The sequence below is a fragment of the Brevibacillus aydinogluensis genome (assembly GCF_961514395.1).
Lineage (GTDB): Bacteria > Bacillota > Bacilli > Brevibacillales > Brevibacillaceae > Brevibacillus > Brevibacillus aydinogluensis.
Map to the genome: position 1 here is coordinate 1,986,733 of NZ_OY569118.1, position 230,686 is coordinate 2,217,418.

The following is a 230,686-nucleotide window of genomic DNA, read 5'->3' on the forward strand; positions in this document are numbered from 1 at the left end:
GTGTCAACGTGGGCGTTCCGGCGCCGATGGGCTTCTTTGCCTTCTCCGGCTGGAAGCATTCGTTCTACGGCGACCTGCACGCCAACGGCAAGGACGGCGTCGAGTTTTTCACCAAGAAAAAGACGGTGACGTCCCGCTGGTTTGACGACGGCGATACCGCCATCGGATCGCAGAAAGTGTTTGTGAAATAACGAAAGGAGGAACGGCAGATGACTCAAGAGCAGCGGACGCAAATCCTTGACAAGGAAGAGCTGTTGGCAAAGGACCGGGCCCACATGTGGCACCACATGTCCCCGTACAACCCCAACCCGATGATCGTCACCGGAGCGAGCGGTTCCTGGGTGACCGATATCGACGGCAACCGGTATCTGGACGGGATGTCCGGCCTGTGGTGCGTCAACATCGGGTACGGCCGGGAGGAACTGGCGCAGGCGGCCTACGAGCAGTTGAAATCGCTCGCCTATTTCCCGCTGACGCAAAGCCACGTGCCGGCGATCAAGCTCTCGGAAAAAGTGAGCGAATGGCTGGGCGGCGAGTACCGCGTCTTCTTTTCCAACAGCGGATCGGAAGCGAACGAAGTGGCGTTCAAAATCGCCCGACAGTACCACCACCAAAACGGCCAGCCCGGCCGGTACAAGTTCATATCCCGCCATCGCGCCTATCACGGCAATACGATGGGAGCGTTGGCGGCGACCGGCCAGTCGATCCGCAAGCATAAATACGAGCCGCTGGCGCCAGGCTTTCTGCACGTCTCGCCGCCGTACTGCTACCGCTGTCCGTTCGGCAAATCGTACGGCAGCTGCAGCCTGGAGTGCGCGCAGGTCTATGACGAGGTGATCAACTGGGAAGGGGCGGAGACCGTGGCCGGCGTCATCATGGAGCCGGTGATCACCGGCGGCGGCGTGATCGTTCCTCCGCCGGAGTACCTGCCGAAAGTGCGGGAAATCTGCGACAAATACGGTGTTCTCTTGATCGTGGACGAAGTGATCTGCGGCTTTGGCCGTTCCGGGCGGAAATTCGGCCACCAGAACTTCGGCGTCAAGCCGGACATCGTGACGATGGCCAAAGGGATCACCAGCGCCTATTTGCCGTTATCAGCGACGGCGGTACGGGCAGACATCGCCGACAAGTTCAACGAACAGGGGGTAAACCTGCACTTCCGCCACGTCAACACCTTTGGCGGCAATCCCGCGGCCTGTGCAGTGGCATTGAAAAACCTGGAGATCATGGAAGAAGAAAAGCTGATCGAAAAGGCGGAACGGCTCGGCGTGGAACTGCGGGAAAAGCTTGCGTTCCTGGAGAATCACCCGCATGTGGGCGACATCCGCAGCTTCGGCTTCCTGATGGGCATTGAAATGGTGGAGAATCGGGACACCAAGGAACCGGCCGCCCCCGACAAGCTGACCAGGGTGATCGCCGCCTGTAAGCAGCGCGGCCTGATCATCGGCCGCAACGGGGACACGGTTCCCGGCTACAACAACATCCTGACGCTCTCCCCGCCGTTCTCCACGACCAGCGACGACCTTGATTTCATCGCCCGCGTCCTGCGGGAAGCGTTTGAGGAATTGGCCTAGTACAGGCACAAAATTCTCGATAAAAGCGATACGGCACTGTTTCCCGCGGGCAGCGCGGCCATTCCAGCCCGGCCCCCTGGGAAAACGGTGCCGTTTTTTTGCAGGAAAAACAGCGGCGAAGTGGAAGTGATGCGGGATGACCTTGCAATCTTGTGCACAAATTGCACGGCGTTGCGTTTGCGATTGGGTTAACATACTTACCAAAAGGATGGCGTGAGAATGGATTGGGTCAAACGAATGAATGAGGCGATTCGTTACATCGAAGATCATCTTGCCGACGAGATTGATTACGCGGAAGCGGCCAAAGTGGCCTGCTGCTCCGCGTACCACTTTCAACGCATGTTTTCTTTCATGGCCGAAGTTTCGCTGTCGGAATACATCAGGAGACGGCGTCTCACCTTGGCGGCATTTGAACTGCAAAACAGCCGGATCAAAGTCGTGGATCTTGCCCTCAAGTACGGCTATGATTCGCCCGAGGCATTTGCCCGGGCGTTTCAAAACCTGCACGGCACGACGCCGACGGCTGCACGCAGCGCCGGGACAAGACTGAAGGCCTTTCCGCGCATATCCTTTCAATTTTCAATCAAAGGCGCTGTGGAAATGAGCTACAGGATCGAGGACGTCGGCGGATTTTCCCTGGTCGGTTGGAAAGAGCGCGTCAACACGGAACAGGCGTTTCACACGGTGCCCGGCATCTGGAAGGATGCAGGTGAGCGGGGAATTTTTGAAAAACTATGGGAGATGCGCAAGGCAAACCACCCGATGTGCGGAATCCTGGGGGTCTGTGCGAATGGAGAATGGGGCAGGAGCGAAGCATTTGACTATATCATGGCGATTGTGTCTGACCAACTGCCGCCGGAAGGCATGGTCAAAATGAACGTTCCGGCAGCGACGTGGGCCGTGTTTGAGGTGCCCGGCTCCCCGGACGGTATGCAGGATATCTGGAAACGTCTCTACACGGAGTGGCTTCCCGCCTCCGCCTATGATCTGGCTGATTTGCCCGCAATCGAATGCTATCTGCCAGTCGAAGAGAAGAGAAACGAGCTGTGGATTCCGGTCGTACGAAGACAATCTTGACACGCAGCGGACAGGATGGTAACGTTATGCTCAATCATAAATCAAAGTAAACAAACAGGAATAATAGGTTATTTCATAACGTTACAAGGAGGATTTGCCATGTCCAAGTCACGTCCCCTGATTCATGCGGCGGCATCAGCCGCCCTGCTCGCCGCGATCGGCATGCCCACAGCCGTATGGGCCACACCCGCCGTCCCGCCTGCCGCAGCTGTCGTCCAATCGACACCGGCCAAAACCGTTACAAACGAGTGGGCTGCTTACATCGAACGACAGTACGGCGTCAAGCTGTCTGGCGAAGTCACGCGCGCTCAGTTTGCTGCAGCGTTGGGCAGCATTTTGGGGACGGCTTCCGGTCTAACGGAAGCACCACCTTCGATTCCGTCGCTGTTCCCGCAAGGCACAGCTGATGCCGGCAAACTGCCCGTTTGGGAAGCGCTCAGCGCGGCCGTGAAAGCGGCCGAACTGAAGGAACTGGCCTACACCTATACCGAGGAAAAAGTGGCTGCTGCCTGGAAAAAGGCGGGATGGACCTATACGAAGAACGGCGTCGTCCCGCATCAGGCGGCACAGGAATTGGCGGCCGCATTGGACAGCGGACTGGTCGCTCCCGACGCGCTGACGGGCGTAACAGCGAATGCCGCCACGACGGCGGATCTGGCGTATCAACTCCTCGGCAAAGTCGCCGAATTTCACGGTCAAAGCCAGAACGCGCTCGGGTATCTGAGCGATGACGACATCATAGGGAAGCTGGTCCAAGCCTGGTATGAGTCGCAGATCATCCGGGCCGAAGACCTGCAAAAAGTCGTGGACGAAGCGCTCAAGCAAAACCTGATCACCGGCTATAACTTGAAAGACACGCGGTTTGATCCCCATTTTGCTCCGGAGCGCACCATCACTTACGGCCACAGCGACATCGTCCACGCCATCCAGTTGATCGGCCTCCTGCGCAGCGAGAGCATTCAGGCCAGGGTGCAGCTGGAGCCGAAAACGTCCGCATTCGTCTATCTGAAAGAGTGGGGAGAACCGGTCCAGACGGAGGATTACCGTGTGGTGCCGATAGAGAACGGCAACCACATCGCCTACGCCAAAGAGTACGACCTGAGCTTTGAATTTGCCAGCGTCGAGGAGAAGCAGCGCTTTGAGCCGCTCATTCTCCGATACGCCAAACGCAACCAGGAAGACGTGACCGGCCTGTTGAAAGGTTCCTGGTGGCAGCCGCTCTACTATTCGCTGACAGAGCTGGAGGGGTATCCGGTGATCACCAACCACGTGCTGAAGGACGGCCGATTCATCGCCCAGACGTTCACCTTGAGTGAACAGTCACAACAGGTCATCGGCGGGCTGAAGAAAATCAACCCGGCGGTTACGATCTCCAGCTACCAGTTCTGGGTGGATCAGCCGTTTTACCAGTACCTGAAAGGAGAGTACAAGTAATCTAGTTTTGTTCGCCGCGACCTTTGTCCTGCTCGGCCAGATACGCCTTCATCCCGCGGATGACCATGTCGAGAATCACGTCATGCTGGGTCTTGCTGCCGACGCGGGCGCGGATTTGCTCCAGCTCCGCAGCCAGTTCGGAATCCAGGTGCAGATTGATGGTCTTTCCTTTGCTGCGGGGGTGAATCTCGTAATGGCCGGAGCACTGCCGGCCGCTGCCGTCCACTACCGCATCGGTGCCGAGCAGCTTCCGGTCGGGCAAATACAGGCACGGCGCTTCCAAAACGATATGGGTCAGTTCCTCGCTGAACCGGATGGCGAGGGGCTGCCCCTTTTTTTTGTGAAAATCGCGGATTTGCCGCGAGCGCTCCTGATTTTCCGGCGTATTGGCCAGCGTGACGACAGCCAGTTCCATAGTTCCTCCTTACGAGACAGGCAGGCGGGAAGCAGGATGTTCCGGCGGGAGCAGGTCCGCTTCCGGGATTCCGCTCACCACTTCGCCGCTGCTTTCCACCTGCACCGTGTATAGAAAACGATCCACCGCCAGCTCTGCCGAGATGACCACTGCCCATTCCTGCTGCGTTCCCCGCGTGATCCGGACACGGTCCAGCACATCGTACGCCGGCGTCAACAATCCCTTTTCATACAAAAAGCGAAACACGTCCTCGCGTGGGTAGAGAAACCGCTTGTTGCCCTGTTTCCCGGTGAGCAGGGGGAAGGCTTCCCGCTCGTCGATGACGGCGCCGAGGTGTCCTTCATCCGCCCAGCGTTTGATCGTCGCCATGCTGCCCATCCGTCCGTGCCGGGCGGCGAGCAGATCGAGGATTTCCCGCGAGGACAGGTACGCGCTGCGGCGGCGGCGCTGTTCTTCGTACGCGGCCCGCTCCGCTTCCAACTGCTTAAGTTGTTCGGTCGCCTCTGCGATTTGGCGGCGGAGCCGGGCGATCAGCAGGTCGTAATCCTTCATGCCCGCTTCATCCCTTCCACGTTTTGGTAACAGCGTATTCACCGCTGAAACCATTCATGCCATCCGGGTTGAATTGATTTCAGTGGCAAGCTACCGGAAACCGCGATGAAACGATCATAAAACTGTCATTTCCCACATTGATTAATAGCAAGCACCTGCCAGGTGGAAAAAACGTGTGAGGAGGTTGTTGGAAGATGAGCGTCCATCGTGAACCAGCGGCTGCGCGAGCGGAACTGGAACACCGATTCCGGGAAGTGGTCCCGGCGCTGAAGCCGAAAGAAGCAATCGACGAAGCCAACCGCTGTCTGTACTGCTACGACGCCCCCTGTATCAAGGCCTGTCCCACCTCGATCGACATTCCCTCCTTTATCAAAAAGATCGCGACCGGCAATATGTACGGATCAGCCCGAACGATCATGGAAGCCAATCCCGTGGGCGCGAGCTGTGCCCGCGTCTGTCCCACCGAAGTGCTGTGCGAGGGTGCCTGTGTGTTGAATCACGCGTCTCACCCCATCATGATCGGGCGCCTGCAGCGTTACGCCACTGATTGGGCGATGAAAAACGAAGCGGTGCTGTTTCAGGCCGGAGAGAAAAACGGCAAACGGGTGGCCGTTGTCGGTGCAGGGCCGGCAGGGCTGTCGGCAGCGCGGGAGCTGGCGCGGCTGGGTTATGAGGTAACCGTCTACGAGGCGAAGGAAAAAGCGGGCGGCCTCAACACGTACGGCATCGTCTCGTTTCGGCTCCCTCAGGAGATTCCGCTGTGGGAGGCGGAACAAGTCGCGGCGATGGGCGTGACGTTCGTCACCAACACCCGGGTGGGCGAGGACGTACAGCCCGAGGAACTTCTGCAGCAGTATGATTCGGTCCTGCTCGCCGTAGGGATGGGAGCGGTCCCCCCGCTTCACATCGAAGGTGAGGATTTGGACGGCGTGCTGGACGCCATCTCCCTGGTGGAGGAGACGAAAACCAAGCCGCTTACGGACGCGATGATCGGCAAAAAGGTGGTCGTCATCGGCGCGGGCAACACGGCGATTGACGCGGCCACCTGTTCAAAGCGGCTGGGTGCCGCGAACGTCCGGATACTCTACCGGCGGACAGAGCGGGAGATGACCTGTTACCAGTTTGAATACGAGTTCGCCAAGCAGGAGGGCGTGGAATTCCGCTGGCTGGTGGCCCCCACCCGCATTCTGGGCGAAAACGGCCGGGTGACCGGGCTGGAGTTGATACGGATGGAGTTGGGCGAGCCGGATGAAAAGGGACGGAAGCGGCCCGTGCCGGTTCCCGGCAGCCAGTTTGTCATTCAGACGGACTTTGTGGTAAAGGCGATCGGCCAGCAGCGTCACGTGCCTTTGATCGAAGCGTTCGGGCTGGCGCATCGGAACGGGATCGTCCAGGTGGAGGAAGGCACCTACCGCACGTCCAATCCGCGTGTATACGCTGCCGGAGATGTGATCTTCGGAGGCGGCAAGACGGATGCAATGGTGGTCGATGCCGCAAATCACGGCAAACGGGCCGCGCACGCCATCCACGCCGCGCTGAGCGGTCAGGCGCAGCCGGCGTGATGCAGGGAGAAAAGGAGGCGAAGTACCATGGCAGATCTCAGCATCAACCTGGCGGGCATTTCATCCCCCAATCCGTTCTGGCTGGCATCGGCGCCGCCAACCAACTCCGGCTACCAGGTCCAGCGGGCGTTTGAGGCGGGCTGGGGCGGAGCGGTGTGGAAGACGTTGGGTGAGCCGATTATCAACGTCAGTTCCCGGTTTGCCGGCCTGCACGTCGGCGGGCAGCGGATGATCGGCTTCAACAACATCGAGCTGATTACGGATCGTCCGCTCGAGGTGAATCTGAAAGAGATCGAAGAGACGAAAAAGAAATTTCCCAAACACGCACTGATCGCTTCGCTGATGGTGGAAAACAAGCGGGAAGCCTGGCATGAGATTGTGAAAAAAGTGGAGGCTGTCGGTGTGGACGGACTGGAGCTGAATTTCGGCTGTCCGCATGGAATGGCGGAGCGGGGCATGGGCTCGGCGGTCGGTCAGCACCCCGATCTGATCATCCAGCAGGTGGAATGGGTAAAGGAAGTGGCGCAGACCCCCGTCATCGTCAAGCTGACGCCCAATATCACCGACATCCGCTATACCGCTCGGGCGGCAGTGGAAGGCGGAGCGGATGCCATCAGCCTGATCAACACGATCAACAGCTTGATGGGTGTCGATCTGGACAGCTGGCTGCCGATCCCGCATGTGGACGGCAAAGGCGCGCACGGCGGATACTGCGGCCCGGCCGTAAAACCGATCGCCCTCAACATGGTGGCGGAGTGCGCCCGCGATCCGAAGGTAAATGTCCCGATCTCCGGCATCGGCGGAATCTCCACCTGGCGTGACGCCGTCGAGTTTTTGCTGATGGGAGCGACGGGAGTGCAAGTGTGTACAGCGGCGATGCACCACGGTTTTCGCATCGTCGAGGACATGATCGACGGGCTGAACAACTACCTCGATCAGCGCGGCATCAAATCAGTCATGGACATCGTCGGCAAAGCGGTCCACACCTACTCCGACTGGGGCAACCTCAATCTCAACTACAAGGTGGTCGCCCGTATCAACGAAGAGACGTGCATCCATTGCAACAAGTGCCACATCGCCTGCGAAGACACGTCGCACCAATGCATCGACATCGTTTTGGATGAAGCGTCCGGCAAGGAGAGACTGGTCGTCAGGGAGGAGGACTGTGTCGGCTGCAACCTCTGTTCGATCGTCTGTCCGGTGGAGGGGACGATCGAAATGGTGGAGGTGCCGACGGGGCAGCCGCCGCTTTCCTGGAATCAGCGGCAGGCCGCGTTGGCAGCCCAGGGAAACTGCGGGACAGGCTGCGAGTAAGTCATGCGGGTAGGCCTTTTTGCATAGCTTGTACTGACAGGGGGCACGCGCCCGTGCCCATACGCCAATGGAGCGGGGAAGGGAGGAAGCGCGCATGAAAAAAGTGATTCGCGGCGGCACCGTGGTGACAGCCGCCGATACCTACCGGGCGGACGTCTTGATTGAAGGGGAGAGGGTCACGGCCATCGGCAGCGAACTGGAAGCGAACGGCGCAGAGGAGATTGACGCCACCGGCTGTTACGTCCTGCCAGGAGGGATTGATCCGCACACGCATCTCGACATGCCGTTTGGCGGGACTGTAACGGCAGACGACTTTTTTACCGGCACCAAAGCAGCGGCGTTCGGGGGCACGACCACCATCATCGACTTTTGCCTGACGAAAAAAGGGGAGACGCTTCGCTCGGCCATCGCCACCTGGCACGAAAAAGCGCGCGGCAAGGCCGTCATCGACTACGGGTTTCACCTGATGATCGCCGAGGCGAACGACCAGGTGCTGGAAGAGTTGGAGAGCGTGGTCACAACCGAGGGCATCACCTCGCTGAAAGTGTTTATGGCCTATAAAAACGTGTTTCAGGCGGACGACGAGACGCTGTTTAAAACGCTCGTGCGCGCAAGAGAACTGGGGGCGCTGGTGCAGGTGCACGCAGAGAACGGGGACGTGCTGGACTACCTGACCAAGAAAGCGCTGAAGGAAGGAAATACCGCGCCGATCTACCACGCCCTGACCCGACCGCCGGAAGCGGAAGGAGAAGCGACCGGGCGGGCCATCGCACTGACCGCCTTGGCCGATGCCCAACTGTACGTCGTCCACGTCTCCTGCGCGGCTGCCGTGCAGCGAATCGCGGAAGCGCGTGAACGGGGACTCAACGTCTTCGGCGAGACCTGCCCGCAGTATCTGGCGCTTGACATCACCGCCCTTGAAAAGCCTGGTTTTGAAGGGGCCAAATACGTCTGGTCACCGCCGCTGCGCGAAAAGTGGAACCAGGACGTGCTGTGGAACGCGCTGAAAAACGGCATCCTGCAGACGGTCGGATCGGACCACTGCTCATTCAACTATATCGGCCAAAAAGAGCTGGGCCGGGACGACTTTACGAAGATTCCCAACGGCGGGCCGCTGATCGAGGACCGCTTGACCATCCTTTATTCCGAAGGCGTCCGTCAAGGGCGAATCAGTCTGAACCAGTTCGTCGACGTTTGCTCGACAAAGGCGGCCAAACTGTTCGGGATGTTCCCGAGAAAAGGCACCATTGCCGTGGGTTCTGACGCGGACATCGTCATCTTCGATCCGCGCGTCAAACGGACGATCTCCGCGAAGACCCACCACATGAACGTCGATTACAACCCGTTTGAAGGCATGGAGGTATACGGCGAGATCGTCTCTGTCCTGTCGCGGGGAGCGTTTGTTGTACGTGACAAGCAGTTTGTCGGCCAGGCGGGTGCGGGACAATTCATCAAGCGCGCCGCGTTTGAACGGCCGTAACAGGAAGGAGGAAGACAGCATGGGAAACAAGGTGACGATTGGGCTGATCCAGGCGAAAAACGACGTGCACGGGGACGAACCGGTGCACGTCCACAAGGAAAAGGCAATCGAAAAACACGTGCGGATGGTCCGCGAAGCGGCGGCAAAGGGAGCCCAGATCATCTGTCTGCAGGAAATCTTCTTCGGCCCGTATTTTTGCGCCGAACAAAACACCAAGTGGTATGAGGCGGCCGAAGAAGTGCCCGACGGCCCGACGACGCAGCTCTTTCAGTCGTTGGCACGCGAACTGGGGACGGTAATCATTCTGCCCGTGTACGAAAAGGTGGGCATCGGGACCTACTACAACACGGCAGCGGTAATTGACGCGGACGGGACGTACCTCGGCAAGTACCGCAAGCAGCACATACCGCACGTGGCGGCGGGCGGCAACGGCTGCGGATTTTGGGAAAAGTACTACTTCAAACCGGGCAATCTGGGGTACCCGGTGTTTGACACGGCGTTTGCCAAGGTGGGCGTCTACATCTGCTACGACCGCCATTTTCCCGAAGGGGCACGGCTGCTCGGCCTGAACGGGGCGGAGATCGTCTTCAACCCGTCGGCCACGGTGGCCGGTCTTTCCGAGTACCTCTGGAAGCTGGAGCAGCCCGCCCACGCCGTCGCCAACGGATACTACGTGGCGGCGATCAACAGGGTGGGGGTGGAACCCCCGTGGAATATGGGCGAGTTTTACGGACAGTCCTACCTCGTCGATCCGCGCGGGCAAATTGTCGCCATCGGCAGCCGCGACCAGGACGAAGTGGTCATCGCCGAGATGGATAAACACCTGATCCATGAAGTGCGCAATACCTGGCAGTTTTATCGCGACCGCAGACCGGAGACGTACGAGGACATGGTCAAACTCCTTCCGTAACGCGGATCAACCATACGGCAGGGCGATGCTGCAGGCTTCTGACAGCCAGGCCTGCTCGCCCTGCCCTTCTCTGTCAGCCTGCGCCCGGCCAGGTGCAGATGCCGCCGGACGAATCGCGTCGGACGCGCCGGGCAGGGTGTTTTCATCTGCCGATGGTGTCCTCATGATTGTTCAGATAAGGGGAGGCGGGCATGAAGCAGATTGTTTATCGCGGGGTGGAGTACAAGGAAGCGCTGCGCGTAGTGGCGGCCCAGCGTTACGAGCGGGAGGAACGGCGCAGGTTCGTCAACGGCGCCAGTGCAAAAGCCGTATTTGGCCCCGGCGTCTACCTGGTCAGCAACCCGAAGATCGCCGCACAGTACGCGATCTGTCACGCGGAAACCACCTGGGATCAGGCTGCCATCCTCGCCCAGGAAGTGGAGGTGGACGGACTGGCGGAGCTGGACGAGCGATACGGGGAGAACGAACTGCGGGCGGACGCCCTGCGCTGGCGTCATACGCCGGAGCAGTTGTCGCGTTTGTCAGCAGCGAAATGTCACGAGGAATGGCTGGAGTGGACCGGGGATGAGATCCGGGCCTTTCTGCTGGATCGGGGCTTTGCCGGGATCCACTACCGCATCAGCCGGGAGCTCACCTATTATGTCTGTTACAAGCCGCACGAGCAGATCAGCCGCATTTCACTGCTGACCGTGTTTGACATACCGGAATAGTCAGAAAGTATCGACTTGCCTACCCCTTTTTTGGTAGAATTAGACAACAAGCGACATTTTTCTCAGAGGTCCGTCCGATTTGTCAGGACTTCTGGCGCATTTATATTTGTGACATCATTCCTGCGATTCTGCCAGGGAAAAAAGGGGATGGCAAAAACATATGAAGCTGCTTCGCAATCTGAGCACACGGGCAAAGCTGTTCAATCTGGTCATGCTGATGGTCACGTTTCTGCTGATCGTCGGGGGGGCCGGGTACTGGCACCTGAATCGGGCAGAAATGCGAATGGGAGCGATGTACCAGGATCAACTGCTGCCGATCAAGAGCATCAATGACTTGCGCGCCCAAACCCGGGCGATCGAAGCCAGCGTGTACAAGATGATCCTGGAGACCAGTCCTACGAAACAGCTCGAAATCAAACAACAGATCGAGACGCGCATCAAGGATTCCAATCAGCTGTTGACGCAGTTGGAACAAAGCAATCTGGACAAGCGGGAAACAGCGTTTCTCCAGACGTTGAAGGACTTGAACGAAAAGTACCAGGGTGATCGCACCCGGGTTATCCAGTTGATCGAAGAAGGCAACCAGGATGAGGCGTACAATTATTTTCGCGCGACGGAAGCGACACTGGACGGCATCAACCAGGAATTGAAGTCGTGGGCGGATTACAACTCGCAGACGGCCGAAGACATTCACCGTCAAAATACGCAGGAATCGCGGGAGGCGGAGATGACGCTGATCATCACCATCGGAGCGGCTCTGCTGCTGGCGATGTCCATCGGGTACGTGATCGCCCGGATGATCGCCGATCCGCTGAAGAAAGTAGCGTCCAAACTGGATGAGTTGGCCGGGGGTGATCTGACCGTGCAGCCGGTCGACTTTGAGGGCAAGGACGAGGTGGGCACGCTGGGACAGGCCTTCAACAAGCTGGTCATTCAGCTTCGCTCGTTGATCGGCGAGGTGAAGGTGGCGGCTTCGTCCGAGCAGTTGACGTCCAGTGCCGAGCAGACGGCCAAGGCCGCCGAACAAGCTGCCGCCGCCATCCAGGAAATCGCGACCGGCTCCGAAGTGCAGACGCAGCGGACTGCGGAGAGCGTGCGGGTCATGGAGGAGTTGGGCACGGCCATCCAGCGGATTGCCGCGACCGCCGGCACCGTCTCCGAGTCTTCGGTGCGGGCGGCGCAAGAGGCGGAACAGGGCAACGAATACATCGTCAAGGCCGTGGAACAAATGTCTGCTGTCCAAGCGGCGGTGAATCGCGCCGCCGAGATGGTGACACTGCTGGGGGCTCGTTCGGAAGCGATCGGTGAAATCGTTCAGGTGATCACCGGCATTGCGTCGCAGACCAACCTGCTCGCCCTGAACGCTGCGATCGAAGCGGCGCGGGCCGGCGAACAAGGCAGGGGATTTGCCGTCGTGGCCGACGAAGTGCGCAAGCTGGCAGAGCAGTCCGAGAATTCGGCGCAGGAGATCGCCCGCCTCATTGGCGATATTCAGCTTGAGACCGGCCAGGTGATTGCCGCGATGAACCAGGGCACAGCGGAGACGGAGGCGGGCAGCGTGGCGGTTCGGGAAGCGGGTATGGCGTTTCAGCGCATCGTTAGCGCAGCCCAGGCGGTCGCCGAGCAGATTCAGGAGGTCTCGGCGGCAACTGAGCAGATGACGGCAGGTGTCCAGCAGGTCGCCTCGTCCATGGATGAAATGAATCGTCTGGCGCAGGAAGCGGCCGTTCACACCCAGGGTGCAGCTGCCAACTCCGAGGAACAGCTCGCCTCCATGCAGGAAATCGCACGTTCGAGCGAAAATCTGAACCGTCTGTCGCAGCAATTGCAGCAGATGATCAGCCGGTTCATCACCTGATCGAACAAAACAAAGACTGGCAGGACGTTTGGTTCTGCCAGTCTTTTTTGCGCGCCGCTCAGGAAGCCTGCTGCTCGACGCTTCGGGCGGTGATGTTCTCGTAGTCTGCTGCGCTCATCCGGTTCGGGGTGTTTTTCATCAGCCAGGTGTAGATGACGAGGGAAATCAACAGGCCGCAGGTCCAGGCGTTGTCCCAGACAATGGTCAGGCCGGGGATCAGCTTGCAGACAAACGGCACGGCGATGCCGATCAGCATGGCCCAGATGGCCCGCATGTTATAACCGCTTTTGTACGAATACATGCCGTTCAGCCGGTACAGTTCAACCAGATGGATGCGCCGTTTGCGCACCAGCCAGTAATCGGCGATGGCGATCCCGTCGATGGGACCGAGCAGAGCCCCGTACGTCCCCAACCAGAGGAAGATGTAGTTGCTGAAGTTCTCCAGGATGTACCATGGCTGCATCAGCAGGGCGATGATTCCGGTGAGGATCGCTCCGGCGCCAAACGACATCCGGCGCGGTACCAGGTTTTCAAAGGCGCGGGCCGGTGCCACGACGTTGGCTGCCACGTTTGTCGTCAGCGTCGCCAAAATAATCCCCAATGTTCCCAAAAAGATCGCCAGCGGGGAGAATTTGGCCAGCACCGCTGCCGGGTCCCAGATGGCTTCTCCGTAGATGACCACTGTGGCGGATGCTACGGCCACGCCGATGAACGAGAACCCGCCCATGGTAGTCGGCAGGGCGACGGACTGTCCGACCATTTGGGTTTTCTGACTCTTGGCGTAGCGGCAGAAGTCCGGGATGTTCAGCGCCATCGTCGACCAGAAGGCGATCGCGCCCGTCAAGGCGGGGAAAAACACCTTCAGGAAGTCGGCGGTCGTGGTCAGTTTGGACGGAGCGGAGAGCATCGGTCCCCAGCCGCCCGCTTTGGTGATCGCCCAGACGAGCAGCGCCAGGCCCATGACAATCAGTGTGGGCGCGGCCCAGAACTCCATCCGTCTGATCGCTTCCGGCCCGCGGTAGGCGATCCAGACGTTCAGCGCCCAGAAGCCAAAAAAGGCGATCCAGGTGTGGCCGGGAACGTTGCCCCAGCCGCCCAACGATTGCAGCAGGGTGTCGATGGCCGTCCCGCCAAACCAGCAGTTGATGCCGAACCATCCCGCGCCGATCAAACCGCGGGCCAAGGCGGGAATGTGAGCCCCTTTGGAGCCAAACCAAAGACGGGCGAAGACCGGATACGGAATGCCAAATTTCGTTCCGGCGTGAGAGTTGAGCAAAATAGGAATGAGGACGATACAGTTGCCGAGAATGATCGTCAAAATGGCCTGCCACCAGTTCATGCCAAGCGAGATGAGCCCGGCTGCCATCGCATAGGTGGGCAGACAGATGGACATGCCGATCCAGAGACTGGCGAAGTTGTAGGTGGTCCAGCTGTGCTCCTCCCGGTTTGTGGGACGGAGGCCGTCGTTGTACAGCGGACTATCCCGGATCAAATTTTCGCCATCTTTCGTCAACGTGACGATGCCGTCCACCTCTTCCTGTGTCTTCATCGCAATCCCTCCTTTTGTGAATAATCCCGAGCGCGGCCAAGCCGATCGGTTGTCTTGGGCGCCGGATGCTACATTATATTGGGCTGTATGACCTGTGATTACAGAATTTTCGGACATTAAAAAACCCGGAACAAGCTGTTCCGGGTTCGGTTGTTGCTGTCGAACACAGTCGATTATTTGGGGAAATATTCCTTCCAGCGACGATCCACCAGAGCGGCGATGTCGGGCCGGGTCCACACTTCATCGGGATAAAACGGCTTCATTCGGGCATCGACGATGAGCGGTCCCTCGTACCGGATTTTGTTGCGGACAATCGTCGAACGGGCGTACAGGTCGTGAGCCGGGTCGAAGCGGGTAAAGACGGTCCAGAGGAAGCGGCTCTGGCTCTCGGCGATGGACGCGTCATCCACGATGCAGATCATCGGCCAGTCGCTCAGGTGCTCGTTGGCGTAGGGCAGCAGTTCTTTCCCCAGTTCCGGCCGTTCTTCAAAACCGGGGCCAGAAATGACCAGACAGCCCGGGCAGAACGCTTCGATTTTGGCAATGCCGGGGATGCCTTCGCCGCTGTACGCGTGCGGCAGCTCACGCACCGGATCGCCGATGCCCAGCATGACTCCCTTGGAGCCATGGTTGAACTTGCGGCCTGTGTAGTCGAGCGTATCGTTTGACGTGTCGTTTACAATCAAGAGGTCGCGCTCCGGCTGGAAGCGGGCGAGCACGATTTCCAACAAGTGCTTGAAATTGCTCAGGTCGCACGGAACGTCCGTCACCATCAAAAACTTGGTCAGGGTCAGCTGTCCTTCACCCAGGATGCGAAACGCGTGGGCCATCGCTTCCTTGTAATAGCTCTCCCTGACGATCGCTCCGGCCAGTGCGTGGAAACCGGTCTCGCCGTATGTCCACAGCGCCTTGACGCCGGGCATGACGATCGGGAAGAGCGGGGACAGCAGCCGCTGCAGGTACTCGCCGATGAAGAAGTCTTCCTGCCGAGGCTTGCCGACGACTGTGGCCGGGTAGATCGCGTCTTTGCGCCGCCACATCTGCTTTACGTGGAAGACAGGAAAGTCGTGCGTCCAGGAATAGTAACCAAAATGGTCGCCGAACGGTCCTTCCGGTCGGCGCGTGTGCGGCGGGACTTCTCCGGCAAAGACGAACTCCGCTTCCGCCACGATCCGGTGCGGATGGTTGGGTACTTCGGCCATATGCAGCTTGTCACCCATCAGCAGCGAAGCGAATACCAATTCCGGCACCATCTCTGGCAGCGGCGCGATGGCCGAAATGATCAGCGCCGGCGGTCCGCCGATCGTGAGCGTCACAGGGAGCGGCTGGTTCCGCTTTTCCGCCTCGTGGTAGTGGAAACCGCCGCCTTTGTGAATCTGCCAGTGCATGCCGGTCGTGTTTTTGTCGTAGATCTGGATGCGGTACATGCCCAGGTTGTGTTCTTTGGTCTCGGGGTGCTCCGTGTAGACGAGCGGCAGGGTGACGAACGGACCGCCGTCCAGATGCCAGCTTGTGAGCGCCGGCAATTGGGTCATGTCCACGTCGGTCGTGGACAGCTCCATGACCGGTGCTTTGGATTGCGGCACGGTTCTGGTCCCGGTGCGCAAGATTCCCATGAGCGGCGAACGCAGTTCCCACAATCCCGACAGCTTGGGCGGCAGGAGCTTGTCCAGGCCGTTCACCAGCTCCCGGATGATCGACTCCGGTCTGGGGCCAAACGCCATGTCGACCCGCTCCACCGTCCCAAACAGGTTGGTGACGACGGGAAATGATTTGCCTTTTACATTGGTAAACAGAAGTGCTGGTCCTCCGTCTTCAATCACGCGGCGGTGAATTTCCGCCAATTCCAAATACGGGTCAACCGGCGCGTCGATTTCCACCAACTGGCCGGATCGCCGCAGTTGTTCCATAAACGTACGCAGATTTGCGTGCATCTGTCGTAACCTCCACATCCGCTTCAATTCCCTCTCTACTGTACACGAACGGCGCTGGCGAATCTACCTTTTTTCCTGCGGGGGATGGTAAGATGAACGAGAGGTGAACCAACGATGATTTCAGCACGATTGCGCCTGACGCTGCAAACGCGAATGATTCTGCTGATGACGCTTGTCATCATCGTCTTGATCGGATCGATGGGCGCGGTGTTTTCTTCGATGATTGCGGCCACGATCGAAGACCAGGTGGGAAAACGCGCCCTGAGCGTGGCCAAGATCATGGCCAATCTGCCGCAGGTGCGCGGCGCTTTTGCCACCGGCCACCCCACGCAGATTATCCAGCCGATCGCGGAGAATGTGCGCATGCAAGCGGACGCCGAGTTCGTCGTGGTGGGAGACCGGAACGGGATACGCGTTGCCCATCCGCTGCCGGACCGCATCGGCCGGGAAATGGTGGGCGGCGACAACGAACCGGCGCTGCTGCACGGCCAGTCTTACGTCTCCAAAGCCGTGGGCAGCCTGGGGCCGTCATTGCGGGGAAAAGTGCCGATTCATAACGACACAGGGGACGTGATCGGGGTCGTCTCGGTCGGCTTTCTGCTGGAGGATATCGAAGCGGCGATCGACAGCTACCAGCAAAGGGTGATGCTGATTCTTGCCCTTGGCGTTCTGTTTGGCACGGCCGGTGCGATCTGGCTGAGCCGGTACGTCAAGCGGGCCATCCTCGGCCTGGAGCCGGAGGAGATCGCCTCCTTGTACATGGAGCGAAATGCCGTGCTGGAATCGGTCCGCGAGGGGATTATCGCCATCAACCGCCACGGCAAGGTGACGATGGCCAACAAGGCAGCGATCCAGATTCTGGACCTGCCGGACGAAGAACTGCGGGACAAGCCGATCCTGGAGCTTTTGCCGGACAGCCGGATGCTGGAGGTGCTGGAGTCCGGGGAGCATCAGTTGGACCGGGAGAGCACGATTGCCGGAAAAGAGATCATCGTCAACCGCGTACCGATCAAGTGGATGGGCAAGGTGGTCGGCGTCGTCAGCAGCTTCCGCCTCAAATCGGAAATTGACCAGTTGACGTCCGAACTGTCCCAGGCGCGGCGGTATGCGGACGTGCTGCGAGCGCAGACGCACGAATTTCACAATCTTCTGTATACGATCTCCGGCCTGCTGCAGTTGGGGTCGATTCAGGAAGCGATCGAACTGATCACGAGTGAGACTTCGGCGGAGCAGGAACTGGTCCTGTTCCTCGCCAAGCAGGTGCCTGACCCGCTGATCGGGGCGCTGCTGTTGGGCATGCACAATCGGGCCAAGGAACTGAAAATTCAGTTTTCTGTCAATCGGGACAGCCGGTTGAAGGAGCTGCCGCCCGACATCAATCGGCAGCAGGTGGTCGTAATGCTGGGCAATCTGATACAAAACGCATTGGAAGCAGTTGGGGAGATGAAATCCGGCCCCAAAGTGGTGGAATGCTACCTGTCGGACGCTGGCAGCGAGATTTTGTTTGAAGTGGAAGACTCCGGGCCGGGCGTGGACGACTCGATGCGGGAGAAGATTTTTGAGCACGGCTTTTCGACCAAACCGGGCGAGCATCGCGGCATCGGGCTGGCCAAGGTGAAAGGCATCGTCGAGGAGTTGGGCGGATACATTCTGATCGGAAAAAGCGAGTGGGGCGGCGCGTTGTTTACGGTGTCGCTCGGCAAAAGAACGGAGGGAAAAGCATGAAGCCCGTAGAGGTAGTAATCGTGGAAGATGACATTCGCATCATTGACATTAATCGGCGGTTTGTGGAAAAGATCGAAGGATTTCGCGTCATCGCCACCGCGACCAGCGGGGAGGAGGCCAAGGAACTGATCGCCCGTGCCAAGCCGCACCTGGTCCTCTTGGACGTCTATCTGCCGGACACGTTGGGGACCGAGCTGGTCTGGCAGATGAGGCAGCAGCATCGCGACGTGGACATTATCATGATCACTGCCGCCAAGGAGATCGAGATGGTGCAGCACGCCCTGCGCGGCGGGGTGTACGACTACATCGTCAAACCGCTGGTGTTTGAACGCTTCCGCGAACGGTTGGAGAGCTACCGGGAGCATTTCTGGCGCACCCGGGAAGCGGGCGAGGTGGACCAGGAAGAGATCGACCGGATGTTGACCCGGCGGCTTGCGAGCGCGAAGCCGCGCGATTCGCTCATTCCCAAGGGGATTGACGCGCTTACACTGGACAAGGTGATCAGCGCCATCAAACGGGCGGACAAGTTGGGACTCTCCGCCGAAGAGGTGGGCCGGGAGATTGGCACCAGCCGCACCACGGCGCGCCGCTACCTGGAGTACCTGGTGGCAGAAGGAAAAGCGCAGGCCGATCTGGTGTACGGTACCGTAGGACGGCCGGAGCGAAAATACAGTTTGCTGTGAGATGGATTCCCGGACGCGGGACGCCAGCGGTGCACAATATGAACAAAATGAACAAAATATTCTAAATATTACTTATGAACATAAACTGTTCAGCCTCCCTCCAGCGTGCTACGTTTATCTCAGTTTTGGATGCGCTTACAAAAAACGTTGGAGAAGGGGGCTTCAGTATGAAAAAACGAATCACTCTGACAGCGCTGTCCGTCGTCATAAGCCTGGCGCTTGCCGCGTGCGGCGGGGGGAACGGCACAAATAGCACTGCCACCGGGCAGGGGGGCTCGGCTGGTTCCGGGTATCCGGACAAGCCGATCGTCATCGTCGCTCCGTCCGGCGCGGGAGGGGGCTGGGACAAGACCGCCCGCTCCGTCGCCAAGGTGCTCGGCGAGAGCAAGCTGGTCAATCAGGCGATCACGGTGGAAAACAAGCCGGGCGGCGGCGGTGTGGTCTTTCTCGCCGATTACGTCAGCAAGGAAAAAGGGAACGCGTACCGGCTGTTTGTCAACTCACCGCCAATCTTGATCAACCACAACAAGAAGGAGGGCAACAGCCCGTTTGGGTTCCGCGACGTCACTCCGCTGGCACAGTTGACCAGGGATTACGGCGCCCTCGTGGTCAAGGCGGACTCGCCGTATCAGGACGTGAAGAGCCTGCTTGCGGCCATCAAGGAAAATCCGTCTGCCGTCACAGTGGCGGGCGGGTCGGCTCCCGGCTCGATGGATCATCTGATCGCTGTATTGCCGGCAGCCAAATATGGCATTGATCCGAAAGCAGTCAAATACGTCTCCTACGACGGCGGCGGCGAAGCGATGGCGGCGCTGCTCGGCGGCAACGCGGACATGATCGCGACTGACGCATCCAGCGTGGGCGAGTACCTGAAAGCGGGCAAAATCCGTGTGCTGGGCATCACGTCCCCCGAACGGCTGGGCGGTGACCTGAAGGACGTGCCGACGCTGATAGAGCAGGGGATTGACGCCGAATTTAACATCTGGCGCGGCGTATTTGGCCCGGCCCAGATGCCGGCTGACGCCAAGGCCTATTGGGATGCCAAATTAAAGGAACTGTCCGAGAGCGAGGCGTGGAAAAAAGAGCTGGCTGTAAACGGCTGGGAGAGCGAATACCGGGATTCCGCCAGCTTTACAGCTTTCCTCGAAGAGCAGGACAAATTGGTCAAGGAGCTGTTGACTTCTCTGGGTATGTCCAAGTAAGGAGAGGGCAGCCCTCTCCATTCTGCGGTCTTTTTCATTCATCATGAGGAGGTAACCATGAACAAGACATTTGATCGCACCAGCAGCATCCTCTTTGCCTTGATCGGGGCGCTGTTTGTCGCGGAAAGCCGCAACATTTCCACCAGCGCCTACGGCAGCGAAGTGGGCCCCAACCTGTTTCCGATGGGGCTGGGCATCATTTTGATCCTGCTGAGTCTTCGCCTGTTTTGGGAGACGTTCCGCTACCGGGAGTCGGTCACGTCTGCTGTCGTGCTCCGACACAAGCGCTTTTTGCTGATGTTATTGGCGACCGTTTTGTACGCCTGGTTTTTGGAGGATATTGGTTACGTCATCAGCACGTTTTTCTTTTTGCTGGCCGGGTTTCGGCTGATGGGCAGCGCCAGTTGGTGGAAGTCGGCCGCTGTCGCGCTTGCCTTTTCTGGCGGGGTCTACGCCGTCTACGTGCACATCCTGAAAGGAACGCTGCCAGGTTTTCCGACCTGGCTTGGCTTGTAGGGAGGGAGACGCATGGAAGCTTTGCAGTATTTGGCGGATGGCTTCACGATTGCCCTGCAATGGCACAATCTCGTCTACGCCTTTGTCGGTGTGCTGATCGGGACGTCGGTCGGGGTGCTGCCCGGTATCGGCCCGATGAGCGGGGTGGCGCTGCTGCTGCCGGTTACCGCCTCGCTGACAAACGGGCTGTCTCCCGAACAGGCCGCAGCAAGTGCGCTGATCCTCCTCGCGGGAGTTTACTATGGCGCGATGTACGGCGGTTCCACCACGTCGATCCTGCTCAATACGCCCGGCGAGTCATCCTCCGTCGTCACGACGCTGGACGGCTATCAGATGGCGCGGCAGGGGCGCGCGGGAGCTGCCCTGTCGATTGCGGCAATCGGTTCATTCGTCGCCGGTATAGTGGCGCTGGTGGCCCTGGTGTTTTTGGCGCAGCCGCTGTCCGAAGTGGCCCTCACGTTCGGCCCGGCCGAATACTTTTCGCTGATGATACTGGGGCTGTGCGCGGTCAGCGGCCTGGGCGGGAAGTCGATGACCAAGGCGCTGATCATGACCGTCTTCGGCCTGTTGCTGGCGACGATCGGTATCGACAACGTGTCCGGCGTAGCGCGGTTTACCTACGATATTCCCGACCTGTACCAAGGGTTGGAATTCCTGACGATTGCCGTCGGGCTGTTTGCGCTCGGCGAAGTGTTCAAGACCATTCTCGAGGCGGACGGAACGGAAGCGCAACTGATCAAGGTGGACCGCATCCTGCCGACCAAAGCGGACTTGAAGCGAAGTGCCGCCCCGATCGCAAGGGGGTCCCTGCTGGGCTTTTTCATCGGCCTCCTGCCGGGCGCGGGCGCGACGCTGGCGTCGTTCTTTTCCTATATCGTGGAGAAAAAGGTGAGCAGACAGCCGGAACGGTTCGGCAAAGGGGCGATTGAAGGTGTGGCCGCTCCGGAGTCGGCCAACAACGCGGCGTCCGGCGGAGCGATGATTCCGCTGCTTACCCTCGGGATTCCCGGCTCCGGGACGACGGCGATCCTCATGGGAGCGCTCCTGATGTACAATGTCCAGCCCGGTCCGCTGCTCTTTTCCGATCACCCGCAGGTGGCCTGGGGGCTGATCGCCAGCATGTTCATCGGCAACGTAATGCTGCTGATACTCAACCTGCCGCTGGTCAAAGTCTTTGCCAAAATCATCGAGACGCCCCCTCAGTACCTGATTCCGCTGATCATCGCGATTTCCGTGTTCGGTGTCTACGCGGTGCAGATCAGCACGTTTGACCTGATGCTGCTGATCGCCTGCGGGGTGGCGGGGTATCTGCTGGCGAAAAACGATTTCCCGCTTGCGCCATTGGTGCTGGGCCTGGTATTGGGACCAATGATTGAAAACAACATGCGGCGCGCCCTCACGACATCCAATGGCGACTTCCTGATTTTCCTGCAAAAGCCGCTGTCTGCGATCTTTCTCGCCTGTGCGTTGTTGTGGCTGGTCGTGCCGATGATATTGAAACTGCGCGGCCGTCAGGTAGTCGTCAACGAAGAAGCGTAGCCCGTCCCGTTTTCCCCTGTCGACAAAAAACAGCTTGACAGGCGACCAGCGGTATTCTATTCTTGGAAAAATTCCGCAAACATGTTCGGTTGGCTGCATCGAGCTTTATTTGGGAGAAGGAGGAGTATTGCATCATGCTGGAGATTGCTCCTGTCACGCTGGAAGGGGAAAGGGTGCGGCTGGAACCGCTCGGCCGCCATCATGTGGACGGCCTGTGGGAAGCGGGACGATACGAACAGATATGGACTTACATGTCGGTCGTGTTTCGGCAGCCGACAGATGCGGAGCAGTTCGTGAACCAGGCATTGCAGGCGCAGGAGGCGGGAACCGAACTGCCATTTGCGATTGTGGATCGCCGGAACGAAAAAGTAATAGGCAGTACCCGTTTTCTCAACATTTCTCGCAAGGACCGGGGACTGGAGATCGGCTTTACCTGGCTGACCCCGTCCGTATGGAAGACGCCGGTTAACACAGAGTGCAAGTGGCTGCTGTTGCGCCACTGTTTTGAAACCTTGGGCTGCATTCGCGTCCAGTTAAAGACGGACGCCCGCAATCTCAACTCGCAGCGGGCGATCCAGCGCATCGGCGGCGTCCGCGAAGGCGTGCTGCGCAATCACATGATTGTCCGCGACGGATACATCCGCGACTCCGTCTACTTCAGAATCCTTGATCGAGAGTGGCCGGCGGTGAAGAAGAAATTGCAATTGTTGCTGTTTGGTGAATAACGGCCCGTTCCGATTGTGGCCGTCCCGTAATGGTGTGTACAATAAGCGTGTGCAACACTGTTACGGGAATGAGGGCTGCGATGAATCGGACACATGCTTTGGCCAGATGCGTGCTGATAGTTGGCGATCTGGCCGCTTTTCTGCTCTTTACCTACTACGGAAAACGGGCCCACGGGCTGCCTGCCGACGCTGCGGGGATTTTGGCGACGGCTGCTCCGTTTTTGCTCGGCTGGCTGGCCGCCGCGCTGTTGTTGGGGGTTTACCGCCCCCATAGGTACGAGCGGCCGGGAAAACTGATCCTCATCACTGTGGCGGCGTGGACGGTGGCAGCGCCGATTGGCCTCATCATCCGCGCACTGTGGCTGGGCACGCCGATCACGCTGATGTTCGCGGTGGTCGCGTATGGGCTCATGCTCATGTTTCTGCTTGGTTGGCGCATCCCCTTTGGATTCGTTCACACGCTGATTCGCCGCCGGAATACGCCGCGCTGATAAAAGCCCGGAACTTCGGAGACGCTAGCCAGTGACGACAATCCAGGGGAGGTGTGCACATGGGCAAGAACAACAACAGCAAAGACCTCGGGAAAAATCGCGGGAAGACGCTGGATGAGCACGATCAGAACACCAATCTGCGTCAGTCCCAGCACAATGATCGGAACAAGCAGGAGTAACTAAAAACCGCCGGTGAATCCGGCGGTTTTTGTTTGCAGACAAAGTCCGGGGTGTCATGGGTGATGGTGCCCGCTCGCACCCCTGACGATCGGCAAAAAAAGTGGACAGTGTCCTGACGTGGTGCAGGCCTCCGGCCAGGAACGTATGGGAAAAGCGATTTTTGCAACGACAAACCAACTGCATAGAGGGAGTTTCCAGGCAGACCGACTTGCGGGCCCAACCGAGTGGAGCAGCGATTTGCAGGCTTGGCGGAGCCGCATCGGCTAGTGATATAATAGGGGGAGTTTCTCAACAAGTGGGGGGAGCAACCGTGACCGAACCGATGCAGGATGTACAGCAGGTGACGCTGTCGACACAGGCGTTTTTGATTTTGTGCCGCCTGTTCGACGGCTGCTACGATGATATGAAACAGCAGGAATCGATGCAAGATCTGGTGGAATCCATTGCCGATATTTTGTTGGCAGGAGTGCAGGAGCTGGAAGGGCGAGAGACAAAGCCGAGAACGGTCACGTTCCCGCTGACGCTGCCGCAATCGTTTTTGCTTCGCCGCCTGGCGCACGAGATGCTGGCTCGCGTGCCGGAGGGCCAGGAGGACAACATGACAAGCTGGCTGCAGGAGTGCGTGTCAGCACTGACAGGAGGGGCAGGGGCATATGGGACCCCGGCAACCTGAACTGCACGTCATCACCAGCGGCAGGCAGTCCCTCAATGAAGTGCTGAGGGTGGCGGAGGCCGCCTTTTTGGTCGGGATGGACTACCTGCACATCCGTGAAAAGCAGCGGACTGCCCGAGAATGCATGGAGTGGGTGGAAGCGCTGGCCCAGGTCATGCCCCGTGAGCGAATTCTGGTCAACGACCGGGTAGACGTGGCAGCGGCGGCCGGGTGCAGGGGCGCTCATCTCGCGTACCACAGCTTGACCCCGGCGGAAGCCCGCCGTGTGTTAAAGCCGGGGCAGCAGATCGGCCGATCCGTTCATTCGCTGGCCGAAGCCAAGCAGGCGGCTGCGGAGGGAGCGGATTACCTCTTGTACGGCCATATTTTTCCGAGTGCGTCCAAACCCGGTCTGGAGCCGCGCGGAACGGATGAATTGCGTAAGATCGCTGCGCAGGTGAAGATTCCCGTCATCGGCATCGGCGGGATCACGCCGGAAAACGCCTCTCATGTGCTGGCAGCAGGCTCAGCGGGGATCGCTGTGCTGTCCGGCATTACAGCGGCGAGTGACCCGCAGGCGGCGGCGCGAGGGTACCGGGAGGCGCTGGATCGATGGAAGGAGAGTCAGAGATGAGAGACCGTGAACGCTTGCGGAAAAGCATGCAGGTCTATTTTGTGGTGGGCACGCAGGATTGCGGTTTTTCGCCCGAGCGTACGCTGGCCATTGTCCGCGAGGCATTGGCCGGCGGCGTCGGGATGCTGCAGCTGCGGGACAAGGGGAGCCGTTTGACGGACGAAGAGCGGTACCGTCTCGGCCTGGAAATGCGGGCCTTGTGCCGGCAGTACGGTGCGTTGTTTGTCGTCAATGACGACGTATCATTGGCAGTGCGGCTGAAGGCGGACGGGGTCCACGTCGGACAGGACGACATGCCGCTCGCCCAGGTGCGGGAGTTGGTTGGCGAGCAGATGTACATAGGCGTATCTGCCGGGACGGTGGAGGAAGCACTTGCTGCCCAAGCAGGCGGAGCCGACTGCCTGGGAGTCGGCGCGATGTATGCCACCGCATCCAAAGCGGACGCCGGTGAGCCGATTGGTCCTGAGGGACTGCGAGCCATCCGCGAGGCTGTCGGCAGCGGACTGCCGATCGTCGGCATCGGCGGCATCACGCTGGAGAATGCGCGGAACGTACTGGCGGCAGGAGCGGATGGCGTCGCCGTCATCAGCGCAATCACTCGTGCCTCGTCGCCCGCCGAAGCGGCCAGAGAACTGAAACGCATCGCGACAGATGCGGCGAACGGGCAGTCAAGCTGAGCGCATAACGTACAATAACCAACAAAACAGTGCCCTCCCAAGCGGCGAGGAGGTGGAAATGATGAAACATCGCATATACCGGATCGGGTACGAATGGGTCAGCAAGCGGGAGCTTCTGGAGAGGTTGCAGTTGACCGATTGCGTGTTGGTCGAGCACAAGCGGTTGTTCCCCGCGGATGAGGGCACGACAGGAGAGATCGTCCCGGAAGATGAGCGGCACGCCGTGCTGATTCGCAGCCAGCGCCGTCCGGGGGAATGGATCACCTTCAACGGTCTGTACGAAATTCAGTCCCGCGAGCCAATCCCCTGGATCGATTCGCCGCTGGAGTACCATCAGTTCGGCACAGAATTGATTCCGGGCAACATCCGTCGGGACAAGGCCCCTCAGGCGCGCATTCCGGCGCGGACCAAACTGCAGATCGCGGCCATCCGGCAGGAGACAGTGTTTGTCACGGTGCCCGGCCACCCGTCCCGCCGATACGAAATGTCACTGGCCCACGCCCGGTTCGCCAAAGACTTTCCCACGGAATTGGAGCTGAAACTGCAGGTGTATGCGTTTCCGCCCCGCCATGACATCTTTGTCGACTGGCTCCTGAAAGAAGGGCGAAAGACAGGAATTATCATCCGGCCGAATCAGGAGCGGGTGGAGCGTTCAGCGTTTCAGGTGTGGGAAGAACTGCGCCAGGAATACGGAATCAGCGTCAGCGCCGCGCTGATCGCCATCAAACAGGCCCTGATCGTACTGGACAGAGCCGGTCTGGAGAGTGATTTTCCATATCCGGTCCAGGAGTTGTCCGACCTGTCGCTGTCCAACGACGCAGAACGGGACGCCTTTTACTCGTACCATGCCGTCCGCTGCGCCATGGCGGCCGTCTCGGCACTGTTGACGACTGATCCCAAGGACCCACTGCAAGATTTGCTGCTGGTGGACATCATGCTGGAACAGCAGATCAACCGCAGACGCGAGTAAGCGTCCTGCGGTTTTTTCATTATTTATGCTTTTGTTGTATAATGGAAGAAAATAGAAGTAGGATGGTCTTATCCAGATAAGTTGAACAATAAACATTTTTTGCACAATTTTGGTCCGGGACGTGGTATGATAGATCGAGAAAGCGTTTTCACAAAAACCTGTTGAGGAGGCTGTGAGAATGAATCGTGTGGAATCCGATTTTTCTCTGGTGCAGGTGCCTGTCCATCTCAGAGAGTTTGTAGTGGAACAGGATTACGAGCGGTACACGCCCGTCGACCACGCCGTCTGGCGCTACGTGATGCGGCAAAATCTCAGTTTTCTCAGCAAGAAGGCCCACGCCGCCTACGTGGACGGTCTGCGCACTTCCGGTATCAGCGTGGAGCGCATCCCCAACATCCGGGAGATGAACGAAAGCCTGGCCCAGATCGGCTGGGGCGCCGTTACCATCAACGGCTTTATTCCGGCCGTGGCGTTTTTTGACTTCCAGGCGCACGGCATCCTGCCCATCGCCTGCGACATTCGCCAGTACGTTCACATCGCATACACGCCGGCACCCGACATCATCCACGAGGCGGCGGGACACGCGCCGATCATTAAAGACGAAAAGTACCGTTCCTACCTCAAATTATTCGGGGAAATCGGTTCCCGCGCACTGTCCTCCCGCGAGGATTACGAATTGTACGAGGCGATCCGCTTGCTGTCGATCGTCAAAGAGGATCCCGAGTCCACCGATGAGGAGATCCGGGCAGCGGAGTTGGCATTGGAGCAAAAAGCGCAGGCGGTTAAGGAAGTGTCCGAAGCCAACCAGCTTGCCCGTCTCTACTGGTGGACGGTGGAATACGGGCTGATTGGCGACCTGGAGAATCCGCAGATTTACGGTGCCGGCCTGCTGTCATCGGTAGGGGAGAGCATGAGCTGCCTGAAAGACGACGTGAAAAAAATTCCGTTTTCCCTTCAGGCCTGCATCGAAACGGATTACGACATCACCAAACCGCAGCCGCAGTTGTTCGTCTGCAGGGATTTTGACGAGCTGATCGAAGCCGTGCAGGAATTTGCCAAAACGATGGCCATGTCCGTCGGCGGCACACAGAGCCTGATCAAGGCGAGCAAAATGCCGCAGACGTCCACCTCCGTATACAGTTCCGGTCTGCAGGTGAGCGGCGTGCTCAGCGAGCTGGAATTTGACGACAGAGGTGAAGCGGTCTACTTGAAGACGACGGGACCGACTGCGCTGGCCGTGGGTGACAAGGAACTTCCCGGCCACGGCAAAACCTATCACGCAGAAGGCTTCGGCTCTCCGATCGGCTTGCTTGCCGGCGAACCCACCCCGCTGGAGGAGTTTACGGACGGACAGCTTGAGGCGTACGGAATCGTCGTGGACCAGACGACCACGCTGACCTTTGCCTCCGGTGTCCAGGTGGTCGGCAAAGTGGCGTACATTCGACGGGAAAACGGCAAGATCGTCTTAATCGGATTTGACAACTGCACCGTCACGTACCGGGGAAAAACGCTGTTTATGTCCGAGTGGGGGACGTACGACATGGCGGTCGGCGAAAAAATCGTCTCTGTCTTTGCGGGAGCGGCAGACCGCGAAGCGTTTGCCACCGGCACGCACAAGCCTTCGGCCGTCAACGCCAGACGCCCGGTGTACAGTCCGGAGCAAAAACGGCTGCATCGGTTGTATCAGCAGGTGCGCGACATTCGCGAACAGGCACCTGCTGCCGAGACGGCGCAGCGTGTACTGGCGGAAGTGCTGCGGGAAGTTGACGAGGCCTATACGGACGACTGGCTGATTCGTCTGGAAATCCTGGAGGTTCTCCACAAACGCGGCCTGCTCCCGGACAAACAGGCACAGCTTCGCCTGGCATTGGAAGCGCTGCGCGAGAAAGGCGAGGAGCAGGCGCAGTTGATCGATAACGGCCTGTGGTTGATCGGAACGTAATTTTGCGGCGGTTACAGCGGCGTGAATCGTGCGAGCCGATCATCACGCCGCTTTACACAGCGACAATCTTTTGGTGATAATAGGAAATGTAGGGCAACATCCAAAAATGGAAACAAGCGTGAAGGAGCCAGTGGGAAGTGAAAAAACGTGTCGCTATGCGCGTAACCAATCTGGCCCCTGATCTGGCGGCCAAAGCGAATTCGTTATTGTTGAACCACGACCAACTCTCCGATCTATTCAAGGCAGACGCCCCCCACACCCTGGCACTGCTGGAGCAGTTCATCAAGGGATTGGCGAATGTTTTGGAAACCGGGAACGGGTTGATGCTGGAACAGCAGATGCGAGAGTTTGCGTTGAAACAGGCCAAGCAGGGGGTGCCGCTCGCCAGCATTCTGGAATTTATCCGGCTGGGGCGTGACGTGATTGTGGAGCAGCTGCAGGCAGAAGCGGAACAGTTGATGCAATCGCCCGCGGAATGGCCCTCATTTTCTTCAATGCAGATGGACGTGTTTCGTTATGTCGAAAAGCTGATAGACGCTGTGGTACAAACCTGTCAAATGGCCGAGCGCGAGGACATGCGCCAGCCTGAAAGCGCTCTTACCGCAGGTGAACCGTTTACGGAAGTGGCGGAACAGGGACTTGTGCAGCTCATCTTGAAGTCGACAGACATCGCCGTGCTGATGATCGACAAGGATCTGCGGATTGTGGAAGCCAACCAAGCCCTGGCAGATCTGCTCTCGGTGGAGCGGGAGCAAATCATCGGCAAGCAGATCGACGAAACGTTTCGCCCGCGCGAATGTGAACGCTTTCTGCAATGGGTGGTGGAGCGCGGCCAATCCGGTCACTACGTGGCGGAATACAATGGCAAGTGGACAACAGTCAGCACCAGCCCGATCTATCACGAAGGGGAACTGCAGGGAGCCATTGCCGTGATGCGCAACATTACGGAGAGCAAGCGGTACGATGAGGAACTGACCAAGCGGGAAGCCCTCGCCGCCGTAGGGCAGCTGGCTGCCGGCATGGCCCATGAAATCCGCAACCCGCTGACCTCGATCAAAGGGTTTATTCAACTGCTGCGGGAACAGATGGAGACAGACGGAAACCAATCGTATTTTTCCGTCATCTTGACCGAAATCGAGCGGATCGACGGGCTGTTGAACGACGTACTTGTCCTGGCCCGCTACCGGGACGACAAGATCGTAGCCGAACGGTTTTTGGTGATGGAGGAAGTGCTGGGCGTGATTCGCCTGCTGGAACCGGAGTCAATCCGACGGGGCATCCGGTTGGAACTGAACTGGTCCGGCGAACAATGGCATGTCTTCGGCTACCGCGCGCGCATTAAACAGGCGATTTTGAATATCCTGAAAAATGCGCTGGAGGCACTGGCATCCAAAGGGTCAGTCGTTCAGGTGTCGGCGTACGCGTCGATCAATCAGGTCGTCATTATTGTGGAGGATGACGGCGTGGGCTTGTCCGACAGTGTCAAGCAAAATCTGTTCGTGCCGTTTTACACGACCAAACCGGATGGAACGGGGCTGGGACTGTCCACGACGCAGCGGATCATCATCGATCACGGCGGCGAGATCTTCGCCGACAATTCGCCGCAGTTGGGCGGGGCACGGTTTGAGGTTCGGCTGCCGATTTCCATGCAGTAAGCGAGCGGCAGAGAAAACGGGCACGACCCTCGTGCTGATTGACCCGCAGTTGGATACATATCAATTGAGAAAAAGACGGATGACTGTTTCATTCGTCTCTTTTTAGTTAGTAGGATCTTTTGGTTACAGCGAGTTACCATAATATATCTTCTGTAAACGAAATTCCAACGTTTTTAAGACAAAGTGCCTGATCCACTTTTTGGACAAGGACTGCATCCGTTACAATAGTACAAAATGGTGTCCTCGGAGGTAGTTATGACTGCAAATCTTTCCGTATTGCTGGCTTTTGGCGCGGGGCTTCTTTCCTTTGTTTCCCCATGCTGTCTGCCGCTCTACCCTTCGTTTTTGTCCTATGTGACCGGCATCACCATGGACGAGGTGAAGAAGGGGAGGGCGGTCTTTCAACGGCAGGCGTTGCTGCATACGTTGTTTTTCATTCTCGGGTTTTCCATCGTCTTTGTCGCACTGGGTCTGTCCACGTCCTGGCTGGGCAATCTGTTTGCCGAGAAAAAAGACCTGATCCGCCAACTGGGCGGCATTCTCCTGGCGGTGATTGGGCTGGTCCTGCTCGGTGTATTCCAAATGGACTGGATGATGCGGACGTGGAAGATTGATTTAAAATCTCGCCCGTTGGGGTATACTGGGTCCATACTGGTCGGCATCACCTATGCGGCGGGGTGGACGCCGTGTGTGGGTCCGATCCTCTCCGGGATCTTCGTGCTGGGCGTGACCGATCCGACGCGTGCGCTGACCTACACGCTGGCCTACACCCTGGGGTTTGCCCTGCCGTTCTTCCTCATGACGTTTTTCATCAGCAAGGTCGGAGCGATCGTCAAGTACTCGGACCGGCTGATGAAACTGGGCGGTGCAGCCATGATCCTGTTCGGGATCCTGCTGTATACCGATAAGTTGACGGAAATTACCCGCGTCCTGATTCAACTGTATGGAGGCTTTACCGGATTCTAAACGAGGTGAAGAGATGAAAAAACTGCTGCCGGCACTCTTTGTAGCCTTTTTCGTCGGACTGATCTTCTGGCCGCATGCGGGACAAAGCCCGACGGTCATGGCGGAACCGAAAGCGGAACAAAAGCCGATACAGGGTTATGAAGCCCCCCATTTTACGCTGATCGGGATGGACAACCAGACGTATCAGCTAAACGGCAAGCGTAATAAGCCGCTCATCCTGAATTTCTGGGCCTCCTGGTGCGGTCCGTGCCAGATGGAAGCACCGGAACTGCGCAAGTTCTACCAAAAGTTTGGTCAGCAGGTGGATCTGTACGCCATCAACGTGACCAGTGAAGACAGCGTGGACGGCGCCAAAAACTTTGTGCAGACATACAAACTGCCGTTTCCCGTGCCGATGGACAAGACAGGGGAAGTGGCCAACCGCTATCGGATTATGGCGTTTCCCACCACATTTCTGATCGATCAGCAGGGTATCATCCGCAAAACCATCATCGGCATGGTTGACGCGGCCGTCCTGGAGCAGGAAGTACGCAAACTGCTGTCCGAAAAGCGCTGACCGCTGCGAGGTGCAGCGGTTTTTTCTTCGTGTTAGTGTTTCGATACGTACATGAAAAGGAGCCTGGATTTCCGGCTCCTTTTTTGTGATCCGTATGTCAGCGCAGGGCGTGGTGTTTCCGGTCGCCAGTTCATTGTGCCGTCTGGGCAGTCCCGCCATGCACGCTGCCGTCCGGATCGATCCTGACATGGGTGGAGATGGATTCGATCCGCTTGAGCAGGCGGGCGCCGTCCGCCTCGTTCATCGGCACCGGCTGTCCCAACTCAGCGTGGTATGGCAGTATCTTCAGAGTGCAGTCTCCCTGTTTCGTGCATGTCGTCTGCAGCACCATGGTCTCCCAGGTTTTCGGCTCTGCGGCACGCGTAAAAATGAAGTTGCCCAAACTGTACGCAATCCACTTGCCATGATACGATTCAACCCCCTGCAGCACGTGCGGATGACTGCCGACGACGAGATCGGCACCGGCGTCAATGTAGGCACGGGCCAGTTCCTTTTGGTGATCGACAGGGAGGTCCACTTTTTCCTTGCCCCAATGGGCGATTACGACGACGAGGTCGGCTTTGGAACGTGCCGCGCGAATCGCCTCGACAGCGCGGGCCGGGTCGTACGAGACGGCGAGTCCCGGCTTGTTTTTGCCGGCGTACCAACTGACTTCCGGTACAACCCGACTGAAGCCGAAGAACGCGATGGTGATGCCGTGTCGCTCGACCAACACCGGGGTGTATGCGCGGGCTGCATCCGCACCGGCGCCGACATAGGCAATCTCGTTTTCATCCAGTACGCGCATCGTGTCAAGCAGGCCTTCCACACCCTGGTCCATGGAATGGTTGTTCGCCAGGTTGACCAGGTCAATCCCGGCTGTTTTCATCGCCGGTACAGCTTCCGGGGGCGACTTGTACACATAGGTCTTGGCAGCGGGGGTTCCGCGCGTAGTCACGGGTGTTTCCAAATTGACGACGGTAACATCGTCGTGCTGAAACAGCGATGTAACGTGCACAAACGGAAAGTCGAAGCCATTCTCCCTCAACCTCGTTTCCACGTGGCCGGACATCATCGTGTCTCCCGCAAAGCTGAGCGTGACGGTCGGATCGCTGCCTGCCGTTGATTCGCCGGCTTGTTCCACTTGACCGTTTCCGCTCTTCCGAGGAATCTCCCTCTGTAGATTCTCCATATGATACAACCCGAAGAACAGAAAGAACATCACACCGAGTGCGAGGCCATTAAGCAACATGTACAAGCGTCTGCGCCGCCTCTTCCTCTTTTCGGCCTTGACCCGTTCCGTTCTGGTCCGATTCATCGCTCTCCCACCTGTAACATCACGGTTTTTCTCTGACAGCAAATACTTCCTCATTATACCATCGTTTGCTTGGCTCCCACATGAAAAGCGGCCCATGACAGCCAATATGATGCGCAAGTCCTCCGTTCACGAGCGACGGTCATGAGGCCCAGATGGGGAGACGAATGGGCGATCCGTCGTGGGAAAGCAGCGAAAATACGGCAGTGAACGGCTTCAAAGGCAGTACTCCAAAGTGTTAGAATATTGAAAAAAGGAGGTCTTTCACATGGAGGAAAAGGTGTCCTTTTTGGAACGGTACAAGCGCGACCACCAGCATCCCGTCAACAAGCTGACCCACGCGTTCGGCATTCCCATGATCGTCATTTCCCTGCCGCTCTTTTTCTGGAGCTGGAAGTGGGCGCTCGGCCTGTTCATCGTCGGGTGGATCTTCCAATTTGTCGGCCACTACGTTGAGGGGAATCCTCCCTCCTTTCTGAAAAATCCCGTCTTTCTGCTGATCGGACCGTGGTGGATACTGAAGCGGCTGTGGGGGTTTCTCACCGGCCAGCCGTACCGGTGAGGAGGTAATCCACAGCGGACCGGGGCCATGACGAACGGCCGGAGGCGCTTGCTGCGCGCCGGCTGTTTTGTGCCGACACCGTCATGGCGAGACACCGGGCGAACCAAAACCGTGCCGCATCTTTTCCGCTCCCGGCCCAAATTCCGGCGGGTGTCTCCGTTTTGTGTCCGTGCCCATGGAACAGGGCTGTTCTCCTTCATACAATAAACCGATCCAGCGGAGGAGGGAGAACGGATGGCAAAACCAAAAAAGGCAAAGACGAACCGGGAATCCCGGCAGCATCCCAACCAGTTGAATCTGAAAATCGTCACAGCCGAGACCTGTAAAGCGTGCAAGCAGCCGTGTGCGCGAGGCATGGCGTACGTCGACAAGATGTCGCGGCCGGGGGCGGTGGGCCGTGGTGTGCCCTGCATTCTGACGGCTCCCCGGACATGATGGAAACGACAGCGCGAACCCGCGCTGTTTGTTTTTGAGGATGGTTTTGGGAAACATGCAACGTCTGGAGCCCCTTGCGCGGGACAAGCCCAGGCACCGGTGCGGCGATAGCAGCTGAGAGTTAGGCTGTGAGCGGGAAGAAAGAGGATTTTTGTTCCGCTGTGTGGAAAGCTAGAACGGTACAGTGAATTGAGGAGGGGAAACCATGTCGGTCAATGTGGCCCACAAATTTGGAAACGGATTGAAGCCTCAGGTGTTCATGGACACCATGAGCAAAAATAAGGAAGCCTTCGCCGGGTGGTATGAAGCATTTTCCTGGCCGAGCGAAGAGGATCGGCAATTTTTTGCCTCGCTGCGCCACCGCGACGACTTGCGCTGCCTGATTTTGGCCGCCGACTGGTGCGGCGACGTCGTGCGCAATGTGCCCGTCTTGTTCCGCGCGTTGGAGGAAACGGAAATGCCCGTGGAAGTACTGGTGATGGAACAGCACCTCGATCTGATGGACCAGTTTCTCACCATGGGCGGCAGAGCGATTCCCATCGCCATCTTTGCCGACGCGGGCGGCCATGTGCTGGGGAAATGGGGACCGCGCCCGCAGCACGTCCAAGCGGTAATGGTCGCCTTCAAACAGCAAAACCCTGACCGCAGCGCGCCGGACTACGAAGAAAAGATCAAGGTTGCCCGCGCCGAGATGCTGGAGAAGTACGGTGAGGGAACGGGCTATCAGGCGGTAATCGTCAAAGAACTGAAAGAACTGCTTTCCTCGATCTAGGAAAGCAGCAACAGCGGATGTATGGAATTCCTCCGGCCAGACGCCCGACGCGATACATGGCCGGAGGTGCAGAAGAAGGGATGACGAGCTTGCATTACTACGGAAATGAGACGATTATGTCTGTGGAACAGGTACTCCGCCTGAAGCCAGGGGAAATCCGCATTCTGGAATGGGTGCGCACCTATGAATTCATGGAGAATCAATGGGGCGTGGACGAACCCGTTCCGCACTTTCTGGAAATCAAGTGCGAATCGGTCGGCGTCCGCATCCGCAAGAACCGCATCACCAATTTCCCCGATTACGTCTGCGAAGCGGAGCAGGTGTTCCCCGACGTGGAGCAGGCACTGCCGATATTCCACGAATGGGCGAAACGCATTCTCGAGGAGCAGGGGAAGTGAAACATTCTCTGAAATTTCCTATTGACATGTATGACTTACTATGATAGATTTAATGGCGTCACCTCCTTTTTCACTCTTGATAAAAATGGGAGGCGGACGCAAATTTGCCGGTGTAGCTCAATTGGTAGAGCACCTGACTTGTAATCAGGGGGTTGTGGGTTCGATTCCTATCGCCGGCACCACGGGCATTATATGGGGAGATAGCGAAGTGGCTAAACGCGGCAGACTGTAAATCTGCTCCCTCTGGGTTCGGCGGTTCGAATCCGTCTCTCCCCACCATTGACGATTTCTTTCCAATCTGTTATAACATTATACAGACGTGCCGGTGTGGCGGAATGGCAGACGCGACGGACTCAAAATCCGTTTCCAGCAATGGAGTGGGGGTTCAAGTCCCTTCACCGGCACCATACTCCCAGATGCGGGTGTAGTTCAATGGTAGAACTCCAGCTTCCCAAGCTGGCGGCGTGGGTTCGATTCCCATCACCCGCTCCATATGAAACCCTTGGGAAATCAAGGGTTTTTTGCTTTTTGGAAAGGGAATGTTGAGGGGGGAAAGCGGGGGTGGTGACGGACTGTTGACAAAATCAAATTATTCGCTGTTTGCAAGGGTCAAACTTGTCGAGTTTGGATGTTGTTTCCTGCGCCACCTTTTTGGTTACGTGAGCGTTAAAATCTGCAGTTGTCTGGTATTTTGTATGACCGAGATGTTCTTGTACCGCGACTTCAGGTCAGCACCTTGTTCGATATAAGAGCGGTGCAGCCGTCATAAGAGAAGCCCTCTGCCGGAAAACCGGTGGAGGGCATTTTTTATTCTCTCTCGTCTTTCTTCCTTCTGCCGCGAAGCCGGGGCGTGTCCATCCATGCTTGAACTTGCCCCCGAAGCCACAACGGTCCGCAAGCAAGCTCCTTGACGGGCTGCGGGAACTGTCCACGCCTCAGATACTCCTTCATGTAGTTCTTGGACTTGCCGGTCATTTCGCAGACCTCTGACAACCCCATGATGTCGTCCAAATTAATCTGCAATTATTTAATCCCTTCTTCCCAATGCTGCTGTTATCCACAAATATGCCACAACGTAAATCAGGATGGCTTTCTGCCACCACTGAGCAGCAGGCGAGTATGTGGCTAAAACAGCGAACCCTAACACTCCTCGGATGGAACGCAGATTTCTGATGTCTATTTTTCTTGTCTTCATGCTATTCTTAGGATGGTGGGGGGCCTCACTGGTCACCTGCAGCGTTTACCTTGGCGGGAGCGCCGCTTTCGCTTTTTCTTCCGCTAGCTTCGGGTGTACCTACTCCTTTCACCATCCCACGTACTCACCTCCTTTCTGGCCTTAATTATGCCAATTCGTTTAATCTGTAAAATATTGGTCTTCCCGCAGCAACTCTCTGCATGGCGGCGCAGTTTCGATTTCCATCACCCGCTCCGGATGAAACCCTTGAGAAATCGACGTTTTTTTGGTAAGAGGAAAAACCGCCTCCTGAGCGAAGGCAGGTTTTTTTGCTGACACATCCTTGTATCCGAAGCATCGTTTATTAGCCCTTCGATCTCGTTACGACATGAACACACGCTGCTGTCGCAACACATACCAAAACAGACAAGGGGAATGTCCACAGGTACGCATTTGTAAAATAAGGAACGGCTTCGGCACTGACGAACATCATGACGTTTTCCCATGTGACAGGGCTCCCTTCCATTATGACATAGCAGATGCCGATCAGAAAAATCAGAACCTTTTCCGCGATGGCAGGGAGTATACCGATCCACACGGCTGCTCTTGTTGCCCCTCGTTTATGAGAAATCCCTGCGTACAGACCACCGACGATATATGGGATGACTACCATTACAGATCCTAAAACCAGTCCTGACACATCTCGATGTTGATCAATCGGCAGCTTCGTGATCGCAGTGTACATCCATGATGCAAGGAATAGGGTAACAAAATAGGAACCTGTAATCACATACCATCCATTTTTTATCACTGCTAGCCCCCCTGGGAACTGGAGTTCATACCGTATGACGAACAGATTGTCTGGCTGGTCACGTAAACATCAAAGCGATTTTGGCAGAAATTGCAACAACATTTTCGTATGGCGGCTTCTGTTCGTTGTACATATTTGTTCGCATCAATAAGTGGAATATTTCAAATTTTGTGTGGAAATCTGTTTTTCCTGCCAGTTATGATGGTACTGTCACGAGCTTGTAAAAATCGGGGGGAAACCGGATGAATGTTTTTCACTACTATTGCTCCACGCGTATTGAAATGGGAATGGGCAAGGCTCTCCACCTACCGGAACTGCTGCACTCCCTGCAGGTCGGCTCGTCCATATTGCTGGTCAGTGACCCCGGCGTGATCCGCGCGGGCCTGGTTGAACCGATCCAGACAGCTCTGCAGGAAGCGGGTTTTGCCGTGTCGCTGTTTGCGTCGCTTAGCCAAAATCCGCGGGATACGGAATGCTTGGCGGGAGCAGAACAATTCCGTGACACAGGTGCCAGCATGGTGGTGGCCATCGGCGGGGGAAGCGCCATGGACACGGGGAAAACGATCGCGCTGTGCGGACCAAATGGCGGAACGCCCGCCGACTACGCGGACGGACGGCTTCCCTACGCAAACATTGCCCCGATCATTTGCGTTCCCACTACAGCCGGGACGGGATCGGAAGTGACCCGCTCCGCAGTCATTACCGAGTCGGCCACGCACCGAAAAATGACGCTCAAACACGCCGCCTTGCGCCCAACGCTGGCCGTGCTTGATCCCAGTTTGACGCTCAGTGTTCCGCCCGCTGTCACCGCTGCCACCGGCGTCGACGCCTTGGTTCACGCCATCGAGGGGTATACCTGCAAGGTGACCAATCCGATCTCGCAAGCCCTCGGCGCCCGTGCGATGCAGACGATTGTCTCCGCACTGCCGGCTGCTTATGCCGATGGTCGAAATGTAGAGGCCCGTTCCGCCATGCTGGAGGGCAGTCTGCTGGCGGGGCTCTGTTTTGGCTCGGCGGATGTCGCGGCTGTGCACTGTCTGGCGGAAGCGCTCGGCGGGCTTTACGACACGCCCCACGGCGTCGCGAATGCGGTATTTTTGCCCCATGTGCTTCGGTTCAATGCAGTGGAAAACAAGCCGATGCACGCCGGATTGGCGCGTTACATGGGGTTTGCCGCCGATGCGGACGCGGACGAGTTGGCTGTCGAAAAGCTGATTGACGGCATTGAGGCCTTTACGCACAGCCTGGACATTCCAAAGCTGAAAGACTTGCCGGGTGTGCGCGAAGAGGACTTTCCGCGGATCGTAGAGCTGTCGGTACAAAACGCCTCCACGCCAAGCAATGTGCGGACGATTACGGCGGAGGATTACCTGCGCATTCTGGAGGAGGCGTATCGGTCGTAAGAATGCCGGAAACAATTGAAGCGCCGCACTTCTGACGCAATCACCACAATGGGCTGACAATGGTGACCAAACACATGCTCCACGCACAGTGGGGCATTTTTTCTTGCATGTTCGCCTCGTGTTCGCATATAATACAAACAAATGTTCGTATACACAGGAGGAATGACGATGATCGGGTACCTGCAGCGCTATATGAACAGCGGTCAGCTAGTCGAGATCATCTATCTGGATCGCCATGGGCGAACGTCGAAGCGAACTGTCCGAATTCATGAGATCAGCAGGGGGCGTGTAAAAGCCTACTGTTTTGCGCGTCGGGCGTTTCGCATCTTCTCCGTTGACAACATCCTCGCTGCAGTTCCAGTGGTGAAACAGCGTGCTGCAGGATATTGAACGTAAGGTGCTCCGCATCATCGCCAACTTTTCTGTTGGGCGCAGGCGAACGCCGAACGTGGATGAACTGTGCGTGAAAACAGGTCGCAGCCGCGCCGGTGTCATGGAGGTACTGGCCATTTTGGCACGGGAAGGGTACATCCAATGGGATCGCTCACACCCGAACGACATCAAGCTGTTGGAAGCGTGGGAACGAAAGGAGACATCTGGATGGGGCAGAAAATAGGAGATTGGTTCAGAACCGCGCGGATGGTACAGCCGGAGAAAAAACAGAAAGCGGGCCTGTGAACGCGGATGAAGGGCTTGCAGAGAGACCGGTTGTTGACGAGATCGACTATGATGAAAACTGTTTTCGTATCTATGACGCTACGCAGTACGACTACGCGATCAGCGTTACATGGTTCCGGGAAATATCCGCAGGACGCGGCGTGTTTGAAACGGCATGGGGGAGCGTAAAGCAGATTGACGCTGACGAACGACGGTTCCTGCTGGTCAGTGATTGTGATTCTGTGTGGATTCAGATCGAGGATGTCGTGCGTGTGACGAAATCGTACACCGGTTGACTCCTACAGCTCACTTGGTTCAAATGTTGTAAAATGTTGAAACCCCCATTATGGGGGTGGGGGTGGATTCATCATGCTTACAGACCGATATGACGTTCTCTTTATTTCGAGGAGGACAAAGCCACCTCAAATGCATCCAGGATTTCGAGAAAGCGCGATGCTTCTCTGAATACGTGATCAGCGAGCAGCGGCGGGATTATGCTTTTTATTCTGCATGCCTCAATCAGTTCACGTGCTGTCTTCTTGAAGTCGCGCAATTGACGTACGGAAACGCGATTTTGATCGACAAATTGTTCAAGGAGAGGAAGGGTTTGTGACTGAGGCCGCATGGAGTTGAGGTCAATCGCTTGATAAAGGAGTTGATCAAAGTCATGGCTAAACTCACGAGCCTGTTCGACAAGTTTTCTTTCGGAAGGATCAAGCAAGTGGTTGATAAATTTGGCGTGGTCTGCCATGATTCTGAGGAAAAATACATTTTCATTAATGATGGCATCGGGCAAGGGATCAAGGGTTCCCGTATTTAATTGCTCTAATCGATTCATGAAATAGGCAGCTTCCCTGCTGATATGATCGACCAACAAGGGAAAATTATTTCCCCCAATCTTGCAGCGAATAATCAAGTCAAGGACTCTTCGTTTGAACTTCCAAATGTGACAAACCGCATGGTGAACGACATTGTTAAATTCGAAAATTCTTTGCGGGTCTGCATCCGGCGAGAAGGCATGGGCCTGATTTTCAATGTCTTCAAAAATGTTGTAAAACCGATTGGCTTCGTCGATTAATTTGGTATCGTCACAACGAAACCCCAATTTAAGGAACAGGGAATGTTCTTTCATGATTCTTGACCAAAATCTGATTTCATCTAACGACCGACTCACAAATGTATCTGCCATACGGTAACTCCTCCATGCATTTTTGTGTCGCTTCGCGCAATCCTGGCCACTGGGAATGGACAGTTCCCAGCGTGGATTCGCATCCGCAGACGACTCCTTTGTATTTGCAAGTACGATGTATCTCTATGCCAATACCCAGGTCGTGGACTGGGCTTACGCCTACATTTTGAAAAAGTGCGAACTTGGACGCTCACGCCCAAAAATGTTTTGTGCTGGAAACTGACAACCGGAACTTTTCCATTTCATTGGCGTCTTAACATTTTGCAACACATTTGACGAAAGAGGGAGAAGTTACTTGAAGAAGTACAGAAAACACTGCTTGAAGATGGTAGTCGCCGGCGTTTTGGCGTGGAGCAGCGTCGGTTTGACGGCTGCGGCGGAGTCCGTTACGTTTCAGGACGTCACCTCGGCCTACTGGGGGTACGATACGATCAGATGGGGTGTGGAGCAGCGTTTGGTTTCCGGTTTCCCGGACCGCACCTTCAAACCGGATCAGTACGTCAAGGAAAGCGAATTTTTGGCGATGCTGCTCCGTTATTACGCTAACCACGGAAACGCACTGACGCTTCAGCCTGCAGGTACATACTGGGCTGACGTTTATTATCGTCAGGCCGAAGCGTATCATTGGCCGGTGTCCCGTGCTCAGTCGGCTCGTCCGATCAAACGGGGCAGTGTAGCCAAACTGATTGCTGCCTCGCAGGGCTTCCGTTACGACACGAACAACGCGATCCAGTATTTGTACAACCAAGGGCTGGTCAAAGGGCGGGGGGAAACAGCCAGCTTGACCGGCTTTGCCAAGGAATCGTATCTCACCCGGACAGAAGCGGTTCAATTCATCAAGAATCTGGCGGACAAGTCCATCGTCCAAGCCAAACCGGCGCCCGATCAGCCGTCCACTCCGCTCATTCCGCCGAGTGAGAAATTGTACCCGTTCACCCAAAACGGCAAATGGGGATACATGGATGCTGCGGGTCGTGTCCTGGTCGATCCGCAGTTTAGCAATGCCAGACCGTTTCGGGATGGATTGGGGGCGGTATACTTCAACGGCAAATGGGGATTTGTCGGAGCCAATGGCGAATTGGCGATTCCCCTGCAGTTTGATGATGTGAAAGATTTCAGTGAGGGACTGGCTGCCGCGCGGGTCGGTTACAAGTACGGGTACATCAATAAACAAGGGAAGTGGGCCATCAACCCTGTCTATCCGCTGGGGTCTGCCTACGAGTATGACAGAGGCGTCGATTTTCAAGAGGGGCTTGCTGTCATTACACAAGGGAACAAGTACGCCTTCATCACCAAAAGCGGCAAGGTTGTCTCGGCAGCGTATGACGAGGTCATGCCGTTTCAGGAAGGACTTGCCGCCGTGCGGGTCGGCAACCTGTGGGGGTATATCGACCAAAACGGAAAGGTGGTCGTCAAACCGCAATTTGACATCGCCAACGACTTTCACGAAGGCCTGGCCGCGGTAGCGCGAAACGGTCGGTACGGCTATATCGGCAAAAACGGTGCCTACGTCATCAAGCCGCAATTTTCAGTGGAGGGGCTCAATTACAATTACAGCGGCAAGCCGCGGTTGTTTGACTTTCATGAAGGATTGGCCCGGGTTATGATCAGCGGGAAGTACGGGTATATCGACAAAACAGGAAAGACCGTCATTTCACCGACGTTTGACACCCGCAATCAAACAGGTGACTATGCCACGGATTTTTCTGACGGCCTGGCAATGGTCAGGATCGGATACCGATTCGGTTATATTGACAAGACCGGAAAAATGGTGATCCCGGCACAGTTTGATGAAGCAGAGTCATTCTCCGAGGGGCTGGCGCGCGTCCGCGTCAAGGGGAAAGACGGATTTATCGACAAAACCGGAACATGGGTGATTTCGCCGCAATTTTCCCATGCACGCAGTTTTCAAGACGGTTTGGCGCTGGTGACGCCGGACGGGTCGAACGATCAAATCTATATTGATAAAAAAGGAAACTACGTAATGAAACAAGTGGCTGGAACTGACCTGATCCAATGAAGTGAGGGGCGAATGACTTCATGACCAGATAACGATCCCAGGCGGTTGATCGCTTAGCGCTTGGGATCGCAGATGCTTTTGCAAAAATACAGATACATGAGATAGGCGATTCGCCCGTTCTCCGTCTTGTGATCAATGCACCGCTTCAGGCATTTCACCATTTTTCTGTCGCAGCTGCACGCAAAATAGCCGCGTTTTTGGTAACACTTGTCGTGCATCATGCAGCACCAGTCTATCTCGTCAATGGGCGGATTTGGCCCAGAACAGCCGGGACCGCACCAGTTTCCGTAAAAACAGGGAATTGATCCAAAACGCCGCTTGCGGATTGGCACTTCGCATCACCGCCATGGAAAGAGTTACTACTACCATATCGGGTTTCGCCAAAAGTGATTGTACGCTTATCTGATCGACTGACGCTGCTTTTTCACCATTGACAGTTCGGGGATTGGCAGCCGGCGTCAAGACTGGCAGAATGAAGAGGACAAGCCAGCTTCCCTGTACAGGGCCGAAGCGTTTGACGAAGGAGAGAATTCCATGAAGACGGCATTATACCAGATCGCCTATCAAATCGGCATCCATCCCACAAAAATGGCCAAGCTGGTGCGGGAAGGCGAAATTACCGGCGAGGTGCCGGGAGACAACCCGCAGTCCAAGGAGGCCTGGATCGACCTCCTCTCCCTGCGCAATTACATCGAGTGGCAGCGTGAGCAGGGGCGACTGGACGAAGCAGCCTATTGGAAGGCGATTCGCCACATTGAACGAACGCTTAAAAACCGGTAACCCGCAGACAAGGCAAAGGAAGTGGAACACCCGCCGGGAAGAGCGTCCCCATCTGTCTTTGCGTTGTACACAGTACGAAACGTTTTCCGCCTCAAACACAAAATAGAAAGGTGCAGTCAACCATTCGCACTTCGCTTTGTTTCTACACATGAATTGTCGCTGAAAACGTGGTATGCTGATAAGGAACCTTAGTGAAAAGAGGAGAAAGACCATGAAGCGACCAGAAGACACGCGCGTCGTCGTCGGCATGTCCGGTGGGGTCGACTCCTCCGTGACGGCTTACCTGCTGAAACAACAGGGATACGACGTCATCGGCATCTTTATGAAAAACTGGGATGATACCGATGAATTTGGCCACTGCACGGCGGAAGAAGACTTCCAGGACGTCCGGCGCGTCTGCGAACAAATAGGCATCCCGTACTACACGGTTAACTTTGAAAAAGAATACATGGAGAAAGTCTTCCAGTATTTTTTGGATGAATATAAACGGGGACGCACGCCCAACCCGGATGTCATGTGCAACCGGGAAATCAAGTTTGGCGAACTGCTCGACAAGGTGATGGACCTCGGCGCCGATTACATTGCGACCGGCCACTATGCCCGGGTGGAGTACCGGGACGGAGCGTATCGGCTGCTGCGCGGTGTTGACACCAACAAGGATCAGTCCTACTTTCTCAACGCCCTGAATCAGCACCAATTGTCCAAAACGATGTTTCCGCTCGGTTCCCTGACCAAGCCGCAGGTGCGGGAGATCGCGGAAAAAGCGGGGCTGGCCACCGCCAAGAAGAAGGACAGCACCGGGATCTGTTTCATCGGGGAGCGCAATTTCCGCGAGTTTCTGCAAAACTATCTGCCCGCCAAACCGGGGAACATCGAAACGGTGGACGGCGAAGTGATCGGCCGCCACGATGGCTTGATGTATTACACCCTGGGACAGCGGCAGGGGCTGGGTATCGGCGGCGGACACGGAAAGACCGGCCAACCGTGGTTTGTGGTTGACAAGGATTTGGAGCGCAACGTGCTGATTGTCGCCGAAGGGGCCGGCCATCCCCGCCTTTACTCTACCAGTCTGATCGCTACTGACGTGAACTGGATCAGCGGCAAGGAGCCGGAGTCTTCCTTTACCTGTACAGCCAAGTTTCGCTACCGACAACCGGATCAAGGTGTGACGGTGCATCTTCGCGAAGGCAACACCGTGGAGGTCGTCTTTGATCAGCCGCAAAAAGCGGTTACGCCGGGACAAGCCGTTGTCTTCTACAACGGGGAGGAGTGCCTCGGCGGCGGAATCATCGACCAGGTGACGCGGCTGGATGCAGAGAATTAACGCGGATGGGAGAATCGGAACGTGGAAGCGACACAGAAATCAAAGCTGATCATCGTTTCGTTTTTGCTGGGAGCGATACTCATCGGGGGACTGGCCTACATGGGCTTGTACACCACAAGTCAGGAGCACGTGTCGATGATTCACGAAAAGATCGCCAGCCAAGGGGGAAAGGTGACAGCCATTACCGTCGTCCCTGTGGATGAGAGCCCGTTTGAGAAGAGCGGAAAAGGAAACACGATCTACAAAATCACGTACGAAAAGGACGGCAACACCTTGACGGCGTGGTATCGCTCGATCAATCATTCCTCGATCATCAAAGAGGAAGAAGCGTGGATTCTCCCCAGGTAACACCCGAGAAAACAAAGAGATGACAGGGGATGTGAGTGCATGAACATGATCAATGCGGAACAACTGCGCGACCTGGCAAGCCTGATCCGCAGGCTGGAGCCAAATCTGGCGGGAGCGTCGCTGACGATCCTGGCATACGAGCAACGCGATGCCATTGCCAAGGCGTTGGTGGAAGGACTGGGTGCCGACGTACCGGTACAGACCAGTTCGGGGGAGTACGCCAACCATCTGGCTGTTGTCCGGGTGGGAGGCAACAAGTACACGATCGCCCAGGACTGGCGGGAGGTGTACATTGCCGAGATCAATTACTGTCCATGCCGGATTCCGCCGCAATCGCACGGACTGCTCGTCTATCACAATGATTATCCCGGCGTGATTTACGACGTGTCCCGCATATTAGCCGACAATCAAATCAACATCTCCAAATTGAATGTCTCCCGAGAGCAAAAAGGGAAAAACGCGCTGCTCGTGTCCGTTACCGACGAAGCCATTACGCCTGACGTGGTCACTGCCATTGAGAAACTGCCGCAGATCACCCGCGTGATTTCCCTCCAATGAAGCACACGGCCGTCCGCAACCGCGGGCGGCTGTTTTTTGTACATCATTTGTACATCAGCAGATGGATGAGCGGGACGGGGCTGTATTCGGTCTGGTGGCCAAAATCGGGCCCCTCCAAATTGTACGAGACCCGGGCTGGGAGAAACGCTTCTGATTTGTCCGCTTCCCTCATATGTATAAAAGGGATGAACATGAAAGTGAAAGAGGAGGAGTGGCCATCGATGATCTACGCGCAGCCGGGACAACCAGGGGCAAAGGTTTCGTTCAAAAAGCGGTACGAAAATTTTATCGGAGGGAAATGGGTTCCGCCGGTAAAGGGGAGTACTTTGAAAATGTCACGCCCATAACGGGACGGGCATTTTGCGAAGTGCCGCGCTCCACGGCGGACGATATTGAATTGGCGCTGGATGCGGCTCATGAGGCAAAAGCAGCGTGGGGGCGCACATCACCGGCAGAGCGGGCGGCCCTCTTGAACAAAATCGCCGACCGCATGGAAGCCAATCTGGAAATGCTGGCCGTAGCGGAAACGTGGGACAACGGCAAGCCGATTCGCGAGGCGCTGGCAGCCGATCTGCCGCTGGCGATCGATCATTTCCGCTACTTTGCCGGCTGCATCCGGGCCCAGGAAGGAAGCATCAGCCAAATCGACGAGCACACGGTGGCCTACCATTTCCACGAGCCGCTCGGCGTCGTCGGTCAAATCATCCCGTGGAACTTTCCGCTGCTGATGGCCGTATGGAAACTGGCTCCGGCACTCGCCGCAGGCAACTGCGTCGTGTTGAAGCCGGCCGAACAGACGCCCGCGTCCGTTCTGGTCTTCCTCGAACTGGTGCAGGACCTCATTCCGCCCGGTGTCGTCAATGTGGTCAACGGCTTTGGACTGGAAGCCGGCAAACCGCTGGCCACCAGCAACCGGATCGCCAAAATTGCCTTTACAGGGGAGACGACGACCGGCCGCCTGATCATGCAGTACGCGTCGCAAAACATCATCCCGGTGACGCTGGAGTTGGGCGGCAAGTCGCCAAACATCTTCTTTGAGGACGTCTGCGCCAAGGATGACGCGTTTTTCAACAAAGCGGTGGAAGGATTCGTCATGTTTGCGCTCAATCAGGGCGAGGTCTGCACGTGCCCGTCACGCGCCTTTATCCAGGAGTCGATATACGACCGGTTCATGGAAAAAGCGCTGGCCCGCGTTGCGGCGATCAAGCAGGGCAACCCGCTCGACACAGAGACGATGATCGGTGCGCAGGCGTCGGCGGAACAATTGGAAAAAATCCTCTCCTACCTCGACATCGGCAGACAGGAAGGGGCTCAGTGTCTGATCGGCGGCGAGCGGAACATCCTTCCCGGTGAGCTGAAAGACGGGTACTACGTCAAGCCGACCGTGTTCAAAGGGCATAACAAGATGCGCATTTTCCAGGAAGAGATCTTCGGCCCGGTCGTCTCCGTGGCCACCTTCCGGAACCAGGAGGAAGCGCTGGAACTGGCCAACGACACGCTGTACGGGCTGGGGGCAGGCGTCTGGACCCGCGACGTGAATCTGGCGTACCGGATGGGGCGCGAGATCCAGGCCGGCCGCGTCTGGACCAACTGCTACCACGCCTATCCGGCGCATGCCGCGTTTGGCGGGTACAAGGTATCCGGCATTGGCCGCGAGACGCACAAGATGATGCTTGAGCACTATCAGCAGACGAAAAACCTGTTGGTCAGCTACAGCCCGGATGCGCTCGGATTGTTCTGAGCGAGACAAAGCCCCTGTAAAAGGAGGAAGCGCATGGGCACAGTGCCGAAAGTGCTGGCAACAGAAGCGGCGCTGCGGTTGATCGAGCGGCTGAAGGAGAGGTACGGACCGCTGTTGTTCCACCAGTCGGGCGGTTGCTGCGATGGCAGCTCGCCGATGTGCTATCCGCGCGGAGAATTTCTCATCGGGGAAAACGACGTGCTGTTGGGCGAGATCGGCGAGACGCCGTTTTACATGAGCGCCGCCCAGTACGAATACTGGAAGCACACGCAGCTCATCATCGACGTGGTGCCGGGGAGAGGGGGCATGTTCTCCCTGGAAGGGCCGGAGGGCGTCCGCTTTCTCACCCGCTCGCGGGTGTTTACCGACGAGGAGATCCGCACGTTAAAAGAATCTGGCGAGCTGTGACAAGCGGCGGCGCGGTAAACTTCCGAAGCAAGTAACAAAGCATCCCGGAGGATCATCTTCGGGATGCTTTTTTTGCGGCAAACGTGTGAGCGTTTGGGCGAGACAAACACCTATCTGCCTCGCATTGAATAGATGGAAGAGAGAGACAAAACGCGAAGGAGGAGGCGCATGCAAATTCATGTGGTGCAGCCGGGACAGACACTGTCAGGCATCGCCCAGGCGTACGATTCGTCTGTCGAAGCGATCGCGCGGGCCAATGAGCTCCCTGATCCCGGCAGGCTTGTCGTCGGACAGGCGCTGGTGATCCCCATCCGGGGCAGCTATTACTGGGTGAGGCAGGGTGATACGCTGTACACCATTGGCCAGCGTTTTGGCATCAGTGCCGCGGAACTGGCCCGGGCCAATCAAATTTCACAATTCCGTCCCCTGCAGGTAGGGATGCGGTTGTTCATTCCGCCGCGCCCGCGACCGGCGGCTGACTTTAACGCCTATGCCGAGCCGCGGCGAACGGTGACCCCGGCATTGGAGGCAGACGTGCGCAGAGCGGCGCCGCATCTGACGTATCTGGCGCCGTTCAGCTTTCGGATCAGGCGGGACGGCACGCTGTCGCCCCCGCCGCTAAATGACTTTGCGCAGATTGCCCGGGAGAATCGGAACGTCCTGATGATGGTGGTCACCAATCTGGAGGGGGAACGGTTCAGTTCAGATCTGGGCAGCCTGGTGTTGAACGACATGTCAGTGCAAAACCGGCTGCTGGACAACATCATCAGTACATCGCAGCGGCTTGGTTTTGGCGACATTCACTTTGACTTGGAAGCTCTGCCTGCTGCTGATCGGGACGCCTACGTCCGCTTTTTGCGACGCGCCCGCCAGCGGGCGAGCGCAGTGGGAAAAATGGTCTCCGCCGCCCTGGCACCCAAGACCAGAGCAGATCAGCCTGGTCTTTGGTACCCCGCCCACGACTACCGGGCAATCGGAGAAATCGTCGACTTTGTCGTGATCATGACGTACGAATGGGGATACAGCGGCGGTCCGCCCATGCCGGTTTCGCCCATTGGTCCCGTACGCCGGGTCCTGGAGTACGCCTTGACGGAAATGCCCGCCAACAAAATCTTGATGGGCCAGAATTTGTACGGGTACGACTGGAGGCTGCCCTTCCAGCCCGGCACGACCGCTCGCTCCCTCAGCCCGCAGGCGGCAATCGCGTTGGCACGGGAGCGGAACGTCAACATTCAGTACGATTATCAAGCGCAGGCGCCGTTTTTCGAGTACACGGACGACGATCAGAACCGCCATCGCGTCTGGTTCGAAGACGCCCGTTCGATCCAGGCCAAGTTCAACCTGGTCAAGGAACTGGGCCTGCGCGGCGTCAGCTACTGGAAATTGGGGCTGCCGTTTCCGCAAAACTGGCTGTTGATCGAAGACAATTTTCGCGTTCGCAAACGAGTGTGAAGACTACGCAGAAACAAAAGGCGTACCTCCGAACGGGGCGTACGCCTTTTTCTTCGCCTGCCACTCATGGTATGATGGTGCAAAACGGAAGAAGGAGAGGGCATATGGGAGAATGCAGACTGAATCACAGCGTGGAAGACGTGCGGGCGAAGCTGGCGGAGCAGACGCCCTACCTGCCCGAAGCGCTGGCAGCCCGTCTTGAGGAATTGCTCGCAACGCCGCTGTCCCAGGAGACGTTGAACGAACTGTTTCATTTGTTGAAAAAATACGATCTCGCTTCGCCGGAGGAACGAGCAGAACGGGAGCAAAAACTGGCGCGACTGGCCGGCTGAGCGACACGTACATACGGCAGTATCCGGACGAGGGAGACTTGCGTGAAGCGAAATGGATAAAACCTGCTGGAAGACAAAAATCGGCAGTAAGGAGCGGCTATGAACAACCGATTGTACTATGACGATCCGTATTTGCACACCTTTGAAGCAAGCGTGCTGAAATGGGGGACGGAACCCGACGGGACACCGTACGTGGTGCTGGACCGCACTGCCTTTTACCCGACAGGGGGAGGGCAGCCCTGCGATTTGGGCGAGCTGGGCGGCATCCGCGTCATCGACGTGGTGGAAGTGGACGGTGACATCCGCCACCGCTTGGAAGCTCCGCTGCCCCAGGAGCGGCAGCAGATCGCGGGCCAAATCGATTGGCCCAGGCGGTTTGATCACATGCAGCAGCACGCCGGGCAGCACATCCTCTCGGCGTCGTTTGTCGAGGTACTGGGGGCAGAGACCGTCGCCTTTCACCTCGGCAGGGATTACGTCACCATTGATGTCCGGTTGGATGAGCTGTCCATTCAGCAGGCGGAGCAGGTAGAAGCCCTGGCCAACCGCATCGTGCTGGAAAACCGGCCCATCGAGGCACGGTTTGTCACGGACGCTGAACTGGCCCTCATGCCTCTTTGCAAACAGCCAACCGTCAGCGAAAACATTCGTGTGGTAATTATCCCGGACTTTGACTACAACCCCTGCGGCGGCACCCATCCGGCTCGGACCGGCGAAGTGGGGCCGATTAAAATCATCGGGTGGGAGCGGCACCGCGGCAACATCCGGCTCACGTTCCTCTGCGGCTGGCGGGCTCTCGCCGACTATTCCCGCAAGCATCTGCTGCTGCGTGAGTTGACCCGCACGCTGAGTACCGGCGAGCCGGAGCTGGCCGAGCAGGCACAGCGGCTGGTGGCGGAACGCGAACAGCTGAAAGCGGCGCTGGAGGAAAAAGAAACACAATTGCTCGAAGGAGAAGCGCAGTCTCTGCTGGCGCAGACGGTACCGCTGTCTGACGTACGGCTGGTGAAGGCCGTGTGGGCTGGCCGGAGCATGCAGCAGCTGCAGCAGCTCGCCAGATTGGTAACGGCACAGGCAGCGGACGCGGTCTGTCTGTTCGCGGCCGAGGGAGACAAGCTGCAGATTCTGTTCGCTCGCGGCGAGCAGGTGGCGCTGCCGATGAACCAATTGCTGAAGGATACGCTGCCCTTGATCGACGGCAAAGGAGGCGGCAATCCTGCGCTGGCCCAGGGAGGGGGCGCGCCGATTCTTCCTGCGGAAGCGGTGCTGGCACACGCCTGCCGGCTGCTGGAAGAATCGATCAGGGTATAACAGGACTGACGCTTTTTCAAGAAAGGAGAGATAGACATGTCGCTGTGGCAAACGGGAGATCTGGTACGCGTCTCCTACAGAACGGGCGAATACGTGACGGAAGTGTTGGAAAATCACGGGGACAAACTGCTGGTCAAGGTGCTTGCGGTATTGAAATACCCGACGCAGGGCGACCTGCACAACCCGTACGAGGTGGATGTGCCGCTGTTTCATCAGCGTCCCGCGCTGTCTTATCAGGAAAAGATCATGGTGCCCAGTCAGACCGTGATCCGTTACGGTGGAGCGGTGCCCGACTACAAGGAATCGGTTCAGACCGCTTTGGAGCGGGAGATGGACAAACTGCGCAAAATGGTCACGTGGGCCCAGCGCTGTCTCGACGAGTTGGAGGCACTGCGCAAGGAGACCTTTACAAACTAAGGGCAGCGTGCTACTGTAGTAGTCGAGCAAGCAAAACTGCATAGCGCAATACCAAACGGGGGCCGAGCATAGTCGGCTGAGATTGTAACGAATGTGTTACTGACCGTTGAACCTGACCTGGGTCATGCCAGCGGAGGAAGAGGTATCGGCTGCATTAACGCACTGTCGTGATTTCGTGCCGCGACACGCGGACCGAAGTGCGATCACTGCACATGCATAACCAAAACCATCCGTGGCGGATGGTTTTTTTGTTTGCCGTCCGCCCGACATCGGTGCAAACGGCTTCTTCTGTCTGGACTTCGGTCAGGCAGGGAAGCCGTTTTTTTATCGGCTGGAAGACGACAAGCGGCCGGCCATTCCCGACGGCGCTGACGAAAGGAGGGGGACCATGCTGGTACAGTTGAACGGCAAACGCGTGGAGCTGGAAGACGAGGTTAATACTGTCAGAGCCCTGCTAATGTCCTACCAACTGCAGGAAAAGATCGTGGTCGTGGAGCGCAACGGCGAGATTGTCGACCGCGCCCGTTATGAAACCACGCCAGTCGCAGACGGCGATCGAATCGAAATCGTTCACTTTGTCGGAGGAGGCTGACAAGATGGATACATTGAAAATTGGACCGTATGAGTTTCGTTCCCGCCTCTTGCTGGGAACCGGTAAATTTCCCGATTTGGACACGCAGACCCAGGCGGTGGCAGTATCGGAAGCGGAGATCCTTACCTTTGCCGTGCGCCGGCTCAATTTGGAAGATCCGCACGCGCCCAACTTTTTGGAACGGTTGGATTTGAAAAAATTCACCCTGCTGCCAAACACGGCAGGCGCTTACACGGCCGAGGAGGCGGTGCGGATCGCCCGGCTGGCCAAGGCGTCGGGGCTGTGCGACATGATCAAGGTGGAAGTGATCGGCGATCCCAAGACGCTTCTGCCTGATCCGATCGGCACCTTGGAGGCATCCCGCATCCTGGTGCAAGAAGGCTTCATCGTATTGACCTACACCAACGATGACCCGATTCTCGCCAAACGGCTGCAGGAAGTGGGTGTGCACGCAGTCATGCCGGGAGCGTCGCCGATCGGTTCCGGCCAAGGGATTCTCAATGAGCACAACCTGCGCTTCATCATCGAAGACGCCAAGGTGCCGGTTATCGTGGACGCGGGCATCGGGTCTCCGGCCGACTGCGCCAAGGCGATGGAGTTGGGGGCGGACGGCGTCCTGCTGAACACAGCCGTGGCGCTGGCAGACAACCCGGTGCTGATGGCCGAAGCGATGAAATTGGCCGTGGAGGCGGGGCGCAAGGGTTTCCTCGCCGGGCGCATCCCGAAAAAGCGTTACGCCTCGGCCAGCAGTCCGACAGAAGGGATGATTGAATAACGTGGAACGCGTCACGGCAGCTATAGCCGAGCGGAGAGAAGAGTTGTTTGCCCTGCTGGCCGAACTCGTCGCTCATCCCACGGTCAGCCCGCCTGCCCGCAACAGCGGCGGCGCGCAGAGCCTGATCGCCCGAAAACTGGACGAGCTGGGCTTTGAGGTAGATCGCTGGCCGGTCTTTCCCGGCGATGACAACGTGGTGGGCCGCCTGCGGGGCACTGCGCCGGAGCGGGCGCACAGCCTGATCATCAACGGGCATATCGACGTGGCGGAAGTGGGCGACGACAGCGGCTGGACCTATCCGCCGTTTACGCTTACCCGGGGCCGGGACGGACGCCTGTACGGACGCGGCGTCGCCGACATGAAAGGCGGCCTGGCAGCCAGCCTGTTTGCCATCCGGATGCTGCGCGAGCACGGAATCGAGCTGAAAGGCGACCTGATTTTTCAATCGGTGATCGGCGAAGAAGCGGGGGAAGCAGGCACTCTCTCCGCCATCGAACGGGGCTATTCCGCCGACTACGCCGTCGTGGTGGACACCAGCCACCTGCACATGCAGGGACAGGGCGGTGTGATTACCGGCTGGATCACGGTAGAAAGCCCCGTCACCCTGCACGACGGGATGCGGGCAAAAACCATCCATGCCGGCGGACGCGTGCACGGTGCCTCCGCGATCGAAAAGATGATGAAGATCATCGCCTCGCTGCAGGAGCTGGAACGCCACTGGGCAGTGATGAAGTCGTACCCGGGATTTTCGCCGGGCAGCAACACGATCAACCCCGCGGTCATCGAGGGCGGTCGGCATGCGGCATTTATCGCCGACCGCTGCGCGCTGTGGATCACCGTCCATTTTTACCCCAACGAATCGCATGAAGCGATCATTCAAGAAATCGAAGCCCATGTGCAGGCGGCGGCTGCGGCCGATCCGTGGCTGCGGGACCACCCGCCGACATTCCGGTGGGGAGGACGGTCGATGATCGAAGAGCGGGGCGAGATTTTCCCCTCGCTGGAACTGGATCAAAACCATCCGGCGCTATCCAGACTGAAGCAGGCCTATCAGGCGGTGATGCAGCGTACACCTGTGGTGGACATGTCCGGAACGGTAACGGATGCGGGCTGGTTTGCCCACGCCGGCATTCCGGCGGTGATCTTCGGACCCGGCGAGCTGTCCCAGGCCCATGCCGTTGACGAGTCGATCGATCCGGACGAACTGGTCCGCTTTGCGCAAATTATGGCCCGGTTTCTCGCAGACTGGTGCAACACGGAAAAGGAGTGAATGTCCTCGTGGCCACTTTTACAGAGCGCCTGTTGAATCGCGTCGCCCCGATTTGGGAGCGTTCGCATCGTCATCCGTTCGTAACCGGCTTGGGCGACGGCAGTCTGCCGGTTGAATCGTTCCGGTTTTACCTGAAGCAGGATTACGTCTACCTGATCGACTACGCCAAACTGTTCGCAATCGCCAGTACCAAGGCAGACGATCTGGCCACCAGCGCCAGATTTGCCGCCCTGCAGGAGTCGACGCTTCATTACGAGATGGAACTGCACCGGCAGTACGCTGCCCGCTTCGGGATTTCCCGCGAAGAACTGGAGGCGACCGAGCCGTCATTTGTCATGCTGGCCTACACCAGCTACATGCTGAAAGTAGCCCACCAAGGCACGCTCGCCGAACTGGTCAGCGCCGTTCTTCCCTGCACGTGGAGCTATTGGGAGATCGGCAAGCAACTGGCGCAGGTGGACGGCGCACTGGATCATCCGCTCTACGGTGAGTGGGTGCGCACCTACAGCTCCGACGAGTTCGGCCAACATGCACAGTGGCTGATCGGACTGATGGATCAACTGGCGGAAGGCAAAAGTGAACGGGAGCTGAACCGTCTGGAAGAGCATTTTCTCAATACCTCGCGCATGGAGTATCTGTTTTGGGATATGGCATACCGGAGGGAAATGTGGCCGTGCGAGAAAAACTAGCCTTCGCCGGCGTCCGATTCTCCTACGGGGAGAAGGCCATACTCGACGGATTTCAGCTTGCGGTCGGACGCGGCGAACTGGTCAGCCTGATCGGGCCGAGCGGGATTGGCAAAAGCACGCTGTTTCAGCTGGCGGCAGGCCTGCTGGAGCCGCAACACGGCGAGATCAGGCTGGACGGGGAACCGGCAGCCCGGCGGCTGGGGCAGGTCGCCTATATGCCGCAGCGTGATCTGCTGATGCCGTGGCGGACAGTCGTGGAAAACGCCGCGCTGCCGTTGGAGATTCAGGGCATGCCGCGCAGGGAGGCACAGGCCCGGGTAAGGCAGGAGCTGCCACGCTTCGGTTTGGACGGCTGGGCGGATGCTTATCCGGCGCAGCTCTCCGGCGGCATGCGGCAGCGGGTATCGTTTTTGCGCGCGCTGATGACGGGCAGCGACCTTTTGCTCCTGGACGAGCCGTTCAGCGCTTTGGACGGCATCACCCGGATGGAGATGCAGGAGTGGCTGCTTACGATGTGGCAGCAGACGGGTTGCACGATGTTGTTGATCACCCACGACATCGACGAGGCGATCCTGCTGGCGGACCGAATCGTCGTGCTGCTTGGCAGCCCGATCAGCAGTCCGGTGGAACTGGACGTCCCGGTGCCGCGGCCGCGCTCGCTGGCGAGCCGCAGTCATCCGGCGTTTCAGGCGCTGCGCGGGCAGATTTGGGAGCTGTTGCGGCAATCGGCCACGGCACAGCCGGTCGGGAGGTATGCGTGATGAAGACGGTTCACCAGGGCATCTGGTTTGGCCTCTCGTTCGTGCTGCTCTTGGCCGGCTGGGAAGCGGTCTGCCGCCTGTTTGCCATCCCGCCGTTTATCCTTCCGCCGCCAAGTGCCGTGCTGCTGGCCGTATGGGATTTGCGCGAGCAGCTGTTCGGCCTGCACCTGTGGGCAACGCTGCGGGAAGTGCTGTTGGGGTTGTCGGCGTCGATCGTGTTTGGCATTGCGCTCGCCCTGATGATGAGTCTCAGCCGCCCGGTGGAACGGCTGGTCTATCCCTATATCGTGATTTCACAGACGATTCCCATCATCGCCCTGTCGCCTGTCTTCATCCTCTGGTTTGGCTACGAACTGTCGGGAAAAATCGCTGTGACGATCCTGTTCACGTTTTTTCCCATCGTCGTCAGCACCTATGATGGTCTGCGCGCGGCCGACCCGGAGATGGTCAACCTGCTGAGGACGATGGGGGCGTCGCGCTGGCAGATTTTTTCCAAACTGCAGCTTCCGGCCAGCCTGCCGCATTTTTTCAGCGGTCTGAAGGTAGCGGCCACGTACAGCGTAGGAGGGGCAACCATCGGCGAGTGGCTGGGCGCGAGCGAGGGATTGGGCTATTTCGGCCGGCGGGCATCGGGCAATTTTCAGGCACCCGCCCTGTTTGCCTCCGTGCTGCTGCTCTCTGCCCTTGGCATGCTGCTCTTCTGGCTGGCCGGCATGATCGAACGGCGGTTTGCACCACATGCGCGCACAAACACACGGAAACAGATGAAAACACAGTAAGGAGAATATTGAGCCATGAAACGTTATTCCAGATGGGCCAAGACATTGATGAGCTTGTCGCTGGCGGCTGGTCTGGCGGCGTGCGGCAGCCCGGCAGGAAGCGAGACGGCACCGCAAGCCAATCAGCCGGCGGTGGGCACAGGCGAGCCGACCGAACTGACCATCGCGCTCGACTGGTATCCAAACGCCGTGCACTCGTTCCTCTACGCGGCAGAAGAACAGGGTTATTTTCGTGAGGAAAACCTGAACGTCCACCTGCAAATGCCATCGGACACCAACGACCCGCTGAAAATGGTGGCGGTCGGCAAGGTGGACTTGGCCATCAGCTACCAGCCGCAGGTGGTGCAGGCTCGTTCCGAAGACATTCCGGTCGTCTCCATCGCGGCGCTCGTGCGCGAGCCGCTGAACGTGATCATGACGCGCAAGGACAGCGGTTTGGACACGCCGGAAAAGCTGGTTGGCAAAAACATTGGCTATCCGTCCATTCCGCTGGACGAGTCGATCGTCCGCACTGTGCTGAAGCATACGGGCGCGGACGATTCCAAGCTCAGTTTTACCAACATCGGCTTTGACATCATCCCGGCGCTCACAGCGAAACAAGTGGATGCGGTAGTGGGCGGCTATATCAACCACGAACAGTTGATCCTGGAGAAAAATGGCGTACCCGTCAACGTTATCAAGCCCAGCGACTACGGCGTTCCTTCCTACTATGAGCTGGTTATAGCCACCAGCGACGAGACCTTGGGCAAAAAGCAGCAGGCGCTGGAGGCGTTCCTGCGGGCGGCTGCCAAAGGACAGGAATACGTGAAGAACCACAAGGCGGAAGCGCTCCAGCTCCTCTTGGACAAACAGGCCAAAGAGTTCCCGCTGGATCAAGACGTGGAAACAAAGAGCCTGGACATCTTGCTGCCGCTGATGGACGCGGGCGACCAGCCGTTCGGCACCCAGACGGCCGAATCCTGGCAGAAGCTGATCGACTGGATGAAACAAGAGAAGCTGATCACAAACGACGTCAAGGTGGACGACGTCATGCGCAATCTGTTGAAGTAGTTGAAGATAACGAACAAGCCCAAACGTTCAACACGCGTTTGGGCTTGCTTTTATCCTGCACACCCCCTTTCCTTTTTGCTGACAATGGTCTTATAATGGAAAGGGGAAATCAGGACAAGGAGACGTTTTGATGAACGACAATCGCGAAGATCGCTACAATAAGCTGATTATCTGGACGTTTGTCGGCAGTGTGTTGATTTGTACGCTGTCCGTCGCCATTTACATGTACATGATCATGTTTTGAATAAACGGGAACAACAATGAAGCCACTGACGCCGGTCAGTGGCTTTTTTTGGACGACGAGGCTGCTGAACGGACATCCTGGTAATGCGCTTTTAGTCGGCGGACTGTACCGTACCAGTTGAAAGAGGAGCGGACCCTCGTCCTGCCGTTGGCAATCAGCCGTCTGCGCAGTGCCGGATTGTTGCGGATGCGGGCGATGGCGCGGGCAAAAGCGGCCGGGCTGTTGGCCTGGTTGACCAGCAGGCCGCTGTGTCCGTGTATGACAACTTCCCGTATCCCGCCGCGATTGGAAGCCACAACGGGGATGCCGGATGCCATCGCTTCGGTGTTGACGGTGGCCAGGCCTTCGCGAAACAGGGTGGGGCAGACAAAGACATCTCCGAGCTGGAACATCTGGTGCACCCGGGAAGGCGGCACGTAGCCCGTGAAGCGGACAGGGACGCGCAGGCGCTTGGACAGATTGCGAACGTACCGCATGTATGGCGTCTGCCGCCTCACGCCTGGCCAGGAGGCGCCGACAGCCACCAGGCGGATGTTGGGTATGCGCCGTTTCAACTGAGCGACGGAGCGGATCAGGGTATGCAGTCCCTTGCCTCTGACGATTCGTCCGACGAACAGAACATTGAAACTCCCGGCCAATCCCATGCGTCTCCGCAGACGCAGTTTCGCCGCGGCCGGCCACGGACGGAATTTTACCGCGTCCACTCCGGGAATCGCGGTGCGGAATTTGTGGGCGTGGGCGGGATAGCGCCGTTTCATCGTGTTGGTGACAAACGACGATACGGACGTGATGCCGTTCACCTGACGGAGGATCGCATTGGCCTGCGGCAGGGTCAAGCGAGACATGAATGTAAGCGAGTGGAGCGACAGAATGATCGGCGTATGGGGGAACGCCTGTCGCACAAACGGAACAAATCGCGGCCGATTCTCAATCTGGATGATGTCAAACGACTGTCCCGCCACTTTGCGCAGCGCGGCGCGCAGGTAGGCGAACGGCCTGCTGCTGGGGACGCGGATCACCTGAAGGTTGCCGCCGACGTACCGGCTGACGCTCGGCAAGCGGGGATGGCTGCGGCTGAGCAGCACGACCTTTTCGCTTTGCGCCATGCGCTTGAAAATGTTGTACGTGACGGATTCGACGGAGCCGCCTTTGATCGGGGGGACCGGCAGTTGCTTTGGACAAACAACCAGGATGCGCACCTCTTCACCCCTCCACGTGTACGTTTGTTGAGTTAATGCCTGTATATCCTATGTCGGGACGAGGTGTGAACTCCTAGACAACTACCTGTTTTCAAAAAATAGGCCGCCCATGCCACACGGGGGATACAATGCTGCAAGAGAAACTGCCCCTTTGTTGCCGGTATGATATTTCGGAAAATTTTGCAAAATGGTATTATGGTACATAGGTCTGCTAGATTTTTCAATCTGGCACTACACTAGGAGAAGGAGGGTATTATGAATCAGTTACACAAACGCATAGGGATGTGGCTGCTGACGCTGCTGTTGCTGCTGAATGTTGCGGCGGTACCGGCCCTTGCCCAAAAGGCAGCAACCGCAGCCGACCCGCTGACAGCCCACATCGAAAAACTGCTGGCCGATCTGGCCCGTGATGAGAACAGCATCGGTCTTCACGCGGGCATCGCCGTATACGATTTGCACGAAAAGGCGTATCTGTACCGGCACAACGCCCACCGAACGTACGTGCCCGCGTCCAACCTGAAGCTCTTTACCTCTGTCGCGGCGCTGGACAGACTGGGCCCCGATTACCAATGGAAGACGGAGGTGTACGCTGCGGGCAAGCTGCTGCCAAGCGGCGTGCTCAATGGCGACCTGATCCTAAAGGGGTATGGGAACCCCGGGCTGTCCGTCGAAGACTTGCAGCGTATCGCGGCCGCGCTGAAGGAGAAGGGGCTGACCCAGATAAACGGCGATCTTTTGGTAGACGACAGCTATTTCGATGACACCCGCCTCGGCATCGGCTGGATGTGGGATGACGAGCCATACGGCTACAGTGCCCAAATAAGCGCACTAGCGGTACATAAGAACAGCATCACTGTAACAGTCACGCCGGCGAAACAAGCGGGAGAGGCACCGACGTTGACGATGGAGCCGGATACGTCCTACATCCGGTTGGTAAACAAACTGAAAACGGTCGAGGGCACCACAAGCAACATCAGTGTAGAGCGGCCGCGCGGCACAAATACGGTCGTCTTTTCCGGAATGATCGGCATTCAGGCCAAGCCCTACCAGGAAGACGTGACGATGGAAGACCCCGCCCTGTTTGTTGCCGATGTGTGGAAGCGGCAGTTGGCTGCCGCCGGGATCAAACTGCGTCCCCAGGCGAAAACGGCCAAAACCACGGTCACTACGGGCGTCGCGCTCTACACCCACCTGTCCAAACCGCTGTCCGAGCTGCTCGTGGAACTGAACAAGGAGAGCGACAACTTCTACGCCGAGATGTTTTTGAAGACGCTTGGGGCGACGCAAAAAGGAGAGGGCAGCAGCAAAGCGGGGAGCGAAGTGGTCGCCGACGTGCTGAAGCGGGCAGGTATAGACGCCGGTTATCAACAGGTGGACGGTTCCGGCCTGTCTCGCTTCAACTGGATCACCGCCGAGCAGATGGTCAAACTGCTCGCCTTCGTGCAGGAGCAGGAGTATCGGGATGCGCTGGAAACGTCCCTGCCGATCGCCGGTGTGGACGGCACCTTGAAAAACCGTCTGCAGGGAACCCCGGCGGAGCGGAACGTCATCGCCAAGACCGGCTCGATGGGCGGCGTAAACAGCCTGTCCGGCTACGCCACAGCCAAAAACGGCCACAAGCTGGCGTTTTCCATCCTGATCAATGGCATCTACAAATCAAAGTACGCCCGCGATCTGCAGGACCAGCTCGCGATCCTGCTGACCCAGTACCCGGAGCTTGCCCCCCCGGACAAATACGAGGCGCAGGAGCCCGCCACCTACAAGCTCTCTGCGCTGTTGGACCCGATCCTCGACGCTGCCGACCAGTCCGGTATCACCGCCGGCGTGATCGTCAAGTCGCTGGACGATAAAGGAGACGACGCTGTCTGGTACGAGCGCAACGCGGATACGTTGATGACACCGGCCTCCAATTTGAAACTGCTGACATCAGCGGCGAGTCTCCTCCAGTTGGGGAGTGGGTATACATTTAAAACGGAGCTGTATGGATCGGCGCCCTTGCCGAAAAACGGCGTGCTGAACGGCGATCTGTATGTCAAGGGCTACGGCGATCCCACCTTGCACACGGAGGACCGTCTGAAGGTGCAGGAAGGCGTTTCCGTCGAAGAAATCGCAGGCTGGCTGAAAGCGCAGGGCATCAAGCGGATTAATGGCAATCTGGTGCTGGACGACAGCTATTTTGATGACCAGCGGCTCGGCCTCGGCTGGGCCTGGGACGACGAGAGCTACTACTACAATCCGCTGATCGGCGCGCTGTCCCTCAACCGCGGCACGGTCATGGTGGAGTACCAGCCGGGTGCGAAAGCGGGAGAAGCGGTTCAGGTAAATCTGCTGCCCAAGACCGCGTACGTCAAGATCATCAACGAAGCGAAAACGGTCTCAGCCGGTGAGGAAAACACCTTTGCCATCACGCGCGAACGTGGAACGAACACGATTCACGTCACCGGAAACCTGCCGCTGGGAACGGCAGGCGACTACGAACGGGTACCGGTGGAAGAGCCTGCCTTGTACTTCGGCACAGTCCTGCGGGAGGTGCTGGAAAAGGAAGGAATCACCTTCGCCGGCAGCGGTAAGGTATTAGCAGGAACTGTTCCCGCTCAGGCGGTCAAGTGGACGGAGTTTGCGTCGCAGCCGCTGCGGGAGATCGTCTCCTATCTCAACAAGAAAAGCGACAACTTCTACGCCGAGATGCTGTTAAAAACACTGGGTGCGGTCAAAGGGGAGGAGGGCAGCGCTGTAGCCGGTGTGAAGGTCGTGAGTGATACTGTTCAATCGCTTGGAGGCCGCACCAATTTTGACATGGTGGACGGCTCCGGTCTGACCCGCTACAACCTCATCTCCGCCCGTCACGTCCTGTCAGTGTTGGAGGGAATGAGCAGGCAGGAGACCTTCGAGATGTACTACGACTCCCTGGCGGTGGCCGGCGTGGACGGAACGCTGCAAAACCGGATGAAGGGAACGGCAGCCGAACAGAACGTACACGCCAAGACAGGCTCGATGACAGGCGTGAACTGCCTGTCCGGCTACGTGACCACCCAGGACGGCAAGAAGCTGGCGTTCTCCATCCTGCTGAACGGGTACGCAAAAGGCAGCAAAACCTTTACAGACATCCAGGATCAGATCGCCATTGCGCTCGCCTCATTTCAAGAGGACCAATGAAAAGCTGGCGACTTCACCATAGCTGACAGACCACTTAAAGCTGACGGATGTCAGGAAGTCCGCAAGCCTTGTCGGATCGACGGCAAGCAGCTTGCGGACGTTTTTATTAACGGAAAATTCGTGATTGTATACGGATTGAAAATTGTCGTATAATGAAAAACAAAAAAACGAAAACGGAACAAAAATTCCGAATATCGGAACGGAGGGTGAGGATTGTCGGACATCAACAAATCGGTCCACAAGGCGGCGGACCTGCTTCAGCTGTTTCTCGCCCGCCAGCACCTGTCGGAAACGGTCGAACCTGCCGTTCACCCGAACATGTGCGGACACGGACTGGCATGGCGACAACCGTCAGGAGGGAATCGGCGATGAAGGTACGTCTGGAACCGCTCGGCGATCACGCCGTGGTCGTCCGCTTCGGGACAAGCATTGACCCGCACATTCACAGCCAGGTGATGCAATTTTCCGCATCGCTGGAGCAGGAGCCGCTGCCCGGCATGGTGGAATACATCCCCGCTTATGTTACTGTCACGGTGTTTTACGACCCCTTCCAGTTGTACGAGCGATACAAGGGACGGCAGCGGATGGACGGAGGAAGCCGTCAGCCGTTTTCACCCTATGAATGGTTCTGCGGGCAGATTCGCGAAAGGCTGAACAATCTGGGGCAAACAGCCCCTGTCAGCGGCCGGTTGGTCAAGATTCCCGTCCTATACGGGGGCGAAATGGGCCCCGACCTCGGGGAAGTGGCCCGCCACAACAACCTGACGGAGCAGGAAGTGATTGAAACGCACGCCTCTGGCGATTACCAGGTGTACATGATCGGATTTGCCCCCGGATTTCCCTATATCGGGGGGATGCCGGAAAAAATCGCCACACCGCGGAGACAGTCACCCCGCCTGTCCATTCCGGCAGGTTCTGTCGGTATCGCCGGCAAGCAGACTGGCATCTATCCGCTGGAAACGCCGGGCGGTTGGCAGATCATCGGCCGCACGCCGCTGAGGCTGTTCCGTCCGGAAGCAGATCCGCCCAGCCTGCTGCAGGCAGGGGATCGCGTCCAGTTTGTGCCCATAACGGAAGAGGAATTTCGCGCATACGAGGAGGGATCGGCATGACGATACGCGTCATTCGCCCCGGACTGCTGACAACGGTCCAGGATGCTGGGCGTTACGGGTATCAAAAACACGGCGTGATCGTAAGCGGGGCGATGGACCCGGTTGCCCACCGGGCCGCCAATCTGCTGGTGGGCAACTGCGACGCAGACGCCACGCTGGAAATGACGCTGATCGGACCGGCCCTCGAATTTACGGAGGACGCGCTGATCGCCATTTGCGGCGCCGATTTGTCGCCCACGATCGCCGGCGTTCCCGTGCCGCTGTGGAAGCCGGTGTGGGTAAAAAAGGGCGCCGTCCTGGAGTCAGGCGGCTGCCGTGCCGGGGCGCGCAGTTACCTGGCTGTGGCCGGAGGGATACAGGTGCCGGTGGTGATGAACAGCAGCTCTACATACTTGCGGGCCGGTATCGGCGGTCATGAGGGGCGGCCGCTTCGTGCCGGAGACGTTTTGAAAGCCGGGCCGCTTCCGGAACAGTCGACGATGATGATCCGCCACTTGCGCTCGCACGCGGAGGAGGGGGCATTTGTTCCGGCAGAGTGGGGGATCGGACCGGAATTGCTGCCGGCATACGATTCATCGCCAGTGATACGGGCCATGCGCGGCAGTCAGTGGGACTGGTTTACAGAAGCGAGTCAGGAGGCATTTTTTTCGCAGGCGTTTCGGATCTCACCGCAATCGGACCGAATGGGCTACAGGCTGGAGGGACCTGTCTTGTCGCTCGTCTCGCAGACGGAGCTGATCTCCGAAGCCGTGTCGTTTGGCACTGTGCAAGTCCCGGCCGAGGGCAAGCCCATCGTGCTGCTGGCCGACCGGCAGACGACGGGCGGCTATCCGAAAATCGCCCAGATTGCCAGTGTCGATCTGCCGCTCATCGCCCAGACCAAGCCGGGGGATGTGATCCGGTTCGTCGAAATCAGCCGGGCCGAAGCGGAAGCGCTGCTGCTTGAGAGGGAGTACAGCATTCGGCAGGCCAGGTTGGGCATTCAGTTCAAACTTGCATAGGAGGGATTTGCATGCACCGCGTGGATCTCAATTGCGACATGGGAGAGAGCTTTGGCGCCTACACGATTGGAAACGACGAAGCGATTCTGCCCTATATCACTTCCGCCAACATCGCCTGCGGCTTCCATGCCGGCGATCCGGGCACAATGCGCCGGACGGTAAAGCTGGCACTGGAACACGGCGTCATGATCGGCGCCCATCCGGGCCTGCCTGATCTGCAGGGCTTCGGCCGGCGCAACATGGCCGTATCTCCGCAGGAAGCGTACGATCTGATCGTCTATCAGGTGGGAGCACTGCAGGGCTTTGTACAGGCGGAAGGAGGCACGATGCAGCATGTGAAACCGCATGGAGCCTTGTACAACATGGCGGCTGCCAACCCGGAACTGGCCCGGGCGATTGCCGAAGCCGTCTATCGGATCAATCCGGAGCTTTACCTGGTCGGACTCGCGGGCAGTCAGCTTGTTGTGCAAGGGAAGAACATCGGTCTGCATGTAATCAACGAAGTCTTTGCCGACCGCACCTATCAGCAGGATGGCTCGCTGACGCCCCGCAGCCAGCCGGATGCGCTGATTGCCGATGACGAACAGGCGGTCTCCCAAGTAATCCGCATGGTCAAGGAAGGTAAGGTGACCACACGGCAGGGGACAGACATCGAGATAACGGCGGAAACCGTCTGCATCCACGGCGACGGTCCGCACGCACTGACGTTTGCCCGCAAGATTCGTGCGGCGTTGGAAACGTCTGGAATCGCAGTCAAGGCGATGAAACATCCAATGTAGAGACAATCGGGGGGATCTATTATGAAAGCATCGAGAATCAGCCTGCTGTTGGGTGCCGCATTTTTGATGGCTACGTCCGCCATCGGACCGGGCTTCTTGACGCAGACGACTGTATTTACGCAGCAGTTGGCCGCCAGTTTTGGCTTTGTCATCCTGATGTCGATCCTGCTGGACATCGGGGCGCAGCTGAACGTGTGGCGCATTATCACGGTCTCGGAAAAGCGGGCCCAGGACATTGCCAACATGGTCCTGCCCGGCCTGGGTTACCTCGTCGCTCTGCTGATCGTCCTGGGCGGTCTGGCGTTTAACATCGGAAACGTCGCCGGAGCGGGGCTGGGATTGAACGTGCTGTTTGGCATCTCTGCAGAGACGGGGGCGTTGGTAAGTGCAATCATCGCCATCGGGATTTTCCTCGTGCGCGAAGCAGGCAAACTGATGGACCGATTTGCCCAGTTCATGGGCGCTGTCATGATTGTCCTGACCCTGTACGTAGCGGTCACCTCTTCGCCGCCTGTGGGGGAAGCGGTCGTCAAATCCTTTGTTCCCGACACCATTGACGTGCTGGCGATCGTCACCCTGGTGGGCGGCACGGTCGGGGGATACATCACGTTTGCCGGCGGCCATCGTCTCCTGGATGCGGGGATCAAGGGGGTTTCCTCCTTGCCGGAAGTGACGAAAAGTTCTGTCTCCGGTATCGCCATCGCGTCTGTCATGCGCATCATCCTGTTTCTCGCGGCGTTAGGCATCGTCGCCCAGGGGCTGCAATTGGACCCGTCCAATCCGCCTGCATCCGTCTTTCAGTTGGCGGCAGGGCAGGTGGGGTACAAAATCTTCGGCGTGGTCATGTGGGCCGCGGCGATCACTTCGGTCATCGGCAGCGCCTACACATCGGTCTCGTTTATTCGTACCTTCCATGAAAAGATTGACCGTTACCACAACTGGATCATCGTCGGCTTCATCGCTGTTTCCACGCTGGTCTTTGTGCTGGTCGGCCGTCCCGTGAAAATCCTCGTTTTGGTGGGGGCGTTAAACGGCTTGATTCTCCCGCTAACGCTCGGGGTGATGCTGATCGCCGCCTATCGCAAAAACATCGTCGGGGATTACAAACACCCGCTGTGGATGACCATTTTCGGCTTGATCGTCACGATTACGATGGCAGTCATGGGCGTATATACCTTGGTGAATGAGCTGCCGAAACTGTTCCAATAATCAGGAAGAATGGATACCGCAGGACGCTTGCCGCCGCCTGCGGTGTTTTCCGTGCAATCCACGACTGAATGGAGGGACTGAGCATGAACGAGTTTGCGTCGATGCATCCGAAAGAGGCCCGTATGCTGATGCGGGAAGGGCGTTGGGACAAACCGACGGCAGGAATGGCTGCCGGATATGCACAGGCCAACCTGGTGATTTTGCCGCAATCGCTCGCTTTTGACTTCCTGCTGTTTTGTCAGCGCAATCCAAAGCCGTGTCCCGTACTGGATGTGACCGAACCCGGATCACCCGTTCCGGCACTGGTCGCTCCGGACGCCGACCTGCGTACCGATCTCCCCCGATACCGTGTCTATCGGAAGGGTGTACTGGCGGAGGAAGTCACCCGGATTGACCATTTGTGGCGGGAGGATATGGTCGCCTTTTTACTGGGGTGCAGCTTTACCTTTGAACAAGCGCTGCTGGACAACGGCATTCCGGTGCGCCACATCGAACAACACTGCAACGTGCCCATGTACGTAACCAATCTGGACTGTGCAAAGGCGGGCCGCTTCTCCGGCCCGATGGTGGTCAGCATGCGGCCCATTCCGCACGATCAGGTGGTGCGGGCGGTACAGGTCACCTCCCGCTTTCCGGCGGTGCACGGCGCACCCGTCCACATCGGCGACCCGCGGCAGATCGGGATAGCCGATGTAAACACGCCTGACTTTGGCGATCCCGTCCCGATTTATCCGGGGGAGGTCCCCGTCTTTTGGGCCTGCGGCGTGACGCCGCAAGCTGTGGCGATGCGCTGCAAACCGGAACTGATGATCACCCACGCTCCGGGGCACATGTTTATTACCGACCAGCGGGACGCACAGTACGGGGTACTGTAACATGCGGCAGGCACTCTCGATCATTCAGTGGGCCATGTTTATCCTCGCCGGCAGTGTGGTGGCTCCGCTCGCGATCGGGCAGGCGTACGGCATGACGCCGGTGGAAATCGCCGACTTTGTGCAGCGCTCGCTGTTTGTCCTGGGGGTCGTATCGGTCCTGCAGGCCCTCTGGGGACACCGGCTGCCCATCGCCGAGGGGCCCGCAGCGCTGTGGTGGGGCGTGTTTCTCCTGTTTGCTTCCCTGGCTCCCGCGATGGGACTCCAGCCGCGCGAGGTTCTGCCTGCCCTGGAACTGGGGCTGATCGCAAGCGGCCTGATTTTCCTTGCACTGAGCGCGTTTGGCTGGATGGACCTGATTCGCCGGCTGTTTTCGCCGACGGTGGTCGGCACGTATTTTCTCCTGCTGGTGGCGCAGATGAGCGGACCGTTTGTCACGGGCATCCTGGGAGCAAAATCGGGCGCGATTGACGGAAAAGCGGCGGCCATTTCGCTCGCTACGCTCATCGTGTCGCTGGTCCTGGCAAGGAGCCGATACCAACTGCTGCGCAGTTATTCGGTGCTGATCGCAATTGCGTTTGGCTGGTCCTTGTTCGTCCTGGCGGGCCTGTACCAGAAAATCGAAGCACCGGCAGAGGACTGGGTTTCCCTGCCTCATCTGCTGTCGTGGGGATGGCCGCACGCTGACGGCGGCATTATGCTGACCTCGCTCATCGTCACCGTCCTTTTGCTGAGCAATCTGATCGCCAGCATGGAGGCGGTGAAACGGGTGGTCCACCCTGCCGAGCCCGTCAGTGCCAACCGGTCCGGCATCATCATGGGCATCAGCCAACTGCTGTCCGCCGCGTTTTCCACGATCGGCTTCGTGCCGGTGTCCTACACGGCCGGCTTTATCCTGACCACGCGGATGAAGGACAAATGGCCGTTTGTGATGGGCAGTCTGCTGCTGGTCGCGGTCAGTTTCATACCGGCGGTCACGCTGTGGTTTGCCTCGATCCCCGTCTCGGTGGGGTACGCCAGCGTGTTCCTCTCGTTTGCCAACATGATTGGCATGGGAATCCAGGAGATCGCCAAAAGCGGGCTGGATGAACGGCAGGGGTATATCGTCGGCGTTGCGCTGATGGCCGGTGTCGGCTGCATGTTTTTGCCCGCCTCATTCCTGGCGCAGCTGCCGCCCTACATCAGTCCGCTCGTCAGCAACGGTCTTTTGATGGGCGTGCTGATCTGCATGGCGCTGGAGCGGCTGGTCCACTCGCGGCCTGCGTCCAGCCGGGAAAGCGAATAATTCTTCCCATTTTTCTGCAAACGTGGTATGATGACACAGAACAAACGTTCGAGTTGGGAGGAAGGCATATGGAATGCGTGCTGGACGACGTGACGGTTCATTACGTAGAGTACGGTGAGGGATTTCCTGTATTGATGCTGCACGGATTTTCACCTGATCATCGGCTGATGACGGGCTGCATGGAGCCTGTCTTCGCCGACCGTCCGGGCTGGCGGCGGATCTATCTGGACCTCCCGGGGATGGGACGGACCAAAGCAGCGGATTGGATCACAGGATCGGATGAGATGTTGTCGGTCGTCGAGCGGGTGGTGGAGCGGCTGATACCGCACGGAGCGCCGTTTTTGGTCGCGGGAGAATCCTACGGAGGCTATCTCGCCAGAGGGCTGCTCACCCGACAGGCGCATCGAATGGCCGGTATGCTGCTGATCTGTCCGGCCATTCACGCGGAAAAGGAGAAACGGGACCTGCCCCCGCTTACCGTGCTGGCTCGGGATGAGAAACTGCTGGCCGAACTGACGCCGGAAGAGCGGGAGGAGTTTACCTCCATTGCTGTCGTGCAGGACCGCTGCAGCTGGGAGCGCTTTGAGCGGGAAATCCTCTCCGGCTTACAGATGGCCGACAAGCACTTTCTGAACAAGCTGAAGCAGCGATTCTCGTTTTCCTTTGATGTGGAACCGCTGGTCGGGCGGTATGACAAACCGGTGCTGATCCTGACCGGACGGCAGGATGACTGCACGGGCTACCGGGACGTGTGGACGATCCTGGAGCATTATCCGCGGGCTAGCTTCGTCGTGTTGGATCGCGCGGGCCACAACCTGCAGATCGAGCAAAGCCGGCTGTTTACCGCGCTCGTCCACGAATGGCTGGACCGAGTGGAGGAGGAGCTGCGCAGGGAAAAACGGTAGTCTGCGTCAGTCAGGCAGCCGGTTATGTTCCTATGTCTCCGCTTGTCGTCCGCACGAGTAACAATTTCAGCGTGCAGACACAGGACTCGGCGTACCATCCTGATCAGGAACGTATTTTTCAAATAAATTGAAATCATTTACAAAAGTGAACATTGCGAATATCGCGTTGCTACTGGATTCCCGGCGGAAAAGTTGATAGAATCCCTCTCTATATAGGAGGAGGGAGCTATACTGTGAAACATACGCTGTCCAAAAAGGACATGGTCCTGATCAGTTTTATGCTGTTTTCCATGTTTTTTGGGGCGGGAAATCTCATTTTTCCGCCGTTTCTCGGCCAATCGGCCGGTGAGCAGGTGTGGCTATCCCTCGCAGGCTTTCTGCTGTCGGCGGTAGGGCTGCCGATTCTCGGGGTCGTTGCCATCGCCAAGGCGGGCAGCTTTTTCGCGCTGTCCCAACGCGTGCACCCGGTCTTTGCCTGGCTGTTCCCGCTCTTGATCTACCTGTCGATCGGTCCCGGTCTGGCGATTCCGCGCGCCGGAAGCCTGGCGTTTGAGATGGGAATGGCGCCGTTTCTGCCGGCTGCCTGGTCGACGCAGCCGTGGGGGCTGGCCGTGTACTCCGCCGTCTTCTTCGCGGTGGTCTTCTGGCTGAGCCTGTCCCCGTCCAAACTGGTGGATCGCTTCGGCAAGTTGTTGACCCCGACGCTGTTGGCAATCATTTTGCTCATCTTTGTTAAAAGCCTGCTGTCTCCGATGGGGCCATCGGCGCAGCCTGTCGGGCCGTACGCCGAGCATCCCGCGTTTCAGGGATTTCTCGACGGGTATCTGACCATGGATGCGCTGGCCGCTTTGGTCTTCGGCATCGTCGTGGCCAACACGCTGCGCGCCAAGGGCATCGAGGACAAAGGCCGCCTGTCCGTCTACATGATTGGCGCCGGTCTCGGGGCGGGTGTGCTGTTGGGCGTCATTTACGTGATGCTGGGGATGATTGGTTCCGCCAGTTCGTTCTTGGGCAAAGCGGACAACGGGGCGCAGATTCTGACCAACGTGATGGGCTACCTGTTCGGCGCCAGCGGGAAAGTGCTGCTTGGCGTCGTGTTTACGGTGGCGTGTCTCTGCGTTTCCATCGGACTGGTCACCTCGTGCAGCCAGTACTTCAACAGCCTGCTGCCGCGCCTTTCGTACCGGGCCTGGGTAAGCATCCTCTGTCTCGTCAGCATGACGATCGCCAACCTGGGGTTGACGCAAATTCTCGCGGTCTCCGTACCAATCCTGGGAGCGATCTATCCGGTCGCCATCGTGCTCATCCTTCTGGCGCTGGCCGACCGCGTCATTTCCGCCCGTTCGTTTGTCTACGTGACCACGGTCAGTCTGGTCGCGCTGTTTGGCGTGATTGATCTGATCAATGCGACGGCGGGAAATCACCGCTGGGACACCTGGCTGAATGCGCTGCCGCTGTACGCGCAGGGAGCCGGCTGGGTGATGCCGGCGCTGATCGGGTGCTGCGCCGGCATGGTGCTTGATTTCAGCAGACGAATCCGGGGCGAAAGAAGAGAGGAGCAGCCGTCCTAAGACGGCGATGCAGGGGGGAAGAAGCAGACGATTCTGCTTTTTCCGCCCTGTTTTATATTTCCCGCGTCTTGCGTAAGAAAGCTCGGGATTCATACCGGCAGCATCTCGTGCTTGCGCCCTTGTTATTCTGGAAGATTGTGACTTTTTGCCGGTACGTTCGTAGTAACCAAGGGAAGATTACATAGGAAAACACGGAAGATACGAAAAAGAAAGGATGACGCGAGTGAAGGCAACACCCGTCTCGGCTGGGGAGAGGATCGCCGAACTGGATGTTCTGCGCGGATTTGCCCTGTTTGGCATCTTTTTGGTGAACATGCCCACTTTCCTTATGCCTGACCTGTTTCTCCCAGATGACCGTTTGCCGCTGTCGCATTCGGTGTCGGACGATTGGATTCGGCTGCTGTTCGACATGTTTGTCCAAACCAAGTTTTACACCATCTTTTCATTTTTGTTTGGCGCCGGATTTTACCTGTTCATGAGTCGGGCAGAGCAGAAGGGATATGCGGCCAAACGGTTGTATCTGCGCCGCTTGACCGGGCTGATGCTGTTCGGGCTGGTCCACCTGCTGTTTTTCTGGTATGGGGACATTCTCCACACCTATGCGCTGGCGGGCTTGTGTTTGCTCTGGTTTTTCAACAGATCGGAAACGTCCATACGCAGGGCGGCACTCATTCTGCTGATCGGGTGGAATCTGTTGATGGCGCTGACGCTGTTGATTCCCGGCGAATCTTCGTACAGCGCTGAAACATGGCAGCTTGCACAGGAAACGATCTCCGTGTACAACCAGGCGGGGCTGGCGGAATGGCTGCAGTTCCGCTGGACCCATGAACTGCCGATCGTGCTGCAGAACGATTTGATAAACGTCTTGTCCATCCTGCCGCTGTTTTTGCTGGGATTGTACGCAGCCAAAAAGGGCGTCTTTCATCGTCCCGAACAGCACATGGCGGCCATCAAGCGCGTCTGGCTGTTGGCGCTGGCTGCAAGCGTTCCGCTGGTGGCGATGATTCCGCTTGTCCAATCTGGCGTCGTGGACCTGCCTGCACCGCCCGACATAGCTGGACTGGTGTTTATCGGGTGGAGCGGCCTGGCGCTGTGCGCGTTTTACATCACGTCACTGCTTCTGCTGATGCGGACAGGGCGAGGACGAAAGCTGCTGGCACCACTCGCGCCTGTGGGGCAGATGGCTCTGACCAATTACCTGGCGCAGACCGTTCTGTCGCTTTGCATCGTCCGGTTTTTCCATCTGTACGGGGAGGCGGAGATGTGGCTCGGACTTGTGCTGTGCCTGGTGATTTTTCCGCTGCAGGTGGCGTGGAGCCATTGGTGGCTTGCCCGCTATCGATTCGGACCGCTGGAGTGGCTGTGGCGCTGTTTGACATACGGTATTGTTCCACAGATGAAACGATGAGGCACATTCGCATCGGTCCGCCGCCCGCGCTGCACTTTCAGGCCAGTGCGGCGGATCGGCAGGATGTGAATATCTGTATTTTTTTGAACGGGAGAAAGGGTTGGAAACGAGTCAATGGCCCGAAAAGAACGAATTGTTGAACTGGACGCGTTACGCGCTTTTGCCTTTTTTGCAGTGGTGTATCAGCACGTGATCGGCGTCTACATGCGAAAGCCCGGAGTGGACGAGATGACGGCATTTTTGTACGGAAATCTATTTCACCTGTTCAAGTTTGCCGTTCCGGCTTTCGTCTTTATTACCGGACTGGTGCTGTTTTACAACTACTACGACCGGGTGAACTACCCCGGCTTTATCCGCAAGCGGTTTACCGAGATCGTCGTGCCCTACGCGATCTGGTCGCTGATCTACATGGTGTGGCGCCGAGACGTGACCGGGTGGGACGTCTCGGCGCTCGTCAGCTTCGTGAAATCGTTGGTCGCAGGCACCGCCTCGTACCACCTGTGGTTTGTCGTCATGATCTTTCAGTTTTATCTGCTGTACCCGCTGCTGTTAAAAGGCTTCAAGGCGGCAAAGCAGCATTTGTCCGGCCGCGCGGCACATGTGCTCGCCGTCGCAGCGGCGGCGTTCGTGTACGCGGGACTGATGTGGGTGTCGGCACGCTATCTGCCAGCTCATCCGTTCCGTTTTGACGTGGCCTGGCTGGACGCGTATCTGATCACCTGCAGGGACCGCAATTTCCTGTACTATTCCTTTTATTTCCTGATGGGCGGGATGGTCGCGTTGGCACTGCCCGCGTTCCGTTCGTTTCTGCAGCAGCGCTGGCCCTACCTGCTGATTGTGTTTGCCGCTGCCTACGCGTACATCGGGTATGAGCTGGTCAGGGATTCGGGCGGCTATATGGTCAACCTCAACGTGGCCACGTCGCTGAAACCGTCCATGTTTATCTATACGGTGGCCCAACTGCTGCTGATCTACCTGCTGGCCGTCCTCGTGACAAAACGGAACTCGCGCTGGACTGCCTTGTTTGCGATGATCGGCCGGAATTCATACGGAGCGTACCTGGTTCATGCCCTCGTGCTCACGTACGTGATGAAGGGTTTGAACCTCTGGGATGTCACCTTTAGCAGCATGTTTGGCAGTGTGATCGCGTTTCTGCTCTGTTCAGCGGCTTCGATCGCTCTCTCGTACGGACTGGCAAAACTGCCGTTTGGAGCATTGTTGGTCGGGGCGGCGGAAAAAAAACGGGCCAGCGCGCCGGGACAGGCGGACAAGCAGTGGAAGCAGGCGATGTAAGAGGATGATACGAAAAAGGCTTCTCTACAGGGGAAGCCTTTTTGCATGTGCTCCGTCAGATTGACAATTTCCACGGCGTATCTGTATACTTAGCTGGGTAAAAGTTAGCTAGGTAAATAATTGGCGGGAGGAATGTGTCACCGTGTACGGACACAAGGTGAATCAACTGGGCAGGCGTTTTTCCAAGACGCTGAACGAACGACTGACCCCGCTGGGTCTGTTCACGGCCCAGTGGGCTGTCGTCGTGCGGCTGCTGGAAGGGCCGGCCACGCAGACGGAGTTGTGCCAATACCTGTGCGTGGAAGCGCCAACAATGACCCGCACGCTGGCCCGGATGGAGCAGGCAGGATGGATCGAGCGGCACAGCGGTGCGGACAAACGGGAGCGGCGGGTGGCACTTACGGAGAAAGCCCGAGCGATGGCGGACGAGTGGATGCGCGCATCAGACTTCGTCGAAGCGAAAGCCGTGCGGGGAATTTCCGCCGACGAGCTGGCTGTGTTTTCCAGCGTGATAGATCGCATGATGAAGAATTTGAGTGAATTGTAGAAAGAGCCGCAGCAGGCGGCAGGAGATAGGAGAGGAGCAGAGATTGCGATGAAGCGAAAACAGGCAGGGTTGAGGCGTGCGGGGGTTTTCGGCGCCAAGCTGGTGCTGTTTGTCGCCGGTCTGATGGTGCTGGCGCTGGGCGCCGTGTCGTTGATGCGCGCCGCGGTGGGCGTCGCCACCTGGGACGTGCTGCACATCGGGTTGGCCGGGCTGACGGGCTGGTCGATCGGCACGTGGGTGCAGATCGTCGGCATCGCGATGATCGGCATGGCGTGTGTGCTGGACCGTCAGTGGCCGCGTATCGGCAGCGTCGCCAACATCCTTTTGATCGGCTATTTTGTCAACGGATTTCTCGACGCCGGGATCGTGCCGACGTTTTCGGCCTTGTGGGCCCGGTTTGCCCTGCTGCTTGCGGGGATTGTGCTGATGGGGATCGGGTCCGGCATGTACGTGGCTTCCGGCATCGGGGCGGGGCCGCGAGACGGGCTGACGCTGTCCCTGGCTCGGCTGACCGGCCGGTCGATCCGGCTCGTCCGCACCTTTCTGGAAGGGATTGCACTCTTGTGCGGCTGGCTGGCAGGCGGTCCCGTCTCCGTAGGAACGTTTGTCTCCGTGTTCCTGATTGGTCCGGTCATGCAGGCCTCGCTCGGCTTTTGGCGCAGTCAGGTGCAGCGCTGGGAACGCTGGGGCGGGGAGCAGTCGGGACCGCAGGCGATTCCCCGCGTTCAAGGCCAGGCAGAGCGCGCCTCCTGATTGAAAAGCGACAAAGAAAAAGCGTTTTGGCGATAGAAGCCAAAACGCTTTTTTGCTGGGCGGTGCCGTGCTCTGCTATTGTTGTCCCTGCAGGTCTTTTACGCCGCTGTACACCAGGTTGAACAGGTCCTCGATCTGTTCCTCCTCGATGCAGGAAAAGGCGATGCGCAGATCGGTGTCGCCCAGAGCGATCGTGCCGACGCCGTATTTCTCCAGCAGGTGCGTGCGGAGTTCTTCTGCGTTGACGGTTTTCAATTTGAGGCACATGAAGTAGCCCGAGTTGAACGGATAGTAGGTCCAGGCGTCGTCAAACCGGCCGCTGTCCAACAGCTCTTTGACGCGGTTGGCCCGGCGCTTCATGATCTCAAATTTTTCCTGCTTTTGCGCCTGGAATTCCGGGGCGTTCAGCGCATGCAAAACAAAGGTCTGCGACGGATGCGGACCGCTGGAGATGGTCGCCCGAATGATGCCGAGCGTTTTCTGTTCCAGTGCGGCCAGTACCGCATCGTTGGCTGCGCCGTACGTGATAAAGCCGACGCGGAATCCCCAGACGTATTCCTCCTTGGTGGCGCCGTCCACCTTTACCGGCAGCACGCGCGGATGCAGGCCGCACAGCTCGGCAAACAGGGATTCTCGCATCGAGTCTTCGAAGAACAGGCTGAAGTACGCGTCATCCGTAACGGCCACGATGTTGATACCGGCTTCGGCCGCTTCCTTCAGTGCGGCAACAATCTGCTTGCCTTCCTCGATGCCCGGCGTGTACCCTGTCGGGTTGTTGGGGAAGTTGAGCACGACGATGGCCTTGCCTTTTTCCTTTTGCGCCAGGATGGCATCGCGGAGGCCGGCTGCGTTAAACTTCATGTCCGCGTTGTAGAGCGGGTAGTAGACCAGTTCTGCTCCACGGCGAATGGAGAAGGTGAGCTCGTAGTTTTCCCAGTTTTTGTCCGGCAGAATGACGGCGTCTCCCGGCCCGGCGAACAGATCAGCGACCACGCTCAGCCCGTGGGTCAGCGCATTGGTGACGATTGGATTGCCAAAGGTTTTATCCGCAAGCGACGGATGTTCCTCGATCATCTTTTTCCGCCATGCCGCACGCAGTTCCGGTTTACCCGCGGGCGGGGCGTACTCGTACAGATCCTTGGGATTGTAGGCGGACAAGGTGCTTTGGATCACGTCCAGATGCATCGGTTGGCCGTTTTCCAAGGCAATTCCAATCGTGGCATTGTATTTGTGCCCTTTTGCCTTGGCTTCGGCAGACTGGCTGAGTATGCCTTCCTTGGGAAAGTAGATGAGCTTGCCCAAGTCGGACAGCATGGCAAAGACGTGCGGATTTTCTCGCTGAAGCGTTTCGTTGAGCTTTGCTGCCAATGAATGCATGGTTTCCTCCCTCTTCGTTTCCATCATCAATCATGTTTACCATTAAAGATAGCGCATATAAGTGTGTTTGTCGATTGAAAAAACGGACGGAAGCCGGCGCAGATCAATTGACGGATGTCAGGTGCATTTGTTACGGTGAATACACGACAGTCTCAAACGAGAGGGGAACCGATATGGCAGAACGGCTCATCGTAAAATTGGGCGATCCGATCCTGCGGCAAATCTCGAAGCCAGTGACTGCCGTCACGAAAAACGTGGAAAGAATCTTGAACGACATGGCGGACACCATCTACGCCGACGAGGGCAGGGCAGGCTTGTCCGCAATCCAGATCGGCATACCGAAGCAGCTGGTCGTGATGGACTGCGGTACCGGCCTGGTGGAGCTGATCAACCCGCGGATCGTGGAAAAAAAGGTGCAGAGATAGGGGCCGAAGGGTGCTTGTCCATTCCCGGCGTGGTCGGCAGAGTGAAACGGGCCACGTACGTGAAGGTAATAACGCTGAACCGGGCGGGCGAAGAAGTGGTCCTCGAAGCGGAAGGCTATTTGGCCCGCTGCATCCAGCACGAAATCGACCATCTGAATGGCATCCTGTACATCGACTACGTCAACGTTCTGTATGATGCCAGCACCGGCAAGCGGCTGAAACCCGAGGCCGCCAATCCGATTCTCGCGCATAAACGCCCATTGATCCGGTATTAGCGGTCTGCCCGGCATTGACGAAACGAGCGATGCAGCTGACGTCGCCGGCAAAAAAGCCGTGCCTCTCATGCGAGAAGCACGGCTTGCTGTTTCCATTGTTCATCGTTTATCCGGTAAATTCCTGCACCCAGTAACCATTGTAGTACGCCACGCCAATTTTCGTGAAGTTCGGATTCAAAATATTGGCGCGATGGCCTTGGCTGTTCATCCATTGCTGCATGACTTCCTGCGGGCTGCGCTGACCCATGGCGATATTTTCGCCGGCCGTTCTGAATGTGATGCCGTATTGTTTCATCATGTCAAACGGAGAACCGTAAGTCGGGCTGGTGTGGCTGAAGTAGCGGTTTTGGTACATGTCGACCGCTTTGTCCATGGCCACTTTGGACAGGGCGCTGTCCAGCGTCAGCGGCTTCAAGCCGGCTTTCGCGCGCTCCTGATTCACCAGGTCGGCCACCTGCTTGGCAAATTGAGAAACGGACGGTGCCGCTTGTTGGGCCGGTGCTTTCGGCTGGGTCACAGCATTGTTGTTGGCGGGAGCTGTCTGATTTTGTGCCGGTTGTTGCACCGGTTTATTAACAATTACCGGTTTCTTCACGATTACTGGCTGCTTGACGGTTACCGGCTGTTTCACAGTAGTCGGTTGTTTCACAATGACCTGGTTGTTCACGGTCCAGATAGGGGTAATGCTCCGTACCTTTTGGTAAAAATCGGAATATTGAACCAATTGTTTTTGGCTGGTGATCGATTGGTACGGGCACGTCGCGGCAAATGCGGACGTGGAAATGCTGGTTACGGCCAATCCCATAGCGATGGCAAGAATCGGCTTGGCAAATCGTTTCATGTGCACATCGTCTCCTTTTCTTCGCCTACGAGGTTAGTTGTCGGGTTAGGATTGAGGAGACAACCCTTTGCCATGCGGCAATTCACCCCATGCAGACCGTGGTCTGCAAAAAAATCCCCCGCACTTCCACTCTCGGAAGTTTCGGCTTGTTTTTGGCTCGCTTACGAGAATAACAAAGATACCGGAAAAAAGGAACCTTTAAAATATGGAAATGAGATGGAAACGACGGTCACTTAGCGCCCACCGTGCCCGCTGTTATCGGCCGTATAGCAATCTCGGATTTGCAACCATACTAAATGGGAAACCAACATGGGAGGCGATCAGCGATGGACAAGCAGACAGATGTCAATGTGGAACTGCAGCAGGTGGGCGCGTATCCGACCAAGCAGAAAATGCACCAGCAAAACGTGACGCTGCTGGATGAGAAAGAGCGCGAGACGACACCGACGAAGCAGCCGTCCAGCGAAAATACGCAGGGCTAATCAGGCAATCAGTCCGCGAATTGATACCAACAGGAAGTCATGGTACAAAACGGTTATCCTGCCCAGACGGGATAACCGTTTTTTTATGACGTTCGTGGACGTTCGTGACAAACGGCGCAGGCATGTCGACGTGCTCTCGGCCATGCCGCCATCATAAAGAACATGTATGGAAGTACCAGAATGTTCTTGTTATCAGAAGCATGGATGATATAATGAAAAAGCTGCCATTTTTGGGAGGTGTAGCATGAACGGACAAATCGAATGGCTGCGAAGCAAAAGTCCCGCACTTCGATCAGCAGTCGGCTTCGAGCCGATCACCAATGGGTTTTCGACAGACAGAAAATATCTGGTCCGGATGTTGTCGGAAGAACGGCGAATCCTGCGCATAGCAGACCAGAGCAACTGGGAGCGGAAGCGGTCGGAGTTTCATATTCTCCACGCCCTGCAACCGTTCGGGGCGAGCATTCCGCAGCCGATTGAATACGGGATATCAGAGGACCTGCAGATTTGCTACATCCTGTTGTCCCATATCGACGGAGAGGTCGCCCGGGACATGCTGCCTCTCTGTACGGAAGAAGAACAGTTTTTTATCGGATGGCAGGCGGGTCAAGACCTGAGAAAACTGCACCAGCTTCACGCGCCGTCCGGCATCCCCGCCTGGCATTCGCGAGCCGTCCAAAAACACGCGAGATACCTCGAAGCGTATCGCACTGCTGGCAGTGCCATACCCCACGACGAGAAAATCATGGCGTTTGTGGAAGAACACAAAGCGTATCTGCGCAAGCGGCCAAACCGGTTCCAGCACGATGATTTCCACGTGGGCAATCTGATCGTAAAGGACAAGCAATACGCCGGGACCATCGATTTCGACCGGTTCGATTGGGGAGATCCCATCTGCGACTTTTGCAAGCTGGCCTTGTTCAGCAGAGAAGTAAGCGTCCCCTTTTGCTTCGGACAGATTATCGGATATTTTTACCCACGCAAGATCCCGCCGGAGTTTTGGACGTTGTACGCGGTATACGTGGCGATGAGTCTGTTCTCCGCCGTGGTCTGGACTGCCCAAATGGGTCATGAGCAGCGTCAGGAGATGCTCGGCAGAGTGCAGCTCATTGCGGAAGATCACCTGTATTTTGAACGCATGGAACCGGTGTGGTTTTCACAAGATCGAGACAAGTGGGAAGCGTTCGCGCAGTCGCATTGTCAACATTGAAGAGGGACACGCAGTCCTGGAAAGGAAGGGGAAGCAAATGGCGGATGTGGCAGTGTTTCAGCAAAACGGATTTCACGCCCGTTTTGATTGGGGGTATGAAGGGGTGAAAGCCTTGGCCCCTGTTTCCGACATCGTGGTGATCGTCGATGTGCTCTCGTTTACGACCTGTGTCGATGTGGTCCTCGCTCGGGGCGGAGTGGTGTATCCATATCGCTATCGGCATGCGTCCGCCTCGGAGTACGCAGCCAGCGTACAGGCCGTATTGGCCGGTAAACGCGGCGAGCCCATCTCGCTGTCTCCCGCTTCGCTCTCTGCGATTGACGAGGGGTGCCGGATCGTACTGCCGTCGCCCAACGGAGCCACGTGCGCCTTTTTGGCAAAGGACAGCGGCGCGATTGTGGTGGCCGGCAGTTTGCGGAATGCCTCGGCGGTGGCCCGGTTCATCCGAAATACAGGGGGCATCGTCACGGTGATCGCCAGCGGAGAGCGGTGGCCGGACGGCAGCCTCCGTCCCGCATTCGAGGACATGGTTGCGGCAGGGGCGATCCTCGGAGAACTTCACGGATACCGGCTGTCACCGGAGGCCCGCCTGGCTGTCGCTGCCTTTGACGCCGCCAAGTCGGAGATGTACCCGCTGCTGTGTGAGTCTGCCTCGGGACGGGAGCTGATCGCGGCGGGATTTGCCGAGGATGTGGCGATCGCTTCCGTTTGGAATGCCAGCCAGGTGGTTCCCGTGCTCAATCGCGAAGGGGCATTTGTTTCCGGATATTAAACATTTGTTTAAAAAATTCCTTCGTCTCACTCGCAAACGCTCCTCAATCATGATCTGCATCGTTGTGACAAACACGGACGCAGGGCCTCACTGTGCCATGTGACCTTGCTCAAATTGATTGAACAATCACATATTTTTAATTATTCGATTACGTCAGAAATGTTGATTTACCAATGTTTTTTTACTTGCACAATTGTCTTCGCGAAGAAAACATATTACAATACAATTACTTCAGCGCGAAGCAGAAGGAAAATAGTGTACAATTTTTCTCACTATTAGGAATGCTGAATAAAAATGGTACTGTCAAAAAACGGGATACCTGCCGCGTCATCGCGGACGAAAGGAGTGTCCCGCAGCATTCCTGAAAAGACAGCCGGTGTTGGCAGAAAGGAAAGAGGGAGCGACTAGTGGCGAACAAGGAATTGAAGCGGGGCCTGCAAGCGCGTCATATTCAAATGATCGCGTTGGGCGGAACAATCGGAGTTGGTTTATTCATGGGCTCGGCGAGCACGATCAAATGGACAGGCCCGTCCGTGATGCTCGCGTACGCAATTGTCGGGATTTTTATCTTTTTCATCATGCGTGCAATGGGGGAAATGCTGTACCTGGAGCCCAGCACGGGATCATTTGCGACCTTTGGACACAAGTATATCCATCCCCTGGCAGGTTATGTGACGGCCTGGAGCAACTGGTTTCAGTGGGTCGTCGTCGGGATGTCGGAAATCATCGCCGTCGGGACGTACATGAAATACTGGTTCCCGGATTTGCCCGCCTGGATACCAGGGTTGATCGCGATGCTGATCCTCGGTGCGGCAAACCTGTTCTCCGTGAAATCGTTTGGTGAATTTGAGTATTGGTTTGCCATGATCAAGATTGTGACCATTGTCTTGATGATCGTTGCCGGGTTTGGACTGATTTTCTTCGGTTTTGGCAACGGAGGAAACGCCATCGGGTTGTCTAACCTGTGGGAACACGGCGGATTCTTCGCAGGCGGCTGGACAGGCTTTTTCTTTGCGCTCTCGCTGGTGATCGGGGCTTATCAAGGGGTGGAGCTCATCGGGATTACCGCCGGTGAGGCAAAAGATCCGCGCAAAACGCTGACAAGTGCGATTCAAAGTATCATTTGGCGGATTCTGATCTTCTACATTGGTGCGATCTTTGTAATTGTAACCGTTTACCCGTGGGATCAACTGCAGTCGATCGGCAGCCCGTTCGTGGCAACCTTCGCGAAAATCGGGATTACGGCCGCAGCAGGGTTCATCAACTTTGTCGTCATCACTGCCGCCATGTCTGGCTGCAACAGCGGCATCTACAGTGCGGGTCGCATGCTGTACACGCTGGGGGTAAATGGACAAGCGCCGAAATTCTTTACCAAGCTGACCCACAACGGCGTGCCGCTGCTCGGAACGCTCGGCGTTCTCGTAGGGCTGGCCGTAGGTGTTGTCTTGAACTACCTGGCACCGGAAAATCTGTTTGTCTATGTATACAGTGCCAGTGTGCTGCCCGGCATGGTTCCGTGGTTTGTGATTCTGATCAGTCAAATCCGCTTCCGTAAGGCAAAAGGCGCCGAGATGGCACAGCATCCGTTCAAAATGCCGTTTGCACCGGTATCCAACTATCTGACGATTGCCTTCCTGCTCATGGTGCTGGTAGGGATGTGGATCAATCAAGAGACGCGCATCTCCCTTGTGGCGGGGCTGGTCTTCCTGGCTATTGTCGTGATCAGTTACTTTGCGTTTGGAGTGGGCAAGGCCAAAACCACGACGCAGGCGGAAGCCCATGAGGAAATCGCGTAAGAACGGATATGCGGTTAACGAAAAACGAAAAATCGATCTGTAAAGAGGGACATGTAAAAATGTCCCTCTTTTTTATGTTTATGCTCGCAATCAAAAAATAACTTGACTAAATAACTTAACCGGGGTTAACCTTTTAACTGAATTCAAAAGATCAAGTGGAGGGATTAGCAAATATCCGGATTGCAGGAAAAGATACAACCGGAAGCTATCGGAAAAGGAGGGCAGAACCAACTGATGGGTAAAAAGGTGCCACTGCGTGAGCTCAAAAAGGCGAAGTCGAAAATTGCGCTCTTTCAGGCAAGTCTCGATCTGATCGGCAAAAAGTCGTTTAAAGACGTGAAGGTGGAAGACGTATGCGAAAAAGCGGAAGTCTCGAAGGTCACTTTTTTTAAATTTTTTCCGCAAAAAGAAGACGTACTGATTTACTTCATGTGCTTGTGGCTTACGGAGCGTATGATCGAACTCAAGCTGCATCCGAAACGGGGAATCGAGGCGATCCGTCATCTGTTTCAACACGTTGCCGCAGACGCCAGGGAAAGGCCGGGACTGATGCTGAGCTTGATCGGGTTTATGACGGAAGTAAACATGCACCCCCATATGCCGACCCTCAGTGAAGCGGAAATCCAGATTCTGTATCCCGACAAAGAAACGCTTGTTGACGCGGAAGCGCCCAATCTTGGTGCGTTGTTTACTCAGTTTATCGAGGAAGCGAAGGAAGACGGGGACATACCGGACCACCTGCCGACGGATGACCTGGTGAAAGCCACGTTCACCATTTTCTACGGCGCTTATCTTACCGCGCATCTATACAACTCTGATCAATTTATGGAGTTTTATGACCTGCATTTGCAACTATTTCTGTCAAACGGAGTGAACAGGTGAAGATGAGAAAAATATGGATGGGAGTCGCGTCTGTACTGGCTTTGGTCGTTTCCGCGTATGCGATTGTGCAGTTTGTCGTGTTCAACCCGAAAAGCGCCGGGCTGGTACAGCTGCATTTGTTGGATAAAGAGTTTCCTTATACACAGTGGGTCAATTTCCTGTATCTGCATGCCGTCGGATCGGCGATCGCTCTGGCCGTCGGGCCGTTGTTGTTCAGCACGCGGCTTCAGACAAAACACCTGCGCCTGCATCGCCAGTTGGGCAAACTGTATGTATTGTCGATCGGGGTTGGCGGGGTCTCCGGCATCTACCTGGCCTTTGAGGCACTCGGAGGGGTGATGAGTCAAGCGGGATTCCTGGCGTTGGACGTGGTCTGGCTGGCGGCCACCTATCTCGGGTACAAACGGATTCGTCAAAAGCAGGTCGAGCAGCATCGGGAATGGATGCTGCGCAGCTACGCGCTGACGTTTGCAGGCGTCACGCTGCGGTTCTGGCTCGGTTTGCTGGGGATGCTGACCATCCCGGTTGAAAGCCTCTCACAATCCGACTTGCTGTTGGGTGACTTTAACCGCATCTACCGGATTGACGCCTGGTTGTGCTGGGTCCCCAACCTGATCGCTGCCGAATGGCTGATCCGCAGGCGGCGCAAAAGCGGAGCCCAAGCGCGCTTTCCGCTTGCCGACTGACATGCGGCACTCCGATTTTCCTGTACGAAAAACAAGGATTGGATGGAAATGGGGCAATCGTGTTTTTTGTTCATGCAGGGTATGCTATGTGTCATATACAATAAAATCCAGTAAGGAAGGGGTTGTTCCCCATGACAACGCACCGCAAACCCAATCAATTGGCCAAAGAAAAATCACCGTATTTGCTTCAGCATGCCTACAACCCCGTTGATTGGTATCCGTGGGGAGAAGAAGCGTTCACCAAAGCCAAACAGGAAGACAAACCCATCTTCCTCAGCATCGGCTACTCCACCTGTCACTGGTGTCACGTGATGGAACGCGAATCGTTTGAAGACGAAGAAGTGGCCGCGCTGCTGAACGAAAAGTTTGTCGCCATCAAAGTGGATCGGGAAGAGCGGCCGGATGTTGACCACATCTACATGACGGTCTGCCAGGCGATGACCGGACAGGGCGGATGGCCGCTGACCATTGTGATGACGCCGGAGAAAAAGCCGTTTTTTGCCGGGACGTATTTTCCCAAGTCGGCCAAGTGGGGACGGCCGGGCGTGATGGACATTCTGCGGCAGCTTTCCGAGGTCTGGGAGAATGACCGGGGACGGATCGACCGCAGTGTGGACCACATATACAACACACTGGCGCCGCAGATGGCCCGGACCGCTCCGGGGACGCTGAGCCGGGAGACGTTTGGGAAAGCGTTGGAGCTGTACAAACAGCAGTTTGACGACAACTACGGGGGCTTTGGCGAAGCGCCCAAGTTTCCCACGCCGCACAACCTCATTTTCCTGCTGCGCCACGCCAAGGCGGCGGGTGAGACGGAGGCGCTGCAGATGGCGGAAACCACCTTGGAGCACATGCACCGCGGCGGCATTTACGACCACGTGGGATTCGGATTCGCCCGCTACTCCGTAGATCAAAAGTGGCTGGTGCCGCACTTTGAAAAGATGCTCTACGACAACGCGCTTTTGGCCTACGCGTATCTGGAGGCGTACCAGGCCACCGGCAAACGCGACTACGCCCGCGTCGCCCGCGACATTTTCACCTACGTCCTGCGCGACATGACCGACCCGGACGGAGGCTTTTATTCGGCGGAAGACGCCGATTCGGAAGGAGAAGAAGGCAAATTCTACATCTGGACGCCGTGGGAAGTGCGCGATGTGCTGGGGGATGAACTGGGGCAGCTATACTGCGAGGCGTATGACATCACGGAACACGGCAATTTTGAAGGACGCAGCATCCCCAATCTGATCGGGACCGATCTGGATGCGTTCGCCCGCCGCCGGGGAATGACTGTTGAGGAATTGACGCAGCGATTGGAAGAAGCGCGCCAGAAGCTGTTTGCCCGACGGAAACAGCGGACTCATCCGGGCAAGGACGACAAGATTCTGACGTCCTGGAACGGCTTGATGATCGCGGCGCTGGCCAAAGGGGGGCTGGTGCTGGAAGAGCCCGCATATCTGGAGGCGGCGGAGCGGGCATGTGAGTTTATCGAGAGCAAACTGCGCGACGCCAACGGCCGTCTGCTGGCTCGCTACCGCGACGGAGAAGCGGCGTATCTCGGCTACGTGGACGACTACGCTTTTCTCATCTGGGGGCTTACGGAATTGTATGAGGCCGGACAGGAGCCGCAGCACCTCAAGCGGGCGCTGGAGCTGGCCGATGATCTGCTCCGCCTGTTCTGGGATGAAGAAAACGGCGGACTGTTCTTCTACGGCAGTGACGGCGAACAGCTCATCGCCCGACCCAAAGAAATATACGACGGCGCGACTCCTTCCGGCAACGGCGTCGCCGCCTACACCTTCCTGCGGCTGTTCTACCTGACGGGACGAAGCGATTTGCGCGACAAGGCGGAGCACCTGTTGACGTCATTTGCGGGGAGCATCAATCAGTACCCCATCGGGTACAGCTTTTCCCTCTTGGCGATGCAGCTGCTCCTGCATCCGGTGCGGCAGGTGGTTATCGCGGGCCCAAGAGACGATGAGCGAACGCAGGCGTTTCTCCAGGAGACGCGCAGCGGTTACGCCCCGTTCACAGTGACTGTGCTGCACGATCCGACCGAAGAGCTGGGCAGCATGGCCGAAGTGGTCCGGGACAAAGTGATGCAGGGAGGCGAAGTGACGGCCTACATCTGCGAAAACTTCGCCTGCCGCGCGCCGATTACCGATCGGGAACAGTTCCAAGCAGAGCTGGAGCAGACTCGCGCGTGAGGGACTATTCCTGAAAACGAAGAAGAATCGACAGCTACCACATATTACTATATAAATGAAGCCTCACCGACTGGCTGAGGCTTCTTTTTTTCTCCTATTCAAATCAGAAACATGGCCACCAGCGTGGTCACCAGCAGGCCGATCACGACCGGGTAGAGATTGCGCCGCGCCAATTCGAACGGATCGACTCCGCAGATGGCGGCAGCCGGAAGCAGCGCCCACGGGATAATCGTGCCGCCGCCCACCCAGATGGCGGCGATTTGCCCGAGTGCTGTCAGCGTCGCCGCTCCGCTTCCCAGTGCGGTCGCAAACAGTTGGGCAAGGGAACCGGCCAGCGTGATCCCGGAGAACCCTGAGCCATCCAATCCTGTGATGACGCCGATCGTCGTCAGGGCGAGAGCGGCCACCTCCTTGCCAATCGGGATGGTGTGGGCGAGAGCGACGCCCAGATCGTTGACGATCCCATGGGAACCGTTCGGCAGCATCTCGCCAAACACGCTGACGAAGCCGCTGTCACCCATGTAGAAAAACGCAGCGATGGGGATGACGGGACCAAATACGCGAAATCCGAATTGGAATCCTTGGATCAGGTGAGCGGTTACCTGTTCCAGCCCAGCCTGTCTGTGGGCCAGCACGGTGACCATTAACAGGATCAACAACGCGGTGCCGCCGACCAATGCGGTGGCGTCGCCTCCTCTCAGATCCAGCGCGAACATGGCCACGACATCCAATAGAAACAACAGGGGAACCAGCGTCGCCAGCCCGCTGCGCAGCACGGGCGAAAGCCGGACAGGTGCGGTGTCGCGAGGCGCGGAGAGTATGGCTGATGCTTCCGGATCGACGCGAAGTGCTCCGCTTTTCATGTCTTTATTCAGGTACCAAAACGCGGTCAGAGTGGTAACCGTCCCCATCACGATGACCAGCGGCACGCTGGCGGTCATCACTTCGGCGACGGGAAGGCCGGCCGCCTTTGCGGTGAGCGTGGGTGCACCCTGGATGATAAAGTCACCGGACAGGGCGATGCCGTGACCAAACAGGTTCATCGCGACGGCTGCGCCGACAGCGGGCAGCCCCACACGGAGAGCGACAGGCAGCATCACCGCGCCGATCAGCGCCACAGCTGGCGAAGGCCAGAAGAACCAGGACATGATCATCATGACAATGCCAATCACCCAGTATGCCAGCGCCGGCGTCCGCACCAGCGAGGCCAGCGGCCGGATCATCGTTTCGTTGATGCCCGTCTCGGTCAGCACGCGGCTCATCGCTACGATGATGCAGATGACCAGAATCGTCGGCAGCAGTTCCGTTATCGCGTATATGAAGCTGCCGAACACGCCACCCACCGCCGCCGATATTGAACCGGTAGCCGTCAGGCCGAGCGCGGCGATCCCGGCGATGCAGATGAGACTGGTATCGCGGCGGTGCACCATGGTGGCGATAATGCCGATTACGAACAGGACGTACACCCCGTGGAGCCAGGACAGTTCAACACCCATGCCCATCCCTCCTTCTCGTGTGTCGGGCAAACCTCTCTTGTTCACACACTATGCGGAGGTACAGACATGGGTGATAGCGGATTCTATCTTACAATTTTTTACAGTTTACTATAGTAGAGCACGCGCCACACTTCCCACATCCAGTGATGGGTGACGTGGTCCAGCTCTTCTGTTCGGCTCAGGATTTTAAAAATCCGTTCCATCAGATGATTGTATTCTTCATCAGACAGGTGAAGCTGGGGCATGACGATCCTCCTTTTGCATGTTTTGCTCTTGTTGGATATTGTTTCCAACACACACCTTCCATCATACGCGCGTGCCGCCGCGTTCATGCCAGCCGCCGTACCCCGCGTTCGTGCATTGGCTTGTGTGGTCCGATCAGGATGTATACACTACAGGTAGAGAGTGCCAACCGATACCAATCACATCTTGCACGAGGAGGGGGAACGGCGCAGCACGTCTGCCGTGACAGCACGATTGCGCCAGCGATGATGAACAAGTCAATCCCATTGACACACAAATTGGAACAAGCAGTCGAACTACTGGAGCGCCGTTTTCTCGAACGAAGCGAGCTGATCCGTCTGCTGCTGTTGGGCATCATGAGCGGAGAGAACGCCCTGCTGATCGGGCCGCCGGGTACGGCCAAATCGCAGATGGCCCGGGCCGTCGCTCAACTGTTCGGCTCCGAACACTGGTTTGAATACCTGCTGACGCGGTTCACCACGCCCGACGAAATTTTCGGCCCCGTGTCGCTGCAGCAGTTAAAACAGGACCAGTACGTGCGCAAGACAGCAGGCTACCTGCCGTCTGCCCAATTTGCCTTTCTTGACGAAATCTTTAAAGCCAACAGTGCGATCCTCAACTCCCTGCTCTCCATCCTAAACGAGCGCGTCTATTTCAACGGGAGGGAAAAAGAGGCGGTGCCGCTGCTGTTTTTAATCGCTGCGTCCAACGAGCTGCCGGACGAGGATGAACAGTTGACCGCGCTGTACGACCGCTTTCTCATCCGCTACGAGGTGGGCTACCTGCAGCAGGCCTCCAGCTACGAAAAAATGTTTTCACTGCCGAGCGAACCGCTGCCGGTTGTCTTTTCCCTCCATGACGTGAAGGACATCCAGCGCGAAGCGTCCCGGGTCAGCATCCCGGAATCGCTGATCTATTTCCTCTACCGCTTGAAGCAGGATATGGAAGCAAAGGAGTTCGTCCTCTCTGACCGGCGATGGAGCAAGATTGCCCACGTCTGGAAAACATCGGCCGCCCTTCACGGCCGTGAAAGTGTCTCGATCTGGGATACGGTGTTTACCCCGCACATGCTCTGTGACGTGCCGGAAGATTTGCCTGTATTGCAGGAACTGTTTGACCAGCGCTTCACCGAACAGTTGAAAGCAGACATGGAGCACGACTTGCCGCTTCGCCGTTCAAAGCAGACCGCTGAAAAGTGGATGGAAAAAGAAGCCGATCTGCATGCGTTTCAGTTTAAGAAAGAGATCGGGGCCAAACTGGGAAAAGAGGCCGCCGAGCGCTACCGTTCGCTCCTCGACGAATGCCGGTTGGAGCTGGAAGAGACCGGCCGCGACCTGCGCAACCGCCTGCTTCAGTGGCAGCAGCGGGAGCAGGATCTGACCGCGTTCGTGCGGGAGAAAAACCGACTGCTGCCCAATCCGGAAAAATACACAGTCAAATACGCCCATCTGCGCATTGAAGGTGAGCGAATCCTGCAAATGCTGCAGGGCATCTACCGTACGGTATTTGACCGGGAACTTCCCGGCACCGAATACGATTACACGTTGTAGGAAGGCAGGATGCAATCGCATGATCATTCGTGCCAGTCGGGTCGACCGCTACTTGTTTGATGCGTACCAGTACTCGTCGCGCACAGCGCGCGAATGGATGGAAGAAGCCAAAGCGCGGGCGCCGTGGTTCGACCGCGAACTGTTGGCCGATTTTTTCCTGGCGTTTTATCTTGTCCAACCCGAACTTGACCAGACGCAAAACGCACCGCCGTTTCACCGCTGGATGGTGCAGACGCTGATGAAACAGTATTTTTACCGGATGATCCACCCGCGGACGGCAGGCAATGAGAGCGCCGCCTTCAAGACGGCCATCAAGGCGCTCATGTGGCTGACGGCGTCATACGCGGAAGAAGTAAAACGCCGGGAGCGGGAACAGCAGCTGACGCCCTTGGTCGCCGGACTTAAGCAAAAGCAGGGACACGAGGGCAGAGAACAGGCCCAATTGTCCGAGCTGCTGACGGAAAAACAGGTTGCCAAGCTTCAGCTTGTCGGCTACACGCTGCAGCAGGGCAAGCGCATGGTAGAGGACAAACAGCAGGCGATGGACACCCGGCCGCTGGTGGAAGTGGAGATCCGCTCCCTGAAAGCGCGCATTCAGGAACTGCGGGAAGAGATGCGGGTGAATGTGACCAAGCGCCCCAAGCTGCAGCAAAAAGTCAAAAAGCTGGAGGACGAGCTGGGCCAGCGGGAAAAACAGCGAGAGCGGCTGTCCAGGCAGGAACGGGAGGCCGTGGCCCAGTTGGAACAGGAGCTGGGGCAGTGGCTGGACCGTTCCCTGAAAGAGACGCTGTCGCAGGAATCGGACGAATCGTTGTTCGTCCATGAGCTGCTTACGGCCAGCCAGCGCTTTGCCAACCGCCGCTGGGGGCATGAGTTGGGCAAGCTCCGGCGCCAGAGCTTTGAACAATATATGAAGTGGCTGGAAAAGTTGAAACGGCATCCGGACCTGGTTGATTTCCTTAACGAGGTGGGGCGCAACGTCCATCACGTCCGGATAAAAAGGAAGCAGATGCGCTCGCGGCGGCTGCCGGAAGAATACTACGATCTGAGGCAGTCGGGCGACATCGCGCACATGCTGCCAAGCGAAGCCGGCCTTTTGGCCGATGCGGATTACGAGACGTATTTTCTGCTCAAGTGGGTAGAGCAGAAGCTGATGACGTACGACACTGTCGGATGGCTGGAGGAGCCGCCCAAAGGTCCCGTGATCTGCATGCTGGACACTTCCCATTCGATGCGGGGGAGCAAACTGCGCCTGGCCCAGCTGTTTGTCATGACGTTTGCCGCGCTCAGCCTCCTGGAAAAACGAGACTTTTTGCTGCTGCTGTTTGGCGCAAAAGGAGAACTTCGCGAACAGGCTCTGTACCATCGGCGGCCGGACTGGCCCGCGTTTTACGCGCTGGCGCAAATGGCTTTCGGGGGCGGAACGCACTTTGATGCGCCCATGAAGCGGGCGATTCAAATCGTGGAGGAGAACCAGCAGTTTCGCGGGGCTGATTTCGTCATGGTGACGGATGGGGTGGGCGGCCTTTCCCTGTACGTGCGCGAGATGCTGGCCGATCTGGCCAAGCGCAAACAAGTGCGGCTGCACAGTCTCATCGTAGGCTCGCCCCGTCAACACCTGGTCCAGAAGTACGACATCCTGGGGGTCTCCCACCGGGTCCGCTTTGCCGCGACATGGGACTGCCAGGAAGAAGAGAACACCCGTTTGCTTCTCGATGTATTTGAGGAACGATACAAATCGTGAACAACCGCCGCGCATGTTAATTGAAAAAATCCCGGACCCTTATTCAAAAGGGCCGGGATTTTTCGCGTGCACGTTGGCGGTGCGACGACTCGAGCGTGTTTTCGCTCTATCGTCGCCGCAACATCATGGCAGACGGCGCTGTCGTGACTCAGCTTACCCTGCTGACCAAGGTGCGGCCAAACTCCAGTTCGGCAAACTTTTCTTGAACGCGTTCCCGATCGTACTCCCATTTTGCCGCTTCGAGTGAAAAATCGATCGGCGCATCGCGGAAAATCGTCGCCAGCTTTTTGCTCAGATACACCTGTTCGCGGTGTTCTTCCAGTTTGGCGCGCATTTTGGGCGTGCATGCATCCAGATTGGCGTACAGTCCGTCCAGCGAGCCGTGGGCGGCAATCAGCTTGACTGCCGTCTTCTCGCCGATCCCCGGGCAGCCGGGAATGCAGTCGGAGGCGTCGCCCATCAATGCCTTTACGTCGACGACCTGTTCCGGATTGATCCCGCGGACGGCCAGCAGGCTGGCGGGTGTGTAGTGTTCGTGTTTGCCGCCGTTTTTCAGGATTTTCACGCTGACCTGCTCGGACAACAGCTGCAGGCTGTCATAGTCACCGGTCGCGATGACCACCTGATGCCCCTCGGCCTGAAGCCGCGTGCTGACAGTGCCGAGAATGTCGTCTCCTTCATATCCCGGGATGCCCAGGTTGGGGACGGAAAATGCATCCGTCACCTCCTTGACCAGATCAAACTGGGGGACCAGTTCTTCGGGCGGTGCCACCCGGTTGGACTTGTATCCCTCGTACCACTGACAGCGAATCAGGGTTTCCCGCGCAGCCACATCCCAGCCGACGGCGACGTGGGTGGGGCGCACCAGATCGATGTAGTCCAGCATCATTTTCGTAAACCCGTAGACAGCGTTTGTATAAACGCCTTGTGAGGTCTGCCGATACCCGCCCGCCCAGGCGGAGGCGTAAAACGCACGAAACAAAAAACTCATACCGTCAATGAGCAGTACTTTTTCGGGGTGGTTCACAAAAACGCGACTCCTCTCGTGTCCAACTGTCTCGCCCCATTATAACACAAAGCGTACGATCAACCTTGACAGATTTTACATCGACGAACACTGCATGGATGCGTTCAACGGAGGGATGATAGTAACACGAGAGAGCCAGAGTTGCTCTCACTCCACCGCCTCTCGGTCTCAACGGAGAGAAGCGGCTTCGCTGGCGGTTCAACCCCGTCCCGGGAGAAAACTTGTTATGAAGGAGGAATCACACGTGGCAAACAACACTGGTGGATCCAACAACCTGGTAGTTCCTCAAGCAAACGCAGCGCTTGACCAACTGAAGTATGAAATCGCTGCTGAATTCGGCGTAGTTCTTGGCCCTGACACCACCTCCCGTCAAAACGGTTCTGTAGGTGGCGAAATCACCAAGCGTCTGGTAAGCTTTGCTGAACAACAACTGGCTGGTCGCAGCTAACATCTGACAAAAAGCAAATAACTGGATGAACGAGGCCCCGGACAGGGGCCTTTTCTTTGCGTGTGCGTGGTGTACCCGCCCTTTCTTTTTCTCCCGGTGTAAACACACAATCATATTCCGGGACTAGTCATATGGTGTAGGGAACAGGCAAACTAACCATGGCTGACGGAAAGGAGTGACTTCCGGGAATGAAAAAGAAAGAAGTAAAACGCCTGCTGCGGGACAATCCCGATTTCAAGGCGTGGCTGATGCAGGACGCTGCTCGCATCTCCAGTATCCGCTCCAATCCTGAAAAGGCAGGGGAGCTGTTCAGGCGCTGGAAGGACCGAAAAAAGGGAAGATTGACTTTACCTCCATCTCGCAGAAGACAAAACGGGCAAGCGAGATGCTGACGAACATGACATCCATCATGGAGATGATGGCCGATTACAACAAAAGACAGGCGGAGCAGGAACAATAGGAAGGCTGGATGGTTAGCCTTCTTTTTCTTTTTCCTTTCCCGTATTCTTTTGGTATACTGGAAAATGGAAGGGAATGCGTCATTTTGATTGCTCGCCCATATACCTGGTCATTGGATTTCCATTCCCTTAAATGCGAAAGCCGGGCGCGTACCTGGTGCTGTCGGTGGACAAGCAGCATTTCGCCAGCCTGATCATCGCCCCCAACACGAATGCCGCCGACAAGCTGACTGTCAGCACACAGATGAACCAGATGCGGCACAACACGGAACGAATCGATGCCGACCAGACAGAGATAAACGCGGCACACTTCCGCTTTAGATGCCGTATTTTTCCGATACGTATCTCATGCCTGTCCCAAGGCCGTATGACGACGCCGTTTAGCTGTCAGCGCGTCGACACGGGAAAGCCGCAAATTGCCTTATGGACAGGCTCAGACGCGGCCGGATAATCGACCGCATGGGGAGCACCGTTTTTTTCACAGGTCCCCATCCATCTTCACTGCGGCATGCTGATCTCACAACACGTATATGAACTCGCAGCCGCTGTGGAGACTCTCCTTTCCTCTGGGAGTGACATGGAGGTGAATTTGCATGAGCACTACACACGTACCCAACAAGGTGCTGAACAACCTTGTTCATTTTCTGGCCCCGTACGAACAGGCTGTCGATGAACTCAAGCTGAAATTGAAGGGCATCAAGTACGGTTTTTTGAAAAGAGGCCGTTATTCACCCATCGAGTTCGTCGTCGGGCGGGTGAAAAAGGTTGACAGCCTGATCAAGAAAGCGCAGGAAAGAGGGATCGATTTTCAGCAGGACACCTGGCAGGAGCGAGTGGCCAAGGAGATTACGGATATCGCCGGACTGCGCATCGTCTGCCGGTACATTGATGACGTGCGTGAAGTCCAGCAGCTGTTGCAGGAGCGGGAGGACATCGAAGTCCACGACATCAAGGACTACATCGCAACGCCCAAGGATTCCGGATACCGCAGCATCCACATGATCGTTTCCTACACAGTGTACCACGGAAGTGAAAAAATCACGCTGTTCTGCGAAATTCAAATTCGTACGTTGGGCATGAATTTTTGGGCGACGAACGAACACGAGCTGCGTTACAAATACGCCGGGAACATCCCGGAAAACGTGATGCAGCAGCTCCACGAGGCGTCCGTGATCACGCACCAGTTGGACGTCTTGATGAACAGCTTGCGCCAGGAGATTTTGACGCCGCCCGAAGTGAACACGTCGCTTGAGGAAAAACTGGAAGAAATCTTCTCGCTGTACGTGAAGCAGGATTTTGAATCAGCGGCAGCGTTGTACCGCGAACACGTAAGCGGTTTTGAACAGGCTTTTCAAGACAATCCGAAATTTAAAATGATTCACGATCTGCTGGGCAAGCGACTGGGCTAGCCGAGCACGGACGTGCTGATGCCCGCAAGTACAAAGAAAGGAACCGACAACCATGCGTCTACTGCTTACGTACCTGCTCGTTGCAGCCTGCGTTTTGTGCAGCTTCAACGTGCAGCCCGCATCCGCCCGTGGGGAAGACAATCTGACACCCAGCGGCATTTACGGGGAATCTGCCATACTGATTGACGCGGCAACGGGTCAGATTTTGTTTGAAAAAAATCCGCATCTTCGCCTGTATCCGGCGAGCATTACCAAAATCGCCACCGGGATTTACTCGATTGAAAACGGCAATCCGGATGATATTGTAACCGTCTCCAAAAGAGCGCGCTACGAAGAAGGCACACGCGTGTACCTGGGCGAAGGGGAGCAGGTCACCCTGCGCAAGCTGGAGTACGGGCTGCTGATGAATTCCGGCAACGACGCGGCGACTGCGATCGCGGAGCATTTGGGCGGCAGCGTCGAGCATTTCGCCGATCTGCTGAACACATACTTGCAGGAAAAAGCGGGTGTCACTGAGACCCATTTTGCAAACGCACACGGCTTGCATGATCCCAATCACTATACGACTGCGGCAGACATGGCCAAAATCGCCCAATATGCGATGAAAAACCCGACCTTCCGCGAGATCGTGGCCACTGTCCGCCTGCCGTGGAACGGTCGCGAATGGCAGACGGAGCTGATTAATCACAACAAGCTGCTCCGCAATTACGAAGGGGCGACCGGGATCAAGAACGGTTTTACCGACCAGGCGATGCACACGCTGGTGGGTTCGGCCAAGCGCGGCGAAACAGAACTGATCGCGGTCACGATGAAAGCAGGGTCCAGCGCATACGCCTACAAGGACGTGACCGCCATGCTGGACTATGGGTTTGCCCACTATGAGACCAGACAGGTGGCCACTGCCGGCCAAACATTTGGTCAGGAAGCGGCGGCCAACGATGCTGCACCTGCGGTCACCTATCAGGCAGAGACTGATCTGTACGCCACAGTCCCCAAAGGGACGGAGCCGCAAACGGAGCTGACTGCCGACGGCCAGCTGCTGGTCAGGGCAGGGGAGATGACGCAGACGCTGCCGTTACTGCGGAAAGATCCCCCTCGCGCCGCCGCGATTGCGGATGCCGCACCCAAGGAGAAGGAAGCGGATTCCGCATGGCCGCGATACGCGATTTTCTTTGCCTGGCTGATGTTAAACCTGTTTTTGTTTGTCCTGACGGTTGCGCGATCTCGCCGCCGCCGTCGGGAGAGACTGCGGCATCTGCCACGCCGTGCGCATTGGTCCTGATTCCTGAGGATGGACGTCCCCAACCGGGCGTCCTTCTTTCGTATGGAATACCGCTTTCCAACAAACACTGAGCATGTGGGATCATGAGTTGGGACAGAGCGGATCGGTGGTGCACATGCGGCCCTTTAATTCTGCTCAGGGACGGCTGTGACAGCAGCCGTGTCCATTAGCCTCCTCCCGGCGTATCGTAGGATGAGACCCGATATTCCTGCGAAGGGGGAAACGCAATGGACAGCACGACATGTCCTGCACCTGAAGTGTCCGTGATTATTTCCGTCCAAAACGAGGCCCAGCGAATCGTCCGGGTCATCCAAGAGGCACGGCGTGTGTCCCCTTCAACGGAAGTGATCGTCGTATGCAGCGGCATGACGGATCACACACCCAAACGGGCGCTGGAACAAGGAGCCAAGGTTATCGAAGCGGTTCCCACTCTCGGTCAGGATGTTGGTCGTGCCATAGGAGCTTTTTTTGCCAGAGGCGACATCATGTTGTTCATCGATGCGGACTGTCTGGTGCCGGCTTCCAAACTTCGTCAGTACGTGGACGAAGTGAAAAAGGGATGGGATGTGGTGCTCAACGCTTCCACCGGCTGTCGGTATAACGGAACAGTCACCCAGGTCAGACGGCTGTTGAATCACATCGTGGGGCGGCCTGATCTGGCCGGCAGCTCCCTGACCACCGTTCCGCACGCCATGAGCCGGCAGGCGGCCGAACGGATCGGCTTCGAGGATTTGGCTGTCCCGCCCAGGGCGCTGGTCAAAGCCGCACTGCAAGGTCTGGCGATTACCAGAGTCTGCCCGATCAATACGGCGCGGCTGAACAATTCACGCGCCGGGCGAAACGATAGAGCTGTTGATCTTGAATTGAGCGATCACGCGGATGCCATCGCCACCTGTCTGCGAGAAAGGGGAGAGCGGGCAGGATTTTACGATCACGAACGTCATCGGGATCTGCTGTTAGTCCCTCCGCAGTTGCACCTGCGGACCGTATACAGTCAGATGATGAGAGGGACGACAGGGGGGGATTGGCGTGTCGTTCGAAAAGCCAAACAAAAGACTCGGCGCAAAACCGGGCCCAAAACGCGTCGTCCGCGCTAAACCATCATCCGGGCAGCAGCTAACGCCCCAACAGCTGGCAAGAAACAGCCGGATGCTCTCGGTAATTATCCCGGTCAGCAATGGAGAAAAGACGATTGGAGCGGTGCTGCGGCAGGTGGAAAAGCTGCGGCCCAAGGAAATCATTGTGATTGTCAACGGCTGCCGCGACCGTACGGTGGACATGGTCTGGAGTCACCCGGTCACCTGTGTGGTTTATCCGTTCGAGTTGGGACGCGACGTGGGGAGGGCCATCGGCGCTGGGGAAGCCAGCGGGGAGGTCTTGCTGTTTCTTGATGGCAGCTACGTCGTGCCCGCAGCGTCGCTGCAGTCATTTGCAAACGCCTGCTATCGGGGGGCGGACATCGCGCTGAACAACGCCAATCCGTTTTACCGTCAGCCAGCCAAACTGGACGCCGTCGCGATGGCGACATATTATCTCAACCGGATGCTGTCCCGCCCCGACCTGCGCTATTCGTCACTGAGCGCGGCACCGCATGCGATGAAGCGAAGCGCTGCTGCCGCACTTGGTTTCGACAGTCTGATGGTTCCGCCAAAAGCGCTGGCGATGGCGATTGCCAACGGGATGGTCGTCGTCCAGGCAGAGAGTGTGAACGTGTTTCGCCGAAAACTTTCACCCAAAATTCAGGAGCTGCTCCTGGGCGATCACCTGGAAGCGATACAGTACGTGCAACACGTGAAGAACTCTGACCGGATGGGTTTAGAAGACCCGTTTCGGCAGCGGGACGTGTTTTCGCACGTGGAGAAGGCGCGGATCATCAGCGATCGGCATGTCATACTGCCGTTTGAGACATAAAAAACTGTCCATGTGCCAGTACCACCGTTGTCACCTCATCGGGGTGGCGGCGGTGGTTCATTCTGTAAACGGATATACTTTGCGATTTGGGTCGTTTGTAGTACGATTACTTCGTAGGACAATCTGGAGTAGAAAAGGGGCAGATGATTTATGAGCATCCATATCGGAGCAAAGGCCAATGAGATTGCGGATACGATTCTGTTGCCAGGCGATCCGCTGCGGGCCAAATACATCGCAGAAACGTTTCTCGAAGATGCAGTGTGCTACAACAACGTTCGTGGCATGCTGGGCTTTACCGGTACATATAAAGGAAAGCGGGTGTCCGTACAGGGGACAGGCATGGGCGTGCCATCCATCTCCATTTACATCCATGAGCTGATGGAGGAATACGGCGTGCAAAACCTGATCCGCGTCGGGACCTGCGGTGCCATCCAGGAAGACATCAAGGTGCGCGACGTGATCATCGCCATGGCGGCGTCCACCGATTCGCAGGCAAACCGGCTGCGCTTCCAGCAGGTTGATTTTGCGCCAACGGCCAATTTTGATCTGCTGCACAAGGCATACCAGGCCGCCAAAGACCGGAATCTGTCTGTGAAGGTGGGCAATGTGTTCACCAGCGACACGTTCTATCAGGAAAGCCTGGACCTGTACAAAAAACTGGCCAGCTATCAGGTACTGGCTGTGGAAATGGAGACGGCCGCCCTCTACACACTGGCCGCCAAATTTAAGCGCAACGCCTTGTCCATCCTGACCGTCAGCGATCATATTTTCACCGGCGAAGCCACCTCAGCTGAAGAACGTCAGACCACGTTCAACGCGATGATCGAAGTGGCACTGGATGCAGCGCTGCTGAAGTAACACGCGGCCACAATCGAGGAAGAACTTTTGTCCGCAGGCAAATATGTCTGCGGATTCTTTTTTCTGCGGATTCCTAAAGCTTCTTATGTATTTACAGCGATTTATAGCGGAAAGATATTGCGAAGCGGATCGATTTCCTTTTGAGTCCGATAATATATATTATGTAAACTGATAAACATTCAAGAATCGCCATGTACTGGCGGTTCTCAGCAGGCATCCCATGATACAGACAGCGTCGCAAACTCCAAAGCAATAACGCTAATAGTGACACGAACAATGATTATCCAATAATAATCATCCGATGAGCATCCGATGACGTTTACCAGACAATCCTCATGACAAGAGCTCGATGACAAGTCCTTGATTGGAAACATGCGATCAGTAAGGTATCAGACACAGACATGCGACCATCACAATGGTTGTCGGATATTTTATATGATATTCCATCAAAGAACTCGTCGCTGGCTAGCGGTTCAAGCAGCATCCTGGCATAGACAACGTTGCCAAAGCCCATACAAAACGCAAGTTGTCAAGAACGAACAATATCGTTCGCCAAAAATGGAGAACAGCTGGTGCCTTGTGGATGGCTTTCTGTCTATTTTTTTGTATCAGTTCATGAAAATGCCATTTCATGAACTGATAATATGCTTCTTTTCAACCATGTACGCTGTATCTATTCCTATGCCATGTCCATGCGTTCTTTGAACCAATAAAAACGGAACGAATGAAAAACGCAGGTACGCCTTACTGGGTACCTGCGTATTCACACGACTCGATTTTTGTATTCCTATTTTATTCCGTTTTATTCCGGCTGTACGACTTTTTGCGGAGCTCCCCCCTGCTGCTGTTTGAGCAGCGGTAGAATCACCGCCACCCCAATGAAGAACAGCGCGGTAGCCACCTCGAACATCGTCACCAGCGAGAATGTGGCTTTCAACCATCCGGTGATGCTCATCATCAGCACCATCGCGCCCATGAACAGCGGGCTTAGAATGCCGTTGACACGCCCGACAAACGATGCTTCGGTGTTTTGCAGAATCAACGTGTTGATTCCGATATGGATGCACGGTATGACCAGACCGTTGATGAATTGGGCCGTCAGCGTCAGCCACAGTTCAGTCGACAGTCCCATCACCAGGAAACCGCAGGCGCTCACGGTCATCCCCAGCATGAGGAGCTTTTGCGGGGCAATTTTTTTCGCCAGGCCCATCATCACTCCTCCACCGAGGATCATGGCGACGCCGTTGACGGCCATCAGCCATTGCAGGTTCTCCTTCGGCAGTCCGAGACGTTCGGTGACGAGGAATACCACCAACGGCTGCGTCAGACCAATCGCAAACCCCGCTGCAGCAAAACAGCCGCCGAGGAGGGTCAACGTCCGGTTCCCCTGCACATAGCGCAAGCCTGCCTTCATCTCCTGCCAGAAGGTGGTGTTCTCATCCTGCTTCTCCACGTCGCGATCAGGCGGCAGCATCACAAGCACGACAGCGGACAGCAGGAAGGCTGCACCCGTGATTGCGATTGCGGCGCCGACGCCGTAATGCTGATACACAAATGTACCGACAACCGGTCCCAGGATCATGAACAGTGCAATCAGCGTCTGGTACATGGACATCCCCATCTGAATGAGCTGTTCCGGCACGTGCAGTTTGAACAACTTCATGCCGGACGGCTGCGAAAACTGCGACAGCACAGACGAGACCAGTGTCGCGAAAAAGATGGCTTTCCAACTGCCGAACACCAGCGTAAGCAGCACGACAAACATGGAAAGCGAACTGAGCAGGTCACACCAGATCATTGTTCGCTTGGGGCGCCAGCGGTCGGCAAACGTGCCCCCGATAAAGGAAAACAGAAAAATCGGCGCAAATTCAGCCACGGAGATGAGCGATACGGCAATCGGGTCCCCATTCGTCTGCTCCATCACGTACAGCAAAATAGCGTAGTTGCGGACCCAGATGCCGATCTGCAAAAATAACGCCGACAGCAGAATGGTCCGTACCACCCGGTTGCGGAACAAATTTCCCGCCGAATTGTTAGCAGTCGTTTGAGCTGTCATACCATCCCTCTTTCTTTTGTTTTTGTGTTTTTGTCATGTACATGTAAATGTCTGATAATAAGTCCAGCCGCATGTTTTGGCGATCACTCCTCTGTGGTCCGGTTGCGTCCCGGTCCGGTATTCAGCTGCCCATTCTCCACACTCCTGTTGCGTTGATCGGGCAACCCTCCACTGATTCGATTGCAGCGCACAGATTTACGTAATATGTGACAGCGGTTTTACCATGCATGAATGGCGGGTGTCCGGCACCTCGTCAAGCGCAAAAAGACGCCGGGCGTTTCCGACGTCTCACGCTGTGCACGAAGACGCGGGAACATTAATCATTCCGGCGTCTCGCGCTGCGCACAAAGAGGCCGGCACATATCTCCAGCGTCTCGCAAACACAAAAAGACGCCAGGTTGTTATCTGACGCCTCGTGCGGATTACGAAGACGCCGGGCTTTCCCCGCCATCTCGCAAACGCAAAAAGACGTCATGGTTCTTCCCGACGTCTGTGTTCATGCATGTATGGTTCCGGCTGTGCCGCTCGCCTTTCGCAATCCCTGATCCCATGGAACGGAAAGGGAACGCGAAAGAAACCTACGCTGCAATCGAACGATCGGGAAGTGTTTTCGTTTTGGCTGTTTGTACGAATTCACTTACCATGATCGTTCTTGCCTCCTTACGCAAAGTTTCCCTGTTACAGGATTCCAGGCACAAACCGTTTTGCCTGACATGGAAAAAGTATAGTATGGGTATTGGCAACTGTCAAGCAGTTTTTTTGAAATATTTTCGAAGAGTGGTACGCCCTAATTTCATTTCCGAAACAATTCAATGTAATTTCTCAATTAGTCATTTTTGTCAGTCAATGTTAAAATGATCGCATCACGCAACTCTTCTTTCCACAAAGGTTGTGACGACAGATGACGTTTTCCTGGAAGCGAAATCTCGTTGTGCTATGGATCGGGGTGTTTTTTTGCAGCACGGCGTACTCCATCTCCATACCGTTTCTGCCCCTCTTCCTCCACACGTCTCTTGGCGTCGATGAACATCTGGAGGCGTGGTCGGGCATTTCGTTTGGCATTACCTTCCTGGTGAGCGCCTTGATCTCTCCCTACTGGGGATCGCTCGCCGACAAGTACGGACGGAAACCGATGCTGATGCGGTCAGGGTTTAGCTTGGCCGTGTTGTACTTTTTGAACTATTTCGTCACCGATCCGTATACATTTCTGCTGCTTCGGGTACTGCAGGGGCTGCTGGCCGGTTTTGTCCCGGCATCCATCGCCCTGGTGGCGACGAACACACCGGAAAAACACGTGGGCTACGCGCTCGGCATCATGTCGACGGCCGGCGCCACCGGAGGGATTGTCGGACCGCTCGTGGGCGGCTTTGTCAGCCATTTGTGGGGCACCCGGGAAGCGTTTCTCTTCTCCGGGTACGTCGTGTTGGTGGCGGCGCTGATCGCCACGTTTTTCGCAAAAGAGACCAATGTAAACCGTTCCGCTGAGCGTTCCAACATACGCGACGACCTGCGCACCGCTCTGGGCAACCGCCCGTTTGTTGCCGTTCTGGGATTGTCGATGATCGTTACCGTGTCCGTCATGCTGCTGGAACCGCTGCTGACCGTGTACGTATTGCAGCTTGGAACGTCCCGGCAGGATGCGTCGCTCAGCGCGGGCATCATCTTTTCCGCCGTAGGCATCGCTACGGTGCTGGCCGCGCCTCGGTGGGGAGCGGCAGGGACTCGGCTCGGTTATACCAGGATTTTGTTTATCGGCCTGGTGGGCGGGGCAATTGGCAATCTCCTGCAGTTTTTCTTCACTCATCTGTACGGCTTCGGCGTGCTGCGGTTTGTGTACGGGCTCTTTTTTGCAGCCGTCTATCCGTCGATCAACGCGCTGATCGTCAGCGTCACCGCACCGGAGTTTCGCGGCAGAGCGTTCAGTCTCAATCAGTCCGTCACACAGTTGGCCACCATGATCGGCCCCGTGATGGGCGGCTTTTTGGGCGGACTGATTCCGATTCGCGCGGTGTTTCTCATCAATGGTGCGGCGCTGCTGGTCACGGCTGCACTGGTCAGATCAGGCAAACTGATCGGGAACGACCGCAGACAAGAGCGGCGTGCATCTGAAGGACACGTCCCAATCCAGGGGTAACGATAAACGCAAAAAAGAGGGGGAACTCCCCCTCATTTTTTATGACTGTCGCTAGCGGATAGCCGCCGGCTGCGGGCAAGCGTTTTGCGCCGTAAAAAACTCCTGGTAGAGCGCCAGCACCGCCCTGTCGGCATCGTCCGCCTTGACGCCAAAGATCATGCTCACTTCGGACGATCCCTGATTGATCATCTCCAGGTTGACCCGCGCGTTTGCCAGGGCAGTGGTGGCTCGCGCGCACACCCCGACGGAACGCCTCATCCCCTCTCCGACGATCATGACGAGCGCCAGATTTCGTTCGACGGAGACTTCATCCACATGCAGTTCGTCCATGATCCGCTTGATGACGCGCGACTCCGTCTCCTCGTCAAAAAACCGTTCCCGCAAGATGACGGAGATGTTGTCTATACCGGACGGCGTGTGTTCGTACGAAATGCCTTCTTCTTCCAGAATTTGCAGCAGTCTGCGGCCAAAGCCGATCTCCCGGTTCATCAGGTATTTGCTCACGTAGATGCTGCAAAAGCCTTTGTCGCTGGCGATACCGGCCACCGGCGCGTCTTTCGTTTCCCTGCCGGAGACGATCTTGGTCCCCGGCGCGGCGGGATTGTTCGTATTTTTGATGCAGACCGGTATGCCGGCGCGAAATGCGGGCAGCAGCGCCTCTTCGTGGAAAACGGTAAAGCCGGAATAGGCCAGCTCGCGCATTTCCCTGTAGGTGACGACGCGGATTTCTTTTGGATTGGCGATCAGGTTGGGGTTTACCGCGTAGACCGAATCCACGTCGGTAAAGTTCTCGTACAGGTCAGCCTTCACGGCGGCAGCCAGGATGGAACCTGTTATGTCCGAACCGCCACGGGAAAACGTGACAAGAACCCCGTCCGGCGTATACCCGAAGAACCCGGGGAACACGACGATGCCCTGCCGCTGGCCAAGAGACTGCAGCCGGTCGTACGCCTCCGGGAGCACCTGTGCGTTGCCGGCTTCATCCGTTACGTACAGTCCGGCTTCCCGTGGATTGACGTACTCCGCCTGCTCGCCAAGCTGGCGCAGATACGCCGCAACCAACTTGGCGCAGGTGTCTTCACCCGATGCTTTGACGGCGTCCACAAAGCGTTCGGGCTGATCGACGGGCGCCGCAGCCAGGCTCTCCTCCAGTGCGGCCACGATCTCGCGGGAAAGCTGTGCAGGAAACGCCAATCCCTCCATAATCTCCACAAACCGGTCGATGACGGCCTGCTTCTCGCTTTCCGCTTCGCCTTCGTTCAGGCGGCGTTGGGCATAAGCGATCAACAGGTCCGTCACCTTCGTATCCGCTGGATGCCGTTTTCCCGGCGCCGAGACGATCACGATCCGCCGCTCCTGGTCCGCTCTCACAATCTGGCACACTTTTTTGATCTGCTCGGCACTGGCCAGCGAAGTTCCCCCCGAATTTTGCTACCTTCATCTCCTGATCCTCCTATCCCTCTAGTGAGGTGATCTCTCCTGGTTTTATCTTTCTTCTCTTCTTTTCATGGCATGTTTCCGCGGTCCCGACGCCGGCCGTGAAAGAGGAAGCCACCCTTTCGCCTTTGCGCGATGGCGGCTGATGCCGCGGCCGGACGATTGGCCCTGATGTCAATTCTTAGCTTACGCCATTTACGTCAAAAAGACAACTGTCTATTCCACATGGACATAGAGTAACACGGTTTGGCCGCAAACCATACGCAAACCATTGTAAAAACGCCTGCCATACCGGCAAGCGTTTCCTGGAACCTCTATTCACCTTTTGGCACCTCACATGCTGTTTTCCACTCCCCCGCTATCTCGTACAGCAACCGGTCAACGGTAACGTCAATGCGCTTGGAAGCCTGCACAAATGCTGCGCCCAAAAACATGTGATAGGTGTTCTCACCGCTGCCGCTCTGCCCGTATTCACCGGGCTCGCCCCGCTCGTTTGTCGCCGTTACCGTCAGCGGCAGTTTCCGATTGGTCCCCACTTCAGCATCGTTGGGCTTTCCGACAATCAGATGCATTCGAGGCAGTTTCTCCGCTTCCTGATGCTCATAGCGAATGGAAAAGGAAATGCCCCTGTCGTCGTAGTACAGTTCATCCAGATAGACATCGGTGTTTTTGATCGTGGCGAGGTGCTTCGCTACTTTTTCACGGTAGGAGTCTGTTTCATTGTTTAGGTGGCGGTCGTATGATTCAGAATCAATCGAAAAATGGATTTGGTCGTCTCCCGCGAGCCAAAGCGAATGCAGGATCAGTTCCAACTTTGCCGGCCGTTTGTCAAACGGTTCAAATTCGACGTAATGCTGCCCGTTTGGCCCTGTTTCGATCCGGCTCAGGTTGGAGTCGCGCACCTCTCCCGCTTCGGAATGCAGGGTAAAGGACACATGGCTCAACTGTTCGTGTGGTTCCGGGGAACGGAAGCGAAAGTACAGCCGATTGACCGTCGTGCCCAGTTCCAGGGACTCCAGGGTGATCGTGCGGTCCATCGCGTGCAGTTCCTGCTTCAACGGTACCGAGACCGTCACCTCCTGGCGAACGTCAAAACGAATGGGGAGAGTAATATCAGGCAGCGGAATGGTTTGTCCCCCGATGCTCACAGATACATCCCGCAGTACGATCTCGTCGACCTTGGACAAAATGTCGGTCATGCCATCCTTGTAAAGCGGGTTGGTGGTCGCGCGGTTGTAAAACCGCCCGTCGTAAATGACACCTTCATTTGGTTCCCAGTTCAAGGTAAAGAGCGGATGGCCCGGTCCATCCTGCTGATCCCCCGGCAGCCCCATCACAAACGAGACAATCGGCACCTCCCTCTCATTGGGGAGAGCCCCCAGAAATCCGGAAGGTACGTCAATGCTGGTAAAGAAAAAAACATGGTTGCTGTTGTACCAGATCTCGTCGATCGACAATGTGCGGCCGGTACCGGGTACAGGGATCTTCATGTCAAAGGTACGGACAAGATCCAATTCTTCCGCCCGTTTCAGTCCAGGGGTCTTGGTATATTGATACTGCTTGACTTCCTCCCACCTGTCGACTTTGATCACCTTCTGATCGACTGGTTGGTCCCATCGTTTCACAGCAAACAGGACTAGAAGCAAAACGACCAGAAGGATGACTCCTGTTCGTCTGTTACCGTACACCTTTTCCATTCCCCCCTGGATTGCAACAAGCGTGCTCAGCATTTCGCGAAACACCCATATTATACCAACGGGAACGAAATTGATCTAGGAGCGAACTCTTTCCACGTGAAAAAGCCCGACTCGACAAGCGAATCGGGCCATTCGTCCGAACCGGAGATTTACCTAATGTATCCCAGACCGTGACCAAACGGGTACAGGGTACCGCCTTTCCCGTCCGGAATGCTGACCGGCAGTGTTCCCGTCGGCTCGTTTTGACCGAAGATCGTCTCTGCTGTCGCGTGAAAGCTGGCGGTGCGAAAGCCGTATTGGGCCAGGTAGGCATCCACTTCCGGGTACGCCATGATGTCGTACGGATTGCGGATGCCCACGCCGATCACGGGGGTGTCCGCTTGCTGGCTGATCTCCCGGTAGAGTTTCATCAACGGGTTGTCCGAGGAACGTCCCTTTACGTCAAACGTGTAGGAACCGATAATGACCGCGTCTGCCTCCTCCACCTGCTTTCGCTGTTCGTCAGTCAGGGTGTTGTTTGTCACCTTGATCGTGACGGTGTTGGCATGATGTTTCCTGATGGCATCAGCCAGTTCGTCGACATACGTGGTGCCCACCACCGCAATGGTCGCTTTTTCGTCCATGTTGAGCGGCAGTACCCCGTCGTTTTTAACCAGGGTCACAGAACGAGCGGCTGCTTCCGCTTCCACCCGCTTGTGCTCCGCCGAGCCGACCACCTCGAGGGCACGGGCGATCTGGTCCTGTACATCAGCGGGCTGCTCGGCTTTAAAAATTCCCCGTTTTACTTTCAACGTCATAATCCGGCGGACGGACTGGTCGATCCGTTCTTCGCTGATTGTGCCGTCGCTGACGGCTTTCAGGACACCGTTTGTCACTTCTTCCAGTCCAACCGGCATCAGCACGATGTCCACGCCCGCCTGTATCGCGCGAATGGCAGCGTCCACCGGACCAAAGTGGTCGGCGATCGCCTGCATGTCCATCGCATCGGTGGAGACCACGCCGTCAAAGCCCAGTTCGTCGCGGATCAACCCGGTGATCACTTTGGGAGACAGGGTGGCAGGCAGTGAGATTTCCGTTCCGTCTTTGCGGGAGACGACTTTGGTGTCGTCGATTTTCGGGAAGGTAACATGGGCCGTCATAATTGCGTCCACCCCCGCTTCCATCGCCTGCTTGAACGGGTACAGCTCCACATTCATCAGCCGTTCCTTGTCGTGGGGAATTTCCGGCAGTCCCAAATGAGAATCGACAGCCGTATCACCGTGGCCGGGGAAGTGTTTGGCCGTAGCAGCTACGCCGTATTCCTGCAGTCCTTTGATGTAGGCCTCACCCATCTCGGCCACGAGCTTGGGATCTTCACCAAATGACCGCACGCCGATCACCGGGTTGTCCGGGTTGTTGTTGACGTCCATGACCGGGGCAAAGTTGGTGTTGATGCCCAGGACAGAAAGCTCCCTGCCGATCACCTTGCCCACCTGATGGGCCAGTTCCGTGGAACGGGTGGCTCCGAGGGCCATGTTCCCCGGTGTGTCGGTGCCCTGCTGCAGCCGGGTCACGATGCCTCCCTCCTGGTCGATCGTCACGAGCAGCCCGTATTTTTCCGCCGCCTGCTGGTAGTCGTGGACGAGACGGACCGTTTGCGCGGTATCCACCACGTTTTCCCTGAACAAAATGACACCGCCGATGTGGTACTTCTTCACCAGCTCTTCAATTTCCGGAAGCATGCGGGTCACATCGGTGCCGTTCCACTTGCGGAAGTCGGGCATCATCATCTGGCCTACTTTTTCTTCCAGCGTCATGCCGGCGATCGCTTTGCCGATGATGTCGTACCGCTTCCCTTTCTGCTTGACGATCTGTACCTGCGGCTCCCCTTTTTCCTTGTAGTCAATGGCGATGCGATCCTCAAATTTGCCGTCCGTTACGGAGATGAAGGTTCTGCCGTTGTGTCCGGTAATCGTGACGGTGCCCTGCGCATCGACACTGGCCACATTTTTGTTGGAGGAGTGCCATCTCAGCTTGCGCGACGTCTGCTCAAAATGGCCGTCCGCGTACAGATGCAGCGCCTGAAGCTGCAGCGTCATGCCCGACACGACCGCATCTGCCTCGGGGATGTTCAGGCTGATGATCAAATCGGTGACGCCGACCTTGTCTCCTTCTGGAGTCACAGGCGCTGCGTCTGCGCCAATCACTGCCGGGCAGAACATCAGCAGCAGCGCGAAGAAAATTGCCAGCCCTGCATGCTTTTTGTGCTTCACGATTATCTCCCCCTGTTTTTGCCTTCGTATGTCCAGCCTAGCGGGTTCCAGACGGTTTTAACCGGCTTGCCGGACGGGTCGGTAATGGTCGGGTTCAGCACATACCAGCCCCGGCCGTTCACGCTGGGATCAGTAGCGTAGCGGAACCGGACCTGTTGTGTACCAGCAGGAAGCTGCCACGCAACCGTCTGCCAGTCGCCTTCACCGGTAAGCGCAGTCCCCACCTCTGTCCATTGTTCGCCGTCTACAGACGCTTCCACATGGCCGAAGTCGCTCTCGTTTTCAATCCGGTACCAGGTGTCAAATGTGAGGAGTCCCCCTTCTGGAAGATCGGCCGTTGCCGTCAATGTGTTGTCCAGCTCATCGCCTGTCCCCGCAAACCAGGCACCGTCCTTTCCGGGCAGGTCCACCGGGATCGCCAGTGCGGCCAGACGAGCGACTCCCCGGCGAACCGGGTTGGTGGAGACGGTGTTGCGGGTGGGATGGACGCGGTTGGTCAGCACGATGCAGATCGTGTCGTTGTTGGGACTGACGACGATCGACGTGCCGGTGTAGCCGGTATGCCCCATGGTCCGGCTGTCGCCCAGCGCGTCCATGTACCAGCCCTGGTTCAGCTCCCAACCAAGCCCATGGTCGTCCCCAGGGAATTCCGGGATCTGGTTTTCCATCATCAGCTTCACCGATTGTTTGGACAAAATCCGCTTTCCGGCGTAGGTGCCGCCGTTGAGCATCATCTGTGCAAAGACAGCCAAATCGCGGGCAGTGCTGAACACCCCGGCATGCCCGGCGACGCCGTCCAGCGCCCATGCATTCTCATCATGCACCTGGCCCCAGACCAGCTCCCGGTTTGTCCAGGGCTGGTACTCCGTCGCCGCCGTCCGTTTCTGCAAGCGCTCAGGCGGATTGTACATCGTATCCGTCATGCGCAGGGGCTTGGTGATGTGCTCACGGACGTATTCGTCCAGGCGCTGGCCGCTCAGTTTCTCCACCAGCACCCCCAGTGCAATCAGGTTGAGGTCGCTGTATACGTACGCACTGCCAGGCTTGTTGACAAGGGGATGGCGAACAGCGATCTCCAGCCGCTCCTCCCGGCTGTTCCCCATCTTGTACAGGGGAATGAATGGTTCAAAGCCGGAGGTGTGGGTCAAGAGCTGTCGAATGGTCACGTCCTCCTTGCCGTTTTCCGCAAACGCCGGGATGTACCTGGCCACCGGATCATCCAGTTGGAACAGCCCTTGCTCGTGAAGCTGCATGACGGAGGTGGAGGTAAACAGCTTGCTGATTGACGCCAGGTCAAAGATGGTGTCGGTCCGCATTGCGACTGGTTGGTCCAGCAAAGTCCCCTGGTCGTCGGCGAAGCGGGCGGCATGGCCATACGCCTGTTCCTTGACAATCACCCCGCGTCTGGCGATCAGCACGACCGCACCCGGCATCACGCCGTCCTGGATTGCCGTTTCAATGAATGAGTCGATTTCTCGCAACGGTGCAGGCGTCATCCCTGCGGCGGCAGGTGCTCCCGGATGCAGGATGGCGGAGGAGGGGCCGGGTTTGTCCCAGGGATGAGACAGCGGGTGCTTGACAGGCTTTGTCTTTTTTTCCTGCGCTTCCAATGCCGAGTGCGCCTCTTCGCCGTGCTTGGCGGCAACTGTCGGCAGTATGAACGCTCCCCATGACAAGCAGACGCACAGTCCAATCATTGCGGCGCGTTTGTTCATCGTCTACTCCTCCCTAGTGGTACAGCAGATAGGACTTGCGCAGTTTCTTGAATGCGTCCAATTCACCCCGCCACGATTTGACGATCTCCTCGACAGGCGTGCCTGCGTCCATCGCCTTGCGGACCTTGTCCGATCCGGTCAACTTGTCGATCCAGTTGTCGGCTCTCCAGGCGAAGTCGTCCGGATACAGGTCTTTGACTTCCTCGATGATGGCGAGAGCTGTGTGAATCGGATCGTACTTGTTCCGGTCGGTCACGTATACCTGCAGCCCGCCGACATTCACGCCCGCGTGCTTGGAAAACGTCGGATTGAAATACGCCTCGCGGAAGCTGACGCCAGGCAGTCGGCGCGCATTCATCCGATCGGCCAGCTCCCACGCCTTGATGTACGGTGCACCGATCAGTTCAAAGGGCCGCGTCGTTCCCCGGCCTTCGGACAGGTTGGTCGCTTCAAACAGACAGTTGCCCGGATAGACCGTCGCTGTCTCCAACGTCGGCATGTTGGGGGAAGGCAGCACCCAGGGAAGACCCGTTTCATCATACCACATGTCCCGCTTCCAGCCTTTCATCTTCACGACCGTGAGATCCGCTTTTTTCCCGATCTCCTTTTCCAGATACTGATCGTTAAACAGCATGGCCAGTTCACCCACGGTCATACCGTGGCGAATCGGGATGGGGTAAATTCCGACAAACGACTCGTAACCGGGCTCGAGAACGGGGCCCTCCACTTTTTCCCCGCCGATCGGGTTGGGTCTGTCCAACACAATAAACGGTTTGTCCTCCAATGCGGCCGCTTTCATCGCGTACGCCATCGTTGATATGTAGGTATAGAATCGGGAACCGACATCCTGGATGTCAAACAACACGACATCCACATCCCGAAACAGCGGCGCGATCTCTTCCGGCGACTTGTTGTACAGATTGTAAAACGGCAGCCCCGTTTTCGGGTCTTCGTAGGTGCCAGGCGCCGAACCGGCCTGTTCTGTTCCGCGAATACCGTGCTCCGGTCCGTAGACGGCCACCAGGTTCACTTTTTTGGCCAGCAGGGCATCGACGTCGTGCGTCAGATCACTGGTAACACCGGTCGGGTTGGTGATCAACCCCACTCTTTTCCCTTTGACCAGATCCGGTTTGTCAAGCAGCACCTCGATGCCCGTCTGGACGCTGCGGCCGTTTGGCTTATCCTTGGCCAATCCGGGAGCGGCCGCACCCGCCATGCTTATCGTACCCAGCAGTGCCAGTGACAGAAGAAGCATCGACCAGCGGATGAGTTTCAACAGGATCACCTCGTGTGTGAACATAGTCGACTGCAAATGGAAAAAGCCGCGACATTCCCTTTCACCTTGTCGAGAAAACCCGCTTGACTCCTGCACCCTCCTCTCTGGAATGGAGATTTCTTTGACAGAAAATTCTGTAAGTATATCCTAATCATATAGGCTGTCCAGTCTTTTTTCTTGGGAATGATTACCTATATTTATGTATTTTCTTCAATTATTTCCCTTACTATACACCTAGTTCCTTTTGACTAGATAGATTGGCAGGAAACGTACGCGGCCAGCGCTCTACTTTCGTACGAAAAAAAGCCGCGCCCACATCCGGACTGGATGCAGACGCGGCCGCATGCTCCTGGTGGGCAACAATTACGGGGAGCCCACGGGCGTTCTCCGGGACACCGACGAACGGGCAAACCATCGTGCGTCGGACTGGATATCCCGGTCAAATACGAACACCGTGATCGCGACATCGCTTGCGAGATTGATGTCCGCAAACAGCGTAACAAGTTTCGCGTGGACCAGTTTTTCCAGTTTCTCAACCACCTCGGCATGTTTGTAAATGTCTTTGACCATTTTCGTTCTCGTCTCATGGATGATGCGCCGGCCCTCTTCCGAATCAATCATCCACTTTTCCACGTCGGTCAAGTTGCCAGTCATCTCGGTGATGGCCCACGGGCCCACGAATCGCGTCCGGATCTGCTGCGGGCCGCAGCCCACGTATTCCTTGCGAATCTCGCGTACGAGCTTGCTGAATTCATGTTCCACACGTCTGGACATCCAATCACCACATCTCATGCCAACATTTACTCTTTCAATCCCTGCCCCATGCCTTTCAACAGGTTGAGGCCGAAGCTGATCGCCCGGTTAATGTCAGGGTCCTGCAGCGCTCTGACCAGGTCAAACAGGCCCACTTTGCTGTCCTGTTCGAGCCCTGCTTTGGCCTGCTGCAGCCCTTGGACCAGACTGCCGACCAGCTTTTTGGTCATGTCCGGCTCGATTTCCGCCAGAGCTTCGGCCGCTGCCATCGCGTTGTTGATCGAGTTGGTGACAGGCGAGCGAAGCAGTTGGCCCACGGCGATCTTGGCCACCTTTTCCTTTGCTTCGATGAGCGACTTCAGCGCCTCCAGAATGCCGCTGTCATGCAATTCCTGCAGCAGTTTCAGCGCTTCGCGGATGCCTTCCGCGTGCTGCGCCGCATCTTGTTTCACCTGCTCCAGCGCCTGCGCCTGCTTTTCTGCTTCGGTGAGCACAGGCCGCACGATTTTCGTCGTCGGTTTTGCCATTATTGCGCACCTCCTGCCGCGTTGACATCTGCGATGGGCTCGTAGTCGCTGCGCGCCCATTTGCGTTCCACCTGCACGCCCAACTGCGGGTTGCGCTTGGCGTAGCGCGGATTGTATCTCGGCAGCGGATTTTCCCCGTCCCGTTCGAGGATTTCCATGCGTACCTTGGCCTGCTTGTAGGCCGGGGTCTGCGTCCGCACGTCCACGGCGTTGCCGGTCAGGATGTTGATCGCGTTTTCGTGGCTGGCGGAGTGCATCGGGACAAACAGTTCCTTGCCGTGGACGCGATCGGTAACCACCGCCCGCAGCCTGATCGCGCCGTACGGGGACACCAGGCGGACCAGCGTGCCGTCCTTGATGCCGCGTTCGCGGGCCAGCTCCGGCGACACTTCGACGAAGACGTCCGGCACCTTGTAGGTAATACCTGAAGATTTGCCGGTCAGATTGCCCTCGTGGAAATGTTCCAGCATCCGGCCGTTGTTGACGACGAGGTCAAATTCCGCCGGATATTCGACCGGCGGCACGTAATCCACCAGCGACAAGCGCGCCCGTCCGTCCGGGAAGTTGAAGCGCTCCTTGTAGAGAAGCGGTTCATCCGTGCCATCCGGGTGAACCGGCCACACCAGGCTGTTCCAGCCTTCCAGACGATCGTAGGAGACGCCGGCAAAAAACGGCGTGAGCGAAGCAATTTCATCCATGATCTCGCTCGGGTGGCTGTAGTTCCAGTCGTAGCCCATGCGTCTGGCGACTTGCTGAATGATCCACCAGTCCGGCTTGGAATCCCCAAGCGGTTCAAACACCTGGTACAGACGCTGAATGCGCCGCTCCGTATTGGTAAACGTCCCTTCCTTTTCGAGAGACGGCGCGGCCGGCAAAATCACGTCGGCAAACTGGGCCGTCTTGGTGAAAAAGACGTCCTGCACGACGAAGAATTCCAGCTGGCTTAACATCTCATGGACGTGGTTGGAGTTGGAATCCACCCAGGCCATGTCTTCGCCTACCACGTACATCGCTTTCAGCGTGCCTTTTTCGATCGCTTCCAGCATTTGAATGCTGGTCAGTCCCGGCTCGCTGGAAATGGATACACCGTAAGCGTGTTCAAATCGCTTCCGGGCCACCTCATCTTTGACGCTCTGATACCCCGGCAGGAAGCTGGGCAGCGCCCCCATGTCGCAGGTGCCCTGCACGTTGTTGTGGCCGCGCAGCGGATAGGCGCCCGCCCCCGGACGGCCGAAGTTGCCGGTGATCAATAGCAGGTTGGCAATCGCCATGGAAGTGTGCGAACCGGCGACATTCTGCGTCACGCCCATTCCCCACAGCACGCACGTGCCGTCCGCTTCGTGAATCATCGTCGCGGCTTTGATCAGCTGCTCCTTCGGGATGCCGGTCACCTCTTCCGCATAGTCCAGCGTGTACTTTTCCACATGTTTCAGGTATGCTTCGTAGTTGTTCACGCGGGCTTTGATAAAGGCTTCGTCATGCCATCCCTGATCGATGATGTACTTGGCCACAGCCGTGATCCAGACAAAGTCTGTCCCCTGCCGCGGGTGCAGGAACAAGTCGGAACGTTCCGCCATCTCGTGTTTGCGCAGATCGGAGACGATCAGTTTCTGGCCGTACAGCTTCTTCGCCCGTTTGATGCGGGTGGCAAGCACCGGATGCCCCTCCGCCGGGTTGGCTCCGACAATGATCACCAATCCAGCGGATGCGATGTCCTTGATCGTGCCGGAGTCACCGCCAATGCCCACCGTATTCATCAGCCCGTCTGAAGCCGGCGTCTGACAGTAACGGGCGCAGTTGTCCACGTTGTTGGTTTCAAATACCTGACGGGCCAGCTTCTGCACCAGGTACGCTTCCTCGTTGGTCGTCTTGGACGAACTGATGAAGCCGAGCGCGCTGCCGCCATGCGTTTGCTTGATCGCGCCCAGTTTCTCGGCGATCAGCGTGAGTGCTTCGTCCCAGCTCGCCGGAACGAATGCGTCCCCTCGGCGGATCAGCGGCGTGGTCAGGCGCTGGTCGCTGTTGACAAAATCCCAGCCGAACTTGCCTTTGACGCATGTGGAAACGCTGTTGACCGGCGCATCTTCCGTCGGTTCAATTTTCAAAATCTGGCGTCCTTTCGTCCAGACTTCAAACGAACAGCCCACACCGCAGAACGTGCAGACCGTCTTGGTCTTCTTCGTGCGGGTCTCACGCATGGCCGCTTCGATTTCGGAAATGGCCATGACGCTGCCATAGTCCGGCTCCACTTGCTTGACCAGATCGATCATCGGATTGAGCAGGTCTTTGTCCAGGCCGGTCATGAACCCCGCTTGGCCCAGCATCGACTTCTCCATCAGCGCGTTGCACGGGCATACGGTGACGCACTGGCCGCAGGAGACACAGGACGACTCGTTGATCGGCTTGTCGTCGTCCCAGATGACCCGCGGCATATCCCGCGCCCAGTCAATGGTCAGCGTTTCGTTCACCTGCAGATCCTGACACACCTCGACGCAGCGTCCGCACAAAATGCACTGGTTGGGATCGTAGCGGTAAAACGGGTGGGACATGTCGACTTCGTACCCTTTTTCCCGGAACGGACGGTTTTGATGCTGCACGTGCAGGAATTCGGTCGTGTTGTGCACGCGGCAGTTTCCGTTGTTGTTGTCGCACACCGTACAGTAGAGCATGTGGTTTTCCAGTACCCGGTCCATCGCTTCCATTTGGGCGGCGCGGGCACGGGCGGATGCGCTCTCGATCTGCATGCCCTCGGTGATCGTCGTCGAGCAGGCGCGCATGATCTTGCCGTCGACCTCGCACATACAGGTGTCGCAGCTCTGAATCGGCCCCAACACCGGCGAATAGCAGATGTGCGGATGTTCGATCCCGTTCTCCAGCATGTAGTCCAGGACGCGGGTGCCTGTTTTGGCCTCGTGTACCTCACCATTCAAGTGGAATCGCACTGTTTTCTGTTCCATCGGTCCCTCCTCTGAAGCAAAAAACCCACCATAAAACAACCCGCGCCTGCAAAAAGCGCTCAAGCTGTTTTATGGTGGGTTAATACTTAGCATCTTCCATACCAGTTATCAATCCCGCCATAAGAACTGAGAAGCCAGGATGTGCCAGAAATGAGTGCATTCCTGCAAGCATCAATGAACTTCTCACCCTCATTATAACCAAATGGAGGAAGATTGCAAGGTAAAAACGCTTGCACGCGGCCTCATCATCCGACAGGAAATAGGATGTTTATGGCGAATCTCATCCAATATAAGAGAGAAAAACAAAAAAGGAAGGATGCCGCAATGGATTGCATTTTTTGCAAAATCGTGCAGGGAGAACTGCCGTCGAAAAAGGTGTATGAGGACGATCACATCCTGGCGTTTCACGACATCAATCCGATCGCGCCGGTGCATGTGCTGGTCATTCCGAAGAAGCACATCTCCTCGCTGATGGAGATTCAGCCGGAAGACAAGGAGCTGATCGGCCATCTGCACCTGGGTCTGCAAAAAGTAGCCGAGCTGACCGGCGTGAACCAGGACGGATTCCGCGTCGTGACCAACATCGGCAAGCACGGCCAGCAGACCGTCTTCCACATTCACTACCACGTGATCGGCGGCCGTCAGCTGCAGTGGACGATGTAAGCGGCCACAGCACCGAGCCGCATGAAAAAAGACAACGCTTGCCCGTACGGTAGGGCGCGTTGTCTTTTTTTCTATCCATCCGATTGGAGCTGACCGGCCAGATGGCGGGCGATCAGCTTGCCGTGGAAGCGGCCGTTCTCGATGAAGATGGCGTTGGCGTGGTGACCGGAGGCAATGACGCCGGCGATGTAGAGACCGGGAACATTGGTCTCCATCGTCTCGGGATCGTGTACGGGTACGCCGCTTTCGGGGTCTATCTTCCCGCCCAGGGCGTGCAGCAGCGTCCGGTCGGGACGGAATCCGATCAGCGATAAGACGAAGTCGTTTTCCAGCGTGAGCGTTTTTCCCTGTTGCACTATGTGGACTTCCCGCTCTGTAATGACCTGCACAGTCGCTTCGTAGAGAATGCGAATCCGGCCTTTCTGCACCATGCTTTCAAACACGGGACGCGTCCACGCCTTGACGCGGTCGGACAACTGCGGCTTGCGGCAAATCACGGTCACTTCGGCTCCCGCCCGCTCCAGCTCCAGCGCGGCGTCCACCGCCGAGTTGTTGCCGCCGACAATCGCCACTTTCATCCCGCTGTACGGGTGGGCTTCCGTGTAAAACGACGAAACTTTCGGCAGATCCTCGCCCGGCACGCCCAAGCGGTTGGGGTTGTCAAAATAGCCGGTGGCGATGATCAGGCGCCGGCACTCATACGTCTGCACCGCCTGAAACCGGTCGACGGTCGTCAGCCGAAACCCGTCCGCCGTCCGCTCCGCCGCCGTCACCGTCTCGTAACAGCGGACGCGCAGGTCATTGCGCGTTGCCACCAGCCGGTAGTAGTTGAGCGCTTCCAGTCTGGTCGGCTTTTCGTTGGCCGTGGTAAACGGAATATCGCCGATCTCCAGCAATTCCGGCGTGCTGTGAAAGATCATGTACGTCGGATACCGGTAGATGGAATTGACCAAGGGCCCTTTTTCAATCACGAGCGGGTCGATCCCTGCCCGCTTGCATTCCACCGCAGCCGCCAATCCGCACGGTCCGGCTCCGATGATAATCACCTGTTCCATATCCTCGTTCCTTCCTTTTCCTTCCTCACGTTCTGGCAGCCGTATTTTCATGATACCATACCCGCCGAGAGAGAAAAGTCCGGAATGTGCATCGAATTTCCATGAATTCATTCGATTTCCAGAAATTAAGCGGTGAATGTGCACATGGTTCCCTTTACACTGGATGTGATTGGTCTGCCGCCAAAAAAATTTGACTATTTGAGTGAGTGCAACTATGCGAAAAAGAACCGTACATATGACAAGTCTATCGCTTCTGTGGATCGTTTCCCTCCTGTTTTTGACCATCGCGGTGCCCGCGTCGACAGCCAAAACCATGCCGCTGAAAGACATTGCCGACAGCTATGCGGAAGAGCAGATCCTGTCGCTGGTGAAGGCCGGCGTGATTGTCGGCGACCCTGACGGCTATTTCCGCCCCCACCAGTCCGTCAAACGGGCGGAGTTCGTCGCCTTGCTGAACCGCACACTGGGTATTCGCCCCGTCTCCAGCCAGATTCAGGCCTATACGGACGTGCCGAAATACGTCTGGTCCTATGGCGACGTGCAGGCGTCTGCTGCCTTGGGCATCGTCAACGGCACCAGTGTGACGACCTTTGCGCCGAATCGCACGCTTACCCGCCAGGAAGCGGCCGTAATCATCATGCGGGCGTTGGGCACAAAGCCCAGCGGGACGCCTAGCCTCCCCGTTGCTGATTCCTCCCTAATCGCGGCATGGGCAAAACCGTACGTAAGCGAAGCACTCAAGACCAAACTGCTGGTCGGCTACGCGGGTCACTTCCGCCCCACTGATCCAATCAGCAGGGAAGAGACGGCCGTCATTCTGCACCGGGTGCTGTCGCGTCTGGACAAACAACCGCCCAAACCTCCCGTCGTCCTCGGCTGGCAGTACCAGTCGACCACCCAGGAATTTCTCAACCTGGTGAACGGCTCCGAGGTCAATACGCTCTCGCCCCGCTGGTTTTTTCTAAATCCGGACGGGTCCATATCGGATTCCGCCGATCCATCGCTCGTCCAATGGGCACACGAAAAGGGGAAGAAGGTGTGGGCGCTGTTCGGCAACCGCTTTGACGCGAAGGCGACACACGATATCCTGTCAACCCCGGCCAAAATGAACGCCCTCGTGGACAAGCTGGCTGCGCTCGTGGATACGTACCGGCTGGACGGGATCAACGTCGACTTTGAAAACATGTATCCGGCCGACAGAATCGCCTTCACCACATTTGTCCGCGAACTCTCGGCCGCCTTGCACGCAAAGGGAGCGGTTGTCTCCGTCGACGTGCCGCGCGATTTGCACAGCGACTGGAGCGATCCCTACGATTACGCCGCATTGGCCCAACATGCCGACTACCTGGTGCTGATGGGGTATGAAGAGCATTGGAGCGGCGGTGCGAAAGCCGGTTCCGTCTCCTCCCTCCCGTGGCTGGCCGACAGCATCTCGGGACTGGTTGGACGGGTCCCGGCCGGCAAGCTGATCGTTGGGCTGCCGCTCTACACGCGGGATTGGTATCAGTCGAACGGCAAATGGCTCTCCGCCGACCTGACCATTCCCCAATCCTACCAGTTGGCCACTGCCAGCGGTGCGAGCATCCGCTGGGATTCCACACTTGGCCAGTACCGGGTAAGTTATCGAAAAAACGGGGTATCGCACACGATCTGGATGGAAGAGAGCCGTTCCATCGGACGAAAAGTGGAAACCAGTCTGAACTGGCCAGTGGCTGGGTTCGCGTTTTGGTACGTGGGATCGCCGGTGCCGGATATTTGGACAGCGGTGTCCAACGCAATTACCCTGCAGCAGGTCAGAGCAAACGTCCAATTGTAGCGACAAAAAGAGTCCTGCCCCCTGCAGAATCTTCACTGGCAAGAAAACGGCTGTCCGTCAATCGGACAGCCGTTTTTATGATGACTTGTCATTCAAATTCGGGAGCATGCCGTTCGCTCAGCCGATTTCCTGAAGCAGCTTTCCGCGCAGCTTGGCCAGCATGTCCTCGGTCATCTTCTCCAGATCGTACTCCGCCTTGAAGCCCCACTCTTCCCGGGCAGCAGACGCGTCAATGGAGTTTGGCCAACTTTCCGCGATCGCCTGGCGCACCGGGTCCACCTGATAATCCAGCGTAAAATCAGGGATGTGCTTGCGGATCGCGGCGGCGATCTGTTCCGGCTCCACGCTCATCGCCGTGACGTTAAACGCGTTGCGGTGCTTCAATTTGGCCGGATCGGCCTCCATCAGCGCAATAATCGCGTTCAGCGCGTCCGGCATGTACATCATGTCCATGTACGTATCCTTGGCGATGTAGGAGGTATAGGCGCCGCGGCGGATCGCTTCGTAGTAGATCTCCACCGCGTAGTCGGTCGTGCCTCCGCCCGGCGGCGCGACGTACGAAATCAGGCCGGGGAAACGGACGCCGCGGGTGTCGACGCCAAACTTGTGGAAGTAGTAGTCGCACAGCAGCTCGCCGGACACCTTGTTCACACCGTACATGGTCGTCGGCCGCTGAATGGTGTCCTGCGGCGTGTTGTCTTTCGGTGTGGTCGGGCCAAACGCGCCGATGGAGCTGGGCGTAAAGAACTTGCAGTTCAGTTCGCGGGCCACCTCCAGCGCATTGACCAGACCGCCCATATTGAGATTCCAGGCCAGGAGCGGTTTGGCCTCCGCCGTAGCGGAGAGCAGTGCAGCCAGGTGAATGATCGTATCCACCTTGTGCGTGCGTGCAAGCTCAAACATGGCCTTGTCATCCATCACGTCCAGGATGGCAAACGGACCGGACTGCACTACCGGGTTGTCCTCCGGCTGGCGGATGTCAGTGGCGATGACGTTATCTGCTCCATATACGTCGCGCAGTTTCATGGTGAGTTCGGAGCCGATTTGTCCGAGGGCCCCGGTAATCAGTATCCTTTTCATTTCAAAATCCCCATTTCTTTGCCCACTTTTTCGTAGATGTCCAACGCGCGGTCCAGCATTTCTTTCGTATGGGCGGCCGTCGGCATGTTGCGCACACGCCCCGTGCCTCTTGGCACCGTCGGGAAGACGATCGCCTTCGCGTAAACGCCCGCTTCATACAAGCGTTTGCTGAACTCCTGAGTCTGCTGTTCGTCACCAATGATACAAGGGGTGATCGGCGTCTCGCTGTGTCCGATGTCAAAGCCCAGCGCTTTCAGGCCGTTCTTCAGGTAGTTGCCGTTTTCCCACAGGCGCTCCTGCAGTTCCGTGCTGTTTTGCAGAATGTCAATGGCAGTAATGCAAGCGGCCACGTCTGCCGGCGTCAGTGCCGTGGAGAACAGGAACGGGCGAGAACGCACCTTCAGCCAGTCGATCAGCTCCTTGCGGCCGGCCACGTATCCGCCGACCACGCCGATCGCCTTGGAAAGTGTCCCGATCTGGAAGTCGATCTTATCCGACAGGCCGAAATGCTTGACTGTGCCTGCGCCGTTGCCGAGAACCCCGGAACCGTGCGCGTCGTCGACGTAGGTGATCAGGTCAAATTCTTCCGCCACCTCGACGATTTCCGGCAGCTTGGCAATGTCGCCGTCCATGGAGAAGACACCGTCAGTGATCACCATGATCTTTTTGTATTTGCCCGATTCCTTCGCTTCCTTGGCCTTGGCCCGCAGATCGTCGATGTCGGAGTGGTTGAACCGGATGATCTGCGCCTTGGACAGCCGGCAGCCGTCAATAATGGACGCGTGGTTCAGTTCGTCGGACAGGATCGCGTCGTTCTTGTCCATGACTGCGGAGATCGCGGCCATGTTGCAGTTAAACCCGGATTGATAGGCAATGGCGGCTTCCGTGTGCTTGAAAGCGGCCAGCTTTTCTTCGAGCTGAACGTGCAGCTCCAGCGTACCGTTGATCGTCCGCACCGCACCTGCGCCGACGCCGTACGTTTGAGCGGCCTTGACCGCAGCGTCGATCAAGCGCTGATCCGTGGCCAACCCCAGATAGTTATTGGACGACAGATTGATCAGTTCTTTTCCGGAAATGGTAATGACGGGGCCGTTAGCGCTTTGCAGAGGATCGATTACGTTGTACAGCCCTTTGCTTTTCAAGTCGGCCAAATTCTCGTGAAGAAATTGTTCCAACACCTTGCTTGCCAAGATAAATCCCTCCTGACCGGATCGTCTTTTTCGCGACGGACCATCTGATTTCTCACAAACAGTCGCAATCCGATGCACAAATGTCCTCGTGGAAAAGACGTTTTATCCGTTTGAAAAAAGCGATAAATCAATGTTCTTTACTACAACGATATCATTGTTTTCACAAAATGTCCATATGACAAAGACAAAAAAGTAAGCGCTATCAACTCATGGCAGCATGTTTACCATACCCAGCGGCGTCTGTTCGCATGTACCTGATGCCCGCTCGGTTGTTCGGCTGCAGGCCGGCAAAAGGCAATTCTCAACCTATCCTCTTTTTGCTAGAATATATGTTCGGTATCTTAGACGAGAATGGTGATGTGAACATGACGGTGACCAAACAGCGTGACGCTCTGCAGCTCTTAAAGACCATCCCTTTGTTTCCCTGGTACGTGGAAAAGTTCGTGGAGCACAAGAAGGCGAAAAAACACTCCCCTTCCACGCTGTTGGGGTATTTGCGCGACTTCGCCTTCTTTTTTCGCTGGTTGATGGCCGAGGGGTTGACCGACGCGCCGGAGATGAAGCAGATTCCGCTGCACGTGCTGAACGACTTGAAAAAGGAAACCGTGGAGAGCTACATCCTTTACCTGCAGGAATCCCACCTCTACGAGCGGGCCGCTCTCTTGGACAAGCCCACGCGCAGTTCCCGCCGGGAGTACAGCGATCAGACGATCAAGCGGAAAATCTCCAGTCTGAAGTCGCTGTTCCATTACCTGGCGTCGCTGGCGGAAGACGAAAACGGTGAATCCTACCTCACCCGCAACGTCATGGCCAAAATCGAGGTGGAGGCGGACGAACTGACCCCGCTCGCCCGGGCTCACGCCATGCGCGCCAAGATCTTGATCGACGGGGAGATACACCAGTTCGTCGACTTTGTCTACAACGGCTATCTGGCCCACTGCACGACCACAAAAAAACAGCAGTACCATTACCAGAACCGCGATCGGGACGCAGCGATCATCGCCCTGATCCTGTCCGGGGGGTTTCGCGTATCGGAAATCGTCAACCTCAATCTGTCCGACGTGGTGCTGGAAAAAAACCAGCTCAAAATGGTGCGGAAAGGAAAAAAGGAAGACGCGCCGTTTTTCAGCGACTGGGGCAAAGAGTACCTGCAGCGCTACCTGCAGGTGAGGAGCAAGTACCAACCGGCCGCAGGGGAACAGGCGGTGTTTCTTGCCGTATCGCCGACCAAACCGCACGGTCATCGGATCGAGGTGCGCTCCGTGCAAAAGCTGGTGAAAAAATACGCCCAGGCGTTTGGCATTCCCGACCTGTCCGTTCACAAGCTTCGGCACAGTTTTGCCACCCAGTTTCTCCGGCTTAACCCCGATCCGCACCAGCTTCAGGCACAGTTGGGCCACTCCAAACTGGAAACGACGATGCAGTACGCTCATGTGCTGGAAGATGCCTTGAGCGAAGCGGTCAACCGGACGACCCGAACGGTGGGCACGCTCTCCCCCGATACAACAGAGACGCACGATCCGACGGAGGAATCCTAGGGGTTTCAAATGAGCAAGACCTGCTTGCCGCAGCGGGCCCCACTCCACTTCGGCGGCGACAGTGTGCGGCATGAAAAACAGGTCCGGCCATGCTGGCGTTCGGACCTGTTGTGCTTGGATGGATGTGCGGCCGCTGTCACGTGCGCATCCGGTTGCTTTCCATCTGCCGAAGCTCGACGCGGCGGATTTTGCCGGACGTGGTCTTGGGCAGATCGGCGACGAATTCGATCTTGCGCGGGTATTTATAGGGGGCAGTCAGTTTCTTGACGTGTTCCTGCAGCTCACTGACCAGCGCATCGGACGGCGAGGCTCCCTGTTTCAGCACGACAAACGCTTTGACGACGTGGCCGCGTTCCGGGTCCGGACTGGCGACAGCGGCGCATTCCGCTACTGCCGGATGCTTGACCAGGGCATCCTCCACTTCAAACGGGCCGATCGTGTATCCGCCGGAGATGATGATGTCGTCGGCGCGGCCCTCGAACCAGATGTAGCCGTCCTCGTCCATGCGTCCCTGGTCGCCGGTGATGTACCAATTGCCGCGAAAAGCCTTGGCCGTTCGCTCCGGATCGTTTAGATAACCCTTGAACAGGGCGATCATCCCGCGGTCGATGGCGATGTCCCCCACGCTGCCTTGGGGCACCTCGTTCCCTTCCTCATCGACGATGGCCACGCGGACGACGGGAGAAGGGCGGCCCATCGAACCGGGCTTGGGGTCCATGCCGGCAAACGTCCCGATCAGGAGCGTGTTTTCCGTCTGGCCGTATCCGTCGCGCACAGTGATGGAAAAGACTCGGCGGAAGGTGTCAATCACTTCCCGGTTGAGCGGTTCGCCGGCGGAACATGCCGTCCGCAGCGCCTTCAGCCGGTATTGTTCCAGACCGGAGACTTTGGCCATCAGCCGGTACTCGGTCGGCGTGGCACACAGGACGGTAATGGGGTACTGCTGCATCAGCGTGAGATAGGCGGTCGGGTCGAAGCGTCCCTTGTACACGAATGCGGTCGCACCCATGCCCAGCGTGGAGACGAACGGGCTCCACACCCATTTGGCCCAGCCGGGTCCGGCCGTCGCCCAAACGAGGTCCTCCTCACGCACATCCAGCCACAGCTTGGCGGCCACTTCCAGGTGAGCGTACGGCCAGCCATGCACGTGCATCACGCCCTTGGGACCGCCGGTCGTGCCCGACGTGTACGACAAAAAGGCCAGTTCGTCCGAACGCGTATCGGCACAGACAAATTCATCGGATTGTTCGCCCAACAGTTCAGTCAGGGCAATCCAACCTTCGCGCGCCTTGCCGATGGTGACCAGTACCGTAAGCGATGGACATTGGCCGCGAATCCCGTCTACTTCTTCCACGATGCCGTCAAAGCCGATCACAGCCTTGGCCGGTGCGTGATTGACGCGGTATTCGATATCTTTGCCGCGCAGCATCTCGGAACCAGGAATGATCACTGCCCCCAACTTGAGCAGCCCAAGGTACAGCCCGTACGCTTCCTTGCCTCGCGGAACGAGCACGAGAACCTTGTCCCCCCGGGAAATCCCGAGCGACTGCAATCCGTTGGCGATGCGGTTGGAAAAACGGCGCAGTTCGCCGTACGAAACGATGGTTTCCTGACCGTCATTGGCAACTTCCCACACGGCCGGCTTGTCGGGGTGGCGGTTGGCCCACTCATCCACCTGTGCGGCAAAATTGTATCGTTCCGGCATTGTAAGCTGCATGAACATTCCCCCATTTCAAACAGGTATATAGGGTTACTTCTTCATTTTTTCAATTTTCCCTTTTTGGAAAATCATTCGACTTTTCCGATCAAAGGTACTGCCTGGTTCAAACAAACTGCCTGGCAAAGAAGAAAAAAGCTCCCGCGCCGCCGCGCGAGAGCAAAGCCTGTCCGCTCGTTATTCCGGAATGACGCGTTTGATCGTGACGACGCGTTTTTCCCAATTGGTGCCAAAGAATGTGGAGTACGTGACCCCCGGCTTGCCATAGGTGTGCAGAATTTTTCCGTCCCCTGCGTAAATGGCCACGTGCGTGATCCGGTCTGAACTGCTGCCGGAACTGCGCATGAAGATGAGATCTCCTTTTTTCAGCTGGCTTTTGGATACGGTTTTGCCGACAGTCGACTGCTGGCGGGAATCGCGAGGCAGGGTGATGCCTGCTTCCCTGAATACGCGCTGGGTAAACGACGAGCAGTCAAACGTACTGGTCGTATTGCTGCTGGAACCATACTTGTACGGCGTCCCCAGGTACTTTTCGCCGATGCGGATGATCTGGTCCGCGATGCTGCTCACACTCTCGTTACTGCTCGACGCTTTCGGCGCAGCTGACGCCGTCGCCACATAGCGGCGGGCCCCCAGAAACTTGCTGTCGTAACCGGAGAGCTGCTTGAGAACGACCTGATCCTCGCGTTGGGACGAATAGACGAACTGGCCGCCGCCGATGTAGATGCCCATATACGTCGGTTTACTGCCGCCGCTGGACGAGAAGAAGAGCAGGTCACCCGCCTGCAGTTCATTCCTGCTCACCGGGGTACCGCCGCTGTACAGAGCCGTCATCGTATTGGCGATACGCATACCCGCCTGTCTGTAGACGTAAGTTGCAAACTGCGCGGAACCAAACGATTCCGGTCCTTCCGCCTTGTATTGGTAGTCTTTTCCGATCAAGGATTTGGCCGTCTGCACAATCGTTTCGGACATGGCAGAATTTTGCGAATATGCTGCTGCTTGTCCGACCTGACCACCCAGCAACAGGGATGTACTCAGCAAGAGGCCGATCGTTGATTTCCTTATCCAATCCCGTTTCGTCATCCTCTTTTCCTCCTTGTCATGATGTGATCCCGGTCAAGGGGTACATGGACAAGGGTAACGTAGGAAAAACAGGCAGATAACCCCTAAAAATTTTCCAATGCGGTAATTGGGACCTTGGAACCAGCTGCACTGCTACGTGACAGGACAGCGCTGCACACCGCTGTTCATCTGTGGGCAGCCCCATTTGGACAAGGTCGTTTCACACCAAAAAAACAGCCATCTATTGCCACAAACAGGCAACGAGATGGCTGCATGGTTGTCACACGATTACAAGATTACACCAGCTTGGCTGTAAAACTTCCCCATGTTTCGCCGCCCCACAGCAGCGCGAAGCGGTCGTTGTCCGCCACCGGACCGACGCCGGCCGGGGTCCCTGTGAAGATTACGTCTCCTTCGCCCACGCCAAAATGCTCATGCGTGTAGCGAATGATGGTCATCAGGTCAAAGATGACGTCGCGGATGTTTCCCCGCTGGACTTCCTCCCCGTTTTTTTTCAGAGAAAAATCGGTGGCGTGACAAGCTGCCAACCCCGGAAACGGCCGAAATGCCGTCAAGACGGCAGAATTGCGGAATCCTTTGGCCAACAGCCAGGGATGTCCTTTCTTTTTTAATTCGGATTGCACATCCCGCAGCGTGAAGTCTATCCCCAGGGCGATCTGATCCACCATCTCCTCCAGCGTCAGGCCCGGTTCGTACGGCCGGGCGATGCGAATCACCAGTTCGGCCTCGTAGTGAAGCTCGCCGCGGCTGCCCGGCAGCTCCAGCTGCTGCCCGTTTGCGTATGCGAGCGCATGCGTCGGCTTGCTGAACAGCATCGGATACTCCGGAACGGCATTGCCCAGTTCGGCCGCATGCAGACGGTAGTTGCGCCCTACGCAGTAAATGTTGCGGATCTGTTCCATGTCTATTCGCTCCTTTATATCTGTTGGTGCTGGCTTCTCCTCCTTACTATATCACGCCAATTTTTGGCTGGACAGCTACTCTGTTTCCCCGCTGCCCCATACAGCGCCGTACCAGAGCCGGGCATTGCCCTCCGCCTCCAGGGCGCAGACGGTGTCGCGCAGCGAATCCAATACGGTTTCCAGATCGCGCTCCCCGCCGGCCGGCCAGTAAAACTGGTAATAGAGCATGCCTGCCGCTGCGTCCAATTGGTGAGCCGTCACCTGCAGGTCCCTTTTCCCGATGATGACGCTCTGCCGTGCCCGCAGCGTGTCGGAGAGGGGAAATATCCCGTCCCACGCCTGTGGATCGTATTGCGAGGTGACTTCCACCAACAGACGAGCGGAGTCGTGATCGCGCTGAAACGCGACGCGATCCTCCCGATAGAAGCCGCGTCCGGAAGGCAGGTGGTCTTCGATGGCAAAGCGGATACCCGCCGGGAGATCGGCAGGTTTCAACGCCGCGACCAGCCTTCCCGGGAGCCAAAAAAAGTCGTCCGGATGCCGCACCAGCTTTGCTCCCATCACATACAAGCTGACACGCCCCCGTTCTTGCCGCACTTCTACAAACATGACGGCACCTCCTCGTCTTACAGTATGGTCAGAGGCGCTCGCCCCAAAACAAAAGGGAGGCAGTCGTCGGATCGACTGCACTCCCGTTCTCGCAGCGTTTTCATTCCGTTGTCCGTTAGGAGTAAAAGCCAGGTCGCGATCCTCCCTGCGCAGACGGCGGTTTGGGATTGGCGCAGGGGGTGATGGATCGTTACAGGAGTGTCGACATGTCGGTAGCCTGACGGAACGCTTGCAGGAAGTTGTCCGCCGGATGGGCGCCGGACAGCGCCAGTTTGCCGTCGATGATGAAAAACGGAACGCCGGTGATGTTCAATTCGCGTGCATACGCCAGGTCTTCGGCAATCTCCTCCCGTTTGGCGTCGGAGACAAGCTGGCTGCGGACCCAGTCAGCATCCATCCCCTGGGAGACGGCGATGGCGGCAAGCACATCCAGGCTGCCGATGTCTTTCCCTTCCTCAAAGTACGCCTGAAAAATCGCGTCCACCAGGTCGGTCGCCTTCTCCGGCGGCGCCAGTTTGATCAATGTATGGGACGCATACGTATTGGGCCACATTTTCACCCGGTCAAAGCGAAACGGAACGCCTGCCGCCTCACCCGCGTTGGCGGCATGCTGCACCATACGCTCCACGACGTCGCGACCGCCTTTCATCGCCGCCATCGTGTCCCAAAACGGCAAGCCCTCTTTGGGCGTATCCGGATTGAGCTGGTACGCGCGGTAACGAATTGTCACAGGCTCGCCGCCCCACTGACGAATCGCGTCAAACAAATGTTTTTTGCCGATGCGGCACCACGGGCAGATCGTGTCCTGAAAAATTTCAATGATCATGCTGAAAACTCCCTTCTGTGCAACTGAGGATTTCCAAGGCAGGCACAATTCATGCTCGAATGGTGAGCGGACGGACTGCCTCACCATCCGAAACACGTAAAAAAAGCCCAAGCGAAATGCGCTTGCGCTTTTTCGAATCTCGTCTAGGTTGTGGTTTGAGCTGATGCAAAAAGGTACAACGGTACGTGAACACGTACCATGTACCGTCTTGTACGGGATAGGTATGGTGCGGTCGAGAGGACTTGAACCTCCACGGTGTTGCCACCACTAGAACCTGAATCTAGCGCGTCTGCCAATTCCGCCACGACCGCATGGTACGGTGTGTATCGCAGGTATTCACATTGTCAATTAACTGCTGTTTTCCGGATTAAGCTGCCCGTACATGGCCCTGCTTGCACAAGAGGGATAATGGATGGTGCGGTCAAGAGGACTTGAACCTCCACGGTGTTGCCACCACTAGAACCTGAATCTAGCGCGTCTGCCAATTCCGCCATGACCGCATGTACATGGTGCCGAATCGCTGCACCGGTGTCGCTGTACGCGAAACGTTGTTGTAATGGCGGAGCTGACGGGACTCGAACCCGCGACCTCCGGTGTGACAGACCGGCGTGAACTCCAGCTTCACCACAGCTCCGTGTCTTCTGCCATCTGCTGATTTTCATCTCAGCGACTCTTGTAATATAGCATGGTCGAAAGGGAAAAAGCAAGCACTTTTTTGTCGTTCTTTGAAAAAATTTTTCATAGATTTACCATGCAAATTTCGCTACAATTTACCATAGAGACTTGCGGAAAATGCTGAATGATGGAGACGAACGACAATGAAACCAACTTCACGAATTTTCACTATCCTCTCCTTTATTGCCTTGACGACGTCAGCGGCGATCCCGACAGCCGCCGCGCAGGAATCTCCCGCTGTCTATGTTGTGGCGGCCGGAGACACCTTGAGCAAAATCGCGCGTGAACACGGGACGACCGTGCAGGTGCTGATGCAGATGAACAACTTGACATCCGACCGGCTGGCGATCGGACAGAAGCTGAACCTGCCGCTCTCCGAAATCGCCCATGCTGAAACGCCGGTTCCACAACTTGCTGATGTTTCGCCGGCTTCCGGCAGCGATGTCGGTGTCCGCCCACCGGATATTGCTGATAGCCGGAACATGACAGTGACGGCGGATGTGCTGAATGTGCGTCAAACGCCTTCCCTCGACGGCGCGATTCTGGGAAAACTCCCCTTCGGCACCGTCGTGCAAATCCTGGAGCATGGTGCTGAATGGAGCAAAATCGCCTATGGATCGACGGAAGCATACGTCTACACTACCTATCTGAGCGACACCGCTGCCACTGCTCCTTCTGCTTCGCTGCCCGTTTTTTCTGATGATACCCGCGGCGCGGATCGTCTGCAGGCGATCGTCCAGCCGCTGCTGAAGACCCCTTACGTGTATGGTGGAACGACACCGGACGGATTTGACTGCAGCGGCTTTACCGCCTACGTCCTTCAGCAGCTTGGCGTCACGCTGCCACGCACGTCGGAGGAACAGTTTGCCGGTGGACAAGCCGTTCCCCTGGAACAGGCCGTACCGGGCGACTTGCTCTTCTACGACTCGCTGAACAAAGGGCGCGTCTCCCACGTCGCCCTCTACATGGGCAACGGCCTCATTGTCCACGCCAACGGAACCGACGTCCGTTACGAAAAAGTGGAAAACATGCACAAGCTCTACCCCTTTTACGGAGTGAAGCGCTACCTGATCCAATAGCTCCAATAGATCGCTCAGCGCGAACAAGAAACGGCAAGGCTTGCACTGGCCCTGCCGTTTTTTTATTTGTCATATACCCCTGTTGGCCGGTGTGGATATGACGCGCCAAGTCCTGTTCCGGACTGACGTCTGCGCCAAAAACGGGAGCAAAAATAAGACTTTTCGCTTTGTTTTTTTCCATCCTACCTGTGGTACAACTATGCTGAGTAATTCCAATCAGGAGGAAGCCGTTATGAAACTGTTTCGTCCCTCGTCGCGCGGCACGTGGATCGCTGCGGTAAGTGCGCTCCTCTTCCTGCCGTTTGTTTTTCCCGTACTCTCCCATGCTCCTGCTCCGGTTGAGGTCCAATCGGACGATCGCCGTCTGATCAAGGCGACGTGGCTGTGGGACGTACGCCGGATCGCGACCGAACCGGACGAGATCCTTTCGTTTTTGCAAAAAAACGGTGTGACTCTGCTCTACCTGCAGGTAAAGCCATCCGACGTCTCCGTCGATCACTACCGGCACTTCATTCGCAAAGCGCGGTCGCTTGGCATCGATGTACACGCCCTGAACGGCCAGCCTGAGTGGGCGCTGCGTAAACGCTATGACGACCTCCAGGCGTTTGTCGATTGGGTGCGTCGATACAACGATGCTGTACTGAGAAGCGAGAGCTTCACCGGCATCCACCTCGACATCGAGCCATATCTGCTTCCGCAGTGGAAAACCGACCGTGACCGAGTCATCCGCGAATGGAAGGAAAATACAGAACGCATCGTCGCGCAGATCAAGGAACACAGCGATCTGGTCGCCGGGGCCGATCTGCCCTTCTGGCTGGATGAGGTTCCGTCTGTTCCCGGAGAGACTCCCTCCGGGCAGCTCAGCTCGTGGATGATCCGGCAGTTTGATCACGTCACCCTAATGGCCTACCGCAACCAGGCAGTTGAAGACGACGGCATCATCGCGCATGTCCGCAGTGAGCTGAACACTGCCGCTGCCTGGAACAAGACCGTGCTGGTCGGCGTCAGCATCAACGCCACGAACGAAGGCGACAAGGTAAGTTTTTCGGAAAAAGGAAAGGCCGAGATGCTGCGCCAGTTGTCCATCACTGACGCGCATCTGCGGCCATTTGCCTCATATGGCGGGCATGCCATCCATGATTACGCCTCGTGGAAAGCGGCGAAGGACTAGATCGCCATGGACGGTTCCTTCGCCTCCACTGGCGCAATGGAGGTACCCAGTTTGTATAAGTGCGGAACATGAATGCCGTCGAAAGCGTTACGCGTATCCAGAATGGCGACGCCCAGGTCGGCCAGTTCACGGTAATTAAACGCACTGTGGTTGGTGATCAGTACCATGATGTCATATTTTTTCCACTCGCGGATGTCGTACTCGACGCTCTTGACTTCTTGACCGTGTTTGTCTTTGAACGTGACGGCGTGCGGATCGTAGTAGTCAACGAACGCCCCTGCATCCTTGAACAGTTCGTATACTTGCAATCCCGGAGATTCGCGCACGTCGTCGATATCCGGTTTGTACGCCATACCCAGCAGCAGGACGCGCGAGTTGCGCAGCGATTTGGCGTAACGGTTGAGAATTACAGACGCTTTGTAGACGACGTAATCGGGCATGCCGTTGTTGATCGATTGGGCCAGGTCAATGAACTTGCTGAAGAAACGGTAGCCTTTTGCCTTCCACGACAGGTACATCGGGTCCAGCGGGATGCAATGGCCGCCAATGCCCGGGCCGGGATAGAACGGCATGAAGCCGAACGGTTTGGTCGAGGACGCTTTGATAACTTCCCACACGTCGATGCCCATCCGTTCGCACATGAGCGCCATCTCGTTGATGAAGGCGATGTTCACGCTGCGGAAGGTGTTTTCCAGCAGCTTGGACATTTCCGCCACTTTCGTCGACGAAACGGGAACGATGTTTTCAATGAAGTTGCTGTACAACTTGACACCCAATTCCAGGCATTTCTCGGTCGTACCACCGATGACTTTCGGTGTATTGGTGGTTTGGAAACGGTTGTTGCCGGGGTCCACCCGCTCCGGCGAGAAGCACAGGAAAAAGTCGACTCCCACACGGTAGCCCATTTTTTCCAGCTCCCACTGAATCAGTTCTTCGGTGGTGCCGGGATAGGTGGTGCTCTCCAGCGTGATCAGCGGTCCGTTTTGGACGTAGTGTTTGATCTGATCAACGACGCGGGAAATGTAGGACGTGTCCGGGTCCTGATTTTCACTCAGCGGCGTCGGCACGCAAATGCTGATTGCGTCCAACTCTTTCAATACGCGGTAATCGGCGGTTGGAATAAACCGGCCTTCTTCCACCAACGGGCGGACTGACTCGTTGGGTACGTCGCCAATGTACGACTCTCCCCGCTGCAGCGTCTCGATTTTTTTCAGATCCAGATCGATGCCAAACACGGTAAACCCGTGTCTCGCGATCTCGACGGCAAGCGGTAGGCCCACATAGCCCAATCCGATGACACCGACTTTTGCTGTTTTGTTTTCAATTTTTTGCTGCAATGCCGTAAATCTGTCCACTTGGCATCCCTCCGGTTTATTTGTATGTCTAGGAGACTAGCAAGCGCTTGATGCGCCAGTCCAGCTCAATGGGGGAAAATGGTTTGGTGATATAATCGGCAACGCCTTTTTGGAAGCATTTGGTCATGTCTTCCTCCAGACGTTTGTCCGTCAGCACCACAATTTTGCATCGCGCTTCAGGTTCCTGCTGCTCTCGAAGCCAATCGATCACCTGAAACCCGTTCATCACCGGCAGCGTTAGTTCAGTGATTACCAGGTCAGGACGCAGCTGCAGGTATTTTTCCATCCCCTCTGCGCCGTCTATTGCGGTATGCACATCGTATCCGCTGCGCGCGAACCGAACCGCCAGGAGCTGCCTGACGACGGGGTCGTTCTCAATTAGCAGCAGGCGGTGAGGCCGCACAGACGGTTGGCACACGACAAACTGCAAACTGTCTGCGGCTCCGGCCTTTTGTTCCAGTCGCCGGATCACTTCCTGATACAACGCCTCGAACGAATCGCCGCTTTCGGGAAAGCTGGCAATGTAGACGCTCCCTTGCAGCCGGTGGCGCTCCTGCAACCTCTCCTTGACTTGCAGCGCCAGATAGTGCGTATCGGCCAGCGTTGTGCCGTCCAACAAGAGGAACAGCACCTTTGACTCGTCGTCGTAAAAGACCTGAGCAGCCTGCCGGGGATCGCGATCCTGGATATACTGCTGCAGTCCGGCCCATTCCGGGTCACCGTCTGATTCGCATCGGGCGGCAATCAGACCGCACGCCAGGTTGCTCGCCTCGTAGTACCGCAAAAAATACGACAGCTTTTCGGCAAACCGGGACTCTGCCACACGTTGGTTACCGCTTGTAGGCATCTTCTCCACTCCTTTGCAGATGCGTCACGATTGTCGCGTCTCTACTTTCCAACTCTGCCGCGTCATGACACCCCACGTGTTGTTCTTGCGGAAAAACTCAATGTGACCGAGGAGGCGCCAAATCGCTCCCAATTGGTAGTACCCGAAAAACATCAGGAATCCGTATCCCAGCAGCTTGGCCAGATCGCTCATTTTCGGATAACGGCGGAACGCCCGCTCTTCCAGCAAAATGGCGCTGACGGTGAGCATGTAGCCGTACAAGAGGTTGATCGCCATAAAGACCAGAACGATGTGTGCATCGGTCATGTCCATCAAACTGTATCCGATCAGGGCGAGCAGCCCGGTCAGCTTGAAATAGGGATTCAGCGTTTCAAACATCACGTTGTAAGGCATGGTCAACAGGCCCATGATCTTATACTTCGGATTGAACAGCATGTGCCGGTATTCCAGCATGTTTTTCAGGTTACCCCGGCCCCAGCGCTTGCGCTGACTGCTCAAGATACGGAATGTGTCCGGCGCCTGCGTCCAGCAGACAGCATCGGGACAAAAGGCAACACGGTACTTCAGCTTGTTCTCCAGCATGTACTTGTGCAATTTAATGATGATGTTCATGTCCTCGCCGGGGTACCCTTCGCGGTAGCCGCCAACTTTGATCACGCAGTCTTTGCGGAAGAGGCCAAATGCCCCCGACACGATGATCAAGCCGTTGATCGAGCTCCATCCAATCCGACCGCCGAGGAAGGCTTTCATGTATTCGATGGTCTGAAACATCGGCAGCAGTTTGTCAGGAAGCCTCACTTTCTTGACGATGCCGTCCTCGATCAGGCAACCGTTGGCGATGCGCACGTTTCCGCCGATGGCGACGGTCTCTTCCGGATTTTCCATGTACACCTGTGCCATCCGGATGAGTGCGTCTTTTTCCAGCAAGGAATCGGCATCAATTGACGCGATCAGCGGATAGTGGGACAAGTTGATGCCTGCGTTGAGTGAATCCGCCTTGCCGCCGTTTTCCTTGTCGATGACATAGAGCTGCGGGTACTGCGGGTTGTGATAAATCCCTTTAACGGGCGACGAGTGCACCACATTGCGGATCCGGGCGTGCGGCTGCCGGATCAATCCAAATTCCTTGATGAGCACCTGCAGCGTATCGTCCTTGGACCCGTCGTTGATGACAATCACTTCGTACTGCGGATAATGCAGAGCCAGCAGGGAGCGAACGTTCTCGATAATCGTCAGCTCCTCATTGAATGCCGGCACCAGGATGGAGACGGGCGGGACCCGATCCGATCCGGCAAGTGACTGATAACGGGTATACCGGGAACGCTTCATGATCTTCGAGATGTTCAGATGCGAGAAGATGGTAATCAGCAGGTATATCGAGTTGACCACCATGACGTAGTACATGGCAAACAACCCGTAACCCAGCAACAGATCGCGCATAATTCCTCCTTTCCCTCCGAAGAAATCTTCCATCGTAGACCTTCCGATGAAGTTGGCTTTCTCTCACGGAAGTAGTTCGTGCTGCTATCTCCCTTCTCGGGGAAGTATTCCACGCTTATCCTGTCATATGGCCTGCCTGCTGCGTGTTGAAATAAGAGTGGTACATGGCCTGCTTGGTTTTGGCTCCTGCGGCACCAGCCTGACCGCTGACGTCGCTCTCGCTGCGGAGCGCTTCCTGGATGTTTTGCATGGCCAGGTCGGCGATTTCAGGCTGCTTCGCCTGCGAAGCGATCTCGCACAGGGCTCTGAATCCGTCGTCGCCGAGTGCGGCCAGGCTGCGGGCGGAATTGTACCGCACCCACCAGTTCTCATCTTCAATGGCCCGACTGAGCAGCGGCACATAGCGGTCGTCTGCCCATCTGCCGATCGACTTGGCCGTAAGCGATCTGATCTCCCAATCCGGGTGCGTAATGAGCGATTCCACCTGCTGTGGCGTCACCCCATCCCCTGAACGGAGCAGCAGCTTGGCTGCGTTGATGCGGATCTCTTTCTCGTCCGCACCGATCAGCTTCCACAAGCTGCCGAGCAGCTCCTGGTCAGCCGTGGACGGCATCCCGGCCATCGCAACCAGCACCAGCCGCCAATCGGAATGTTCGATCCACTCCCGCATCAGCGGCACAGGATCGACAGCCGACTCGCTCAGAATCTCGGCCATAAGCCGGGGCGATTCCGGAGAAAGGGCGACCATGTGCGTAACCATTTCACGCAGATCCGCCGTATCTCTGGCGCAACGGGCGATAGCGCGGGCGATGATAAAGCGGCCCGGTTCGTCTCGCTCCGTTTTCAGGACCGACAACAGCGCAGGAGCAGCCTGGCTGCACCCCATCGCTCCCAATTTGTAGGCAGCGTCCAAGCGGCTCACGCCAAACGAACGGGACAGACGGGCCAGTTCCATTTCCGGCAGCCCCAGCCGCTCAAACAATTCGGCCAGCCGCTCGCGGTGTCTTCCTTTGACGCGCTCCGCCAGCTCGATCAACTGCTCTTCCAACACGGCCAGGTCCCACTTGTCGAGCGGACCAATCGGGAGTTTCAACTCCTCATCCGCATCGAGATGAGCGATGACGTACGCCACATAGTCCTGCTGCTTTTTTCGTGCTTCGTCTTTCATGCGAGCCACACGCAGGTTTCGCCACTTGAACACGAGCAGGAGGACCATCCCGCTGACAATCAATGCGGATGCGACGCAGATAAACCCGTATGCGATCTGCAGATGTTGAAACATGCTTCTCGCTCTCCTCTCCTCTCCTCTAACTTGACTACCTTGCCACTAGCGGTCGGCCGGAATGGTCTGCAGCGCTTTCTGGTAGATCGAATAGCTCTCTTTGAGTCGTTCCGAAAACTGCGGCAGTTCCCACTCCCGCCAGGTATACCGCTCCCATGTCGAGAGCGGAACAACGGTGCCGTCCACTCCCTGGAGCCGTCCGGACGCTTTATCCCCCCGCAGGGCAATGATGCGAATCCCTTCGGTCTTGACGGCGTCAAACGACTTTGTATTGCCGTCTCGATAGCTCAGGACGTGTTTTGTACTTGGATCGGTAAACCCGATCAGCATCCAGGGAATGCGTACTTCCAACCACTCACCGTTGACCTGCCAGTGTGCCTGTGAGCTGTAGCCTTCTTTTCCAACAGCGGTCGTCCCCCGACGTAATTTTCCTACCACCACCTCCTCAAACGGATGGTACTGCTTCGTATCCGGGGGAGTCATCTCCAGGCTGACCGCCAGCTTCACCGGCGTAAACACTCCGGAATTGTCTTGGCGCTCTTCCTCCGGGATGCTCAACATTCCGAAACGCTCTCCGTACAGTCGGCGATGGAAATCGTATTGGGCCGCCAGTTTGACCTGGCTTTCCTGCTCGGTTCCCAGCACAGCGAGCGCCTCCAGTCCCTCATCCAGCGACAGTCCGGGCAGTTCGCCGGATTGCCGGTTGCCGCCCGGTATGGTGTCAAAGCCGAGGTACAACGTTTCCTTCTCCGGCTGAAACGCACCGTCCAACCGGGCCAGCAAGTAGACGTAAGCTTCGTCATGCGTCATCCAGATGTCGCGAAATCCGGGCATATGTGCCGGCATCTTTCGTTTTTCCTCCGCCGGCAGCCTGTCCCAATCGTCCGCCTTTCCGTCGATGACCAGATCATCTTCCTTGCCGGCATCCATCGCCAGAAGCCCGAAGAACGATTCATTGGTCAGTTCGTTTTTCCAGTACGCCCGCCGGTCTTCCGGAATCTCGAACCGCATGGTGTTCCAGGTCCGTTTAAACCATTCGTCCTGCCAGGTGAACAGTATGGCGCCCGAATACCCTTCGGCGTAAATCTCCTGAAGCAGTTCCGCATTGATGCGTCCCTGCTCGCGCTCGTCGTGTCCGCCCTGATCGCGTCCCAAGGGGCCAAGGTGCGCGACTCCCAAGGACGAGGGAACACCAAACTCGGTAACCATGACAGGCATCCCTTTGTGGTGGGACTTCAATTGCCTGAGGTAGGATTTGTACGGATCGATCTCGCCGCGCTCGTTTTTCACCGTTCTGACCTCCGGATCAAACCGGAAAAAGTCCGGATAATACGGATAGACGTGATAGGCGGCGAAGAAACCCGCCTCCCAGTTGACGTTCTGGATATGCGTCGGATCGACGCTGACCATGTCCTCGTGAATGATCGGTTCACCCGGATGGGAGAGCGGATCGGTCGTGACCCAGTTGGTAAACGTCACCGGATGCTGCCAGCCCCGTTTGGCTTCCAGTTGGGCTGTATAATCAAGCATCTCCGCCAGCCAGCTCTCAAACGGCGTGGCTGCGGGAGCGGCCTGAAAGTGACGCCCGTGATACATCGGTTCCTGTCTGCGCACTCGGTTTGTCTGGCTCACCATTTCCGGGTCCCATTCGGTTCCGATATGCCAGCCCAACAGGTAGGGACCGGCATTGGCTGTGTATGTACCACTTGCTTTGCCCTGCCGTTCGGGAATCTCGATGTCTCCGTACACCGCTCCAACGGCGTATTCGATTTCCTGGCGAAACTCGGTCTTGATCTCCGGTAAAAACGCATCCTTCTTTTCAATCAGCGCTTCTTCCGGCGACCAGATTCCCTGAATCAGGTAGAGCGGATCATCGGCGTGCTTCCGATTGAACTCCACCAGTGTCTCGTAGAAGACAGGCTGATGGATGGTGTAAATCCGCACGGCTCTGACACCCAATTCGTACATCTGGCCGAACCAGCGTTCGTAGTCTTCTTTTTGGATCGGCAGTTCGCCAGGATAATGCCCCGGCAGGGATGCCCCCAAGTTTATCCCTTTAACGAAGTAGGGTTTCCACGTGCTGTCTTTATACATCTGTAGCTGCTCGCCGTGCGTGCGGAATTTTATATGGTGTCCCTCCGACGTTTGCACCGTCTCAACCTGGGCAGACGTGGGAAACATCCACATGGCAAAGCCGACAGTGGCGCCGGCGAATCCCGCGAGGAGCAGCCAACTGATTCGTTTGCGAATCCCAGCCTTCTCCATCTCGACACTCCCCGATCACGTTTTACTCGGATTGACACGCCTGTCGGTCATTATACGGCAGGAAATTCCACACCGGCCATAGTCGCAGTTTCCTGCTTCACGAACACCTGTTTTGTAACGAAAATGTAATACAATTCCATTTTCGTGCCCAAATTCCCAGATAAATCATCAACCAGTCCTGCAACCTGTCAAGGACATATGGACAAAAGAAATGGAATGGCAGGATATGTAAACGCATACATAGGTCCATTTTACTTGAAAAAATTGGTATGTTGCTCCCAAAAAAGAAGCCTTCCACTTTACATGGAAGGCTGATTTATTACATGTTCTTTACAACAAGGCTGGGTCTACTGGTGGGTGGACTGTTGAGAGGAGTGTTGCTGGCCAATCTCGATTTTGCCCAACGCCTGTTTCATTTTGTCCAACTGCAACTGGTAATCCCGCACTACCTCGGTCAAGACGCTGACCGACTCCTTGAAATCGGGTTCATTCGTAATCCTGTCGATGGCTCTATGTAAATGGAGCATCTTGTTTTCCGTTTCCCGCAGAAGATCAAGCAACTGCAATCCGTTCACCACAATATCACCTCATCCTTTTTTTCATATCGTCTCCACCTGACCGGCTGGCTATACACACGTAAAAGCCCGACGGTAATCGTCGGGCTCTTGGGTAGGTCGGTTAGCTGCGGGATGCGGCCAGGGAGACGAATGTCTCCACATCCTCCGCGATCAGGGCGAGCGAGCCGCGCCAGAAATCGACGGAGCGGACGTCCACGTCCATGATGGCGGCAACGTCGGCTATGTTCATCTTGCCGGTGACCGCAAGCAATTGGTCGTACTGTTCAACAAACGAAGCGCCGCGCTTCAGGTACTCGGCGTACAGCCCTTTGGCAAACAGGAGGCCAAACGCGTACGGGAAGTTGTAGAAGTTGTAATCGGCAAAGTAGTAGTGCGGCTTGCACACCCACATGTACGGGTGCAGGAATTCGTGGTCCAGGCCGTCGCCGTACGCCTCTTTTTGCGCCTGCAGCATGATTGCCTTCAGCTCGTTGACGGAAAGCGAGCCGTTTTCACGGCGCTTGAACACCTCCGATTCAAACAGATAGCGGCTGTAGATGTCGACAATGACTTGTCCTTCGCCGGAGATGGCATTTTCCAAAATGGCAAACGCCTCTTCCTCGGTCGCCTGCTGAAGCGCCGCTTTGGCGATGATCGTCTCGCAGAAGATGGAAGCGGTTTCGGCAATCGGCATCGGATAGTCGCTGTTCAAAAACGCTTCGTCTACCAGGCACTCACCGTGATAGCCGTGTCCCAGTTCGTGGGCCAACGTGCTCACGTCGTTGTACGAGCCGGTGAAGTTGGCCATGATCCGGCTTTCCTTGACGACGTGCAGGTTGTGGCAGAACGCGCCGCCCCGTTTGCCTTCGCGCGGTTCGGCGTCAATCCAGCGGTTGTCAAACGCACGCGCGGCGTAGTTGGCCAGCTTTTCACTAAAGCTGCCGAAGTGTTTGACGATAAAGTCCCGCGCCTCTTGATACGTAAAGCGCATGTCCGCCTCTCCCACGGGCGCAAACAGATCGTAGAACGGCAGTCCGTTCGCGTGGCCCAACAGCTTCGCTTTCGTCCGGTAGTACTTGTGAAAGACGGGCAGGCTTTCGCGCATCGCGGTCAACATCGCGTCCAGCGTTTCCTTGTCCATGCGGGAGTCCTGCAGCGTTTTGTCGAGAGCAGATTCGTAGCCGCGCAGTTTGACGGTGGTGATCACCTCGCCCTTGATGCCGTTCAGGCAGGCTGCAGACGATTCCTCGATTTTCTTGTACGCGGCCAGTTCAGCCTCATACGCCGTCCTGCGCACTTGCGGATCTTTTTCGTAGGCCATGTTGCGCACGACCGACAGCGGCAGCTGTTTCGCTTCGCCATCGACGGTGATGTCTACCATTAGTGTGGAGGTGAGCAGTTCCTGCAGCTTCGACCATGCGTTGGAGCCGGTGTTTTTCATCTTTGCCAGAATGATTTCTTCTTTTTCGCTCAGCAGGTACTTTGCCTTTTGCGCCGTCTCGGTGAGGAAGAACCGGTGCGTTTCCAGCAGCGGAGACTGGCTGATCAGACTGTCCAGGCCGGAAAGCGATCCCAACCACTTTTGAAACTGGACGCCTGGCTCCACCAGTTCCACCGCCTGCTCCTGAATCCGCTCCACCAATTGCAGGGCGCGTTCGTTTTTTGCGTCGACACTGGCGGTCAGCTCGGCAAAATGATACAAACGGGACTGCGTTTGCAGCACAGACGTCAGTTTGGTTATGTACGTTTCCATTTTGTTCACGGCGTCATCCTGCCCATGCAGGTGCTCTTTGCTCCACGCTTTCAGTTCCTTCATCTCACTGCACAATTTGTCCCAATCTTTTTGCAGTTCCGGGGAATCGAAAGACGGGTACAACACGTCCAAACTCCAGCGCATCTCCATACACACGTGCCTCCTTAGCAACTTCTTGATCAATTCCTTCCTTATTGTAAAAAAAATCTTATGGAGTGAGCAAGTTTTTCAAAAGGAACCCCTACCCTGATTCCGGGTAGGGGCAACGCTTACACTTTCATCTTTGTTTCGGGATGCTGCACCAGGGTCTGCCGCTTGATCGCCAGCGTCAGCAGGGAGCACAGGAGTAAAAACCCGCTGAGAAAAAACAAGCTGGCTGTCATGCTGCCCGTCGCTTCGTTCAAATACCCGAGCGCATAAGGGCCGAGAAAACCGCCCAGGTTGCCGATGGAGTTGATCAACGCGATGCCCACCGCCGCCGCTTCCTCGCTGAGGAACAGCGCAGGCAGCGCCCAGAACGGTCCAAAGAAGCTGTATATTCCAGCCGTCGCCACACCCATCATGAGGACGGAGAGGTACGGATCGTCGGTAAAGGCGCAGATGATCAACCCGAGCGCTCCCACCGCCGGAGGGATAGCCGCGTGCATCCGCCGTTCCCCGGTACGGTCCGAGCGGCGGGCCCATGCAATCATCGCCAATCCGCCGATCACATAGGGAATCATCGTAACCAATCCCACCTGCGTATTGGTCAGCTTGCCGGACAGCAGCTTGATGATCGTCGGCATCCAGAAACCGATTCCGTACAACCCCACGACCAATGTGAAGTAAATCAGGGCCAGATGCCACACGCGCGGGTTGGCCAGCACGTCTTTGGTCGTATACCGCTTTTGGTGCTGTTTGGCCATCTGTTCGCGAGCCAGTTCCGCATTGAGCCACTGCTTTTCTTCCGCAGTCAGCCAATGCGCGTCATCGGGACGGTCCGTCAGGTAGAAATAGGTGACAACGCCGCAGATGACCGCCGGGATACCTTCCAGGATGAACATCCAGCGCCATCCCGGCATGCCAAACCAGTTGATGTTGTCCATGATCCAGGTGGAGATTGGGGCCCCGATGATATTGGAAGCGGCCAGCGCCGTCATGAACAAGGCAAACGCGCGCGCCTGCTCCCGTGCCCGAAACCAGTACGTGATGTACAAGATGATCCCCGGGAAGAAGCCCGCCTCTGCCACGCCGAGAAGAAAGCGGAGAACGTAAAGGTGCATGGCGTTCTGCGCCCATGCCGTGACGATCACGACCAGCCCCCAGCTCACAATGATGCGGGCGATCCAGATGCGGGCACCAATCCGGTGCATCAGGATATTGCTGGGTATTTCAAATAGAAAGTACCCGATGAAAAAGATGCCGGACACAAGGCCGAACACCTCGGCGCTCAATCCCAGCGCCTGGTTCATCTCCAGAGCCGCGTAACCCAAATTGACCCTGTCCAAGAACGCAACGATGTACAGCAGAAAAATAAAGGGGATGATTCGCCGCATCACCTTGCGGACAGTCCGCTCGCCGACGGATGGCTGCACGGTTTGTTCCTGATTCATTGGCGTTCCTCCTTCGCGCATTTCAAGCGTGAACCGGCTGTGTCAGATAGGTCAGTGCGGACAGGGCAAACAGTTGGGTCGTCTCCACGAGTTGTGCGATGTCCACGTATTCGTCGACGTGGTGCGGGATGTGCCGGTCCCCCGCGCCGGTGGTCAGGATCGGGATGCCGGCCTTGTGCAAAAACGTCCCGTCGGTGGCGCCGGGCACTCCGTTGAAGACCGGCTCCTTTTTCGCCACTTCCCGGTATGCTGTCGCGACCGCCTGCACCACTTCCGCCTCCATTGGCGTCAACGTCCACGGGCGCTCCTCGATCACGTCCAGCACGGCCTTGAACTGGTCATCCTCGTGCGCCAGCCGCTCCAGAATGTCGTTCATCTCCCGGCGCAGCACATCGTGATCCTGACCAGGTACCGTGCGGATGTCCAGCGTAGTCATGCACTGATCGGGAACGACGTTGATCTGCGGTTCTCCCTTGACCGGGGCCTGCACAATCGTCGGCGTGATGCTGGGCCACCCGAGCATGGGATGCTCTCCCAGACGTTCCTTCTCTCGTCGTTCCAACTCCTCCAGTGCGAGTATCACCCGGGCCATGCGGGTGTTGGGATTCACCCCGGTCAGCGGCATGGCGCCGTGGGCCATTTTTCCGTAGGTCCTGAGGATCGCCCGCATTGCCCCTTTCTGCGTGATGCAAAGCTGGTTTTCCTCGGGCTCGCAGATGATCGCAGCATCCACACCGTCCGCCCACCCGCGGCGGATGAAATCCTTGATCCCGATCATCATGCCTTCTTCGTCGCAAGGGATGCAGAGCAGAATTTTGCCCGGAAATGGGATGGCGGAACGCTGAATCGCCTTGACGGCACAGATTGCCGCCGCCAGGTTGCCTTTTGTGTCGCAGGCGCCCCGGCCGTAGATGCGGCCGCCTGCGATCTGCCCGCCGAACGGGTCGTAGCTCCACGCGTCGCGGTCCCCCTCCGTCACGACGTCCGTATGCGCCTCAAAGAGAAGCGTTTTGCCCGGACGGCCGGAATCGTAAAAGGCGATCACGTTGGGCCGCCCCGGCACCACTTCCTCGTAAAATACCTGAAGTCCCATCTGCTGCAGGGTCTCGGCGACAAATTGGGCGACCCGCTCTTCGTTGCCATCCGGCTGACCTGGCCGATACACGCTCGGGATGCGCACCAACTCCTGCGTCAGGCGAACGACTTCCTGCTCATCGACATAGGAAATGACTTGATTCATGGACAATCGCTCCTCTCCAGATTCTGCACGGATACCGCGATGGGACGGCATTCCGCTGGTCCGTTTCCGTCAGTCCCCCTGCATCACAACTTCCGCCGCTGTCTCACATGCACGCAACCGACAGTACATCATCCCGCTATCACAAATCTCCTGAAATTTTTGACTTTTGTTTGCCGGCCGAGCCGATTTTCTTCCACGCCACCACGACAGCCAGCGTCACGATAACGGAGACGATCGCTTCCGGAAGGCCGCTGAACACCGCTACGCTGGCAGCGACGCCGACCGGCATGTAGCCGCGGATAACCGCCATCCCGAGCACCAGGATCGTGTTTGTCATCGAACCCACAAAGCCGGCAAGGGCAATCGCTGCATGCTCGTTGAGACGCCGCAAACCCGTGTACGTCAGGTACGCCGTGACCCCGATAAACAGCCGCGGCAGGATGGCGACCAACGGGTCTTTAAACAGCGGAACTGTGGCATTTAAAAAGGAAGAAACACCGAAAATGAGACCAATCACCAACCCAACGCCCCACCCTTCCACAATGCCGCCGATCACTGCCGGGATGTGCATGATCGTCGCATTGCCTGCCGCCGTCGGGACCGGAATGAAGCCGAGACGCGTCACGCCCAGCAGGATGGCAATGGCCCCTAACACACCGGCGATCACAATTTTGCGAACCGTCAAGCCCTTTTCCATGCGTCTTCCCTCCTAATTGAATGCTGATTATTGGCGATTTTTCCGTCCAGCAAGCACTCTCCACTACCAGGGTATCGCCACCATCACCGCAGCCATGACCACGCTTGCAGCAATGACAGCGTAATCCCTGCCGTGCGCCTTGTAGTGGGCGTAGCGCGTCCGAGCCGCTCCCGGCGTGTAGCAGCGCGCCTCCATGGCGAGAATCAGGTCCTCCGCGCGAGACAGCGCCACGTTAAACAGCGGGATGAGAATCGGCAGCATGTCTTTCGTCCGTTTTACGATCCGCCACCACTCGCCGGTGCCAAAGTCGGCGCCGCGCGACGCCTGGGCCTTCATCATCTTTTCCATTTCCAGCGCAAAGGTGGGCACGAAGCGGATCGCGATGGTGATGATCAGGGCGAACGCGTGGACGGGAAACCGGATGGCTGCAAGCGGCCGTAACAGCCGCTCCATCCCGTGCGTCAGCTCGGTCGTCGACGTGCTGAGCGTCAGCACGCTGGAGAGAAAGATCACCTCCACAAACCGCATTGCCGACACGATCACCAGCCGAACGCTTTCGCTGGAGATGGTCACAATACCGTACTGGAGATAGATGGTCCCGCCTCGGGCGATTTCCCCGTAAAAAAGCAGCTGCAACACGGCCAAGATGAGGATGAACGGCACAGCCGGTTTTACCCCGGACAGGCCGTAGCGCAGCGGAATCCTGGCGAGGTGAAACAGCCACAAGCAGACAAGGAGACCGAACAGGTTGCCCGCGTAGGTGCCGCAGATCGCAATCGCGAGGATGAGGATGACAAAGGCGGCCAACTTAAACCGCGGATCGAGCCGGTGCACGATCGAACCTGTCGGCAGATACTGGCCGATCGTGATGTTTCGGGTCAATTCAAATTCGGCGGACATGCGAATCCCTCCTCACCGCCTGATCAACGTCACGATTTGCTCCGCTGCTTCTTCGGCGCGGTACGCCCCCACATCGACCGAATACCCCTGGTCCCGCAGCCGGTAGAGGATGTCGACGCTCTCCGGCGTTCCGATCCGATGGGCGCGCAAAATCTCCTGGTTGCCAAAGATGTCGCGCGGGGTGCCTGTGCAGACGGTCCGCCCGCCGGCCATGACATAGACGCGGTCGGCCAGCCGGGCCACTTCCTCCATGTTGTGAGAGACGAAGATGACCGTCAGGCCTTCCTCTCGGTTCAGCCGGCGTATCCGCTCCAACAGCTCGTTGCGCGAACGCGGGTCAAGCCCGGCCGTCGGTTCGTCCAGCACCAGTACCTTGGGCGCAAGCGCCAGCACGCCGGCCAGGGCCACCTTCCGCTTTTGGCCGCCGCTGAGCGCAAACGTCGGTCTGTCTTTCATCTCCTGAAACGACAGCCCGACCAGCTCCATGGCCCACTGTACGCGGCGCCGCACCTCATCCAGCGGCAGCCCCATCTTGAACGGGCCGTACGCTACGTCATCGCCGACCAGCTTCTCGAAAATCTGGTCTTCCGGGTTTTGAAAGACCAGCCCCACCTGACGCCTGAGCGCTTTTACGTCCAGCTTCGGATGGGAGACGTCCAGCCCGTTGACGATGACGGTGCCGGACTGGGGACGGATCAAGCCGTTGAAATGTTGAATCAGCGTCGATTTGCCCGATCCGGTGTGACCGATGATGGCGATACACTCCCCTGCTGCCACCTGCATGGTCACGTCGGTGAGGGCGCGGTGCTCCAGCGGGGTGTTCTGCATGTACACGTGTGACAGATTCCGTACTTCAATGATCGGCTGACTCATGATCCGCTCGCCTCCGCCCGTTTAAGCGTGAGCCTGTTTACTTCCGCCACCACTTCCTCGTTGTGAATCAGCGCGGGGGAAAACGCCGGCACTTCCCGGTGGACCCATGCAGCAATCCGGCTGGCGTCCGGGACGTCCAAGTGAAGCTCACGCAGCCGCTCATGCTGGGCAAACACGTCCCGCGGGGTGCCCTGCAGCGCGATCCGGCCGCCTTCCATCACGATCACCCGGTCCGCTGCCGCCGCTTCTGACATGTGGTGCGTCACGTTCACGATCGTCATTCCTTCACGATGCAGTCTGCGGACGACAGCAAGTATCTCCTGCCGTCCGAAGCTGTCCAGCATACTGGTGGCTTCGTCCATCACCAGACACTGCGGTTTCATCGCGAGGACGCCGGCAATCGCGATCCGCTGCTTCTGTCCCCCAGACAGATGGTGCGGCGGCCGGTGGCGGAACGCGCTCATTCCGACGGACTCCAGGGCAAAGTCGACGCGCTGCTTCATTTCCTCCGGCGGCACGCCGATGTTTTCCAGCCCAAAGGCGACATCCTCCTCCACGATGGTGGCGACAAGCTGGTTGTCGGGATGTTGAAAAACCATGCCGACAAGGCTGCGGATCTCGTGCATCCGCTTCTTGTCCCGGGTATTGATGCCGTTTACCCAAACATCGCCTTCCCGCGGCGTCAAGATGCCATTGAGGTGTTTGGAGATCGTCGATTTTCCCGAGCCGTTGTGGCCAATAATGGCCAGGTGTTCACCCCGGTACACCTCAAAGGAGACGCCGTGCAGGACGGGAATCTGCTGTTCGTGGTTCACCTGATAGGAAAACGAGACGTTTTCTATGCGAATGAGCGGCTCGTTTGTCATGCGTTCCCCTCGCTTTCACTTAAATTCCCCGCCCGCCGTCCACGTTGACAATTTCCCCGGTCACCATTCGGGACAAGTCGCTGCACAGATAAAGAGCAGCATGAGCGATATCGTCCGGCTGGATCAGGCTGCCGAGCGGGACGCTGCTGACAAAGATCTCCTGCGTGTCCCTGGAGATTTTCTCCGCATCCCCGCTCATGAATTGGCGCAGCATCGGCGTCTCCGCCGGACCGGGATTGATCCCGTTTACGCGAATCTTGTAGGGAGCCAGTTCGATTGCCAACGCCTTGGTCAGCATGATCGCCGCTCCCTTCGAGGCGCAGTACGCGTTTAGTCCCGGGCGGGCGCGGATGCCGGCGATCGAACAGATGTTGAGGATCACGCCGCTTCCCCGCTGTTTCATGACGGGAACGACGTACCTGGACGTCAGGTAGATGGACTTGACATTGACATCCATGATCCGCTGCCACAGCTCTTCCGACACCTCCTCGACCGGGGTAAACGTCATCGGCACCCCGGCGCAGTTGACGACGGCGTCCACCGTGCCGAATCGCTGAACTGTACGCTCCACCATCACCTTTACTTCGGCGTCAACGGCCACGTTTGCCGGAACCGCCCATGCGTCAGAGCCGCACGCTTCGGCTGTCTCCCGGGCGGCTTCCCCGTTCCAATCGACGACGGCCACCCGCGCCCCCTCCCGCACAAAGCGGCGGCAGATCGCTTTTCCCATGCCGGAACCGCCACCCGTGACGATAACCGCCTTGTCTTTCAACAGCATTGGCACGCCCCCCTACTGTTTCAGATTCATCACGACCATGCGCAGGTCGGTCATCTCTTCGATCGCGTAGCGCGGCCCTTCCTTGCCCAGACCGCTGTTCTTGATGCCGCCGTAGGGCATCACGTCATTGCGGTACGTGGAGACGTCGTTGATGATGACGCCGCCGTACTCCAGCACCCGTGCAGCCCGCATGGCAATGTTCAAATCGTTGGTGAAAATGCCTGCCTGCAGGCCGTAGCTGGATGCATTGGCGACGGCAAAGGCTTCCTCGATGGTGCGGTAAGGGATGATGGTGACGACCGGGGCGAACACCTCCAGACAATTTACCTTCATCTCCGGGGTGGTTCGCGTCAGCACCGTCGGATGGAACACGGCTTTGTCCCGCCGGCCTCCGCAAAGCAGCTCCGCCCCCTGCGCGACAGCTTCCTGCACCCAGTTTTCCGCTCGGATCGCTTCCGCTTCGCTGATCATCGGCCCGACGTCCGTCTCCGGGTCTTCCGGATCGCCCACGCGCAGTTGACGAACCTCGTGCAGGAATGCCTCTGTAAACGCTTCGGCGACACGCTCGGCCACGAGGATTCGCTGCACGGCGATGCAGGCCTGCCCCGCGTTGTGAAAGCTGCGCTGGGCGATCAGCTTCGCCGCCAGGTCAAGGTCGGCGTCTTCGTGGACGATGTTGGGGGAGTTGTTGCCCAGCTCCAGCGCCACGGGTCGCAGGCCGCTGCGCTGCTTGATGATGGCGCCCACCTCCGCCGAGCCGGTAAAGGTGTACATGGCGATCCGGGGATCGTCCAGCATCCATTCTCCCACCTGGCTGCCGGAGCCGGTGACGATGTTGACGTGCCCTTTTGGAAGGCCGGCTTGTTCCAACAGTTCCACCAGCAGAAAGGACGCGATCGGCGTGGCGGTCGCCGGTTTCAGCACCACTGTGTTGCCTGCGGCGATGGCGGGAGCGACCTTATGCGTGCCGAGGAGCAGCGGATAGTTGAACGGCGTAATCGCCCCGATCACCCCTTTGGGCACGCGGATGGCAAAGCCGATCCGGTTTTCCGCACCCGGCGTAGCCGCGAGGGGCACCATCTCACCGGCAATCCGCTTTGCTTCCTCGGCCGACAGCCGCAGTGTATTGATGACACGGTCCAGCTCGCCCCGGGCGTCTTTGCGTGTCTTGCCCACTTCCCTGACCAGCGACAGTTCCAATTCCTCCCGGCGTTGTTCGGCAATCCGGCTTGCCTCCAGCAGGATGTCTGCGCGCATGCTCGGCGTCAGGGTGCTTCGGCGGAACGTCTCCAGCGCGCATGTGACGGCGTCTTCCACGTGCTGCCGCTTTGCCTTGGCGATCGTGGCGATGACCTCGCCCGTGTACTTGTGAGTGACGGGAATGCACTCGTCTGTCTCCACCCATGTACCGTCGATGTACAGTCGGTAGTGATGCACCTGTGCCTGTGTCCTTTCCATAGGTCATCCTCCCCTGCGGTATAGTTGTTCACGGATGGCCTGCCCCATCTCCCGCGTGGTGGCTGTCCCGCCGAGGTCCGGCGTGCGGACGCGCCGCTCCGCCAGGACGTCTTCGATGCTGTCCAGCACCAACCTGCCCAGTTCCCGCTCGCCCAGGTGATCCAGCATCATGCTCACGCTCCAGATGGTCGCGATCGGATTGGCAGTGCCTGTGCCCGCGATGTCGGGCGCCGATCCGTGAATCGGTTCAAACATCGAAGGGTAGTTTTTTTCCGGATTGATGTTGCCGGACGGGGCCAATCCCAGCCCGCCGACGAGGGCCGCACCCAGGTCGGTCAGGATGTCACCGAACAGGTTGCTGGCGACGACGACGTCAAACGTTTCCGGGCAGCTGACAAAATAGGCGGACAGCGCATCAATGTGTGTCAGCCGGGTCTCAATCTCCGGGTACTCCAGGCTCACTTCCTTGACGATTTCGTCCCAAAACGGCATGGAGTGGTTGATGCCATTGGACTTCGTCGCCGCTGTCAGGCGCCGCTTGCCGGTTTCTTTTGCCAGCCGATAGGCGTAGCGCACGATCCGCTCCACGCCGTAACGGGTGAAGACGTTGTTTTGCACCGCCAGCTCATACGGTGTGCCCTCGTGCAGGCGTCCGCCCATGTTGGAGTACTCACCTTCTGTGTTTTCCCGCACGACGACAAAGTCGAGATCGGCGTGCCCCTTGCAGCGCAGCGGACTCTCCAGCCCGCGCAGCAGCTTGATCGGCCGAAGATTGACATACTGCTGAAACGCTCGCCGGATCGGAAGGATCAACTCCCAGACGGAGATGTGATCAGGCACGCTGGGATCACCGATCGCCCCGAGCAGGATGACGTCAAACTGCCGCAGGGTCGTCAGGCCGTCCTCCGGCATCATCCGCCCGTGCTCCTGGTAATACCGGCAGTTCCAGGGAAAAGTCGAGGTCTCAAAGGCAAGTCCGCCGTGAATCTCGGCAGCCGCCTGCAAGAGAGCGAGTCCCTCCTCCATCACCTCCGGTCCGATACCGTCTCCGGCAATGACCGCGACCGCGTAATGCTTCATCGTGGCTCCTCCTTTGCCATGAGGATGCCCTTTTTCACTTGCAAATCCCATACCACAGTCGGTATATTCATAATTTTCAGTCGTATTGTGGCATGTACGGTCGCTACTCGTTGCATGGCGTACACTCGTTGTTGCAAAACGTGCAACATGTGTTGCAATCCATGCAGCATGTGTCACCGGCGCGTTCCGTTGTATCCGTACTTTTTCAGCTTTCGCCACAGAGTAGTCCTGTCCATGCCGAGTATCTTCGCCGCCTCCATCCGATTTCCCTTTGTCTCTTCCAAAACTTTCCGAATCAGCATGGCTTCCTCAGATTCGCCCGGCTGCGGTCTATCGCGGACACGCTGGATTTTGCTGACAAAAAATTCGGCATCAGACGCGTCCAGGCGGTCGGATTGACACAACAGCACCATGCGCTCTACCACGTTGCGCAGTTCGCGCACGTTGCCGGGCCAGTTGTGCTGCTCCAGCAGGGCAAAGATCGCCGGGTCCACCTCCCTGATCGCTTTGTCTCTTCGCTCGCCCACCTCGTGAATGATCGACCAGACCAGGTCGGGGATGTCTTCTTTCCGCTCTCGCAGCGGAGGGATTTCCAGCGTCAGCACGTTCAGCCGGTAGTAGAGATCGGAGCGAAACTGGCCGGACGCTATCTGCTGCTCCAGATCGCGGTTGGTCGCAGCGATGATCCGCACGTCGACGGGCACGATGCGCTCCCCGCCGATTCGCCTCACCTTTTTCTCCTGCAGGACGCGAAGCAAAAGGGCCTGGATCGGCAGCGACAGCTCACCGATTTCGTCCAGGAACAAGGTGCCGCCGTGGGCCAGCTCAAACAGCCCCGGCTTTCCTCCCCTGCGCGCTCCGGTGAATGCTCCATCCTCGTAGCCGAACAATTCGCTTTCCAACAGGTTGCCGGGCAGAGCAGCGCAGTTGACGGCGATGAACGGACCGGCCGAGCGTTGGCTGACCAGGTGAATGCCCTGCGCAAACAGCTCTTTTCCCGTCCCGGTCTCCCCCGTAATCAGTACGGTCGCCTCCGTCTTTCCGAAACTGGCCGCCCACGCTTTCGCCTCGCGGATGGCCTGCGAGCAGCCGACGATGTCTTCCAGCCGGTATTTGGCCTCCAGTCCGCTCTCCATGTAGTGCTTGCGGATGCGCATTTCCATTTTTTGTACGTCGGTGATCTCCTTGAATGTGGAGACTGCTCCCACGATCTCGCCATCCACAATGATCGGCAGGCGGTTGATGATGATCTGCCGGTTGAGCACGGTAGCGATGTCGCCGATCTCCTTTTTGCCGGTCGCCAGGATGCGCAGCATGTCGGAATTCGGAATGTAGCGGGTGATCTTCTCTCCGACGATGTCGGCGGGGAGGCCGAGGATTTCGATCGCGTTCTTGTTTACCCAGATGACGGTGGAATCCCGGTCGACGGCGATGATGCCGTCATGCGAGGCGTCCAAAATGGCCTGGATGTGGATGTTGCTGTTCACTTTGCCGCATCCCCCTCTTGCGCCCGGTCCACCAGGGCGTTCACTTCCGCGGGCGGTTTTCGCGCCGTTCGCCGTTTGGTCCTGCGCTTCTTCTGCCTGAGGACCACCAGCGCCGCCAGCATCAACCCCAACGTTGCCAGCTGAATCGGCTGCACCATCTCGGGGACTACCCACCCGCTCATCCCGAGCAGATGGAATAGTACAGCCACGTACAGCAGAATGGCGGCCAGATTTTTGGCTTTCATCTCCCGTCACTCCTTTTTCCCGGCGTGGGGACGAGTTCATTTTCTGTGGGTGCAAGAAACTCCCGTGAAGCGCCATCGGCTCCACAGGAGTTTTTCAAGTGTCCGGCAGCCGCCGCGTTCCCGTCAGATCGGACGAAGGGGGACGCGGTCCATTCCGGACAGGCGTTCCACCATCTCCACCCACGCCTGCGGCTTTTGCGGCAGGACGGCGTAGTAGCGGGTGAGGAAGGTGACGATCAGATCGGCTTCCAGGCTGTCCTGGTCCTCGTTGGTCGGCAGGAAGCACAGGTCAAGACCGGAAACGGCCTCGCCGTCATTTTGCCAGGACGGATGGACGTACGGGAAGTCAATTCGCTTGTACCCGAGATGGGACAGCACTTCCCGCCGCACGAACGGGTCCATCGGCTTGATCCCGCCAAATTCGTGGTTCTCTACCCGGTACGGATCGTATATCTCCGCGAACATGCCATACAACTGCTTGCCGTGCGCCGCAGCGAGGGCATTCAGGTCCTTTTGCCGTTCACGCGCGAGAAAACGTCCGATGCCAAGCCCCTCCCGCCCGATAATCGTAAAGTCGGTCATGGCCACGTTCAGGTCGGCGTAGTAGCGGTACTCGGTCGCCCCTACGACCTCGCCTTCGTGGACGGCCACAAATACGCGGATGCCCGGGTCTTCCAGCGGTTCTTTCCACAAGTCAAACGCCAGCACTTCTTCCGGCGGAAACACTTCCTGCATCAGGCGATGCATGCGCGCAAACAAGGGATCGTCAATGCTTGCAATGCGAATGTACTGCACGGATCTATTCCTCCTCGCCTATATTTATGGGCGCTCGATTGTCTGCATGGAGCACTATTGTCTCGTTGCGGACATAAAGGGGTTTTTCCACTCCATCAGCGCAGCGTAATTGCGAGATTCTTCGTCTTCCAGGTAGTTGGCCACCACTTTCAGGGGTGTGCGGCCGCAGCGCATCAGAAACGTCACGACCGGATCCTTCAGATCCCCCGCTACCACCTTTTCCAGGTACGCTTCCGCCGTCATTTGGTCGGCGTACCGGCCGTAGCCGGGCATGCGGCCGCCTCCCAACAGGCGCTTCAGCCCTTTGTGGACGACCAGTTCGTACATTGCCTGCATCATCCATTTGCCCAGCCCCAGCTTGCGGTGGGACGGACGGATGCAGATGTCCACGATGTACAGGGTGTCTCCGTTGGGATCGTGGTTGCGAATGTAGCCGCTGTCGGTCACTTCCTCCCAGGTGTGGTCCGGGTGGGCCGGGTCAAACGTGACCAGCAGGCCGGTGATGGAGCCGGCGAGGACGCCGTCCACCTCGACGCAGACGGCTCCCTCGGGAAACAGGGTGACGTGGTTGGTCAGCTGCTCCTTGTTCCACCACAGTTCCGAGGGAAACGGCGGCGGAAAGCTCTCCTGCTGGATCCGGATCAGCTCGTCAAAGTCGTCCGGCGTATAATTGCGGATCATCGCCTTGACCGGCTTGTCCTGATCAAAGACGTACAGCTCTTTGCGGTACATGAGGCTTCCCTCCGTTTTACTTCCAATCAGGATACAGGTCGATGCGGCGATCGCGCCAGGTGGTGACGGAGCCTTTTTCCCGCACGTCGTACAGGAGCTGCAGATCCAGGTCGGCGGTGACGATCATGTCGTGGTTGATCTCCCCTTCTGCCAGGACGCCGCGCGGCGGGAACGGCACGTCGTTGGGCGTCAGCACGGCCGCTTGCCCAAAGTTGGCCCGCATGAAATCGACCGTAGGCAGCGAGCCGACAGTGCCCGTGACGACTACGTACACCTGGTTTTCAATGGTGCGCGCATGGCTGGTGTAGCGGACGCGGTGGAACGCGTGCCGATCGTCGGTGCACGACGGGCAGAAGATGACGTCGGCACCGCGCGCCTTGGCCATCCGCACCAGTTCGGGAAACTCGATGTCGTAGCAAATGATCACGGCGATTTTCCCTTTCTCCGTCTCGAAAATCTCCAGTCCGTCTCCTGCGCCCATGTTCCATCCCTTGATTTCCCACGGGGTGATGTGGACCTTTTTCTGACGGCCGACACGTCCGTCCGGGTAAAAAAGGAAGGCTGTGTTGTAGAGCCGGCCGTTTTCTTCAATGATGTGGGTGCCGCCGATGATGTGCATGCCATGCCGGGCGGCCAGCGTGGAGAACAGATTGACGTAGTCCTCCGTAAACGATGGGAGGGCGGTAATGGGCAGGGCGCTGCCTGTCCCGTCGCCAATTGACATCAGCTGCGTGGTGAACAGTTCCGGAAACAGCAGGAATTCCGTTTCGTACTCCTCCGCCGTTTTCACGTAGTGCTCCACCTGGCGGGCAAATTCATCAAAACTTTGTATGGTATGCAGGTGATACTGCACCGCGGAGACGCGCATCTTCATGAAGACGATTTCCTCCTCGCAATATTCGTGATAGCTAAACTATAGCAAAAAAGCGCGCCAAAGTCTTCCTGCGGCCGCACTTTTGCCGCAGGTATCCTGAATACGGAACACGGCTGTCTGTACCAGGACAGACAGCCGTATGGAGAAATGCCGATTGGCGAAACCCATGACAGCCGGCGTTCACTAACGCCTATCGGAGCGCGGCCATCCGCAAGGCGGTGCGGTACAACAGTTCAGTGCCGAGCGCGATGTCTTCGGGGGAGGCATACTCCTGCGGGTTGTGACTGATGCCGTCCTTGCAGCGGACGAAAATCATCCCGTACTCGCAAGCGTAGGAAAGCGCCAAGGCGTCGTGGAACGGGCCGCTCATCAGTTCGGGCGTCGTAAGTCCCATCCGTTTGCTTTCCTCCCGCATCACTGCCTTGATCCACTCGGCGCAGTAGCGCGGCTCGCTGTTTGTGTCTTCGGTGATCGTGTACGCAAGTCCGCATTCGACCGCGGTCTGTTCGATTACCTCGCGCAGTTCCGCCTCCCGCCGGTTTCGCCGGTCAAGGTCGATATCGCGCAGGTCGATGCTGAACCTGACCCGCTCCGGGATGATGTTGCGCGAATCGGGGAAGACCTCCAGATGGCCGACGGTTCCCACCGTGGGAGCGTTCGGGTCCTGACTGGCGATCTTGTTCAGGGCGGCAATTACCTTGGCGGCCCCCACCAAGGCGTCACGTCGCATCGACATCGGCACGGAGCCGGCGTGACCGGCAAAGCCGGCAAATTCCACAGTCCACCAGAGCGGACCGGAGATGCCGGTGACAATGCCGACGGGCTGCCCCGCCTGATCCAGTACCGGCCCCTGCTCAATGTGCAGTTCCAGATACGCCCCGATTGCCCCGGCCGGATAGACGGAGTCGGCAAGCCGCTCCGGGTCACAGCCAAAGTCGATCAAGGCCTGTCTGCGCGAGATGCCGTTTTTGTCCGTTCGTTCCAACTCTTCGGCCTCCACCTGCCCGAGGATGCCGCGAGAGCCGAACAGCCCCTTTTGAAACCGGCAGCCTTCTTCATCGCAAAATGCGACCACCTCAATCGGCCGCTCTGGCTGAAATCCGTTTTCGATCATCGTCTGCACCGTCTCCAGCCCGCCGAGCACGCCGATCGTGCCGTCAAAACGGCCGCCATACGGCTGGGAGTCGATGTGCGAGCCGATCATCAGCACCGGCGCATCCGGCTGTCTTCCCTCCAGCCGCCCGATCAGGTTGCCAAAGTGGTCGATCCGCGTCGTGAGTCCCGCCTCCTCCATCCAGCGTTTGACCAGTTCCACGCCCGCCCGGTCCTCGGGGGACAGCGCCAGCCGGCACACCCCCGTCTCCCCGATTTTGCCGATTTGCGCCAATGCCTCGATCCGCTGCTGCAAGCGTTCCCGGTTGATCGCAAGCGCTCCTGCCTCGGTATTCATCCCTTCATGACCTCCCTGCCCTGTTTTTGGTAGACAATCTCTCCGTCGATCATGGTGAGCTCCACTTGCAGGTCCCTGATCCGCTCCGGTGCTGCGTCGAGAATCCGCCCGTTCAAGACGACCAGATCAGCCAGTTTTCCCGCTTCGATGCTGCCTTTGATGTCCTCTTCAAAGCTGGCGTAGGCGCCGTTTACGGTAAACAGGCGAATCGCCTCCATCACCCCGATCCGCTGACGGTCCCCCACGACCCGTCCGCTTTTGCTCCTGCGGTTGGCGGCGGCGTGAATGCCCAACAGCGGTGAAAAATCCGTCACTGGGCAGTCTGAACCCCCTGCCGACACGATACCGCTTTGGAAAAAGTCGCCGACGGGATACATGTGGCTGACCCGATCGCCGATGCTCCGGACGTAACCGTCGCCGTACTCGTAGAGAAAGGCGGGATTGGGAATCGGCACGACGCCAAGACGGGCCATCCGCTCGACCAAGTCGGGGGCGGAGACGCCGGCGTGCTCGATGCGGTGGCGGTGGTTGCCCCGCGGATGTTTGCGCAGCGCGTCCTCGATACAGTCGAGCAGCAGGTCAATGGCCCGGTCCCCCTGTGCATGAGCGGTAATCTGGAACCCTTTTGCATGCGCTTCTCCCAAAATCGTATGCAGCTCGTCCCGGTTGTAGTAGAGGATTCCGCAGTCGCCGGGACGGTTGTCGTACGGCTGCCGCATCGCCATCGTCGCTGCAGTGCTGGCTCCGTCCACGAACACTTTGGCGGGGCCAATCCGAAACCGCTCGTCTCCCAACCCTGTCACGACACCTGCCTCCATCATGCGGCGGACGAAGGCGTCTGACTCGTTCAACGCGCAGATCATCGCGTAGATCCGCACTTTTACGTCGCCGCTCCGCACCGCTTTCTGCATCGCCTGCAGGTTGTCCGGCCCGTATCCGCCCGCGTCGTGCACACTGGTGATGCCCGCGGCCACAAAATCGTCCGAAGCCAGGCGCAGGGCTCTCCGGTACTCTTCCTCGCTAAATGCCGCCGTTTCAAACATCTTCATGTGCGCCGTCTCCACCAATAGTCCCGTCAGCGCCCCCGTCTCGTCCCGGTCAAGCCGCCCCCCCTGCGGATCGGGCGTATGTTCGTCAAACCCGGCCAAGGCGAGCGCCCGGCTGTTGACGACGGAGTGATGGGCGCAGGTCCGCATCACGAAAATGGGATGCTCCGTCGACACCTCGTCCAGTTCCTGCCTGGTAGGGTAACGCCGTTCCTTCATCCGGTTTTCGTCAAATCCGGAGGCGCGCACCCACGATCCCGCCGGCGTCCGTTCCGCCTGCCGCTTCAACGCCTCCAGCAGGCCGTCCACCGAGTCGATGCCCGCCGCCTTGCAGTCCACCCCCAATTTGTTCGTGCCGTAGAGTGTGATGTGCAGGTGGGCGTCGATGAATCCCGGCAGGAGACTCCTGCCTTCCAGATCAATCACGCGCGTGCCCGCGTGCACATGGCGGCGCATCTCTTCGTTTCCGCCCACGGCGACGATCCGGTTTCCGCTCACCGCCACCGCTTCCGCCACGCGGTTTTGCGGGTCTGCCGTCACTACCTGTCCATTCAGAAAAACGATGTCAGCCATCTCATCCCCTCCCTTTTCCTGCCCCTAGATTGTCGGCGACTTTTCCGCCGCTGCGCGAGTCCCGGACGCTGTCAGCCGGGCGGTCAGGACATGGACCACCCCCATCACCGCCACGTTGATGAGCAGGGCAATCACGCCCACGTTGATGTCCTTGATGAAGGCCGGCAGCGATGGAAACAGGGTGCCTATCGTCACATCGGCCACCGTCACGTAGACAACCGTCAGCACGCCGCAGGCAATGCCCGCAAACGCACCGTACTTGTTGACCAGCGGACGTGCGGGCAGGCTGAACAGCAGCGCCGGAAACAACTGCGTCACCAGGCTGTATCCCATCAACAGCAGCGTGACCAGCGCCTCTCCCCCGCTCAGCGTGTAATACAGGCAGATCAGCGAGAGCACGGGCACCAGCCCTTTGGCGATGCGGCCGATCCGCTCTTCTGTGGCCGCAGGCACAAACACGTGGATCACGTTTTTCGCCAACAGGGTGGCAGCCGTCATCAGCAGCATCGACCCGGGCACCAGGGCCGTGAGCAAACCGGCCGCGCCGATCAGTCCCACCACCCAGGGGTCAAACGTCCGTATCGACAGCCGCAAAAGCGACAGGTCGCCCTCCGCTCCCTGCAGTCCGGGAACCTGCAGGATCGCGGTGAATCCAACGAAGAAGACGAACAGCAGCATCAGGGTATAAAGCGGCAGCACGACCGTGTTTTTGCGAAACACGTTTTCATTTTTGGCGGAAAACACGGAGCCGAACGTATGCGGCCACATGTAAAACCCGAACACGGTCAAGAGCACGGTGGAGACAAACCAGGAGATGCTCATCCCTTCGTCAGGGAAAATCAAGAAGCCCGGCTTGGCCGCATCCACCGCTTCAAACATCGGCTGTATCCCGCCGTAGTAGTGATAGGGCAGATACAGTCCGAGGAAGACGACCACGAAAAAGATCATGATGTCCTTGATTACCGCCGTCCAGGCGGAGCCGTGAATGCCGGAGATCATGACGTAGATAGTCACCGCCAGCACGCCGATCCAGACGGCGGCCGTCGGAGCAATCGTCCCGTACGAGGTCTCCGACACGATAATCCCGAGCCCTTTAAACTGCAGCACCAGGTATGGAATGATCGCCAGCACGCCAACCGTGGAGACAAGGATGCCGAGCATCGGACTGTTGTACTTGCTGACGAAAAAATCGGGTTGGGAAACCAGCCTGTGCTCCTTGGCGTACCGCCAGATAGGCGGCAGCAGCCAGTAGGACAGCACGTACGCAAGCGAAATGTATGCCAGCACGTAGTAGGAGGGGGCGCCTTTCGAGTACGCCCAGCCGCTGCCGCCCAGAAACGTGAATGTGGTGTAGATCTCGCCGGCAACGAGCAGGAAGATGAAGACCGATCCAAAGCCACGCCCGCCTACCGTCCACTGCTCCATGTTCATGTCTTTTCCTCTCTGGGCGCGGATGCCGAGGAAAAGCGACAGGGCAAGAAACAGAAAAAGGATGACGAGTGCCGGATTCACAGCTTCTCCCCCTTCCTGTCGGATTGGTCCAGCTTGTTGACGGCCAACATGATAAGCGAGGTCAGCACCACCCACATGACAATCCAAAACAGCACAAAAGGCATGCCCAACACGTACGGTTCCACCCGGTTGACAAACGCCACCCCGCCCAGCATTCCAATAAACGGCAGCGCACCCAGCGCATATTTGACCTTCATTCTCATCCCCCTTTTGGTATGCGGTTTGTCCCATTGCCGGCCGGCTTGTCGGACTTGTATGCTACTATTATCGAAAGATTCACTCTTTTCCTTTGTCCCGTCAGCCAGAAAGAACCGGCGCTTTTTGTCTGCGGGACCAACGAACGACACATGCAGCGTATGGGGAGGAGTCAGATGATTACTGTGCGTGAATTGATCGAGGTGGCCGGCATGGACACCACTGATGTGTTGGCCGGGGAAGCGTTTCTGGACAAGGAACTGCACGGGGTCACGTCGTTTGATTCACCCGACGGCCATCTCTGGCTGCGACCGGGAGAATTTGTCCTGACGACCGGTTTTCCGTTTGTCGCCCAAGGGCGGGAAACCGCTTCCGGCTTGATCCAGTTGATCGACGCCCTGGCGGAACGGGGAACACCTGGGTTTGCCATCAAGCTGGGCCGGTACATCGACGCGCTCCCGGAAGCGGTGATTGACCGTGCCAATGAAAGGCAGATGCCGGTGCTTTCGTTTCCCATGGAAAAGGGCTGGTCGGATGTGATCGTGCCGGTCACCAGCTACATCAACGCCAAACAACGGCAGGAACTGGACCGGACCCACGCCATCTACGAACGGTTTCACCGCCATCTCACCAGCGGAGGGAGTGTGGAAAATCTGGCCGAACTGCTGTATCACATCCTGGAGCGGCCAATCAGTATCTACCTGCGTACCCCTCGGAAAAAGCTGGACGTACCTGCCTCTGTCACCCACGCACCGCCGCTGGAAAAGCTGCTCGGCCGGACAGGCCCGAATGCATCCGCCCGTGAGCCCCTCACGCGTTACCGGGATCGTCACCTGATTCGCTGGCTTCTGCACAACGGCGAAACACAGGGGGCCATCCTGCTGTGGGAGGTGGAACGTGACCTCCACTCGTGGGAAAAGGTGGCGATAGAACAGACAGCCGCGCTTCTTTCGCTGGAAATCGAGCGGCACCAGACGCTCGCAGCGGCCTGCCAGCGTTTTCGCAACGACTTCCTGCACTTGCTGGTCGCCGGCTGTGACGCTTCGCGCGACCTCCTCTACCGCAAAGCAGAAGAAGCCGGCTGGAGCCTGGCGGACCACTATGCTGCCGCTGTGCTGAGCGATGCCGGCGCTCCCGACATCATGCACACCTGGAAGGAGCGAGTTTCTCTATTGGAGGCGCTGCGGAGCGAGTGGGAACATATCTCCCCGTCCGTACTCTGCGGCCTGGACCGTGAGAACCGGATTCTGCTCCTGTTCCCCGCCGACGCGGGCTCGGCGGAGCCATCCCCAGAGGCCGTGGAGAGCGTTAAGCGCATCGCCCGCCGTCATACGCGCCCGCTCTGTTTGGGCATCGGACGCCTCCATCCCGGTTTGGAGGCCGTCCCGCACAGTTATCGGGAAGCGGTGATCGCGTGCCGGGCCGCCCTGAACGCCGTCTCGAATGCCTCCGCCGACGGCCAATCAGCGCCGTTGGTCGTGCGATGGTTTGCCCGGCTGGGCCTGGAACGGGTGCTGTTTGCAGCGAGCCCCGAACAGGAAGCCAGGCGCCTGGCCGATGAATGTCTGAACAGTCTGAACCGCTACGACCGGGAGCGAAACGGACAGCTCGTTCGCACTTTGCGCGCGTTTTTGGAGGCCGATGGCAATCACGCGGTGGCGGCGGAAAAACTGTTCGTGCACAAAAACACCGTCAAGTACCGGCTGCAGCTGATCCGCGAGCTGACCGGCCTGCAGCCGGAATGCGGCCGGGACCAGCTTCTGTTTCGCATCGCGCTGACCGTGCACAGCGCTGGATGAGGAATTCTTTAGCCGGGAGACAGACAAAAAAAGCCCCTGCTCCTCACAAAGGAAGAGCCGGGGGCATAGGGGGAAAACGACCGGCCTTACGCGTAATGTTCTTCGCGCAGCCGCTTGATCTCTTCGCTTTCCAGGTATTCATCGTAGGTCATCAACTTGTCGATGACGCCTTTCGGTGTGATTTCGATAATGCGGTTGGCGATCGTCTGCACGAACTGGTGGTCGTGGGAGACGAACAAAATCGTGCCTTCGAAGTCGATCAGCCCGTTGTTCAGCGCCGTAATCGACTCCAGGTCCAGGTGGTTGGTCGGTTCGTCCAGAATCAGCACGTTGGCGCCGGAGAGCATCATTTTCGCAAGCATGCAGCGCACCTTTTCGCCGCCGGAGAGGACGTTTGCCTTTTTCAGCGATTCGTCGCCGGAGAAGAGCATCCGGCCGAGGTAGCTGCGGATAAATGTCTCGTCCTGTTCTTTGGAATACTGACGCAGCCAATCGACCAGGGTCAGGTCGGTATTGAAATACTCGGAGTTGTCCTTTGGGAAATACGCCCGGGACGTGGTGACTCCCCACTCAAACGTGCCGCTGTCCGGCTCGACTTCGCCCATCAAAATGCGGAACAGCGTGGTTTTGGCCAGCTCGTTGGGGCCGACAAAGGCCACTTTGTCCCCTTTGTTGATCGTCAGCGTCAGGTTTTCGAACAGCTTTTCGCCGTCGACCGTCTTGCTCAAGCCCTCAATCGCCAGCAGGTTCTTGCCCGCTTCCCGATCGGGCTTGAAATTGATAAACGGATAGCGGCGGTTGGACGGTTTGATGTCCTCCAGCGTGATCTTCTCCAGCAGCTTCTTGCGGGAGGTCGCCTGCCTCGACTTGGAGGCGTTGGCGCTGAACCGGGCGATGAACTCCTGCAGTTCCTTGATTTTCTCTTCCTTCTTTTTGTTCTGTTCCTTGGCCATCTTCAGCGCCAGTTGGCTGGATTCGTACCAGAAATCGTAGTTGCCCACGTACAGCTGGATTTTGCCAAAGTCGATGTCGGCGATGTGCGTGCACACCTTGTTCAGGAAGTGACGGTCGTGGGAGACGACGATGACCGTGTTTTCGTAGTCAGCCAGGAAGTTTTCCAGCCAGCGGATCGATTCGATGTCCAGGTGGTTGGTCGGCTCGTCAAGGAGCAGAATGTGCGGGTTGCCGAAAAGCGCCTGGGCGAGCAGCACGCGCACTTTTTCGTTACCGGTGAGATCTTTCATCTTTTTGTCGTGCAGCTCGGCCGGGATGCCCAGCCCGGTGAGCAGTTCAGCGGCGTCAGCTTCGGCCATCCAGCCGTTCAGCTCCTCAAACTCCGCTTCCAGTTGGGACGCGCGCATGCCGTCCTCCTCGCTGAAGTCCGGCTTCATGTAGAGCGCGTTTTTCTCTTCCATGATTTCATAGAGGCGCTTGTGCCCCATGATGACGGTTTTCAGCACCTCGTATTCGTCGAACTCGAAGTGGTTCTGTTTCAGCACGGCGATCCGTTCGCCGGGCGTCACCGAAACGTGTCCGCTGGTCGGCTCGATTTCTCCGGCGAGAATTTTTAAAAACGTGGACTTCCCGGCGCCGTTTGCGCCGATCAGGCCGTAGCAGTTGCCGGGTGTAAACTTGATAGAGACGTCTTCAAACAGGACGCGCTTGCCGTAACGCAGCGTCACGTTATGTGTGCTAATCATCGCAATACCTGCCTTTTTCCAATCGTTCAAACATTTATCTTAGCAGAACCTGTTCTGTTTTGCAAAAAAGGCAAGTCGATCGGGCGTCGCGACTTCGCCGGCTGAAACAGCAGACGCAGCGGACAGCGGCACGTTCCCTTCCTACGCTGATAGAACAACGGCATCGCGGGCACACTACCGATACAGCCCATGCCAATCGCGGAAAGGGGTGGAAACAGATGTCCAAGCATAACGGAGTCAAAAACGAACAAGGCGACAAGGAAAATCCGTCGCAAACCCGGTCCTCTACTACGATCGGTAAAGAAGAAACGCGCTCCAAACAGCGCGGGGAATAACGGTCATAAAAAACCGGTCCGCACCGCAGACCGGTTTTTTCATGTTCTTCTCCTAACCGTTTGCCCGCAGAGCCAGCGCGGAGGCAGCCGGCAGCGCCGCCTGGACAAACCGGTTCTCCGGCTCCACGTAGACATACACGTTGCGCAGCGTAATGTACAGGGTGTCGCCCGTCTGGACGTTCAGCTCGGCAAATTGCTGCAAGGTCACTTCCGCTTCCAACGTCTCCTGGGTATCCAGCCGCTTCAGCTCCAGCCTCATGAGCGACCCTAATGCGTAGATGTGCCGCACCTCGGCAGCCAGGCTCTGCGCGTGCTGCGGCGTCCGGCTGAGCTCCACATCGTGCGGACGGACGTAGCCGACGGCTGGAAGTTCCTCGGATTGATTGGACCATTCCGCCGTAAACTCCGCATTCCCCAGGGTCACTTTGCCGCCGCGGATACGCCCCTGAAACAGGTTGACCCTGCCGAGGAAGCCGTAGACGAACGGATTGGCCGGTTGGTGGTATACCTCCTGCGACGAGCCGGTTTGCTCCACCCGCCCTTCGTTCATCACCACCACACTGTCGGCCAGCTCCAGCGCCTCTTCCTGATCGTGTGTAACAAACACGATCGTCAGCTTCAGCTTTTCGTGCAGGCGGCGAAGCCAGCGGCGCAAATCCTGCCGTACTTTGGCGTCCAGCGCCCCAAACGGTTCGTCCAGCAGGAGATACTTCGGCTCGACAGCCAACGCCCTGGCCAGCGCGACCCGCTGCCGCTGTCCGCCGGAAAGCTGGGACGGATAGCGGTGGGCCAATCCCTCAAGCTGAACCAGGCGCAAGAGTTCATGGACCCGTTCGCGTATCTCTTCTTTTGACGGCCGCAACTTGCGCGGGCGGACGGTCAGGCCGAACGCGACGTTGTCAAAAATCGTCATGTGCCGAAACAGCGCGTAATGCTGGAAGACAAACCCGACGCGGCGCTCTCTCACGTCGCGATGCGTGTTGTCCTCCCCGTTGAAGTAAATTTGCCCTCGGTCCGGCGACTCCAGACCGGCAATCAACCTGAGCAGCGTCGTCTTGCCCGAGCCGGACGGCCCCAGCAGCGCGACCAGCTTGCCCTCGGGAATTTCCAGGCTGACGTCTTTGACGGCCGTAAACGACCCGTATGATTTGGTGATGTTGACCACTTTTATGCTCATCAGCTAGCCTCTCCCATCGCATGAAACTGAGGTGCCTCCGCCTGCTCTTGCCGCTCTGTCTTCCATTCGATGACGCTTTTTACCACCAGCGTCACCAGTGCCAGGGCGGCCAGCAGCGTGGCGACGGCAAACGCGGCGACAAAGTTGTACTCGTTGTACAGAATCTCCACATGCAGGGGCAGGGTGTTGGTCTGACCGCGAATGTGGCCGGAGACGACCGACACGGCGCCAAACTCTCCCATCGCCCGGGCGTTACAGAGAATCACACCGTATAGAAGCCCCCACTTGACGTTGGGCAGCGTGATGCGGAAAAACGTCTGCCAACCGTTTGCCCCCAGCGACAGCGCAGCCTCCTCCTCGTCCTTCCCCTGCGCCTCCATGACCGGAATCAGCTCACGGGCGACGAATGGAAAGGTGACGAACGTGGTCGCCAACACAATCCCCGGCACGGCGAAGATGATTTTCAGATTGTGCGCCTCCAACCAGGGGCCAAACAACCCCTGACTGCCGAACAGCAGTACGAAAATCAATCCGGAGATGACTGGCGAGACGGCAAATGGCAGGTCGATCAGCGTCAGCAGCACGTTTTTTCCACGAAAGGAAAACTTGGCGATCGCCCACGCCGCTGCCACCCCGAACACGACGTTGAGCGGGACGCTGATTGCCGCTGTCAGCAGGGTGAGCTTGACAGCGGCGAGCGTATCCGGATCGCGCACCGCTTCGAGAAACACGTCCACCCCCTGGCGGAAAGCCTGGGAAAAGACAGCGATCAAGGGAACGATCAGAAACAATCCCAAAAAGACAAGGGCAATGCCGATCAACAGCCAGCGCACGACAACAGGTTCCGTCTGTTTGGTCACAGGTTATCCCTCCGATCGGGCAGCGTTCAGTTTATTCGTCTTCCACTGCAGGTAATTGATCACCAGCAGCATCACAAATGAAGCGACCAACATGACAGAGGCGATGGCCGTTGCCCCCGTGTAGTCGAACTGCTCCAGCTTGGTCATGATCAACAGCGGCACGATCTCGGTCTTCAGTGGCATGTTTCCGGAAATAAACACGACTGAGCCGTATTCACCCAGTGCTCGCGCAAACGCCAGCGCGAATCCCGTAACCACCGCCGGAAGCAGATGAGGCAGTATCACGCGGGTAAACGTCTGCCACCGCGTCGCTCCCAGTGTCGCCGCGGCTTCTTCCACTTGTCTGTCCAAGTCTTGCAGGACCGGCTGGACGGTTCGGACCACGAACGGCAGTCCGATAAATGTCAGTGCCACCAAAATGCCCAGCGGTGTATAGGCGATTTTAATCCCCAAGACGGCAAACCACTGACCGATCCAGCCGGTTTCCGCATAAATGGTGGCCAGCGCGATCCCCGCCACGGCGGTGGGCAGGGCGAACGGCAGGTCGACGATCCCGTCAATCACCCGCTTCCCCGGAAACTGGTACCGTGCCAGCACCCAGGCCACGAGCACGCCAAACACCGCATTCAGGCACGCCGCGAAAAAGGAGGTCAGGAAACTGACCTGAAACGACGCGATCACCCGCCGATTCATCACCGTGTCGACAAACTGGTCCCACGTCATGCTGGAGGTCTTCAGGAACAGGACCGAGAGCGGGATCAACACCAGCAGGCTCAAGTAAATCACGGTATAGCCCATGGTCAGACCAAATCCGGGCAAGACCCCTCTGGTTCGCTTAGATTTGTTCATGGATGGCACTCCCTACAACAACAAAATCGAGATAATCAAGGTTGGTAAATCTGGTCAAACACGCCTCCGTCCGCAAAATGGGTCTTCTGGGCGTTCTCCCAGCCGCCGAACACTTCGTCGATGGTGAACAGCTCAATGTCGGGAAACTTGTCTTGATTTGCCTTTCTCACTTCTTCGGAACGGGGACGGTAGTAATGCTTGGCGGCCAACTCCTGCCCCTCTTTGCTGTAGAGGAACTGGAGATACGCTTCGGCAACCTCCCGCGTGTTGTGTTTGTCGACGTTTTTGTCCACCACCGCGACGGGCGGTTCCGCCAGGATGCTGACAGACGGATTGACGATTTCAAATTTGTCCTTGCCCAGCTCGTTGATCGCCAGGTAGGCTTCGTTTTCCCAGGCGAGCAGCACGTCGCCAATGCCCCGTTCCACAAAGGTGGTGGTGGCGCCGCGCGCGCCGGAGTCGAGCACCGGTACGTTTTTCAGCAGGGCGGTGACAAACTCCCTGGCTTTCGTTTCGTCGCCGTTGTGTTTTTTCAGCGCATATCCCCAGGCGGCAAGGTAATTCCAACGGGCGCCGCCCGATGTTTTGGGATTGGGGGTGATGACAGAGATGCCCGGCTTCACCAGATCGTCCCAATCCTTGATTTGTTTCGGGTTGCCCTTGCGCACCAGGAAGACGATCGTGGATGTGTACGGCGAGCTGTTGTCCGGCAGGCGTTTCTGCCATTCAGCGGGCAGCAGGCCGTATTGGGCGATGGCGTCGATGTCATAGGCCAGAGCCAGCGTCACGACATCCGCCTCCAGACCGTCGATGACGGAGCGGGACTGCTTCCCCGATCCCCCGTGAGACTGCTTGATAGTAACGATCTGTCCCGTTTTCTCGTTCCAATACTTTGCAAAGTGTTCATTGATATCCTGATACAATTCACGGGTCGGGTCGTAGGAGACGTTGAGAAGCTCGACACCCGTACCGGAACCAGTTTGCTCTCCACCCGACGCCCCGCCACAGCCGGCCAGACTGAACGCCAGGACGATTGGCAGCAGTGATTTGTAAAACGGTCGGCGAACATGTTTCGAATGGTCCATGCCTGTTACTCCCCCAGATAAAGTCATAGTAATTTAATCGGAATTATATGTATTGTATTTCCGCTTTTTTCTCCCTGTCAACCCTTTTTTCCCCCATAATCCAGTCGGGCACCAGTGACGTCAATTTACCCTATGCGTCCAGCATGGGCAGCGTTCGTCTCGGCACGCGAAAAAAATACGACACCCTCTGTATGGGTGCCGCAAAGATGCAGACAAGGTCCGCTGCGCTAGGTGATGGGGCCGCGAACAGCCGATGCAGTCTGTCCGTTTACGCTTGTCCTGCCGACAGTCTCGATTCAAATGCCGCGCGCCAACTGTCAGACAGTTCCTTTACCGCCAGTATCCGCTCGATGGCGGCGCGGTTGCCCTTGTCGTGATACCTGATCCGGTTGACAAAGGCGACGCTTACCTCTGCATGCTGCCGCTCAAGCAGGCGAAACGGCATGTCCGTCCCGATCAGGCCCGGCTGCAGCACGCGGAAGTAAAAGCCGCTGAATCCGGTCTGCTGCACGAGATCTACCAGATCGGTCCGTCCGTACCTGACGTTTAGTTTGAAACAGGGACGGCGCGGCTGGCTCACCTGCACCACCGCCTCCCCCAATTGAAAGATGTCCCCGATGCAGACCGCTTCTTCTGTCAGCCCGCGAACCGTGATGTTTTCCCCGAATGCAGCGGGAATCAAGGGCTGTTTCAGCACGTTTTCCCAATGCGGATAATGATCGGCGCTGTAGACACAGAGGGCCTTGTCGGGGCCGCCGTGGTAGCGCAGGTCAGCCTGCCCGTCACCCTCCAACTGCGTCCAGTCCAGATAGACGGGACCATTTACCGGCTGTTTGAATATGCCGGTGCTCAGCTCCTTGCCCTGATAGGTGACAGACTGCGGCTTTCCTGCATTGACGGATACCACTTCCACAAAGACCACCTCCCTTCCATTTTCTGCTCATTGTACCACAGAGGCCATCCCTCTGAGTGTAAAATTCGAATCCAATAAAAACACCCTTGACCCTGTCATGACAGACAGGCGGTCAAGGGTGTTACTGCTTGGGAATCGGTCCGGAAGACTTACTGGACACCGCTGCTGCCAAACCCGCCAGCGCCGCGCTCCGTCTCATCAAGCTCGTCCACGACTTCAAACTGTGCCAATGGGACGAGGGCCAGCACGCCCTGGGCGATGCGGTCGCCTTTGCGGATCAGATAGGTGTGGCTGTCTACTTCCCGGTCAACTTTCACCGTTTTTTCACTGACGTCCAGGCAGGTATCGCCGATTTCGCCGGACGGCATGCGGGTGTTGTCCATCAGCACGCACACTTCCCCCCGGTATCCGGCGTCTACGGTACCAGGTGCATTGCTGATGCGCAGTTTTGTCTTGGCGCTGATGCCGGAACGAGGCCGCACCTGCAGTTCGTAACCATCCGGCAGGGCAAAGGCAAGCCCTGTGGGGATCTTTGCCGTCTGCCCAGGCGGTATCAAGACATCCTCCACTGCCACCAGGTCGAAGCCGGCGTCAAACGCCCGTGCATAGCGGGGAATGACGGCGTCTTGGTGCAGCAGTTTGATTTTCACCGGTGCAACCAGCCGTTGATTGATTGCGATTGTGCTCATAACAGGTCTCTCCTTGTACATGGATACGTGATTTACCTACCATTACAGATCGCTGCATGCAAAGCCGCTCGATGTGGTGCAAAAGATCGCTTTAGAAGTCGATCTGCATCACTCCCGCACCTTGGCGGCACACAGGTATGTAATCCGGTTCCGCTCGCGCACCATCCAGAGAAAAAACGGACTGGCGAGATGTCGTAAACCATTTTCATAGTGTACAGGATGCCGCTATCCCTCGCAAGCAAGCGGATCATATTTTCGGACACTTTTCCAGTGTGCTTGTCAGCAAAGCGTCAGAAGAATTACAATCAAATGGTGAGTTGAGAATAATCTGGAAGGAGTGGGGTCGTGATCCAGTTTTCCAACCGTCTGCTCACCTCCCTGTCCGCCGCTGACAGACAGATGTTGGTGGAGACGGCCAACCGCGCTTTTCCCCACTGCGACCAAACCGCCTACCTGGCGGAGCGCTTTCCCCTGTATGACGCAGTGCTGATGGCCCATGACGAAACCGGACTGGCCTCTTTTCAATTGATACAGCGGTTTCAGACAGACCACGGCCGGTTTGTCTACCTGGGCCCCTTGTTCTCCCTGCGGAAGGCCTATCTGCCGATGCTGCTTCATTTCTTCCGCAGCGCAATGGACACCTGGCCGGACGAGCCGCTTCACTTCATGGCCGAACTGCAGAATCCCGCCCTGCTGCTCGTCTGCAAAACCCTGTTTCAGCGGTCGTACCCGCTGCTTCACACCCGCGAAATTCCCCCGACCGTTCGGCAAACGGCACAGGCATTCGTCGAACGGATTGGGCATATCGACGGGTTTAGGCCGGACAACCTCACTTCGCGCAGCAGCCATACCCTGTACCGCCCGGCGGTTGGCTTCGATGCAGTAATGAGCTGGCTGCACGCCAGGGGCGTACGGATGGACCAAGGAGACAGCCAGATCCTGCTGCTCATCTGCCCCGCCGATGCTTCATCCCGCTCCCGGCTCATGCAGGAGTTGGAACGCGGCCGGCTGATGCTCGCGCACTGGGAGCGGTTTCGTCCGGTGATGCTACGAAAATTTAAGGAGGGCGCTGCCCGTGACTGACCTGTATTTTGCACAGATTCGCGAAGACAGCATGGTGGAACGAACGCTTGCGGACCGGTACCGTCCGAAAACGGTCGCCGTCATCGGGTCCGGGGGTGTACGGCGTTTTCCCTGCTGCGCGACGATGTGCAGACGATTTACGCGATCGATTTCAACCCCGCTCAGGCCGCGCTGATTGAATTGAAAAAAGCGGCCATCGGGACCATGAGCCGCGAGGAATACCTGGCGTTCGCGGGAGAGACGGACGGAGCAAGAGAGTCGGACGGATCGGATCGGCAGGAAACGTACCGCCGCCTGGCGCCGCTGCTTCCCGATTACGCCCGCACTTTTTGGGACAGTCATCCGCACCTGCTGGCGCTCGGCGTGAACCAGTGCGGCGCGACGGAGCGTTTCTACCGGTTCATCAGTCAAAATATTCGCTTCAACCTCTACGGCGACGAGGTCTGGCAGGAACTGCTTTCCTGCCGCACCTTGGACGAGCAGGCCGCCTTTCGCGAGCGCTACCTGAACACAGACGCCTGGCACACAGCCGTGCGTCTTTTGCTGAGCAAAACCACCCACCTGCAGTTCTTCCCTGCCCACATGTTTGCCCAGGCCAGGGAACAGGACTTTGGCGCATTTTTTGAGGCGATGTTCAATAGAGAGCTGGAGCGACGGTTGATTGGCGACAACTATTTTTTCACCCAGCTCATGTTTGGAACGTACCTGCTCGACAGACCGGAAGGAGCTCCCCACTACCTGAGCGAGGAAGGCTATGCCTCGGCGAAGCGCAACCTTTACAAACTGCGGGTGCTGCCGCTCTCCCTGCAGCAGGCACTGCCACAAATGCAGGGCATCGACGCCTTTTTCCTCTCCAATGTTTTCGACTGGTCGGACGAAGCACAGCGTGCGGCGATTTGCGCCGCCGTGCTTGAAGCCAAAAGCAGGGAAGCGGTCCTGCTGTACCGCAACATGCTGTCCGCTCCTCCCCTTCCAGAGGCATTTTACGAGCAGCTGGCAGTGGACGAAGCGTGTTCCCGTGAGATGACCGACCTCGATCGGTCGATGATGTACCAGCGCATTACCGTGGGTGTGCTGAAATGAATTACTCGACATCCCCATTGACGAGGGAGCACAACGACGCACTGCTGGCCCTGGCCCATGCAACGGATACGGGCAGCGACCTGTTTGTCGTAGATCGCTCGCCTGATTTTTTCCGGCTGGGCGAAAGCTGGGGGGAATCTCGATACACGGGGCTGTGGCGCGGCAGCCGTCTGATCGGCTGCTTCGGGGTGACGAAGCAGGTCCGCTTTCTGAACGGCCAGGCAGAGCCCGTATTCTACCTGCACGATGTCAGGATTCATCCTGATTTTACCGGCACGCGCGCCTTTCAGCGGCTGGCGGGTCATGCTGCGGAGAGTCTGGGCCAAGTGTGCCGCTGGGTGTTTGCCGTCGTCCTGGACAGCAACCGACACCGCTCGCCGCTGACACGGGCAAACAGCTTGTTTCCGGAAGCGGTCCCCATCGGCCGTATCGTCCACCTTGGCGTGCCGCTGTTCTGGCCGATGGACGGAGACTGGCGTCGTGTCACTCCGATTGACGGCGAGGAAGCGTGGTCCTGTTACGAGCGCTGGTCAGCGGACACTGCGTTTGCGTACGCCGACCGCGACCGTTTTTTGCGCCGGGATGGCTGGTTTTTGGGCCTGCATGCTGGCGGCAAACTGCGCGCCGTCTGCAAAGTCATCGACCAATCATCGGAGCGCCGACTGGTCGTCACCCGTATGCTCCCCCTTCCACTGCGCCTGATCCATGGTGCCTTTCGGTGGCGCGGGATCGCAGCCCTGCCTGGTCCCGGAGCGCCGTTTCTGCACGCCTATCTCGCCTATTACGCCAGCGCGGACGGAGAAGACAGGCGGCGGACGTTTTTCGCCTATCTGGCCCGCTTTCACCGGCAGGCGTACCCTTATGTCTTTACCGGCGTCTCCCCGCAGCTGGCGGAGAGGTATCGACACCCGTTGTTTATCAAGCTGCGCTCCACCGCCTACGCCTACGGAGATGTCCCGTCCGGCCTGGCGCTGGGCGCCTATGAACTCACCTTGCTGTAGGAGGTATTCTATGACAAATGCATATACGGAAGTAAAGCAGCTGGCGGAGCAGCTCTTTGCCCGGCACCAGGTGGAGCGGCATCCGCTGTTTCTCGGGCTGCACGACCGATCGTTTTCCCCGGCGCAGGCCAAGGAAGCGGCCTTGCAAATCTATCACGTCGTGGAGCATTTCCCCCGTTTTTTGTCCGCCATCCTGACCAATCTGCCTGACTACCGGCTGCGCATGCCGCTGGTGGACAACCTGTATGAAGAGCACGGCCGGATGAATGAAGCACATGTGCACCTGGAGACGTACAAGAGCTTTTTGCGCGGCATCGGCGTGACAGACGCCGAACGGGACGCGAGCCGTCCGATCATTCCCGTACTGGCGTACAACCGCGCCATCACCGATCTTTGCCTGCATTACCCGTTCCCGGAAGGGCTGGCCGCCCTGGGTGTGATCGAAGAGATCGTGGCCCGCGTCTCTCCGCTCGTCGGCGCCTACGCAGCCTCTGCGTACGGCAATGCGGCTGATTTGGCCCATTTTACCGATCACGAAATCCTGGACGTGACGCATGCCAACGAAATCTACGAAGTGGTCGCCCAGGTGTATTCCGGCGACAACAAGCCGCTGGTGGAACGCGGCATGCAGTTGGGCATGTACTACCACACCCGGCTGTATACGGACATTTTGGACCATGTGCAGTCGTTTGCGGCTCACTTGTAACCGGCGGACATCAAATGGTCACATCCTTCCTGACATTTTTTTCGGCATTTATCAACGCAATGTGATATAATCACTGTTGCGTCAAAAATTCGATAAGAATAAAGGAAGGGTGAATTGTACCTTGCAAGTACAAAAGCCGTATCGTGTGCTGCTTTACTACAAGTACGTCCAGCTTGACGACTACGAGGAATACGCGGCGGAACACCTCAAGTTCTGTAAAGAGATTGGGCTGAAAGGACGTATCATCGTCGCACCGGAGGGCCTGAACGGCACGGTGTCCGGCACCATCGAACAGACCGACGCGTACATGGAATTCGTTCGCAAGGATCCGCGTTTTGCGGACATCTGGTTTAAAATAGATGAAGCAGACGGACATGCGTTCAAGAAAATGTTTGTTCGCCCGAAAAAAGAGTTGGTCACCTGGCGTCTGGAAGACGATTTCAGTCCGACCGAGCTGACGGGTAAGTACCTGACGCCGAAAGAATTCTATGAAATGATGCAGCAGGACGATGTGGTCATCATCGACGGCCGCAACGATTACGAGTACGAACTGGGTCACTTCCGCGGCGCCATTAAGCCGGACGTCCGCGCTTCCCGCGAGTTTCCGAAGTGGATCCGCGAGAATCTGAGCCAGTTCAAGGACAAGAAGGTGCTCACCTACTGCACCGGCGGCATCCGCTGCGAAAAGCTGACCGGTATCCTGCTGAAGGAAGGCTTCAAGGATGTGTACCAACTGCACGGCGGCATCGTCACCTACGGCAAAGACCCCGAGGTGAAAGGGCGCCTGTGGGACGGTAAATGCTACGTCTTTGACGAGCGCATTTCCGTGAAGATCAACCACACCGAGGAAGACGTTGTCATCGGCCGCTGCTACTACTGCGGCAAACCGGAAGACCGCTACGTCAACTGCGCCAACCCGTTCTGCAACAAGCAGCACTTCTGCTGCCCGGAATGCGAAGTGAAATACAAGCGTTCCTGCTCCGACGAATGCCGCGAACATCCGCGCAACCGCTACGTGGAAGAGGAAAACGCCAAGCTGCAAGCAGCCGGCTCTCAGGCGTAAACAGGCAAACAAGCTGATCTCGTGAATGAGATCAGCTTGTTTTTTTGCCTATGAGAGCATCTGGCTGCACAGCCGTTCCTCCCCCATCCTGACAAGTAAAGGTTCGCTATTGTTCAAGGGCAGCGTAACGGTAAAGGCCGCCCCTTCCCCCGGTTTGCTCGTCACGCTGATGGTACCGTGATGCATGTCGACTATTTTCTTCACGATGGACAGACCGAGCCCGCTGCCGCCGCTGGAGCGATTGCGCGATTTGTCCGCCTTAAAAAAGCGTTCGAACAAATGCGGCAGATCCTCCTCCGCGATGCCGATGCCGGTGTCGGCAACGCACACGATCACATGCTGCCCGTCCTGCTCCAAACGGACGGAGATGCTCCCGCCGTGCGGGGTAAATTTCACGCTGTTGTGCAGCAGATTGACCCACACCTGACTCATCAGTTCTTCATCGGCGACGACGTACACTTCCTCCAGGGACACGTCCATGTCGATCGCTTTGTCCGCCCACTGCGGTTCGCAGGCGAGGATCACTTGCCGCAATTGCCGGTCCAGGCGGTAGCGCTTCGGCTCAAACGGATGATGGTCCGACTCCAGTGACGTGAGCTTCAGCAGGTTGTCGCTCAGCTTCGACAAGCGTTGGCATTCCGTCTCAATGATGCTGAGATAATGCAGGCGCTCCTCCCGGCTGAGCCGCTCGTTTTGCAGCGCCCGGGCAAACCCGCTGATCGAGGTGAGCGGCGACTGGATCTCGTGGGAGACGTTGGAAATGAACTCCTGACGCATTTTCTCCATTTGACTCAGCTCGACGGCCATATGGTTGATGCTCTCGACAAGCTGTCCGAGCGGATGGTGTTCGTCCGCCTTGACCTGCAGGTTGACGTTGAAATCCCCCTTGGCGATTCGACGCAAGGCATCGTACAGTGACTGCCACAACATTCTTTGTTTGGAGCGGATCAAGATGCCGATGGAAGCCATCAAAATGCCCGCCAGCACATAGCCGAGCATCACGGTGATGAGCTGCCTGACGTAATCGGGCATCTGCCTGGTCAGCCCGCCGGCGTACTGCGACATCAGGAAATAGACGGCCGACCAGCAGGCAGTAAAAAATCCCACCACAAACACGATGCCCGCTGCGTGGCGCAGGATTCTTTTTCCTTTCATGAGCGAACCTCCAATCGGTAACCAAGCCCGCGGATGGTGCGAATCCGAAACGAGTGCCGCTCTTCCGGAAAACGCTCGCGCAGGCGCTTGATGTGCACGTCGACCGTCCGCTCATCCCCTTCGTAATCGTATCCCCAGATCTGCTCGATCAACTCCTCGCGGGAAAAGGTCTTTCCTGGGTAACTGGCCAGTTTGAATAACAGTTCAAACTCCTTCAAGGGCAGAGTCAGCTGCTTGTCCCCCACCTGCACTTCGTAGGTCTTGCGGTCAAGCAGCAGTTCGCCGATCTGCACCCGCTGCGACACGGCGATCCGGTATCGTCTCAGCAGCGCTTTTACCCTGGCGACCAGTTCCAGCGGTTCAAATGGCTTGACCAGGTAGTCGTCCGTGCCCAATTGGAAGCCTTTGATTTTCTGCGACGTTTCTCCTTTGGCGGTCAGCATGAGCATCGGGGTGTCGTAAAGTTCCCGCAGTTCACGGCACAGCTGCCACCCGTCCATGTTGGGCATCATGATGTCCAGTATCACCAGATCCGCCCGGGTTGTTTCCAGGAGCGCAAGCGCTTCCCTGCCATCGGCGGCCTCCAGGACGGAAAATCCTTCCTCCCGCAGAAAAACGCCGACCAGCTCCCGAATATGGGGATCGTCATCTACAACCAGTATGGTGGCCATGCTCCTCATCCCTTCCCCGCCTGGATTTGCGCCGCGGTCTGCTGATCGATCCGCAGCTGTTGGCTGGCAAATTCGCGATACATCGCATGAGTGGTGAACAGTTCCTCATGCGTTCCCCGGCCGGTGATCCTGCCTTTTTCCAGAAAGATGATGTGATCCGCGTCCATGACGGTGGACAGGCGGTGGGCAATCACCAGCGTCGTCCGCCCCTTCATCAGATTTTGCAGCGCTTTTTGCACCTCGATCTCCGATTTGCTGTCCAGGCTGGATGTAGCTTCATCCAGCATGAGGATGCGCGGATTGCGCAGCAGCGCCCGGGCGATGGCGATGCGCTGACGCTGGCCGCCGGACAATTTGACACCTCTTTCTCCCACCTGGGTGTCGTACTGGTCCGGCATCTCCTCGATAAAGTGATCAGCGTAAGCCATGCGTGCGGCGCGACGTAGTTCTTCCTCGCTGACCTCATATTCCATACCGTAACAGATGTTCTCCCGGATGGTTCCGGCAATGATCGGGCTCTCCTGGGAGACGTATCCGATCTGGCTCCGCCACGAATGGAGAGAAAACGCGTCGATCGGGTCCTGGCCCAGCCTGATCGTCCCCCCCGTCGGCCGGTAGTAACGTTCTATCAGCGAGAACAGCGTCGTTTTCCCGCTGCCGCTGGGCCCCACGATCGCCGTGACGCGCCCCGGCTCAATCGTGAAGCTGACGTCGTCCAGTACCGGTTCGCCCGCCTTGTAGGCAAAGCTCACATGCTCCAGGGTGATCGGCTGATGCGGGTCGGTGACCTCACGTCCGGCCGTCAGGTCTTCTTCTGCCGCTTCCAGCGTGGTAATGATTCGCTCGGTTGCTCCCCTCGTCTTTTGCAGATTGGTTACAAACATGGACAATTGGCTCATCGGGATGACGATTTGAAAGAGATACAGGATAAACGCGACCAGATCGCCTGCCGTGAGCGCTCCGGACGACACCCGCATGCCGCCGTACCCGAGAATGAGCACCAGCAGCGTCATCATGACGAGGGAAATAAACGGGGAGATCAGTGCGTGCACCGTCCCCTCTTTGATGCCGAGGGAAAGCAGATTGGTAATGCCCCGTTTGCCGTTTTGGTACTCGATCGCTTCCGCGTTTGATGCCTTCACCAGTCGAATCTCCGACAACACCTGGTTCAAGGTCGCGGAAAATGCTGCGGTCTCATCCTGCATCCCGCGGGAAATTTTGTGCATCGTCCTTCCCAGCGGCTTCAGGACCAGAATCGTCAGCGGAACGGCAGTCAGCATCAGCAGTGTCATTTTCCAGTCCAGAAAAAGCAGGATCGTTACCGAGCCGACGATGGAGATCGCACCGGTAAAAAAGTTGGTCAAGTGGTCCGTAATCAGTCCCTTGATGACTGCTGTGTCATTCGTCATCCTGCTGATCGTCTCGCCGGTCTGGTGGTCGTCGTAATAGGAAACCGGCAGAACGAGCAGCTTTTTCCACAAGCGGTCCCGCAGACCGGCCACCACGCCCTGACCGATCCGGTTGAGCAGGTAAATCGACAATCCGCCGGCGAGCGATTGGGCGAGAAAGGCAACCGTCAGCACGGCCACCTGCCCCTTGTCCAGCGACGCCAGCGAAAAGCTGTTGACGAGGTCTTTCGTGAACAGCGGAACGAACAGGCCCACGACGGTGGAAGCCACACTCAGGAACAGCGCGATGGCCAGCGGCAGTGCAGGAGGTTTCGTCTGTCTGATCAGATTGAGAAATGGGCGCCAGCCACCCGATTGTTGCTTCGACATGTTCTCCATCTCCTTTTGAAAAAACGCTTGCCGTGATCCTTACAACGCTTGGGGGACCGCCTGCACGGCCGGGTCCCTCACCAGACCGCCTCGCGGTTTCCTGTCTGTCATACGTGTTCACTCCTTTTCCACTCTTATGGCCGTGAACAGGATACAACACGTATATGAACGGAATGTGAACGACGCGGGCTCAACGCACAAGACTGCATGACCGGATGGCAGGTGTTGCCGCCACAGTCAGCTCTTTGCCAATCAGGCCGAAAACTCCGGTGTTCGTCTAAAAGTACGAACAAACCGGAGTTTTCTTACGCCAGTTTTATCGTTTTTTTCAATGTTCTTCGCCCGGACGATTGCGCTGATTCCAGCACGTTTCTCGCTTCGCGCATCCGCTCGAGCGCGAGCAGCCGGTCTATCGGAATGGGGCGGCGCTTGTCCTGGGAACGTCGGGCGCATTCGCCCCCGTTTACAGCGTGGTCTGGGACGTCTCCGCTTTGTTCAGCTGTTCTTTGAACACGTCACCCAGCACCCCGATATCCACTTCCCATTTGTTCTCTTTGTAATACACCGTCGCCTTGGAGTCGCCTTTTTTCCCAATGATCCGGATGCTGGAAGTCTTCACTTCGTAGCTGCCGTCGTCATGAAACGTAATATCCGCGTCCTTCAATTCCGCCTCCAGAATCGGGACGACTGTCTTCTGCACCGCATCCTGCGTGGTCTGCACGGCTGTGCGTCCCATATCGATTACCTGCTCCGGGCTGAAATGAAAGACCAGCACGAGAATGACGCCGATCACTGCCATCACGGCGAACAGCCGAAACAGGCTCCGCATGATCCATTGAAAGGCGGCGACCACCACAATCAAACATATGACGATGGGCCAATAATCTTTGACGAGGTTGAGCAGCGAATCCACATCCATCACTCCTTTTATACCCATTCTGACCCAAACGGGGCCGTACCTAACCATGCCTCAGGTTCCAGTTGCATACTGCCAGAAGCTATTCCTATTATGAATGGTTGTAAATGGTCCGGTCAAATGGCACGGCACGTTCCGTTATGGACGATCGTGTGAAAACTGCTCCTTCCCGGCTGCTGTTTGTGCACAACCCGCCCATCCATGGTATCATGGTGTACTGTACGAACAGCATGATGGACAAGGAGAGTAACATGAACAGATTTCGTGCGTTTTTCAAGAACAAGTTTGTATTGGTTTGCATCGCGCTCGTTGCCTTCATGTATGTAAACAATACATCGCTGCTGGCCGAGAAGCGGACAGGCTCCCCCCTGCTGTTGGCTCATCGGGGATTGGCGCAGACGTTCAGCATGGAAGGCATCACCAATGACACCTGTACAGCCGCGCGCATCTTCAAGCCGGAGCATCCTTACCTGGAGAACACGATTCCGTCCATGGAAGCTGCCGTCAAGGCGGGAGCCGATATCATCGAGTTTGATATCCATCCGACAACGGACGGACAATTCGCCGTCTTCCACGATTGGACGCTGGATTGCAGAACCAATGGAAAAGGAGTTACCCGAGAACACACCCTGGATGAATTGAAAAAGCTGGACATCGGCTACGGCTATACGTATGACAACGGGAAAACGTATCCGTTTCGCGGTAAAGGCGTGGGCATGATGCCTTCACTCGATGAAGTGCTCGCTCATTTTCCCGAGCAGTCCTTTTTGATTCACGTGAAAAGCAACGACCCGGAAGAAGGCAAACAACTGGCCCGGTACTTGTCCGCACTGCCGGAAACGCGCCTGAAAAAGCTAGCGGTATATGGTGGAGATCAGCCGATCGAAGCGCTGCGCGAAGAGCTTCCACAGGTGCGCGTCATGTCCGTCGCGACGATGAAGAGCTGTTTACTCCCGTATATCGCCGTGGGATGGACCGGGTATGTCCCGGAGGCGTGCGCCAATACGCAGCTGCACATTCCGGAAAAGATCGCCCCCTGGCTGTGGGGCTGGCCTGATAAGTTCCTCAATCGGATGGATGCCCGCAACACCCGAACCATTTTGGTAGCGGGCGGCGGAGATTTCTCCGAAGGTTTTGATACGGTGGAAGACCTGACACGTTTGCCTGCCAACTACACCGGCGGCATCTGGACCAACCGCATCGATAAAATCGCACCTGTGTTCAAGACGCAATAGCAACCCTGCCGGAGATTGTTTGCATGAATAAGGGGCTGTCCCGAACCTGTTCGGGAAGCCCCTTTTTTCTTCGTACAAGATGTGACTGTTTGTAAAGCCCCGCTGTCACAGCGCCGCTTGTGACGACTGCCGCTCGTCTCCGGGGTGCTGCCGGATGAGGTACAGGGCGTATTGAATCGGTTTGCGGATCGCTTCTCGGTACACCTGAGGCATACCCAGTTCGCGGAAGATTTCACGCCCTGGCTTGGGATTTACCTCGATCAGCCAGGCACGGCCGTCAACGTCGATGCCGATGTCCAATCCCAGTTCGATCATCCGGCCGAAGTGCTGTTCTATCGTCTCTGCCGTCTGGTAGGCCAACTGCTCGCAATCCGTGATGATCTCCTGCGCCCGCTGTTCGCCAAACCGTGAGCGCAATAACGTCTCGACGGGTACGGCTTTGCCGCCGCCGTGCAAGTTGGCTGTGGCGCTCTTCTCCCCGCCGACGCGCATGCCCGCGCCGGTGATGCTCCAGCGGCCGTTGCCGTCTTTTTGGATCAGCAGGCGCATGTCCACTGACCGTTTCGGCACCAGATCGAGACGAAGCCCTTGCTGAATAATCATCTTCTCGGTTTTCCACCGGTCGATCCAGCGCAGCAGGGCCGGAATGCGTCTGATCAGTGCAGACACTTTCGCCCGATCCTTGTTGCGCGCCAGAAGGCGGTACCCTTCCGCCGTCTTCTCCAGCCGGACAATTCCCCTGCCGCCGGTGCCGTTCAGCGGCTTCAGGTAGAGCAGCCGATGACGCGCCAGCATGCTGCGCAGATGCTTGTGGTTGTACAGCATCGCCTCGGGCAGCCAGCGGTGCATCCGCTCATCCCGCCGCAGGACCTCGTGCACTTTCCACTTGTTGGCCAGCCGGCTGTTGGCGTACCGAAAGCCATTTGTCCGGCGAAACGTGACGTACTGCCGAAACGCCGCCGTCGGCTTGTAGCGGTAGCGGTCGATCACCACGTCGGGACGGGGAAACACGCGGGCCTTCCAGCTTCGCCCATCCGGGACAAAACCGCGCACCTGCCTGCCGGACGGCGACACGTCCTGCGGCGCAAACAAAAAAACCGTACCGCCCAGCGCCCGGCCTGCCCGGATCAGCCGGCGAAAGTAGGCCGGCTCGGCAAATCGTTTTCCCTCCCGCCAGGTCAGGATGCCGATCACGGGTCGTCTCATCACACCACCCTCTTTCGATCCCTTCCCTGGCAGTGTATTCACCTAGCGGCGCATTGGCGCTTGACGCAAGGTCTGTTCCAAACGGAGCAAATCGTCCGGCAGCGGCGATCGCACCTCCATCGGCCGTTCGCCAAACGGGTGGGAAAAGCGCAGGACGGCGGCGTGCAGGGCCTGGCGGCTGATCATGCCGCCCTTTCCGCCGTACAGGGTATCACCAAGCAGGGGATGGCCCAAATGGCTGAGGTGGACGCGAATCTGATGGGTGCGGCCCGTCTCCAGCCGGCACTCCAGCTTGGACGCTTGCGCATACCGCTCCACCACGCGGTAGTGCGTAACCGCCGGATCGCCATTGGATGACACCCGGCGCCGATTGGGATGATGGCGGTCCTTGCCGATCGGTTGGCTGATGGTGCCGCTGTCCTGCTTGACCATTCCGTGCACGAACGCGATGTAGGTGCGCGAAATATTCCGCTCTCGCAACCGTTCGTCCAGGAGGGCCGATGCCAGGGCGTGTTTTGCGTAGAGAACGACCCCGGAGGTGTCCTGGTCCAGCCGGTGGACGTGACGCACCTTGGCTGCCACCCCCGTCCGCGCGAAATGGCCGGCGATCAGATGATCGAGCGTCCTGGTGTGACGCGGCTCCGTGGGATGGAGCAGCAGCCCGGGGGGTTTGTTTGCGACCAGCAAATGGTCGTCTTCGTACAAGATGTCTGCCGGTTCATCAACCGGTGCGAGCCCCAGCGGTTCCGGTCGGCAGAGGCGGAGCCGAATCTCCTGTCCGGCTTTCGCCTCCGCAAGCTGGGCAGCCGGGGTGCCGTCCAGCAAGACCTCCTTGTGCTGAAAGAGCAGATGCACCTGCTTGCGCGGCAGTCTCCACTGCTCCCGGAGCAGCGCCCCTACGGACGCGGCGTCCTCCACGAGATGGCCGACCAGCCACTCCCCGTCTTTTTTCATGTGTATCATGCCGTCGCAACTCCTGGTTGGTATTCCATCCGGTTAGGCCTGCTTCAAGCCCTCGTACACTTCTACTGCGCGGTTCAGGAAGTGTTCGATTTCCTCCCGGCTTTTGCCCAGCTTGCTGACAAAGCGGACCAATTCCTTGCCGTTGGCAAAGGCGATAAAGCTGGGGATGCCGAAGACGTCCAGCTTTTGCGACAGTTCCGGCAGGGTGTCGCGGTTGACAGCGACCATGTCCAACTTGTCCTTGTAGGCTTCCTCAACTTCCGGCATGAACGGATCGATCCGGTGGCAGTCCGGGCACCAGTCCGTGTAAAACTTGACGACCACGGGTTTTTCCGAGGCGATGGCTTGTTCAAATTCTGCTTCGGTCTTGATTTCCTTCATTTCCAATCATCCTTTCTCGGATTTCGTGTGGATTTAGTGTATCACAGCCGCAGATGTTTGTCCCCGAAGGGTTGCACTTGGCTACATCGCGCTCCCCTGCTCCACCAGGGAACGGACAAACAACTCTGCCGGACGGGAGAGCGGCCGGTCTTTGCGGTAAGCGACGACCAGCGTGCGATACGGCCGTCCGGTCAGGCTCACGTAGACGGGCGGTGCCGTCGTGCCCGGTGCCAGGGAAATCATCTTGGGGGCAAACGAAAAGCCCATCCCCGCCGCCACCAGCGACTGCACCGTCTGGATGTTGCTGCTCTCAAAGACGATTCGCGGACGGAATCCGGCCTGTTCGCACAGGCGCAGCGAGATCGTGCGGAAGCCCTGCCCTTCTTTTAGCAGGATAAACGGCTGTCCGGCCAATTCGGCCAGATCTATTTCCTGCCGCTCCGCCAGCGGGTGCTGCGGCGGAACCGCCAGGTAAATCTCCTCGTGAATGGCGGGGATTACCTCCAGTGAGGGATCGGCGATCGGCATCGTCAACAGGCTGACGTCGATTTTTCCCCGGACCAGAAGCTGCTCCAGGTTGCTGGACGTCTCTTCTATTAGTTGCAGTTCGACGCCCGGAAACTGCCTGGTAAAGGCGGGGATGACCCGGGGCAGGACGTACGCGCCCGTAATCGGCAGACTGCCCACCAGAAGTTTACCGCTCTCGCCGACCGCGTAAGCGCGCATCTCCCGCTCCAGGGCTTCCGCCATATCAATCAGCGACTGGGCCACCTGAACGAAGCGCTGCCCCGCGTCTGTCAGCTCCACGTGCTGCGGCAGTCGATGAAACAGGGTTACCCCGAGCAGTTTTTCCAATTTGGCAATCTGCTGGCTGAGCGACGGCTGGGCCAGATGGAGCCGGCTCGCCGCCCGGGAAAAGCTGCGCTCTTCCGCCACTGCCAGCACATAACGAATCTGTCGTAATTCCATGAAGACCTCCCGATAGGCAAAAGCTATCCATCTCATAATAATTATATCTTTGAACTATTCCTAATGCCATGATACAACCGTGATAAGAGTTTTGCACGAAGGAGGACGACACATGAAACCCCGCACGATGTTTGAAAAGATCTGGGATGCCCACGTGATTCACGAAGAGCCTGGCAAACCCAGCCTGCTGTACATCGACCTGCACCTGGTCCACGAGGTCACCTCGCCCCAGGCGTTTGAAGGACTCCGCCTGGCCGGGCGCCGCGTCCGCCGTCCCGACCTGACGTTTGCGACGATGGACCACAACGTGCCGACGGCTGATCGATTCAATGTCAAAGACCCGATTTCCCGTCAGCAAATGGAGACACTGACGAAGAACTGCGAGGAATTCGGCATTACGCTGGCCGACCTGAACAGCCCCGATCAAGGGATTGTGCACGTAATCGGACCGGAGCTGGGATTGACTCTCCCCGGCAAAACGATCGTCTGCGGTGACAGCCACACCTCCACGCACGGCGCATTTGGCGCTCTCGCCTTCGGGATCGGCACGAGCGAAGTGGAGCACGTGCTGGCTACCCAATGCCTCCAGCAAGCCAAACCGAAGACGCTGGAAGTGCACGTGAAAGGCGAGCTGGGCTTTGGCGTCACTGCCAAAGACTTAATTTTGGCGATCATTGCAAAATTCGGGACAGACTTTGCTACCGGTTACGTGATTGAGTACACCGGTGAGGCTATCCGCAAACTGACGATGGAAGAACGCATGACTGTCTGCAACATGTCGATCGAGGCGGGAGCGCGGGCCGGCCTGATCGCACCGGACGAGACCACGTTCGCCTACCTCAAGGGCAGACGCTACGCGCCGCAAGGGGAAGATTTCCTGCGTGCCGTCGAGCGCTGGAAACAGCTCCGCACCGACCCGGGCGCCACGTACGATCACCGCGTGGAAATTGACGCCAGCGAAATTGCGCCGCAAGTCACCTGGGGAACCAGCCCGGGCATGGGCACCGACATTACCGGCACCGTTCCTGATCCCGATTCGTTCCCGACGGAAGCGCAGCGCAAAGCGGCCAAGGACGCCCTCGCCTACATGGGTCTCACACCGGGCACCCCGATGACCGCGATCAAGATTGACCGCGTCTTTATCGGCTCCTGTACCAACGGCCGGATTGAAGACCTGCGCCGTGCTGCCGAAGTGGCAAAGGGACGCCGCGTCGCCCCGCACGTGCACGCAATGGTGGTTCCCGGTTCGCAAGCTGTAAAGCAGCAGGCGGAACGTGAAGGCCTGCACCTGATCTTCCAGGAGGCCGGCTTCGAATGGCGCGACTCCGGCTGCTCCATGTGTCTGGCGATGAACCCGGACGTGCTTCAGGAAGGCGAACGCTGCGCCTCCACTTCCAATCGCAACTTTGAAGGACGCCAGGGACGCGGCGGACGCACCCATCTGGTCAGCCCGGATATGGCGGCAGCCGCAGCCATCGCCGGCCACTTCGTGGACGTGCGCGAATGGAAACGTGAAGGCGTGAACAAGGAGGTCCTGCAATAATGAAACCGTTTGTCGTACACACCGGAATTGCAGCGCCGTTGGACCGCGTCAACGTGGACACCGACGCCATCATTCCCAAGCAGTTTCTCAAACGCATCGAGCGCACCGGATTCGGCCAGTTTCTCTTTTACGAATGGCGTTTCAACGCCGACGGCAGCCCGATCGAATCGTTCGTGCTGAACCAGCCCAAATACGCCGGTGCCACCGTCCTCTTGGCCCGCAACAACTTCGGCTGCGGCTCCTCCCGCGAGCACGCTCCTTGGGCGCTGCTGGACTACGGCTTCCGCGCCATCATCGCGCCGTCGTTTGCCGACATTTTTTACAACAACTGCTTTAAAAACGGCATCCTGCCGATCAAGCTGAGCGAAGACCAGGTGCAGGAGTTGTTCAGCCGTGCCACAACCCGCGACAACTACCAGCTGACGATCGATCTTAAGGAGCAGTTGATTACGGACGGCGCCGGCCTCTCCTATTCGTTCGAGGTGGACGAGTATCGCCGGTACTGCCTGCTCAACGGGTTGGACGACATCGGCATCACCCTGCAATACGAAGATAAAATCGCCGCCTACGAGGCGAAGCGGGAAACGTTTGCGTAAATCCACGCAAACCGGCGAAGGCATGGAGCACTCCGTGCCTTCGCTTTTTCATGTGACCATACCTCCAGCTTTTCCCACCCATCATAGTGCACAGCGGCCGGAAAGTAAAGATGGCCCTTATCGAGCTGTTCCCAAGAGCTGCCCAACGCTGACAACGTCCGCTTCAAACTCGTATCGACAAACCAACGCCGGGGCATGCCCCGGCGTTAATCACTGTTCGCTTTCCACGCTGCTCGTGATCCATTGTCACACTGCATGTTGTTTTTCAACTCTTCGCAGTCCATCTGTCACGCGGTTTCGATGCTGTCCGCAGCCTCCAGGCCGAACGCACGAATCGCCTGCTCCCGCAGCTTGAACTTCTGGATTTTGCCGGAGGCAGTCATCGGGTATTCGCTGACGAACTGGATGTAGTGCGGAATTTTATACCGGGCAATCTTGCCCTCGCAGTATGTTCGCACCTCTTCCTCTGTCAGCGTCTCCCCTGGTTTCACCTTGATGCAGGCCAGCACTTGTTCGCCGTATTTCGGGTCCGGCACTCCGACTACCTGGACATCCAGCACTTTGGGATGGGTGTAGAGGAATTCCTCGATTTCACGCGGGTAGATGTTTTCTCCGCCGCGAATAATCATGTCTTTCAGCCGGCCGGTGATGCGGAAGTAGCCATCTTCGTCCATCGTCGCCAAATCCCCGGTGTGCAGCCAGCCTTCTTCATCGATGACTTTGGCTGTCTGCTCCGGCATATTGTAGTACCCCTTCATCACAAGATAGCCGCGCGTGCACAGTTCTCCCTGCACACCGGGAGGCACCGTCTCTCCGGTGACGGGATCGATCACCTTCACCTCCACGTCGTCATGGGGCTTGCCCACGGTGGAGACCCGCCGCTCAATGGAGTCATCCGGCCGCGTCTGGGTGATGACCGGTGAGGATTCCGTCTGTCCGTACGCAATCGTGATCTCGCGGATGCCCATTTTCTCCACGACGCTTTTCATCACCTCAATCGGACACGGTGAGCCGGCCATGATCCCGGTGCGCAGTGAACGAAGATCCCGCTCTGCAAACGACGGGTGGTTCAATTCGGCGATAAACATCGTCGGCACGCCGTACAAGGCGGTACAGCGCTCCTCCTCCACGACGGACAAGACCATCCCCGGATCAAAGGTAATCACCGGAACCATCGTGGCTCCGGTCGCCACGCAGGCAAGCGTGCCCATCACACAGCCGAAGCAGTGGAAGAATGGCACCGGAATGCACACCCGGTCCTCCATCCCCAGCCGCTGGCACTCAGCCACCTTGATGGCATTGTTGACGATGTTGTTGTGGGACAGCATGACCCCTTTTGGAAACCCGGTCGTTCCCGATGTGTACTGCATGTTGATGACGTCGTCCGGGTGCAGTTCCCGCTGACGAGCCGCCCGCTCTTCGTCAGGCACGGCTGCGCCGCGTTCCAGCAGATCGCGCCACAAAAACATGCCGGGCTGCCGCTCCTCCCCGATGTAGATGACGTTTTTCAGATGCGGCAGGCGTGCCGACCGCAATTGCCCCGGTTCGCACTCGTCCAGTTCGGGGCAGATTTCCCGGATCATCTCCAGGTAGCTGACGCCCCGGAACGAGTCGATCAACAGCAGCGTGGTGGATTCCGACTGGCGCAGCAGGTATTCCAGCTCGTGAACGCGATAACTGGTGTTGACGGTGACCAGCACGCCTCCGATCTTTGCCGTGGCAAACTGGCTGATCACCCACTCCGGCACGTTGGTGGCCCAGATGGCGATGTGTTCCCCCTTTTGGATACCCAGCGAGAGAAACCCCCGGGCGACCTGGTCGCACACGTCCCGGAACTGTGAAAAGGTGTAGCGCAGGCTCCGCTCCTTATAGATCACGGCCTCTTTGTCAGGAATGCGGCTTGCCGTTTCGTCCAGCAGGTCACCGATCGTAATGGAACGCAACATGGAAAACACCCCTTTTCGTTTTATATGTCTGACTATTCTGTCTCTTGTAATCAATTCGATTTTTCGGCGGAATATTCCTTCCTGTCATACGCCTTTTCTCAACCGTTCTCCTGAGGGAAAGCCGATCCCATGACATCCAGAAAGAAAAAGCGTCCCTTTGTCGGAACGCTTTTTCCTCACTGCACCACGATTCGCTTCACCGCTTCCACCTTGTACGGCAGGTGATTGCTGTAATTCAGCTCAACCCGCAGCTCGTGCTCCCCTTTTGGCAGCTTTTTCAGCAAAAACTCCGGCTGGTAGATCATCCCCTTTGGTTCGCCGTTCAGGTACAGGTGTGCGTGCCCTTGACCGAACACAGCCTGGCTGGCATCACCCGAATCCTCGACAAATTGAAAGTTCTGGGTGAGCAGTTTGACTTCAGCTGTGTCTCCCTCCACCTTGACGTCCAGGTTGAGGGACGGCTTCGCGGCACCGGCCGGCGGATCAGCGGTCAGTGCGGATGCGGGGACGCTCTGATCTCCCGGGCTGTAGGGGTCGGATGCGTGCAGCGGGTCTTTGACCAGCAGGATGATGCCCGCCACCAGCACAATCAGAAAGACGATGCCGCCCAGGATCAGATTGCGCAGACTGATGATAAAGACCTTCATCGCTTACTCTCCCTTTCGCGTATGCTTGTCACCTATTGGTACATGCATACGCGAAGAGAGAAAAATAGAAGCAAAACTTTTATCGGTAGTTGATAAATTGCACCTCAATCGGCAGGTCGGCCTTGCGGATGGCGGCGATCACCGCCTGCAGATCGTCCTTGCTTTTGCCAGACACCCGAATCTGATCGTCCTGGATCTGCGATTTCACTTTCAAGCCGGTCTCCTTGATGATGCCGGTGATTTTTTTCGCATTGTCCTTGTCGATGCCCTGCACGAGCTTCACCCGCTGGCGGACGGTCCCGCCTGCGGCAGGCTCCACTTTGCCGTAGTCCAGATTTTTGACCGGCACATTCCGTTTGACCAGTTTGCCGATGAGGATGTCTTTGACCTGGCCCAGCTTAAATTCATCGTCGGAGACCAGCACGATCTCCTCTTTCTCCAACGTGATGCTGCTCTTGCTGCCTTTGAAGTCAAAGCGGTTTTCAATTTCCTTGACAGCCGTGTGGATGGCGTTGGTCACCTCAGCCAGATCCACTTTGGATACGATGTCAAACGAACTTTCCTTGCTCATGCCTGCTCCCCTTCACCTGCATTTTCCATCCATTATAGCACAGCGATGGTCAGATTGCCTTGACCAGGCCGCCGTCGACAAGTAACGCCTGTCCTGTCACGTAGCTGTTGGCAGGGGAGGCCAGGAAGGTGACGACACGGGCGAACTCATCCGGTTGGCCGTAACGTCCCAGCGGAATCGCAGCCTCCGCCAGTCGTTTCACCTCGCCAACGTCTACCTGGAGCTGCTCCGCCCGCAACTTGTCCAGCGAAGCGACTCGATCCGTCGCAATGCGTCCGGGGCCGACCGTGTTGATGAGAATCCCGTCCGGGCCGAGCTCCACGGCCAGGCTTTTCGCCAGCCCGACAATCCCGGTGCGGAAGGTGTTGGACAGAATCAGGTTTTCCAGCGGCTGTTTGAACGACGAGGAAGCAAAATTGACGATGCGGCCGAACTGCTGCTTGCGCATGTGCGGCAGCACCGCGCGAATCGCCCGCACGAAGCTAAGCAGGTTCAATTCAAAAGCGGCGATCCACTGCTCGTCGGTCAGCTGATCAAAGGTGCCCGCTGCCGGACCGCCTGCGTTGTTGATCAAAATGTCCACACGGCCGAAGCGGGCGGCCGTCTCATCCACCAGCTTCTGGATGTCTTCGGCTTTGGTCACATCCACCAGCATCGCCAGCGGTTCTTTCCCTGTCTTGTCGATGATTTCCGCCCGAGTGGCGGCCAAAGCAGCTTCGTCACGGCCGCAGATGGCGACGTTCGCCCCCTCCGCCGCGAGCGACAGCGCCGTCGCTTTTCCCAGTCCTTTTGTCGAAGCCAGCACGATGGCCACTCTTCCCTGCAATTGCAGATCCATGTCAATTCTCCTTTCAGCTTTCGCAATGTTCTGGGATTTCATGTATGCCTTCATTCTACAGAAAAATCTGACCAATGCAAGCAAAAGGGAAGAGGCCGGACACTTTCCGGCCTCCTGGGTTGGCTAGGTGCAGGCGGCAGCCGTGGGCATGTGGATGCCAGCAGCAAGGGTCCCGGCTGGAACCCTTGCATTGCTTGCTGCCAACCGGTGCTGCTTACAGTTCGGTGGCAGGCATCTTGTTTTTCGCCTGCTGTTTGGCGAGCCGTTTGGCGTGACGGGCTGCTTTGCGGGCCAGTCGACGTTCCTTGACGCTTTCAAACAGGGAGTACAGGACCGGCACCAGGACCAGAGTGACCAATGTGTGGAAGATAAGGCCGGAAATGACGGCGGTTGCCAGCGGCGCTTCCAGATCAGACCCTTCGGCGAAAGCCAACGCCATCGGCAGCATGCCGAGAATCGCGGTCAGTTTGGTCATGATCACGGGCCGCACGCGGTCTTTCGTCCCCTGGAGAATTGCCTCCGTCAGCTCCATGCCGCGGCTGCGCAGCAGGTTGATGCGGTCGATCAGGAGAATGGCGTTGGAGACGGCGATCCCCACCAGCATGATGATGCCGATCATCGCCATTTCGCCGAGAATCCGCTGCGTCAGCACAAACCCGAGGATGACGCCGACCAGCGCCATCGGAATCGTCAGCATGATCAACAGCGGCTGGGACAGACGCCCAAACTGCGTCACCATGATGACGTAAATCAAGGCGATGACGCCCAGAAAGACGAAGAATCCCTGCGTCATGTTGGCGCTCTGCTCTTTCAATTTGCCGGCGATCTCCACCTTGTACCCGGCCGGGACAGCAAGCGCAGGCAGTTTATTCGCCACCTGGCGACCCACCGTTCCCAAATCGCTGCCCAGCAGTTCGGCGGACACGGTAACCATCCGCTCTCCCTTTTCACGGGCGATGGTGACCGGCGACTTGCTGTGCCGCCACTCCACCAGTTCGGAGAGCGGCACCTGCTCACCTGTATTGGAACTGATCATGATTTGCCGCAATTGCTCCGGATGCTTCAGCCAATTGTCCGGCATTTTGGCGACCACATTTACCTCAATCCCGTCGCTCGTGATCGTCGTGACCGGCTGTTCCCCGATCATCATGCTGATCTGCTGCATCAGGGAGCGGGCATCCACCTGCATCCGGGCGAGCGCTTCCTGCTTGGGAATCAAGGTGATTTTCTCCTTGCCCTCCTTGAAATTGTTGCGGATGTTGGTCACGCCCGGGATCGTTGCCAGCATGGCTTCCACGTCGCCGGCGAGCTGACGCATTTTCTCCAGGTCATCACCGACGATATCCAGCTGGACAGGCGGCTCATTTCCCTGGCCGCCAAATGCGGTCGTGATGCTCTCAATGCCGGGAATCGCCTTGAGCCGGTCGTTGATGTCCTGGGTCAGCGCTTCCTTGTCGCGCTCCCGTTCCTTCTTCGGCTTCAGGGAGATGAACAGTTCCGTCTTCTCTTTGTTCCCGAAGAAAAAGACGTCTTTTACTTCCGGGATTTGCCGCAAAGATGCTTCCGCCGCAATGCCCGCACGCTGCGCATCTTCCAGACTGGACCCGGTCGACATGGTCATCGATGCGAACACCAGGTTTTCGTTCGTGTCAATGCTCTGCCCCATTTTGACAAAAGGCAAAAGGAACGTGGAGCTGACAAAGATGACAATGGCGAGGATGACCGTTTTCACCCTGTGGCGCAAAGCCACCTGCAGCAGTCGGTTGAACCACAGCACGATCGCGTGGTCTTTTCCTTGTCCCTCCAGTGACACGTTCTTGTCCTTGCTGAGAAATCTGTCGGAAAAAACCGGGACGAAGAAAAATGCAGCAATGGTCGACGCCACAATCGCCGACGTGACCGTGAAGGCGATCGTCTGCAGAATCGGTTTCATCCAGTCTTCAAAGTCGGCAAAGACCAGCGGCAGAAAGACGATGATAATCGTCAACTGCGAAGTGAACACCGGGGTCAGCACTTCCCGCGTTCCTTTCACAATCGCCTGCTGCAGCGGCTCTCCTTTTTCCCGGAACTGATAAATGCTCTCCAGAACGACAATCGCCGCGTCGACGATCAGGCCAACCGAGAGGGAAAGTGACAGCAGGCTCACCATGTCGATGTTGTACCCGCCCCATTTCATCGCGATAAACGTCATCAAGGCGGACATCGGCAGCGTCGTGGCGATGACCAGTGTCACACGCCAGTTGCGCAGGAAGACAAACAGGATGATGATCGCCAGCGCCCCGCCGAGCAATACGTCCCGGCTGAGGTTGCTCACGGCGTGCTCAATGTAGGAGGCGGCCTCAAACATCACCTTGAGCTCGTAGCGTCCGTCGGCTTCGGCGTTGATCTGCTTCACGACCTCCTCCACGTTGCGTTGAAGTGTGATCAGATCGTGCCCTTCTGCACGCTTGACGCTGAGGTGGACAAAAATATTGCCGTTTGTCAGCGCGATCGAATCTTTAACCTTGCCGCGCAAATCTTCAACGGTGGCCAACTGGTCCAGGGTCACCGTCCCTTCCGGCGTGTCGATGTTCAATCGGTTGATCTCCTGGACGGTCGTGTACGTGTTGTCGATCATGATGACGGTGTCAAATCCGGGATTCTCCAGCATGCCGACAGCTTGTTTCCAGTTGGTCGCCTGGAGCTGCTCCATCACTGATGCGGTCGTCGTGCGGTAGGCGGCCAGCCGTTCCGGCCGCAGCGTGATGGCGATCTGATTCGCAAAACTGCGATCCGACACTTCCACTTCCTTGACCCCGGGGACGGATTCGATCCGGTCTTTGATCGCAGTTTTCGCCAAGTTGAGCATCGATTGCGGGTCCGCCCCCACCAGGGCATAGTCAATCAGGGCGTCGTCCCCGAAATTGGCCTGGGTGACGTTAACCGTGTCAACCGCCTTGGGGAATGAGTTGCGCAGGCGGCTCACCACGTTTTGCACTTCCTGCCTTACTTTGTCCCCTTTGCCTTCTTCGGCGATCACCGTGATGTTGACATTCCCGGTGGTGGTTGTGGACGTGTACTCTTTCACGTCAGGGATCGACTTGATCTCCTGTTCGATTTTCCTGGTGACCTTTTCTTCCATCTCCTCGGGCGGAAGCGATCCGCCGGAGACGTCGACGCTAATCCACGGGAAGTTTGTCTTGGGAACCAGTTCCACTTGAAAGCTGAACAGCGAGCCGAACCCGGCGATGACGATGACAAACGTGACCAGAAATACAATGAGGCGTCGCTTCAGCAGAAAGAGAATCGTCTTTTCCATGCGTTATTCCCCTTTCGCCTCCACTTTTTGCCCCTCAACGTAGAAGGTAATGCCGGCGCGCAGCAGTTGGTCGCCCGGTTTGACACCGGAAACGATTTCGATCTGATCGCCTACCAGTTGTCCCGTTTTGACTTCCCGCTTGATGATCACGCCGTTTTCCACCGCCATCACATAGTGCGTGGATTCACTCACGCCGACGCTTTCCAACGGTACGAGAAAACCGTTGATTGTACGCGGGATCTCCACTGTGGCCACCATTCCCCCGCGCCATATGCCTTTCGGATTGGGGACGGTCACTTCCACCCGAAACTTCCCGGTCTGCTTGTCGACCACCGGCGAGACGTAGGTGACGGTTCCCTCGTTCTTCTGGCCGTCTTCGCCAATGACCTGGACCTTGGCCTTCTCGCGGAACTGGTTGATTAGCTCATTGGTGACGTCCAGTGTCACTTTTACCTCCGACAAATCGACCAGATGGATGATGGATTCGCCCGGATTGGCCAATTCGCCCACCTGCTTGGAGACCTCCACCACCGTACCAGCGAACGGGGCGATGATTTTGGTGTCGTTCAGCGTCTTTTTCGCCCGCTCCACTTGACCCGCCGCCTGTTTCAGCGAGGCGTTGGCCATGGCGATGTCTTCAGGCTGAGCTCCCTTGAGCAGTTCGTCGAGGGTCAGCTTGGCGTTGTTCACGGCTAATTGCGCCTGGTCCAAGGCCCATTTCCGGTCGTTCCATTCGCTTTTGGAAATGGCACCGCCTTCGAACAGCTTTTGGCCTTGCTCATACTCCTGCTTGGCCTTCTCCAGCTGGTTCTGGGCGCTTTGCAGTTGCAAACGCTGCTGTTGAATCGCTTCTTCCGTCGCACCCTTCAACGTCTTGCTCTTGCGGGCCGCCGCTTCTTCCACCTGGCTTGCCGCCGCCTCCACTTCCTTCTGGTAGTAGCTGGCATCAAGCGAAGCCAGAAGCTGACCCTGGGCGATCTTCGCTCCTTTCGTCGCATGGATGGCCGCAACCGTGCCTCCCGTGCCAAACTGCAGGATGGCATCCCGCTTGGCTTCCACGATGCCGGTCACGGACAGCATGACGGGGTGATCCGGTTTCTTTACCGTCAACACCTGGACGACTTTGGCTTTGGCGGGCTGCTCTTCCGGCGGTTGAGCTGCCCCTGGTCCGCAGCCTGCGGTGATGACCAGCAGAGAAGCAAGAAAAATGGATGCGCGTTTGTTCACAATAATTCCCCCAAGTCTGTTACAATCATTTCCAAGGAACATTGTGCCAGGGGCCCCATATTATTCGAAACCGTCAACAGGTGGAACTTTTTCTCCTCCTCAAGACGGAGCCAACCCCGACAATGTCCCCAGAAGGGTAATACGTCGCGGATGGAAAATGATTACATCATTATTAAAAAAGTTGGAACAAATTCGCGCTGCAGCAAAAAAACCGGGACACGCTGTCCCGGTTTTGCACATTCGTTTAGTTTGCTCCCGCCAATTGTTCCATCTCCGTGAGCATCTCGGCAAAGACGCTCAGCGCCTCGCGGATCGGCTGCGGCGAGGTCATGTCGACGCCCGCTTTTTTCAGCAGATTGAGCGGGTAGTCGGAGCTGCCGCTCTTCAAGAACTGCAGGTACCGCTCCACCGCCGGCTGTCCTTCTTCGAGAATTTGTTTGGCCAGCGATGTGGCCGCAGAGAACCCTGTGGCGTATTTGTAGACGTAGAAGTTGCGATAGAAGTGGGGAACGCGCGCCCACTCCAGATCAATCTGGCTGTCCACGACCATCTCCGGCCCGTGGTAGGCCACATTCAGCTCGCGGTAGATTTCGCTCAGGCTGTCGGCCGTGAGCGGTTCATCCTGTTCCGCCTTGGCGTGCACGGTTTTCTCAAACTCGGCAAACATGGTCTGGCGGAAGACAGTGGTGCGGAACTGCTCCAGATAGTAGTTGATCAGGTACATCCGCTGTTTTTTGTCCGTGGTCGTCTGCAACAGGTGGTGCATCAGCAGCGCCTCGTTCAGCGTAGAGGCCACCTCGGCGACGAAGATCTTGTAGTCGGCGTAGGTGTACGGCTGCGTCTGATTGGAGTAGTAGCTGTGCAGGGCGTGCCCCATCTCGTGCGCCAGGGTAAACATGTTGTTGACGTTGTCCTGGTAGTTCATCAGCACATACGGATGTGTCGTGTACGCTCCCCAGGAGTACGCGCCGCTGGTTTTGCCCTGGTTTTCGTATACATCGATCCAGCCGCCGGCAAATCCTTCGGCGAGGACGCGGCCGTAGTCCTCTCCCAGCGGCCGCAGCGCTTCCTTGATCGTCTCCACTGCCTGCTGGTAGGGAATCTTCATCTCCACTTCCGGCACGATCGGCACGTAGAGATCGTACATGTGCAGTTCGTCCACACCCAGCATCTTTTTGCGCAGCGCGATGTAGCGGTGCATCAGCGGCAGGTGCTCACGGATGGTGGCGATCAGGTTGTCGTACACCGAAATGTCGACGTTGTCCGCAAATAGGGCGGCGTACAGGGCGGACGGGTATTTGCGGGTGCGGGCGTAGAACACGTCCGCCTTGACCGCAGATGTGAGCGAGGCGGCAATCGTGTTGCGGTGCTTGTCGTACGTGGCGTACAGCGCCTCGAACGCTTCCTTGCGCACACGGCGGTCCTTGCACTCCATGAACTGGACGTAACGCCCTTTGGTCAGTTCCACTTCTTCGCCGTTTTCATCGGTGATCATCGGGAATTTGATGTCGGCGTTGTTCAGCATCCCGTAAATTTTGGACGGCGCCGAAGCAATCTCGCTGACATTGGCCAGGATCGCCTCCTCCTCGGCCGACAGCGTATGCGGCTTGAAGCGGGTGATTTCGTCCAGCAGGATGCGGTAATGATCCAGTCCCGGCACCTGATTGATCCACGCTTCCAACTGCTCGGTCGGGATCGCCAGAATCTCCGGTTGTATGTACGAAATCGCTCCGTATACCTGCGTGCTGAGGGCGGTCGCCCGGTCGGTCAATGCCTGGTAGGTGCTGTTGGTGTTGTCTTCGTCACGCCGCATGCGGGCGTACACGTAAACCTGGTCGAGCGTCATCAGCAGTTCGTCCTGCAGTTTCAGAACGTCCAGCAGTTGTTGGCCGCCCTGCGACAGCGTGCCTTTCTTGGCTGCGATCTGCTCAGCCAACTCCTTTACTTTGCGGACGTCGTTCTCCCAGTCAGCGTCGCTTTTGTAGATGTCTTCCAGCCGCCACTTGTACTCAGCCGGAATCTCGCTTCGCTTCGGCAGGGTTTTGCTATTGTTCACCGCGATCACTCCCTTGTATTTTCTCTCCTTGGGGAACCCTTCCATAAGTGTATGGTAGCGCATTCTACCATTCGGTTCAAATAGCTCCGTACGCAAAAAGCTGACTTTTCTCGACGGAAAAGTCAGCTTCTGCCCACGCCGACATAGACGAAACCGGCTTTCGACAGCGCATCGGCCGGCCAGGCGTTGCGCCCGTCAAACAGCACGGGAGCGTTCATCACCGCCTTCACCTGCTGCCAGTCAAGGTCTACACACTGTTTCCACTCTGTCACCAGCACGGCGGCATCCGCAGCCTGGAGCGCTGCATACGGATCGGACGCGTACGTCACCTGAGGGAACAGCCGGGCGACTGCCGGAGACGCCACCGGATCGTACGCCGACACCGCTGCCCCTTCACGGAGCAAAACATTCAGCACTTTTAGGGACGGAGCTTCCCGGATGTCGTCCGTATTCGGTTTGAACGCCAGGCCCAGCACGGCAATCCGCTTGCCGTGCAGCGTCCCCAGCCGATCGCGCAGCCGAGCGATAAACCAGTCCGGCTGCGTCGCATTCAAATCCCGCACCTTTTCCAGGATGGAGAGAGAGACACCGTGCTGTTTGGCCAGCTGCAGCAGGGCGATCGTGTCCTTGGGAAAACACGACCCGCCGAAGCCCAGCCCCGCCTGCAAAAACTCCGGCCCGATCCGGCTGTCCAGCCCCATCCCGCGGGCTACGGTCTGCACGTCCGTGCCCAGAACCGCGCACAGCCGGGCCAGCTCGTTCATAAACGAAATCTTCGTGGCTAAAAACGCGTTGGACGCGTATTTGATCAGCTCCGCATCGGCTCGCGTCGTGAACACGCGCGGTGCCTTTACCCCTTCGTACAACCGCTTGAGGACGGCAAACGCCTCATCCGCGTCGGCCCCGATCACGATGCGGGACGGCGAAAGCGCATCCTGTAAGGCGCTTCCTTCCCGTAAAAACTCCGGGTTGGACGCCACGTGTATCCCCCCGCAGGCGGCAAGCAGGGCGGCCACGCGATCGGCCGTGCCGACAGGAACCGTGCTTTTGATCACCACGGTGCGCTGCTTCGGCACATCCGCCTGCAGGGCGCGAATATCATCCACGGCGGCAAACAGATAGGACAGATCGGCTGAACCGTCGGCTGCTTCCGGCGTGCCGACGCAGATGAACAACACATCCGCATCGCGTGCGCCCTCCTTTAGACTGGCGGCAAAGCGAAGTGCGCCGCTGTCGATCGCCCGGGCCAACGCTTCCTCCAGACCAGGTTCGTAGATGGGGCAGATTTTTTGTTTCAAGCGGTTGATTTTCGCCGCGTCGACATCCACCCCCGTCACCCGATGTCCGTGCAAGGCAAAGGACACCGCCGTCGTCAGACCCACGTATCCCGTACCTACTACGGCTACCTCCATGCTTTCACCTCATCGCTGCTTTTTCAGTACGCGAAGATACAAGTCTTCCAGTTTTGCGCGCTGTTTCTCTATATCGTGGCGGCGCTCCACCTGTTCTCTCGCCCGGATCACCACGTCCGGCCATCGGTCCTGCTCCTTCAGCACGCGTTTGATCATCTTGGCCAGCTTGGCGACGGACCGCTCCGGCACGAGGTATCCCGTCTTGCCGTGTTTCACCAGTTCGGGAATACCTGCGTGATAGGTAGAGATGACTGGTCTGCCGACCGCCATGGCTTCCATCAGGACGTTGGGGATGCCTTCCTGATTGCCGTTTTTCGCCGTTTTGCAGGCGAGGACGAACACATGGCAGTTCGCCAGTTCACGCCCAACCTCGTGATGGGGCTGGGCGCCGCGCAGCGTAACAGCATGCTGCAGGCGGTGGCGTTTGATCAGGCGGCGCAGTTTCTGCTTCTCTTCCCCGTCCCCGACAATCGTCAGCGTCGCACGGGGATACTTGCGGCGAATGCGGGCAAACGCCTTGATCAGTGTGTCCATCCCCTTCTTTTCGGTCAAACGGCCGACGCTCAGCAGGCGAAACGCCCCGTCGACGACCGGCTGCGGAGGCTGCAGGGGAAATTTGCCCAGATCAATCCCCGAGCGGATCACGGTGATTTTTTTTGCGGACAGCCGAGTCGGATCAGCTGCCGCTTCATGTGCTTGCTGACGACCGTAAACGCCTTTCCGTGACGAAACAGCCGCTTCAGCGCGCGGCGGTAGCGGCTGTCCTGCTGCACGCGTTTGGTCACGTCAAATCCGTGAAAGGAGGTGATCAGCGGCAGTTTCGCCTTTCGCGCATGCGGCAGCAGCTCCACTCCGGCCGTGCCAAACCGGGCGTGCAGGCAGGCAAACTTCTGTTTTTTCAGCCAGCCGGCAAGACCCTTAAACCGCCTGCGCACGTACACGGGCCAATAGGGAAAATCCTTGCGGTTGCACTGCCGCCGCGTGAGCACGACCGGCTGCACACGCTGGTGGCCAAGCAGTTGTTCGTAGATGAAGGTTTCGCTTTTCGGCAGGAATTTGCGCCGGTAAACAAGAACCCGATGCATGCGATGGCCTCCCGATTACATCTGTGAGCCGTTTTGAACGGTGCGCATGTGCTTGCGCTGCAGTTTGTGGCGGACAGACGAAGAACCGCTCCCACTGCCAACACATGGCCGGCACGGTCCTCATCTGTGTGACCGCCTCACTCGCTTCAGCTCCTTGATGATGAGATACCCGCCTTTATAGCCGTAGACGGGTTTGTACTTGCCCCCCCAGCGCGTGAGATAGTACTGAAAGGTCTCTCTGCGAAGCCGGTTCCGTTTCGATTTCATCTCCTTGTCGGTAAGCTGACCCCGGTGCTTGGTCCTGTTGTACAGCATGCGGTTGATCCACTTTACGGGATACCGTTCGATCAGCCGGAGAATCATTCGCCGGTCTTCCATGATCCGTCCCTCATACGGATCAGAGGTATCCCATCCTCCTACCTCCCGCAACGCCTCTACCCGATAGCACCGCGGCGCCACCATCCAGCGGTTGTACTGCAAAAAGTCGTATTTGTTGTGAAATTGCTTGTGGGTGATGATAAACGGATCGCAGCAGCGCTCGCGCTTGACACGCCAGATTTTCACGTTTCCATAGAACAGCGCCGTGTTCTTCTTGTCTTTGCGGATGTATCGCTTCAGGATGGAGAGTGCCTCACGCGGCAGCCAGTCATCCGAATCCAACTGGACCAAAAACGGCGTATCCACCATCGCCAGCGCTTGGTTCATCACCTTGGAAATGCCGGAGTTCTCCTCCATCCGGAAATACTGGATGCGAGGATCTGTGAGATAGGGGGCGACCTTCTCGTACGTCTGGTCTGTAGACGCATCGTCCATGATCAGCAGTTTCCAGTCCGTACACGTCTGCTTGAGCACACTGCGGATCGCCTTGTCGATAAACGCTTCCCGGTTGTACGTGGGAATGACGACAGTGAACGTAGTGGGCTTGGGCGGCATTGTCGTCATGGCGGACTCCCCTTCGCCCTGGGCATGCGGATGGAGGATTTGTCACTGAGGATAAACACCCCACTGCTGTCCGCTCCGCTGCCGGCGAGATGGGATGAACGGCCAAACACGCTGTTGGTCACCGGCCATTCCACGTCATTGAGGGAGCTGTTTTCGAGCAGAATGCTGTTTTCAATGTGCTTGCAGTTTTTCAACTGAACGCCGTCCTGTATCGCCACATAGGGACCCAGCCGACAGTTTTCGATCCGGCAGCGCTTCCCGATCAACACCGGACCGATGATGGTGCAGTTTTCCACAATGCTGTCGCTGCCGATTTCGTGCCGGACGCCGAGCTCCTGTGTCAGCATCCAGCGGTTGGCCTCGAGCCAGCGTTCAATCGTTCCCACATCCGTATATTGTCGGTGGGTAACGGTATGGGCAATGTGATAGCCGCTGTCGATCATCGACTGGATCGCGTCTGTGATTTCGTACTCACCGCGTTTGGACGGACGCAGGGTGGCAATTGCTGCAAAAATCGGGCGGGTAAACAGGTAGGCGCCGATCACTGCGAGATTGCTTTTGGGACGCTGCGGCTTTTCCTCTACGGAGACCAGACGCTCATCCTGGATTTCCGCGATCCCGTAATCCTGCGGTCGGTCCACCTTACTCAGCATCACGACACCGTCCGCCCCGGTGCGGGTAAAGGTCTTCGTCAGCTCGTGCAAGGAATCCATCAGCAGATTATCGCCCAACAGCAGGATAAACGGTTCGTCACGCAGGAACGGCTGCGCCAGCTGCACGGCATGGGCAATTCCCAATGGTTTTTGTTGTTCAAGAAAGGTAATGGTAGCCCCAAATTGACTACCATCACCAACATATTGTGGAATTTCCTTTTGGGACGGTTGTATGACAATTCCGATATCACGCACACCCACTTCACGCAGTTTGAGTATGCAGTAATGCAATACCGGGTGATTGGCCACAGGGAGAAGGGTTTTGGGTTGGGAATAGGAAAAGGGATGCAGGCGGGTGCCGCGTCCAGCACACAAGATTAACCCTTTCACGACAATCACTCCCCAGTTGTGCTCTGCGATACTTATAAGGTATGCGGCTTTTCCCTTCCGAGCAGGGCTTACGTCCTCAACCGCAAAAGAACGGGCGACCATCCACTCCAACCGGTCATCCGTTCAGCCGATGCTGCGCAGCGGCTGCCTGCTCTGTGCCTGCTTTCGCCCTGTTCGTTTGGCGATGACTTCCTCGAAAACACGCAGATACTCCTGGGCGGTCGTGTGCCAGGAAAATTGCCTGGCTCGCATCAGCGCCCGCCTTCCCATGTCAGAACGGAAACGGGGAATCCTCCACAGCGACTCCCAGACGGAAGGAAGTTCCTGTGACCACTCCTCGGGCGGGATGAGGAACCCGCTGCCCAGGTGGTTGACCACTTCCGCGATGCCCCCCCGCGGCGTGGTGATGACTGGCTTGCCGGACGCCATCGCTTCCAGATTGACGCGGCAAAATGGCTCTTGCCATACCGACGGTGTCGCCACCACATCGCCAATCTGGTAGTACAGCGGCATCTGCGCGCTGGGTACGAAGTTGACGAAGATCACTGCGTCGCCCAGCGGAGCCGCCAGTTCTTTCAGACGGCGCACGTAGGCATTTTCGCGGTTGCTGCCGTATCCCGTCCCTCCGACGATGACCAACCGGGCTTTGGGGTCCCTTTCGAGCACGTGCCGAAACGCTCTGAGTAATACGTGCACCCCTTTTTCGCGAATCAGCCGACCCGCGTAGACCAACACCCGATGATGCGACTTCAGCCCCAACTGCCGACGCAGTTTCTTCACCGCGCGGCTTTTTCGGGCTGCCTGATAGGGGGTGACGTCCACCCCGAGGTGTACAGCGTGCACCTTGGCCGCGGGCAGCCGGAGTTTCTCAATAAAATGGCTGCGCAAATACTCGCTGTTCGTGAGTATGCCGTCTGCCAGCCGGCCTACCCGCCGCATTTGTTCTGCGCTGATCAGCGGCGGGGACGCGTAGACGTGGGAGTGCATGTTCACAACGATCGGCACACGGGGAAAATGGCGCCGCAGCGCCGGTACATAATGCGGCCGGTTTTCCACCAGAATCACATCCGGCTGCCGCTTGCGCAGATCGCGGATCACGCTGCGCAGGTATGGGCCAGGGCCGCTGTAGTCGAAGCGGACGAACTCCCGGTGTCTCTCCCGAGTGGACTCTGGGTAGTCGGGACACGTGCGGGTGTAGATCGTCACCTGATGCTGCGGCCCGAACACTTTGCTCACTTCGTCTATATCGTGCTCTACGGAGCTGCCCTTGACTGGCGGTACGGAAAACGGACCGGGGCTAATGATCGCGATGTTCATCTCGCTCTTTCTCCCACTCTTTTTTCAAGGAGAGGACGACCTGGTACAGATACTCACAATCCCGTTTCTGTTCGGCTTCCAGCGCCTTGAAACGTTCCTCCCAGGCGGCGAGCGATTGCTTCAGCTCAGCTACCTGCGCCTCGAGCTGTTCGATCCGCTCCTTCCACGTCGATTCCTCGGGCTGTTTGACCTGCTCATTCGGCGCCTGCCCTTCAAACGGAAGCAACTCCGGCAGTTTGACGGAGGTGACCCGTTCGACGGCTTCCTCGACGATGACATGACCGGAAAAGACGCCCGGCATGACCCAGTGGGGCGGTTCCCCTCGTTTTCGTTTCTCCACGGCAACATACCTCCAACCTGCGTGCCCCGGCGGCAGCGGGTCACCATGTTACCCGTCCAAACCGATGCCGCACGGGCACACGTCACGTATTTCGTAATATGGTATGAAACGACGCGGAAATGGGTACGTGTACAGCCGCGAAACGACAGCAGCCATTCACACCGGTACGTGCCCAACAAAAAAACCGCTGTGACTTACGTGCTCACAGCGGTTGCCGGTAATCGCGCGAGGGGGCCTGTCGCCGAAAACGCAGACTGTAATGCCGCGCCTCCTCCACGCTGGTGATCTGTTGTTTTTGCCACTCCAGGAGAATCCGATCGATGTAGCGGATGTGCAGTTTGCCCACGGCTGCTGCTTCCCGAAGGGCGGTCAGGATCAATTCCTCCGCATGGCCATCCTGCTCAACCCACATGTGGATCGTCTCGATTTCAAAGGGAGACAGGGGACGTCCGAAGGCCTGTTCGAACCGGCTGTACAGGTCGGTCGGCTCCTCGAAAGACGCCGCGGCCGCCTCGGCAAACGGTTCTGCCACCGAGTCGACGATGCGGGAAGCCGTGAGCTGCTCACGCCAGCTCTGGTACAACTTGCGGTACAGCGGCGTCAAATTGTACTGCTCGTGGCGCAGTCCCGTTTGCTGGTCAATGTATTCGTCAATCCTGATCCACTCTTCCTTCAACAGCTTTTGCAGCGTCTGGATCAGCCGCGCAGGCGTGAGGGACATGCGCTCTTCCAGTTCCTGCAGGGTGGGAAACCGCTTCCCCTCCTGTTGAAACGACAGCAGGTGGATAATCAGCATCATCTCCTCGTCGGACAGAGACATGCGCTTGTACATCTTCAGCAGCAGATTGGAGACGGATGTCGCGCCTTCTTGCAGCAGTTGCAAAATATGGGGGTCCATGAAACCATTCACCTCATTGACAGGCCGGTCATCCGGCAAATCCAAACAAGAAAACACCCTGCCGCCCACCGGCAACAGGGTGTCGGGCCGTCAGGCAGCCGCGCTGCCGCATAACGGTTGGGGCATTATGGGTAGAGACGGTACAGCATGCGCGGGAACGGGATCGTCTCGCGCACGTGGTCAAGTCCGCAAATCCAGGCGATCGTCCGTTCCAGACCGAGGCCGAATCCGGAGTGCGGCACCGTGCCGTATTTTCGCAGATCGAGGTACCACTTGTAGGCGTCTTCGGACAGGTTGTGTTCGGCGAAGCGCTGCTCCAGCAGGACCGGATCGTCAATCCGCTGGCTGCCGCCGATAATTTCACCGTAGCCCTCCGGCGCGATCAGGTCGGCACAAAGCACCACTTCCGGACGGTTCGGGTCCGGTTTCATGTAGAACGCTTTGATCTCGGTCGGATAGTGGGTGATGAAGACCGGCTTGTCAAAGTGCTCGGCGATCATCGTTTCGTCCGGCGCGCCGAAATCGTCGCCCCACTTGATGTCGCTGCCCTTTTCCTGCAGCAGCTTGATCGCGTCATCGTACGTGATGCGCGGGAACGGAGCCACTACGTTTTCCAGCTTGCTGGTGTCGCGCTGCAGTGTTTTCAGTTCACGCTGGCAATTTTTCAGGACGGACTGCACGATATGGGAGACAAACGCCTCCTGAATGCGCAGGTTTTCTTCGTGATCGACAAAGGCCATCTCGGGCTCGATCATCCAAAACTCGATCAGATGGCGGCGCGTTTTGGACTTTTCCGCACGGAACGTCGGTCCGAAGGAATAGACACGCCCCAACGCCATGGCGGCCGCTTCCATGTAAAGCTGGCCGGATTGCGACAGGTAGGCATCCTCGTCAAAATACTTGGTGTGGAACAGGTTGGTCGTTCCTTCTGCGGATGTCGGCGTGAGAATTGGCGGGTCCACTTTGTAAAACCCGTGCTGATGGAAAAATTCAGTAACAGCGCGGATCACCTCGGAACGGATCGCCATCACGGCCCGTTGACGCGGTGTTCTCAGCCACAGGTGACGATGGTCCATCAGGAAGTCAACGCCGTGCTCCTTGAGCGAGATCGGGTAATCTTGCGCGAGTTGAATGATGTCGATTCCGGTGACAGTCAGCTCATAGCCGCTGGGGGCCCGCTCGTCAGCGCGCACGACACCGGTTATGTACAGAGAGCTTTCCTGAGTCAGCTTGGAAGCCGCTTCCCACACTGCTTCCGGCACCTCGGCCTTAACCACGACGCCCTGAATAAAACCGGAGCCATCGCGAAGCTGCAGGAATTGTATTTTACCGCTGCTGCGCTTGTTGTAGAGCCAGCAGCCCAGTCGCACTTCTTGTCCCACGTGCTGCCCGATCTGGGCAATGGTCGTCATCATCGGCTTGTTTTCCCTCCAATATCCCATTCAAAACAAATTCCGACTTGGTTGTAACGAATCAATTATACTATCGGGTATGTATAAATTCAATGAAAGACTGACTAGGACCAAGGTTACCGTAAAAATATTATGGTAACAAAACGCGCACGCGAAGCAACTGTCCCGCCTGCAGGTGCACGAGCGCAAAAACAAGGCCCTCCCTGCCTGAGAGGGCCCGCTTCTCCGTTGTCAGTGCTGCTCCGTCTCATCCGGATGGACGGAATATACGTTGCCTGGTTCGTTTTCGGCATCCTGCTCATCTGCGAATACGGGATGGCTGTCAGTCTCGGGCGCATCTTCGGTCTGTCCGGCGTCTTCGGCGTGGACAACAGCAGCCTCCTCCGTCTGTGCCTCTGCACTCAGGTCGACGTCAGGCTCTACGTCCTCCTCCGCCAACACAATCGGCTGTTCCTCGTACAACGTCTGCGCCGTTCCCTTTTCCCCGACCGCAATCCACTGCAATACGCCAGAAGTCTCCTGGCCTTCATCGGTGCGGAACACGCTCACGACGGCATACGTTCGGTTCGTGAATTTGAGCGATGTACAACATCCCAACTGATTGCTCATGGCGATCAGGCAGTAATGGGGATCTGCATAGGGAACGTTGAGCCGGATGGTCACATCTGTCGACTTTTCCCCGGCAGCCAGGTGAAACGGAACGATTCCGAACTGCTGCAGGGTGTTCCCTTGTATGCTGCCGGATTCCAGCGGCCGAAACGACAGCTTTTCCGGTGTGACAGCACCATCGGCGAGATGCTGCGTGACGATCGCGTTTTCAGCCAAATGCTCGGCAGTTACGGCACCAGCCGCCAATTTTTCCGCCGTCACGGCACCGGCAGCCAGCTTTTCCTCGGTCACGGCACCGGCAGCCAGCTTTTCCTCTGTCACGGCAGCCGCCTTCAGATGGACAGCGGACACGATCGATTCCTGCAGATGATGAGACGCAATGCTCTTTCGCTGCAGGTGTTCGCCATGAACCGAGCCGTTGGCCAGCTTATCCCGATTGATCGACCGGTCCACGATGTGATCTGTCGACACTGCAAACACGTCCAGCTTATCGCCGTCCACGCTGCGTGCCGCCAACTTTTCCCGGGTGACCGCCTGATCGGCCAGGAATGTAGAAGTGATCAACTGCGGCTGGAGATGCTGAGGGCCTATCGCCTGCGTACGAATATGGTCGCTGTCGACGATCTGGGGAGTGAGCAGATCGCCGGTCACGCTGCCGGGAGCCAGGTGCTCACCGGTCAGGCTGCCTTTCACCACGTGCTCTCCGGTCACCGAACGGGCTTCCAGTTTGGTGCCATCCACACTGCCGTCCGCCAGTTTCTCCCGGGTGACGCTGCTGTCGGCCAGCTTTTCCCCCGTCACGGCGCCTGGTAGGATGTGTTCGTTGTGCACGGAGCCGCGCACCAGATGCTGGGCATGCACGGATTTCTCGGCCAGTTTATCCCAGGTGACCACGCTATTTGACAAATGACGTGCCTTGATGGCCTCCGTAGCCAATTTCGCCGATGTGACGGCCCCGTCCGCCAGTTTGGGGGTGGTGACGCTCAGGTCCGTGATTTTGTCAGTGGAGACAGATTCGCTCGCCAACTTCGACGTGGTCACCACGTGATCGGCCAGGTTGTTCGTCTGGATAATGTGATCCTTTAAATGAACGTTGCTGATAATGCGCTCGCGCAGATGGACATCTTCAATTGCGCTCCTGGCCAGCTTCTCCTTGGTGATCGCCCCTTCGGCGATGTGTCTGGCTTCGATCGACTCATCGGCCACATGGACACCGTAGACGCTGCGCGGCGCCAGCTTGTCGGCTTCCACCGCCTGATGGGCCAGTTTGCTGGTGGTCACCTGCTGGTCGCCGATTTTCTTGCTGGTCACCACGTTGTCCTGCAGGTGACTGGTTTGAATCACGCCTGCCTGCAGATGGACACCACTGACAGCTCCCTTGGCCAATTTTTCGCTGGTGACACAACCGCTGTCCAAATGCTCCGACTGAACCGCGAACGGTGCCAGCTTTTGGCTGTTGACCGCCTCCGGAGCCAGATGGTGAGGGCCGATGATCAGATGGGCAATATGCTGCTCCCCAACGCAGCCCGGCATCAGGTTGACGCTGTCCACAGCACGTTCTGCCAAATGTTCGTGCAGAATTGCCCCGCGTTTGATGTGCTGGGATTCGACCGCTTCCTCGTCCAGCTTGCTTGCGGTCACTGACGCGTCCCTCAGTTTGTCGGTCGTGACAGCACCGTCCTCCAGCTTGACGGAATTGATGATGTAGTTGGCCAGATTGCCTGTTTGAATCGTGCCCATTTTGATCTTTTCCGACGTGATCGCCTGATCCTGGATCAGTTCGCTGGTGATCGCCTGTTCCTGAATGTGCTTGGTCTGGATTGCTCCCTCGGCAAACTTGATCGAGTCGATCGTCTTGTCTGCCAGCTTTTCCGATGTGATGCTGTTGTTCATCAGCTTGTCACCGGAAATGGTGCGGTCCTGAATCATCTCACCCGTAATGACGTATCTGCCGATGTGGATGGATTGGATGGCTTCCGGGGCAATCTTGCCGGACGTGACGCTGTTGTCGGCCAGTTTGGCACTGTCGACGGCGTAGTCTTTCAGCAGGGTGTTGTCGATGCAGCCCGGCTTGATCTTGGAAGCGTCGATCGCCCGGTTCGCAATCTTTTCGGTCGTCACTGCCTGGTCGCTCAGATCGTCCGTGTAGACAAAGGAATATTCTTGCTCCTGCTTCCGCTCCTTGATGATCTTGGAGAACGTTGTTTGATTGGAGGAAACGTTTTGTGGGGGCACATTGTGCAGGGGCGGAATGACGTCACTGCTTTTGTTGGTGATTGTGAACGATTTCGGCTCAAAATCCTCGTAATCGTCTTCATCCGTCAATTCCGACTCCAGCCGTTCGAGCCAGACCAACTCTGATGTCTGCGGCAGAAAGGGAATCTCGAACGACTCATTCTTCGAGCGTTTTCCCAAGGATTTGTGCTGTTTTCTCCGGTTTACTTTTGCCATTGGGTCTCCTTCCCTTCTGATGTCACTCCCATGTGCTCTTGTAGGATATTCAACACGGGCGGGGTTGGGTACCCTGTCCTGCAAAAAAAGTCGAGACGACAACTGGTCTGAACAGCGGAAAACCGGCACGGCCTGTTCCCTGCCAGAGATTGTAGAAACACAAAAAAGCCGGCGGATCAAACCGCCAGCTCCTTGGACGATTGCCGGGCTTCGGCCAGCAGGCGGCGGAACGCATCGCCATGCAGCACTTCCTCTTCCAGCAGCGTGTTGAGGCCGATCTGGAACACGGAGTCGAACTTGCGCAGCAGCGCGCGCGTCTTCTCCAGCAGTTCCTCCAGCAACCGGTTTACTTCTTCGTGAATGTGCGTTTTGTCTGCGAATTGCAAATGGACAATCCCCAAGCGGGACATCCCGCTTTGGACAATCTCCGTCGCCATGTTCAGCGCCTGCTCAAAGTCGTTTTTGGAGCCGGTGCTCCGGCCGCCGTAGTAGATTTCTTCGGCAACGGCGCCGCCCAGGCAGACCATGATCTGCTGTTCCAGCGCTTCCTTGGTATACAGGTAGCGATCCTCCAGCGGATTTTGACGGACGTACCCCAACGCTTTGCCGCGAGGACTCAGCGTCACCTGGGAGACAGAACCCGGGCGCACGTGTTCGCTGACGATCGCGTGTCCCAGTTCGTGCAGCGCCACCCGTTTCTTTTCTTCCAGGGACGCTTCCCGGTCCACTTTTTCCCCCAGCATGACCTTGTCCACCGCCAGCGCAAAGTGGCGCGCCTCAATCATCTCACTCTGGTCGCGCATGGCGTAAATTGCTGCTTCATTTGCCACGCTCTCCAGCTGCGCGCCGGAGAAGCCAAACGTCTCCTGCGCCACTTTGTCCAGCGAGACATCGGAAGCAAGCGGCTTGTTGGCGGTGTGGATCATCAGAATCTGCTCGCGTGCAGTCTTGTCCGGCAGATCGACGCTGATGTGCCGGTCAAAGCGTCCGGGACGCAGCAGAGCGGGGTCCAGCATGTCCTTGCGGTTGGTCGCGGCAATCAGCAGGATGCGCGGCTTGTCGCTGGTGGCGATGCCGTCCATCTCGGTCAACAGCTGGTTCAGCGTCTGGTCGTATTCGCGCTGCTGCTGACCGTCGCGCTTGCCGCCGATCACGTCAATTTCGTCGATGAAAATGATCCCGCTGTCCTGACCGTTCTTTTCCGCCAGTGCTTTGACTTCCTTGAACAGATCACGAATGCGCTGAGCACCCACCCCGACGTACATCTCCACAAACTGGGAACCGGACGCAGCCAAAAACGCGGAATTGGTGTAATTGGCAGCCGCTTTGGCCATCAGCGTTTTCCCCGTCCCCGGGGGACCTGTCAGCAGCACGCCTTTGATCGGGCGAATGCCGTACTGCTCAATTTTGTCCTTGTGCACGAGAAAATCGAGCGCTTCTTTCAGCTCGTTTTTGGCCCGCTCCTGTCCGCCGATGTCGGCGAACGTCACGTTGGAGGCGGGTACAGCGTGTTTGCTCGGCTGGGACTTTCCGCCAAACGGAAGTTTTCCCTGATTCTGCCGCACGATCAGAAAATACATGGCCGTCAAGACGGCGGCAAACAAGAGAAACGGTGTAATGTTGACACCGAGAAACAGCAGAAAAATCAGGATGCCGGGAACCACGCCGATCAAGATTTCCTTACCCATGCATCGTCACCTCGTTTCCGGCCGAACGGGGAATGATCGCGTAGAAGTCGTCCTTCCCCTTTTTCAAGTAGACGTAGACGTTGCGGTCGTCCATCAGTGCGGACGCTTCATCCAGCCGATGAGCGGTCTTCCACTCCGTCAACATCTGCGGAATGCGGCTGTATTGATGCAAATCCAGCGCTTCCGTAAAGGAAAATAACCCATCCATCCAAATCTGTTCCAGGTCTTGCGAATCGTTGTCCACGTCAACTTCCACCGTCTTGCCCCGAGCCAGGTCGGCAGTTTCCTGGAGCAAGCGGCGGTATTCCTGCGGGAACAGATCCGGGCGGGTCACTTGCAGCTTTATCTCAATGCGATCCTTGCTAACATCCAAGTGCGTCAGTTCCGCTGACTTCATCTGTCCGATATGGGTACGAAGCGGTGTTTCCACTTCCATTTTTTGGTATAAAAACCAACCACCGAACAGGAGAGTGAGCGTCGCCAGCAGCGAGAGGCCAATTGCACGTTTTCGCAGTTGCACAGCTACTCCCCCTTTTGTTGTATTGTGCGCTCAGTCAACGGTTCCAGTATATCACATCCGTATAGCGTTTTTTGTATGCAGATGTTGGATACCCGGCCCCGAGCAGAACGGCAAAAAGGCCTTTTTCACTTGGAAAAAGGCCTTTTGAGCGTACATCTGTACATCTGCATCCGGCCTACGCCGGCGAGACGATATAAGAGGTGAGCAGCTTGCCGCTGAACAGGTCGTAGTGGAGATAGTGAAAGCGGCCGTCGCGATCCTGCAGGGTGACTTCCCAGAAGCGGCTGTTTTCGTCCAGCCCCGGGACGATGTGCAGCACACGCGCATCGGGAAAGCCTTTTCTGACTGCCTCTTCGACACTTTCCCGGCTGACCGCCCTGTCCATCGTGTCAAACACGGCCTTGTCGGCGGTCAACCATGCGACCACCGGTGTTCCGACCTTGTTTTTGCCCAGCACGACGGCGTAGGACTCTTTGCTGCGGTACTCGTCAATCACATCGATCTCGGTGATCGTCGTCCGTTCCTGTACCCACTGCCGCACCTGGTCTTCGAAGTCGTGCCGTTTGCCCACGACCGTGGACGTCAAGTGATAGGCGGCACCCAGGGTGACCACCAGACAAACGGCTACAGCCCCTATTATGATTCGTACCAACACAATGACAATCCCCTTTATCCTCCATACGTTACAGCCGGAAGCGAAGCTGGTCCTGCTTCGTGCCGGCCGGCGTCTTCATTTGCAGCAGTACGTCCAACTGCCGCAATTCCCGTGTCGCACCATCGTACCACACATGGTAATCGACGGAAATCTGGCGGGCCATTTCCGCCTCCTGGATGGGAAATGACGGTCCCAGCCACGTCGCCAAAAGCGAGCTGACCTCTTCAGCCGGGATGGACAAGCGGTACCCCTGCCACGCCCGGTTGGAGGGGTCCGACACGGCCAGCGGCGTGACCGAGCGCAGGTGAGCTTTCAGCAGTGCCGCATGCTCGTGGGGCGTAAACAGGGCATAGGGCAGCGCTGTGTGGTCCTGCACCTGGCCGTCCACGCTCACGCTGACATCCTGTCCGCTTCGCCTAAGTTCCATGTGGTGACCGTCAAACTCCCCGCTTACTTGAAACTGCTGTCCCTGGTAGCGTCCGCTCAGGACGTGATCTTTGAGCAATACTTCAAACGGCCGCTCCTGTTGCCCGGTGAGCTGGTCCAAGAGAGCGGCCACGACCGTCCGATCCGCTTCCGCACGTTCCGCCTCCGCCATGATGGTCACCTTCCCGGCGTGCCGGTTGTGCAGTGCCCCCAGCGACACGCCAAGGAAAAACAGGCCGAGAAAAACAGGGATCAGCCACCAGAGCTGCTTGGGCCGGACGTACATGTCCTTCCCCTCCTGTCCCGTTTTTCCTTACCCTATGTGCGGCGGGAAGGTTTTAGAACGCTACGGAAAACTTGCTAAACATACCCCCGGTCGTCCCGGTCATACTACAGATACACCCCGAGGAGGTGAGCGCGTGAAACCGTCGCAACGAACGACATCTCCTGACGTGCTAGGGTATCTGCTCCAGGAATACCGCGTCTCCTGGGCAGCGTTGTCGTCGCCGCTGAGAACCTTGACCCACTCGCCCACACTTAAGTTCCGCCACGCCCCGCTTACGGACGTGTGGAAAAAATGAGCGTGGCATGGCGTCCAAACAAAACTTCCCTTACCTACACCTACGCTCCCCTTCTCCTGTCACTTGCCCTGACAGGAGACTTTTACCGTTTCAGCGTTTGGAACACGCGGTTTGCTTCAAAAATCACGCGCTCCTCGTCCACAGTCAACAGCTCGCGGTTGCGCATCAGGAACCGGCCGGCCACGATCGTGTCGGTCACGTCCCGGCCATTGGCCGCATACACCACGTGGGAGACCGGGTTGTGAGCGGGATGGAAATGGGCCTGATGGCTGTCCAGGACGATCAGGTCGGCCTGCTTGCCAGTCTCAATCGACCCCAGCGCATCCGGCTGGAACACGCCATCCGCCCCGTAGCGGGTAGCCATGCGCAGCGCTTCTTCCGCCGGAACGGCAACGGGATCGTAGCTCACTCCCTTGTGCAGAATAGCAGCCAGCTTCAACTCTTCAAACAGGTTCAGGTTGTTGTTGCTGGCGGTGCTGTCTGTACCCAGCGAAACGCTGATCCCCTTCGCCAACATTTTGGGAACCGGCGCCACGCCGCTGGCCAGCTTCAGGTTGCTCACCACATTGTGGGAGACTTTCACCTGATAGTTTGCCAATACATCTATTTCTTCATCCGTCAAATGGACGGCATGAGCTACCAGCGTCGGACGGCGGAACACGCCCAGTTTTTCCAGGTGGGCGACCGGACGAAGGCCATAATCCTGCTCGTTTTGCCCCACTTCCCACTTCGTTTCCGACATGTGGATGTGAATCGGCAAAGCAAGCTCTTCTGCCCGTTCCACAATTTGCATGATAAATTCCGGCGGGCAGGTGTAAGGCGCATGGGGTGCAAGCATCGTGGTGATGCGGCCGTCCGCCTGATTGTGCCAGTTTTTGGCAAAATCGGTGGCCTCCTCAAGTTTTGCCGCCCGCTCTTCCTCCGAGCAGAGGCCGATCATGCCGCGGCACAGCCGGGCGCGCATCCCGGTTGCTTCCACAGCTTTCGCCACTTCGTCCATGTGGTCGTACATGTCGACAAACGTTGTCGTCCCCGTGCGAATCATTTCAATCAGCGACAGGTATGTGCCCCATTTCACATGGTCGCCGGTAAACTGCGCTTCCAGCGGCCACATTTTGTCTTCGAGCCACTGCTGCAGCGGCAGATCGTCTGAGTATCCGCGCAACAGCGACATGCCCGCATGGCCGTGCGTGTTGATCAGGCCCGGCAGGACGTAGTTGCCCTTCAGGTCGATCACCTCGTCGTAGCCGGACACATCCTCAGGCGTCGGCCCAACGTACGTAATCGTGCTGCCGGCAAACGCGACGGCCCCATCATGAATCACTTCGTTCTGTTCGTTTACGGTGATCACGGTGGCGTGAGTCAAGATCGTCTGTTTCATCGTACCACTCCGTTCTTACGTTAGATAATAAGCCAGGCTTTGCAGACTGGACGTCACATCCGCATAGTGGATGCGCACCTCTTTCTCCGTCCGAATGGTCGTCGGCGCGAAGTTGAGAATGCCTTCGATCCCCGCCTCGATCAAGAGATCGGCCACTGATTGTGCGGCGGCAGCCGGGACCGTAATGATCGCCAGGCGAATGTGACGCTCCTTCACCGTCTCTTTCAGCTCTTCCAACGGCTGGATCGTGATCCCTGCGATCTGCTTGCCCTGCTTGGCCGGATCGCTGTCAAAAATCGCCGCGATCCGTATCTGATCCTTCAGGAACGCATTGTAATTGCTGATGGCATGGCCGAGATGGCCGGCGCCGACGAGCGCGACGCGGATTTCCTGATCCAGTTTGAGAATCTGGCGGATTTTTTCCACCAGGTAGTTGACGTCATAGCCGATGCCTTTTTTGCCGAAATCGCCGAACGCGGCTAAATCTTTGCGGATTTGGGCGGGGTTGATGTCCAGATTTTTGCCCATCTGCTGGGAGGATACCGTCGTCACGCCCACTTGCTGCAGATAGCTCAAATAGCGCAGATAGATCGGCAAACGGCGAACAACCGCTTCTGAAATTTTTTCACTTTTGGCCACCGTACGGTCCTCCCTCCTTACGTTTTTCGCTTGACGACACGGTAATCGCGGCCGTTGGACAGAATCGTGATCGTGCCGTGCTGGCTGGTGATGAAGGTCTCCGCCCATGATTCGCCCAGTCGTTCCAGCACTTCCTCCTGGCTGTCTTTCAGCTCGTTTCGGGACTTGCCGGTCAGAATGACTGCCACCTGCGGGTCCACCTTGGAGAGAAACGGCTGGGAAGAGGCCTGATTTCTCCCCTGGTCGGCCACCTTCAGCACTTCCGCCTTCAACTGCCCGCCGTACTGCTCCAATAGGCGCTCTTCCGCCTTTTCATTGATGGCGCTGGCGAAGAGAAAGCGAAGCTGGCCGTGTCGCAGCCGGAATACCAGGGAATTGTCCTGCGGAGACAAAAACAGCGGTTCGCTGGGATGAAGCACGTCCAACACCACGTCGTTGTCCAGTCTCGATCGCGTCGCCGTCCGCGACGGGCAACAGCTTCTTGTCCCCTTTGAGCGGGACAAACCCGCGAATCGACGGCTCGATCAGACGGGGCAGAATGACCGTATCCACCAGCAGCCGGTCGCTGAGAAAGGCAAAGCCTCCCGCTTGTTCCGGCTGATCGTTGGTCACGACGACGTAGTCCAGCCGCGTCAGTTTTTGCTCGGACAACAAGCCAAACAAGACGGGCCAGTCTTCCGCGCTTCCCGTGTCGACCAGCATGGTCTTTCCGCTTGGCAGTCGGATCAGCGTGCTCTCGCCATGCGGCAGGGCGAGAAAGTGGATCACCAGCCCGACAAATTCGCGTTCGTCGTCGCTGGCGTAGGGGTCCTCCACCTTCACCGCGTTCTGCAAATGACTGTCGATCGAACAGCCGGCGAACAGCACGACGCACAGCAGCAGCCAACAAGCCTTACGCGTAATCCCCAGCATTTATTCTATCACCTAAATCCCTGCGAGACTATTGCTTCATTTTATGAGCCTCGCCAGGATTGCATGCAGACCGGCGCTCAACGCCTTTCGTTATGTGCCGGTCTCTTGGGCCAGAAACGGACCGATCCGTTCACGGAGCTCCGGCCAGGTGCCCGTCTGCACCTGAAACGGCGGCAGGGATTGCAAAAACGCCCGGCCGTAGCGTGACTCGATGATGCGTGCGTCAAACACGACCACGACGCCGCGATCCAAATGATGCCGGATCAGCCGGCCGACGCCCTGTTTGAACTGGATCACCGCCTGCGGCAGAGCCAGCGACATGAAGGCGTTTTTCCCGACTGCTTTCAACTGCTCCGCTCTCCCCTGATATACAGGGTGGTTGGGCGGCGTAAAGGGAAGCCGCACGATGACCAGGCAGCTGAGCGCTTCGCCGGGGATGTCCACGCCTTCCCAAAAGCTGCTGGTCCCCAGCAGCACGCTATGTTCCAGCTGTTGGAACAGCCGGACCAGCTTGCTGCGGTTGCTGCTGTCAATGCCGTGGCCAAGCAGGGTGTATGGCTCGTCCGTCAACTGCTCCTTCATCATCTGGTATACCTGGCGGATCATCGAGTGAGACGTAAACAGGATCAGTGTTCGACCACCGGCGGCGCGGATCACGTCCAGGCAGCCCTGCACGACTGCTTCCAGGTAGTGTTCGTCGCTTTCTTTTCCCGGGGTGGGAAAATCAGAAGGGATGAACAGCAGTCCCTGTTCCTCATAGGCAAACGGGGAGGGCAGGGTCAGGGTGCGGACCTTCTCCTCCGGCAGCCGGTCCAGGCCAAACCGCTCGATCATGTAGGTAAAGCTGTTCTTCACCGTCAAGGTGGCCGAGGTGAGAATCAGACTGCGTTTTGCGGCAAACAGCGGATGGGCAAGCACATCGGCGACGTTTAGCGGTGCGGCGTGCAAATAGACGTGCTTGCGCGGAGTGCGGGCCTCCACTTCCATCCAGCAGACGTACGCCGTGTCCGGTTCCAGCAAAAAAGTGAAGCAGTTCGGCCGCTTCCTGAAGTTCGTCCACCAGGCCTGACACGTCCGTCCTGAGGCTGCGCAGCTCATACGGCGGTTTTTCGTCGGCGGGGATGCACGCAAGCAGGCGGTCGATCAAAGCGGTGTACGACGTGAGGGCATCGATCACCCGGCGCGCCGCTCTGCGAATCCGCTCGTGTCGGCCGGAAAACGACTCCTTGCGGTACCGCACGGTTTCATGCCCGGTATCGGTCGTCTCCTCTCCCCGATCCGCCGCCCATTTGTACAGCAGCTGAGTCAACTGCAACGCCTTTTCGCGCAGCGCGGGGAACAGCCCGTCCATCTCTTCCAGGATCTCCGCGACTCTGCCCCCCTCATCCGCCTGCCAATCCAGCAGTTCGGCGGTGAAGCGGCGCACAAGGCTGCCTTCTTCCGTTGCCGCCCGATCCAGGAGGAACATCATTCCTGCTGTGGACAACTGCTTGCCGAGATGAGCGGTAGCGATCTCTTCCAGATGGTGCGCCTCGTCGATTACTGCCGTCTCATACGGCGGCAGGATCCGGCTGTCTGCCTGCAAATCGCTGATTAAAAGCGCGTGGTTGACGATCAGGATGTCCGCGTCCCGCGCCCGCTCCCGGGCCTGGAAATAGTAGCAGCGGCTGAACCACGGGCAGTTTCTGTGCAGGCAGGAAGCGGCATCGCTGTTCACCTGCTGCCAGTACAACTGTCCGGTGGCGGGCAGGCTCAGCTCTTCCACATCGCCCGTTTCCGTCTGGGTCAGCCAGATGAGCATTTGCCCTTTAACCAGGCGCAGTTCCTGACTGTTTCCCTCCACGGGTTCCTCCAGGCTTTGTTCAAACTTGCGCAAGCAGAGATAATTGCCCCGCCCCTTCAGCGTGGCCGCCTCAAAGTCAAACGGCAGCGATTGTTTCAGTGCAGGGATGTCCTTATGAAACAACTGCTCCTGCAGGTGGATGGTGTGCGTGCTGATCACCACGGGTTCACGATTCTGTTTGGCCCACACGATGCTGGGCAGCAGGTAGGCGAGCGATTTGCCGGTCCCGGTCCCCGCTTCCACCAGCAGATGGGCACCATCGCTCATCGCGTCATGGATCGCGCGCATCATCGCTTCCTGCGCTTCTCGCCGCTGATAGCCAGGCAGGTTGCGCCCCAGCGCCGCCTGTTCATCCAGCATCTGCTCCAGCAACTCGGCAAACGGTTTTGTCGGCGAGTCGGACCGGGCAAGCGGCGCCTTGGCACGTCCGTCCCGTTTGCGCAGGGCAAGCTGGCGGTACACGTCCCACAGCTTTGACTCGTCTGCCCTGGTGCCGGATTCATCCAAAAGCGGCACCTCCGCCAGCTTTTCCATCTCAATGTGGCGCAGCAGCACGTCGATGTCAGTGCGAAACGACGAAACGAGCATTTGCAGCCGCTGCACCGTCACCAACGGAAGTTGGCGCAGGATGTCCAACAGATGCAAAAACAGCCTGGCCGTCGCCAACGCGTCGCTGTCCGCCTGATGCGGACGGTCGTGTTCGATCTGCAGGTCATCGGCCAATTCCCCCAGGCGGTAGCTGTTTTGCATCGGCATCAAAAAGCGGGACAATTCCACCGTGTCCAGCACATATCCGTCAAACGTATAATAGCCCTGGCTCAGCAGGGCTTCTTGCAAAAATTGCAGGTCAAATGCGGCATTGTGAGCGACAAAAGCCCGCCCCTCCAGCATGCGCAGGAACCTGGGGAGCGCTTCCTCCAGCGAGGGGGCATCTGCCACCATGTCGTCTGTGATGCCGGTCAACTGCGTAATAAACGGCGGGATCGGCTGCCCGGGATTGATCAGGGTGGAGTAGCTCTCCGTAATCTGCCCGTCGTCGATGGCGACGGCGCCAATCTGGATGATGCTGTCCCCCTGCCGCGGGTGGCTTCCCGTTGTCTCAAAGTCTACGACGATAAAACGATTCAATCTCTTGTCACCTCGTACGTGCGCGGACAGTAGGGCGTCCGCTTCCCTAGCATTCGGCAGCGTCCGTACATATTCCTGCTCCGGTCACTGTCTCCGGCTGCAAAAGCTCGCTGGCGACCGTCGGTCCCCCAAGTTTGGCGGCGCACAACTGCAGGTAGAGCGGAATTTCCTGAAAGTGGCCGCTGTGGGGAAGCACCCGTCGAAAATAGTGCTCCGCCAGCCGCCAATTCTCCTCCGCAACGGCAATCCGGCCGAGATGGTAATACCCGAGCGAACGAATATACGGATCACCGTCCTCGGTAAACGGCGCGGCCAATCGCTTGGCTGTCAGCGTGTCCCCCAGCCGCTCGTATGCGGTGATCAGTCCGGACTGGGCCAGCCGGTGATCCCGCTGGTTGCTTAGGATCGAGCGAAACGTCGCCAGCGCGTCGTCCACCCGGCCGTCAAACAGCAGCATCCAGCCGTAGCTGAAGGTAAAGTCGGGATTGTCCGGCGCTAGGCTGATCGCTTTTTTCATCAGGGTCAGCGCCCGCCGCGTGCCGGCGATTAACCAGGTGTTCCAGGCCAATCCGTGCCACGCCCACCCTTCGCGAGGAAATCGCTCTACCAAAAAGTGGTAGCACACCTGGGCGCGGTGATAGTTGCCCAACGATTCATAGAGGCTGGCCATCTCCCGCAGTGTCTCGCTGTCCAGCTTGCGCGTCGGCAGTTTCAGCAAGTCCGGAGGCAGCGGCTGCGCCGACTCGTCACGCGCCTGCAGGATGCGGGCCGCCCTCAACCAGAGCAATTGCGCTTCCCAGTCAGAATCCCCCTCGTGAAGCAGCGATTCGATCGTCTCCAGCGCCTCCTGCACATCGTCGTCCTGCAGGTAGCAGAGCGCCAGGTTAAACCGCGCCTCCCGCTGTTCCGGATGGTGTTCGAGCGCCGTCTTGAAGGCTTGTGCCGCCTCCAGCCACTGCCGTTCTTCCGCCAGCATGCAGCCGATCGCATTGTAGCTGATCGCCGCCACCACCGGCGATTGGGCTGAGCGGCTGAGCAGGCGGAATTCCCGGAGCGCTTCCTCTCTCGCCTCGGAAAACAACAGGCTGTAGGCGTAATACAGCCGACCGCTCTCCCAGTCCGGCGATTCCTTGAGCAGTTCGGCAAAGCACTGTCGGGCGTCCTGATAGAGGCGAAGCTGATAAAACCCTTCGCCTTTGCGGTACATGTGCTCAAAGGGACGACCGGCCACATCTGCCGGGAACGTTTCCAGGTTTACGGCGGCCGTGCTGCTGACATCGTCATGTTGTGTCCCCGACGATGCGTTGACGTCCGTAGTTTCCATCGCCGGCGCGGCTGCGCCCGGTTGACTTGCATCAGCAGACGGATACTCACCCTCCAATTGCGGGTATTCTCCCTCCAGCTGCTTGATATGGCGAATCGCAATGGACAGCTTTTCCTCAAACTGCAGCCACAGATCGACTACCCGATCACTCACCTGGCGCAGTTCAAACAACTCTTCGGCGAGCCGGAGCTTTTCATCCTGGGACGCCGTCGGCCACTTCCGTTCGATTGTCTCCGCTTTGGAACGCAGCGCAGAGAACCATTCTTCCAGCTTCATAAAAAAGCCACCCCCTTGTGGCGTGAGTAGTCTCATTGTCTCACAAGGCAGGTGGCTCTATGCAGGCCTACCGCTTCCGTCAATAGACGGTCGCGTGCACTTCCTCCGCCAGCAGTTGGGCAATTTTGTTGTTTTCGTCCATAATGGCCACGCGCGGCTTGTGGGTGCGAGCTTCTTCGTCCGACATCATCGCGTAGGAAATGATGATGACGATGTCGCCCGGCTGCACCAGGCGGGCGGCGGCTCCGTTCAGGCAGATTACCCCGCTGCCCGGCTCCCCTTCTATCACGTAGGTTTCCAGGCGCGCGCCGTTGTTGTTGTTGACGACTTGCACCTTTTCGTTCGGCAGGATGTCCAGCGCATCGAGGATTTCCTTGTCGATGGTGATGCTGCCGACGTAGTTCAGGTTGGCTTCCGTGACGGTGGCGCGGTGGATTTTTGCTTTCATCATCGTGCGAAACACGGCGGTCTCCTCCCTATTTTCTGTCGTGGTCGCTATACGGTTACGAGCATGTTGTCGATCAGGCGAGTGCGGCCGAACCGCACCGCCAGGGCGAATATCAGCTGCTGGCCGGGGCTGGCCGTGTCCACTGGCGTCAATCGCGGGTACGTCAGCACCTCGACGTAATCGATCTCGGCCAACGGCTCGGCCGTGATCATCTCCGCCATGCGCTGCTTGATCTCGTCAAGCGGAACGCCCTCTTTGAGCCACGCATCCGCCTGTTTGAGGCTGCGGTACAGGACGGTGGCCTGCTGCCGTTCCTCCGGGCTGAGATAGACGTTGCGCGAGCTCATCGCCAATCCGTCCGGTTCGCGCACGATCGGGCAGGGCACGATCTGCACCGGAACAGACAAATCCTCCACCATCTGGCTGATGACGGCTAGCTGCTGGGCGTCCTTTTGTCCAAAAAAGGCGGCATCCGGCTGGACGATCTGAAACAGCTTCAACACGACAGTCGCTACGCCGTCAAAGTGACCTGGACGGGATTGTCCGCACAGCGGCTCGGACACCTGCGCCACGGAGACGGTCGTCAACACCTGACGCGGGTACATTTCCTCCACGCTCGGGGTGAACAGGAGGTCAACTCCGGCAGACCGGGCCAGTTCACGGTCCCGTTCCAGATCGCGCGGATAGCGATCAAAATCCTCGTTGGGCCCAAATTGCAGCGGGTTGACAAAAATGCTCATCACGACAAAATCGCACGTCTCCCGCGCCTTCTTGACCAGGCTGAGGTGGCCGTCATGGAGATAGCCCATGGTGGGCACAAAGCCGATCCGTTTCCCCTGCCGGCGCGCTTCGCCGACCAAACGGCGCAGTTCGGCAATCGTGGGTACCTGCAGCATGCGTTCGATCATCACCGGTTCACTCCTTCTCCGTAGAGCTGTTTCACCGTTTCCTCCGCCGCGTGAAAGACGTGTTCGGGAGCCGGAAATCGGCGCTCCTTCACATCGGAGACGTATGCCGCCACTGCTTCGCGGATGATGGTCCCGGTATCGGCGTAACGCTTGGCGAACTTGGGCTTCCAATCTGACGACCCGTAGCCGACCAGATCGTGCAGGACCAGCACCTGGCCGTCACAGGAGGGACCGGCCCCGATGCCGATGACCGGAATCTCCAGCTTGTCCGCAATGACAGCAGCCACTTCCTGCGGCACACATTCCAGCACGAGCGCAAACACGCCCGCTTCCTCCAGCGCCAGCGCATCTTCCAGCAGACGGCGGGCCTGATGCAGCTCACGCCCCTGCACTTTGTAACCGCCCAATTGGTGAACGGCCTGCGGCGTCAGACCGATGTGCCCCATCACCGGAATACCGGCCTGCACACAGCGCGTGATGATTGGGGACAGCTCCCGGCCCCCCTCCATTTTTACCGCTTTGGCCAGCCCCTCCTGCAGGAGACGGCCCGCGTTTTTCACTGCTTCCTCCACCGTTCCGTGGTAGCTGAGAAACGGCATGTCGCTGACCACGAAGGCCCGCTTGACCGCCCTGGTCACAGCTTTGGTATGGTGCAGCATGTCGTCCATCGTGACCGGGATCGTCGAATCGTATCCCAGTACCACCATCCCGAGCGAATCTCCCACCAGGATCATGTCCGCTCCCGCTTCCTCCACCAGCTTGGCGGAAGGAAAATCGTACGCGGTGACCATGGTGATCGGTTGGCCGTCACGCTTTTTTTTACGCAAATCGGACGTGGTGACCGGCGCCAGGTTGTTTGTCATCTCTCCCACCTCTTTGTGCGCCCCACCCCGTGGACCCATCCGGAAATAAAAAACCCTCTCGCCGAAAAGGGAGAAGGGTGTCCATGCAAACATATGTCCATGGTCGCTGGATTCCTTCTGTCTCGGTCCACACAGGCTCTGAGCAGATTGTAGTCCATTACGATGTGTTGTTCATACATAAAAAATACTCCCGGTTTGAAGTGCCGTTCGCCGGACGATACGGCCTCCACCATAGGAGTATACCAGAAGACTTATTCGTTTGCACCATAATTGACGTCGGCGGAATACACTTTGTGCCGTGCACCCGCGGCGTCTTCGATAATCAGGACGCCTTCTTCGTCGAGACCAACTGCTCGTCCTTCCAGTTCGGAATGGATGGTTTTGACGGTCACCCACCGGCCGATCGTGTAGGAGCACGCTTCCCACTCCGTCTTGATCCGGTCAAAGCCGTGCCGCAAATAGTGGTCGTACTCCGCTTCAAAGATCCGGCAAAACTGCTGGATGAACCGCACCCGGTCGACAGTCGTCCCGCTCTCGATCGCAAGCGACGTGGCAATGTCCCTAAGCTCTTCGGGAAAATCGGCCGCGGCGGTGTTGGCGTTGATGCCGATGCCGATGACGAGGTAATTGACACGGTCCGCTTCCGCATTTAACTCCGTCAGCACGCCGCACACCTTTTTGCCCCCGATAAAAATGTCGTTGGGCCATTTGATCTTGACGTCCACGCCTGTCTCCTGCTGCATCGTCTTGGCCACAGCGACAGCTGTCAGCAGCGTCATCTGCGGTGTTTTCGGAATCGGAATCACGGGACGGACGATCATGCTCATCCAGATGCCCGTGCCCTTGGGCGAATGCCAGGCGCGTCCCAGGCGCCCTTTGCCGCCCGTCTGCTGCTCCGCGATCACCAGGGTCCCTTCCGGCATCCCTTTGGCTGCCGCTTCATGCGCCAACAGCTGGGTGGAGACTACCGTGTCGTAGGCCAACACGTGCTGGCCAATCCGCTTTGTGTCCAAGCCGGCGATGACCGCTTCGGCGGACAGGCGATCGGGGGCGGCCAGCAATCGGTAGCCCGCCTTGCGGACCGCTTCCACCTCGTAGCCTTCCTGACGCAGTTCCTCGATATGCTTCCACACGGCCGTCCGCGAGCAGCCGCAGGTCTGGCTCAGCTCCTCGCCGGAGATAAATCGGCCGGGATTGGCGTGAAACGCCTTTAGGATTTCCTGCTTAATGTTCATGACGCGCTACCTCTCTCCTTGCCTCTTCCACCAGTGCCTCCGGAGTGTTGGGCAGTCCGTGCAGCGCCGTCTGCTCCAACAGGTGCAAGAGCACGCGCTGAATCCATCCCCCCGGTTTTCGTTCCAGCGCCGCCTGCAGATCGCGACCGGTGACAGCCAGTTCGCGCAGCGACTTGACCGGCATCGACTCGTAGGCGGCAATCAGCGACCGGGAGGAGCGGCCGTCCTTCCGCTTCCACCAGCACGCTTGCAACAGGTTGTCCGTTTCCATGCAGACTTGCCACCCTGCCTGCAGCAGCAGTCGTCCCCACTCCACGTCGCGCGGCGCATCCCAATCCGGCCGCAGCGACGCCAGCAGCCCGACGAATTGGGCGATCGCTTCCACTTCCCGCTTGGACATCCGAAGCTGTCGACAGAGCGTGCGCGCCTCCTGCGGGTCAAACCGAGCGGCATACATCAGCAGGGCCCACTTTTGGTTGAGCGTACCCAGGTGTACCAGCCGCCACGCCTGCTCGTTCGACGTCCGGAACAGGCGATCGAGCAGCGGAGAAAAACCGGCCAAACCCGTCTGCACAATCAGGCCGATCCCCTTTTGCGGCGCCGCACTGTCGACGATCTTGTGCAGTTCGTCCCGAATTCGCTCTGCGGCGATATGCGACAAGAGCGGTGCCGTTTTCTCCATCGCCGCCAGGGTAACCGGCTCGATGGAAAAGTCAAGCTGCGCGGCAAACCGCACCGCCCTCAACAGCCGGAGGGCATCCTCGCAAAAGCGCCGCTCCGCGACCCCCACCGCCCGGATCAGCCGATCCCGCAGGTCGTCCCGCCCGCGAAACGGATCGCGCAAACGGTCGAACCGATCCATCGCCATCGCGTTGATGGTAAAATCGCGCCGCTCCAGGTCGAGCTGCAGGTCGGAGACGAAGCAGACCTCTGTGGGCCGGCGGTAGTCCTCGTACGTGCTTTCCACCCGGTACGTGGTCACTTCAAACATCTGGCCGTCAAGCCTGACAGAGACGGTGCCGTGCTGCAGGCCGGTAGGAAAGTGATCGGGAAACAGCCGCATGACGTCGCCGGGATGGGCATTCGTACATATATCTATATCGTGTACGGTTCTGCCGAGCAGCCAATCGCGGACGCACCCGCCGACGAAATAGGCTTCATAGCCGTTGTCCTCCAGTGTGCGCAGGATACGAACCGCCAGTTCCTTGAGCAACTCCTTCACCCCGTTTTTTCGTCCGCCCAGCAAAGGAGGCGTTTGTGTGAAAATCGTATATGGCCTGTTCATCATGATTTCCAAGCTGTTTCAGATGGCGAAAAGCAGCCTGTACCGTCCGTGACCGTCATGACGATCCTGAGCCGATCAGCTGGCGGTACAGCGATTCGTACTGGGACGTGATCTTCTCGTGACAGAAGGTTTCACACGACCGCCGGATACTGTTGCGGGACAGGCGCTGGAAAAGATCCGGGTCGGTCAACAGGCGCACGGTCCGTTCCGCCATGCCAGCCACGTCCCCGACCGGCAGGAGAAAGCCGCACTCGCCGTCCAGCACCACTTCCGGCAATCCGCCCGCATTGGTCGTCACGACCGGCACGCCGCAGGCCATGGCTTCCAGCGCTACCAGCCCGAAGCTCTCCTTTTCCGACGGGAGCAACATGATGTCGGCCATGGAAATGACCTCGGCCACATCCTCCTGTTTGCCGAGGAAATAGGTGTCCCCTTCCAGACCCAGTTCGGCCACCATGTTGCGTACCGAGGCCAGGTCAGGCCCCTCGCCAATCAGCATCAGCTTGACCGGAAGCTGCTCCCGTACCAGCCGAAAAACTTCGATCACGTCCGGCACCCGCTTGACTGGGCGAAAATTGGAAATGTGCATCAGGATCTTTTCGCCGTTGGGTGCGAACACGCGCTTCCACTCTCCCACCTCTTTGGGATAGTAGCGCCGTTTATCCACAAAATTGTAGACCGGGACGATCTCCTTGTCGACTTGCAGCAGGTCGTACGTCTGCCGGATCAAATCCTTGGAGACGGCGGTGACCAGGTCGCTTTGCTCGATCCCGAAGCGAATCATGCCGCTCAGGCTGGAGTCGTATCCCAGTACGGTAATGTCTGTTCCGTGCAGGGTGGTTACGATCTTGAGCTGTTCGCCCACCATCTGTTTGGCCAGATAGGCGCACAGTGCATGGGGAACAGCGTAATGGACGTGCAGCAGGTCCAGCTTTTCGTTTTGGGCCACCTGCGCCATCCGGTTGGCCAGCGTCAAGTCGTACGGAGGGTATTTGAAAACGTCGTAATGATTTACTTCCACTTCATGGTAAAAAATGTTGGGATGAAACGTTCCCAGGCGGAAAGGCATGCTGGATGTGATAAAGTGAACCTGATGGCCCCGCTCCGCCAGCAGTTTGCCCAATTCCGTGGCAACCACGCCCGATCCGCCTAACGAGGGGTAGCAGGTAATGCCAATCTTCATCGAGGTGTTCTCTCCTTCCTACAAGCTCGTCAGCACGTAAGGCGCAGCGCTGACAAACCCCTCCGCGTACTTGACGCCTGCCTGCTGCCCGAACAGACGTTCCCTGTATTCGACCAGTTCCAGATACCCGTTGTTGAGCGGCGTAGCGACGCTGCCTTCTTCTTTTTCAAACTGGCTGCGGTACGCACGCAGCACCTCCATTTTTTGCTCGTACACCGGCGTGACGTCCACGACCACATTCGGCGTCACCGTCGTGTTGATAAAATAGTACAGCAATTGGCTGGGGCGGTAGGCGGGCAGGGATTGTTTATACAGACGAATCCCGGCGGAAAAGACTGCTTCTCGGACGATCCGGCTGACGCTCTCGTGATCGGGGTGACGGTCCTGCCAGTAAGGCGCAAGCACCACGCTTGGCCGCGTTTGCCGGATCAGGTCGACGACCCGGCTGATCGCCTCGTCGCGCACCCGTTCCAGGCCGCGATCCGGCAAGCCAAAATTGTAGCGGACGGCAATTCCCAGCCGCTTGTCGGCCTCGGCCGCCTCCGCCTGCCGGCGCTCGACGGTGCCGTTGGACGAAAGCTCGGCGTAGGTCAGGTCGAGGATGCCGACGCGTTTGCCCTGCTTCACTGCCAGCAACAGACTGCCGGCCGCCCCGATCTCCACGTCATCGGGATGCGCTCCGATGGCGAGGATGTCAAGCTCGCTCATGCCTGCTCCTCCTCGCGCACGACCTCGCGCCAGCGCAATTCGCCCCGTTCCAGCGCCTTCAGCAGCACTTCTGCCGTGCCCATGTTGGTGGCAAACGGAATCTTGTTCACGTCGCACAGGCGAAGCAGTGCGATAATGTCCGGTTCATGCGGCTGAGCCGTCAACGGGTCACGCAAGAATATGATCAGATCCATCTCGTTGCGGGCAATCATCGCTCCGATTTGCTGATCTCCTCCCAGGGGGCCGGAGAGAAACCGCGTGACCTGCAGGGATGTTGCTTCCATGATCCGAAGTCCGGTCGTCCCTGTAGCGTACAATTCATGCTCGCGCAGGATGGACTCGTAAGCCATTGCCAATTGAACGATTTCTTCTTTTTTTCTGTCGTGTGCGATCAAAGCAATTCTCACGCAAACCTCTCCCTCGCTGAAAGTAGCGTTATCCCGCCTAATCCTAATCAATCAGGTGCTCCAGTCCATAGATCAGTTCGCTCAGGTTCACAACGGCCTTAATTGCCATGTTTACACCCGGCATGAACGACTCGCGGTTGATCGAGTCGTGACGGATCGAAAGTGTCTGGCCAGTTGCCCCGAACAGCACTTCCTGGTGAGCCACCAAGCCCGGCAACCGCACGCTGTGAATCCGGAACCCGTGGTATTCCGCGCCGCGCGCCCCCGGGATGCTCTCCGCTTCTTCCGGGTGACCCTGTTTGATTTCCTCACGAACAGCTGCGATCATCTCCGCCGTTTTCAGCGCCGTACCGCTGGGTGCGTCCAGCTTCCGGTCGTGGTGCAGCTCGATGATCTCCACGTGCGGCATGTATTTCGCTGCCATGGCGGCAAATTTCATCAGCAAAATGGCCCCGATCGCGAAGTTGGGCGCGATGATGCCGCCAAGCCCCGCCTCCCGGTATCTCGCCGTCAACTCCTGAAGCTGCGCCGGTGTCAGTCCGGTCGTCCCCACCACTGGCCGAATGCCGTGGGTAAGGCACAGTTCGAGGTGTCGGTAGACGCTGTGCGGCGTCGTAAAGTCAACGAGCACGTCGGGGCGCATTTCGTCCAGCTGCCGCTGAATCGCCTCATCATCCCCCCGCGTGTCCAGTGCTCCTGCGTACACCAACTCCTCATCCTGCTCCAGCATCTTGACCACTTCCTGGCCCATGCGGCCATGGGCCCCTGCTACTGCTACACGAATCAGTTTGTCCATTTCTAGTTCGTCTCCTCTACTCTGGTCCAGCGATCCTTATCGCGCGTGTTAAATTTGTGCATAATACGATCAAATGCCTCTTGCAAATCAATACCGAGCGAATTGGCGAAACACAGCACGATAAAAAAGACGTCGCCCAGTTCTTCCTCCACGGTTTTCTCCGCTTCGTCTTTTTTCTTCGGTTTTTCGCCGTAGTAGTGGTTGATCTCCCGCGCCAGTTCTCCCACCTCTTCCGTCATCCGGGCCATCATCGCCAGCGGGGAGAAATATCCTTCCTTAAATTGTGATATGTACTGGTCGACTTCCTGTTGGATTTCCTGCAAGGTCTTCCGCTGATTCATCAGGTCACTCCTCTGCCAGAGAATATTCGGTGACTTTATCGTACCTGAAAAGCCTGCGTTTGCCAAATCTCAATACGCTGGCTGGAAGGTTATGGACAAGCAAATCAACATTCCATTATAATGGCTGTCGAACCTACCAACAAGCCTTCAACCAACTATTCGCACGAAGCAGCCAGTCGGGCAGTCACACGCCTCGGCCGCATCCAACCATGCGAATGTCTGCCGCCGCAAGGTATCCCCCAGAGGACCCTCCCGCTGCCTCGGACAGAAGCCTTCGGACGCAGGATCACCGACAAGAAGGGAGAACGCTTATGAATCTGCGCCTCAAAAGCATCATCGCCATCATCGTCGGATCCGCCATCATGGGATTCGGCATCAACGCCTTCAACATTCCAAACAATCTGGCTGAGGGCGGCATTACCGGCATCAGTATTCTGATCAAGCTGTTGATCCCAAGTGTCGACCAGGGGATCGTCTTTTTCGTCCTGAACGTGCCGCTGTTCGTGATCGGGTGGAAAGTGCTGGGACGCACTGCTTTTGCCTATACGATTCTTGGCACAGTTGCCCTCTCCGTCTTTCTCTCTGTATTTGAGGGCGTGCTGCCCCTGCCAATGGACGATCGGCTGCTCGCCTCGCTGTACGCCGGCGTGGCAGTCGGGGTAGGCCTCGGTATCATTTTCCGCTACGGCGGCACCACGGGTGGTATCGACATCATCGCCCGCGTACTGCAAAAATACATGGGCATCAGCATGGGCCGTACGCTGTTTTTTGGCGACATGCTGGTGATTGCCGCGTCGCTGATCTATTTGAATCTCGAAAGCGCCATGTACACCCTGGTCGCCGTCTTCATCGCCGCCCGCGTCATCGACTTTTTTCAGGACGGCGCATACGCCGGAAAGGCGCTCACCATCATCTCCAATCACGCCGATGCAATCGCCAAACAGATCCTGGAGCTGGGGCGCGGTGTTACGCTGCTGGCAGGCAAAGGAGCGTTTTCCGGCGAGCAGAAACAGGTCGTGTACGTCGTGGTCAGCCGTAACGAAGTGATGCGTTACAAAAGCATCGTGCAGGAGATCGATCCCCATGCTTTCGTGATTGTCAATGACGTGCACGAGGTGCTCGGCGAAGGATTTACCCTGGATGAAAACAAGCAGCCCATTCATGAGTAATCGGACCAAAGCCCATACCCTGCAGCTGCCACGGGGACATGCATTTCGCCTGCTTCGCCGTATCCCCGAATCACCGTGAGTCGTTTGGCTGCAGGGTGTGCAGGCACTAGGGAAGCGAAGCCCTATGCTCCGAACATTTTTCTGGCCCGCCATATCCGCGCTACTACGCCCTGTGCATAAAGCAGGTGCACAGGGGCCTTCGACATGTCGATACCGTATTGGTCCCCCATCGTATTTTCCCGGATCACCGCCTCGGCTGCCTGCAGACGCCAAGGTTCATGGCAAATATCCCCGCCGTAAATCCGCTGCGTGCGGGGGCACAAACAGCAAAAACGATATCGCTCGGTCAGCCAATGCTCAATGCTGCCTGGTCTGGCCGTGAACGGTTCGGACGCAGGACGGTAGATCGCGCTGAACCGCTGCTCCCCCCCTTTCCGCTCACTTTGGAAATGGATCTCCGCTGCTGTCCGTTTGATTGACATCTTCGCGTGGAAGTACGGTAGGTGATAGGTCAATTTTGCCGCTCCGACGGCCAACTGATTGGACGCGTCCAATGACAAAAAGAATACCGCCGGTTTTCCACCTAAGATCACGTATGTGCGCACATTGATTTCCGGAAAGGGAACTGTTACGGGAACTGGAAGAAACCTGAGCCGAATCTCGCTCATTTCAAACGGAATCAGGCCAATCCACGCCATGCCGTCAAATGTATCTACTTCCAACGGAGGAGGAACAAACGGCTGAATCCTTTCAACCGGAACAGGCCAATGGGCAAACAGCAAATCTGCCCAGGTTTGCGAGATGATCCATGTGCCTTTCATGTCGCCCCCCTCCTCTCGCTGCTCGTGTCAAAACGTCTCGAACAGACTCAGCACACTTGGACGCTCCCGGTTTGCCTCTAACTCCTCAGCAGTATCATCTCCCATCGACAACGCCATATCGTCTGGTTCCGCCTCTTCTGACGATGAGCCGGGTACGATCTCATATGGGTGAGTGACCAACCGCACCTTCGTAACCGTGCTCGTCCATTCGTCAAGCGCTACCAGATCGTCTGCGTTCACGTCCCTCAAGGAGGTCTTACCCAGCGCACGAATAGCGACTTTCATCTCTTCCACAAACGAAACCAAAAAATTCTCCAAGGAATGCGCGGCCTTCTCTATGTCAAACGCCTTCTTTTGGCTGCCCGTGTAATAGGCAAGCTGCGTGGGCGGCTCCCACGGAATGGCTTTGGTCACCTGCTCATGGGTCATGGCCCACAACAAGGCTGTCCCCATGAACACGGCATCCGCTCCCAAGGCGAGTGCTTTCAAACATTGGCCGGGCGTAGAAATTCCCCCACCGATCAGGAGGCTGATCCTGTCTTTGACTCCCCGCTTTTTCAGGTAGTGAACTGCGCGAGACAAGGCGAAAATCGTCGGCAGGCCAAAGTCGTCTTCCAAAATCGGCGGCCCCCCTTTTGTGCCGGCCTGTCCGCCGTCCAGACTGATAAAATCCACTCCGGCCTGAATGGCTACTTCCAGGTCGGCTTCCAACTTTCCGCTGGCACACATCTTGACACCAATGGGGACGCCTTGCGTTACAGAGCGCAGTCTGTCGACCAAAAGCTTCAGATCCTGCGGTTTGACAATTTCCGCGTGACGGGAAGGGATGATGAGGCCCTCACCGTCCGGAACCTGCAGAAGTTCACGGGCCCGTCCATCTATATACTTGGACGGGATTCTGCTCGCGGCACCTGCTGTTGCCCCCTGACCAATATGAATCTCGATCGCATCTGCCTGCTGAAGAGTCTCCGGCTCTTTGGCCCAGTGCCCGGAATTGTACTGCAAGATGTAATGGGCGGCATGTGCTCGCTCTTCGGGCAGCAGAGGTCCTTCACCAGAGTTCGTCGCGGTTCCGACCGCTGCCGTTCCTTTGGCGATCGCAATTTTTACGTTTTCGGACACCCCGATGCCGTAACCCATTGCGCCGGCCATCACGGGGATTTTCAGGATGAGCGGACGTTGGGCAAGCGGGCCAATGGTCGTCATCATATCGACGGGCGCATCTTCCGGTGCGGGCAGTGTGGCAAGCTGAGCAGGAGAAAAATCAGACCGTCAAAATCCAGAAACTTGCGCGGACTGCCAAACGGTCGCTCAATTACGCCGCCGCTGGATGCGCGAAGACTGTTTTCCACGACGATTCGGGGGCTGGTTCTGGTAAGCGCCGACACCATCTCCCAAATGTTTTCCGGGTAACGGTCAGCCATCAGCCGTTTCGTGAAGCGCCCGACTCCCCATTTGATCAAAGGGCGGGCAAACAGGAAGGCGATCAGCCCCGCACAGAGAATGGCCAGAAATGCCCCGGCGAACGCTCCGGCGAGATAGGAAAGCCACGTGTTGGTCATGACAACCTCCTAGCCCTTTTTTCATCCCTCATTATTTCGATCTTGCACGCAGCCTATGCGTCTGTCGCATAAAAGCACCGGTTTGAAACAAACGCAGCCACTCATTTGCTGGTATACACGTTTCCCTGTCTTATCCAGTTCCCCAATGCAGCCACATCCGTCATCAACGACTGCCGTACGTACCCGATATCCAAAATAGCAAAGAGCATCTACGCACATGGTAGATGCTCTTTTCACACCATCAGGTAGGGTTCATCTGCCCCCGGTATTTTTTCCAGGCCACATATGCCAGTGTCAGCACCACGGCTGCAACAATCGCCACAAACATCGGAAACGGCGAGGCCGGCCGCATCAACTGGGCGATGGTGCTCTGATCCTTTCCAATGAACGCTGCCTGCATCGTGACGTTCAAATCGCGCAGGGCGTTCCGAACCATCTGCCACTCGATCCGGTCGCGGCGCAGCTCTTTGGAGATGAGATCGTACGCAGCGTCGATCTGCCTGATCTGCTCTTCCCTTAAATGGATGCTCATCGCCGGTTTGATCGCCAGATACAAGCGGGTGTTTTCGTCGAATTGTTGGCGAAACTGGTCATAATTCCGCTCCACTGCCGACTCCATCAGATTTTGCATCTGGGTCGCATAGGATACGTAGTAGCTTCGCCACATTGGCTGATGATCATGGGTAAGCGCGTCGATGGCGATCCGCACGCGGGTCGCGTGCCACAGCAGTTGATCGCTCGTGCTGGACTTGGCAAAGCTGTTTTTCGCCGCCAAAATTGATTGCGTCACAGCGTTCAAACTGTCTATCCGCAGGGAGACGGGCAGGCGTTGCTGGGGAAAGCGCTCCGCCAGCTGCCGGATCTTCTCCTGTGCCGCCTCCAGCTCCCCTCTTTTCGTATGGGTTAACAACTCTTGCGCTATGTGATCCAACGCGGCCAACTGTTGTTCTTCGGCCGGACGGTCAAGCTTGTTGAGCAATGTATGGATGGGCCAGGACAGGAACAGCCCGATGATCAGGAAGAACAGCAGAAACCGGATGTTTTTTCTCAATGCAAAAACCCTCCTTCCCCTAGTAAAGACTATGGAAAGGAGGACAAGATTAGACCTAGATTCTGTTGAACCGCGTGAAGGTAAACCAGATCACTGCGATGGAAATCAGGCTGAGCAGAACCGTGCAAAGGCCGACGAATCCCTCGTACGGATCCAGCACGGCAGGCAGCCACGGATGGATGTCCATGACGTAATCGAGGAAATCGTTATTCAACGTCCACAGTGCAGCGATTCCCACCGGCAGCCAGCTCAGCTTGAAAAAGCGGGCATACAGCACCGATTCGACGGCCATGCCTGCGTGGGAGATCAACAACATGATATCTGTCCCGCTCACCTCGTCACCCAACAGCCATCCGGCCACGATGATGCCTACTGCCCAGACGCCGTATTTAAAATTGGTGATGCCGGCCAGAGATTCCAGCACCGGTATGTGCCGTCCCATCAGGTAGGTAAACAGCACGATGGTAAATAGTCCGCTCCCCGTGGGACTGTCCGGTACAAACGGGCGCAAATACCCCGGGGTAGCTGCCAGTTGATCGCTGTACCAGACAAAGCCGTAAATGGTTCCCAGCAAGTTGACGACGAACAGGGTCCAGAGAAACCACCTTTTCCCCAAAGACTGCCGGAACCACATCCATAACCAGTTCATGAACATCGTCTCCCACTATGTAGGCCGTTAAAGAAAAAGCTGACCGAACGTCAGTCAGCTTTTCTTGCATGGGCTTATTTCAACGTAGCCATGTACTCAGCCAATTTCTGGATTGCTTCTTCATCCTGAATCAGGCCGCCCGGCATTGCCGGCGGTATCCCGTTCTTGATGATCTCGGCAATCTGGTTTTCGTCATACTTGCTTCCGACCTTCTGCAGATTGGGCCCCATGCCGCCTTCCATGTTCTTGCCATGGCAACCCATGCAGCCCGTTTGAGCAGTCCACAGTGCATCGGCCTTGAAGCTCGGATCAGCCGGAGCCGGAGCAGCTGCGTTGGAGCCGCCTCCGCTGCCGCTGCCGCCGTGATTGGACCCGTGGTTCAGGGTGTGCTCATGGTCTGCTGCCCACGTCAGGTAGAAAATCGACACCAGCGCCGTCATCA

211 protein-coding genes, 7 tRNA genes, 5 pseudogenes and 2 riboswitches (2 of these 225 running past the window's edge) are annotated in these 230,686 nt (G+C 57.6%); of the genes and pseudogenes, 105 read left to right on the top strand and 118 right to left on the bottom strand.

What is annotated here, in order from left to right; translation table 11 throughout:
* The 4 genes from Q7F15_RS09705 to Q7F15_RS09720 all read left to right on the top strand — a co-directional run.
* On the top strand, positions 1-191 hold the 3' end of the coding sequence (locus Q7F15_RS09705) for a CoA-acylating methylmalonate-semialdehyde dehydrogenase (RefSeq protein WP_171566754.1). Its footprint begins 1,318 nt before the window's first position; only the last 191 of its 1,509 coding nucleotides appear in the window; its start codon lies beyond the left edge, outside the window; it ends in the stop codon at positions 189-191.
* An 18-nt stretch (positions 192-209) separates the two neighbouring features.
* Positions 210-1,574 carry an aspartate aminotransferase family protein gene (locus tag Q7F15_RS09710; protein ID WP_171566755.1) on the top strand — a complete coding sequence of 455 codons (1,365 nt, stop codon included), beginning with the start codon at positions 210-212 and terminating at the stop codon, positions 1,572-1,574.
* Positions 1,575-1,793: 219 nt separating this feature from the next.
* A complete protein-coding gene (locus Q7F15_RS09715; protein WP_304415486.1) occupies positions 1,794-2,651 on the top strand; it encodes an AraC family transcriptional regulator in 858 nt (285 codons plus the stop codon).
* 99 nt (positions 2,652-2,750) lie between these two features.
* Positions 2,751-4,085: a hypothetical protein gene (locus Q7F15_RS09720; RefSeq protein ID WP_304415487.1), complete on the top strand. Its 1,335-nt coding sequence runs from the start codon at positions 2,751-2,753 to the stop codon at positions 4,083-4,085.
* 1 nt (position 4,086) lies between these two features.
* On the opposite strand, the gene Q7F15_RS09725 is transcribed toward Q7F15_RS09720, so the two are convergent.
* Both Q7F15_RS09725 and Q7F15_RS09730 read right to left on the bottom strand, forming a co-directional pair.
* A complete protein-coding gene (locus Q7F15_RS09725) occupies positions 4,087-4,500 on the bottom strand; it encodes a hypothetical protein (RefSeq protein WP_171566758.1) in 414 nt (137 codons plus the stop codon).
* Between the two features lie 9 nt (positions 4,501-4,509).
* The gene (locus Q7F15_RS09730; RefSeq protein ID WP_171566759.1) at positions 4,510-5,052 is read right to left on the bottom strand and encodes a hypothetical protein; all 543 of its coding nucleotides are present in this window, start codon (positions 5,050-5,052) and stop codon (positions 4,510-4,512) included.
* 194 nt (positions 5,053-5,246) lie between these two features.
* On the opposite strand from Q7F15_RS09730, the gene Q7F15_RS09735 reads away from it, so the two are divergent.
* The 4 genes from Q7F15_RS09735 to Q7F15_RS09750 all read left to right on the top strand — a co-directional run bounded on the left by Q7F15_RS09735 (position 5,247) and on the right by Q7F15_RS09750 (position 10,318).
* Entirely contained in the window at positions 5,247-6,614 is a 1,368-nt protein-coding gene (locus tag Q7F15_RS09735) for an NAD(P)-dependent oxidoreductase (RefSeq protein ID WP_212132515.1), read from the top strand.
* A 27-nt stretch (positions 6,615-6,641) separates the two neighbouring features.
* Complete coding sequence (gene preA / locus Q7F15_RS09740) at positions 6,642-7,928, top strand: NAD-dependent dihydropyrimidine dehydrogenase subunit PreA (RefSeq protein ID WP_171566761.1); 1,287 nt, start codon at positions 6,642-6,644, stop codon at positions 7,926-7,928.
* 94 nt (positions 7,929-8,022) lie between these two features.
* Positions 8,023-9,408: a dihydropyrimidinase gene (gene hydA, locus Q7F15_RS09745; RefSeq protein WP_212132514.1), complete on the top strand. Its 1,386-nt coding sequence runs from the start codon at positions 8,023-8,025 to the stop codon at positions 9,406-9,408.
* A 19-nt stretch (positions 9,409-9,427) separates the two neighbouring features.
* Complete coding sequence (locus Q7F15_RS09750) at positions 9,428-10,318, top strand: nitrilase-related carbon-nitrogen hydrolase (protein WP_212132513.1); 891 nt, start codon at positions 9,428-9,430, stop codon at positions 10,316-10,318.
* A gap of 6 nt (positions 10,319-10,324) precedes the next feature.
* On the opposite strand, the gene Q7F15_RS09755 is transcribed toward Q7F15_RS09750, so the two are convergent.
* Complete coding sequence (locus tag Q7F15_RS09755; RefSeq protein ID WP_171566764.1) at positions 10,325-10,483, bottom strand: hypothetical protein; 159 nt, start codon at positions 10,481-10,483, stop codon at positions 10,325-10,327.
* Positions 10,484-10,509: 26 nt separating this feature from the next.
* Here Q7F15_RS09755 and Q7F15_RS09760 point away from each other — a divergent pair, with 26 nt between their 5' ends.
* Together Q7F15_RS09760 and Q7F15_RS09765 are read left to right on the top strand one after the other, a co-directional pair.
* Entirely contained in the window at positions 10,510-11,028 is a 519-nt protein-coding gene (locus Q7F15_RS09760) for a hypothetical protein (RefSeq protein WP_304415488.1), read from the top strand.
* A gap of 160 nt (positions 11,029-11,188) precedes the next feature.
* Positions 11,189-12,886 (top strand): methyl-accepting chemotaxis protein, encoded by a 1,698-nt coding sequence (locus Q7F15_RS09765; RefSeq protein WP_304415489.1) that lies wholly within the window; start codon positions 11,189-11,191, stop codon positions 12,884-12,886.
* A gap of 58 nt (positions 12,887-12,944) precedes the next feature.
* Here Q7F15_RS09765 and Q7F15_RS09770 read toward each other — a convergent pair whose 3' ends face one another.
* Both Q7F15_RS09770 and Q7F15_RS09775 read right to left on the bottom strand, forming a co-directional pair.
* On the bottom strand, positions 12,945-14,435 hold the full coding sequence (locus Q7F15_RS09770; RefSeq protein ID WP_304415490.1) for an NCS1 family nucleobase:cation symporter-1: 1,491 nt from the start codon (positions 14,433-14,435) through the stop codon (positions 12,945-12,947).
* A 173-nt stretch (positions 14,436-14,608) separates the two neighbouring features.
* Positions 14,609-16,369 (bottom strand): menaquinone biosynthesis decarboxylase, encoded by a 1,761-nt coding sequence (locus Q7F15_RS09775; protein ID WP_304415491.1) that lies wholly within the window; start codon positions 16,367-16,369, stop codon positions 14,609-14,611.
* Between the two features lie 114 nt (positions 16,370-16,483).
* Between Q7F15_RS09775 and Q7F15_RS09780 the strand changes: the two genes are divergently transcribed.
* From Q7F15_RS09780 to Q7F15_RS09850, 15 genes are all read left to right on the top strand, one after another.
* Positions 16,484-18,094, top strand: coding sequence for an ATP-binding protein (locus Q7F15_RS09780; RefSeq protein WP_212132511.1), 1,611 nt, complete (start codon positions 16,484-16,486; stop codon positions 18,092-18,094).
* Complete coding sequence (locus Q7F15_RS09785) at positions 18,091-18,777, top strand: response regulator (protein ID WP_171566770.1); 687 nt, start codon at positions 18,091-18,093, stop codon at positions 18,775-18,777. The genes Q7F15_RS09780 and Q7F15_RS09785 overlap by 4 nt, the downstream gene beginning before the upstream one ends.
* A 167-nt stretch (positions 18,778-18,944) precedes the next feature.
* A complete protein-coding gene (locus Q7F15_RS09790; RefSeq protein WP_171566771.1) occupies positions 18,945-19,979 on the top strand; it encodes a tripartite tricarboxylate transporter substrate binding protein in 1,035 nt (344 codons plus the stop codon).
* A 57-nt stretch (positions 19,980-20,036) separates the two neighbouring features.
* Complete coding sequence (locus tag Q7F15_RS09795) at positions 20,037-20,495, top strand: tripartite tricarboxylate transporter TctB family protein (RefSeq protein ID WP_171566772.1); 459 nt, start codon at positions 20,037-20,039, stop codon at positions 20,493-20,495.
* 12 nt (positions 20,496-20,507) lie between these two features.
* Positions 20,508-22,034 (top strand): tripartite tricarboxylate transporter permease, encoded by a 1,527-nt coding sequence (locus Q7F15_RS09800; RefSeq protein ID WP_171566773.1) that lies wholly within the window; start codon positions 20,508-20,510, stop codon positions 22,032-22,034.
* 134 nt (positions 22,035-22,168) lie between these two features.
* On the top strand, positions 22,169-22,759 hold the full coding sequence (locus Q7F15_RS09805) for a GNAT family N-acetyltransferase (RefSeq protein WP_304415492.1): 591 nt from the start codon (positions 22,169-22,171) through the stop codon (positions 22,757-22,759).
* An 80-nt stretch (positions 22,760-22,839) separates the two neighbouring features.
* Complete coding sequence (locus Q7F15_RS09810) at positions 22,840-23,250, top strand: DUF3054 domain-containing protein (protein WP_171566775.1); 411 nt, start codon at positions 22,840-22,842, stop codon at positions 23,248-23,250.
* A gap of 490 nt (positions 23,251-23,740) precedes the next feature.
* Positions 23,741-24,103 carry a hypothetical protein gene (locus tag Q7F15_RS09815; RefSeq protein WP_171564756.1) on the top strand — a complete coding sequence of 121 codons (363 nt, stop codon included), beginning with the start codon at positions 23,741-23,743 and terminating at the stop codon, positions 24,101-24,103.
* Positions 24,084-24,716, top strand: a complete 633-nt coding sequence (locus Q7F15_RS09820; protein WP_304415493.1) for a thiamine phosphate synthase — start codon at positions 24,084-24,086, stop codon at positions 24,714-24,716. Before Q7F15_RS09815 ends, Q7F15_RS09820 begins: the two co-directional genes overlap by 20 nt.
* Positions 24,713-25,393 (top strand): thiamine phosphate synthase, encoded by a 681-nt coding sequence (gene thiE / locus Q7F15_RS09825; protein WP_171564758.1) that lies wholly within the window; start codon positions 24,713-24,715, stop codon positions 25,391-25,393. The genes Q7F15_RS09820 and thiE overlap by 4 nt, the downstream gene beginning before the upstream one ends.
* Before the next feature lie 61 nt (positions 25,394-25,454).
* Entirely contained in the window at positions 25,455-26,363 is a 909-nt protein-coding gene (locus tag Q7F15_RS09830; RefSeq protein ID WP_171564759.1) for a hypothetical protein, read from the top strand.
* Between the two features lie 178 nt (positions 26,364-26,541).
* Positions 26,542-28,305, top strand: coding sequence for an aromatic amino acid hydroxylase (locus Q7F15_RS09835; RefSeq protein ID WP_304415494.1), 1,764 nt, complete (start codon positions 26,542-26,544; stop codon positions 28,303-28,305).
* Between the two features lie 137 nt (positions 28,306-28,442).
* Positions 28,443-29,960 carry a two-component system sensor histidine kinase NtrB gene (locus Q7F15_RS09840; RefSeq protein WP_230076948.1) on the top strand — a complete coding sequence of 506 codons (1,518 nt, stop codon included), beginning with the start codon at positions 28,443-28,445 and terminating at the stop codon, positions 29,958-29,960.
* A gap of 255 nt (positions 29,961-30,215) precedes the next feature.
* Positions 30,216-30,926, top strand: coding sequence for a cytochrome c biogenesis CcdA family protein (locus tag Q7F15_RS09845; protein WP_171564762.1), 711 nt, complete (start codon positions 30,216-30,218; stop codon positions 30,924-30,926).
* Positions 30,927-30,939: 13 nt separating this feature from the next.
* The gene (locus Q7F15_RS09850; protein ID WP_230076947.1) at positions 30,940-31,482 is read left to right on the top strand and encodes a TlpA family protein disulfide reductase; all 543 of its coding nucleotides are present in this window, start codon (positions 30,940-30,942) and stop codon (positions 31,480-31,482) included.
* Positions 31,483-31,612: 130 nt separating this feature from the next.
* Here the strand turns inward: Q7F15_RS09850 and Q7F15_RS09855 are convergent, their stop codons facing one another.
* A complete protein-coding gene (locus Q7F15_RS09855; RefSeq protein WP_304415495.1) occupies positions 31,613-32,779 on the bottom strand; it encodes a CapA family protein in 1,167 nt (388 codons plus the stop codon).
* A gap of 265 nt (positions 32,780-33,044) precedes the next feature.
* Between Q7F15_RS09855 and Q7F15_RS09860 the strand changes: the two genes are divergently transcribed.
* From Q7F15_RS09860 to Q7F15_RS09895, 8 genes are all read left to right on the top strand, one after another.
* Positions 33,045-33,338, top strand: coding sequence for an Mpo1-like protein (locus Q7F15_RS09860; protein ID WP_029099143.1), 294 nt, complete (start codon positions 33,045-33,047; stop codon positions 33,336-33,338).
* Between the two features lie 234 nt (positions 33,339-33,572).
* Complete coding sequence (locus Q7F15_RS09865) at positions 33,573-33,773, top strand: hypothetical protein (protein WP_212132502.1); 201 nt, start codon at positions 33,573-33,575, stop codon at positions 33,771-33,773.
* Between the two features lie 205 nt (positions 33,774-33,978).
* Positions 33,979-34,545: a thioredoxin family protein gene (locus tag Q7F15_RS09870; RefSeq protein WP_171564766.1), complete on the top strand. Its 567-nt coding sequence runs from the start codon at positions 33,979-33,981 to the stop codon at positions 34,543-34,545.
* Between the two features lie 89 nt (positions 34,546-34,634).
* The gene (locus tag Q7F15_RS09875) at positions 34,635-34,943 is read left to right on the top strand and encodes a hypothetical protein (protein ID WP_171565013.1); all 309 of its coding nucleotides are present in this window, start codon (positions 34,635-34,637) and stop codon (positions 34,941-34,943) included.
* A gap of 106 nt (positions 34,944-35,049) precedes the next feature.
* Positions 35,050-35,125: transfer RNA gene (locus Q7F15_RS09880), tRNA-Thr, on the top strand.
* Positions 35,126-35,137: 12 nt separating this feature from the next.
* Positions 35,138-35,222 (top strand) — tRNA-Tyr (locus Q7F15_RS09885).
* 42 nt (positions 35,223-35,264) lie between these two features.
* Positions 35,265-35,350, top strand: a tRNA-Leu gene (locus tag Q7F15_RS09890).
* A gap of 11 nt (positions 35,351-35,361) precedes the next feature.
* A tRNA-Gly gene (locus Q7F15_RS09895) sits at positions 35,362-35,435 on the top strand.
* A 1,046-nt stretch (positions 35,436-36,481) separates the two neighbouring features.
* On the opposite strand, the gene Q7F15_RS09900 is transcribed toward Q7F15_RS09895, so the two are convergent.
* Entirely contained in the window at positions 36,482-36,928 is a 447-nt protein-coding gene (locus Q7F15_RS09900) for a hypothetical protein (RefSeq protein WP_304415496.1), read from the bottom strand.
* Between the two features lie 242 nt (positions 36,929-37,170).
* Between Q7F15_RS09900 and Q7F15_RS09905 the strand changes: the two genes are divergently transcribed.
* The 4 genes from Q7F15_RS09905 to Q7F15_RS09920 all read left to right on the top strand — a co-directional run bounded on the left by Q7F15_RS09905 (position 37,171) and on the right by Q7F15_RS09920 (position 39,284).
* Entirely contained in the window at positions 37,171-38,331 is a 1,161-nt protein-coding gene (locus Q7F15_RS09905) for an iron-containing alcohol dehydrogenase (RefSeq protein WP_304415497.1), read from the top strand.
* Between the two features lie 168 nt (positions 38,332-38,499).
* On the top strand, positions 38,500-38,721 hold the full coding sequence (locus tag Q7F15_RS09910) for a WYL domain-containing protein (protein ID WP_171564793.1): 222 nt from the start codon (positions 38,500-38,502) through the stop codon (positions 38,719-38,721).
* On the top strand, positions 38,705-38,947 hold the full coding sequence (locus Q7F15_RS09915; RefSeq protein WP_304415498.1) for a LexA family transcriptional regulator: 243 nt from the start codon (positions 38,705-38,707) through the stop codon (positions 38,945-38,947). The genes Q7F15_RS09910 and Q7F15_RS09915 overlap by 17 nt, the downstream gene beginning before the upstream one ends.
* Positions 38,948-39,005: 58 nt before the next feature.
* On the top strand, positions 39,006-39,284 hold the full coding sequence (locus Q7F15_RS09920; protein ID WP_304415499.1) for a YolD-like family protein: 279 nt from the start codon (positions 39,006-39,008) through the stop codon (positions 39,282-39,284).
* 101 nt (positions 39,285-39,385) lie between these two features.
* Here the strand turns inward: Q7F15_RS09920 and Q7F15_RS09925 are convergent, their stop codons facing one another.
* Positions 39,386-40,177 carry a DUF2935 domain-containing protein gene (locus Q7F15_RS09925; RefSeq protein WP_230076943.1) on the bottom strand — a complete coding sequence of 264 codons (792 nt, stop codon included), beginning with the start codon at positions 40,175-40,177 and terminating at the stop codon, positions 39,386-39,388.
* A gap of 295 nt (positions 40,178-40,472) precedes the next feature.
* On the opposite strand from Q7F15_RS09925, the gene Q7F15_RS09930 reads away from it, so the two are divergent.
* Positions 40,473-42,197, top strand: coding sequence for a WG repeat-containing protein (locus Q7F15_RS09930; protein WP_304415500.1), 1,725 nt, complete (start codon positions 40,473-40,475; stop codon positions 42,195-42,197).
* A 53-nt stretch (positions 42,198-42,250) separates the two neighbouring features.
* Here the strand turns inward: Q7F15_RS09930 and Q7F15_RS09935 are convergent, their stop codons facing one another.
* Both Q7F15_RS09935 and Q7F15_RS09940 read right to left on the bottom strand, forming a co-directional pair.
* Entirely contained in the window at positions 42,251-42,499 is a 249-nt protein-coding gene (locus tag Q7F15_RS09935) for a phospholipase A2 family protein (protein ID WP_230077890.1), read from the bottom strand.
* A complete protein-coding gene (locus Q7F15_RS09940) occupies positions 42,438-42,566 on the bottom strand; it encodes a hypothetical protein (RefSeq protein ID WP_256379856.1) in 129 nt (42 codons plus the stop codon). The genes Q7F15_RS09935 and Q7F15_RS09940 overlap by 62 nt, the downstream gene beginning before the upstream one ends.
* A gap of 165 nt (positions 42,567-42,731) precedes the next feature.
* Here Q7F15_RS09940 and Q7F15_RS09945 point away from each other — a divergent pair, with 165 nt between their 5' ends.
* The 17 genes and pseudogenes from Q7F15_RS09945 (at position 42,732) to Q7F15_RS10025 (ending at position 56,784) form a co-directional block, all read left to right on the top strand.
* Positions 42,732-42,977, top strand: a complete 246-nt coding sequence (locus tag Q7F15_RS09945; protein ID WP_171564799.1) for a hypothetical protein — start codon at positions 42,732-42,734, stop codon at positions 42,975-42,977.
* A 211-nt stretch (positions 42,978-43,188) separates the two neighbouring features.
* Complete coding sequence (gene mnmA, locus Q7F15_RS09950) at positions 43,189-44,301, top strand: tRNA 2-thiouridine(34) synthase MnmA (RefSeq protein WP_212131940.1); 1,113 nt, start codon at positions 43,189-43,191, stop codon at positions 44,299-44,301.
* Positions 44,302-44,322: 21 nt separating this feature from the next.
* Positions 44,323-44,649, top strand: a complete 327-nt coding sequence (locus Q7F15_RS09955; RefSeq protein WP_171564801.1) for a hypothetical protein — start codon at positions 44,323-44,325, stop codon at positions 44,647-44,649.
* A gap of 45 nt (positions 44,650-44,694) precedes the next feature.
* Positions 44,695-45,207 carry an ACT domain-containing protein gene (locus Q7F15_RS09960; RefSeq protein WP_212132044.1) on the top strand — a complete coding sequence of 171 codons (513 nt, stop codon included), beginning with the start codon at positions 44,695-44,697 and terminating at the stop codon, positions 45,205-45,207.
* A 221-nt stretch (positions 45,208-45,428) separates the two neighbouring features.
* Positions 45,429-46,948 (top strand): annotated as a pseudogene (adh, locus tag Q7F15_RS09965) (aldehyde dehydrogenase).
* Positions 46,949-46,981: 33 nt separating this feature from the next.
* A complete protein-coding gene (locus Q7F15_RS09970; protein WP_171564803.1) occupies positions 46,982-47,356 on the top strand; it encodes a DUF779 domain-containing protein in 375 nt (124 codons plus the stop codon).
* A 168-nt stretch (positions 47,357-47,524) separates the two neighbouring features.
* On the top strand, positions 47,525-48,808 hold the full coding sequence (locus Q7F15_RS09975) for a glycoside hydrolase family 18 protein (protein ID WP_171564804.1): 1,284 nt from the start codon (positions 47,525-47,527) through the stop codon (positions 48,806-48,808).
* Positions 48,809-48,912: 104 nt separating this feature from the next.
* Entirely contained in the window at positions 48,913-49,140 is a 228-nt protein-coding gene (locus tag Q7F15_RS09980) for a 50S ribosomal protein L7ae (RefSeq protein ID WP_171564805.1), read from the top strand.
* A 99-nt stretch (positions 49,141-49,239) separates the two neighbouring features.
* Complete coding sequence (locus Q7F15_RS09985) at positions 49,240-50,451, top strand: alanyl-tRNA editing protein (protein ID WP_304415501.1); 1,212 nt, start codon at positions 49,240-49,242, stop codon at positions 50,449-50,451.
* 36 nt (positions 50,452-50,487) lie between these two features.
* Entirely contained in the window at positions 50,488-50,868 is a 381-nt protein-coding gene (gene kapB, locus Q7F15_RS09990) for a kinase-associated lipoprotein KapB (RefSeq protein ID WP_171564807.1), read from the top strand.
* A 45-nt stretch (positions 50,869-50,913) separates the two neighbouring features.
* Positions 50,914-51,024: riboswitch (TPP riboswitch) on the top strand.
* Positions 51,025-51,256: 232 nt separating this feature from the next.
* Complete coding sequence (thiS, locus tag Q7F15_RS09995; protein WP_304415502.1) at positions 51,257-51,460, top strand: sulfur carrier protein ThiS; 204 nt, start codon at positions 51,257-51,259, stop codon at positions 51,458-51,460.
* 4 nt (positions 51,461-51,464) lie between these two features.
* Positions 51,465-52,235 carry a thiazole synthase gene (locus tag Q7F15_RS10000; protein WP_212131941.1) on the top strand — a complete coding sequence of 257 codons (771 nt, stop codon included), beginning with the start codon at positions 51,465-51,467 and terminating at the stop codon, positions 52,233-52,235.
* 1 nt (position 52,236) lies between these two features.
* Positions 52,237-53,505 carry an acetylornithine deacetylase gene (locus Q7F15_RS10005; RefSeq protein WP_376717847.1) on the top strand — a complete coding sequence of 423 codons (1,269 nt, stop codon included), beginning with the start codon at positions 52,237-52,239 and terminating at the stop codon, positions 53,503-53,505.
* A gap of 8 nt (positions 53,506-53,513) precedes the next feature.
* Entirely contained in the window at positions 53,514-54,194 is a 681-nt protein-coding gene (tenA, locus tag Q7F15_RS10010) for a thiaminase II (RefSeq protein ID WP_171564811.1), read from the top strand.
* Complete coding sequence (locus tag Q7F15_RS10015) at positions 54,179-54,955, top strand: ABC transporter ATP-binding protein (protein WP_171564812.1); 777 nt, start codon at positions 54,179-54,181, stop codon at positions 54,953-54,955. The genes tenA and Q7F15_RS10015 overlap by 16 nt, the downstream gene beginning before the upstream one ends.
* Positions 54,955-55,734 carry an ABC transporter permease gene (locus tag Q7F15_RS10020; RefSeq protein WP_304415503.1) on the top strand — a complete coding sequence of 260 codons (780 nt, stop codon included), beginning with the start codon at positions 54,955-54,957 and terminating at the stop codon, positions 55,732-55,734. Before Q7F15_RS10015 ends, Q7F15_RS10020 begins: the two co-directional genes overlap by 1 nt.
* A gap of 15 nt (positions 55,735-55,749) precedes the next feature.
* Positions 55,750-56,784: an ABC transporter substrate-binding protein gene (locus Q7F15_RS10025; RefSeq protein WP_304415504.1), complete on the top strand. Its 1,035-nt coding sequence runs from the start codon at positions 55,750-55,752 to the stop codon at positions 56,782-56,784.
* A 279-nt stretch (positions 56,785-57,063) separates the two neighbouring features.
* Here the strand turns inward: Q7F15_RS10025 and Q7F15_RS10030 are convergent, their stop codons facing one another.
* The gene (locus Q7F15_RS10030) at positions 57,064-58,227 is read right to left on the bottom strand and encodes a glycosyltransferase family 4 protein (RefSeq protein ID WP_304415505.1); all 1,164 of its coding nucleotides are present in this window, start codon (positions 58,225-58,227) and stop codon (positions 57,064-57,066) included.
* A gap of 255 nt (positions 58,228-58,482) precedes the next feature.
* On the opposite strand from Q7F15_RS10030, the gene dacB reads away from it, so the two are divergent.
* From dacB to Q7F15_RS10100, 14 genes are all read left to right on the top strand, one after another.
* A complete protein-coding gene (gene dacB / locus Q7F15_RS10035; RefSeq protein ID WP_304415506.1) occupies positions 58,483-61,383 on the top strand; it encodes a D-alanyl-D-alanine carboxypeptidase/D-alanyl-D-alanine endopeptidase in 2,901 nt (966 codons plus the stop codon).
* A gap of 213 nt (positions 61,384-61,596) precedes the next feature.
* Positions 61,597-61,755 carry a hypothetical protein gene (locus Q7F15_RS10040; protein WP_171564817.1) on the top strand — a complete coding sequence of 53 codons (159 nt, stop codon included), beginning with the start codon at positions 61,597-61,599 and terminating at the stop codon, positions 61,753-61,755.
* Positions 61,752-62,495, top strand: a complete 744-nt coding sequence (gene pxpB, locus Q7F15_RS10045; protein ID WP_171564818.1) for a 5-oxoprolinase subunit PxpB — start codon at positions 61,752-61,754, stop codon at positions 62,493-62,495. Before Q7F15_RS10040 ends, pxpB begins: the two co-directional genes overlap by 4 nt.
* Positions 62,492-63,496 carry a 5-oxoprolinase subunit C family protein gene (locus Q7F15_RS10050; protein ID WP_171564819.1) on the top strand — a complete coding sequence of 335 codons (1,005 nt, stop codon included), beginning with the start codon at positions 62,492-62,494 and terminating at the stop codon, positions 63,494-63,496. Before pxpB ends, Q7F15_RS10050 begins: the two co-directional genes overlap by 4 nt.
* Positions 63,497-63,507: 11 nt before the next feature.
* Entirely contained in the window at positions 63,508-64,275 is a 768-nt protein-coding gene (gene pxpA / locus Q7F15_RS10055) for a 5-oxoprolinase subunit PxpA (protein ID WP_171564820.1), read from the top strand.
* A gap of 21 nt (positions 64,276-64,296) precedes the next feature.
* The gene (locus Q7F15_RS10060; protein WP_171564821.1) at positions 64,297-65,484 is read left to right on the top strand and encodes an NRAMP family divalent metal transporter; all 1,188 of its coding nucleotides are present in this window, start codon (positions 64,297-64,299) and stop codon (positions 65,482-65,484) included.
* A gap of 83 nt (positions 65,485-65,567) precedes the next feature.
* Entirely contained in the window at positions 65,568-66,359 is a 792-nt protein-coding gene (locus Q7F15_RS10065) for a putative hydro-lyase (RefSeq protein ID WP_171564822.1), read from the top strand.
* A 1-nt stretch (position 66,360) separates the two neighbouring features.
* The gene (locus tag Q7F15_RS10070; protein ID WP_171564823.1) at positions 66,361-67,641 is read left to right on the top strand and encodes a purine/pyrimidine permease; all 1,281 of its coding nucleotides are present in this window, start codon (positions 66,361-66,363) and stop codon (positions 67,639-67,641) included.
* Positions 67,642-67,709: 68 nt separating this feature from the next.
* Positions 67,710-68,546, top strand: coding sequence for an alpha/beta fold hydrolase (locus tag Q7F15_RS10075; protein WP_171564824.1), 837 nt, complete (start codon positions 67,710-67,712; stop codon positions 68,544-68,546).
* A 260-nt stretch (positions 68,547-68,806) separates the two neighbouring features.
* Positions 68,807-70,117 (top strand): branched-chain amino acid transport system II carrier protein, encoded by a 1,311-nt coding sequence (brnQ, locus tag Q7F15_RS10080; protein WP_171565017.1) that lies wholly within the window; start codon positions 68,807-68,809, stop codon positions 70,115-70,117.
* A 214-nt stretch (positions 70,118-70,331) separates the two neighbouring features.
* Positions 70,332-71,525, top strand: coding sequence for a DUF418 domain-containing protein (locus Q7F15_RS10085; RefSeq protein ID WP_216369281.1), 1,194 nt, complete (start codon positions 70,332-70,334; stop codon positions 71,523-71,525).
* A 114-nt stretch (positions 71,526-71,639) separates the two neighbouring features.
* Positions 71,640-72,818, top strand: a complete 1,179-nt coding sequence (locus Q7F15_RS10090) for an acyltransferase (RefSeq protein WP_304414309.1) — start codon at positions 71,640-71,642, stop codon at positions 72,816-72,818.
* A gap of 142 nt (positions 72,819-72,960) precedes the next feature.
* On the top strand, positions 72,961-73,365 hold the full coding sequence (locus tag Q7F15_RS10095; RefSeq protein ID WP_304414310.1) for a MarR family winged helix-turn-helix transcriptional regulator: 405 nt from the start codon (positions 72,961-72,963) through the stop codon (positions 73,363-73,365).
* A 48-nt stretch (positions 73,366-73,413) separates the two neighbouring features.
* The gene (locus Q7F15_RS10100; protein ID WP_304414311.1) at positions 73,414-74,118 is read left to right on the top strand and encodes a YczE/YyaS/YitT family protein; all 705 of its coding nucleotides are present in this window, start codon (positions 73,414-73,416) and stop codon (positions 74,116-74,118) included.
* A gap of 75 nt (positions 74,119-74,193) precedes the next feature.
* On the opposite strand, the gene Q7F15_RS10105 is transcribed toward Q7F15_RS10100, so the two are convergent.
* The gene (locus tag Q7F15_RS10105) at positions 74,194-75,495 is read right to left on the bottom strand and encodes an aminotransferase class I/II-fold pyridoxal phosphate-dependent enzyme (RefSeq protein ID WP_304414312.1); all 1,302 of its coding nucleotides are present in this window, start codon (positions 75,493-75,495) and stop codon (positions 74,194-74,196) included.
* Positions 75,496-75,668: 173 nt separating this feature from the next.
* Here Q7F15_RS10105 and def point away from each other — a divergent pair.
* A pseudogene (gene def, locus Q7F15_RS10110) lies at positions 75,669-76,195 on the top strand (peptide deformylase).
* Positions 76,196-76,301: 106 nt separating this feature from the next.
* Here def and Q7F15_RS10115 read toward each other — a convergent pair.
* A complete protein-coding gene (locus Q7F15_RS10115; protein WP_171564830.1) occupies positions 76,302-77,036 on the bottom strand; it encodes a CAP domain-containing protein in 735 nt (244 codons plus the stop codon).
* Positions 77,037-77,043: 7 nt separating this feature from the next.
* A riboswitch (cyclic di-AMP (ydaO/yuaA leader) is annotated at positions 77,044-77,193 on the bottom strand.
* A gap of 169 nt (positions 77,194-77,362) precedes the next feature.
* On the opposite strand from Q7F15_RS10115, the gene Q7F15_RS10120 reads away from it, so the two are divergent.
* From Q7F15_RS10120 to Q7F15_RS10150, 7 genes are all read left to right on the top strand, one after another.
* On the top strand, positions 77,363-77,518 hold the full coding sequence (locus tag Q7F15_RS10120) for a hypothetical protein (RefSeq protein ID WP_171564831.1): 156 nt from the start codon (positions 77,363-77,365) through the stop codon (positions 77,516-77,518).
* 244 nt (positions 77,519-77,762) lie between these two features.
* Positions 77,763-78,728: a phosphotransferase family protein gene (locus Q7F15_RS10125; protein WP_304414313.1), complete on the top strand. Its 966-nt coding sequence runs from the start codon at positions 77,763-77,765 to the stop codon at positions 78,726-78,728.
* A 37-nt stretch (positions 78,729-78,765) separates the two neighbouring features.
* Positions 78,766-79,500: a 2-phosphosulfolactate phosphatase gene (locus Q7F15_RS10130; protein ID WP_171564833.1), complete on the top strand. Its 735-nt coding sequence runs from the start codon at positions 78,766-78,768 to the stop codon at positions 79,498-79,500.
* Positions 79,501-79,907: 407 nt separating this feature from the next.
* On the top strand, positions 79,908-81,296 hold the full coding sequence (locus tag Q7F15_RS10135; protein ID WP_171564834.1) for an amino acid permease: 1,389 nt from the start codon (positions 79,908-79,910) through the stop codon (positions 81,294-81,296).
* A gap of 234 nt (positions 81,297-81,530) precedes the next feature.
* Positions 81,531-82,178 carry a TetR/AcrR family transcriptional regulator gene (locus tag Q7F15_RS10140; protein WP_230076929.1) on the top strand — a complete coding sequence of 216 codons (648 nt, stop codon included), beginning with the start codon at positions 81,531-81,533 and terminating at the stop codon, positions 82,176-82,178.
* 2 nt (positions 82,179-82,180) lie between these two features.
* On the top strand, positions 82,181-82,864 hold the full coding sequence (locus Q7F15_RS10145) for a DUF2306 domain-containing protein (RefSeq protein WP_171564836.1): 684 nt from the start codon (positions 82,181-82,183) through the stop codon (positions 82,862-82,864).
* Positions 82,865-82,995: 131 nt separating this feature from the next.
* Complete coding sequence (locus Q7F15_RS10150; RefSeq protein ID WP_304414314.1) at positions 82,996-85,068, top strand: thioredoxin domain-containing protein; 2,073 nt, start codon at positions 82,996-82,998, stop codon at positions 85,066-85,068.
* Positions 85,069-85,166: 98 nt separating this feature from the next.
* Here the strand turns inward: Q7F15_RS10150 and Q7F15_RS10155 are convergent, their stop codons facing one another.
* Entirely contained in the window at positions 85,167-86,564 is a 1,398-nt protein-coding gene (locus Q7F15_RS10155) for a hypothetical protein (RefSeq protein ID WP_171564838.1), read from the bottom strand.
* 98 nt (positions 86,565-86,662) lie between these two features.
* Entirely contained in the window at positions 86,663-86,809 is a 147-nt protein-coding gene (locus tag Q7F15_RS10160) for a hypothetical protein (protein ID WP_171564839.1), read from the bottom strand.
* Between the two features lie 246 nt (positions 86,810-87,055).
* On the opposite strand from Q7F15_RS10160, the gene Q7F15_RS10165 reads away from it, so the two are divergent.
* Positions 87,056-88,357 (top strand): AAA family ATPase, encoded by a 1,302-nt coding sequence (locus Q7F15_RS10165; RefSeq protein ID WP_304415532.1) that lies wholly within the window; start codon positions 87,056-87,058, stop codon positions 88,355-88,357.
* Between the two features lie 19 nt (positions 88,358-88,376).
* Entirely contained in the window at positions 88,377-90,101 is a 1,725-nt protein-coding gene (locus Q7F15_RS10170) for a hypothetical protein (protein ID WP_304414315.1), read from the top strand.
* Positions 90,102-90,249: 148 nt separating this feature from the next.
* Here Q7F15_RS10170 and Q7F15_RS10175 read toward each other — a convergent pair whose 3' ends face one another.
* Positions 90,250-91,128, bottom strand: a complete 879-nt coding sequence (locus Q7F15_RS10175; RefSeq protein WP_304414316.1) for a 5'-3' exonuclease — start codon at positions 91,126-91,128, stop codon at positions 90,250-90,252.
* A gap of 244 nt (positions 91,129-91,372) precedes the next feature.
* Between Q7F15_RS10175 and Q7F15_RS10180 the strand changes: the two genes are divergently transcribed.
* The 8 genes from Q7F15_RS10180 to deoD all read left to right on the top strand — a co-directional run bounded on the left by Q7F15_RS10180 (position 91,373) and on the right by deoD (position 97,494).
* Positions 91,373-91,576 carry an alpha/beta-type small acid-soluble spore protein gene (locus tag Q7F15_RS10180; RefSeq protein ID WP_304414317.1) on the top strand — a complete coding sequence of 68 codons (204 nt, stop codon included), beginning with the start codon at positions 91,373-91,375 and terminating at the stop codon, positions 91,574-91,576.
* 188 nt (positions 91,577-91,764) lie between these two features.
* On the top strand, positions 91,765-91,968 hold the full coding sequence (locus Q7F15_RS10185) for a hypothetical protein (RefSeq protein WP_304414318.1): 204 nt from the start codon (positions 91,765-91,767) through the stop codon (positions 91,966-91,968).
* Between the two features lie 199 nt (positions 91,969-92,167).
* On the top strand, positions 92,168-92,485 hold the full coding sequence (locus Q7F15_RS10190) for a hypothetical protein (protein WP_304414319.1): 318 nt from the start codon (positions 92,168-92,170) through the stop codon (positions 92,483-92,485).
* Between the two features lie 142 nt (positions 92,486-92,627).
* Positions 92,628-93,443 carry a GTP pyrophosphokinase gene (locus tag Q7F15_RS10195; protein WP_304414320.1) on the top strand — a complete coding sequence of 272 codons (816 nt, stop codon included), beginning with the start codon at positions 92,628-92,630 and terminating at the stop codon, positions 93,441-93,443.
* Between the two features lie 52 nt (positions 93,444-93,495).
* Complete coding sequence (locus Q7F15_RS10200) at positions 93,496-94,725, top strand: D-alanyl-D-alanine carboxypeptidase family protein (protein WP_304414321.1); 1,230 nt, start codon at positions 93,496-93,498, stop codon at positions 94,723-94,725.
* A 227-nt stretch (positions 94,726-94,952) separates the two neighbouring features.
* Positions 94,953-95,822 (top strand): glycosyltransferase family 2 protein, encoded by an 870-nt coding sequence (locus Q7F15_RS10205; protein WP_230076925.1) that lies wholly within the window; start codon positions 94,953-94,955, stop codon positions 95,820-95,822.
* A 52-nt stretch (positions 95,823-95,874) separates the two neighbouring features.
* Complete coding sequence (locus Q7F15_RS10210; RefSeq protein ID WP_171564847.1) at positions 95,875-96,636, top strand: glycosyltransferase family 2 protein; 762 nt, start codon at positions 95,875-95,877, stop codon at positions 96,634-96,636.
* A 150-nt stretch (positions 96,637-96,786) separates the two neighbouring features.
* Positions 96,787-97,494 carry a purine-nucleoside phosphorylase gene (gene deoD / locus Q7F15_RS10215; protein WP_171564848.1) on the top strand — a complete coding sequence of 236 codons (708 nt, stop codon included), beginning with the start codon at positions 96,787-96,789 and terminating at the stop codon, positions 97,492-97,494.
* A gap of 802 nt (positions 97,495-98,296) precedes the next feature.
* On the opposite strand, the gene Q7F15_RS10220 is transcribed toward deoD, so the two are convergent.
* Positions 98,297-99,550, bottom strand: coding sequence for an MFS transporter (locus tag Q7F15_RS10220; RefSeq protein WP_171564849.1), 1,254 nt, complete (start codon positions 99,548-99,550; stop codon positions 98,297-98,299).
* A 901-nt stretch (positions 99,551-100,451) separates the two neighbouring features.
* Between Q7F15_RS10220 and Q7F15_RS10225 the strand changes: the two genes are divergently transcribed.
* Entirely contained in the window at positions 100,452-101,684 is a 1,233-nt protein-coding gene (locus Q7F15_RS10225; protein ID WP_171564850.1) for an MFS transporter, read from the top strand.
* 51 nt (positions 101,685-101,735) lie between these two features.
* Here the strand turns inward: Q7F15_RS10225 and Q7F15_RS10230 are convergent.
* From Q7F15_RS10230 to fdhF, 8 genes and pseudogenes are all read right to left on the bottom strand, one after another.
* Positions 101,736-103,125, bottom strand: a pseudogene (locus Q7F15_RS10230) (aspartate kinase).
* 310 nt (positions 103,126-103,435) lie between these two features.
* Positions 103,436-104,851, bottom strand: coding sequence for a hypothetical protein (locus Q7F15_RS10235; RefSeq protein WP_230076923.1), 1,416 nt, complete (start codon positions 104,849-104,851; stop codon positions 103,436-103,438).
* Between the two features lie 116 nt (positions 104,852-104,967).
* Positions 104,968-107,019 (bottom strand): beta-N-acetylhexosaminidase, encoded by a 2,052-nt coding sequence (nagZ, locus tag Q7F15_RS10240; protein WP_230077889.1) that lies wholly within the window; start codon positions 107,017-107,019, stop codon positions 104,968-104,970.
* Positions 107,020-107,072: 53 nt separating this feature from the next.
* Positions 107,073-108,785, bottom strand: coding sequence for a serine hydrolase domain-containing protein (locus Q7F15_RS10245; protein WP_171564853.1), 1,713 nt, complete (start codon positions 108,783-108,785; stop codon positions 107,073-107,075).
* 13 nt (positions 108,786-108,798) lie between these two features.
* Complete coding sequence (locus tag Q7F15_RS10250; protein ID WP_212132047.1) at positions 108,799-110,040, bottom strand: exo-beta-N-acetylmuramidase NamZ family protein; 1,242 nt, start codon at positions 110,038-110,040, stop codon at positions 108,799-108,801.
* Positions 110,041-110,424: 384 nt separating this feature from the next.
* On the bottom strand, positions 110,425-110,835 hold the full coding sequence (locus tag Q7F15_RS10255; protein WP_171564854.1) for a Na-translocating system protein MpsC family protein: 411 nt from the start codon (positions 110,833-110,835) through the stop codon (positions 110,425-110,427).
* 26 nt (positions 110,836-110,861) lie between these two features.
* Positions 110,862-111,341, bottom strand: coding sequence for a helical membrane plugin domain-containing protein (locus Q7F15_RS10260; protein ID WP_304414322.1), 480 nt, complete (start codon positions 111,339-111,341; stop codon positions 110,862-110,864).
* On the bottom strand, positions 111,341-114,298 hold the full coding sequence (gene fdhF / locus Q7F15_RS10265) for a formate dehydrogenase subunit alpha (protein WP_304414323.1): 2,958 nt from the start codon (positions 114,296-114,298) through the stop codon (positions 111,341-111,343). The genes Q7F15_RS10260 and fdhF overlap by 1 nt, the downstream gene beginning before the upstream one ends.
* 324 nt (positions 114,299-114,622) lie before the next feature.
* Between fdhF and Q7F15_RS10270 the strand changes: the two genes are divergently transcribed.
* Positions 114,623-114,961 carry a histidine triad nucleotide-binding protein gene (locus tag Q7F15_RS10270; RefSeq protein WP_171564857.1) on the top strand — a complete coding sequence of 113 codons (339 nt, stop codon included), beginning with the start codon at positions 114,623-114,625 and terminating at the stop codon, positions 114,959-114,961.
* Between the two features lie 71 nt (positions 114,962-115,032).
* Here the strand turns inward: Q7F15_RS10270 and Q7F15_RS10275 are convergent, their stop codons facing one another.
* The gene (locus tag Q7F15_RS10275; protein ID WP_171564858.1) at positions 115,033-116,016 is read right to left on the bottom strand and encodes a YpdA family putative bacillithiol disulfide reductase; all 984 of its coding nucleotides are present in this window, start codon (positions 116,014-116,016) and stop codon (positions 115,033-115,035) included.
* Positions 116,017-116,251: 235 nt separating this feature from the next.
* Here Q7F15_RS10275 and Q7F15_RS10280 point away from each other — a divergent pair, with 235 nt between their 5' ends.
* A complete protein-coding gene (locus Q7F15_RS10280) occupies positions 116,252-117,832 on the top strand; it encodes an S-layer homology domain-containing protein (RefSeq protein ID WP_230076920.1) in 1,581 nt (526 codons plus the stop codon).
* A gap of 117 nt (positions 117,833-117,949) precedes the next feature.
* Here Q7F15_RS10280 and Q7F15_RS10285 read toward each other — a convergent pair whose 3' ends face one another.
* Both Q7F15_RS10285 and Q7F15_RS10290 read right to left on the bottom strand, forming a co-directional pair.
* Entirely contained in the window at positions 117,950-118,912 is a 963-nt protein-coding gene (locus Q7F15_RS10285) for an L-threonine 3-dehydrogenase (RefSeq protein ID WP_171564860.1), read from the bottom strand.
* The gene (locus Q7F15_RS10290; RefSeq protein ID WP_171564861.1) at positions 118,909-120,102 is read right to left on the bottom strand and encodes a glycine C-acetyltransferase; all 1,194 of its coding nucleotides are present in this window, start codon (positions 120,100-120,102) and stop codon (positions 118,909-118,911) included. Before Q7F15_RS10290 ends, Q7F15_RS10285 begins: the two co-directional genes overlap by 4 nt.
* 365 nt (positions 120,103-120,467) lie before the next feature.
* Here Q7F15_RS10290 and xerS point away from each other — a divergent pair, with 365 nt between their 5' ends.
* Positions 120,468-121,640: a tyrosine recombinase XerS gene (xerS, locus tag Q7F15_RS10295; RefSeq protein WP_212131970.1), complete on the top strand. Its 1,173-nt coding sequence runs from the start codon at positions 120,468-120,470 to the stop codon at positions 121,638-121,640.
* Between the two features lie 136 nt (positions 121,641-121,776).
* On the opposite strand, the gene Q7F15_RS10300 is transcribed toward xerS, so the two are convergent.
* The 8 genes from Q7F15_RS10300 to Q7F15_RS10335 form a co-directional block, all read right to left on the bottom strand.
* Positions 121,777-123,357 carry an acetate--CoA ligase gene (locus Q7F15_RS10300; RefSeq protein WP_304414324.1) on the bottom strand — a complete coding sequence of 527 codons (1,581 nt, stop codon included), beginning with the start codon at positions 123,355-123,357 and terminating at the stop codon, positions 121,777-121,779.
* A gap of 177 nt (positions 123,358-123,534) precedes the next feature.
* On the bottom strand, positions 123,535-124,443 hold the full coding sequence (locus Q7F15_RS10305; RefSeq protein ID WP_171564864.1) for a C40 family peptidase: 909 nt from the start codon (positions 124,441-124,443) through the stop codon (positions 123,535-123,537).
* Positions 124,444-124,718: 275 nt separating this feature from the next.
* Entirely contained in the window at positions 124,719-125,345 is a 627-nt protein-coding gene (locus tag Q7F15_RS10310; protein ID WP_212131972.1) for a fumarylacetoacetate hydrolase family protein, read from the bottom strand.
* Positions 125,346-125,420: 75 nt separating this feature from the next.
* A complete protein-coding gene (locus tag Q7F15_RS10315; protein WP_171564866.1) occupies positions 125,421-125,954 on the bottom strand; it encodes a hypothetical protein in 534 nt (177 codons plus the stop codon).
* Between the two features lie 190 nt (positions 125,955-126,144).
* Positions 126,145-126,780, bottom strand: a complete 636-nt coding sequence (locus Q7F15_RS10320; RefSeq protein WP_304414325.1) for a DsbA family oxidoreductase — start codon at positions 126,778-126,780, stop codon at positions 126,145-126,147.
* A 224-nt stretch (positions 126,781-127,004) separates the two neighbouring features.
* Positions 127,005-127,091 (bottom strand) — tRNA-Leu (locus Q7F15_RS10325).
* Positions 127,092-127,193: 102 nt separating this feature from the next.
* Positions 127,194-127,280, bottom strand: a tRNA-Leu gene (locus Q7F15_RS10330).
* A gap of 57 nt (positions 127,281-127,337) precedes the next feature.
* A tRNA-Asp gene (locus Q7F15_RS10335) sits at positions 127,338-127,414 on the bottom strand.
* 184 nt (positions 127,415-127,598) lie between these two features.
* On the opposite strand from Q7F15_RS10335, the gene Q7F15_RS10340 reads away from it, so the two are divergent.
* A complete protein-coding gene (locus tag Q7F15_RS10340; RefSeq protein WP_304414326.1) occupies positions 127,599-128,534 on the top strand; it encodes a C40 family peptidase in 936 nt (311 codons plus the stop codon).
* A gap of 232 nt (positions 128,535-128,766) precedes the next feature.
* Positions 128,767-129,705 carry a hypothetical protein gene (locus tag Q7F15_RS10345; RefSeq protein ID WP_171564869.1) on the top strand — a complete coding sequence of 313 codons (939 nt, stop codon included), beginning with the start codon at positions 128,767-128,769 and terminating at the stop codon, positions 129,703-129,705.
* On the opposite strand, the gene Q7F15_RS10350 is transcribed toward Q7F15_RS10345, so the two are convergent.
* The 25 genes from Q7F15_RS10350 to Q7F15_RS10470 form a co-directional block, all read right to left on the bottom strand.
* Positions 129,702-131,060, bottom strand: a complete 1,359-nt coding sequence (locus Q7F15_RS10350) for a nucleotide sugar dehydrogenase (RefSeq protein ID WP_230076916.1) — start codon at positions 131,058-131,060, stop codon at positions 129,702-129,704. The two genes, Q7F15_RS10345 and Q7F15_RS10350, sit on opposite strands and share 4 nt — an antisense overlap.
* A gap of 28 nt (positions 131,061-131,088) precedes the next feature.
* Positions 131,089-131,907 (bottom strand): response regulator transcription factor, encoded by an 819-nt coding sequence (locus Q7F15_RS10355; RefSeq protein WP_212131977.1) that lies wholly within the window; start codon positions 131,905-131,907, stop codon positions 131,089-131,091.
* Between the two features lie 24 nt (positions 131,908-131,931).
* A complete protein-coding gene (locus tag Q7F15_RS10360; RefSeq protein ID WP_171564872.1) occupies positions 131,932-133,347 on the bottom strand; it encodes a glycosyltransferase family 2 protein in 1,416 nt (471 codons plus the stop codon).
* Between the two features lie 115 nt (positions 133,348-133,462).
* Positions 133,463-134,629 (bottom strand): HEAT repeat domain-containing protein, encoded by a 1,167-nt coding sequence (locus Q7F15_RS10365; RefSeq protein WP_230076914.1) that lies wholly within the window; start codon positions 134,627-134,629, stop codon positions 133,463-133,465.
* 45 nt (positions 134,630-134,674) lie between these two features.
* Positions 134,675-136,894, bottom strand: coding sequence for a hypothetical protein (locus Q7F15_RS10370; RefSeq protein WP_171564874.1), 2,220 nt, complete (start codon positions 136,892-136,894; stop codon positions 134,675-134,677).
* A gap of 347 nt (positions 136,895-137,241) precedes the next feature.
* On the bottom strand, positions 137,242-137,472 hold the full coding sequence (locus Q7F15_RS10375; RefSeq protein ID WP_171564875.1) for a hypothetical protein: 231 nt from the start codon (positions 137,470-137,472) through the stop codon (positions 137,242-137,244).
* Positions 137,473-137,572: 100 nt separating this feature from the next.
* Entirely contained in the window at positions 137,573-139,354 is a 1,782-nt protein-coding gene (locus tag Q7F15_RS10380; protein ID WP_212131980.1) for a M3 family oligoendopeptidase, read from the bottom strand.
* 119 nt (positions 139,355-139,473) lie between these two features.
* Positions 139,474-140,796 carry an MFS transporter gene (locus Q7F15_RS10385; RefSeq protein WP_230076913.1) on the bottom strand — a complete coding sequence of 441 codons (1,323 nt, stop codon included), beginning with the start codon at positions 140,794-140,796 and terminating at the stop codon, positions 139,474-139,476.
* 22 nt (positions 140,797-140,818) lie between these two features.
* Positions 140,819-142,036 carry a M20 family metallopeptidase gene (locus tag Q7F15_RS10390; RefSeq protein ID WP_171564878.1) on the bottom strand — a complete coding sequence of 406 codons (1,218 nt, stop codon included), beginning with the start codon at positions 142,034-142,036 and terminating at the stop codon, positions 140,819-140,821.
* Between the two features lie 139 nt (positions 142,037-142,175).
* A complete protein-coding gene (locus tag Q7F15_RS10395; RefSeq protein WP_171564879.1) occupies positions 142,176-142,733 on the bottom strand; it encodes an ECF transporter S component in 558 nt (185 codons plus the stop codon).
* 63 nt (positions 142,734-142,796) lie between these two features.
* Positions 142,797-143,633 carry an energy-coupling factor transporter transmembrane component T family protein gene (locus Q7F15_RS10400; protein ID WP_171564880.1) on the bottom strand — a complete coding sequence of 279 codons (837 nt, stop codon included), beginning with the start codon at positions 143,631-143,633 and terminating at the stop codon, positions 142,797-142,799.
* Between the two features lie 12 nt (positions 143,634-143,645).
* Positions 143,646-144,506, bottom strand: a complete 861-nt coding sequence (locus tag Q7F15_RS10405) for an energy-coupling factor transporter ATPase (protein WP_171564881.1) — start codon at positions 144,504-144,506, stop codon at positions 143,646-143,648.
* On the bottom strand, positions 144,503-145,372 hold the full coding sequence (locus tag Q7F15_RS10410; protein WP_171564882.1) for an energy-coupling factor transporter ATPase: 870 nt from the start codon (positions 145,370-145,372) through the stop codon (positions 144,503-144,505). The genes Q7F15_RS10405 and Q7F15_RS10410 overlap by 4 nt, the downstream gene beginning before the upstream one ends.
* A 19-nt stretch (positions 145,373-145,391) precedes the next feature.
* A complete protein-coding gene (locus Q7F15_RS10415) occupies positions 145,392-146,150 on the bottom strand; it encodes an SDR family oxidoreductase (protein ID WP_171564883.1) in 759 nt (252 codons plus the stop codon).
* A 12-nt stretch (positions 146,151-146,162) separates the two neighbouring features.
* Entirely contained in the window at positions 146,163-147,608 is a 1,446-nt protein-coding gene (locus Q7F15_RS10420) for an aldehyde dehydrogenase family protein (RefSeq protein ID WP_212131984.1), read from the bottom strand.
* Between the two features lie 3 nt (positions 147,609-147,611).
* On the bottom strand, positions 147,612-148,688 hold the full coding sequence (locus Q7F15_RS10425; protein ID WP_171564885.1) for a tartrate dehydrogenase: 1,077 nt from the start codon (positions 148,686-148,688) through the stop codon (positions 147,612-147,614).
* Between the two features lie 173 nt (positions 148,689-148,861).
* On the bottom strand, positions 148,862-150,175 hold the full coding sequence (locus Q7F15_RS10430) for a sigma-54 interaction domain-containing protein (protein ID WP_171564886.1): 1,314 nt from the start codon (positions 150,173-150,175) through the stop codon (positions 148,862-148,864).
* Complete coding sequence (locus tag Q7F15_RS10435; protein ID WP_171564887.1) at positions 150,172-150,420, bottom strand: hypothetical protein; 249 nt, start codon at positions 150,418-150,420, stop codon at positions 150,172-150,174. Before Q7F15_RS10435 ends, Q7F15_RS10430 begins: the two co-directional genes overlap by 4 nt.
* A gap of 123 nt (positions 150,421-150,543) precedes the next feature.
* Positions 150,544-151,215: a GNAT family N-acetyltransferase gene (locus Q7F15_RS10440; protein ID WP_304414327.1), complete on the bottom strand. Its 672-nt coding sequence runs from the start codon at positions 151,213-151,215 to the stop codon at positions 150,544-150,546.
* A gap of 54 nt (positions 151,216-151,269) precedes the next feature.
* Entirely contained in the window at positions 151,270-151,947 is a 678-nt protein-coding gene (locus tag Q7F15_RS10445) for a GNAT family N-acetyltransferase (protein ID WP_171564889.1), read from the bottom strand.
* A gap of 16 nt (positions 151,948-151,963) precedes the next feature.
* Positions 151,964-152,821: a carbon-nitrogen hydrolase family protein gene (locus Q7F15_RS10450; RefSeq protein ID WP_171564890.1), complete on the bottom strand. Its 858-nt coding sequence runs from the start codon at positions 152,819-152,821 to the stop codon at positions 151,964-151,966.
* 190 nt (positions 152,822-153,011) lie between these two features.
* Positions 153,012-154,271, bottom strand: coding sequence for a M20 family metallo-hydrolase (locus tag Q7F15_RS10455; RefSeq protein WP_171564891.1), 1,260 nt, complete (start codon positions 154,269-154,271; stop codon positions 153,012-153,014).
* On the bottom strand, positions 154,268-155,890 hold the full coding sequence (locus tag Q7F15_RS10460) for an amidohydrolase (RefSeq protein ID WP_304414328.1): 1,623 nt from the start codon (positions 155,888-155,890) through the stop codon (positions 154,268-154,270). Before Q7F15_RS10460 ends, Q7F15_RS10455 begins: the two co-directional genes overlap by 4 nt.
* Positions 155,891-155,914: 24 nt before the next feature.
* Positions 155,915-157,402 carry a sodium:solute symporter family protein gene (locus Q7F15_RS10465; RefSeq protein WP_171564893.1) on the bottom strand — a complete coding sequence of 496 codons (1,488 nt, stop codon included), beginning with the start codon at positions 157,400-157,402 and terminating at the stop codon, positions 155,915-155,917.
* Positions 157,399-157,599 carry a DUF3311 domain-containing protein gene (locus Q7F15_RS10470; RefSeq protein ID WP_171564894.1) on the bottom strand — a complete coding sequence of 67 codons (201 nt, stop codon included), beginning with the start codon at positions 157,597-157,599 and terminating at the stop codon, positions 157,399-157,401. Before Q7F15_RS10470 ends, Q7F15_RS10465 begins: the two co-directional genes overlap by 4 nt.
* 174 nt (positions 157,600-157,773) lie before the next feature.
* Between Q7F15_RS10470 and Q7F15_RS10475 the strand changes: the two genes are divergently transcribed.
* Positions 157,774-159,396 (top strand): PucR family transcriptional regulator, encoded by a 1,623-nt coding sequence (locus Q7F15_RS10475; protein WP_304414329.1) that lies wholly within the window; start codon positions 157,774-157,776, stop codon positions 159,394-159,396.
* An 86-nt stretch (positions 159,397-159,482) separates the two neighbouring features.
* Here the strand turns inward: Q7F15_RS10475 and Q7F15_RS10480 are convergent, their stop codons facing one another.
* The 7 genes from Q7F15_RS10480 to Q7F15_RS10510 all read right to left on the bottom strand — a co-directional run bounded on the left by Q7F15_RS10480 (position 159,483) and on the right by Q7F15_RS10510 (position 167,004).
* Positions 159,483-161,096 (bottom strand): ABC-F family ATP-binding cassette domain-containing protein, encoded by a 1,614-nt coding sequence (locus Q7F15_RS10480; protein ID WP_171564896.1) that lies wholly within the window; start codon positions 161,094-161,096, stop codon positions 159,483-159,485.
* Positions 161,097-161,483: 387 nt separating this feature from the next.
* Positions 161,484-162,608 (bottom strand): sulfate/molybdate ABC transporter ATP-binding protein, encoded by a 1,125-nt coding sequence (locus Q7F15_RS10485; protein ID WP_304414330.1) that lies wholly within the window; start codon positions 162,606-162,608, stop codon positions 161,484-161,486.
* A complete protein-coding gene (gene cysW / locus Q7F15_RS10490) occupies positions 162,608-163,468 on the bottom strand; it encodes a sulfate ABC transporter permease subunit CysW (RefSeq protein ID WP_304414331.1) in 861 nt (286 codons plus the stop codon). The genes Q7F15_RS10485 and cysW overlap by 1 nt, the downstream gene beginning before the upstream one ends.
* 3 nt (positions 163,469-163,471) lie before the next feature.
* Positions 163,472-164,317 carry a sulfate ABC transporter permease subunit CysT gene (cysT, locus tag Q7F15_RS10495; RefSeq protein ID WP_171564899.1) on the bottom strand — a complete coding sequence of 282 codons (846 nt, stop codon included), beginning with the start codon at positions 164,315-164,317 and terminating at the stop codon, positions 163,472-163,474.
* Between the two features lie 35 nt (positions 164,318-164,352).
* Positions 164,353-165,402 (bottom strand): sulfate ABC transporter substrate-binding protein, encoded by a 1,050-nt coding sequence (locus tag Q7F15_RS10500; RefSeq protein WP_212131988.1) that lies wholly within the window; start codon positions 165,400-165,402, stop codon positions 164,353-164,355.
* A 268-nt stretch (positions 165,403-165,670) separates the two neighbouring features.
* Positions 165,671-166,315: an MOSC domain-containing protein gene (locus Q7F15_RS10505; protein WP_171564901.1), complete on the bottom strand. Its 645-nt coding sequence runs from the start codon at positions 166,313-166,315 to the stop codon at positions 165,671-165,673.
* Between the two features lie 149 nt (positions 166,316-166,464).
* The gene (locus Q7F15_RS10510) at positions 166,465-167,004 is read right to left on the bottom strand and encodes a dUTP diphosphatase (RefSeq protein ID WP_171564902.1); all 540 of its coding nucleotides are present in this window, start codon (positions 167,002-167,004) and stop codon (positions 166,465-166,467) included.
* A 345-nt stretch (positions 167,005-167,349) separates the two neighbouring features.
* On the opposite strand from Q7F15_RS10510, the gene Q7F15_RS10515 reads away from it, so the two are divergent.
* The 6 genes from Q7F15_RS10515 to trhO all read left to right on the top strand — a co-directional run bounded on the left by Q7F15_RS10515 (position 167,350) and on the right by trhO (position 171,940).
* On the top strand, positions 167,350-168,087 hold the full coding sequence (locus tag Q7F15_RS10515; RefSeq protein WP_171564903.1) for a hypothetical protein: 738 nt from the start codon (positions 167,350-167,352) through the stop codon (positions 168,085-168,087).
* Entirely contained in the window at positions 168,080-168,262 is a 183-nt protein-coding gene (locus Q7F15_RS10520; RefSeq protein ID WP_304414332.1) for a hypothetical protein, read from the top strand. Before Q7F15_RS10515 ends, Q7F15_RS10520 begins: the two co-directional genes overlap by 8 nt.
* Positions 168,214-169,170, top strand: coding sequence for a DUF3419 family protein (locus Q7F15_RS10525; protein ID WP_304414333.1), 957 nt, complete (start codon positions 168,214-168,216; stop codon positions 169,168-169,170). Before Q7F15_RS10520 ends, Q7F15_RS10525 begins: the two co-directional genes overlap by 49 nt.
* Positions 169,167-170,171 (top strand): hypothetical protein, encoded by a 1,005-nt coding sequence (locus tag Q7F15_RS10530; RefSeq protein ID WP_304414334.1) that lies wholly within the window; start codon positions 169,167-169,169, stop codon positions 170,169-170,171. The genes Q7F15_RS10525 and Q7F15_RS10530 overlap by 4 nt, the downstream gene beginning before the upstream one ends.
* A 10-nt stretch (positions 170,172-170,181) precedes the next feature.
* Positions 170,182-170,877, top strand: coding sequence for an iron-containing redox enzyme family protein (locus Q7F15_RS10535; RefSeq protein WP_304414335.1), 696 nt, complete (start codon positions 170,182-170,184; stop codon positions 170,875-170,877).
* Positions 170,878-170,998: 121 nt separating this feature from the next.
* On the top strand, positions 170,999-171,940 hold the full coding sequence (gene trhO / locus Q7F15_RS10540) for an oxygen-dependent tRNA uridine(34) hydroxylase TrhO (RefSeq protein WP_171564907.1): 942 nt from the start codon (positions 170,999-171,001) through the stop codon (positions 171,938-171,940).
* Positions 171,941-171,988: 48 nt separating this feature from the next.
* On the opposite strand, the gene Q7F15_RS10545 is transcribed toward trhO, so the two are convergent.
* From Q7F15_RS10545 to Q7F15_RS10560, 4 genes are all read right to left on the bottom strand, one after another.
* Complete coding sequence (locus Q7F15_RS10545; RefSeq protein ID WP_304414336.1) at positions 171,989-173,095, bottom strand: sensor histidine kinase; 1,107 nt, start codon at positions 173,093-173,095, stop codon at positions 171,989-171,991.
* Positions 173,092-173,766: a response regulator gene (locus Q7F15_RS10550; RefSeq protein WP_212131990.1), complete on the bottom strand. Its 675-nt coding sequence runs from the start codon at positions 173,764-173,766 to the stop codon at positions 173,092-173,094. Before Q7F15_RS10550 ends, Q7F15_RS10545 begins: the two co-directional genes overlap by 4 nt.
* Positions 173,767-173,771: 5 nt before the next feature.
* Entirely contained in the window at positions 173,772-175,544 is a 1,773-nt protein-coding gene (locus Q7F15_RS10555; RefSeq protein WP_371808870.1) for an ABC transporter ATP-binding protein, read from the bottom strand.
* A gap of 463 nt (positions 175,545-176,007) precedes the next feature.
* On the bottom strand, positions 176,008-176,457 hold the full coding sequence (locus Q7F15_RS10560) for a hypothetical protein (RefSeq protein ID WP_171564911.1): 450 nt from the start codon (positions 176,455-176,457) through the stop codon (positions 176,008-176,010).
* A gap of 254 nt (positions 176,458-176,711) precedes the next feature.
* Between Q7F15_RS10560 and Q7F15_RS10565 the strand changes: the two genes are divergently transcribed.
* Positions 176,712-177,695: a glycerophosphodiester phosphodiesterase family protein gene (locus Q7F15_RS10565; RefSeq protein WP_171564912.1), complete on the top strand. Its 984-nt coding sequence runs from the start codon at positions 176,712-176,714 to the stop codon at positions 177,693-177,695.
* A 105-nt stretch (positions 177,696-177,800) separates the two neighbouring features.
* Here the strand turns inward: Q7F15_RS10565 and Q7F15_RS10570 are convergent, their stop codons facing one another.
* The 4 genes from Q7F15_RS10570 to Q7F15_RS10585 form a co-directional block, all read right to left on the bottom strand.
* Positions 177,801-178,901: a YheC/YheD family endospore coat-associated protein gene (locus tag Q7F15_RS10570; RefSeq protein WP_171564913.1), complete on the bottom strand. Its 1,101-nt coding sequence runs from the start codon at positions 178,899-178,901 to the stop codon at positions 177,801-177,803.
* A 42-nt stretch (positions 178,902-178,943) separates the two neighbouring features.
* Complete coding sequence (locus tag Q7F15_RS10575) at positions 178,944-179,864, bottom strand: RluA family pseudouridine synthase (protein ID WP_212131992.1); 921 nt, start codon at positions 179,862-179,864, stop codon at positions 178,944-178,946.
* A 33-nt stretch (positions 179,865-179,897) separates the two neighbouring features.
* On the bottom strand, positions 179,898-180,245 hold the full coding sequence (locus Q7F15_RS10580; RefSeq protein WP_171564915.1) for a thioredoxin family protein: 348 nt from the start codon (positions 180,243-180,245) through the stop codon (positions 179,898-179,900).
* A gap of 81 nt (positions 180,246-180,326) precedes the next feature.
* The gene (locus Q7F15_RS10585; protein ID WP_171564916.1) at positions 180,327-181,214 is read right to left on the bottom strand and encodes a LysR family transcriptional regulator; all 888 of its coding nucleotides are present in this window, start codon (positions 181,212-181,214) and stop codon (positions 180,327-180,329) included.
* Between the two features lie 112 nt (positions 181,215-181,326).
* Here Q7F15_RS10585 and leuC point away from each other — a divergent pair, with 112 nt between their 5' ends.
* A complete protein-coding gene (leuC, locus tag Q7F15_RS10590; RefSeq protein WP_171564917.1) occupies positions 181,327-182,757 on the top strand; it encodes a 3-isopropylmalate dehydratase large subunit in 1,431 nt (476 codons plus the stop codon).
* Positions 182,757-183,353 carry a 3-isopropylmalate dehydratase small subunit gene (gene leuD / locus Q7F15_RS10595; protein ID WP_171564918.1) on the top strand — a complete coding sequence of 199 codons (597 nt, stop codon included), beginning with the start codon at positions 182,757-182,759 and terminating at the stop codon, positions 183,351-183,353. Before leuC ends, leuD begins: the two co-directional genes overlap by 1 nt.
* A 287-nt stretch (positions 183,354-183,640) precedes the next feature.
* On the opposite strand, the gene Q7F15_RS10600 is transcribed toward leuD, so the two are convergent.
* The 21 genes from Q7F15_RS10600 to Q7F15_RS10700 form a co-directional block, all read right to left on the bottom strand.
* Positions 183,641-185,299, bottom strand: coding sequence for an AMP-binding protein (locus Q7F15_RS10600; protein WP_304414337.1), 1,659 nt, complete (start codon positions 185,297-185,299; stop codon positions 183,641-183,643).
* Between the two features lie 176 nt (positions 185,300-185,475).
* A complete protein-coding gene (locus tag Q7F15_RS10605; RefSeq protein ID WP_171564920.1) occupies positions 185,476-185,946 on the bottom strand; it encodes a hypothetical protein in 471 nt (156 codons plus the stop codon).
* Between the two features lie 79 nt (positions 185,947-186,025).
* Positions 186,026-186,517, bottom strand: a complete 492-nt coding sequence (locus tag Q7F15_RS10610; RefSeq protein ID WP_171564921.1) for a YajQ family cyclic di-GMP-binding protein — start codon at positions 186,515-186,517, stop codon at positions 186,026-186,028.
* A 49-nt stretch (positions 186,518-186,566) separates the two neighbouring features.
* The gene (locus Q7F15_RS10615; protein WP_171564922.1) at positions 186,567-187,355 is read right to left on the bottom strand and encodes an SDR family oxidoreductase; all 789 of its coding nucleotides are present in this window, start codon (positions 187,353-187,355) and stop codon (positions 186,567-186,569) included.
* A gap of 214 nt (positions 187,356-187,569) precedes the next feature.
* Positions 187,570-190,653, bottom strand: a complete 3,084-nt coding sequence (locus tag Q7F15_RS10620; RefSeq protein ID WP_212131993.1) for an efflux RND transporter permease subunit — start codon at positions 190,651-190,653, stop codon at positions 187,570-187,572.
* Positions 190,654-190,656: 3 nt separating this feature from the next.
* Positions 190,657-191,880 (bottom strand): efflux RND transporter periplasmic adaptor subunit, encoded by a 1,224-nt coding sequence (locus Q7F15_RS10625; protein WP_212131994.1) that lies wholly within the window; start codon positions 191,878-191,880, stop codon positions 190,657-190,659.
* 244 nt (positions 191,881-192,124) lie between these two features.
* Positions 192,125-193,936 carry an oligoendopeptidase F gene (pepF, locus tag Q7F15_RS10630; RefSeq protein WP_304414338.1) on the bottom strand — a complete coding sequence of 604 codons (1,812 nt, stop codon included), beginning with the start codon at positions 193,934-193,936 and terminating at the stop codon, positions 192,125-192,127.
* 122 nt (positions 193,937-194,058) lie between these two features.
* The gene (locus Q7F15_RS10635; protein WP_171564926.1) at positions 194,059-195,348 is read right to left on the bottom strand and encodes a UDP-glucose dehydrogenase family protein; all 1,290 of its coding nucleotides are present in this window, start codon (positions 195,346-195,348) and stop codon (positions 194,059-194,061) included.
* 9 nt (positions 195,349-195,357) lie between these two features.
* A complete protein-coding gene (locus Q7F15_RS10640) occupies positions 195,358-195,993 on the bottom strand; it encodes a glycosyltransferase (RefSeq protein ID WP_304414339.1) in 636 nt (211 codons plus the stop codon).
* Positions 195,990-196,433 carry a glycosyltransferase gene (locus Q7F15_RS10645; protein ID WP_304414340.1) on the bottom strand — a complete coding sequence of 148 codons (444 nt, stop codon included), beginning with the start codon at positions 196,431-196,433 and terminating at the stop codon, positions 195,990-195,992. The genes Q7F15_RS10640 and Q7F15_RS10645 overlap by 4 nt, the downstream gene beginning before the upstream one ends.
* A gap of 120 nt (positions 196,434-196,553) precedes the next feature.
* The gene (locus Q7F15_RS10650) at positions 196,554-197,375 is read right to left on the bottom strand and encodes a glycosyltransferase family 2 protein (RefSeq protein WP_376717844.1); all 822 of its coding nucleotides are present in this window, start codon (positions 197,373-197,375) and stop codon (positions 196,554-196,556) included.
* Entirely contained in the window at positions 197,372-198,418 is a 1,047-nt protein-coding gene (locus Q7F15_RS10655; RefSeq protein ID WP_171564928.1) for a glucose-1-phosphate thymidylyltransferase, read from the bottom strand. Before Q7F15_RS10655 ends, Q7F15_RS10650 begins: the two co-directional genes overlap by 4 nt.
* A gap of 123 nt (positions 198,419-198,541) precedes the next feature.
* A complete protein-coding gene (locus tag Q7F15_RS10660; RefSeq protein WP_171564929.1) occupies positions 198,542-199,735 on the bottom strand; it encodes a glycosyltransferase family 4 protein in 1,194 nt (397 codons plus the stop codon).
* Positions 199,716-200,075: a hypothetical protein gene (locus tag Q7F15_RS10665; protein ID WP_171564930.1), complete on the bottom strand. Its 360-nt coding sequence runs from the start codon at positions 200,073-200,075 to the stop codon at positions 199,716-199,718. Before Q7F15_RS10665 ends, Q7F15_RS10660 begins: the two co-directional genes overlap by 20 nt.
* Positions 200,076-200,277: 202 nt before the next feature.
* Positions 200,278-200,973, bottom strand: a complete 696-nt coding sequence (locus Q7F15_RS10670; RefSeq protein WP_171564931.1) for a DnaD domain-containing protein — start codon at positions 200,971-200,973, stop codon at positions 200,278-200,280.
* Between the two features lie 125 nt (positions 200,974-201,098).
* A complete protein-coding gene (gene asnS / locus Q7F15_RS10675; RefSeq protein WP_171564932.1) occupies positions 201,099-202,388 on the bottom strand; it encodes an asparagine--tRNA ligase in 1,290 nt (429 codons plus the stop codon).
* 228 nt (positions 202,389-202,616) lie between these two features.
* Positions 202,617-205,445, bottom strand: coding sequence for a WIAG-tail domain (locus Q7F15_RS10680; protein ID WP_304414341.1), 2,829 nt, complete (start codon positions 205,443-205,445; stop codon positions 202,617-202,619).
* A gap of 176 nt (positions 205,446-205,621) precedes the next feature.
* Entirely contained in the window at positions 205,622-207,133 is a 1,512-nt protein-coding gene (locus Q7F15_RS10685) for an AAA family ATPase (protein ID WP_171564934.1), read from the bottom strand.
* Positions 207,126-207,653 (bottom strand): hypothetical protein, encoded by a 528-nt coding sequence (locus Q7F15_RS10690; RefSeq protein ID WP_171564935.1) that lies wholly within the window; start codon positions 207,651-207,653, stop codon positions 207,126-207,128. The genes Q7F15_RS10685 and Q7F15_RS10690 overlap by 8 nt, the downstream gene beginning before the upstream one ends.
* Positions 207,654-207,828: 175 nt before the next feature.
* Complete coding sequence (locus Q7F15_RS10695) at positions 207,829-208,308, bottom strand: cell wall elongation regulator TseB-like domain-containing protein (RefSeq protein ID WP_304414342.1); 480 nt, start codon at positions 208,306-208,308, stop codon at positions 207,829-207,831.
* Between the two features lie 28 nt (positions 208,309-208,336).
* Complete coding sequence (locus tag Q7F15_RS10700) at positions 208,337-209,020, bottom strand: hypothetical protein (RefSeq protein ID WP_304414343.1); 684 nt, start codon at positions 209,018-209,020, stop codon at positions 208,337-208,339.
* A 133-nt stretch (positions 209,021-209,153) separates the two neighbouring features.
* Here Q7F15_RS10700 and Q7F15_RS10705 point away from each other — a divergent pair, with 133 nt between their 5' ends.
* Complete coding sequence (locus tag Q7F15_RS10705; RefSeq protein ID WP_171564938.1) at positions 209,154-209,315, top strand: hypothetical protein; 162 nt, start codon at positions 209,154-209,156, stop codon at positions 209,313-209,315.
* A gap of 82 nt (positions 209,316-209,397) precedes the next feature.
* Here Q7F15_RS10705 and Q7F15_RS10710 read toward each other — a convergent pair whose 3' ends face one another.
* From Q7F15_RS10710 to Q7F15_RS10790, 16 genes and pseudogenes are all read right to left on the bottom strand, one after another.
* On the bottom strand, positions 209,398-210,696 hold the full coding sequence (locus Q7F15_RS10710) for an amidohydrolase (protein ID WP_230076894.1): 1,299 nt from the start codon (positions 210,694-210,696) through the stop codon (positions 209,398-209,400).
* Positions 210,697-210,711: 15 nt separating this feature from the next.
* A complete protein-coding gene (locus Q7F15_RS10715) occupies positions 210,712-211,335 on the bottom strand; it encodes a redox-sensing transcriptional repressor Rex (RefSeq protein WP_171564940.1) in 624 nt (207 codons plus the stop codon).
* Between the two features lie 17 nt (positions 211,336-211,352).
* Positions 211,353-211,754, bottom strand: coding sequence for a ComEC/Rec2 family competence protein (locus tag Q7F15_RS10720; protein WP_304414344.1), 402 nt, complete (start codon positions 211,752-211,754; stop codon positions 211,353-211,355).
* Positions 211,648-212,247 (bottom strand): ComEC/Rec2 family competence protein, encoded by a 600-nt coding sequence (locus tag Q7F15_RS10725; RefSeq protein ID WP_304414345.1) that lies wholly within the window; start codon positions 212,245-212,247, stop codon positions 211,648-211,650. Before Q7F15_RS10725 ends, Q7F15_RS10720 begins: the two co-directional genes overlap by 107 nt.
* 90 nt (positions 212,248-212,337) lie before the next feature.
* Positions 212,338-215,218: pseudogene (dinG, locus tag Q7F15_RS10735) on the bottom strand (ATP-dependent DNA helicase DinG).
* 46 nt (positions 215,219-215,264) lie between these two features.
* Complete coding sequence (locus Q7F15_RS10740; RefSeq protein WP_212132000.1) at positions 215,265-216,818, bottom strand: tetratricopeptide repeat protein; 1,554 nt, start codon at positions 216,816-216,818, stop codon at positions 215,265-215,267.
* Positions 216,819-216,897: 79 nt separating this feature from the next.
* Complete coding sequence (gene panD / locus Q7F15_RS10745) at positions 216,898-217,281, bottom strand: aspartate 1-decarboxylase (RefSeq protein ID WP_171564944.1); 384 nt, start codon at positions 217,279-217,281, stop codon at positions 216,898-216,900.
* A gap of 32 nt (positions 217,282-217,313) precedes the next feature.
* On the bottom strand, positions 217,314-218,174 hold the full coding sequence (panC, locus tag Q7F15_RS10750; protein WP_249178866.1) for a pantoate--beta-alanine ligase: 861 nt from the start codon (positions 218,172-218,174) through the stop codon (positions 217,314-217,316).
* Entirely contained in the window at positions 218,174-219,037 is an 864-nt protein-coding gene (gene panB / locus Q7F15_RS10755) for a 3-methyl-2-oxobutanoate hydroxymethyltransferase (RefSeq protein WP_171564945.1), read from the bottom strand. Before panB ends, panC begins: the two co-directional genes overlap by 1 nt.
* A gap of 251 nt (positions 219,038-219,288) precedes the next feature.
* Complete coding sequence (locus Q7F15_RS10760) at positions 219,289-220,272, bottom strand: biotin--[acetyl-CoA-carboxylase] ligase (RefSeq protein ID WP_171564946.1); 984 nt, start codon at positions 220,270-220,272, stop codon at positions 219,289-219,291.
* Positions 220,262-221,485, bottom strand: a complete 1,224-nt coding sequence (locus Q7F15_RS10765) for a CCA tRNA nucleotidyltransferase (RefSeq protein ID WP_212132048.1) — start codon at positions 221,483-221,485, stop codon at positions 220,262-220,264. The genes Q7F15_RS10760 and Q7F15_RS10765 overlap by 11 nt, the downstream gene beginning before the upstream one ends.
* Before the next feature lie 127 nt (positions 221,486-221,612).
* Complete coding sequence (gene bshA / locus Q7F15_RS10770) at positions 221,613-222,740, bottom strand: N-acetyl-alpha-D-glucosaminyl L-malate synthase BshA (protein WP_304414348.1); 1,128 nt, start codon at positions 222,738-222,740, stop codon at positions 221,613-221,615.
* Between the two features lie 18 nt (positions 222,741-222,758).
* Entirely contained in the window at positions 222,759-223,448 is a 690-nt protein-coding gene (gene bshB1 / locus Q7F15_RS10775; RefSeq protein ID WP_171564948.1) for a bacillithiol biosynthesis deacetylase BshB1, read from the bottom strand.
* Positions 223,445-223,855: a methylglyoxal synthase gene (locus Q7F15_RS10780; RefSeq protein ID WP_304414349.1), complete on the bottom strand. Its 411-nt coding sequence runs from the start codon at positions 223,853-223,855 to the stop codon at positions 223,445-223,447. Before Q7F15_RS10780 ends, bshB1 begins: the two co-directional genes overlap by 4 nt.
* Positions 223,856-223,898: 43 nt before the next feature.
* Positions 223,899-224,651 carry a 4-hydroxy-tetrahydrodipicolinate reductase gene (dapB, locus tag Q7F15_RS10785; RefSeq protein WP_212132003.1) on the bottom strand — a complete coding sequence of 251 codons (753 nt, stop codon included), beginning with the start codon at positions 224,649-224,651 and terminating at the stop codon, positions 223,899-223,901.
* Positions 224,652-224,653: 2 nt separating this feature from the next.
* Complete coding sequence (locus Q7F15_RS10790) at positions 224,654-224,992, bottom strand: nucleotide pyrophosphohydrolase (protein WP_171564951.1); 339 nt, start codon at positions 224,990-224,992, stop codon at positions 224,654-224,656.
* Positions 224,993-225,303: 311 nt separating this feature from the next.
* On the opposite strand from Q7F15_RS10790, the gene Q7F15_RS10795 reads away from it, so the two are divergent.
* Positions 225,304-226,161, top strand: coding sequence for a YitT family protein (locus Q7F15_RS10795; RefSeq protein ID WP_171564952.1), 858 nt, complete (start codon positions 225,304-225,306; stop codon positions 226,159-226,161).
* Between the two features lie 122 nt (positions 226,162-226,283).
* Here the strand turns inward: Q7F15_RS10795 and Q7F15_RS10800 are convergent, their stop codons facing one another.
* From Q7F15_RS10800 to Q7F15_RS10820, 5 genes and pseudogenes are all read right to left on the bottom strand, one after another.
* Positions 226,284-226,982: a YqjF family protein gene (locus Q7F15_RS10800; RefSeq protein WP_171564953.1), complete on the bottom strand. Its 699-nt coding sequence runs from the start codon at positions 226,980-226,982 to the stop codon at positions 226,284-226,286.
* Positions 226,983-227,009: 27 nt separating this feature from the next.
* A pseudogene (locus Q7F15_RS10805) lies at positions 227,010-228,544 on the bottom strand (FMN-binding glutamate synthase family protein).
* A gap of 241 nt (positions 228,545-228,785) precedes the next feature.
* On the bottom strand, positions 228,786-229,595 hold the full coding sequence (locus Q7F15_RS10810) for a sporulation protein YpjB (RefSeq protein ID WP_171564955.1): 810 nt from the start codon (positions 229,593-229,595) through the stop codon (positions 228,786-228,788).
* Positions 229,596-229,650: 55 nt separating this feature from the next.
* Complete coding sequence (locus Q7F15_RS10815) at positions 229,651-230,244, bottom strand: DUF1405 domain-containing protein (RefSeq protein WP_304414350.1); 594 nt, start codon at positions 230,242-230,244, stop codon at positions 229,651-229,653.
* Positions 230,245-230,318: 74 nt separating this feature from the next.
* Positions 230,319-230,686, bottom strand: the 3' end of a protein-coding gene (locus Q7F15_RS10820; protein ID WP_304414351.1) for a menaquinol-cytochrome c reductase cytochrome b/c subunit. Its footprint extends 427 nt past the window's final position; the window shows 368 of its 795 coding nt (coding positions 428-795); its start codon lies off the right edge, out of view; the stop codon is at positions 230,319-230,321.

What these genes read in the sequence shown, in the direction of transcription:
- Q7F15_RS10205 (WP_230076925.1), top strand. Translation starts at nt 94,953, where the DNA reads ATGGACAGCACGACATGTCCTGCACCTGAAGTGTCCGTGATTATTTCC.
- Q7F15_RS10060 (WP_171564821.1), top strand. Translation starts at nt 64,297, where the DNA reads ATGAAAGCATCGAGAATCAGCCTGCTGTTGGGTGCCGCATTTTTGATG.
- Q7F15_RS09820 (WP_304415493.1), top strand. Translation starts at nt 24,084, where the DNA reads ATGGGACCCCGGCAACCTGAACTGCACGTCATCACCAGCGGCAGGCAG.
- Q7F15_RS10370 (WP_171564874.1), bottom strand. Translation starts at nt 136,894, where the DNA reads ATGGAGAAGGCTGGGATTCGCAAACGAATCAGTTGGCTGCTCCTCGCG.
- dacB (WP_304415506.1), top strand. Translation starts at nt 58,483, where the DNA reads ATGAATCAGTTACACAAACGCATAGGGATGTGGCTGCTGACGCTGCTG.
- Q7F15_RS10700 (WP_304414343.1), bottom strand. Translation starts at nt 209,020, where the DNA reads ATGTACGTCCGGCCCAAGCAGCTCTGGTGGCTGATCCCTGTTTTTCTC.
- Q7F15_RS09980 (WP_171564805.1), top strand. Translation starts at nt 48,913, where the DNA reads ATGGGAGAATGCAGACTGAATCACAGCGTGGAAGACGTGCGGGCGAAG.
- Q7F15_RS10310 (WP_212131972.1), bottom strand. Translation starts at nt 125,345, where the DNA reads ATGGAACAGATCCGCAACATTTACTGCGTAGGGCGCAACTACCGTCTG.
- Q7F15_RS10790 (WP_171564951.1), bottom strand. Translation starts at nt 224,992, where the DNA reads ATGAATCAGCGGAAGACCTTGCAGGAAATCCAACAGGAAGTCGACCAG.
- Q7F15_RS10120 (WP_171564831.1), top strand. Translation starts at nt 77,363, where the DNA reads ATGGACAAGCAGACAGATGTCAATGTGGAACTGCAGCAGGTGGGCGCG.
- Q7F15_RS09855 (WP_304415495.1), bottom strand. Translation starts at nt 32,779, where the DNA reads ATGAATCGGACCAGAACGGAACGGGTCAAGGCCGAAAAGAGGAAGAGG.
- Q7F15_RS10065 (WP_171564822.1), top strand. Translation starts at nt 65,568, where the DNA reads ATGAACGAGTTTGCGTCGATGCATCCGAAAGAGGCCCGTATGCTGATG.
- Q7F15_RS10285 (WP_171564860.1), bottom strand. Translation starts at nt 118,912, where the DNA reads ATGAAAAGGATACTGATTACCGGGGCCCTCGGACAAATCGGCTCCGAA.
- Q7F15_RS10075 (WP_171564824.1), top strand. Translation starts at nt 67,710, where the DNA reads ATGGAATGCGTGCTGGACGACGTGACGGTTCATTACGTAGAGTACGGT.
- Q7F15_RS10380 (WP_212131980.1), bottom strand. Translation starts at nt 139,354, where the DNA reads ATGGAGATGCGCTGGAGTTTGGACGTGTTGTACCCGTCTTTCGATTCC.
- Q7F15_RS09780 (WP_212132511.1), top strand. Translation starts at nt 16,484, where the DNA reads ATGATTTCAGCACGATTGCGCCTGACGCTGCAAACGCGAATGATTCTG.
- Q7F15_RS10725 (WP_304414345.1), bottom strand. Translation starts at nt 212,247, where the DNA reads ATGCTGGGGATTACGCGTAAGGCTTGTTGGCTGCTGCTGTGCGTCGTG.
- Q7F15_RS09910 (WP_171564793.1), top strand. Translation starts at nt 38,500, where the DNA reads ATGATCGGGTACCTGCAGCGCTATATGAACAGCGGTCAGCTAGTCGAG.
- Q7F15_RS10800 (WP_171564953.1), bottom strand. Translation starts at nt 226,982, where the DNA reads ATGAAAGGCACATGGATCATCTCGCAAACCTGGGCAGATTTGCTGTTT.
- Q7F15_RS10300 (WP_304414324.1), bottom strand. Translation starts at nt 123,357, where the DNA reads ATGCAGCTTACAATGCCGGAACGATACAATTTTGCCGCACAGGTGGAT.
- Q7F15_RS09865 (WP_212132502.1), top strand. Translation starts at nt 33,573, where the DNA reads ATGGCAAAACCAAAAAAGGCAAAGACGAACCGGGAATCCCGGCAGCAT.
- hydA (WP_212132514.1), top strand. Translation starts at nt 8,023, where the DNA reads ATGAAAAAAGTGATTCGCGGCGGCACCGTGGTGACAGCCGCCGATACC.
- Q7F15_RS10585 (WP_171564916.1), bottom strand. Translation starts at nt 181,214, where the DNA reads ATGGAATTACGACAGATTCGTTATGTGCTGGCAGTGGCGGAAGAGCGC.
- Q7F15_RS10415 (WP_171564883.1), bottom strand. Translation starts at nt 146,150, where the DNA reads ATGCTGTTGAAAGACAAGGCGGTTATCGTCACGGGTGGCGGTTCCGGC.
- Q7F15_RS09800 (WP_171566773.1), top strand. Translation starts at nt 20,508, where the DNA reads ATGGAAGCTTTGCAGTATTTGGCGGATGGCTTCACGATTGCCCTGCAA.
- leuC (WP_171564917.1), top strand. Translation starts at nt 181,327, where the DNA reads ATGAAACCCCGCACGATGTTTGAAAAGATCTGGGATGCCCACGTGATT.
- Q7F15_RS10435 (WP_171564887.1), bottom strand. Translation starts at nt 150,420, where the DNA reads ATGAAAGCCAAAAATCTGGCCGCCATTCTGCTGTACGTGGCTGTACTA.
- Q7F15_RS09785 (WP_171566770.1), top strand. Translation starts at nt 18,091, where the DNA reads ATGAAGCCCGTAGAGGTAGTAATCGTGGAAGATGACATTCGCATCATT.
- preA (WP_171566761.1), top strand. Translation starts at nt 6,642, where the DNA reads ATGGCAGATCTCAGCATCAACCTGGCGGGCATTTCATCCCCCAATCCG.
- Q7F15_RS10395 (WP_171564879.1), bottom strand. Translation starts at nt 142,733, where the DNA reads ATGGAAAAGGGCTTGACGGTTCGCAAAATTGTGATCGCCGGTGTGTTA.
- Q7F15_RS09975 (WP_171564804.1), top strand. Translation starts at nt 47,525, where the DNA reads ATGCAAATTCATGTGGTGCAGCCGGGACAGACACTGTCAGGCATCGCC.
- Q7F15_RS10210 (WP_171564847.1), top strand. Translation starts at nt 95,875, where the DNA reads ATGCTCTCGGTAATTATCCCGGTCAGCAATGGAGAAAAGACGATTGGA.
- Q7F15_RS10650 (WP_376717844.1), bottom strand. Translation starts at nt 197,375, where the DNA reads ATGACGACAATGCCGCCCAAGCCCACTACGTTCACTGTCGTCATTCCC.
- Q7F15_RS10510 (WP_171564902.1), bottom strand. Translation starts at nt 167,004, where the DNA reads ATGAGCACAATCGCAATCAATCAACGGCTGGTTGCACCGGTGAAAATC.
- deoD (WP_171564848.1), top strand. Translation starts at nt 96,787, where the DNA reads ATGAGCATCCATATCGGAGCAAAGGCCAATGAGATTGCGGATACGATT.
- Q7F15_RS10125 (WP_304414313.1), top strand. Translation starts at nt 77,763, where the DNA reads ATGAACGGACAAATCGAATGGCTGCGAAGCAAAAGTCCCGCACTTCGA.
- Q7F15_RS09710 (WP_171566755.1), top strand. Translation starts at nt 210, where the DNA reads ATGACTCAAGAGCAGCGGACGCAAATCCTTGACAAGGAAGAGCTGTTG.
- Q7F15_RS10760 (WP_171564946.1), bottom strand. Translation starts at nt 220,272, where the DNA reads ATGAACATTAAGCAGGAAATCCTAAAGGCGTTTCACGCCAATCCCGGC.
- Q7F15_RS10195 (WP_304414320.1), top strand. Translation starts at nt 92,628, where the DNA reads ATGAGCACTACACACGTACCCAACAAGGTGCTGAACAACCTTGTTCAT.
- Q7F15_RS09735 (WP_212132515.1), top strand. Translation starts at nt 5,247, where the DNA reads ATGAGCGTCCATCGTGAACCAGCGGCTGCGCGAGCGGAACTGGAACAC.
- Q7F15_RS09810 (WP_171566775.1), top strand. Translation starts at nt 22,840, where the DNA reads ATGAATCGGACACATGCTTTGGCCAGATGCGTGCTGATAGTTGGCGAT.
- leuD (WP_171564918.1), top strand. Translation starts at nt 182,757, where the DNA reads ATGAAACCGTTTGTCGTACACACCGGAATTGCAGCGCCGTTGGACCGC.
- Q7F15_RS10635 (WP_171564926.1), bottom strand. Translation starts at nt 195,348, where the DNA reads ATGGAGGTAGCCGTAGTAGGTACGGGATACGTGGGTCTGACGACGGCG.
- Q7F15_RS10090 (WP_304414309.1), top strand. Translation starts at nt 71,640, where the DNA reads ATGGCCCGAAAAGAACGAATTGTTGAACTGGACGCGTTACGCGCTTTT.
- Q7F15_RS09985 (WP_304415501.1), top strand. Translation starts at nt 49,240, where the DNA reads ATGAACAACCGATTGTACTATGACGATCCGTATTTGCACACCTTTGAA.
- Q7F15_RS10445 (WP_171564889.1), bottom strand. Translation starts at nt 151,947, where the DNA reads ATGTACCGCAAAGAGCTGTACGTCTTTGATCAGGACAAGCCGGTCAAG.
- mnmA (WP_212131940.1), top strand. Translation starts at nt 43,189, where the DNA reads ATGAAGCGACCAGAAGACACGCGCGTCGTCGTCGGCATGTCCGGTGGG.
- Q7F15_RS10615 (WP_171564922.1), bottom strand. Translation starts at nt 187,355, where the DNA reads ATGGATCTGCAATTGCAGGGAAGAGTGGCCATCGTGCTGGCTTCGACA.
- Q7F15_RS10610 (WP_171564921.1), bottom strand. Translation starts at nt 186,517, where the DNA reads ATGAGCAAGGAAAGTTCGTTTGACATCGTATCCAAAGTGGATCTGGCT.
- Q7F15_RS10250 (WP_212132047.1), bottom strand. Translation starts at nt 110,040, where the DNA reads ATGCTTCTTCTGTCACTGGCACTGCTGGGTACGATAAGCATGGCGGGT.
- Q7F15_RS10405 (WP_171564881.1), bottom strand. Translation starts at nt 144,506, where the DNA reads ATGAGTCAGCCGATCATTGAAGTACGGAATCTGTCACACGTGTACATG.
- Q7F15_RS10145 (WP_171564836.1), top strand. Translation starts at nt 82,181, where the DNA reads ATGAGAAAAATATGGATGGGAGTCGCGTCTGTACTGGCTTTGGTCGTT.
- panC (WP_249178866.1), bottom strand. Translation starts at nt 218,174, where the DNA reads ATGATCGAACGCATGCTGCAGGTACCCACGATTGCCGAACTGCGCCGT.
- Q7F15_RS10260 (WP_304414322.1), bottom strand. Translation starts at nt 111,341, where the DNA reads ATGGCAAAACCGACGACGAAAATCGTGCGGCCTGTGCTCACCGAAGCA.
- Q7F15_RS10605 (WP_171564920.1), bottom strand. Translation starts at nt 185,946, where the DNA reads ATGAAGGTCTTTATCATCAGTCTGCGCAATCTGATCCTGGGCGGCATC.
- Q7F15_RS09925 (WP_230076943.1), bottom strand. Translation starts at nt 40,177, where the DNA reads ATGGCAGATACATTTGTGAGTCGGTCGTTAGATGAAATCAGATTTTGG.
- xerS (WP_212131970.1), top strand. Translation starts at nt 120,468, where the DNA reads ATGACGGTGACCAAACAGCGTGACGCTCTGCAGCTCTTAAAGACCATC.
- Q7F15_RS09960 (WP_212132044.1), top strand. Translation starts at nt 44,695, where the DNA reads ATGATCAATGCGGAACAACTGCGCGACCTGGCAAGCCTGATCCGCAGG.
- Q7F15_RS10050 (WP_171564819.1), top strand. Translation starts at nt 62,492, where the DNA reads ATGACGATACGCGTCATTCGCCCCGGACTGCTGACAACGGTCCAGGAT.
- Q7F15_RS10190 (WP_304414319.1), top strand. Translation starts at nt 92,168, where the DNA reads ATGCGAAAGCCGGGCGCGTACCTGGTGCTGTCGGTGGACAAGCAGCAT.
- Q7F15_RS10425 (WP_171564885.1), bottom strand. Translation starts at nt 148,688, where the DNA reads ATGAAGCATTACGCGGTCGCGGTCATTGCCGGAGACGGTATCGGACCG.
- Q7F15_RS09835 (WP_304415494.1), top strand. Translation starts at nt 26,542, where the DNA reads ATGAATCGTGTGGAATCCGATTTTTCTCTGGTGCAGGTGCCTGTCCAT.
- Q7F15_RS10455 (WP_171564891.1), bottom strand. Translation starts at nt 154,271, where the DNA reads ATGAATACCGAGGCAGGAGCGCTTGCGATCAACCGGGAACGCTTGCAG.
- Q7F15_RS10710 (WP_230076894.1), bottom strand. Translation starts at nt 210,696, where the DNA reads ATGAAACAGACGATCTTGACTCACGCCACCGTGATCACCGTAAACGAA.
- Q7F15_RS09845 (WP_171564762.1), top strand. Translation starts at nt 30,216, where the DNA reads ATGACTGCAAATCTTTCCGTATTGCTGGCTTTTGGCGCGGGGCTTCTT.
- Q7F15_RS10390 (WP_171564878.1), bottom strand. Translation starts at nt 142,036, where the DNA reads ATGAATCAAGTCATTTCCTATGTCGATGAGCAGGAAGTCGTTCGCCTG.
- Q7F15_RS10235 (WP_230076923.1), bottom strand. Translation starts at nt 104,851, where the DNA reads ATGCTGAGCACGCTTGTTGCAATCCAGGGGGGAATGGAAAAGGTGTAC.
- Q7F15_RS09725 (WP_171566758.1), bottom strand. Translation starts at nt 4,500, where the DNA reads ATGGAACTGGCTGTCGTCACGCTGGCCAATACGCCGGAAAATCAGGAG.
- Q7F15_RS10320 (WP_304414325.1), bottom strand. Translation starts at nt 126,780, where the DNA reads ATGATCATTGAAATTTTTCAGGACACGATCTGCCCGTGGTGCCGCATC.
- Q7F15_RS10315 (WP_171564866.1), bottom strand. Translation starts at nt 125,954, where the DNA reads ATGTTTGTAGAAGTGCGGCAAGAACGGGGGCGTGTCAGCTTGTATGTG.
- Q7F15_RS09830 (WP_171564759.1), top strand. Translation starts at nt 25,455, where the DNA reads ATGAAACATCGCATATACCGGATCGGGTACGAATGGGTCAGCAAGCGG.
- Q7F15_RS10575 (WP_212131992.1), bottom strand. Translation starts at nt 179,864, where the DNA reads ATGATACACATGAAAAAAGACGGGGAGTGGCTGGTCGGCCATCTCGTG.
- Q7F15_RS10070 (WP_171564823.1), top strand. Translation starts at nt 66,361, where the DNA reads ATGCGGCAGGCACTCTCGATCATTCAGTGGGCCATGTTTATCCTCGCC.
- Q7F15_RS09970 (WP_171564803.1), top strand. Translation starts at nt 46,982, where the DNA reads ATGGGCACAGTGCCGAAAGTGCTGGCAACAGAAGCGGCGCTGCGGTTG.
- Q7F15_RS10360 (WP_171564872.1), bottom strand. Translation starts at nt 133,347, where the DNA reads ATGCGCGATCTGTTGCTGGGTTACGGGTTGTTTGCCATGTACTACGTC.
- Q7F15_RS10420 (WP_212131984.1), bottom strand. Translation starts at nt 147,608, where the DNA reads ATGGAAAGGACACAGGCACAGGTGCATCACTACCGACTGTACATCGAC.
- Q7F15_RS10530 (WP_304414334.1), top strand. Translation starts at nt 169,167, where the DNA reads ATGAATTACTCGACATCCCCATTGACGAGGGAGCACAACGACGCACTG.
- Q7F15_RS10565 (WP_171564912.1), top strand. Translation starts at nt 176,712, where the DNA reads ATGAACAGATTTCGTGCGTTTTTCAAGAACAAGTTTGTATTGGTTTGC.
- Q7F15_RS10670 (WP_171564931.1), bottom strand. Translation starts at nt 200,973, where the DNA reads ATGGACCCCCATATTTTGCAACTGCTGCAAGAAGGCGCGACATCCGTC.
- Q7F15_RS10480 (WP_171564896.1), bottom strand. Translation starts at nt 161,096, where the DNA reads ATGATTAGCACACATAACGTGACGCTGCGTTACGGCAAGCGCGTCCTG.
- Q7F15_RS09790 (WP_171566771.1), top strand. Translation starts at nt 18,945, where the DNA reads ATGAAAAAACGAATCACTCTGACAGCGCTGTCCGTCGTCATAAGCCTG.
- Q7F15_RS10105 (WP_304414312.1), bottom strand. Translation starts at nt 75,495, where the DNA reads ATGCATTCATTGGCAGCAAAGCTCAACGAAACGCTTCAGCGAGAAAAT.
- Q7F15_RS10340 (WP_304414326.1), top strand. Translation starts at nt 127,599, where the DNA reads ATGAAACCAACTTCACGAATTTTCACTATCCTCTCCTTTATTGCCTTG.
- Q7F15_RS10220 (WP_171564849.1), bottom strand. Translation starts at nt 99,550, where the DNA reads ATGACAGCTCAAACGACTGCTAACAATTCGGCGGGAAATTTGTTCCGC.
- Q7F15_RS10815 (WP_304414350.1), bottom strand. Translation starts at nt 230,244, where the DNA reads ATGAACTGGTTATGGATGTGGTTCCGGCAGTCTTTGGGGAAAAGGTGG.
- Q7F15_RS10500 (WP_212131988.1), bottom strand. Translation starts at nt 165,402, where the DNA reads ATGGACCATTCGAAACATGTTCGCCGACCGTTTTACAAATCACTGCTG.
- asnS (WP_171564932.1), bottom strand. Translation starts at nt 202,388, where the DNA reads ATGATGACGACCATTGCCCAGATCGGGCAGCACGTGGGACAAGAAGTG.
- Q7F15_RS10555 (WP_371808870.1), bottom strand. Translation starts at nt 175,544, where the DNA reads ATGTCGAAGCAACAATCGGGTGGCTGGCGCCCATTTCTCAATCTGATC.
- Q7F15_RS10270 (WP_171564857.1), top strand. Translation starts at nt 114,623, where the DNA reads ATGGATTGCATTTTTTGCAAAATCGTGCAGGGAGAACTGCCGTCGAAA.
- Q7F15_RS10160 (WP_171564839.1), bottom strand. Translation starts at nt 86,809, where the DNA reads ATGCCCCAGCTTCACCTGTCTGATGAAGAATACAATCATCTGATGGAA.
- Q7F15_RS10600 (WP_304414337.1), bottom strand. Translation starts at nt 185,299, where the DNA reads ATGTTGCGTTCCATTACGATCGGTGACCTGCTGGACGAAACGGCAAGC.
- Q7F15_RS10680 (WP_304414341.1), bottom strand. Translation starts at nt 205,445, where the DNA reads ATGGCAAAAGTAAACCGGAGAAAACAGCACAAATCCTTGGGAAAACGC.
- Q7F15_RS10185 (WP_304414318.1), top strand. Translation starts at nt 91,765, where the DNA reads ATGAAAAAGAAAGAAGTAAAACGCCTGCTGCGGGACAATCCCGATTTC.
- Q7F15_RS09715 (WP_304415486.1), top strand. Translation starts at nt 1,794, where the DNA reads ATGGATTGGGTCAAACGAATGAATGAGGCGATTCGTTACATCGAAGAT.
- Q7F15_RS10170 (WP_304414315.1), top strand. Translation starts at nt 88,377, where the DNA reads ATGATCATTCGTGCCAGTCGGGTCGACCGCTACTTGTTTGATGCGTAC.
- Q7F15_RS10570 (WP_171564913.1), bottom strand. Translation starts at nt 178,901, where the DNA reads ATGAGACGACCCGTGATCGGCATCCTGACCTGGCGGGAGGGAAAACGA.
- Q7F15_RS10355 (WP_212131977.1), bottom strand. Translation starts at nt 131,907, where the DNA reads ATGCCTACAAGCGGTAACCAACGTGTGGCAGAGTCCCGGTTTGCCGAA.
- Q7F15_RS10685 (WP_171564934.1), bottom strand. Translation starts at nt 207,133, where the DNA reads ATGGGTAAGGAAATCTTGATCGGCGTGGTTCCCGGCATCCTGATTTTT.
- Q7F15_RS10165 (WP_304415532.1), top strand. Translation starts at nt 87,056, where the DNA reads ATGAACAAGTCAATCCCATTGACACACAAATTGGAACAAGCAGTCGAA.
- panB (WP_171564945.1), bottom strand. Translation starts at nt 219,037, where the DNA reads ATGACAAACAACCTGGCGCCGGTCACCACGTCCGATTTGCGTAAAAAA.
- Q7F15_RS09850 (WP_230076947.1), top strand. Translation starts at nt 30,940, where the DNA reads ATGAAAAAACTGCTGCCGGCACTCTTTGTAGCCTTTTTCGTCGGACTG.
- Q7F15_RS10225 (WP_171564850.1), top strand. Translation starts at nt 100,452, where the DNA reads ATGACGTTTTCCTGGAAGCGAAATCTCGTTGTGCTATGGATCGGGGTG.
- Q7F15_RS10450 (WP_171564890.1), bottom strand. Translation starts at nt 152,821, where the DNA reads ATGAAGATGCGCGTCTCCGCGGTGCAGTATCACCTGCATACCATACAA.
- bshA (WP_304414348.1), bottom strand. Translation starts at nt 222,740, where the DNA reads ATGAAGATTGGCATTACCTGCTACCCCTCGTTAGGCGGATCGGGCGTG.
- Q7F15_RS10385 (WP_230076913.1), bottom strand. Translation starts at nt 140,796, where the DNA reads ATGAATCAGGAACAAACCGTGCAGCCATCCGTCGGCGAGCGGACTGTC.
- Q7F15_RS10305 (WP_171564864.1), bottom strand. Translation starts at nt 124,443, where the DNA reads ATGACGAAACGGGATTGGATAAGGAAATCAACGATCGGCCTCTTGCTG.
- Q7F15_RS10400 (WP_171564880.1), bottom strand. Translation starts at nt 143,633, where the DNA reads ATGTCCGCCGAATTTGAATTGACCCGAAACATCACGATCGGCCAGTAT.
- Q7F15_RS10150 (WP_304414314.1), top strand. Translation starts at nt 82,996, where the DNA reads ATGACAACGCACCGCAAACCCAATCAATTGGCCAAAGAAAAATCACCG.
- Q7F15_RS09765 (WP_304415489.1), top strand. Translation starts at nt 11,189, where the DNA reads ATGAAGCTGCTTCGCAATCTGAGCACACGGGCAAAGCTGTTCAATCTG.
- Q7F15_RS10470 (WP_171564894.1), bottom strand. Translation starts at nt 157,599, where the DNA reads ATGAAGGTCAAATATGCGCTGGGTGCGCTGCCGTTTATTGGAATGCTG.
- Q7F15_RS09760 (WP_304415488.1), top strand. Translation starts at nt 10,510, where the DNA reads ATGAAGCAGATTGTTTATCGCGGGGTGGAGTACAAGGAAGCGCTGCGC.
- Q7F15_RS10020 (WP_304415503.1), top strand. Translation starts at nt 54,955, where the DNA reads ATGAAGACGGTTCACCAGGGCATCTGGTTTGGCCTCTCGTTCGTGCTG.
- brnQ (WP_171565017.1), top strand. Translation starts at nt 68,807, where the DNA reads ATGGTCCTGATCAGTTTTATGCTGTTTTCCATGTTTTTTGGGGCGGGA.
- Q7F15_RS09905 (WP_304415497.1), top strand. Translation starts at nt 37,171, where the DNA reads ATGAATGTTTTTCACTACTATTGCTCCACGCGTATTGAAATGGGAATG.
- dapB (WP_212132003.1), bottom strand. Translation starts at nt 224,651, where the DNA reads ATGGACAAACTGATTCGTGTAGCAGTAGCAGGGGCCCATGGCCGCATG.
- Q7F15_RS09860 (WP_029099143.1), top strand. Translation starts at nt 33,045, where the DNA reads ATGGAGGAAAAGGTGTCCTTTTTGGAACGGTACAAGCGCGACCACCAG.
- Q7F15_RS09755 (WP_171566764.1), bottom strand. Translation starts at nt 10,483, where the DNA reads ATGAGGACACCATCGGCAGATGAAAACACCCTGCCCGGCGCGTCCGAC.
- Q7F15_RS10660 (WP_171564929.1), bottom strand. Translation starts at nt 199,735, where the DNA reads ATGAACATCGCGATCATTAGCCCCGGTCCGTTTTCCGTACCGCCAGTC.
- Q7F15_RS09940 (WP_256379856.1), bottom strand. Translation starts at nt 42,566, where the DNA reads ATGGTAGTAGTAACTCTTTCCATGGCGGTGATGCGAAGTGCCAATCCG.
- Q7F15_RS09805 (WP_304415492.1), top strand. Translation starts at nt 22,169, where the DNA reads ATGCTGGAGATTGCTCCTGTCACGCTGGAAGGGGAAAGGGTGCGGCTG.
- Q7F15_RS10740 (WP_212132000.1), bottom strand. Translation starts at nt 216,818, where the DNA reads ATGAAGCTGGAAGAATGGTTCTCTGCGCTGCGTTCCAAAGCGGAGACA.
- Q7F15_RS10550 (WP_212131990.1), bottom strand. Translation starts at nt 173,766, where the DNA reads ATGGCCACCATACTGGTTGTAGATGACGATCCCCATATTCGGGAGCTG.
- Q7F15_RS10200 (WP_304414321.1), top strand. Translation starts at nt 93,496, where the DNA reads ATGCGTCTACTGCTTACGTACCTGCTCGTTGCAGCCTGCGTTTTGTGC.
- kapB (WP_171564807.1), top strand. Translation starts at nt 50,488, where the DNA reads ATGTCGCTGTGGCAAACGGGAGATCTGGTACGCGTCTCCTACAGAACG.
- Q7F15_RS09720 (WP_304415487.1), top strand. Translation starts at nt 2,751, where the DNA reads ATGTCCAAGTCACGTCCCCTGATTCATGCGGCGGCATCAGCCGCCCTG.
- Q7F15_RS10025 (WP_304415504.1), top strand. Translation starts at nt 55,750, where the DNA reads ATGAAACGTTATTCCAGATGGGCCAAGACATTGATGAGCTTGTCGCTG.
- Q7F15_RS10255 (WP_171564854.1), bottom strand. Translation starts at nt 110,835, where the DNA reads ATGTCCAGACGTGTGGAACATGAATTCAGCAAGCTCGTACGCGAGATT.
- nagZ (WP_230077889.1), bottom strand. Translation starts at nt 107,019, where the DNA reads ATGTTCTGCCCGGCAGTGATTGGCGCAGACGCAGCGCCTGTGACTCCA.
- Q7F15_RS10115 (WP_171564830.1), bottom strand. Translation starts at nt 77,036, where the DNA reads ATGAAACGATTTGCCAAGCCGATTCTTGCCATCGCTATGGGATTGGCC.
- Q7F15_RS09750 (WP_212132513.1), top strand. Translation starts at nt 9,428, where the DNA reads ATGGGAAACAAGGTGACGATTGGGCTGATCCAGGCGAAAAACGACGTG.
- Q7F15_RS09870 (WP_171564766.1), top strand. Translation starts at nt 33,979, where the DNA reads ATGTCGGTCAATGTGGCCCACAAATTTGGAAACGGATTGAAGCCTCAG.
- Q7F15_RS10460 (WP_304414328.1), bottom strand. Translation starts at nt 155,890, where the DNA reads ATGGCTGACATCGTTTTTCTGAATGGACAGGTAGTGACGGCAGACCCG.
- Q7F15_RS10545 (WP_304414336.1), bottom strand. Translation starts at nt 173,095, where the DNA reads ATGAAAGGAAAAAGAATCCTGCGCCACGCAGCGGGCATCGTGTTTGTG.
- Q7F15_RS10000 (WP_212131941.1), top strand. Translation starts at nt 51,465, where the DNA reads ATGGATACATTGAAAATTGGACCGTATGAGTTTCGTTCCCGCCTCTTG.
- Q7F15_RS10345 (WP_171564869.1), top strand. Translation starts at nt 128,767, where the DNA reads ATGAAACTGTTTCGTCCCTCGTCGCGCGGCACGTGGATCGCTGCGGTA.
- Q7F15_RS10085 (WP_216369281.1), top strand. Translation starts at nt 70,332, where the DNA reads ATGACGCGAGTGAAGGCAACACCCGTCTCGGCTGGGGAGAGGATCGCC.
- Q7F15_RS09945 (WP_171564799.1), top strand. Translation starts at nt 42,732, where the DNA reads ATGAAGACGGCATTATACCAGATCGCCTATCAAATCGGCATCCATCCC.
- Q7F15_RS10475 (WP_304414329.1), top strand. Translation starts at nt 157,774, where the DNA reads ATGATTACTGTGCGTGAATTGATCGAGGTGGCCGGCATGGACACCACT.
- thiS (WP_304415502.1), top strand. Translation starts at nt 51,257, where the DNA reads ATGCTGGTACAGTTGAACGGCAAACGCGTGGAGCTGGAAGACGAGGTT.
- bshB1 (WP_171564948.1), bottom strand. Translation starts at nt 223,448, where the DNA reads ATGAGCGAGCTTGACATCCTCGCCATCGGAGCGCATCCCGATGACGTG.
- Q7F15_RS10140 (WP_230076929.1), top strand. Translation starts at nt 81,531, where the DNA reads ATGGGTAAAAAGGTGCCACTGCGTGAGCTCAAAAAGGCGAAGTCGAAA.
- Q7F15_RS10580 (WP_171564915.1), bottom strand. Translation starts at nt 180,245, where the DNA reads ATGAAGGAAATCAAGACCGAAGCAGAATTTGAACAAGCCATCGCCTCG.
- pxpA (WP_171564820.1), top strand. Translation starts at nt 63,508, where the DNA reads ATGCACCGCGTGGATCTCAATTGCGACATGGGAGAGAGCTTTGGCGCC.
- Q7F15_RS10130 (WP_171564833.1), top strand. Translation starts at nt 78,766, where the DNA reads ATGGCGGATGTGGCAGTGTTTCAGCAAAACGGATTTCACGCCCGTTTT.
- Q7F15_RS10155 (WP_171564838.1), bottom strand. Translation starts at nt 86,564, where the DNA reads ATGGGTGTTGAACTGTCCTGGCTCCACGGGGTGTACGTCCTGTTCGTA.
- Q7F15_RS09775 (WP_304415491.1), bottom strand. Translation starts at nt 16,369, where the DNA reads ATGCACGCAAATCTGCGTACGTTTATGGAACAACTGCGGCGATCCGGC.
- Q7F15_RS10645 (WP_304414340.1), bottom strand. Translation starts at nt 196,433, where the DNA reads ATGCATCGGGTTCTTGTTTACCGGCGCAAATTCCTGCCGAAAAGCGAA.
- Q7F15_RS10485 (WP_304414330.1), bottom strand. Translation starts at nt 162,608, where the DNA reads ATGAGCATAAAAGTGGTCAACATCACCAAATCATACGGGTCGTTTACG.
- Q7F15_RS09770 (WP_304415490.1), bottom strand. Translation starts at nt 14,435, where the DNA reads ATGAAGACACAGGAAGAGGTGGACGGCATCGTCACGTTGACGAAAGAT.
- Q7F15_RS09730 (WP_171566759.1), bottom strand. Translation starts at nt 5,052, where the DNA reads ATGAAGGATTACGACCTGCTGATCGCCCGGCTCCGCCGCCAAATCGCA.
- Q7F15_RS10365 (WP_230076914.1), bottom strand. Translation starts at nt 134,629, where the DNA reads ATGTTTCAACATCTGCAGATCGCATACGGGTTTATCTGCGTCGCATCC.
- Q7F15_RS10245 (WP_171564853.1), bottom strand. Translation starts at nt 108,785, where the DNA reads ATGAACAAACGCGCCGCAATGATTGGACTGTGCGTCTGCTTGTCATGG.
- fdhF (WP_304414323.1), bottom strand. Translation starts at nt 114,298, where the DNA reads ATGGAACAGAAAACAGTGCGATTCCACTTGAATGGTGAGGTACACGAG.
- Q7F15_RS10280 (WP_230076920.1), top strand. Translation starts at nt 116,252, where the DNA reads ATGACAAGTCTATCGCTTCTGTGGATCGTTTCCCTCCTGTTTTTGACC.
- pxpB (WP_171564818.1), top strand. Translation starts at nt 61,752, where the DNA reads ATGAAGGTACGTCTGGAACCGCTCGGCGATCACGCCGTGGTCGTCCGC.
- Q7F15_RS10275 (WP_171564858.1), bottom strand. Translation starts at nt 116,016, where the DNA reads ATGGAACAGGTGATTATCATCGGAGCCGGACCGTGCGGATTGGCGGCT.
- cysT (WP_171564899.1), bottom strand. Translation starts at nt 164,317, where the DNA reads ATGAACAAATCTAAGCGAACCAGAGGGGTCTTGCCCGGATTTGGTCTG.
- Q7F15_RS09795 (WP_171566772.1), top strand. Translation starts at nt 20,037, where the DNA reads ATGAACAAGACATTTGATCGCACCAGCAGCATCCTCTTTGCCTTGATC.
- Q7F15_RS10100 (WP_304414311.1), top strand. Translation starts at nt 73,414, where the DNA reads ATGAAGCGAAAACAGGCAGGGTTGAGGCGTGCGGGGGTTTTCGGCGCC.
- Q7F15_RS10535 (WP_304414335.1), top strand. Translation starts at nt 170,182, where the DNA reads ATGACAAATGCATATACGGAAGTAAAGCAGCTGGCGGAGCAGCTCTTT.
- Q7F15_RS10410 (WP_171564882.1), bottom strand. Translation starts at nt 145,372, where the DNA reads ATGACAAACGAGCCGCTCATTCGCATAGAAAACGTCTCGTTTTCCTAT.
- Q7F15_RS10620 (WP_212131993.1), bottom strand. Translation starts at nt 190,653, where the DNA reads ATGGAAAAGACGATTCTCTTTCTGCTGAAGCGACGCCTCATTGTATTT.
- Q7F15_RS10795 (WP_171564952.1), top strand. Translation starts at nt 225,304, where the DNA reads ATGAATCTGCGCCTCAAAAGCATCATCGCCATCATCGTCGGATCCGCC.
- thiE (WP_171564758.1), top strand. Translation starts at nt 24,713, where the DNA reads ATGAGAGACCGTGAACGCTTGCGGAAAAGCATGCAGGTCTATTTTGTG.